This window comes from Burkholderia sp. BCC0044 (assembly GCF_902832955.1).
Lineage (GTDB): Bacteria > Pseudomonadota > Gammaproteobacteria > Burkholderiales > Burkholderiaceae > Burkholderia.
Genome location: NZ_CADFDO010000002.1, coordinates 285193 through 513907 on the forward strand (window position 1 = coordinate 285193; position 228715 = coordinate 513907).

General features: G+C 67.2%; 203 protein-coding genes and 2 pseudogenes (2 of these 205 running past the window's edge). 128 read left to right on the plus strand and 77 right to left on the minus strand.

Annotated features, from left to right (window positions below):
- On the plus strand, nt 1-672 hold the 3' portion of the coding sequence (locus HWX14_RS09860; protein ID WP_175882553.1) for an HlyD family efflux transporter periplasmic adaptor subunit. It extends 501 nt beyond the left edge of the window; 672 of the gene's 1173 nt are visible here — the last part of the coding sequence; its start codon lies off the left edge, out of view; the stop codon is at nt 670-672.
- Here the strand turns inward: HWX14_RS09860 and HWX14_RS09865 are convergent.
- Nucleotides 669-889, minus strand: a pseudogene (locus HWX14_RS09865) (DUF488 family protein); the annotation flags it as partial. The gene HWX14_RS09860 and the pseudogene HWX14_RS09865 overlap by 4 nt on opposite strands.
- A 646-nt stretch (nt 890-1535) precedes the next feature.
- Nucleotides 1536-2444, minus strand: coding sequence for a LysR substrate-binding domain-containing protein (locus HWX14_RS09870; protein ID WP_175882554.1), 909 nt, complete (start codon nt 2442-2444; stop codon nt 1536-1538).
- A 197-nt stretch (nt 2445-2641) separates the two neighbouring features.
- On the opposite strand from HWX14_RS09870, the gene HWX14_RS09875 reads away from it, so the two are divergent.
- From HWX14_RS09875 to HWX14_RS09905, 7 genes and pseudogenes are all read left to right on the plus strand, one after another.
- Complete coding sequence (locus tag HWX14_RS09875) at nt 2642-3301, plus strand: RraA family protein (protein ID WP_175882555.1); 660 nt, start codon at nt 2642-2644, stop codon at nt 3299-3301.
- Between the two features lie 29 nt (nt 3302-3330).
- A complete protein-coding gene (locus HWX14_RS09880; protein ID WP_175882556.1) occupies nt 3331-4011 on the plus strand; it encodes an RraA family protein in 681 nt (226 codons plus the stop codon).
- 2 nt (nt 4012-4013) lie between these two features.
- The gene (locus HWX14_RS09885) at nt 4014-4658 is read left to right on the plus strand and encodes a dimethylmenaquinone methyltransferase (RefSeq protein WP_175882557.1); all 645 of its coding nucleotides are present in this window, start codon (nt 4014-4016) and stop codon (nt 4656-4658) included.
- Complete coding sequence (locus tag HWX14_RS09890; RefSeq protein WP_175882558.1) at nt 4655-5872, plus strand: pyridoxal phosphate-dependent aminotransferase; 1218 nt, start codon at nt 4655-4657, stop codon at nt 5870-5872. Before HWX14_RS09885 ends, HWX14_RS09890 begins: the two co-directional genes overlap by 4 nt.
- Nucleotides 5873-5957: 85 nt before the next feature.
- On the plus strand, nt 5958-6764 hold the full coding sequence (locus tag HWX14_RS09895; protein WP_175882559.1) for an alpha/beta hydrolase: 807 nt from the start codon (nt 5958-5960) through the stop codon (nt 6762-6764).
- Between the two features lie 69 nt (nt 6765-6833).
- Nucleotides 6834-7511 (plus strand): annotated as a pseudogene (locus HWX14_RS09900) (L-asparagine permease); the annotation flags it as partial.
- Between the two features lie 284 nt (nt 7512-7795).
- Entirely contained in the window at nt 7796-8917 is a 1122-nt protein-coding gene (locus HWX14_RS09905) for a branched-chain amino acid ABC transporter substrate-binding protein (protein ID WP_175882560.1), read from the plus strand.
- 49 nt (nt 8918-8966) lie between these two features.
- Here the strand turns inward: HWX14_RS09905 and HWX14_RS09910 are convergent, their stop codons facing one another.
- Nucleotides 8967-9722, minus strand: a complete 756-nt coding sequence (locus tag HWX14_RS09910; protein WP_244130190.1) for a GntR family transcriptional regulator — start codon at nt 9720-9722, stop codon at nt 8967-8969.
- 127 nt (nt 9723-9849) lie between these two features.
- Nucleotides 9850-10158: a tautomerase family protein gene (locus HWX14_RS36415; RefSeq protein WP_244130191.1), complete on the minus strand. Its 309-nt coding sequence runs from the start codon at nt 10156-10158 to the stop codon at nt 9850-9852.
- A 177-nt stretch (nt 10159-10335) separates the two neighbouring features.
- Here HWX14_RS36415 and HWX14_RS09920 point away from each other — a divergent pair, with 177 nt between their 5' ends.
- The 10 genes from HWX14_RS09920 to HWX14_RS09965 all read left to right on the plus strand — a co-directional run bounded on the left by HWX14_RS09920 (nt 10336) and on the right by HWX14_RS09965 (nt 21715).
- On the plus strand, nt 10336-12636 hold the full coding sequence (locus HWX14_RS09920) for a hydantoinase/oxoprolinase family protein (protein WP_244130192.1): 2301 nt from the start codon (nt 10336-10338) through the stop codon (nt 12634-12636).
- Nucleotides 12637-12652: 16 nt separating this feature from the next.
- Nucleotides 12653-14371: a hydantoinase B/oxoprolinase family protein gene (locus HWX14_RS09925; protein WP_175882561.1), complete on the plus strand. Its 1719-nt coding sequence runs from the start codon at nt 12653-12655 to the stop codon at nt 14369-14371.
- Nucleotides 14372-14410: 39 nt separating this feature from the next.
- On the plus strand, nt 14411-14881 hold the full coding sequence (locus HWX14_RS09930) for a RidA family protein (RefSeq protein WP_175882562.1): 471 nt from the start codon (nt 14411-14413) through the stop codon (nt 14879-14881).
- A gap of 35 nt (nt 14882-14916) precedes the next feature.
- Nucleotides 14917-15909 carry a transporter substrate-binding domain-containing protein gene (locus HWX14_RS09935; protein ID WP_244130193.1) on the plus strand — a complete coding sequence of 331 codons (993 nt, stop codon included), beginning with the start codon at nt 14917-14919 and terminating at the stop codon, nt 15907-15909.
- A 277-nt stretch (nt 15910-16186) separates the two neighbouring features.
- The gene (locus HWX14_RS09940) at nt 16187-16888 is read left to right on the plus strand and encodes an amino acid ABC transporter ATP-binding protein (RefSeq protein ID WP_244130245.1); all 702 of its coding nucleotides are present in this window, start codon (nt 16187-16189) and stop codon (nt 16886-16888) included.
- An 11-nt stretch (nt 16889-16899) separates the two neighbouring features.
- Nucleotides 16900-17571: an amino acid ABC transporter permease gene (locus HWX14_RS09945; protein WP_175882564.1), complete on the plus strand. Its 672-nt coding sequence runs from the start codon at nt 16900-16902 to the stop codon at nt 17569-17571.
- A gap of 9 nt (nt 17572-17580) precedes the next feature.
- Entirely contained in the window at nt 17581-18246 is a 666-nt protein-coding gene (locus HWX14_RS09950) for an amino acid ABC transporter permease (protein ID WP_175882565.1), read from the plus strand.
- A gap of 42 nt (nt 18247-18288) precedes the next feature.
- Nucleotides 18289-19581: an FAD-dependent oxidoreductase gene (locus HWX14_RS09955; protein WP_175882566.1), complete on the plus strand. Its 1293-nt coding sequence runs from the start codon at nt 18289-18291 to the stop codon at nt 19579-19581.
- A gap of 128 nt (nt 19582-19709) precedes the next feature.
- A complete protein-coding gene (locus HWX14_RS09960) occupies nt 19710-20738 on the plus strand; it encodes a proline racemase family protein (RefSeq protein WP_175882567.1) in 1029 nt (342 codons plus the stop codon).
- Between the two features lie 98 nt (nt 20739-20836).
- Entirely contained in the window at nt 20837-21715 is an 879-nt protein-coding gene (locus HWX14_RS09965; protein ID WP_175882568.1) for a shikimate dehydrogenase, read from the plus strand.
- Between the two features lie 292 nt (nt 21716-22007).
- Here the strand turns inward: HWX14_RS09965 and HWX14_RS09970 are convergent, their stop codons facing one another.
- Genes HWX14_RS09970 through HWX14_RS09980 form a run of 3 tightly spaced genes read right to left on the minus strand, consistent with a single transcriptional unit; the run spans nt 22008 to nt 25850 of the window.
- Complete coding sequence (locus HWX14_RS09970) at nt 22008-23132, minus strand: tyramine oxidase subunit B (protein WP_175882569.1); 1125 nt, start codon at nt 23130-23132, stop codon at nt 22008-22010.
- Between the two features lie 32 nt (nt 23133-23164).
- Nucleotides 23165-24454 carry an enolase C-terminal domain-like protein gene (locus HWX14_RS09975; RefSeq protein ID WP_175882570.1) on the minus strand — a complete coding sequence of 430 codons (1290 nt, stop codon included), beginning with the start codon at nt 24452-24454 and terminating at the stop codon, nt 23165-23167.
- Nucleotides 24441-25850, minus strand: a complete 1410-nt coding sequence (locus tag HWX14_RS09980) for a DUF4147 domain-containing protein (RefSeq protein ID WP_175882571.1) — start codon at nt 25848-25850, stop codon at nt 24441-24443. The genes HWX14_RS09975 and HWX14_RS09980 overlap by 14 nt, the downstream gene beginning before the upstream one ends.
- A gap of 171 nt (nt 25851-26021) precedes the next feature.
- Between HWX14_RS09980 and HWX14_RS09985 the strand changes: the two genes are divergently transcribed.
- The 3 genes from HWX14_RS09985 to HWX14_RS09995 all read left to right on the plus strand — a co-directional run bounded on the left by HWX14_RS09985 (nt 26022) and on the right by HWX14_RS09995 (nt 30755).
- Nucleotides 26022-27446: a PLP-dependent aminotransferase family protein gene (locus HWX14_RS09985; RefSeq protein WP_175882572.1), complete on the plus strand. Its 1425-nt coding sequence runs from the start codon at nt 26022-26024 to the stop codon at nt 27444-27446.
- Between the two features lie 790 nt (nt 27447-28236).
- Nucleotides 28237-29682 carry a sugar porter family MFS transporter gene (locus tag HWX14_RS09990; protein WP_175882573.1) on the plus strand — a complete coding sequence of 482 codons (1446 nt, stop codon included), beginning with the start codon at nt 28237-28239 and terminating at the stop codon, nt 29680-29682.
- A complete protein-coding gene (locus tag HWX14_RS09995) occupies nt 29679-30755 on the plus strand; it encodes a LacI family DNA-binding transcriptional regulator (RefSeq protein WP_175882574.1) in 1077 nt (358 codons plus the stop codon). The genes HWX14_RS09990 and HWX14_RS09995 overlap by 4 nt, the downstream gene beginning before the upstream one ends.
- Before the next feature lie 102 nt (nt 30756-30857).
- Here HWX14_RS09995 and iolB read toward each other — a convergent pair whose 3' ends face one another.
- From iolB to iolD, 4 genes are all read right to left on the minus strand, one after another.
- Complete coding sequence (iolB, locus tag HWX14_RS10000) at nt 30858-31655, minus strand: 5-deoxy-glucuronate isomerase (RefSeq protein ID WP_175882575.1); 798 nt, start codon at nt 31653-31655, stop codon at nt 30858-30860.
- Nucleotides 31652-33592 carry a 5-dehydro-2-deoxygluconokinase gene (gene iolC / locus HWX14_RS10005; RefSeq protein ID WP_244130194.1) on the minus strand — a complete coding sequence of 647 codons (1941 nt, stop codon included), beginning with the start codon at nt 33590-33592 and terminating at the stop codon, nt 31652-31654. The genes iolB and iolC overlap by 4 nt, the downstream gene beginning before the upstream one ends.
- 58 nt (nt 33593-33650) lie before the next feature.
- A complete protein-coding gene (locus HWX14_RS10010) occupies nt 33651-34514 on the minus strand; it encodes a sugar phosphate isomerase/epimerase family protein (RefSeq protein WP_175882576.1) in 864 nt (287 codons plus the stop codon).
- A 70-nt stretch (nt 34515-34584) separates the two neighbouring features.
- Nucleotides 34585-36534: a 3D-(3,5/4)-trihydroxycyclohexane-1,2-dione acylhydrolase (decyclizing) gene (gene iolD / locus HWX14_RS10015; RefSeq protein ID WP_175882577.1), complete on the minus strand. Its 1950-nt coding sequence runs from the start codon at nt 36532-36534 to the stop codon at nt 34585-34587.
- A 578-nt stretch (nt 36535-37112) separates the two neighbouring features.
- Here iolD and HWX14_RS10020 point away from each other — a divergent pair.
- The 7 genes from HWX14_RS10020 to HWX14_RS10050 all read left to right on the plus strand — a co-directional run bounded on the left by HWX14_RS10020 (nt 37113) and on the right by HWX14_RS10050 (nt 45293).
- The gene (locus HWX14_RS10020) at nt 37113-38132 is read left to right on the plus strand and encodes a Gfo/Idh/MocA family oxidoreductase (protein ID WP_175882578.1); all 1020 of its coding nucleotides are present in this window, start codon (nt 37113-37115) and stop codon (nt 38130-38132) included.
- A gap of 81 nt (nt 38133-38213) precedes the next feature.
- Nucleotides 38214-39155 carry a sugar phosphate isomerase/epimerase gene (locus HWX14_RS10025; RefSeq protein WP_175882579.1) on the plus strand — a complete coding sequence of 314 codons (942 nt, stop codon included), beginning with the start codon at nt 38214-38216 and terminating at the stop codon, nt 39153-39155.
- Nucleotides 39156-39330: 175 nt separating this feature from the next.
- A complete protein-coding gene (locus HWX14_RS10030; RefSeq protein ID WP_175882580.1) occupies nt 39331-40857 on the plus strand; it encodes a sugar ABC transporter ATP-binding protein in 1527 nt (508 codons plus the stop codon).
- Nucleotides 40857-41876 (plus strand): ABC transporter permease, encoded by a 1020-nt coding sequence (locus HWX14_RS10035; protein WP_244130196.1) that lies wholly within the window; start codon nt 40857-40859, stop codon nt 41874-41876. The genes HWX14_RS10030 and HWX14_RS10035 overlap by 1 nt, the downstream gene beginning before the upstream one ends.
- Nucleotides 41877-42032: 156 nt before the next feature.
- Nucleotides 42033-42908, plus strand: coding sequence for a sugar ABC transporter substrate-binding protein (locus HWX14_RS10040; protein WP_244130197.1), 876 nt, complete (start codon nt 42033-42035; stop codon nt 42906-42908).
- 84 nt (nt 42909-42992) lie between these two features.
- Nucleotides 42993-44189 (plus strand): porin, encoded by a 1197-nt coding sequence (locus tag HWX14_RS10045; RefSeq protein WP_175882582.1) that lies wholly within the window; start codon nt 42993-42995, stop codon nt 44187-44189.
- A 201-nt stretch (nt 44190-44390) separates the two neighbouring features.
- The gene (locus tag HWX14_RS10050) at nt 44391-45293 is read left to right on the plus strand and encodes a MurR/RpiR family transcriptional regulator (RefSeq protein ID WP_175882583.1); all 903 of its coding nucleotides are present in this window, start codon (nt 44391-44393) and stop codon (nt 45291-45293) included.
- 168 nt (nt 45294-45461) lie between these two features.
- Here HWX14_RS10050 and HWX14_RS10055 read toward each other — a convergent pair whose 3' ends face one another.
- Nucleotides 45462-46487, minus strand: coding sequence for a LacI family DNA-binding transcriptional regulator (locus tag HWX14_RS10055; RefSeq protein WP_175882584.1), 1026 nt, complete (start codon nt 46485-46487; stop codon nt 45462-45464).
- A gap of 206 nt (nt 46488-46693) precedes the next feature.
- On the opposite strand from HWX14_RS10055, the gene HWX14_RS10060 reads away from it, so the two are divergent.
- The 8 genes from HWX14_RS10060 to HWX14_RS10095 all read left to right on the plus strand — a co-directional run bounded on the left by HWX14_RS10060 (nt 46694) and on the right by HWX14_RS10095 (nt 55266).
- Nucleotides 46694-47770 carry a fatty acid desaturase gene (locus HWX14_RS10060; protein WP_244130198.1) on the plus strand — a complete coding sequence of 359 codons (1077 nt, stop codon included), beginning with the start codon at nt 46694-46696 and terminating at the stop codon, nt 47768-47770.
- Nucleotides 47771-47797: 27 nt separating this feature from the next.
- On the plus strand, nt 47798-48121 hold the full coding sequence (locus HWX14_RS10065) for a MocE family 2Fe-2S type ferredoxin (protein ID WP_175882586.1): 324 nt from the start codon (nt 47798-47800) through the stop codon (nt 48119-48121).
- Nucleotides 48118-49368, plus strand: a complete 1251-nt coding sequence (locus HWX14_RS10070) for an FAD-dependent oxidoreductase (RefSeq protein ID WP_175882587.1) — start codon at nt 48118-48120, stop codon at nt 49366-49368. The genes HWX14_RS10065 and HWX14_RS10070 overlap by 4 nt, the downstream gene beginning before the upstream one ends.
- Nucleotides 49361-50221, plus strand: coding sequence for a sugar phosphate isomerase/epimerase (locus tag HWX14_RS10075; protein WP_175882588.1), 861 nt, complete (start codon nt 49361-49363; stop codon nt 50219-50221). Before HWX14_RS10070 ends, HWX14_RS10075 begins: the two co-directional genes overlap by 8 nt.
- A 205-nt stretch (nt 50222-50426) precedes the next feature.
- On the plus strand, nt 50427-51353 hold the full coding sequence (locus HWX14_RS10080) for a sugar ABC transporter substrate-binding protein (RefSeq protein WP_175882589.1): 927 nt from the start codon (nt 50427-50429) through the stop codon (nt 51351-51353).
- A 545-nt stretch (nt 51354-51898) separates the two neighbouring features.
- Nucleotides 51899-53188 carry an FAD-binding oxidoreductase gene (locus tag HWX14_RS10085; protein WP_175882590.1) on the plus strand — a complete coding sequence of 430 codons (1290 nt, stop codon included), beginning with the start codon at nt 51899-51901 and terminating at the stop codon, nt 53186-53188.
- A 16-nt stretch (nt 53189-53204) separates the two neighbouring features.
- Nucleotides 53205-53762, plus strand: a complete 558-nt coding sequence (locus HWX14_RS10090) for an XRE family transcriptional regulator (protein WP_175882591.1) — start codon at nt 53205-53207, stop codon at nt 53760-53762.
- Between the two features lie 157 nt (nt 53763-53919).
- Nucleotides 53920-55266, plus strand: coding sequence for a glutamine synthetase family protein (locus HWX14_RS10095; RefSeq protein ID WP_175882592.1), 1347 nt, complete (start codon nt 53920-53922; stop codon nt 55264-55266).
- Between the two features lie 15 nt (nt 55267-55281).
- On the opposite strand, the gene HWX14_RS10100 is transcribed toward HWX14_RS10095, so the two are convergent.
- The 4 genes from HWX14_RS10100 to HWX14_RS10115 all read right to left on the minus strand — a co-directional run bounded on the left by HWX14_RS10100 (nt 55282) and on the right by HWX14_RS10115 (nt 57799).
- Entirely contained in the window at nt 55282-55809 is a 528-nt protein-coding gene (locus HWX14_RS10100; protein WP_175882593.1) for a GNAT family N-acetyltransferase, read from the minus strand.
- A 98-nt stretch (nt 55810-55907) separates the two neighbouring features.
- A complete protein-coding gene (locus tag HWX14_RS10105) occupies nt 55908-56297 on the minus strand; it encodes a lysozyme inhibitor LprI family protein (RefSeq protein WP_048989403.1) in 390 nt (129 codons plus the stop codon).
- Between the two features lie 53 nt (nt 56298-56350).
- Entirely contained in the window at nt 56351-57121 is a 771-nt protein-coding gene (locus HWX14_RS10110; protein WP_175882594.1) for an N-acetylmuramoyl-L-alanine amidase, read from the minus strand.
- A 225-nt stretch (nt 57122-57346) separates the two neighbouring features.
- Nucleotides 57347-57799, minus strand: coding sequence for an SRPBCC family protein (locus HWX14_RS10115; RefSeq protein ID WP_175872084.1), 453 nt, complete (start codon nt 57797-57799; stop codon nt 57347-57349).
- A gap of 191 nt (nt 57800-57990) precedes the next feature.
- Between HWX14_RS10115 and HWX14_RS10120 the strand changes: the two genes are divergently transcribed.
- Together HWX14_RS10120 and HWX14_RS10125 are read left to right on the plus strand one after the other, a co-directional pair.
- The gene (locus HWX14_RS10120) at nt 57991-59031 is read left to right on the plus strand and encodes a bifunctional nicotinamide-nucleotide adenylyltransferase/Nudix hydroxylase (protein WP_175882595.1); all 1041 of its coding nucleotides are present in this window, start codon (nt 57991-57993) and stop codon (nt 59029-59031) included.
- Nucleotides 59032-59104: 73 nt separating this feature from the next.
- Nucleotides 59105-60538 carry a nicotinate phosphoribosyltransferase gene (locus HWX14_RS10125; protein ID WP_175882596.1) on the plus strand — a complete coding sequence of 478 codons (1434 nt, stop codon included), beginning with the start codon at nt 59105-59107 and terminating at the stop codon, nt 60536-60538.
- 42 nt (nt 60539-60580) lie between these two features.
- On the opposite strand, the gene HWX14_RS10130 is transcribed toward HWX14_RS10125, so the two are convergent.
- A complete protein-coding gene (locus tag HWX14_RS10130) occupies nt 60581-62056 on the minus strand; it encodes a PLP-dependent aminotransferase family protein (protein WP_175882597.1) in 1476 nt (491 codons plus the stop codon).
- 124 nt (nt 62057-62180) lie between these two features.
- Here HWX14_RS10130 and HWX14_RS10135 point away from each other — a divergent pair, with 124 nt between their 5' ends.
- Nucleotides 62181-63068: a DMT family transporter gene (locus tag HWX14_RS10135; RefSeq protein WP_012339669.1), complete on the plus strand. Its 888-nt coding sequence runs from the start codon at nt 62181-62183 to the stop codon at nt 63066-63068.
- A gap of 186 nt (nt 63069-63254) precedes the next feature.
- On the opposite strand, the gene lysA is transcribed toward HWX14_RS10135, so the two are convergent.
- Nucleotides 63255-64493 carry a diaminopimelate decarboxylase gene (gene lysA, locus HWX14_RS10140; protein WP_175882598.1) on the minus strand — a complete coding sequence of 413 codons (1239 nt, stop codon included), beginning with the start codon at nt 64491-64493 and terminating at the stop codon, nt 63255-63257.
- A gap of 108 nt (nt 64494-64601) precedes the next feature.
- Between lysA and HWX14_RS10145 the strand changes: the two genes are divergently transcribed.
- Nucleotides 64602-65516 carry a LysR family transcriptional regulator gene (locus HWX14_RS10145; protein WP_175882599.1) on the plus strand — a complete coding sequence of 305 codons (915 nt, stop codon included), beginning with the start codon at nt 64602-64604 and terminating at the stop codon, nt 65514-65516.
- Nucleotides 65517-65575: 59 nt separating this feature from the next.
- Entirely contained in the window at nt 65576-66175 is a 600-nt protein-coding gene (locus HWX14_RS10150) for a GNAT family protein (RefSeq protein WP_175882600.1), read from the plus strand.
- Nucleotides 66176-66309: 134 nt separating this feature from the next.
- On the opposite strand, the gene HWX14_RS10155 is transcribed toward HWX14_RS10150, so the two are convergent.
- The 4 genes from HWX14_RS10155 to HWX14_RS10170 all read right to left on the minus strand — a co-directional run bounded on the left by HWX14_RS10155 (nt 66310) and on the right by HWX14_RS10170 (nt 68494).
- Complete coding sequence (locus HWX14_RS10155) at nt 66310-66888, minus strand: DUF4142 domain-containing protein (RefSeq protein ID WP_011547272.1); 579 nt, start codon at nt 66886-66888, stop codon at nt 66310-66312.
- Between the two features lie 409 nt (nt 66889-67297).
- Nucleotides 67298-67921, minus strand: a complete 624-nt coding sequence (locus HWX14_RS10160) for an HAD hydrolase-like protein (protein WP_175882601.1) — start codon at nt 67919-67921, stop codon at nt 67298-67300.
- A 49-nt stretch (nt 67922-67970) separates the two neighbouring features.
- Nucleotides 67971-68237: a Txe/YoeB family addiction module toxin gene (locus tag HWX14_RS10165; RefSeq protein WP_011547274.1), complete on the minus strand. Its 267-nt coding sequence runs from the start codon at nt 68235-68237 to the stop codon at nt 67971-67973.
- Nucleotides 68234-68494 carry a type II toxin-antitoxin system prevent-host-death family antitoxin gene (locus HWX14_RS10170; protein ID WP_011547275.1) on the minus strand — a complete coding sequence of 87 codons (261 nt, stop codon included), beginning with the start codon at nt 68492-68494 and terminating at the stop codon, nt 68234-68236. Before HWX14_RS10170 ends, HWX14_RS10165 begins: the two co-directional genes overlap by 4 nt.
- A gap of 190 nt (nt 68495-68684) precedes the next feature.
- Here HWX14_RS10170 and HWX14_RS10175 point away from each other — a divergent pair, with 190 nt between their 5' ends.
- Nucleotides 68685-69128, plus strand: coding sequence for a GNAT family N-acetyltransferase (locus HWX14_RS10175; protein ID WP_175882602.1), 444 nt, complete (start codon nt 68685-68687; stop codon nt 69126-69128).
- Between the two features lie 57 nt (nt 69129-69185).
- Nucleotides 69186-69404 (plus strand): DUF1653 domain-containing protein, encoded by a 219-nt coding sequence (locus tag HWX14_RS10180; protein WP_006480837.1) that lies wholly within the window; start codon nt 69186-69188, stop codon nt 69402-69404.
- Between the two features lie 23 nt (nt 69405-69427).
- On the opposite strand, the gene atpC is transcribed toward HWX14_RS10180, so the two are convergent.
- Nucleotides 69428-69886, minus strand: a complete 459-nt coding sequence (atpC, locus tag HWX14_RS10185) for an ATP synthase F1 subunit epsilon (protein WP_175882603.1) — start codon at nt 69884-69886, stop codon at nt 69428-69430.
- Nucleotides 69887-69896: 10 nt separating this feature from the next.
- Nucleotides 69897-70772 carry an ATP synthase F1 subunit gamma gene (gene atpG, locus HWX14_RS10190; protein WP_175882604.1) on the minus strand — a complete coding sequence of 292 codons (876 nt, stop codon included), beginning with the start codon at nt 70770-70772 and terminating at the stop codon, nt 69897-69899.
- Nucleotides 70773-70917: 145 nt separating this feature from the next.
- Between atpG and HWX14_RS10195 the strand changes: the two genes are divergently transcribed.
- Genes HWX14_RS10195 through fabI form a run of 4 tightly spaced genes read left to right on the plus strand, consistent with a single transcriptional unit; the run spans nt 70918 to nt 75028 of the window.
- Complete coding sequence (locus HWX14_RS10195) at nt 70918-71889, plus strand: phosphate acetyltransferase (protein ID WP_175883550.1); 972 nt, start codon at nt 70918-70920, stop codon at nt 71887-71889.
- A gap of 10 nt (nt 71890-71899) precedes the next feature.
- On the plus strand, nt 71900-73108 hold the full coding sequence (locus HWX14_RS10200; protein WP_175882605.1) for an acetate/propionate family kinase: 1209 nt from the start codon (nt 71900-71902) through the stop codon (nt 73106-73108).
- A gap of 8 nt (nt 73109-73116) precedes the next feature.
- Nucleotides 73117-74238, plus strand: coding sequence for an alpha/beta fold hydrolase (locus tag HWX14_RS10205; RefSeq protein WP_175882606.1), 1122 nt, complete (start codon nt 73117-73119; stop codon nt 74236-74238).
- A 28-nt stretch (nt 74239-74266) separates the two neighbouring features.
- The gene (fabI, locus tag HWX14_RS10210) at nt 74267-75028 is read left to right on the plus strand and encodes an enoyl-ACP reductase FabI (RefSeq protein WP_175882607.1); all 762 of its coding nucleotides are present in this window, start codon (nt 74267-74269) and stop codon (nt 75026-75028) included.
- A 60-nt stretch (nt 75029-75088) separates the two neighbouring features.
- Here fabI and HWX14_RS10215 read toward each other — a convergent pair whose 3' ends face one another.
- Together HWX14_RS10215 and HWX14_RS10220 are read right to left on the minus strand one after the other, a co-directional pair.
- Nucleotides 75089-76300 carry a crosslink repair DNA glycosylase YcaQ family protein gene (locus HWX14_RS10215; protein WP_175882608.1) on the minus strand — a complete coding sequence of 404 codons (1212 nt, stop codon included), beginning with the start codon at nt 76298-76300 and terminating at the stop codon, nt 75089-75091.
- Between the two features lie 572 nt (nt 76301-76872).
- Nucleotides 76873-78261, minus strand: a complete 1389-nt coding sequence (locus tag HWX14_RS10220) for an MFS transporter (protein ID WP_175882609.1) — start codon at nt 78259-78261, stop codon at nt 76873-76875.
- A 368-nt stretch (nt 78262-78629) separates the two neighbouring features.
- On the opposite strand from HWX14_RS10220, the gene HWX14_RS10225 reads away from it, so the two are divergent.
- On the plus strand, nt 78630-79259 hold the full coding sequence (locus HWX14_RS10225) for a TetR/AcrR family transcriptional regulator (protein ID WP_175882610.1): 630 nt from the start codon (nt 78630-78632) through the stop codon (nt 79257-79259).
- A 139-nt stretch (nt 79260-79398) separates the two neighbouring features.
- Nucleotides 79399-81120, plus strand: a complete 1722-nt coding sequence (gene treA / locus HWX14_RS10230; protein WP_175882611.1) for an alpha,alpha-trehalase TreA — start codon at nt 79399-79401, stop codon at nt 81118-81120.
- Between the two features lie 96 nt (nt 81121-81216).
- On the opposite strand, the gene HWX14_RS10235 is transcribed toward treA, so the two are convergent.
- Nucleotides 81217-82704: a carbohydrate porin gene (locus HWX14_RS10235; RefSeq protein WP_175882612.1), complete on the minus strand. Its 1488-nt coding sequence runs from the start codon at nt 82702-82704 to the stop codon at nt 81217-81219.
- Nucleotides 82705-82797: 93 nt separating this feature from the next.
- Entirely contained in the window at nt 82798-83067 is a 270-nt protein-coding gene (locus tag HWX14_RS10240; protein WP_175882613.1) for a hypothetical protein, read from the minus strand.
- A 1080-nt stretch (nt 83068-84147) separates the two neighbouring features.
- Here HWX14_RS10240 and HWX14_RS36730 point away from each other — a divergent pair.
- Both HWX14_RS36730 and HWX14_RS10245 read left to right on the plus strand, forming a co-directional pair.
- Entirely contained in the window at nt 84148-84282 is a 135-nt protein-coding gene (locus tag HWX14_RS36730; RefSeq protein WP_279611803.1) for a hypothetical protein, read from the plus strand.
- Nucleotides 84283-84404: 122 nt separating this feature from the next.
- Nucleotides 84405-86051, plus strand: a complete 1647-nt coding sequence (locus HWX14_RS10245) for an NRAMP family divalent metal transporter (protein ID WP_175882614.1) — start codon at nt 84405-84407, stop codon at nt 86049-86051.
- Between the two features lie 126 nt (nt 86052-86177).
- On the opposite strand, the gene HWX14_RS10250 is transcribed toward HWX14_RS10245, so the two are convergent.
- Nucleotides 86178-87086: a LuxR family transcriptional regulator gene (locus tag HWX14_RS10250; protein ID WP_175882615.1), complete on the minus strand. Its 909-nt coding sequence runs from the start codon at nt 87084-87086 to the stop codon at nt 86178-86180.
- 283 nt (nt 87087-87369) lie between these two features.
- Between HWX14_RS10250 and HWX14_RS10255 the strand changes: the two genes are divergently transcribed.
- The 15 genes from HWX14_RS10255 to asnB all read left to right on the plus strand — a co-directional run bounded on the left by HWX14_RS10255 (nt 87370) and on the right by asnB (nt 103744).
- The gene (locus tag HWX14_RS10255; RefSeq protein WP_175882616.1) at nt 87370-88203 is read left to right on the plus strand and encodes an autoinducer binding domain-containing protein; all 834 of its coding nucleotides are present in this window, start codon (nt 87370-87372) and stop codon (nt 88201-88203) included.
- A 250-nt stretch (nt 88204-88453) separates the two neighbouring features.
- Complete coding sequence (gene sctV / locus HWX14_RS10260; RefSeq protein WP_175882617.1) at nt 88454-90670, plus strand: type III secretion system export apparatus subunit SctV; 2217 nt, start codon at nt 88454-88456, stop codon at nt 90668-90670.
- Entirely contained in the window at nt 90667-90945 is a 279-nt protein-coding gene (gene sctS, locus HWX14_RS10265; RefSeq protein ID WP_006480854.1) for a type III secretion system export apparatus subunit SctS, read from the plus strand. The genes sctV and sctS overlap by 4 nt, the downstream gene beginning before the upstream one ends.
- Nucleotides 90945-93002 carry a type III secretion system outer membrane ring subunit SctC gene (gene sctC, locus HWX14_RS10270; RefSeq protein ID WP_175882618.1) on the plus strand — a complete coding sequence of 686 codons (2058 nt, stop codon included), beginning with the start codon at nt 90945-90947 and terminating at the stop codon, nt 93000-93002. The genes sctS and sctC overlap by 1 nt, the downstream gene beginning before the upstream one ends.
- Entirely contained in the window at nt 92983-94341 is a 1359-nt protein-coding gene (gene sctD, locus HWX14_RS10275; protein WP_175882619.1) for a type III secretion system inner membrane ring subunit SctD, read from the plus strand. Before sctC ends, sctD begins: the two co-directional genes overlap by 20 nt.
- Nucleotides 94342-94483: 142 nt before the next feature.
- A complete protein-coding gene (locus tag HWX14_RS10280; RefSeq protein ID WP_006480857.1) occupies nt 94484-94696 on the plus strand; it encodes a hypothetical protein in 213 nt (70 codons plus the stop codon).
- Between the two features lie 124 nt (nt 94697-94820).
- Nucleotides 94821-95297 (plus strand): hypothetical protein, encoded by a 477-nt coding sequence (locus HWX14_RS10285; protein WP_175882620.1) that lies wholly within the window; start codon nt 94821-94823, stop codon nt 95295-95297.
- A gap of 50 nt (nt 95298-95347) precedes the next feature.
- Nucleotides 95348-96247: a type III secretion inner membrane ring lipoprotein SctJ gene (gene sctJ, locus HWX14_RS10290; RefSeq protein ID WP_175882621.1), complete on the plus strand. Its 900-nt coding sequence runs from the start codon at nt 95348-95350 to the stop codon at nt 96245-96247.
- Nucleotides 96244-97002, plus strand: a complete 759-nt coding sequence (locus tag HWX14_RS10295; protein ID WP_175882622.1) for a SctK family type III secretion system sorting platform protein — start codon at nt 96244-96246, stop codon at nt 97000-97002. Before sctJ ends, HWX14_RS10295 begins: the two co-directional genes overlap by 4 nt.
- Nucleotides 96984-97613, plus strand: a complete 630-nt coding sequence (gene sctL / locus HWX14_RS10300) for a type III secretion system stator protein SctL (protein ID WP_175882623.1) — start codon at nt 96984-96986, stop codon at nt 97611-97613. The genes HWX14_RS10295 and sctL overlap by 19 nt, the downstream gene beginning before the upstream one ends.
- Nucleotides 97610-98986, plus strand: a complete 1377-nt coding sequence (gene sctN, locus HWX14_RS10305; RefSeq protein WP_175882624.1) for a type III secretion system ATPase SctN — start codon at nt 97610-97612, stop codon at nt 98984-98986. Before sctL ends, sctN begins: the two co-directional genes overlap by 4 nt.
- On the plus strand, nt 98979-99653 hold the full coding sequence (locus HWX14_RS10310; protein ID WP_175882625.1) for a hypothetical protein: 675 nt from the start codon (nt 98979-98981) through the stop codon (nt 99651-99653). The genes sctN and HWX14_RS10310 overlap by 8 nt, the downstream gene beginning before the upstream one ends.
- On the plus strand, nt 99647-100456 hold the full coding sequence (gene sctT / locus HWX14_RS10315; RefSeq protein WP_175882626.1) for a type III secretion system export apparatus subunit SctT: 810 nt from the start codon (nt 99647-99649) through the stop codon (nt 100454-100456). The genes HWX14_RS10310 and sctT overlap by 7 nt, the downstream gene beginning before the upstream one ends.
- 16 nt (nt 100457-100472) lie before the next feature.
- Nucleotides 100473-101504: an EscU/YscU/HrcU family type III secretion system export apparatus switch protein gene (locus HWX14_RS10320; protein ID WP_175882627.1), complete on the plus strand. Its 1032-nt coding sequence runs from the start codon at nt 100473-100475 to the stop codon at nt 101502-101504.
- A gap of 269 nt (nt 101505-101773) precedes the next feature.
- Entirely contained in the window at nt 101774-103744 is a 1971-nt protein-coding gene (gene asnB, locus HWX14_RS10325; protein WP_175882628.1) for an asparagine synthase (glutamine-hydrolyzing), read from the plus strand.
- Between the two features lie 56 nt (nt 103745-103800).
- Here asnB and HWX14_RS10330 read toward each other — a convergent pair whose 3' ends face one another.
- From HWX14_RS10330 to HWX14_RS10360, 7 genes are all read right to left on the minus strand, one after another.
- Nucleotides 103801-117315 (minus strand): LWXIA domain-containing protein, encoded by a 13515-nt coding sequence (locus tag HWX14_RS10330; protein ID WP_175882629.1) that lies wholly within the window; start codon nt 117313-117315, stop codon nt 103801-103803.
- A gap of 252 nt (nt 117316-117567) precedes the next feature.
- Nucleotides 117568-118356, minus strand: a complete 789-nt coding sequence (locus tag HWX14_RS10335) for a lytic transglycosylase domain-containing protein (protein ID WP_175882630.1) — start codon at nt 118354-118356, stop codon at nt 117568-117570.
- Nucleotides 118356-119030: a type III secretion system export apparatus subunit SctR gene (sctR, locus tag HWX14_RS10340; RefSeq protein ID WP_175882631.1), complete on the minus strand. Its 675-nt coding sequence runs from the start codon at nt 119028-119030 to the stop codon at nt 118356-118358. Before sctR ends, HWX14_RS10335 begins: the two co-directional genes overlap by 1 nt.
- Before the next feature lie 3 nt (nt 119031-119033).
- Nucleotides 119034-120188, minus strand: coding sequence for a type III secretion system cytoplasmic ring protein SctQ (gene sctQ, locus HWX14_RS10345; protein WP_175882632.1), 1155 nt, complete (start codon nt 120186-120188; stop codon nt 119034-119036).
- Between the two features lie 424 nt (nt 120189-120612).
- Nucleotides 120613-121011, minus strand: a complete 399-nt coding sequence (locus HWX14_RS10350; RefSeq protein WP_175882633.1) for a winged helix-turn-helix domain-containing protein — start codon at nt 121009-121011, stop codon at nt 120613-120615.
- A 449-nt stretch (nt 121012-121460) separates the two neighbouring features.
- The gene (locus HWX14_RS10355) at nt 121461-123671 is read right to left on the minus strand and encodes a xanthine dehydrogenase family protein molybdopterin-binding subunit (RefSeq protein ID WP_175882634.1); all 2211 of its coding nucleotides are present in this window, start codon (nt 123669-123671) and stop codon (nt 121461-121463) included.
- Nucleotides 123672-123673: 2 nt separating this feature from the next.
- Nucleotides 123674-124135, minus strand: a complete 462-nt coding sequence (locus HWX14_RS10360; RefSeq protein WP_175882635.1) for a (2Fe-2S)-binding protein — start codon at nt 124133-124135, stop codon at nt 123674-123676.
- A gap of 180 nt (nt 124136-124315) precedes the next feature.
- On the opposite strand from HWX14_RS10360, the gene HWX14_RS10365 reads away from it, so the two are divergent.
- Nucleotides 124316-125239: an AraC family transcriptional regulator gene (locus tag HWX14_RS10365; protein WP_175882636.1), complete on the plus strand. Its 924-nt coding sequence runs from the start codon at nt 124316-124318 to the stop codon at nt 125237-125239.
- Nucleotides 125240-125451: 212 nt separating this feature from the next.
- On the opposite strand, the gene HWX14_RS36420 is transcribed toward HWX14_RS10365, so the two are convergent.
- Together HWX14_RS36420 and HWX14_RS10375 are read right to left on the minus strand one after the other, a co-directional pair.
- A complete protein-coding gene (locus HWX14_RS36420) occupies nt 125452-125676 on the minus strand; it encodes a hypothetical protein (protein ID WP_244130199.1) in 225 nt (74 codons plus the stop codon).
- A gap of 776 nt (nt 125677-126452) precedes the next feature.
- On the minus strand, nt 126453-126605 hold the full coding sequence (locus HWX14_RS10375; RefSeq protein ID WP_175882638.1) for a hypothetical protein: 153 nt from the start codon (nt 126603-126605) through the stop codon (nt 126453-126455).
- Between the two features lie 917 nt (nt 126606-127522).
- Between HWX14_RS10375 and HWX14_RS10380 the strand changes: the two genes are divergently transcribed.
- The 7 genes from HWX14_RS10380 (at nt 127523) to HWX14_RS10410 (ending at nt 133591) form a co-directional block, all read left to right on the plus strand.
- Nucleotides 127523-127846 carry a hypothetical protein gene (locus HWX14_RS10380; RefSeq protein ID WP_011547313.1) on the plus strand — a complete coding sequence of 108 codons (324 nt, stop codon included), beginning with the start codon at nt 127523-127525 and terminating at the stop codon, nt 127844-127846.
- A 109-nt stretch (nt 127847-127955) separates the two neighbouring features.
- A complete protein-coding gene (locus HWX14_RS10385; protein ID WP_175780003.1) occupies nt 127956-128546 on the plus strand; it encodes a hypothetical protein in 591 nt (196 codons plus the stop codon).
- Between the two features lie 72 nt (nt 128547-128618).
- Nucleotides 128619-128900 carry a hypothetical protein gene (locus HWX14_RS10390; RefSeq protein WP_175882639.1) on the plus strand — a complete coding sequence of 94 codons (282 nt, stop codon included), beginning with the start codon at nt 128619-128621 and terminating at the stop codon, nt 128898-128900.
- Between the two features lie 44 nt (nt 128901-128944).
- On the plus strand, nt 128945-130681 hold the full coding sequence (locus tag HWX14_RS10395; RefSeq protein ID WP_175882640.1) for a chemotaxis protein CheA: 1737 nt from the start codon (nt 128945-128947) through the stop codon (nt 130679-130681).
- A 155-nt stretch (nt 130682-130836) separates the two neighbouring features.
- Entirely contained in the window at nt 130837-131421 is a 585-nt protein-coding gene (locus HWX14_RS10400; protein WP_175882641.1) for a hypothetical protein, read from the plus strand.
- Nucleotides 131422-131556: 135 nt separating this feature from the next.
- Nucleotides 131557-132954, plus strand: coding sequence for a sigma-54 dependent transcriptional regulator (locus tag HWX14_RS10405; protein ID WP_244130246.1), 1398 nt, complete (start codon nt 131557-131559; stop codon nt 132952-132954).
- Between the two features lie 130 nt (nt 132955-133084).
- Nucleotides 133085-133591 carry a hypothetical protein gene (locus tag HWX14_RS10410; protein WP_175882643.1) on the plus strand — a complete coding sequence of 169 codons (507 nt, stop codon included), beginning with the start codon at nt 133085-133087 and terminating at the stop codon, nt 133589-133591.
- Nucleotides 133592-133632: 41 nt separating this feature from the next.
- Here HWX14_RS10410 and HWX14_RS10415 read toward each other — a convergent pair whose 3' ends face one another.
- Complete coding sequence (locus HWX14_RS10415) at nt 133633-134124, minus strand: hypothetical protein (RefSeq protein ID WP_175882644.1); 492 nt, start codon at nt 134122-134124, stop codon at nt 133633-133635.
- A 377-nt stretch (nt 134125-134501) separates the two neighbouring features.
- Between HWX14_RS10415 and HWX14_RS10420 the strand changes: the two genes are divergently transcribed.
- On the plus strand, nt 134502-135179 hold the full coding sequence (locus HWX14_RS10420) for a response regulator transcription factor (protein ID WP_175882645.1): 678 nt from the start codon (nt 134502-134504) through the stop codon (nt 135177-135179).
- Between the two features lie 18 nt (nt 135180-135197).
- Here the strand turns inward: HWX14_RS10420 and HWX14_RS10425 are convergent, their stop codons facing one another.
- The gene (locus tag HWX14_RS10425) at nt 135198-136751 is read right to left on the minus strand and encodes a methyl-accepting chemotaxis protein (protein ID WP_175882646.1); all 1554 of its coding nucleotides are present in this window, start codon (nt 136749-136751) and stop codon (nt 135198-135200) included.
- A gap of 249 nt (nt 136752-137000) precedes the next feature.
- Here HWX14_RS10425 and panE point away from each other — a divergent pair, with 249 nt between their 5' ends.
- From panE to HWX14_RS10465, 8 genes are all read left to right on the plus strand, one after another.
- The gene (panE, locus tag HWX14_RS10430) at nt 137001-137948 is read left to right on the plus strand and encodes a 2-dehydropantoate 2-reductase (RefSeq protein WP_175882647.1); all 948 of its coding nucleotides are present in this window, start codon (nt 137001-137003) and stop codon (nt 137946-137948) included.
- Between the two features lie 259 nt (nt 137949-138207).
- On the plus strand, nt 138208-139167 hold the full coding sequence (locus HWX14_RS10435) for an AraC family transcriptional regulator (protein ID WP_175882648.1): 960 nt from the start codon (nt 138208-138210) through the stop codon (nt 139165-139167).
- 121 nt (nt 139168-139288) lie between these two features.
- A complete protein-coding gene (locus HWX14_RS10440; protein WP_175882649.1) occupies nt 139289-140230 on the plus strand; it encodes a substrate-binding domain-containing protein in 942 nt (313 codons plus the stop codon).
- A 62-nt stretch (nt 140231-140292) separates the two neighbouring features.
- On the plus strand, nt 140293-141813 hold the full coding sequence (locus HWX14_RS10445) for a sugar ABC transporter ATP-binding protein (RefSeq protein ID WP_175882650.1): 1521 nt from the start codon (nt 140293-140295) through the stop codon (nt 141811-141813).
- The gene (locus HWX14_RS10450; RefSeq protein WP_175882651.1) at nt 141800-142822 is read left to right on the plus strand and encodes an ABC transporter permease; all 1023 of its coding nucleotides are present in this window, start codon (nt 141800-141802) and stop codon (nt 142820-142822) included. Before HWX14_RS10445 ends, HWX14_RS10450 begins: the two co-directional genes overlap by 14 nt.
- Before the next feature lie 46 nt (nt 142823-142868).
- Nucleotides 142869-143957: an alcohol dehydrogenase catalytic domain-containing protein gene (locus tag HWX14_RS10455; protein ID WP_175882652.1), complete on the plus strand. Its 1089-nt coding sequence runs from the start codon at nt 142869-142871 to the stop codon at nt 143955-143957.
- 29 nt (nt 143958-143986) lie between these two features.
- Nucleotides 143987-145537, plus strand: a complete 1551-nt coding sequence (locus HWX14_RS10460) for an FGGY-family carbohydrate kinase (protein ID WP_175882653.1) — start codon at nt 143987-143989, stop codon at nt 145535-145537.
- Nucleotides 145534-146292, plus strand: coding sequence for an SDR family oxidoreductase (locus HWX14_RS10465; RefSeq protein ID WP_175882654.1), 759 nt, complete (start codon nt 145534-145536; stop codon nt 146290-146292). The genes HWX14_RS10460 and HWX14_RS10465 overlap by 4 nt, the downstream gene beginning before the upstream one ends.
- Nucleotides 146293-146343: 51 nt before the next feature.
- Here HWX14_RS10465 and HWX14_RS10470 read toward each other — a convergent pair whose 3' ends face one another.
- From HWX14_RS10470 to HWX14_RS10505, 7 genes are all read right to left on the minus strand, one after another.
- A complete protein-coding gene (locus HWX14_RS10470) occupies nt 146344-146484 on the minus strand; it encodes a hypothetical protein (protein WP_012339712.1) in 141 nt (46 codons plus the stop codon).
- Nucleotides 146485-146656: 172 nt separating this feature from the next.
- A complete protein-coding gene (locus tag HWX14_RS10475) occupies nt 146657-147241 on the minus strand; it encodes a nucleotidyltransferase family protein (RefSeq protein ID WP_175882655.1) in 585 nt (194 codons plus the stop codon).
- A 379-nt stretch (nt 147242-147620) separates the two neighbouring features.
- Entirely contained in the window at nt 147621-148016 is a 396-nt protein-coding gene (locus HWX14_RS10485; RefSeq protein ID WP_089470610.1) for a type II toxin-antitoxin system VapC family toxin, read from the minus strand.
- Entirely contained in the window at nt 148013-148252 is a 240-nt protein-coding gene (locus HWX14_RS10490) for a type II toxin-antitoxin system Phd/YefM family antitoxin (protein WP_175882656.1), read from the minus strand. Before HWX14_RS10490 ends, HWX14_RS10485 begins: the two co-directional genes overlap by 4 nt.
- An 85-nt stretch (nt 148253-148337) precedes the next feature.
- Nucleotides 148338-149021 carry a Fe2+-dependent dioxygenase gene (locus tag HWX14_RS10495; RefSeq protein WP_175882657.1) on the minus strand — a complete coding sequence of 228 codons (684 nt, stop codon included), beginning with the start codon at nt 149019-149021 and terminating at the stop codon, nt 148338-148340.
- A complete protein-coding gene (locus HWX14_RS10500) occupies nt 149018-149773 on the minus strand; it encodes a tetratricopeptide repeat protein (RefSeq protein WP_175882658.1) in 756 nt (251 codons plus the stop codon). Before HWX14_RS10500 ends, HWX14_RS10495 begins: the two co-directional genes overlap by 4 nt.
- A gap of 3 nt (nt 149774-149776) precedes the next feature.
- Entirely contained in the window at nt 149777-152020 is a 2244-nt protein-coding gene (locus HWX14_RS10505) for a TonB-dependent siderophore receptor (RefSeq protein ID WP_175882659.1), read from the minus strand.
- Nucleotides 152021-152526: 506 nt separating this feature from the next.
- Between HWX14_RS10505 and HWX14_RS10515 the strand changes: the two genes are divergently transcribed.
- Complete coding sequence (locus HWX14_RS10515; protein ID WP_175882660.1) at nt 152527-152946, plus strand: type II toxin-antitoxin system VapC family toxin; 420 nt, start codon at nt 152527-152529, stop codon at nt 152944-152946.
- A gap of 129 nt (nt 152947-153075) precedes the next feature.
- Here the strand turns inward: HWX14_RS10515 and HWX14_RS10520 are convergent, their stop codons facing one another.
- Nucleotides 153076-154371: an aspartate carbamoyltransferase gene (locus tag HWX14_RS10520; RefSeq protein ID WP_175882661.1), complete on the minus strand. Its 1296-nt coding sequence runs from the start codon at nt 154369-154371 to the stop codon at nt 153076-153078.
- A gap of 232 nt (nt 154372-154603) precedes the next feature.
- Here HWX14_RS10520 and HWX14_RS10525 point away from each other — a divergent pair, with 232 nt between their 5' ends.
- Nucleotides 154604-154738, plus strand: coding sequence for an entericidin A/B family lipoprotein (locus HWX14_RS10525; protein ID WP_006485835.1), 135 nt, complete (start codon nt 154604-154606; stop codon nt 154736-154738).
- A gap of 94 nt (nt 154739-154832) precedes the next feature.
- Here HWX14_RS10525 and HWX14_RS10530 read toward each other — a convergent pair whose 3' ends face one another.
- From HWX14_RS10530 to HWX14_RS10540, 3 genes are all read right to left on the minus strand, one after another.
- Nucleotides 154833-155381: a permease gene (locus tag HWX14_RS10530; protein ID WP_175882662.1), complete on the minus strand. Its 549-nt coding sequence runs from the start codon at nt 155379-155381 to the stop codon at nt 154833-154835.
- Nucleotides 155382-155582: 201 nt separating this feature from the next.
- Entirely contained in the window at nt 155583-156515 is a 933-nt protein-coding gene (locus HWX14_RS10535) for a DMT family transporter (RefSeq protein WP_175882663.1), read from the minus strand.
- A 188-nt stretch (nt 156516-156703) separates the two neighbouring features.
- Nucleotides 156704-157498, minus strand: coding sequence for an AraC family transcriptional regulator (locus tag HWX14_RS10540; RefSeq protein ID WP_175882664.1), 795 nt, complete (start codon nt 157496-157498; stop codon nt 156704-156706).
- A 170-nt stretch (nt 157499-157668) separates the two neighbouring features.
- Between HWX14_RS10540 and HWX14_RS10545 the strand changes: the two genes are divergently transcribed.
- On the plus strand, nt 157669-158502 hold the full coding sequence (locus HWX14_RS10545) for a molybdenum cofactor biosynthesis F family protein (RefSeq protein WP_175882665.1): 834 nt from the start codon (nt 157669-157671) through the stop codon (nt 158500-158502).
- On the plus strand, nt 158499-159308 hold the full coding sequence (locus HWX14_RS10550; protein WP_175882666.1) for an SDR family oxidoreductase: 810 nt from the start codon (nt 158499-158501) through the stop codon (nt 159306-159308). Before HWX14_RS10545 ends, HWX14_RS10550 begins: the two co-directional genes overlap by 4 nt.
- A gap of 95 nt (nt 159309-159403) precedes the next feature.
- Here the strand turns inward: HWX14_RS10550 and HWX14_RS10555 are convergent, their stop codons facing one another.
- Entirely contained in the window at nt 159404-160081 is a 678-nt protein-coding gene (locus HWX14_RS10555; RefSeq protein ID WP_175882667.1) for a dihydrodipicolinate reductase C-terminal domain-containing protein, read from the minus strand.
- A gap of 363 nt (nt 160082-160444) precedes the next feature.
- Here HWX14_RS10555 and HWX14_RS10560 point away from each other — a divergent pair, with 363 nt between their 5' ends.
- From HWX14_RS10560 to creD, 4 genes are all read left to right on the plus strand, one after another.
- A complete protein-coding gene (locus HWX14_RS10560) occupies nt 160445-161158 on the plus strand; it encodes an SDR family NAD(P)-dependent oxidoreductase (RefSeq protein WP_175882668.1) in 714 nt (237 codons plus the stop codon).
- Between the two features lie 101 nt (nt 161159-161259).
- Complete coding sequence (gene creB / locus HWX14_RS10565) at nt 161260-161973, plus strand: two-component system response regulator CreB (RefSeq protein ID WP_175882669.1); 714 nt, start codon at nt 161260-161262, stop codon at nt 161971-161973.
- A gap of 15 nt (nt 161974-161988) precedes the next feature.
- Entirely contained in the window at nt 161989-163440 is a 1452-nt protein-coding gene (creC, locus tag HWX14_RS10570) for a two-component system sensor histidine kinase CreC (protein ID WP_175882670.1), read from the plus strand.
- Between the two features lie 103 nt (nt 163441-163543).
- Nucleotides 163544-164932, plus strand: a complete 1389-nt coding sequence (creD, locus tag HWX14_RS10575; RefSeq protein ID WP_175882671.1) for a cell envelope integrity protein CreD — start codon at nt 163544-163546, stop codon at nt 164930-164932.
- 78 nt (nt 164933-165010) lie between these two features.
- Here the strand turns inward: creD and HWX14_RS10580 are convergent, their stop codons facing one another.
- On the minus strand, nt 165011-165433 hold the full coding sequence (locus tag HWX14_RS10580; RefSeq protein ID WP_175882672.1) for a RidA family protein: 423 nt from the start codon (nt 165431-165433) through the stop codon (nt 165011-165013).
- A 160-nt stretch (nt 165434-165593) separates the two neighbouring features.
- On the opposite strand from HWX14_RS10580, the gene HWX14_RS10585 reads away from it, so the two are divergent.
- Nucleotides 165594-165791, plus strand: coding sequence for an oxidoreductase-like domain-containing protein (locus HWX14_RS10585; RefSeq protein WP_175882673.1), 198 nt, complete (start codon nt 165594-165596; stop codon nt 165789-165791).
- Nucleotides 165792-165884: 93 nt separating this feature from the next.
- Here the strand turns inward: HWX14_RS10585 and HWX14_RS10590 are convergent, their stop codons facing one another.
- Nucleotides 165885-167345 carry an MFS transporter gene (locus tag HWX14_RS10590; protein WP_175882674.1) on the minus strand — a complete coding sequence of 487 codons (1461 nt, stop codon included), beginning with the start codon at nt 167343-167345 and terminating at the stop codon, nt 165885-165887.
- A 147-nt stretch (nt 167346-167492) separates the two neighbouring features.
- Between HWX14_RS10590 and HWX14_RS10595 the strand changes: the two genes are divergently transcribed.
- The gene (locus tag HWX14_RS10595; RefSeq protein WP_126369091.1) at nt 167493-168365 is read left to right on the plus strand and encodes a LysR family transcriptional regulator; all 873 of its coding nucleotides are present in this window, start codon (nt 167493-167495) and stop codon (nt 168363-168365) included.
- Nucleotides 168366-168425: 60 nt separating this feature from the next.
- On the plus strand, nt 168426-168746 hold the full coding sequence (locus HWX14_RS10600; RefSeq protein ID WP_175882675.1) for a hypothetical protein: 321 nt from the start codon (nt 168426-168428) through the stop codon (nt 168744-168746).
- A gap of 35 nt (nt 168747-168781) precedes the next feature.
- Here HWX14_RS10600 and HWX14_RS10605 read toward each other — a convergent pair whose 3' ends face one another.
- Nucleotides 168782-169684, minus strand: a complete 903-nt coding sequence (locus HWX14_RS10605) for a LysR family transcriptional regulator (RefSeq protein WP_175882676.1) — start codon at nt 169682-169684, stop codon at nt 168782-168784.
- Between the two features lie 99 nt (nt 169685-169783).
- Between HWX14_RS10605 and HWX14_RS10610 the strand changes: the two genes are divergently transcribed.
- Entirely contained in the window at nt 169784-170761 is a 978-nt protein-coding gene (locus HWX14_RS10610) for an NAD-dependent epimerase/dehydratase family protein (protein WP_175882677.1), read from the plus strand.
- Between the two features lie 351 nt (nt 170762-171112).
- On the opposite strand, the gene HWX14_RS10615 is transcribed toward HWX14_RS10610, so the two are convergent.
- From HWX14_RS10615 to HWX14_RS10635, 5 genes are all read right to left on the minus strand, one after another.
- Nucleotides 171113-171814: a DUF2848 domain-containing protein gene (locus HWX14_RS10615; RefSeq protein ID WP_175882678.1), complete on the minus strand. Its 702-nt coding sequence runs from the start codon at nt 171812-171814 to the stop codon at nt 171113-171115.
- A 49-nt stretch (nt 171815-171863) separates the two neighbouring features.
- A complete protein-coding gene (locus HWX14_RS10620; protein WP_175883551.1) occupies nt 171864-173183 on the minus strand; it encodes an MFS transporter in 1320 nt (439 codons plus the stop codon).
- A 69-nt stretch (nt 173184-173252) separates the two neighbouring features.
- Nucleotides 173253-173945 (minus strand): DUF4286 family protein, encoded by a 693-nt coding sequence (locus HWX14_RS10625; protein ID WP_175882679.1) that lies wholly within the window; start codon nt 173943-173945, stop codon nt 173253-173255.
- A 99-nt stretch (nt 173946-174044) separates the two neighbouring features.
- On the minus strand, nt 174045-175082 hold the full coding sequence (locus tag HWX14_RS10630; protein ID WP_175882680.1) for a LysR family transcriptional regulator: 1038 nt from the start codon (nt 175080-175082) through the stop codon (nt 174045-174047).
- A 175-nt stretch (nt 175083-175257) separates the two neighbouring features.
- A complete protein-coding gene (locus HWX14_RS10635) occupies nt 175258-176049 on the minus strand; it encodes an SDR family oxidoreductase (RefSeq protein WP_175882681.1) in 792 nt (263 codons plus the stop codon).
- A 431-nt stretch (nt 176050-176480) separates the two neighbouring features.
- On the opposite strand from HWX14_RS10635, the gene HWX14_RS10640 reads away from it, so the two are divergent.
- The 12 genes from HWX14_RS10640 (at nt 176481) to HWX14_RS10695 (ending at nt 189683) form a co-directional block, all read left to right on the plus strand.
- On the plus strand, nt 176481-177359 hold the full coding sequence (locus HWX14_RS10640; RefSeq protein ID WP_011547358.1) for a neutral zinc metallopeptidase: 879 nt from the start codon (nt 176481-176483) through the stop codon (nt 177357-177359).
- A gap of 174 nt (nt 177360-177533) precedes the next feature.
- A complete protein-coding gene (locus HWX14_RS10645; RefSeq protein ID WP_175882682.1) occupies nt 177534-178265 on the plus strand; it encodes a LuxR C-terminal-related transcriptional regulator in 732 nt (243 codons plus the stop codon).
- An 83-nt stretch (nt 178266-178348) separates the two neighbouring features.
- Nucleotides 178349-178546, plus strand: coding sequence for a hypothetical protein (locus HWX14_RS10650; protein WP_175882683.1), 198 nt, complete (start codon nt 178349-178351; stop codon nt 178544-178546).
- 224 nt (nt 178547-178770) lie between these two features.
- Nucleotides 178771-180273, plus strand: a complete 1503-nt coding sequence (locus HWX14_RS10655) for an aldehyde dehydrogenase family protein (RefSeq protein WP_175882684.1) — start codon at nt 178771-178773, stop codon at nt 180271-180273.
- Between the two features lie 53 nt (nt 180274-180326).
- A complete protein-coding gene (locus HWX14_RS10660; protein WP_175882685.1) occupies nt 180327-181667 on the plus strand; it encodes an aspartate aminotransferase family protein in 1341 nt (446 codons plus the stop codon).
- A 237-nt stretch (nt 181668-181904) separates the two neighbouring features.
- Entirely contained in the window at nt 181905-183407 is a 1503-nt protein-coding gene (locus HWX14_RS10665; RefSeq protein ID WP_175882686.1) for an APC family permease, read from the plus strand.
- Entirely contained in the window at nt 183404-183994 is a 591-nt protein-coding gene (locus tag HWX14_RS10670) for a DUF3156 family protein (RefSeq protein WP_175882687.1), read from the plus strand. Before HWX14_RS10665 ends, HWX14_RS10670 begins: the two co-directional genes overlap by 4 nt.
- 69 nt (nt 183995-184063) lie before the next feature.
- Nucleotides 184064-185002: a helix-turn-helix domain-containing protein gene (locus HWX14_RS10675; protein ID WP_175882688.1), complete on the plus strand. Its 939-nt coding sequence runs from the start codon at nt 184064-184066 to the stop codon at nt 185000-185002.
- 171 nt (nt 185003-185173) lie between these two features.
- Nucleotides 185174-186385, plus strand: coding sequence for a porin (locus HWX14_RS10680; RefSeq protein ID WP_175882689.1), 1212 nt, complete (start codon nt 185174-185176; stop codon nt 186383-186385).
- 298 nt (nt 186386-186683) lie between these two features.
- Nucleotides 186684-187922 carry an ABC transporter substrate-binding protein gene (locus HWX14_RS10685; protein WP_175882690.1) on the plus strand — a complete coding sequence of 413 codons (1239 nt, stop codon included), beginning with the start codon at nt 186684-186686 and terminating at the stop codon, nt 187920-187922.
- A gap of 34 nt (nt 187923-187956) precedes the next feature.
- A complete protein-coding gene (locus HWX14_RS10690; RefSeq protein ID WP_175882691.1) occupies nt 187957-188826 on the plus strand; it encodes a sugar ABC transporter permease in 870 nt (289 codons plus the stop codon).
- A complete protein-coding gene (locus HWX14_RS10695; protein ID WP_175882692.1) occupies nt 188823-189683 on the plus strand; it encodes a carbohydrate ABC transporter permease in 861 nt (286 codons plus the stop codon). The genes HWX14_RS10690 and HWX14_RS10695 overlap by 4 nt, the downstream gene beginning before the upstream one ends.
- 32 nt (nt 189684-189715) lie before the next feature.
- Here the strand turns inward: HWX14_RS10695 and HWX14_RS10700 are convergent, their stop codons facing one another.
- Entirely contained in the window at nt 189716-190738 is a 1023-nt protein-coding gene (locus HWX14_RS10700; RefSeq protein ID WP_175882693.1) for a LacI family DNA-binding transcriptional regulator, read from the minus strand.
- 6 nt (nt 190739-190744) lie between these two features.
- On the opposite strand from HWX14_RS10700, the gene HWX14_RS10705 reads away from it, so the two are divergent.
- Nucleotides 190745-191665 (plus strand): phosphatidylinositol-specific phospholipase C, encoded by a 921-nt coding sequence (locus tag HWX14_RS10705; protein ID WP_175882694.1) that lies wholly within the window; start codon nt 190745-190747, stop codon nt 191663-191665.
- A 21-nt stretch (nt 191666-191686) separates the two neighbouring features.
- Here HWX14_RS10705 and HWX14_RS10710 read toward each other — a convergent pair whose 3' ends face one another.
- Nucleotides 191687-192298, minus strand: coding sequence for a LysE family translocator (locus tag HWX14_RS10710; RefSeq protein ID WP_175882695.1), 612 nt, complete (start codon nt 192296-192298; stop codon nt 191687-191689).
- Nucleotides 192299-192390: 92 nt separating this feature from the next.
- Between HWX14_RS10710 and HWX14_RS10715 the strand changes: the two genes are divergently transcribed.
- Nucleotides 192391-192918: a GNAT family N-acetyltransferase gene (locus HWX14_RS10715; protein WP_175882696.1), complete on the plus strand. Its 528-nt coding sequence runs from the start codon at nt 192391-192393 to the stop codon at nt 192916-192918.
- Between the two features lie 18 nt (nt 192919-192936).
- Here HWX14_RS10715 and HWX14_RS10720 read toward each other — a convergent pair whose 3' ends face one another.
- Nucleotides 192937-193998 (minus strand): alkene reductase, encoded by a 1062-nt coding sequence (locus tag HWX14_RS10720; RefSeq protein ID WP_175882697.1) that lies wholly within the window; start codon nt 193996-193998, stop codon nt 192937-192939.
- Nucleotides 193999-194078: 80 nt separating this feature from the next.
- On the minus strand, nt 194079-194387 hold the full coding sequence (locus HWX14_RS10725; protein ID WP_006496873.1) for a helix-turn-helix transcriptional regulator: 309 nt from the start codon (nt 194385-194387) through the stop codon (nt 194079-194081).
- A 233-nt stretch (nt 194388-194620) separates the two neighbouring features.
- On the opposite strand from HWX14_RS10725, the gene HWX14_RS10730 reads away from it, so the two are divergent.
- Together HWX14_RS10730 and HWX14_RS10735 are read left to right on the plus strand one after the other, a co-directional pair.
- On the plus strand, nt 194621-195331 hold the full coding sequence (locus HWX14_RS10730) for an HAD-IA family hydrolase (RefSeq protein ID WP_175882698.1): 711 nt from the start codon (nt 194621-194623) through the stop codon (nt 195329-195331).
- An 85-nt stretch (nt 195332-195416) separates the two neighbouring features.
- Complete coding sequence (locus HWX14_RS10735) at nt 195417-196586, plus strand: alpha/beta hydrolase (protein WP_175882699.1); 1170 nt, start codon at nt 195417-195419, stop codon at nt 196584-196586.
- A gap of 153 nt (nt 196587-196739) precedes the next feature.
- Here the strand turns inward: HWX14_RS10735 and HWX14_RS10740 are convergent, their stop codons facing one another.
- Nucleotides 196740-197081 carry a cupredoxin family copper-binding protein gene (locus HWX14_RS10740; protein WP_027807167.1) on the minus strand — a complete coding sequence of 114 codons (342 nt, stop codon included), beginning with the start codon at nt 197079-197081 and terminating at the stop codon, nt 196740-196742.
- 19 nt (nt 197082-197100) lie between these two features.
- Nucleotides 197101-198045 (minus strand): metallophosphoesterase, encoded by a 945-nt coding sequence (locus tag HWX14_RS10745; protein WP_175882700.1) that lies wholly within the window; start codon nt 198043-198045, stop codon nt 197101-197103.
- Between the two features lie 254 nt (nt 198046-198299).
- On the opposite strand from HWX14_RS10745, the gene HWX14_RS10750 reads away from it, so the two are divergent.
- The 3 genes from HWX14_RS10750 (at nt 198300) to HWX14_RS10760 (ending at nt 201685) form a co-directional block, all read left to right on the plus strand.
- Nucleotides 198300-198485: a phosphate transporter gene (locus HWX14_RS10750; RefSeq protein ID WP_175882701.1), complete on the plus strand. Its 186-nt coding sequence runs from the start codon at nt 198300-198302 to the stop codon at nt 198483-198485.
- A gap of 87 nt (nt 198486-198572) precedes the next feature.
- Nucleotides 198573-200327 carry an ABC transporter permease subunit gene (locus HWX14_RS10755; protein ID WP_175882702.1) on the plus strand — a complete coding sequence of 585 codons (1755 nt, stop codon included), beginning with the start codon at nt 198573-198575 and terminating at the stop codon, nt 200325-200327.
- Nucleotides 200328-200338: 11 nt separating this feature from the next.
- Complete coding sequence (locus tag HWX14_RS10760; protein WP_175882703.1) at nt 200339-201685, plus strand: nitrate/sulfonate/bicarbonate ABC transporter ATP-binding protein; 1347 nt, start codon at nt 200339-200341, stop codon at nt 201683-201685.
- A 27-nt stretch (nt 201686-201712) separates the two neighbouring features.
- Here the strand turns inward: HWX14_RS10760 and HWX14_RS10765 are convergent, their stop codons facing one another.
- A complete protein-coding gene (locus tag HWX14_RS10765) occupies nt 201713-202591 on the minus strand; it encodes a MurR/RpiR family transcriptional regulator (protein ID WP_175882704.1) in 879 nt (292 codons plus the stop codon).
- Nucleotides 202592-202966: 375 nt separating this feature from the next.
- Here HWX14_RS10765 and ggt point away from each other — a divergent pair, with 375 nt between their 5' ends.
- Nucleotides 202967-204718, plus strand: coding sequence for a gamma-glutamyltransferase (gene ggt, locus HWX14_RS10770; RefSeq protein ID WP_175882705.1), 1752 nt, complete (start codon nt 202967-202969; stop codon nt 204716-204718).
- Between the two features lie 10 nt (nt 204719-204728).
- Here ggt and HWX14_RS36735 read toward each other — a convergent pair whose 3' ends face one another.
- Nucleotides 204729-204854: a hypothetical protein gene (locus tag HWX14_RS36735; RefSeq protein WP_279611807.1), complete on the minus strand. Its 126-nt coding sequence runs from the start codon at nt 204852-204854 to the stop codon at nt 204729-204731.
- Nucleotides 204855-204868: 14 nt separating this feature from the next.
- On the opposite strand from HWX14_RS36735, the gene HWX14_RS10775 reads away from it, so the two are divergent.
- Nucleotides 204869-206197 (plus strand): dicarboxylate/amino acid:cation symporter, encoded by a 1329-nt coding sequence (locus tag HWX14_RS10775; protein ID WP_175882706.1) that lies wholly within the window; start codon nt 204869-204871, stop codon nt 206195-206197.
- Nucleotides 206198-206200: 3 nt separating this feature from the next.
- Here HWX14_RS10775 and HWX14_RS10780 read toward each other — a convergent pair whose 3' ends face one another.
- Together HWX14_RS10780 and HWX14_RS10785 are read right to left on the minus strand one after the other, a co-directional pair.
- The gene (locus HWX14_RS10780; RefSeq protein ID WP_175882707.1) at nt 206201-206590 is read right to left on the minus strand and encodes a DUF3331 domain-containing protein; all 390 of its coding nucleotides are present in this window, start codon (nt 206588-206590) and stop codon (nt 206201-206203) included.
- 44 nt (nt 206591-206634) lie between these two features.
- Nucleotides 206635-207927, minus strand: coding sequence for an NAD(P)/FAD-dependent oxidoreductase (locus tag HWX14_RS10785; protein WP_175882708.1), 1293 nt, complete (start codon nt 207925-207927; stop codon nt 206635-206637).
- Nucleotides 207928-208072: 145 nt separating this feature from the next.
- Here HWX14_RS10785 and HWX14_RS10790 point away from each other — a divergent pair, with 145 nt between their 5' ends.
- A complete protein-coding gene (locus tag HWX14_RS10790; protein ID WP_175882709.1) occupies nt 208073-208726 on the plus strand; it encodes a TetR/AcrR family transcriptional regulator in 654 nt (217 codons plus the stop codon).
- 13 nt (nt 208727-208739) lie between these two features.
- On the opposite strand, the gene HWX14_RS10795 is transcribed toward HWX14_RS10790, so the two are convergent.
- Nucleotides 208740-209651: a LysR family transcriptional regulator gene (locus HWX14_RS10795; RefSeq protein ID WP_175882710.1), complete on the minus strand. Its 912-nt coding sequence runs from the start codon at nt 209649-209651 to the stop codon at nt 208740-208742.
- A gap of 114 nt (nt 209652-209765) precedes the next feature.
- Between HWX14_RS10795 and HWX14_RS10800 the strand changes: the two genes are divergently transcribed.
- The gene (locus tag HWX14_RS10800) at nt 209766-210527 is read left to right on the plus strand and encodes an SDR family NAD(P)-dependent oxidoreductase (RefSeq protein ID WP_175882711.1); all 762 of its coding nucleotides are present in this window, start codon (nt 209766-209768) and stop codon (nt 210525-210527) included.
- 24 nt (nt 210528-210551) lie between these two features.
- Here HWX14_RS10800 and soxR read toward each other — a convergent pair whose 3' ends face one another.
- Complete coding sequence (gene soxR, locus HWX14_RS10805; protein WP_175882712.1) at nt 210552-211031, minus strand: redox-sensitive transcriptional activator SoxR; 480 nt, start codon at nt 211029-211031, stop codon at nt 210552-210554.
- A gap of 79 nt (nt 211032-211110) precedes the next feature.
- Here soxR and HWX14_RS10810 point away from each other — a divergent pair, with 79 nt between their 5' ends.
- From HWX14_RS10810 to HWX14_RS10820, 3 genes are read left to right on the plus strand one after another with little or no spacing between them, the layout of a single operon-like run.
- The gene (locus tag HWX14_RS10810) at nt 211111-212313 is read left to right on the plus strand and encodes an efflux RND transporter periplasmic adaptor subunit (RefSeq protein WP_175882713.1); all 1203 of its coding nucleotides are present in this window, start codon (nt 211111-211113) and stop codon (nt 212311-212313) included.
- A gap of 13 nt (nt 212314-212326) precedes the next feature.
- Nucleotides 212327-215500, plus strand: coding sequence for a multidrug efflux RND transporter permease subunit (locus tag HWX14_RS10815; RefSeq protein ID WP_175882714.1), 3174 nt, complete (start codon nt 212327-212329; stop codon nt 215498-215500).
- Entirely contained in the window at nt 215497-216993 is a 1497-nt protein-coding gene (locus tag HWX14_RS10820) for an efflux transporter outer membrane subunit (protein WP_175882715.1), read from the plus strand. Before HWX14_RS10815 ends, HWX14_RS10820 begins: the two co-directional genes overlap by 4 nt.
- A gap of 180 nt (nt 216994-217173) precedes the next feature.
- Here HWX14_RS10820 and HWX14_RS10825 read toward each other — a convergent pair whose 3' ends face one another.
- Nucleotides 217174-218226, minus strand: a complete 1053-nt coding sequence (locus HWX14_RS10825; protein ID WP_175882716.1) for an RNA-guided endonuclease TnpB family protein — start codon at nt 218224-218226, stop codon at nt 217174-217176.
- A gap of 92 nt (nt 218227-218318) precedes the next feature.
- Here HWX14_RS10825 and HWX14_RS10830 point away from each other — a divergent pair, with 92 nt between their 5' ends.
- Nucleotides 218319-218774: a MarR family transcriptional regulator gene (locus tag HWX14_RS10830; RefSeq protein WP_175883552.1), complete on the plus strand. Its 456-nt coding sequence runs from the start codon at nt 218319-218321 to the stop codon at nt 218772-218774.
- A 174-nt stretch (nt 218775-218948) separates the two neighbouring features.
- Nucleotides 218949-219596, plus strand: a complete 648-nt coding sequence (locus tag HWX14_RS10835; protein WP_175883553.1) for a glutathione binding-like protein — start codon at nt 218949-218951, stop codon at nt 219594-219596.
- A gap of 166 nt (nt 219597-219762) precedes the next feature.
- Here HWX14_RS10835 and HWX14_RS10840 read toward each other — a convergent pair whose 3' ends face one another.
- Entirely contained in the window at nt 219763-220680 is a 918-nt protein-coding gene (locus tag HWX14_RS10840; protein ID WP_175882717.1) for a LysR family transcriptional regulator, read from the minus strand.
- Between the two features lie 314 nt (nt 220681-220994).
- Between HWX14_RS10840 and HWX14_RS10845 the strand changes: the two genes are divergently transcribed.
- Both HWX14_RS10845 and HWX14_RS10850 read left to right on the plus strand, forming a co-directional pair.
- On the plus strand, nt 220995-222311 hold the full coding sequence (locus HWX14_RS10845; protein ID WP_175882718.1) for an MFS transporter: 1317 nt from the start codon (nt 220995-220997) through the stop codon (nt 222309-222311).
- Nucleotides 222312-222461: 150 nt separating this feature from the next.
- The gene (locus HWX14_RS10850) at nt 222462-223712 is read left to right on the plus strand and encodes an MFS transporter (RefSeq protein ID WP_175882719.1); all 1251 of its coding nucleotides are present in this window, start codon (nt 222462-222464) and stop codon (nt 223710-223712) included.
- Nucleotides 223713-224081: 369 nt separating this feature from the next.
- Here HWX14_RS10850 and HWX14_RS10855 read toward each other — a convergent pair whose 3' ends face one another.
- The gene (locus tag HWX14_RS10855) at nt 224082-224453 is read right to left on the minus strand and encodes a YXWGXW repeat-containing protein (RefSeq protein WP_089502001.1); all 372 of its coding nucleotides are present in this window, start codon (nt 224451-224453) and stop codon (nt 224082-224084) included.
- Nucleotides 224454-225039: 586 nt separating this feature from the next.
- On the opposite strand from HWX14_RS10855, the gene HWX14_RS10860 reads away from it, so the two are divergent.
- Nucleotides 225040-226161 carry a porin gene (locus HWX14_RS10860; protein WP_175882720.1) on the plus strand — a complete coding sequence of 374 codons (1122 nt, stop codon included), beginning with the start codon at nt 225040-225042 and terminating at the stop codon, nt 226159-226161.
- Between the two features lie 175 nt (nt 226162-226336).
- Here HWX14_RS10860 and HWX14_RS10865 read toward each other — a convergent pair whose 3' ends face one another.
- A complete protein-coding gene (locus tag HWX14_RS10865) occupies nt 226337-226735 on the minus strand; it encodes a GreA/GreB family elongation factor (RefSeq protein WP_006486027.1) in 399 nt (132 codons plus the stop codon).
- Between the two features lie 516 nt (nt 226736-227251).
- Here HWX14_RS10865 and HWX14_RS10870 point away from each other — a divergent pair.
- Nucleotides 227252-227581: a DUF4148 domain-containing protein gene (locus tag HWX14_RS10870; protein WP_175882721.1), complete on the plus strand. Its 330-nt coding sequence runs from the start codon at nt 227252-227254 to the stop codon at nt 227579-227581.
- A gap of 157 nt (nt 227582-227738) precedes the next feature.
- On the opposite strand, the gene HWX14_RS10875 is transcribed toward HWX14_RS10870, so the two are convergent.
- Nucleotides 227739-228200, minus strand: coding sequence for a CBS domain-containing protein (locus HWX14_RS10875; RefSeq protein WP_069619283.1), 462 nt, complete (start codon nt 228198-228200; stop codon nt 227739-227741).
- 177 nt (nt 228201-228377) lie between these two features.
- On the opposite strand from HWX14_RS10875, the gene ribA reads away from it, so the two are divergent.
- A protein-coding gene (ribA, locus tag HWX14_RS10880; protein WP_006480964.1) for a GTP cyclohydrolase II crosses the window boundary here: on the plus strand, nt 228378-228715 show its 5' portion. 313 nt of this gene lie beyond the right edge of the window; only the first 338 of its 651 coding nucleotides appear in the window; the start codon lies at nt 228378-228380; the stop codon falls past the right edge of the window.

The window sequence follows — 228715 nt, forward strand, 5'->3', positions numbered from 1 at the left end:
CTCCGGATCGCGTTGCCGCTGCTGAAAACCGGCGCGACCAACGAGGTCGAGGTGTTGCGGCTGCGTCAGAAGGCCGCCGAATTCTCGACGAAACTCGCGGCGGCGCAGAGCGAGTACTACGTCGCGCTGAAGGCCGACTATTCGAAGACGATGGCCGATCTCGAACCGCTGCTCAAGGTTCGCGAAGGGCGTGCCGACCAGTTGCGACGAACCGTGATTCGCGCGCCGGCGCGCGGCATCGTGAAGGACATCCGGGTGTCGACGGTCGGCGGCGTGATCGCGCCGGGCGGCATGCTGATGGAGATCGTGCCGCTCGACGACCAGTTGCTGATCGAGGCGCGCCTGAGCCCTCGCGACATCGCGTTCATTCATCCGGGGCAGGACGCGACCGTGAAGATCACGGCGTTCGAGTCGTCGATCTACGGTTCGCTGCCGGCGAAGGTCGAGCGGATTTCGCCGGACACGATCGAAGACCAGGTCGACCGGCGCGTGTATTACTACCGCGTCTACGTGCTCACGCAGCACGCGTATCTGGAAACGCGCGACGGCAAGCGACATCCGATCCTGCCGGGCATGGTCGCCACCGCGGAGATCCGCACCGGGCGCCGCACCGTGTTCGACTACCTCGTCAAGCCGTTGAACCGCGCGGCCGAGGCGTTGCGCGAACGCTAGCGCGCCGGCGCGGCACGGTCATGCGTTCGGCATCCGGATAGACGATCGTGCCGTCGTCCCGGATCACTGCGCCGGCCGTGAGGCGCGCGGGCTCCACGCGGTTGCGGCCCATGATGTGCAGCACCGTTTCGCCGCGCGCGATCAGGTAGTCGGACACGATGCGCCGGTGACAGCGCCACCACACGGCTTCCGAACACATGATCGCGCAGCGCTGCTCGTGGCGTCGCCTCAGGACTGCCATTCGCTGTCGCGTGCTGATCCCGTCGTCGGGACGAATGCGCCAGCGAGATATGGAACCTTATCGCTACGGCACGATTGTCCACTCAAAGTCCGGTTCCGAACAATGCGCGCCGGTGTCTCGTCGCGGGCTTCGAGCTGTTCGTGGCCGCGACGATGCCCCACCGCTCGTTAACCGGCGGTCGCGCTCGGCTTTGTGGTAAGCGCCCACTACGACCTGTGCCCAAAAAGTACAGCGCTTCGAGGTGACTGCTTCGTATGGTCTATTGAACCTGATTCGAATAGCTGCGTGAGGAAGATCATTCCCGCTCGAAGCGGTGTAGCGAACAGTCAACTAGCGCCCGCGATGACTAATACACGTCCTTTCGATCGTCGTGCAAGTTCTTGGCGTTGCCGTGCTGATTTCCACGGCTCCAAGCTTCACACTATCCGAATCGCCGAGCGGCGAACCGTATCTCGGTTGAGCTCGAAGCCGGCGAGGGGCTGGTTGGCTTGGGCGAAACATTCCGCGGCGCGCGGCCAGTCGAGGCAGTCTCGTCACCGGCGGATCTGGTGCGGCGGCCGGCCTCCCCGCGAATTTCCGCTCGAGCGGCACGCTCAGCAACACGGTGGCGGGATAGCCGGAGTCAGGTCCGCACGTGTTCTCTTACCATCGCGAGAACCTCATTGACCATCGGATGATGGCGGTTCGTATTCCAGACGGCGGCCGCCGTCACGACCATGACCTTTTCCTTCAACGGCCGCACGACGACGTTCTCCGGCGCGAGCTTGCGCGTTGACGCCGGCACCAGCGCGACGCCCTGGCCGCAGCCGACGTACGCGATCTGCGACGTCACCGACCGCACCTCGTGAATCACGCGCGGCGTCAGCCCATGCGTGCGGCAGACGGACGTCAGCATGTCGAAGTAGACGGGGCTTACCTGTCGCGACGACATGACCAGCGGCTCGTCCATCAATGCGCGCAGCCGCACCCGCGGCAGCGCCGCCAGCGGATGGTCCTTCGGCAGCGCGACGGCGAGCCGGTCCTCGGCCAGCGGCATCGTCGCGATGCCGCTCGCCACCTCGCCATCGACACGCGCGAACGCGAGATCGAGCTCACCGGCCTCCAGCGCCGGGATTGCGTCGACGCTGTCGATCTCGTTGACGAACACGGTCAGGTTCGGATGCGCGCGCTTGAGTGCGTCCAGTAGGGGCGGCACCGTATCGAGCATTGCGGACGTGATCGCGCCGACGTGCAGCACGCCCGCCTGGCCGGCTGCGACCTCGCGCACGACGCGTTGCAGCCGCTCGGCCTGGCCGGCGAACTGCCGTACGGCGGGAAGGATGGCCGCGCCCGCAGGGCTCAGTTGCGTGCCCTGCCGCGAACGGTAGAACAGCTGGATCTTGAGCGATTGTTCGAGCACCTTGATCTGCTCGGTCAGCGGCGGCTGCGACATGTTCAGCCGCTTCGCCGCACGCCCGAAATGCTGCTCCTCGGCGACAGCGAGAAACATCCACAGCTGTCGAATCAGGCGGTAGTCGATCGTGTCGCTCATGACGGGTATGTCCAACGGTGAAATGGCGCGGAATTCGCCGCGGAGCAGGGCGCGGCGGCTCGACATGATGGCCGCCGTCCGCGCGCGAAGAGACGGTTTTCGTATTCCGAAAATCGTATCACGCAGATACGAAATGGCAATTTTACTTACCACGTCACCACGGCGACGATGGCCGCACTTGTCAACCGGGATCAGCGATGAACCAGCCTGCCTTCCTCGAGCGCCTTGCCTCGCTCGACACGAACACCGTATCCGATGCGCTCGACTTTCTCGGCCTGCCCGGCGCGACGGTCGGCCTGCGCCCGTTGTGGGACTGCCCGAAAGTCGTCGGGCGCGCCAGCACGATTCAGCTCGGACCCAAGACGGGCACCACGCCGACCGTGCACCTCATTTCGCCGGTCGTCGACGCCATCACCACGGACGACCGCGTGCTGGTGATCGCCGGCGGTGCCGACGGCATTTCGTGCTGGGGGGACATCCTCGCCAACGCGGCGACCGCGAAGCGGATTCGCGGCTCGATACTCGACGGCCTGAGCCGAGACATCGAGGGCAGCGAAGCGATCGGTTATCCGGTGTACGGGCGCGGCGTGACGATGATCAGCGCGCGCAATCGCGTGATCCAGGTCGATTCCGGCACGCCGGTGCAGATGGCCGGCGTGACCGTCCATCAGGATGACTACGTGATCGCGGATCGCTGCGGGACGGTGTTCGTTCCGGCCGCGTCCATCGAAGCGGTGCTCGATCTCGGCGAGCGTATCGCGAAGCGGCAGGACGGAATGGTCGCCGCCGTGCGCGCAGGCCGCCCGGTCGCGGACGTGATGCACGACAAGGAATTCGAAGCCATCGCGGTGCGTTGACCGCACCGCCCTTTTTCGGAACATTCGATATGACGAATCCCACCCGGACCGCGGCGGAAGAACAGGCGCTGGTCGCGCTGTTCGAAGGGCTCGACACGCCGGGCGTGTCCGATGCGATGGACAAGCTCGGGCTGCACGGGCAGGCGCTCGGCATCATGCCGCTGGCCGACTATACGAAGGTCGTCGTCGGGCCGGCGTTCACGGTCAGGTACGTGCCGGCCAGCGTGCCGCCCGGCACCGTCGGCGACTTCATCGACGACGTCGCACCGGGCGACGTCGTCGTGATCGACAACGACGGCCGCACCGACTGCACCGTGTGGGGCGACATCATGACCCAGTACGCGGGGCTGCGCGGCATCGCGGGCACCGTGATCGACGGCGTGTGCCGCGATGTGAACAAGGCACTCGCCGACGACTATCCGCTGTTCACCGCAGGCCGCTTCATGCGGACCGGCAAGGACCGCGTGCAGGTCGAGTCGGTGAATGCGACGGTCGGGATCGGCACCGTGCGCGTGGCGGCGCGCGACATCGTCGTCGCAGATGCGAACGGCGTCGTGATCGTGCCGCGCGGCCGTGCGCGGGAAGTGGCGCAGGTTGCGCGCCAAATCGAAGAAGTCGAATCGCGCATTCGCGAGCAGATCGCACAGGGCAAGACGCTCGGCGACGCTCGCTCGGCGCTCGGCTATCACACACTGCAAAGCAAGGCCTGACGATGAATCTGATCCGTACCTACGAGCCAACGCTGCTGGACCAGGCGCGCAAACTCGGCACGTCCACGCTGTTCGAGGCCTCGGGCCTGGCGACCAGCGCCGTCGATCCGGCGATTCGCACGGTGTGGCCCGGCGCGTCCGTCGCCGGTCCCGCGTATCCGCTCGAATGCTCGCCGGGCGACAACCTGGCGATCCATATCGCAATGGAGCAGGTGCCGCGCGGCAGCGTGCTCGTCATCTCAACGGGCGGCTTCGTCGCCGGCTACTGGGGCGAGGTGCTGACGGTGGCCGCCGAAGCGGCCGGCGTGGCCGGCCTGATCATCGACGGCGGTGTGCGCGACATCGCGGCGCTCGTGGCGCGCCGTTTCCCGGTATTCACGCGCGGCGTGTCGATGCGCGGCACGATCAAGGCGAGCGCGCCGTCGGTCGGGGAGCCGATCAGCTTCGCGGGCGCGCCGGTGGCCGCCGGCGACCTGGTCGTGGCCGACGACGACGGCGTGCTGGTGATACCGGCCGCGCATGTCGACGCGACGTTGGCGCAGGGACACGCGCGTGCCGACAAGGAAGCAACGATGATGGACGCGCTGCGCGCCGGTCGCAGCACGCTCGAACTGATGGGCCTGACGCGCTGGAGGAACGCACGATGAGCGCGCCGATCGATACGCTGAATCGCTTCCTCGCCGCAGCACGGCCGTCGGCTACGTACCAGGTGATGGATCGCGTGGCCGCCCGGCGCGCGAGCGGCGCCGCGGTGATTTCGCTGAGCGCTGGCGAGCCGGACTTCGACACGCCGGAACACGTGCGCGAAGCCGGCATCGCCGCGATCCGCGCGGGCCACACGCGCTATACGCAAGTGGCCGGATTGCGCGCGCTGCGGGATGCGATCGCCGACAAGTTCCGGCGCGAGAACGGGCTCGACGTGGACTGGCGCGACACGCTCGTGTGCAGCGGCGGCAAACAGGTGATCTTCAATGCGCTGGCCGCGACGCTGAACGAAGGCGACGAAGTCATCGTCCCCGCGCCGTATTGGGTCAGCTATCCGGAGATCGTGCAACTGTGCGGCGGCCGGTCCGTCACCGTGCCTTGCGGCGCGACCAGCGGCTTCAAGCTCACGCCGGAGGCGTTGCAGGCCGCGATCACGCCGCGCACGCGGTGGCTGATCCTGAACTCGCCGTCCAATCCGACGGGCGCCGTGTACAGCCGTGCGGAACTGCGGGCGCTCGCCGAGGTGTTGCTCGCGTATCCGCATGTGCTGGTGTTGTCCGACGATATCTACGAGCACTTGATCTTCGACGGGATCGAATTCTTCACGATCGCGCAGGTCGAGCCGAGGTTGCGCGAGCGCGTGCTGACGATGAACGGCGTGTCGAAGGCGTATGCGATGACGGGCTGGCGTATCGGCTTTGGCACTGGGCCGCGCTGGCTGATCGATGCGATGGAGAAGTTGCAGGGGCAACAAACGTCCGGCGCGTCGACGATCTCGCAGCACGCGGCGCTCGCCGCGCTGACCGGGCCGCAGGATTTCATCGCGCATTCGCGCGTCGCGTTCCAGCGGCGGCGCGATCGGGTCGTCGCGCAACTGAATCAGGCACGGGGTTTGCGCTGCGAGGTCCCTCAGGGGGCGTTCTATGCGTTCGCGTCGTGCGAGCGGCTGATCGGCAGGACGACGCGCGCGGGCGTGCGACTGGCCAGCGACGAGGACGTGGTGAACGCCTTGCTCGACGAAGCCGGCGTGGCCACCGTGCACGGCAGTGCGTTCGGGCTCGGTCCGTTCATCCGTATCGCTTATGCACTGGACGACGCATCGTTGCTGCGCGCGTGCATGGCGATCCAGGACTTCTGCGGGACGTTGACGGCCTGAGGGCCGTGATCCGAGATCTGCAATCCCGCGTTGGCCGGTCGTGTCGAAGCGGGCGCCATTCCATTCCTAACCGAGATTCGATCAGATGAGTCATGCGTTTTCCCGGTCGCGGTGGTCGTTCACCGTCGACGGCACCGAACTGGACGTGTCGGCCATTCACCGCGGCGGCGAGCGTGCGCCCGTCGTGTTCCTTCACGGCTTCGGCTCGACGAAGGAGGATTATGCGGACATCGTGCGCCATCGCGCGTTCGACGGCCGGCCTTTCATTGCCTACGACGCGCCGGGCTGCGGCGAAACCCGCTGCGCCGATCCGTCGAATGTCTCGATCCCGTTTTTCGTCGAAACGGCGTTGAACGTGATCGACCGCATGGGCTTCGCACGATTCCACGTCGTCGGACATTCGATGGGCGGACTGACGGCGCTGATGCTCGCACACCGGTATCCGCAGCGCGTGTTGAGCTTCGTCGACATCGAAGGCAACCTCGCGCCGGAGGATTGTTTCCTGAGCCGGCAGGTCGTCGACTATCCGCGCGACAGCGCCGAGCAATTCTTCGACGATTTCATCGATCGCACGCATCAGGCACCTGCCTACGCGAGCGCGCTTTACGCGGCGAGCCTGCGTCACAAGGTGCGAGCCGGAGCCGTCGGCGCGATTTTCCGCTCGATGGTGGAACTGTCCGACCACGGCGACCTGATGCGCAAGTTCCTCGGCCTGCCGTGTCCGCGGATGTTCATGTACGGCGAGCAGAACGCATCGCTGTCGTACCTGAGCGCGATCGAAGCGCATGGCGTCGTGCTGGCGGAAATCCCTGACTGCGGGCACTTCCCGATGTACTCGAATCCGGTGCGAATGTGGCAGGCGATCGCGGACTTTCATGCGCACACGGGCTGACAGGCTCACGGCCTAAGAGGTGAGAAGCATCAACCGAACAAGGAATCAGAGAACGATGGTGGAGGCGCCGTGTCGTATGCGCGCGAATTTCTCGGCGAGAGGGCGTCGTTCGTGGCCGGCCGGATGTATTTCCTGAACTGGGCGATGACCGGCGTCGTCGACATTACCGCCGTCGCGCTGTACCCGCACTACGGGGGCGTGTTCGCCCCAGTACCGCAGTAGGGATTCGGGGTGCGCTCTGTATCGTGACCGCGATCGCGCTGTTTCTGTCATTGGCGCCGTGGTGCTCGGCGCCGGCCAAGTGGCCGGGCAGGCGACCGGCATGCACCTGATTATCGACAACGGAGCCTTCTTTCCGCACGCATTGATGCTGGCGCTGGTGCTGGTACAGGGCGTCGTGTTCGCGTTTTCCGGGGTCGAACTGGTCGGCACCGCCGCAGGGGAATGCAACGACGCGCACAATATCCTGCCGCGCGCGATCAATAGCGTTATCTGGCGGATCGCGTTGTTCTACGTCGCGTCGGTCGTGCTGCTCGTATGTCTGATGCCGTGGAGCGCGTACAAGGCCGGCCAGAGTCCCTTCGTGACCCTATTCGCCGCGCTTGGAGCCCGGGAACCGGACCGGTGATGAACATCGTCGTGCTGTCCGCCACACTGTCGAGCCTCAATTCGGGGCTGTATTCGACGGGTCGCGTGTTGCGTTCGTTGTCGATGGGCAGCTGCGCGCCGACGCTGCTCGCACGGATGAGGCTAGATTGCACTGAACGGGGCCGACTCCGCGTGGTCGCGCTCTACGGCGTGGGGAAAGCGGATGCTGTTGTTGCCCTCGACTGCGTCGCAGCAAGGTGCCGAACTGTGCAGGTGTCGACAGATATACAGCGCAGGTTTCACCCGGCCGGCTGTGCATGTCACTCAGCATTTTGAACAAAAACAATCCGCTCAGCGTGGATCGCTTAGTGGCGACGCTCGTAAGGCCGCCGCGCCCACGCCTTAACCGACCGCCACGGTCTACCCCGGGAAGAGAGCGCCATATGAAGAAACGTCATTTGTTCGCGGCGATGGCCGTCGCCATGTCCGCATTTTGTCTAACTGCAGGCGCGGAGGTCGTGAAGATCGGTGTCGCGGGCCCCCTGACGGGTGGTCAATCGAACTTCGGCAAAGACGACGAGCGCGGTGTTCGGCTCGCGGTCGAGGATCTGAACAAGAACCCGATCGTCGTGAACGGTCAGCCGGTGACCTTCCAGGTGATCTCGGAAGACGATGCGGCGGATCCGAAGACCGGCGTGTCGGTCGCGCAGAAGCTGGTCGACAACGGCGTCAAGGCGGTGCTCGGCCACTACAACTCGGGCGTGACGATCCCTGCATCGCGCATCTACAACGGCGCGAAAGTGCCGATGATCACGGGTGCGGCGTCCAACCCGGCGATCACGCAGCAGAACTTCCCGTACATCTTCCGTCTCGCGGCCAATGACAACGTGATGGGCGCACGCATCGCGGATTTTGCCGCGAACGTGCTGCATGCGAAGCGAGTGGCGGTCATCGACGATCGCACCGCGTACGGTTCGGGCGTGGCCGACGTGTTCGTGACGACGGCCAGGAAGAACGGCATGAACGTCGTGGCGCGCGAGTATTCGAACGACAAGGCGACCGATTTCAATGCGATCCTCACGCACATCAAGGCGACGCGTCCCGATGCGATCTTCTACGGCGGCTACTATTCGCAGGCGGCATCGATCGGTCGGCAGTCAAAGCAACTGGGCCTGAACGTGCCCGTGCTCGGCGGTGACGGCATCTGCTCGGTGGACATGCCGAAGCTCGCCGCTGGCGCGCTCGATGGTCGCGGGTTCTGTGCCGAAGGCGGTGCGCCGCTGGCAACGCTGAAGGGCGGCCCGGAATTCGCGGCGCGATACGAAAAGACGTTCGGCGTGAAGAACGACGTCTACTCGCCGGCCTTTTACTCGGCCACGATGGTGGTCGCACAGGCGATGAAGGCGGCGAATTCGACCGATCCGGAAAAGTTCGTCGAAGTGCTGCGCAAGACGCAGTTCTCGACGCTGGTCGGCAAGGTCCGCTTCGACCGGACGGGGGAATGGATCGACGCGCCCGTGACGGTTTACAAGGTGTCCGGTGACGACCTGGCGCCGATTCCTTGATCGACGCGTCGGGATGACGGTGCGCGATTCCGCGCACCGCCGGACCGGACTATTTGACCGACGGGTAGACCACGGGGATTTGCGCTGTCAGATTCCGGTCGAGGTATTGCATGAAGCGTCCCTTGAACTGCACCGCGTGCTGGTGCGCGCTTGCTTCGGCCCGATCCGCGTCGCCCGCTTCGAGCGCCAGTACCATCTCGGTATGGTCGCTCGCCATTTGCTCGGCCGTGATGTCCGGGTCTTTGGCTTCGAACTCCGTATAGAGGTGAAGCATGCGCCGCCCTTCTTCGAGCAGCCGGCGGTACAGGTCGGCGAAATACGTGTTTCTGCCGGCGCGGGCGATCGCCATGTGGAACTCGTAGTTCTTCTCGATGAGATCGATGCTGTCACCAGTCTTGATGGCCTTGGCCGCGGCCTTGATGTACGCACGTTGCGCGGCGCGAATCAGGTCGAGGTCGCTGTCCGAACGATGCAGCGCCGCCAGACGCGTCGTCACACGCTGAAGCAGATCCAGCGCATCGAGGAACTCGGGCACTCTGGCCAGTTCCATCGGCGTGACGACGTTGCCGCGATTCGGCAGGATCGTCACCAGCCCCTCCGCGGACAGCCGGACAAGCGCCTCGCGAACGGGCGAGCGCGATACGTCGAAGCGTTCCGCGACCCCGAGTTCATCGAGATGCGTGCCCGGAGCGATCTTCAACGTCAGGATTTCGTTTCTCAGTGTCGTGTAGACACGTGCCGTGCCGGTTTCCTTGCCGGACTGGACCTCAGTTGCCGCTCCCGCTGCCATTCGTGGGTTCTCCATGCGCTTGCCGCTCCGGGTCCGTCGAACCGGAGCATGTGAAATGTGCCGCCGTAATGCCGGCAGTGTACTACCGGCGCACGCGGAATCCTGGCGGCGGCAGGGATAGCGCGCGATACGGCGCGGCTCCCTAGGACTCGTCGACGGCATCGGCCACGAGGCGACCACCGACCGCCCAACTCGCGCGCGGCACCTCGCTGAACACGATCTGAATGTCTTCCGGCGGGCACTTTGCGATTCGCGACGTCTCGCGCGTCAGCACCTCCGCCAACTCGGATTTCTGTTCGCGCGAGCGACCCGCGAGCATTTCTACATGGATGACCGGCATCGGGATGACCTGACTCGAAGTAAAGGGGCGGGCAATCGGAGTTGCCCGGACAAAAGAGCGAATGAGCGGATCGACGACTCCGTTCAGTGATCGCTTAAATGTCGATCTCATGTCGACAATCGTTCCATTTGAGGCTCAGGAAGTCAAGCGATCACAGCTGTTTCGATGGATCAATGTATACCCTCATATGGCCTGAAACCGTTGATGCGCGGGCGTCTTGCCGCAGCCTTCATACGTTTTGATTTTTTTCGCGTTGACATTGTCGGCATTTGATCGACAATGTGACACATGGATTCGATGCGCGATCCGATGCATGACGACGGTCACGAAGCAGTGCTGAACAGTCGAGCGAAGTCGTCGCCAGTCATCCATTCCATGTGCTGCGGGACGCACCGTCGCACCGCCGCGTGGGCAGCAGAGTCGATTTGGGCATGTAGTCATTTGGGTAATCCGGGCCAGCGTTCGCACAAGGCGGCGAAGCGGGCCCGAGAACGATCGGGAAACGATATGGCAAGCGCGAGAATTGGCGTCGACATTGGCGGCACTTTCACGGACCTTGTTCTACTGGACGACAAGGGCTATGTGACCTTCACCAAGGTGTCTTCGACGCCGGCAGCTCCAGAGGAAGCGGTTCTGACGGGAGTCGAACGCATCCTCGAGCAGGCCGGCCTCAAGACGTCCGATGTCACGGAAGTGCTGCATGGCACGACGGTCGGATCGAACACGATGCTTCAGAAGGTCGGCGCCAAATGCGGCCTGATCACGACGAAGGGTTTCCGGGACGTGCTCGAAATCGGCCGCGTCCGCACGCCGACGATGTTCGATCTGTCGTGGGACAAGCCCGTGCCGTTGGTGGAGCGTCGCTACCGGCGTGAGGTCGACGAGCGCGTGCTGGCATCGGGCGACATCCTTCGTCCGACGCCGGTCGACCAGGTGCTCGAAGCAGGCCGCTTCTTCGAGAGCGAAGGCGTCGAATCCGTCGCGATCTGCTTTATCAATTCGTACAAGAACACGGCGAATGAAAAGGCCGCGCTCGACGCATTTCAGCAGGCCTTCCCCGACATCAGCGTGACGGCATCGATCTCGGTATTGCCTGAGTTGCGCGAATACGAGCGCACCTCGACGACAGTCGTCAACGCGTATGTGCTGCCCGCGCTGCGCACCTATCTCCAGCGCCTCGAGTCCGGTCTCAAGCGGATCGGTGTCGACGCGCCGCTGCTGGTGAGCAACTCCAACGGCGGTCTGTCGAGCGCCCGTGTGGCGCAAGACACGCCCGTGTTCTTTATCTCGTCCGGGCGCTCGGCCGGTGTCGTCGGTGCGGGGCGGCTCGGCGCGGCACGCGGCGAGCAGGAACTGGTGGTGTTCGACATGGGCGGCACGACGGCGTCCGCGTCGCTGATTCATGAAGGCCAGCTGGCGCGCACCAACGAGTATGAATTCCGCGCGGGCATTTCCACGCCGAGCCGCTTCATCAAGGCGGGCGGCTACATGATGCGCGTGCCGACGATCGACGTCGCGGAAGTGGGCAGCGGGGCAGGTTCCATCGCGTGGATCGACGCGGGCGGCCTGCTCAACGTCGGTCCGGTTTCGGCCGGCGCGTTCCCGGGGCCGGTGTGCTACGGCATCGGCGGCCAGAAGCCGACGGTGACCGATGCCAATGCGATTCTCGGTTTCCTGCCGCAGCGTCTAGCCGGTGGCACGATGGAGCTCAATATCCAGGCCGCACGCGACGCCGTCGACACGTTGCTCGCAAAGCCGCTGGGTATCGGTGTCGAGGAAGCTGCCGTGGGCATCCGCGAGGTTGTGAACGTCAACATGGCACGCACGATCAAGGCCGTGACGGTCGAGCGAGGCGTCGACCCGCGCGATTTCGCGCTGGTTGCGTTCGGTGGCTCCGGTCCGGTGCATGCGTGCGATCTCGCGCGCGCGCTCGACATGAAGCGCGTGGTGTTTCCGGCTGCGCCCGGCGTCTTCACGGCGATGGGCATGCTGGCCGGCGCGGTGGAGCGCTACTTCGTGCGCCCGTCGTTGAGCCCGCTCGACACGCTCGATCTCGACGCGCTCGGTGGCGCCATCGCGTCGATGCGCGACGACGCGCGCAATGCGCTGGCGGAAGAGGGCTATTCGGCCGACCGCATCGAGTATGTTTTCGATCTCGACATGCGCTTTCGCGGGCAGGACTACGAAATTCCCGTGCGCATTCCCGAACAGCTGGATGAAGACGCACGCGAGACGTTGCGCCAGGCGTTCCGCGACGCGTATACGGCGATCTACGGCTACGCGTCGAACGATGCGATCGAATGCGCGAACGTCCGTTTGCTTGCCCGCGGTATTGCATCCAGCACGCTGGACTTCAACGATATTCGCAGCGCGAAGTCGGCGGGCGGCAACGAGGAAGTGTCGACCCGCAAGGTCTACTTCGACCGGCAGACCGGCTGGATCGACACGCCGATCGTCCCGCGCGCGAAGCTCGACAAATCGATGGAAGGCCCGGTGATTCTCGAAAGCGCCGACACGACGATCGTGATTCCGCCGCGCTGGCGTGTGAGCACCGACAAGGTAGGCAGCGTGATCGCCTCGCTCGACTGAACAGACAGGAACAGCCATGACCCAACGAAACGTTGACCCCATCACCTTCGCGATCGTCAAGAATGCGCTCGACACGATCGTCGACGATATGGCGTTTGCCGTGATGCGGACCGCCCGCTCGCCGATCATTCGCGATGTCCTCGATTATTCGGTGACGATGTGCGACGCCAGTGGCCGCATTCTCGCGCAGGCCAAGACCGTCGCGCTGCATCTGGGCGCGGTGCCGGACGCCGTCGATGTCGTGATCAGGAAGTTCGCGTCGAACGTCGAACCCGGCGACGTGATCGTGCTGAACGATCCGTACGAAGGCGGGATGCACCTGCCGGACATCTTCATGTTCAAGCCGATCTTCTTCGAGAACCGGCTGCAGGGCTTCTCGGTCGTTATCGCGCATCACTGTGACGTGGGCGGCCGTGTGCCGGGCTCGAACGCAGCGGACTCCACGGAGATCTTCCAGGAGGGCCTGCGAATCCCGCCGACCAAGTTGTACGTGCGCGGCGAGCCGAACCAGACGCTGATCGACATCATCCGCAAGAACGTGCGTTTGCCGGACCTCGTGCTCGGCGACCTGGACGCGCAGCTCGCCACCTGCAATATCGGCGAACGCGAGTTGCTGCGCATGATCGGCCGGTATGGCGAAGAAAACCTGCAAGGCTATTTCGACGAACTGCTCGACTATGGCGAGCGTCTGACCCGCCAGGCGATCGAGGCCTGGCCTGACGGGGTGTACGAGTTCACCGACTATATCGACAACGACGGTTTCAGCGACGACGCGATTCCCATCAAGTGCGCGATAACGGTCGCGGGATCGTCCGTCAAGGTGGATTTCGCTGGTTCGTCGCCGCAGGTGCGCGGCGCAATCAACTCCACGCTGTCCTTCGTGAAGTCGGCGACCTACCTCAGCGTGCGATGCGCGCTCGATGCCGACGTGCCGAACAACGCCGGCGTGTATCGCTGCATCGAAATCACGGCGCCTGAAGGGTCGATCCTGAATCCCCGCATGCCGGCGCCGGTCGCTGCGCGGGCGCTCACCGGGTATCGCGTGGTCGACTGCGTGTTTGGTGCGCTGGCGCGGATCGCGCCGAAGAAAGTGATGGCGGCAGGCGAGGGCGGCAACACCGTGATCGCGCTGAGCGGTTACGACAAGGAGGCGAGCGAACCGTTCATCCTCGTCGACATGATCAACGGCGCATGGGGCGGCCGCTTCAACAAGGACGGCATCGAGGGCGTCACCAACCCCTCGCAGAACATGTCGAACATGCCGATCGAAACGCTCGAAGCGCGTTACCCGATCGTGATGGAGGAATACGGCTTCGCACCGGATTCCGGCGGCGCGGGGCAATACCGCGGCGGCCTGGGGCTCGTGCGCGAATACCGGATCGAAGCAGAGGAAGTCGTCGCGCAGATCCGCTCGGATCGTGCAGCCCACGCGCCTTACGGGCTGTTCGGCGGTTCCGAAGGCGCGCGTTCGGCGAATTACCTGCGCACCAGCGACGGCCTGTCGCCACTGCCGAGCAAGTTCACCCGCACGCTGCAGCGTGGCGCGATCATTCGCCACGAGCAGGCCGGCGGCGGCGGATACGGTGCGCCTGCCGACCGCGCGCTCGAGCTGATCGAAGCCGATCTGGCAAACGGCAAGATCACGCGCGATTACGCCGAGCGGCACCATCGCGTCGTTTTCGACGGCGATCGTATCGACCGCGAGCGCACGGCTGCGGCACGGCCGCTGAAGTAATCGCAACGTCACCCAACAGCACGCGAAAGGAGCGCTGTCATGACACTGAATCTCAAGGCACGACTCAAGGAACTGGACATCGATCTGCCCGAGTCGGCGCCGAAGCCGGGTGCGAATTTCCTCCCGGTCAAGCGAGTGGGCAACCTGCTGTATGTGTCCGGGCAGGTCCCGGTGCGCGACGGTGTCGATCAGTACGTCGGCAAGGTGGGACGCGACGTGACGATCGAAGACGGGCAGGCGGCGGCGCGTCTTTGCGCGGTGAACATGCTTGCGCAGGTGAACCGTGCCGTTGACGGCGATTTCAGCCGGATCGCCGGCTGCGTGCGGCTCGGCGGCTTCGTCAACGCGGTCGAGGACTTTAGCGAACATCCGAAAGTGATCAACGGTGCGTCGGACCTGATGGTCGCCGTGCTCGGCGACGCGGGACGCCATACGCGCGCGGCAGTCGGGTGCATTTCATTGCCGCGCGGCGTTGCGGTCGAACTGGAGGGCATTTTCGAACTGGCTTGAACCGTGGTCGTGCGATCACGCTCGGCGACGGAACCGTGTCGCTGCGAATCGCACGAGTAGTGATGGAAACCGCTTCTGATGTGCAGCAAAGAGGCTCCCGGCAGTCGGCAGGGAGTCAAGCAGTGCGCGACGACGCCGTCACGTCCGCCTTAGCGGGACACGACGGCAACCCATACTCAAATGTAAAGAGGTTCCCCATGCTTCGGATGGCTCGCATTCTCGCTCGCACGCTGGTCGGTGCGTCTGCATTCGGTTTGTTGATCAGCACCCCGGCCGCGCACGCGCAGGACGCGTCAACGTGGCAAAGCGTGCGCAAGGCCGGCGTCTTGCGCTGCGGTATCGCCACGTCACCGCCGTACACGATGAAAGACCCGAAAACCGGTGCATACAGCGGCGTGTTCCCCGCGCTGTGCCGCGATTTCGGCGAGAAGGTCCTGAAGGTGAAAGTCGAATACGTCGATACGACGTGGGACAACATCGTCGCCGGCCTGCAGTCGGACAAGTGGGATATTTCGCTGTCGTTGAACAACACGCCGGAGCGGCAAAAGGCGATCGCGTTCTCCGAGCCGGTGACGGACTACAGCGTGACGTTCAGCTTCAACAAGAACAACCCGAAACTGAAGTCGATTCATTCGATCGCGGATATCGACAAGCCGGGCTACACCGTGACGGTCATGTCCGGCTCCGCGGGCGACAAGGCGATCTCGCCGCTGCTGAAGCAAGCGACGATCATGCGCCTGCCTGGCTTCGACGAAACGCGCCTCGCATTGATGTCGAAGCGCGCCGACGTGCTCGCGGACGACAACATGGCGAACATCCTGTTGAGCCGCGCGCATCCGGATTGGGTCGAGCTGTTCAAGCCGAACCCGTTGCTTGCTCCGCAAGGCATCTGCTTTGGGGTGCGCAAGGACACGCCCGCGGCCGATATCACGGTGCTCAACCAGTTCATCGACCAGCAGATCAAATCTGGCGCGGTGAACAAACTGATCGAAGTATCGGTGAAGCAGACGCTCGCGCTTTCGAAGTAACGCCTGTCGTACCGGTAGCGCGACCGTCGGGTTGCGCTGCCGTCGAGACCACGCGACGAGACGACGTATGATCAGATCGTCGACCGAATGGATATTGTGTTGAGCAGCCCGTGCTGCGCATCGCTGGAGAACGGTTCCCATGTTGCTATCCCAGACACAGTCAGGTCCGGTGGTCACCCCGACCGGTACGGAGACTTTGTCGCCGCAGTCGACGACATCCGCGAACTTCGTGCAATTGCACGACGTGTACAAATCGTATGGCGAGAATCTCGTCGTGATGGACCGCATGAGCCTCGACATGCGAGCCGACGACCGGCTGGTCGTCATCGGCCCGAGCGGGAGCGGCAAGAGCTCGTTGTTGCGGGTGCTGATGGGGCTCGAGGGCATCCAGGGCGGCGATATTGCTTTCCAGGGGCGTCCGTACATCAAGGGCTCTGGCGCGCGAAGTCCGGCGAAGATCGACGCGAAGCTGCAACGACAGATCGGCATGGTGTTCCAGCACTACACGCTGTTTCCGCATCTGTCCGTGCTCGGCAACCTGATTCTCGCGCCGGTGAAGGTGGGCGGGCTGTCCAAGGCTCAGGCGACCGAGCGCGCGCGCACGTATCTCGCCCGTCTGGGGCTCGAGAGCAAGCTGCACGCTTACCCGAGCCAGCTGTCGGGCGGCCAGAAACAGCGTGTTGCGATTGCCCGCGCGCTGATGCTCGAACCGAAGCTGATGCTGTTCGACGAAGTCACGTCGGCGCTCGACCCGGAAATGGTGATCGAAGTGCAGAACGTGATGCTGCAGCTTGCCGAACAGAAGATGGCGATGATCATCGTCACGCACGACATGCATTTCGCGCGCGATATCGCCACCCGAGTCGTGTTCTGCGCGAGCGGCAAGGTGGTCGAACAGGGCGCGCCCGCGGAAATATTCAAATGCCCCAAGGAAGCGCGCACTCGCGAGTTTCTCGAGAAAGTCCTCCACCTGGACTAGAAGGCGACACCATGAGCTATCACTTCGATTTCGGCTTTCTGACAGGAAGTGTCGGTCCGTTGCTCCAGGGGCTGAAGGTCACCGTTGAACTCGCGCTTGCCGCGAACGCGATGGGCCTCGTGCTGGGCTTCCTGCTCTGCCTCGTGGTCATGAGCCGATGGGCGGTCGTTCGCTGGCCGGCCCAGCTGTTCATCGAGTTCTTTCGCTGTACGCCCGCGCTATTGCAGATCGCGTGGTTCTTCTACTGCATCCCAATGATGGTGGACGTGTTCATCGACCCGATCGTGATGGGCGTGCTCGCGCTCGGCCTGAACCTGACGGCGTTCAATGCGGAAGCGTATCGCGCCGGTGTGCAGGCGGTGCCGAAGGAGCATCTCGATGCGTGCGTCGCGCTTGGCCTCAAGCCGTGGCAACGCACGGTGTTCGTGGTGCTCCCTCAGGCACTGCGCACCGCTCTGCCGGTACTGATGACCAACGGCATCGGCACGCTTCAGCAAAGCGCGCTCGTCGCGATCGTCGCCGTCGCCGATCTGATGTATGTCGCCAAGAGCCTCGCGACCGAAGCGTACCGGCCGCTCGAGACGTATTCGGTGGTCGCGCTGATCTACTTCGCGTTGTCGCTGCCGATCTCGCGCCTCGTCCATGTCATCGAACGCCGCCAGGACGCGGCCGTGCAACGCTAGAGGTTGACCATGACTTTCGACGTCTCTGTTATCGCGTCCTACTGGCTCGTCCTCCTCAAGGGGTTGGGATTGACCGTGGTCATCACGGGAGGGTGTGCGCTGCTGGGTAGCCTGCTCGGATTTGCGCTGAGCCTGGTGCGCATGTCGCCGTCGCGTTCGGTCAAGGCATTGACCACGCTCTATGTCGAGTTCTTTCGGGGCACGCCGCTGCTGATCCAGCTCTTCTGGGTGTTCTTCTGCTTCCCGGTCGTGTTCAATCTTCCGCTACCGCCCTATCTGTCGGTGATCATCTCGCTGACGTTGTACATGACGGCGATTACCAGCGAGACGTTTCGCGGCGCGCTCAAGTCGATCTCGTCCGAGCAGCACGATGCCTGTATCGCGCTGAGCCTGTCGCCACGGGTGAAGATCGTATACGTGATTTTTCCGCAGGCGCTGCTGCGCGCGATTCCGCCGCTGCTGTCGAACATCATCAGCCTCTTCAAGGAAAGCGCGCTGATCTCGTCGGTCGGTGTCGCCGACCTCATGTATGTCGGGCAGAGCATTTCGAACGCGACCGCCAAGCCGCTGGAGTTTCTGACCACGGTCGGCGTGATCTATTTCGTCGTCGCATTTCCGCTGACGCGACTGGTCGGGGTGATCGAAACGCGCTTCCTGCGCCGCTTCGCCTACTGAACCCGCCCGCCTGTATCGCATGACCCGTATTACGGACAAGAGATGAATTCCGACTCCTTTCAGAACCTCACCCGGCCGGCTGGCGCAGGCGATGCTGCGCGGCAGGCCGTCGTCATCGGCGGTGGCGTCGTTGGTACCTGCTGCGCACTCTATCTGCAGCGCGAAGGCTTTTCAGTCACGCTGGTCGACCCGGCCGCACCAGGTGACAGCACGGCCAAATGGAGTTGCGGGCAGATATCGGTCGGCGAAATCATTCCACTATCCAAGCCCGGCATTCTGATGAAAGTGCCCGGCTGGCTGATGGACCAGACCGGCCCGCTTGCAATGAGACCCGGCGCGCTTCCGGGCATTATCCCGTGGCTGCTGCGCTTCATGGCGTGCGCGCGTCAATCGCGCATTGCCACGATCGCCGGCTCGATGGCGACGCTGACGAATCATGTGTTCGCCGACTACGCGACGCTGCTCGACGCATGCGACGACAAGGACCTGATTCGCCAGCGGCCCGTAATGCAGGTGTTCGACGGACCCGAAGGCGTGGAGCACGAGCGTCCGCACAACGCATTGCGCCGGTCGCTGGGGTTTGACTCGCAGGTACTCACCGCGGCGGAGATCGGCGACCTCGAGCCGGCGCTCGCGGGGCGTTTCTCGTACGGCATCCTGCTGCCGCAGTGGCGCTTCGTGAGCGATACGGAAGGTTTCATCGCCGCGTTGACCGACAGCTTCGTGAAGCAGGGCGGGCGCCGGATTCGCAGCAACGTGACGACGATCAATGAAGACCGCGGGAAGGCGACCGGCGTTACGCTGGCCGATGGCGAGCGGATTGCCGCCACCCACGTGGTCGTCGCGGCAGGTGCGGGCGCGCGGCAATTTTTCGCACCGCTGGGTATCGACGTGCCGCTCGAAGGCGTGGCGGGCTATCAGGTGTTGTTGCGCGACCCGGGCGTTGAATTTAGGAACTCGGTCATCTACGGCGACGGCGGCTTCTGCTTTACGCCGATGCGTCGCGGCTTGCAGATCGGCGGCACGATCGAATTTGCGCGCCGCGGTGCACCGCCCAATTTCAAACGCGCCGAAATCATTCTCGAGAAGGCTCGACGCGTGGTGCCGCAACTCAACGTGCAATCGCATGAATTTGGTGTCGGCTATCGGCCGTTCCTGCCCGATACGAAACCGATCATCGATCGCTCGAAGCGGCTGCCCAATGTCCTCATGGCGATCGGCCACGGGCAGCTCGGGCTGACGCTCGGTGCGACGACAGGACGGCTGATCGCCGAGATGGCGACGGGCCGCGCGTCGAGCAACGACCTGTCGCCGTTCAGCGCGTATCGTTTTTGATTCGTGATGTTCAATGCCTGGCGCGGCTGCGGCGACGGCCACTTCGGTTCGAACGCCGGACGGCGCGCGCCGATGTCAGATGAAAGCTCAATCCGCCTGGCGGATCCACTCGGGAAGGTGAGGTAATCATGCGCTGGAAAAAGACCCTGCAACTCGTGGGCGTGCACTGCGAGGGCGAGATCGGGAAGGTGATCACCGGAGGCGTGGTGAACATTCCCGGCGAAACGATGCTCGACAAGATGAACTACATCAACGAGGTCGACGACAGCCTGCGCAAGCTCGTCGTCCTCGAGCCGCGCGGTTGCCTGCAGATGTCGGTCAACCTGTTGCTCCCGCCGACACGGCCGGAAGCGCATGCCGGCTTCATCGTGTTGCAGTCCGACAAGGCGCACCCGATGTCGGGCAGCAATTCGATCTGTGTCGTGACCACCCTGCTCGAAATGGGCATGGTGCCGATGCAGGAGCCGGAGACGACCGTCGTACTCGATACGCCGGCCGGCCTGGTCACGGCTCGCGCGACCTGTCGCGACGGCCGATGCGTCGGCGTCTCGCTCGACATGGTGCCGGCTTTCGTCGAGCAACTCGACCTGCCGGTCGAGACCGCCGAGTTCGGCGCCATTCGCGTCGACGTCGCGTTTGGCGGCGTCTATTACGCGCTGGTCGACGTCGAGCAGGTCGGTCTCACGATCGCGCCCGAAAACGCGCGCCGGCTCGCCGATCTCGGCGTGAAGTTGCGCGAGGTGATCAATCGGCAGATCAGCATCCAGCATCCGCTTTATCCCGAGATCAACCAGCTCGCCTACGTGATGTTCCGCAACCGGCTCAGCGACACCGAATACCAGACTTGCACCACGCTGCCGCCGGGCCGCATCGACCGCTCGCCGTGCGGCACCGGCAGCTCGGCCAATCTGGCCACGCTTGCCGCACGCGGCAAGGTGGACGTGGGCGGAAAACTCACCTCGCGCTCGACGATCGGGAGCGAGTTCGGTGTCGAACTGCTGGGCCGAACCGAGCTTGGCGGCAAGGCTGCGGTGTTGCCGCGCATCACGGGGCGTGCGTGGATCTACAGCGTTGAACAGATCGGCGTGGATCCCGACGATCCGCTGGCAGGCGGTTTCATGCTCAGCGATACCTGGGGCGAAGGCTTGAAGAAGTAAGGGAAATGGCGGCGCGCTGCGCCTTGATACGCGGCGCGCTTGGAACCATCCGATTCAAATGGATCGGATGATGAGGATTGCAAATTGCTGGAGGCTAGATGATTACGGGCAAGACAGGCGTATTCTTCATGGTGGCGGACCCGATCGAGCAGGTTCGCACGCCAGAGATTTTCAACCAGATTTTCCCGCTGTGCGATATCGACGCGGTGATGGTGCCGTTGCAGGTGGCGCCCGAAAACCTCGAGGCGACGGTGCGCGCGCTTTTCAGGTCCGACACGACGCGCGGCATGGTGCTGTCGATTCCGCACAAGACGATCGCGGCCGGGATCGTCGATCGGCGCTCGAAGGGGGCGACGGTGGCCAATGCGGTGAATGCGATTCGCCGTAACGCCAGCGGCGAGCTCGAAGGTGAATTGTTCGACGGACTTGGCTTCGTCAAGTCGATGGATCGTTATTCGATGGCTTATCGCGGCAAGTCGGCATTCCTGGTCGGCGCGGGCGGGGCGGCAAGCGCGATCGCCGCGGCACTTGTCGAAGGCGGGGTACCGCACATCGGCCTGTACGATCCCGATACCGCGAAGGCCCGGCAACTGGCCGAATCGCTCGGCAAGCAGTATGGGGTGCTGGTGACCGTCCAGGACAACAACGATCCGGCAGGATACGAGCTCATCATCAACGCGTCGCCGCTCGGACTCAAGGCTGGCGACCCGCTGCCCGTGCCGCCTGATCGGCTCGACGCGGGCGCGCAGGTCTGCGACATCCTGATGAAGAACCAGCCCACGCCCCTGTTGCAGGCCGCCATCCAGCAAGGCAAGGCCGTACTTCCCGGCTTCGACATGCTGATCCTGCAATCACCGCTGTTCCTCGACTTCTTCGGCGTCTCGGCGGCAGCCGACATGTTGCGCCGTGATGATTCGATCGCACGCGACATGTTGTTCCCGTCGGAGTTGCGCGATCTGGTGCGTAAGGCAGCCTGATCGCTCGCACGCTTCGATCATCGCGTCGGTGGCGTGTGGGTCGTTGCGTGTTTTCCATGAATCCGCCGCGGAAGCGGTAATGCCGTTCAGTCAAATAGCTGAACGGCGTTTTTTGTTTCGGAAGGGGCATGCGCGCCTTGCGTTCGAAACCGTTGAACGACAACGGGGCCGCGAGGGCCCCGTGTGTTAAAAGCCCGGCTTCGGCGTCAGTCCGTTCTGCAACTCGCGGAATGTTCAGCGGACGGCATTGCCGGCGTGGTCGGGCGCTTTGGCTTAGCGTTGGAGCTTTGGCTCAGGCCTGGCTGGGCTTGTCCCACAGGTTCAGCGACTGACCGATTCCATGCTCGAGTGCGTAGCGATACGTCTCGTAGCCCCAGCTGATGTCGAACACGGCCATGCCACAGGCGATGAAGATCATGCGGTCCGTGGCGCTTTCGCGGCCGGGCTTGCTGCCGTTGACCACGTCGCCGAGGCCGGTCGAGTCGCTCAGCGCGGGCAGCTTGCCGGCATCGATGAGGCGGAAGAACGGACCGCCGATCACGCCGCTGTAATACGCTTCCTTGTTACCGGAGGCGATGGCATCTTCGACGTAGGCCTCCTGCAGAGGCGTGTGATCGTAGACGATCTTCGCGCTGGTCAGGAAGGATTCGTCGGTGTTGAATGGCCCCGATACCAGGATCGTCGCGCCTTCCTTGATCCACTCGTCGTTGAAGTACAGCGGTTTCAGGCGCGAGGCGGCCACGGTGATGACGTCCGCGCCGCGGAAACCCGCCTCTGCCTCGTCAACGCCGATGGCGGCGATGCCCTTGTACTCCGATTCGACCCAGCTTGCGAACTCGTTCGCCTTGTCGAGGAACACGTCGAAGCAGACGACGCGTTCGATGTTGCTCAGCTGGGTCATGATTGCCGTGAAGCAGGCCTTGTTGATCGGACCGCAGCCGATCACGGACACCGTCCTGGCATCCTTGTTGGCCAGGTACTTCGCTGCAACGCCCGGTACCGCGCCGGTACGCGCTGCGCTGAGCAGATTGGCCGACATCAGCGCGAGCGGGGCGCCCGTGTCCTTGTCGTTGAGCATCATGGTCAGGATCGAGCGCGGCAGGCCCTTGCCGGCGTTCGCGTGATTCGAGCCGTACCACTTGTTGCCGCACACGTCGAAACGTCCGCCGAGGTAGCCGGGCATCGCGGCAAAGCGCCGGTCCGGACCGGCCACCGGCATGTTGGGAAATTTCGTTTCCTTCGGGAAGACGATGTTCATGCCGTGGCTATTGTGATTGGCGCCTCCCATCAGGTAGTCGCCATGGCCGAGCAGGCTGAACGTTTCCTCGCAGACGGCCACGCAACGCGCCGCATCCGTCACGCCGGCTTCGATCATGTCGGGCTCGGAAAGGTACAGAAAATCGATTTTGGGATACATGAGAATGACCTGTTGTCAGTGTGGTGAACGGCTCAGAACCTGAGCAGGGGGGAAATGTCGTAAAGCCGGCAACCGGGGCTGCGTGCCGCGGCGCGCATCAGGAAATTCAGCTTTTCGATACGTTCGCCGGATCGCGGAGCACCGTTCTTCTGGAACGGCACTTCGAGGCCGACGGAGAAATCCATCACGACGTCGTCGACCATGCCGCCGGAGCGGCCCGAGGGCACGGCGACCATGCCGTGCTCGTGGGCGAAGCGGTAGGCGTCCATCGCTTCGGTGACGGTGCCGACCTGGTTGGGCTTGAGCACGAAGCCGTCCACGGCGCGCGTTTCATGCGCCTTTTTCAGCAGCTCGAGATGGGTGACGGTCAGGTCGTCGCCGAGCACGAGGGTGCGCTTCAGTTCCCTGACGGCCCTGCTGTAACCTTCCCAGTCGTTTTCGTCGAGCAGGTCTTCGATGAAGACCAGATCGAACTTCTCGGTCAGCGCCCGCGCGTAAGCGATCAGTTCGTCCGACGTCACGCGCTGGCCCTTGAGCAGGTAGCGACGCGTTGCCTTGTCGTACATTTCGCTCGACGCGCAATCGAGCGCGAAGGCAATCCTGCCCGTGAAACCGCACGCCTCGATGGCTTGCTGCATCAGCGTCAGGAGCACTTCGGGGTCGTCCGACGGTGCGGCATAGCCATAGGAGCTGGCCACTTGCGGCTTGTGGCCGAGATGCCCGGTCAACACATCACCCAGCTTGTGGAACACGGCCACCGCCATCTCGATCGCGTGATCGACGTTGTCGGTGCCATAGGGCACGATGAGAAACTCATTGAAGGCCTGAACCAGGTGCTCGTAGCGGCCGCCGTTGATGACGTTGAAGCAGGGCACCGGCACGGTCGCGATGTCGTGTCCCGCAATGTGCTGGTAAAGCGGGATCCCGCGAGCGGCAGCGGCGGCACGGAACGCCGCGATCGATACCGAGTAGATCGTGTTGCCGCCGAGCTTGCGCTTGTCGGGGGTGCCGTCCAGCGCAATCATCGTTTCGTCGATGGCGCGCTGGTCGAACACGTTCATGCCGAGCAAGGCCGGGCCGATCACATTGATCGCGTTGTCCACCGCTCGATGCACGCTGAGCCCGTTATAGGTCGACGGATCGCCATCGCGGAGCACGAAGGATTCGTGCATGCCGACCGAGGTGCCGGTCGGCGCGGCGCCGCGGCCGATCGCGCCGGAGGCGGTACGGATCTCGACTTCCACCGCGGGGCGGCACTTGCAGTCGATGATCTGCTGGGCGTGCACGGAAACGATGCGGTCTTCCCTGTTATTCGTGCTCATGCTGGTCCGGGACGTAGAGGATGTTGAGGTCGCACAGGTTGGTACCCGTGTTGCCGGTGAAAATGGCCGAGCCGATCGCGTCGAGCGCTTCGAACGTGCTGTGGTCGCGCAGTGTCTGGTAGAGATTGATGCCCTTGCTATCGGCAGCCTTCAGGCTCGAGGAATCGGTGATGCCTCCGGCCACCTTGGCCGTGCCGTCGGTGCCTTCGCTGTCGATCGACAGCAGGCAGGCGCCGTGCGTCCTGGCTGCCGCGATCGCGAAACCGACAGCCATTTCCTGACCGGGACCGCCGTGACCCTTGATCACGCTGTTGTCGGCGATGTGGGTCGTGACTTCGCCGGAGCTGAGCAGCACGCAAGGCGGCTTGATCGGATTGCCGTAGGCCTGGATTTCACGGGCGATCGCGGCGAAGAAGGCGCCGGCGTCGCGGCTCTCGCCTTCGAGAAAGGACGACACGATCAGCGCCGGGATACCCATCTCCTCGCAGATCTCCTTGGCGTAGATGCACGAGTCGGGGAGGGTGTTGAGCAGGAAATACGTGTTGTCGGGAAAGGCCTTCGGTGTTTCCCCTTCCGGCCCCGCGTTCATCAGGTAGTCCACCACGCTACGCGGCAGGCGATCCGCCACGTCGCGATTGACGATCGTGGCGCGCGCGTCGTCGAGCGTGGTCATGTCGGGACCGATCGGCGTGCTTTTGTACGCTGCGTACGGCACGGCAATGTCGCCGGTGGCGGGCGAACCTACCGCATCGCTGATACCGAAGCCGATCAGCTCGGCGCCGACCGTCTGGATTCGCTTGGCGAGCATTCCGCCGTTCAGCGCCGAGATATGGCGACGCACCGCGTTGATCTCGTAGATGCCGGCGCCCGACTTGAGCAGCACGTCGGTCGTATCGATCTCGTCTTGCAGCGAGATGCCATCGATCGGGCAGGACATCAGCGCCGAACTGCCGCCGCTGATTACGGCGATGAACAAATCTTCCGGGCCGGCCTGGTCGACCAGATCGATGATCTGCCGCGAAGCGCGATGACCTTCCTCGTTCGGCAGCGGGTGGCCGCCGACGAAGACTTCGGTGCGATGGAAATGGTCGGTTTCCTCGTGGATCTTGACGATCGCGATGCCGCGCGTGAGGCGCTCGCCGAGCACATGATCGACGGCCATTGCCATGTGGTTGCACGCCTTGCCCGCACCGATCAGGTAAACATTGCGCTTCCTCGACAGGTCCCACGAACGGGTGCCGATATGCAGGATGTCGCCATCGAGCCGCATGATGTTGCGGATGCGCTGATAGCTGTCGAGGCGCTGAAGCGTTCGGTCCGCGATGTCGAGCACGATCTGCCGGGAGCGCGTGTCGCCGTGCGAAAGGAGGACGTCCGAGTTGCGTATCTTCTTCATGCGGGGTGCCTGTAGGAGAGTTGCATCGCCGGAACGGCCGACGACGCATGAACTCGAATGTAGGCAAACACCCTGTACAGATACATGTACACTTGGCGAACGCACCGAATCGCTGTGCAGGTGGCGATCCCTATACGCATTCCCGACTTATTTTCGTTCCGGCCCGGTCATATGACACCCGTTCTGACACTCGATTCCGACTCTGAGATTTCGCTGACGATGCAGATCGTGGCGGGCATCATCCAGGCTGTCGAAGACAAGCGCTGGCGGCCCGGCGAACGCGTGCCGAGCATCCGCGTGTTTGCCAACGCACATGGCGTATCGACCTTCACGGTGGTGGAAGCCTACGACCGTCTGGTTGCCCAGGGTGTGCTGCTGGCGCGGCGCGGGTCGGGGTTCTACGTGTCGGACCGTCGCCTGGGTGTGCCGCAGCACAATGCCGAGAGGCTCGACGAGAAGGTCACCAATGGCTGGCTGGTGCGCAACGTGCTGGAGGCAACACAAGGCGCGATCCATGCCGGTGCGGGCTGGTTGCCGGAATCATGGCTGGACGGCGACGGTATCGCTCGCGCGCTGCGCCAGCTCTCGGCGCAGCCGGAAAGCCTGCTTGGGTACGGCGATGCGCGTGGCTACGGGCGGTTGCGCGAACAGATTCGCCGGCAGCTGGCGGAGTGCGAGATCGAAACCGATCCGTCCGGCGTGATGACGACGCTCGGCGCGAACCAGGCGCTCGATCTCGTTGTCAGGCGTTTCACCCAACCCGGCGACACCGTACTCGTCGATGCGCCGTGCTACAGCGACCTCCTGGTGTCGTTGCGCATGCGCGATGTCGAGACGGTTGGTATTCCGATGACGCCGACCGGTCCCGATCTGGTCGCGCTCGAAGCGGCCCTGCGGACGCGACGACCCCGGCTCTACGTCACCAATAGCCGCCTGCACAATCCGACCGGCGCGAGCTACAGTTCGTCGGCCGCCTACCAGGTGCTGAAGCTGGCCGAGCGGCACGACTGCCTGATCGTCGAGGACGACGTGTCGGCCGATCTGGTGCGCGGCGCCCATTTCACGCTGGCGTCGATGGATCAACTGAAGAGCGTCATCTACGTCGGCAGCTTTTCGAAGACGATCGGTGCGGGCCTGCGCGTCGGTTTCGTCGTCGCCGACAAGGACGTGGTCGAGGGGCTGCTGTACCAGAAGCTGGTGTCGGGAATGTCGACCCCGACCGTGACCGAGGGGCTCGTCAGCGCGGTGCTGGCAGAAGGCCACTACCGCAAACAGACCGAACAGCTCAAGGACCGGCTGGCCAAGGCACAGGAACGCGTCTGCCGACGCCTGGAGGGAATCGGCTTCGAGATTTTCTGCGAGCCAGGTGCCGGGATGTTTGTCTGGGCCCGCCCTTCGGGAGAAGCCTGCGATTCGGCGGCACTGGCCGAACGGGCGTTGAAGAGCCGGATCCTGTTGGCACCCGGACATCTGTTCTTTGCGGGCCGGGAGCCTTCGGCGTGGACGCGTTTCAACGTCGCGCACAGCAACGTCGACCGGCTGTTCGGGTTCCTGCAGAACGCGCTCGACACGCAGGCATCGGGGCGGCCCAGGTAAGGGGCGCCCCGTGACGCGCGACCTGTATCGTCGAGATCACCTGTACACGTATCCGGGTCTGTAGCTGTCGGTGTAGCGCTTGCATCGGAACAATGCGTGCTTGCGCATCAGGATCACGATGCGCCGCGGAGAGTGACGATGATGAAACGACGAATGCACGGTGCCGTAAGCGAGTTGCTTGCGCTTGCCGTCCGGCTCATGGACGGCTCCAGGGGCAGACCGGTCGGCGTGTGGACGGCCGCATCGGTATTGGCGGCCTCGCCTTTGGGGTTCGCCGTTAGCGAGCATTTCGTCATACGAACGTCAACGCGGCTGAGCGGCGAGTCCTGTTCCTCCCCCTGAATCCCGCAGTTCCGCACGTCACGCGCTTCGCAAAGTTTCGTCACATGGCCGCCCGTCCAAGGCTTTCACGACCGTGGCGGGGGTGCCGGCATCTTTGACCAAAAATGGTCAACGTCCGCGTTGCGCACCCATGACACTTTGTCTACTTTGAAGCCAGCCAGGCAATGCTCGTGTCGTGCTTGCGTCGCAGGGCCAATCATCAGTCGATTTCGCGGGACGGCGCAATGAACTGCAATCAAGCGCACGTCAATGCGGGACTTCGAGCGTGCGGCCCCGGCGGCGATCGAGAACAAAATTAACGTCCGGCGTGGCGCCCGGCGGCTGCCCGCGAGCGGGATCGACGCGTGGGCGTCGCGTTCTCGCGAAGCGTGATCTCGAGCCGACCGGGTGCGCGCGCAGTGATCGCAGGCACGACGATGCGATGAACATATAAATCATGGAGACACTGATGCAGGAAGTCTATGAGACGCTCACGTCGGTCGAGCACTCGCAGTCCGTAGCGGCTGAGCCCGCTCAGGCGCACCGCTCGATGCGGTTCATCGCCATCATCGCGACGCTCGGTGGCCTGCTGTTCGGCTATGACACCGGCGTCATCAATGGCGCACTGGCATACATGACCGAGGATCTCGGGCTCACGCCGCTGACCGAGGGGCTCGTGACCAGCTCGCTGCTGCTCGGCGCGGTACTCGGCTCGGTGACATCGGGCCTCGTAGCGGACCGCTACGGGCGCCGGATGAGCATCATGATGCTGGCGGTCCTGTTCTTGGGCGGCGCGTTGTCCTGTACTTTCGCCCCCACCGTCTCCATGCTGATCGCATCTCGATTCGTGCTGGGCATCGCGGTTGGCGGAGCATCGATCTGCGTGCCGACTTACCTTGCCGAACTCGCCCCGGTGCATCGCCGCGGGCAGATCATCACGCAAAACGAACTGATGATCGTATCCGGGCAAATGATCGCGTTCATCGTCAACGCCATGATGGGCAGCCTGTGGGGTAGCGAGCACGGGATCTGGCGCTGGATGCTGGCGGTCGCGACGCTGCCGGCGGTGGGGCTGTGGTTCGGCATGCTGGCGATGCCGGAAAGCCCTCGGTGGCTGGCCTCGAAGGGCAAGCTGCACGCGGCCTGGAAGGTCTTGCAGCAGGTGCGCGACATGCAGGCGGCGCTGCAGGAGTTCGATTCGATTCGCCACGCCGGCCACCGCAACGCCCATCCGGCTCGTCGTACCGGGCCGGGCTTGTCGGCGCCCTGGGTTCGTCATGTCTTCTGGGTCGGGATCGGGATCGCCATCGTCATGCAGGCCACCGGCGTCAATTCGATCATGTTCTACGGTACGCAGATCCTGACGAGTTCGGGATTCGGACGGGAGACGGCGCTGATCGGCAACGTCGCGAACGGCGTGATTTCGGTTGTGGCGACGCTGGTCGGTATCCAGGTGCTGGGCAAGATCGGACGCCGCCCCATGTTCCTGATCGGGCTGAGCGGCACGACGCTGTCCTTGCTGATGATCGGCCTGTTCTCCGAATTTTTGCCCGTTTCCTTCCTGCGCGCGGGCCTGATTCTGGCCTCCATGGCCTGCTTTCTCGGTTTCATGCAGGCGCTGATCGCGCCGGTGTGCTGGGTGTTGCTGGCCGAATTGTTTCCGCTGCATATCCGGGGCTTCGCAGTGGGCGTGGCCGGCTGCGTGCTGTGGATGGTCAATTTCGTGCTCGGACTGAGCTTCCCGTCACTGGTCGCCTATGTCGGCATTTCGAGCACCTTCTTCGTGTTCTTTGCGATCGGCGTGATATCGATTGCATTCATTTGGCGCAACCTGCCTGAAACGAAGGGCCGCAGCCTCGAGGAGATCGAAGCGCATTTCCGCAGCCTGTACGGCGGCGCGGAGCAGGCTCGATGAGCGGGGATCCGGTCGTGACACCAGCCGGCACGAGGCGCAAGCGCGATGCCCGCTTCATCGAGATAGCAGCCGAAGCCGGCGTCAGCGAGGCTACGGTCAATCGCGTCCTCAACGAACGCGGCAGCGTTTCGGAGTCGGCGCGCGAGCGCGTGATCGCCGCGGCACGCCGGCTGGGCGTGCGCCGCGTGCTGCCGGATAGCCGGCATGGACTGATTCATATCGACGTGCTGCTTTCGCACGGCGACACGCCGTTCTTTCGCCGCCTGAATGCCGCGTTGCAACGCTCGGCCCAGATACTCGACAAGCGCATCGTCCTGCATCGGCTGATTCTTCCGGAATCGGACCGGGCGGTAGTCGATGCGATCGGCAACTGCCGCTACCGCCGCGCTGGGATGATCATCACGACGCGCGACACGGCGCCGGTGCGCGCGGCTCTGAGCGACGCGATCGGTCGGGGCGAAAAGGTCGTGACCTTGATGACCGACATCAGCGAGATTCCACGGACCCACTTCGCCGGGATCGACAACGTGGGTGCCGGCCGCACCGCGGGCTACTTCATCGGACGGCTCGCCAAGCGGGCCGGGCGCGTGCTGAAGCTCTGCGGAAGCCGGAGTTTCGGCGCGCACCGCGACCGGATCGCGGGCTTTCGCGCGGCGCTCGAAGGGGCGGAAACCGAACTCGAGTATCAGGGCGTCGAAATCGAGACGCTCGACAACGCCGATGCGTGTTATCGCGCCGTATTGCCGGCGCTCAAGCAAGGCGACCTGGTCGGTATCTACAACAGCGGTTACGGTTCGGCCGGCATCGCCGCGGCGCTCAAGGAATTCGACGTGGCCGGCAAGGTGGTGTGGGTCGGTCACGAGATGCTCGACGAGCATCGCGTCTTTATCGACGAAGGCACGATGGATATCGTGATCGACCAGAATCCCGACGCGCAGGTGACTTCTGCGTTGCAGCACCTGCTGTACGGTTGCGGCGTGCTCGAGACCACGCCGCCGATCGGACCGGTCGAATTCGGCGTGTTCTGCGCGGCGAACGTCCGACGCAGCCCCTATCTTTCCCCCGACGACTAAGCGGCCGCGGCAAGCGGGCATGGCGCGGCCGCGCGACCGATCCTTGCCCGCCACCGGCATTCCGGCAGGCCCCTTGCGGGGCCTGCATCGCTTCCCGCGCCGCTACTTCGCCAGCATCCATTCATGCGCGGGATCGTTGCGGAAGTGCCAGACGCGCTTCGGTCCCGCCATCACGTTCAGGTAGTAGCTGCGATAGCCATGCGGCGCGACCACCGGGTGGTAACCGCGCGGCACCATCACCACGTCGTGGTTCTCGACCGCATAGGCTTCGTCGATGTCGCGCGAATCGGTGTAGACGCGCTGGAACGCGAACCCTTGCTCGGGGTCGAGCCGATGGTAGTAGGTCTCTTCCAGCACGCTCTCGGCCGGGATGGCGTCGACGTCGTGCTTGTGCGGCGGATAGCTGGACGCATGACCGGCCGGCGTCACCACCTCGACCACCAGCAGCCCTTCGGCCGGTTCGGTTTGCGGAAGGATGTCGCAGACGTAGCGGGTATTGGTGCCGCTGCCGCGCACCGAGCGCGCGATCGACGCGGGCTCGATCAGGCGGGCCTCGTAGCGGCCGGTGGCCGGCGCGGTGCAGAGCGCGATTTCGGCCGCATCGGCGGCTTCGATCGCCACGTCGCGGCCGGGCGGCACGTAGGCCGCATGAGGCGAGCGATCCTCGAACACGCTGCGTCGTCCGCCGATGTCACGCCAGACCCGATCACCGGTCGTGACCGTCACGGTGCCGGTCAGCACCACGATGCAGAGTTCGTCATTGGCGGTATCGAGCGCGAGTCGCTCGCCGGCGGCAAGCCGTCTGGCGGCGAAACCGACGTGGCGCCAGCCGGCGCTGGCCGGCGTGACCGTGACGATATCGCGTCCGCTTGCGTGCCCCTTGATCAGCAGATTGCTCATGCTGCCTCCTGTTGCGGGCGAGCCTGGCGCCAGATACGAATCAGCGTCTCGAACGACCCGCGCACGCGGCGGATCACCTCGCGGTCGTCGATCTCGCCGGCGAGCCACGCGCGACTCGGCTCGTAAAAAATCGATCGGCCGACCGTGAAACCGCGGCAGGTTCGGCTGCCGGCGGCATCGACGAAGCCTTGCGCGAGCGTATCGAGCGGCGCGTTCAGGCCGAGCAGGACGACCCCGCGGCAGTACGGGTCGCGCGCTTCGATCAGCGCGTCGATGCTGCGCCAGGCGTCGGCCGGCATCGATTCGAGTTTCCACCAGTCGGGCTGGATGCCGAGATCGTAGAGGCGTTCCAGCGCGCGTACCACGACGTCTGCCGATGCAGGCCGATCCTTCGGCGGGATCACTTCCAGCAGCAGTTCATGGCCGCTGACCGACACCGCCTGCTGGAGCGCCTGCAGTTGCGCTTCCTGTTCGAGCCGGTGTTCGGGAGCATCGTCGGGATGGTATTGGACGAGGCACTTCACGATGTGCTCGCGCGGCCACGAAAGCAGCGCCGATCCGATCGACCGTCCATGTTCGAAGCGCAGCGGGTTCGATCCCGGCAGTTCGACGGGGCGACCGATCCACCAGTTGCGGCCGGTGGCGGCATTAAGCGCATCCTGACCGAAGCGGTCGTCGATCAGCACGGCCATCTTGCCCTGGCCGCCGATTTGCGCCTCGGTCTCGGCGACGGCTTCGACGAAGAGTTGCTTGAGCCTGCCGATCCGTTGTTCGTCGGCGCCGGTTTGCCGCGCCAGGTCGGCGAGCTGGTCGCGATGATCGAATGCGAAGCCGAGCACCTCGTCCCACGGCTTGCGGTTCGGGCTGACACGATGCAGGCGGTTTAGCGCCGGGTCGCGGTCGGGCCTGCCCATGCGGGCCGAGTTCGCGAGGAAATAATCGAGTTCGGCCGGCGTCGGCATGGCCGGCGCGCAGGCATGACGCGAGACCACCAGCGCGCCGCATGCGTTGGCGTATGCGCAGCAGGTGGTTTCGTCTGCACCGGTCAGCCAGCCCTTGAGGAAGCCGGAGATGAAGGCGTCGCCCGCGCCGAGCACGTTGAGCACCTCGACCTGCACGCCACCGTGCAGGCGGCCGTCGTCGATGCTCGCCGGAATCGCGCCGTCGAGTATCGTGCAGCCGAGCGGACCGCGCTTGACCACCAGGGTGGCGGGCGTCGCGTCGCGAACGACGCGCAGCGCAGCCATCAGATCGTCATGCCCGCCGGCGATGCGGAATTCCTCCTCGGTGCCGACGATCAGGTCGAACATCGGCAGGATGCCGCCGAGGTGGCGGCTGACGCTGCCGTCCGAGATGAAGCGCGTCTCGCCGTCCGCCTTGCCGGTGAGGCCCCACAGCACGGGCCGGTAGTCGATGTCGAGCACGGTGCGCACGTCGTGGCGTCGCGCGTATTCGAGCGCCTTCATGCTGGCGCGGTGGACGCGCTCGGTCGAGAAATGCGTCCCCGTGATGAGCAGGGCCCGGCTCGACGCGATGAACGATTCGTCGATGTCCTGTTCGTCGATCGCCATGTCGGCGCAATTCTCGCGATAGAACACCAGCGGAAACGTATCGCGATCCTTGAGGCCGAGCAGGACCAGTGCGGTCAGGCGTTCGCGGTCGATGCGAACCTGGCTGACGTCGCATCCTTCCTGCCTGAGCGCGCCTAGGAGAAAGCGGCCCATGTGGTCGTTGCCGACCCGCGAGAGCATGGCCGATTTCAGCCCGAGACGAGCCGTCCCGAAAGCAATGTTGGCGGACGAACCGCCGAGGTAGCGGGCGAAGCTGGTGACGTCCTCGAGGCGGGCGCCGACCTGCTGGCCGTAGAGATCAACGGCGAGCCGTCCCAGGCAGATCAGGTCGAACTGGCGTTCGGACGCGAGCGTCGGTGTATGCACGATGGATTCCTGTTGTCTTGAGTCAGAGCGGATGGGCGGATGGCCCGCGTGCCGGATGTCAGGCGAGGCCGAGGCCGCGTTTGACGGTCTCCAGCATCATCCGGCTCGATTCGTCGGCCCGGTCTTCCCAGGCGAACACGGCGACGGTCGCGATGCCGTCGAAGCCGATCTCGCGAACCTTCGCGAAGAACGTGTCCCAGTCGATTTCGCCCTGGCCGATGTCGAGATGCTGGTGGACGGTGGCCGTCACGCCAGGCGGATTCACGATGTAGCGCAGGTTCGAGGACGCGCGATGGTTGTAGGTGTCGGCGATGATCAGGTGCGTGAGCTTCGGCTTCGCATACTCGAGCATCGCGGCAATGTCGCCCACGCCGTCGTCGTAGAAGTAGGTGTGCGGTACCGCGTAGAGATAGTTGAGCCACGGTTTGTCCAGGCCGCGAATGATGTCGACCGACTCGTTGTTGCGCTCGCAGAAGTCATACGGATGCGCCTGGATGTCGAGACTGATGCCCTCGCGCTCGAACACGGGCATCAATTCCTCCATCGAGCGCATGAACTGGTTCTCGCTGGCGAGCGCATGATTCGACTGGCCGCTGAATTCGGTGTTCATCAGCGGGCATTCCATCTCGACCGCCACCTGGATCGCGCGTTTCCAGTTACGCACCGCCGCCTCGCGCAGCGATTCGTCCGGGCTGGCCCAGTGATACAGCGGCAGCAACGACGACAATTGCACGCCGGTGTCGACCAGCGCGGCCTTGAATTCGCGAATGCGCGCCTTGTCGACGCGCGGGTATTTATAGAACGGCAGGAAGTCCTCGCGGGGTGACAGCTCGATATGGCTGTAGCCGAGCTCGGCGACTTTCTCGACCATCTTGGGCAGCGGCAGATGGCGGTACATGTAGGGATCAAGGGCGATACGCATGTCGGTTCCTGGTGAGTAACGGGGAATGCGGGGCGGGGCGTGTGCCCCGCGTCGAGTCGATTCGTTCGGGTCAGTAGCGCCGGGCGGTGGCGAGCGCGGCCTTCATGCGTTCGGCGGCGCGCTCGACGCGTTCGCTGGTCGAGATTTCCGGCACGCCTACGTGCCACCAGGAGCCGTACTTGTGCACCATCGTCTTCGGCAGGACCTTGATGTCGATGAGCGTGGAGACGCGTTGCGTACGGGCGTCGTCGAGCGCGGCTTCCAGTTCCTCGATGCTGCGCACCGTGTAGGTCTTGCAGCCGTAGGCCGCTGCATTGGCCGCGAAATCGACGGGTACGAACGCGCCGTCGAGCCGGCCGGTGTCGGCGTTGCGACGCCGGAATTCGGTACCGAAGCTACCCATGCCGTGTTCCATCTGCAGGTTGTTGATGCAGCCGAACGTCATGTTGTCGAACAGCACGACGTTGATCTTGCGGTCTTCCTGTATCGACGTGACGAGCTCCGAGTGCAGCATCATGTAGGACCCGTCGCCGACGAACGCGAACACGTCCTTCTCCGGCTGCGCGAGCTTGACGCCGAGTGCGGCGTTGACTTCGTAGCCCATGCACGAATAGCCATACTCGACGTGGTAGCTGTCCTCGCCCTTGACCCGCCAGATGCGCTGCAGGTCGCCGGGCAGGCTGCCTGCGGCGGCCACCACCACGTCGCGTTCGGTCAGCTTGCGGTCGAGCACGCCAAGCACGCGCGACTGGGTCAGCGACGAGCCGGTCATGCGGACGAATTCGTCGAGCACGGCGCGATCGAGGTGGTCGTCGATTTCAGGCACGAAGTGGTCGGTGCCATAGGTCACGGCAAACAGGCGTTCCTCCTCGGCACGCAGGCGGGCGACAGCCTGTGCAATCTCGTCGCGATAGCCCTGCCGGTAGCCTGATGAGTAGCCGGCCTGGTCCAGCGAAGCAGCGAGTGCACGCAGGCCGGCCTTCGCATCGGCCTGAATCGACAGGCCGTCGAGCTTGCCGGCGTCGAAGCCGTTGAGGTTGAGATTGACGAAGCGCACATCGGGATCCTGGAACAGCCATTTCGATGCGGTCGTGAAATCGGTGTAGCGCGTGCCGACGCCGATCACGAGGTTCGCGCGGCGCGCGATCTCGTTGGCGGCCAGCGAGCCCGTTTCACCGATGCCGCCGAGATTGAGCGGATGGTCCCAGGGCAGCGCGCCCTTGCCGGCCTGCGTATGCGCGACCGGAATGTCGAAGCGCTCGGCGAAGCGGCGCAGGTCGGCGGCCGCGCCGGCGTAGCGCACGCCGCCGCCGCAGATCAGCAGCGGACGGGTGGCCGGCGCGATCACGGCGGCGGCGCGCGCGATCGATTCCGGCGCGGCGGGGCGACGGTCGATGTAGTGCACGCGCTCGGCGAGGAAGGTCTCCGGATAGTCATAGGCCTGGGCCTGTACGTCCTGCGGCAGCGCAAGGACCACCGCGCCCGTGTCGGCCGGATCGGTCAGCACGCGCATCGCGTTCAGGCAGGCGCTCATCAATTGCTCGGGGCGCACGATGCGATCCCAGTACTTGCTGACCGGGCGGAATGCGTCGTTGGTGCTGATCGACAGGTCGTGCGTCTGTTCGATCTGCTGCAGCACCGGGTCCGGCTGCCGCCCCGCATGCACGTCTCCCGGCAGCAGCAACAGCGGAATCCGGTTGGCACTGGCGGTCGCGGCGGCGGTCACCATGTTGGCCGCACCCGGGCCGACCGACGACGTACACGCATAGATCTGCCGGCGGCGCTGCTGCTTGGCGAAGCCGATCGCCGCGTGCGCCATGCCCTGTTCGTTGCGGCCCTGATGCACGACGAGCTGGCCGGGATCCTGTTCGAGCGCCTGGCCGAGGCCCAGTACGTTGCCGTGTCCGAAGATCGTGAAGATGCCCTTGACGAACTTGATGCGCTCGCCGTCGATCTCGACATACTGATTGTCGAGAAAGCGTACGAGTGCCTGCGCCATCGTTAGCCTGATATGACCCATGAATGATCTGATCCGTGCGGTGGAAAGGGATGAATGCAAGGAGGCAACGCGAGGCGATATCGGCGCGAGGCGCCGACCTCATCGCTTCGCCTGCGAGCGCTAACGCGTGGCGGGCAGGGACGTGTCTCCGGCATTGTTGTCGCGGCACAGGCATCGGACGGACCGGCTCGGGTCGCCGCATGCGTTGCATCGCGTTCGTCAATAAATTACGAGGTCCGGCGCGTGCCCATCAACAGAAAGATTGACCATAAATGGTCATCCGGCAGCCGCCTATCCGATGCTGCACGTGCTGACCATTTATGGTCACGAATGTTGTTGCGGCGGCTTTGCGCGTCTCTAAACTTCGATACCGAACACTCGAATGAGGCCTCGAGATTCACGGTCCGAAACGACCGTGAAAGAACCGATCGAGCCGCCGGAGACATGCAGCCGATCCCGTCCGCTTGCAGCGCAAGCGTGCCGGCGATCCTGATCATCGTTCCCGTACTCGTCCCGTTCGTTTGAACCTCTGCCGGCCCGGCAGGGCACGCGGGCATTTCGACCGGCAGGTCAACTGAAAATATTTAGGAATTCGATATATGAGCAAGAAGCTTCGTATCGCGGTAGTCGGGGCCGGTCTGATGGGATCCGATCATGTCGAGCGTATCGCACGCCGCATCGTCGGCGCCGAGGTCTCGGCCGTGGTGGATATCGATGCGGCACGTGCCCGGGCCGTCGCCGACAAGGCGCCGGGCGCCGTCGCGGTGGCCGGGATCGAGCAGGTCCTCGCCGATCGACTGGCCGACGCGGTCGTCATCGCCACCCCCGGCTTCCTGCATGAAGCGACGCTGCTGCAGGTGTTGTCGGAGGGGCTGCCGATTCTGTGCGAGAAACCGTTGACGCCCGACGCGCAATCGTCGTGGCGGGTCGTCGAAGCCGAGGTGAAGCTCGGTCGCAAGCTGATTCAGGTCGGCTTCATGCGTCGCTTCGATGCCGAGTACCGCCAGTTGCGCGAGTTGATCGCGACGCGGCGGCTCGGCGATACGCTGATGCTGCATTTTTCGCATCGCAATGCCGCCACGCCGGCCAGCTTCACGAGCCAGATGCTGGTGAACGATTCCGTGGTGCATGAGTTCGACGGCATCCGCTTCTTGACCGGCGATGAAATCGCGTCGGTGCAGGTCCGCCTGGGCCGCCCGACGCGACACGCGCATCCGGGGCAGCACGATCCGCAGCAGGTACTGATCGAAACGGCGAGCGGCGTGCTGGCCGACGTCGAAATTTTCGTCAACGCGCGTTTCGGCTATCAGGTCGCCACGCAGGCGGTGTTCGAGGATGGCATCGTCAACATCGGCAACGACGGCGGCCCGTACGTGCGCAGCGCAGGGCAGTGGGGCGGATCGGTCACGCCGACCTTCGTCGAGCGATTCAGCGCGGCGTTCGATCTCGAAGTGCAGACCTGGGTCGATGCCGCCCGCAACGGCACGATCAACGGCCCGTCCGCGTGGGACGGCTATGCGACTGCCGCCTGCTGCGAGGCGGGCGTCGAGGCTCAGCGCAGCGGAGAAAAAGTTGCCGTGGTGCTGAACGACAAACCGGCGCTTTATCGCGACGCCTGACATCGAACGGTTCGTCTCACCGCGGCGCGCCGGCAAGTGCGGGCGCGCCTGACCTCATCATCAAGACAGTCGGATAACACCATGAAACTTTCGTTCTGCACGGACAGCCTGGGCCACCTGCCATACGAAGCGATGCTCGACAAGCTGTGTGAAATGGGCGTCTTCGGTGTGGAAATGACGTCGGGCGGATGGTCTTCCGCGCCGCATCTCCGCACCGACGAACTGCTGGCCGACGCGAACAAGCGCCGCGCGTTGCTTGCCGCGCTCGAGAGCCGCGGCATGGAAATCGCCGCGCTGAACGTGTCGGGCAATCCGCTCGATCCGGGCGCGCTCGGCGCCAAGCACAAGGCCGACATGGAGAAGGCGATCCGCCTTGCCGGCGAACTCGGCATCCGCAAGATCGTCGCGATGAGCGGCTTGCCGCCGGCCAGCCCCGAGGATCGCGTGCCGAACTGGATCACCTATACGGTGAGCTGGCCGGCGACGCTCAAGGGTTGCCTCGACTATCAATGGAACGACGTTGCCATTCCGTATTGGAAGTCGCTGGTCGCGCAGGCACGCGAGTCGGGCGTCGAAAAGTTCGCGCTGGAAAACTTCAGCGCGATGCTGGTCTGGAATCCGGAAACACTGTTCCGGTTGCGCGACGCAGTCGGCCCGATGGTCGGTCTCAATCTCGATCCGAGCCACCTGATGTGGATGGGCGCCGATCCGATCGCCGCGGCACGCGCGCTCGGCGATGCGATCCATCACGTGCACGGCAAGGATGCGCGTCTGGAGCGCGGCATGGTGGACGTCAACGGCCTGCTCGAAACCAAGCCGGTCGAGGATGTCGGCCGGCGGGCCTGGAATTATGTGGCGGTCGGTTGCGGCAAGGATCTCCAGTGGTGGAAGGAGTTCTTCTCGGTGGTGCGCATGACCGGCTACAACGACTGGGTGTCGCTCGAGATGGAAGACATGACGATGTCGGTCGAGGCCGGTATCGCCACCTCGATCGACGCATTGAAGCAGACCATCAGCCGCTAGGCTGTCGCGGCTCGGCCCAAGAGGGCCGACGCACGCGGTCAGAGCAAGAACACAACGGAGACAGGCATGCACGGCGCAATCGGCGCGCCGCGGCATCGCCCGGGCGCAACGTCGCACGGGCGTATCGCCGGCATGCCATCGGGCCGGCCCCGGCCGGCCGAGGAGGAGCAGCCACATGGCTAGCGAAGAACCGCAATACGTGCTGGAGATGCAGGACGTCTCGAAGGCATTTCCGGGCGTGCTCGCGCTTGACCGGGTCAGCCTCAGGGTACGCGCGGGAACGACTCACGTCTTGGTCGGCGAAAACGGCGCCGGCAAATCGACGCTGATGAAGATCCTGTCCGGCGAGCATCGCGTCGATTCGGGCGAGATCCGCTTCAAGGGTGCACCCTATCGTCCTGCCGGTACCCGGGCGGCGCTCGAAACCGGCGTCGCGATGATCCACCAGGAACTGAGCCCCGTGCTCGACATGTCGATTGCCGAGAACATCTTTCTCGGCCGCGAGCCGACCTATGGGGCGTTCGGCGCGCTGTCCCGACAGATGATCGATTTCAAGCGCATGGAACGCGATACGCAGGTGTTGCTCGACAGACTCGGGCTCGACTATGCGCCGCGCCAGAAGATGCGTGAGCTCAGCGTGGCCGGCATGCAACTGGTCGAAATCGCCAAGGCGATCTCGCGCGGCGCATCGGTCGTCATCATGGACGAACCGACTTCGGCGATCAGCGATACCGAGGTCGGCATGCTGTTCGAGCAGATCCGCGACCTGAAGGCGCGTGGCGTCGCGATCATCTACATCAGCCACAAGATGGACGAGATATTCCAGATCGCGGACGACATCACGATCATTCGCGACGGCCGTTATGTCGAGTCGGGCCCGGCCAGCGAGTACGACGAGAGCCGGCTCATCGCGGCGATGGTCGGCCGGCCGATCTCGAGCATCTTCCCGAAGCTCGACGCGACGATCGGCGAGACGGTGCTCGAGGTGCGCAACGCCACGCGCCACGGCGTGTTCTCGGACATCGGCTTCAGCGTGCGACGCGGCGAGATCGTCGGGCTGGCCGGACTGATCGGCGCGGGGCGTACGGAAGTGGTGCGCGCGATCTTCGGGCTCGATGCGCTCGACGAAGGCGAGATCATGCTTGAGGGCGCGCCGTTGCGGCTGAAAGGCAGAGGCAGCGATGTTGCGATCCGCAGCGGTATCGCGATGGTGTCCGAAGACCGCAAGGGCGAGGGACTCGTGCTGTGCCGATCGGTGATGGAGAACATCTCGCTCGCGAATCTGAAGGGTTTCTCGCGTCGCGGGCTGCTGGACACGCGTCATGAGCGTACCGAAGCGACACGCATGCGCGACATGCTGAAGATCAAAACCGCCAACCTGCAGACGGTCACGGGCAACCTCAGCGGCGGCAACCAGCAAAAGATCGCGATCGCGAAATGGCTGCTGCGCGATCTGAAGGTGCTCATTCTCGACGAACCGACGCGCGGTATCGACGTCGGCGCGAAATCCGAGATTCACCGCTTGATGTCGCAATTCGCTCAGCAGGGGCTGGCCATCGTCATGATCTCGTCCGAACTGCCGGAGATTCTCGGCATGAGCGACCGCGTGATCGTGATGCGCGAGGGCCGGGTGGCCGGCGAACTAAGCCGGGGCGAAGCCTCGCAGGAACGAATCATGAAACTGGCAACGGGAGGTCAATGATGTTGAACAGCATGCAGGAAAATTCGATGCCGCCGCGCGTCGGCATGATGGCCCGGCTGAAGGGTGCGAGCCCGGCCGAGATTTACCGAAAATACGGCACGATGCTCATCTTCGTCGGGATCGTGGTGCTCGCGTCGCTGGTGAGCGATGCGTTCCTGACCGTCCCAAACCTGACCAACGTGTTGCGTCAGGTGGTGGTGGTCAGCCTGCTCGCGTGCGGCGTGACCTTCATCATCATTCTCGGGCAGATCGACGTGTCGCTGGGCGCGGTGGTGGCCCTGACCGGCACCATCGCGGCGAGCGTGATGTCCGATACCGGGAGCATTCCCCTGGCGGTGTCGGCCGGACTCGCGATGGGTGTGGTAGTCGGGTTCGTCAACGGCTTCATCGTCACGACCTTCGGCATCCCGTCGTTCATCACCACGCTCGCGATGACGACCGTGGCGCGCGGCGGCATCCTGCTCTATACCAGTGGCGCGCCTGTCAGCGGTCTGGGCGATTTTGCGGTCATCGGACAGGGATCGGTCGGGCCGGTGCCGATCTCGGTGCTGATCCTGATCGCCGTTCTCGTGACGTCGTGGATTCTGCTGAATCGCACCCGGTTCGGCCGGTATGTCTATGCAACGGGCGGCAACACGCGCGCCGCGCTGGCCTCCGGTATCAATACGCGTCGCGTGACGACGATGGCCTTCGTTTATAGCGGTGTGCTGACCGCGATCGCCGGCATCGTACTGATGTCGCGGATCAACTCGGGCCAACCGGCTGGCGGTGTCGGCTACGAGTTCGATGCGATCACGGCCGTGGTGGTGGGCGGGACCAGCCTGATGGGGGGTACCGGCACGATCATGGGCTCGATGATCGGATCGTTGATCATCGGCGTGATCAACAACATCCTCAACCTCCTTAACGTCAGCTCGTACTGGCAGCAGATCGCCAAGGGGCTGATCATCGCGGTCGCCGTGATTCTGGACGTCAAGACCAAGAACGGCCGCGGCAAGCGGGTACGGCGGCCGGCCTGAGACCGCGGCAGGATGGGCCGGTTTCCGGCGAGCAGTGAGGCAGCAAAGGCAGCGCGTATCGCAACGTGTGTTGGTTAATCAGAAGCAGGGCAGACAACATCGGAGGAGCATATGAAGGTTTGGAAACAAGTGGCGGCGGCAGTATTCGGGCTGACCGTGCTGGCGACGTCGGCCGGCGCCGCCGACAAGAAGTTCGTGATCGGCTATACGAATCTCGCCGACACCGACGTGTTCACGATGAGCCGGAAGGCGGCTTTCGCCGACGCGGTCAAGGCTGACCCGACCGTGAGCGTGGTCTACACCGATGCAAACGGCGACGTGAGCCGCCAGCTCGACCAGATCGACAACTTCATCGCGCAGAAGGTCAACGTGATCATGATCGTGCCGGTCGACTATCGTGGCATCGTGCCCGGTGTCGAGCGGGCCAACAAAGCCGGCATCCCGGTGATCGCGCTCGGCATCCAGTCCGCCAGCGGCAAGTACACGTTTGTCGGGTCGAAGAACTACGACGCCGGACGTCTGCAGGGCGAGTACTTTGACGCGATCCTGCCGAAGAACGCGCAGGTCCTCTATCTGCAGGGCACGCCGGGTCTTTACCACTCGAAGGAGCGCCTGGCCGGTTTCGTGCAGACGCTGGCCAAGCGTCCGGATGTCAAGATCCTGTCAAACCTGCCGGCCGACTACGATCGCGCTCAGGGCATGAAGGTCACCGAAGACTGGGTGCAGCGTTATCCCAAATTTGACGCGATCGTTGCCGCCAACGACCAGATGGCGCTCGGCGCGCTGGAAGCGCTGAAGACGGCGGGTCGGCTCAAGGGTGTGGCAATTTCCGGCGTCGACGGCACCGCGGACGCGATGCGGGCGATCAAGACCGGCGAGATGTCCCAGACCATCTTCCAGAACGCGAAGGGTCAGGCACAGGCCGCGTACCAGGTCGTCGAAACGCTCAAGAGCGGCAAGCCGGCCCCCGCCGAAGTCATCGTCCCGTTCGAGTCGGTGACCCGCAACAACGTGGGAAATTACTTGAAGTAGGCAGTGCAGGTGGCGTTCAGTCGATACATGCCGATATATGAAATACAAAAAACACAATGATTAGAAGTGCAAAGGAGATTTTTGATGGAGACGAAAGTGCTGAGATTTATGGTCGGTACGACGCTGTGCGGCGTCGCGGCGTTCGCGCATGCACAGAGCAGTGTCACGCTTTACGGAATCGTGGATAACGGCCTGCAATACGAAACGGGTCTGCCCGGCGGCAACCGGTTGTCGGCCGAGTCGGGTGGTTGGGGTGAGTCGCGCTTCGGCATGCTCGGCAACGAGGACCTGGGCGGCGGCCTGCATACCACGTTCCGCCTGGAGGCGCGACTGAACACGCTGAACGGCTCGGTGGCGAACGGTTCGTTCTTTGAGGGGCAGGCAACCGTCGGTTTGCGGCACGACGCGTATGGTGCGATTCGCCTCGGTAATTTCGGCGCAAGCGAGTTGTTGCAGGATACCGGCGAGCTCGACCCGCAACAGACCAAGAAGTATTCGTTCGGCACGCTGGTGCGCGGCCGCATGTTCCCGCAGGCATCGAACGGTATCGAATATACGTCGCCCGATTTCGGTGGCTTCACGGTGAAAGGCCAGTACAACCTCACCAATACGACGAAATGGAATGCCGGTTCGCCCGGCACGGCGCCGGGGCAACTGGGCACGGCCACCGGCCTGGGCAGCTCGCAGGGCCGGGCAGACGGCCTGAAGCTGCAGTACAAGGCGTCAAATCTCGAAGCGCAACTGGTCTACGACGAGATTCGCGACGGTAATGGCAAGTTCAGCAACGTGTATCTGGCATCACGCTCGATCTTCGCCGGTGCGTCGTACGGGGTCGGGCCCGTGACGCTGTATGCGGGCTACGTCCACCTGAGCGCGCCGGATGCGTCGAACGCGGGCTATTACGGGACGAATACGCCGTCGGCGCAGCCGGCCGGCGTCTCCTTGCCGACCGCGGTCGACCAGGAGTGGTTCGGCGCGCAATGGGCCGTGACGCCGGCAACCACCGTCATGGGCGCCGTCTATCACGCCAACGCCAATCACGGCAATGGCAACGGCACGCTCTACACGCTGTCCGGCATCTACTCGCTGTCGAAGCAGACGCGGCTCTACACGGAGCTCGGCTATCTGCGAAACAGCGCGACGTCGAACCTCGGGCTGAACGGCGGGACCTACGGGGCCAACAACGTGAACGATCCGGTCAACGGCAGCGCATCGAACCTGAATCCGGGTTACGGGCGCAGCCAGTTCGGCGTGTTCGCGGGGATTGCCACGCAGTTCTGACGCACCGTCCGGTGCATGATCCTCCTTCGCGCGTCGTGTGCGTCGATCGAAACGGCATGCGGCCGCGACGCGCGCAGGAGGTCGGGCGATATCCTGCCGCCGCATGCCGGCGGCTTTCCTGATGAGGGAGCACCATGAAACCGCCGAGTTTTCGCGACGGCTCGAGCCTTGAATCGTCCGGGACCGCACGCGCCTGACACGATGGAACCAAATCATGATTCGAGCGCCGATCCGAAGGGGCCCCCCGGCGAACCTTGTCGCGATGGCATCGATCAACTGTTGTCGCGAATCCGCTCCGAATACGCGACGCTGAGTCCGCGGCTCAAGTCGATTGCGCACTTCGTCGACACGCATGCCGACCAGGTCGGCATCCTGGATATTCGGAGCGTCGCCGACCAGTGCGGCGTGCCGCCCTCCGCGGTTGTGCGCTTTGCCCAGCACTTCGGCCTGTCCGGCTATGCGGATCTGCGGCGGCGGTTGCGCCATCGGATCGTGACGCCGCTCCCGCCGCTACGGGACGCGAAGCCGATACATGATGACGTTCCGACCGATGGACTGGAGAGCCTGACCCAATCCGTATTGGCGACCAGTTTGGCCGCTGTCGCGCGCCTGGGAGAATTGCTGGCATCCGAGGACTGGAGGCGTGCGCTGGCCATGCTGCGAGACGCCGCTACGCTGTGGGTGATGGGGGCGCGTCACGCGTTTCCCCTTGCAGCGCATCTGACCCAGGCCTTGCGTCAGACAGACAAGACGGTTTGCCTGGTCGCGGCGCTCGGGGAGATGGATATCTGCCAGGTGAGCTCGGTGAAGCAGGGCGACGTTTTCGTGGGATTCGAATTACCGCCATACAGTGAGGAGACATGCCGTGTCGCCAGGCTCGCAAAGCTCAACGGCGCGCAGCTCATCCTGATCACCGACAGCTGCTTGTCGCCGCTCGCGCGGGATTCCGATGCCGTGTTAAGGGTGGAGGACGGTCCGGTTTTCGGAGTTCATTCGATAGCCGCTGCTTCGACGGCGGTGCAGCTTCTGTTCGCGTCGCTGCGCTTTGGCGAGTGGCGTGACGATCAGGATAGCCGTACCCGCCCACTAGCACGCAGTCTATGAACATCGTGGCGACCAAGCCGGCTACGCGAGTCGAGACCGTGGTCGTGTTGCGTGCAATCTGACCGCACTGCAGCCGACGCCTGTCAGTTGTTGGTGCAGGTGCAGGTGATCGCTCGCACATCGAAATTCCGGTGCAATTGCGCAACTCGCGCAGCGTGTCGTTCGACGTCAAACGCTGGCCGCGGTGTAGGTGATGAACGGCAAAACGGTTTGAGTGGTTCCCTTGGGGTGCTGATCCTGGGCGATCGCACACATGGTCTCTACCAGGCGCGTGGCAACCCAATCGCGTGGATGCGACAGCACCATATTGACGCGTCCGTCGATGAGCGCCTGCCGGGTAATTTGAGTCAACTCCCCGCAGACGGTTATAAGCTCCTGCGACGCGCTCGCATCGTATAGCGCCTGAATGACGCCCTCGATTCCGCCCCCCGCCACAAAAATGCCGATCAGGTCGGGGTGCCGCTTGAGCAGATCCAGGGTGGCTTCCTGCGCCAAGTCAATATCTTCGAGGCTGATCAAGGTTTCCAGCACCTGAAAATCAGGCGCGTACTCGCGCATGTACGCCCTGAAGCTGATTTCGGCCTGTTCCTGACACAGGTAGCGGTGACTTCCGACCATCAGCGCGATCTTGCCTGGGCGGCGGCTCAGACTCGAAATCGCCCAGGCCGCAGTGTGGCCGATCTTGCGTTGGTCGATCCCGACAAATCCGGCACGACTCTCGGTGCTCAGGTCGGAGATCAGTGCGAACACCGGCGTACCTTGAGCACTGATCTGATCGATCGCGTGGCTGATCTGTGGATGGTCGGCCGCAACGACGGCGATCGCATCCACCTTGCGGCTCATTTCGTGGAGCCTGGACACGATGTGCCGCGGCGTCAGTTCTTCAAGAAACTCGATCACTGCCTTGGCCTGCGGGTATTTCTGCGCCTGTGCGGCAGCCTCCAGTGCTTCGCCCATCTCGCGGTAGAAGGGGATACTGCGCTTCAGCAGCAGGAAGCCGAGCTTGCGGCCTTCTGTGTGCTCGCTGATCCGAAGCCGGATCAGTCCCGCGCGGTTAAACCCCAGCTTTTCCGCCGCTTCCAACACCCGTTGCGCCGTTTCTGGCCGCACGCTGGCGCGCTTGTTGATGACCCGGTCTACCGTCGCCAGTCCCACGCCAGCCTCGTTGGCCACATCCGCCATGGTTGGATACATGATCACCTGCCGATGATTGATAGAAAAACATCAAGGGCATTTTCCCGTGATGATATTTCGTGATGTTAAATACTTCCGCCCTGTTGTAGCGCGATTTCCTAAAACTATACTCCTCACAGCTGCCGGTCAGTACGGCGCGGTGTGAAATTCACATGCATCTGTTGAGACGATCAGAGATAGGAGGCAGACAAAAAATGATAGAAAAAATGAAAGGTCGCGATTACAGCCTGGATGGGCCCGGTGGTAAAGAGGCTGCGATGAGGGGGCTGGTCTCGGCGCATTGGTTCGCCTGCAAGGTAGACCGCAACGTGATGAAGCAACTGATGCGACGCGACGACTGGCAAGGACTGAAGTACCTCGGTACCTGGCTGTTGTTGTTGATCGGTAGTGGTGTGCTGGCCTACCGTGCCTGGGGCACCATTTGGGCGGTGCCGGCGTTCGCGCTGTATGGCCTGTTTTACGCTGCGGGAGAGCACGGTTCGCACGAACTGTCGCACGGCACGCCATTCAAGAGCCGCTGGTTGAATGCGTTTTTCTTCCAGCTGACCTCGTTTCTCGCGTTGCATGAGACCGTATTCTGGCGGTGGAGTCATGTGCGCCATCACACCGATACGATCATCGTCGGCAACGATCGTGAAATTGCGTTCCCGAGACCAGTCAAGTTGCTTGGTGTGATCGTCAATTTTTTCAGTTTGAAGCACGGTACGACCGAAACGCTGCGCATCATCCGGCATGCATTCGGCAGTGTCGGCTCGGCTACGCGCTCGTTCGTACCAGCTTCCGAGATCGGCCGCATGCTCGTCTCGAGCCGGATCTATACCTTGATCATCGTTGGCACCGTGGCCTGGTGCGTGGCCATCCACAGCATCCTGCCGGCACTCTTCATCGTGCTGCCCCGTTTCTACGGCGCGCCGCTCACACACGTGTTCAATATCACGCAGCATGCAGGGCTGGCCGAGGATGTACTCGACCATCGACTGAATACCCGGACCGTGCGGATGAATCCGCTGCTCGCCTTCATGTACATGAATATGAACTACCACGTGGAGCACCACATGTTCCCGATGGTGCCGTTCTACAACCTGCCCAAGCTGCACGAACTGATCAAGGATCAGTGCCCGTCGGCGAAGGAGGGGTTGATCGATGCTTACCGCGAGATCATCCCTGCCCTGTGGCGCCAGCACAAGGATCCGACTTACTACATCAAGCGCCAGCTACCCGCGGCGGTCAGTTCCGACGAGGTGCCGGGCGGCATGCGGCGAACCGAGAACAGCGCCGCCTGACAACGCAATGACCGTGAGGAGAACACCATGAGCGATTGGATCGAAGCTTGCGAAGTAAACGACGTAGAACAGGAAGATGTGATCCGTTTTGATCACGGGGGGCAAACCTTCGCCGTCTACCGTGCGCCTGACGGCGACTTCTACGCCACGGATGGCGTATGTACGCATGAAAAAGTCCATCTGGCCGACGGGCTCGTGATGAAGCACATCATCGAGTGCCCCAAGCACAACGGCCGGTTCGACTACCGTACCGGCAAAGCGCAGGGCGCACCGGTTTGCGCGAATCTGCAAACCTACCCGGTCAGGGTTGAGGATGGCCGCGTGTTCATCGATCTGGGCGGAGCGCGATGAATTCGTCCGCACCCGTCATCATTGTCGGTGCCGGCCATGCCGGTGGCCGGGCCGCGCTTGCGCTGCGCGAATTGGGTTACCGAGGCGCAATACTGCTCATCGGTGAAGAGACGCAGTTGCCATATGAACGGCCGCCGTTGTCCAAGCAGATTCTGCTCGGCAGCCAAACTCCGGTGCATTGCGCACTCGGTTCCGCCGAACGCTATCAGTCGGACGGCATTCAGCTAAGGACCGGCGCACGCGTGGAGCGCATCGACCGCGCCAGCCGCAGCGTCATGCTGTCGAATGGCGAAGTGCTGCCGTACAGCCAACTGTTGTTGGCCACCGGCGGCCGCGTGCGGGCCTTGGCTCTACCGGGGGCTATGCTGGACGGCGTGCATTATCTGCGCACGCTGGACGATGCGCTCGCGCTGAAGGCGAGACTGCGGCCCGGGACGCGCATGGTGGTGATCGGCGGCGGCTTCATCGGGCTGGAAGTGGCGGCTTCTGCTCGCCAGCTCGGCGCTCACGTGACGATGCTGGAGGCGGGTGATCGCCTGGCGGCGCGAGCGCTGCCGCCGCAGCTTGCCGAGCGAGTGCGGCAGTTGCACTGTTCGCGTGGCGTCGACGTACGCCTGCAATGCCGTATCCGGGCGTTCAGCGGAACATCGAGCGTGACGGCCGTGGAACTGGAGGGCGGCGACAGTCTGTCTTGCGACCTGATAGCGATCGGGGTTGGCATCGTGCCCAACGTGGAACTCGCTGCCGCGGCCGGCATGGAAGTCGGCAACGGCATCCGCGTCGACAGCCGCTTGCGTACCAGCGATCCGAACATCTATGCAATCGGCGATGTATGTGAATTCCCCAATCCGTTCACCGGCCAGCCGGTGCGGATGGAAACCTGGCGCAATGCCGAGGAGCAGGCGCACCACGTCGCGCGAATACTCAATGGCGAAGATGTTCCGTTCACCGCGTTGCCATGGTTCTGGTCCGACCAATTCGACTACAGCCTCCAGTTGGCGGGCGAACCACAGGTTGCCTCGAGGATGGTCGAGCGCAAGGCGACGGACGACAGTTTGCTGTTGTTTTACTTGAATGAGCATCGGCAACTCGTCGGCGTCTGCGGTTGGGGCGCCGGCAATAGCATCGCCAAAGACATCAAATTGGCGGAAAGGTTGATCGCCTCTGGTAACCCGCTGATACCCGAAGTACTGGCCACGCCTTCCGTCAGCCTCAAATCATTGATTCAGGACGCTTCGTATGCCTAATAAATTACTGGTGTTTCAATCGATGTGGGCGATGGAGCGCCGTCACAGCGACGGCTACGAGCGTAGCGTGGAGGAGAATCTGCAGCAGTTGGCCGCGGCCGGTTTCGCCGGCTTCACCGACCACTACTATGATCGTGCCCACGTCAAGCGCCTGGCTGCCACCTTCAAACCGCTCGGCTTGCAAGCGGAAGGGCAGGTGTTTCCCACCAATATCGATGGTCTCGAGCCGGCGCTGGAGTTAGGCGTCGAGTTCGGCTGCCACCACATCACCATCCAGGCAGACTTGCGGCCCCGCACCGTGCGCGAAGCGATCAAGACGCTGGAGGGATGGCAGCGTTTGGCCGAGCAGGTTGACTTCCCCGTGCTGGTGGAAACCCACCGCTACCGTCTCACCAACGATCTGCTTTTCACGCTCGATGTGCTGAAACAGATGCCAGAGCTCAGGCTCCTGGCCGATCTTTCTCATTACGTGGTGGCCAGGGAGTTTCCGGAGCTACCCAGCGAAGAGGATCACGCGCAGATTCACACCATTCTCGATCACAGCTGGGGTTTCCATGGCCGAATCTCCAATGGACACCAGGTGCAGGTGCCGCTGAGCTACGCCCAACATCGCCCTTGGCTCGAGACATTCACGGAATGGTGGCGCTATGGCATGCAAAGCTGGCTCAAACGTGCCTCGCCGGACGACACATTGCCATTCACATGTGAGCTGGGACCCAGGCCGTATGCAATCACCGGCATCGACGGAAACGACATCGTCGACCGCTGGCAGGAGTCGTTGCTCATGAAAGACCGTATTGAAGCCGTCTGGCGCGAGGTATCCGAACGTCGTTATTCGGCGACCAACAGATGAGTCCCTTTCGCCAGAAGGTCGTCACGGGTTCGGTCGTTACGGACACCACGATTCGGGTCGGTTAAACCAATTACGTGCATGGAGGGAGAAAAGCCAGAAGGCAGGAAGCAGTGAGTCTCACATAACAAAGCCCAGAATGGTTCGGGATTCGAGCCTGAATAGGGATGACATCGATATCAAAATGGAGCGAGATTAGGAGCCTGATATGAATAAAAATCTTATTGCGTTGGCGGCAACATTTCTGTTGGTCTTCGCGGTTCTGCCCTCGGGTGCCAGTGCTGCCGGGAAGCAATTCACTGTTGGCTACGCCAACCTGGCCGACAACCAGGTGTTCACGATGAACCTGAAAAAGGCCTTCATCTCGGCGGCAAAGGCAGACGCAAACCTCAAGGTGATCTTCAGCGATGCGAGTGGCGACATCGGCAAACAGCTCGACCAGATCGACAATTTCATCGCCCAGAAAGTCGATGCCATCATTGTGGTGCCTGCCGACTACCGGGGCATCGTTCCCGGCGTGGAGGACGCCAACAAAGCGGGTATTCCGGTGATCACCCTCAATATTCAGTCGGCCGGCGGCAAATCCATCTTTGTCGGCTCCAAAAACGTGGATGCCGGGCGTATTCAGGGCGAATTCATGCGGGACAATTTGCCGAAGAGCGCTCAGATTTTGTATCTGCAGGGTTCCCCGGGCCTCTATCATTCGATGGAGCGCCAGGCCGGCTTCACGGCTGCCCTGGCGTCGCGCAAGGACGTCAGGGTGTTGTCCAGTCTTGCCGGAAACTATGATCGCGCCGAAGGCATGAAAATCACCGAGGACTGGGTGCAGCGCTTTCCGAAGTTCGACGCCATCATCGCAGCAAATGACCAAATGGCGCTGGGCGCACTGGAGGCACTCAAGACGGCGGGCCGCCTGAAAGGCGTGATGATTTCCGGCATCGATGGCACCACCGATGCTCTGAGTGCGATCAAGAGTGGAGAGATGTCCCAATCGGTTCTCCAAAATGCCAAAGGGCAGGCTTCGGGCGCCTATCAGGTCATCGAAGATATCAAGCTCGGTAAGCCGGCCCCCAGGGAAGTGCTGATTCCGTTCGAATCCGTCGACCAGAAAAACGTCGCGAACTACACGAAGTGATACGTTGCTGCCGGGCAACGCGATGTCCGCTTGCCCGGTGTTCCTTGGTGATCCACCGGTGCTTCCGGTGGGTCGACGATGCCGAAAACTACAATTCTGGACAGCCGCTTGATCCTCGAGGTTTCTGACGGAGGCACGGTGCTCGATTCGAGTAGCCTGAGTTGCATGGCGGGGATATCTCCAAGTTTGAGGCTCTCGGACAGCCGTAAACCAGCCTCCATCATCCGCTTCTAGGCGTTTCGTTGGTGAGCCTGGGTGCTCAGGTGGTCCCAGGCAGGTCAGCATTGGGGCCGGAATCGACGTAGCGACCGCGGGTCATTGCCGGGTCGTTCGGCCAGTGCCGCTTCCACCCGCTGGTTGCAGGGTCGCGGCACTCGCGCGAGGTCGTGTCGAGTGATTTGTTTTACATAATTAACATTGGCACCGAAAAGTCTGTGGTAGCTATAGGGAATTCCAAGTCCTGCTGCGGATTCCCCCTTGCCCGTATGAAATTGCCGTGCTAATTTTTCATGAAATTTCTCGGCGTAATTTTCACGGGAGCCCGCATGTTCGTGCAGTCCGACCGTCACGTCGCCAGCTACTACGCCGATACCTACCCGGCGCCGATCCCGCATCGGCTGGCGCTGGACGAGCGCATCGACGCCGACGTACTGGTCATCGGCGCAGGCTTCAGCGGGCTGCATACGGCGCTGCGGCTCGCGCTCGCCGGCAAGCGCGTGGTCATCCTCGAAGCAAGCCGCGTCGCGTGGGCCGCCTCGGGCCGCAACGGCGGGCAGGCGCTGCTCGGCTGGTCGTGCGACATGCAGCCGCTCGAGGATGCGCTCGGCCGCGACGGCGCGCGCCTGCTGTGGGACAGCATGCGCTGGGCGGCGGCAGAAGTGCGCGAACTGCCGGCGCGGCACGGTTTCGACATCGACTACCGGCCCGGCAGCCTGTGGGCCGCGGTACGGCCGCGGCGCGTCGCGATGCTGGCGCAGGCGCGCGACGAGGCGGCCGAGCGGTGGGGCTACGACCGGCTGCATGTGATCGGGCGTGACGAGATGCCCGAATGGATCGGCGGCACGCGCTATCTCGCGGCGCTCCACGATCCGGAGGCCGGCCACCTGAACCCGCTGAAGCTCGCGCTCGGCCTCGCGCGGACGATCGAGCGTGCGGGCGGCCGCATCTTCGAACAGAGCCGCGTGCTCGACTGTCGCGAGACGGCTGGCGGCCACATCGCCCGCACGGCGCGCGGCGAAGTGCGCGCGGACGTGCTGGTGCTCGCCTGCAATGCATACGTCGATCGGCTCGACCGCGACCTTGCGCGCCGGCTGCTGCCGGTCGGCACGTACCAGGTCGCAACGGCGCCGCTCGCGCCCGACGTCGCGCATGCGCTGCTGCCGCGCAACAGCTGCGTGATCGACAACCAGTTCGTGCCCGACTACTTCCGGCTGAGCCCCGACAACCGGCTGCTGTTCGGCGGCGGCTGCACGTATCTCGGCGGCATCCCGGCCGATATCGCGGCGGCGACGCGCCCGCATCTCGAACGCGTGTTCCCGCAACTGGCCGGCGTGCCGCTCGACTATGCGTGGGGCGGTCACATCGACATCAGCATGCGTCGCACGCCGGACATCGGCCGCCACGGGCAGCGCTTCTGGCTGCAGGGCTTCTCGGGGCACGGCGTGCTGCCGACGCTCGCCGGCGCGCGCGCGGTGGCCGACGCCGTGCTCGGCGACACACACTTGCTCGCGCAGTACCAGCGCATCCGCAACCCGCGCTTTCCCGGCGGCGATCGGCTGGCCGCGCCGCTCGAAGCGATCGGCAAGGCCTGGTACCGCCTGCGCGATACCGTTTGATTGACCGGAAGCCATCATGAATGAACAGGAAGAGATAGAAAGTCTGGCGATCCTGATCCGCGACCTGCGCAAGCATCGCAAGGTCACGCTGAACGATCTCGCCGAACGGATCGGCCGCTCGGTCGGCTTTCTGTCGCAGGTCGAGCGCGGGCTGTCGCGTCCGACGGTCGCGGATCTCACCGCGATCGGCGAGGCGCTCGGCGTGCCGACCACGTATTTCTACAGCCTGAGCAAGCCGCGCAGCGTGCCGTGGGTCACGCGGCCCGACGAGCGGCGCACCGTGTATTACGCGGACGGCATTACCGACATTCTCGTGTCGCCGAACATGCGTTCGCGCTTCTCGATCCTCGAAAGCCATCTCGGGCCGGGTGCGAGCAGCGGCGAGCGCTCGGTCGACGACAGCGACGAGCAGGGCGGTTTCGTACTCGAAGGAGAACTGACGATCTGGCTCGACGGCGACGACACGCCCGTCACGCTCGGCCCGAACGATGCGTTTCAGCTTCCGGCACACAAGCGCTTTCGCTACGCGAACCTGACCGACGCACCGACGCGCGTGATCTGGGTATTCACCTGAGTTGAGCGGTTGGCGGGGCGGGCGACGTCGGAGGCTACCCCGCCGTGCAGTCTGTTTGCATTACTGATTGATTTGCGGCGTGCGTTGCGCCGTGCGCCGCATGAATCCGGGTCGCCGCGTTGCGGCGCCGCCCTACAAGACATGGAAAGGATGAGACATGGCTGACGTCGTTCCCGCGCTGGTCAGTGAAGTCCGCGCATTCCGGCAGGCGCATCCCGAGATCCGTTATGTCGACCTGATCTGCCTCGACCTGCCGGGGCATTTCTACGGCAAGCGCTATCCGATCGATGCGCTCGAAAAAGTCGCGTCGGGCTCGCTGCTGAAGCTGCCGCAAAACTGCGTGCTGCTCGGCACGCAGGGCGGCCTCTACAAGATCGGCGATTACTGCTTCAACGACGGCGATCCCGATGCGCCGCGCCGTCTGATCCCCGGCACGCTGAAGCCCGTGCGCTGGGAGCGGCAGCCGCTCGCGCAGATGCTGATCAGCTCCGACGGCACCGATTCCCCGATCGAGTTCGAGCCGCGCGAGGTGCTCGCGCGCGTGCTGCGGCGGTTCGCCGCGCGCGGCATCCGGCCGGTCGTCGCGTTCGAGCTCGAGTTCTACCTGTTCGCCGCGCAGCTCGCGGAAGGGATGCCGCAGTATCCGCGCGACCGCCTGAGCGACGACCGCGACGATCAGCCGAACATGCATATCGAGCGCTTGTCGCGCTTCTCCGACGTGCTGCACGAGATGGTCGACGCCGCGTGCGAGCAGGGCGTCGATGCGACGGTGATTACCGCCGAGCTCGGGCCCGGCCAGTTCGAGATCAATTTCGGGCATACCGACGATGCGCTGCGCGCGGCCGACTGGTCGGCGCTGTTCTGTCGCAGCACGCGCGGCGTCGCGTTGCGGCATGGCTATCGCGCGAGTTTCATGGGCAAGCCGTACCTGCATGCGCCGGGCAGCGGGATGCATGTGCACGTGAGCCTGTACGATGACGCGGGCCGCAACCTGCTTGCGGCAGACGGACAACGGCCGCTGCGGCATGCGGTGGCCGGCTGTCTCGCGCTGCTGCCGCATTGCATGCCCGTGTTCGCGCCGAATCACAATGCGTTCCGCCGTTACGGGTCGATGGTGAACGCGGCGAGCCGCGCGAGCTGGGGCTTCGAGGATCGCGACGCGTGCATCCGGATTCCGGAATCGGATGCCCGCAACCTGCGGATCGAGCACCGGCTCGCGAGCGCGGATGCGAACCCGTACCTGGTGCTGGCAGCGATCCTGAGCGGGATGGAGCACGGGCTCGATGCGCGGCTCGAACCGATCGCGCCGCTCAACGAGGATCGCGGCAGCGGGATCGATTTTCCGAAGGAGATGCTGTCGGCGGTGGCGGCGATGCAGGATCATCCGGCCGTGCGCGAAGGGCTCGGCAGCGAGTTCGTGATGGTGTATTGCGAGAACAAGCGGCAGGAGGAGCTGGATTTCCGCAACGAGATCGGCGCGCGGGAGTATCGGTGGTTTCTGTGATTGCCGCGCGCGTCGTTAGGGAAGTGCGCGCCAGTAGCGCACTTCCTCGATCGGCGTGCCGTCGATTTCGAACGTCTTGATGTCGTGTTCGGCGACGAAGCCTTCGCGTTCGTAGAACGCCCTTGCGCGACGGTTCTTGATCAAAACCCACAGCGACACCCACGCATGGCCCGCGTCATGCAGCGATTGGCACGCGCGATCGACCAGTGCCGCACCGATGCCTTGCCCGCAATGCGACGGATGCAGATAGATCGCTTCGATTTCTCCCCACGCGCGATCCTTGTCGGTGTCGCGCGTCGGGCCGTACGCGATCCAGCCGGCCGGTGTGTGGTTCGTGAACGCGAGCGCGACGCGCGGCCGTCCTGCGTCGAGTGCCTGGCGCCAGGCGGCCGTGCGCTTTTCGACCGACAGGCCGGCGAGGAACGGGGCCGGCATGATGTCCGTATAAGTGGCTTGCCACGACGCGACGTGGATGTCGGCGATGGCCGGCGCATCGGCGGATGTGGCGGCGCGAATGTCGATCGTCGTCGTGTTCGGTGCCATGCGTTTTCCTTGTGATCGGTTGCCGTATGCCGCGTCGCCATTCCTTTCGAGCGCGCCATGCCGCGAAGCGGCTTCGCGGCATGGCGCGCTCGACGCCCTTACTCCCCGAGCTTCGACGTCACGCACCCGGTGCTCGAGCATTCGCGCTCACGCTCGCGCAGGAACGACAGCCGCGACTGCGTCATGTCGTTCGCGCACTGGATATCGACGAGGTAGCTGCTGCCGCGCGTCTCGCTGCACTGCGCGTCGCGTTGTTTCAGCCACGCGAGCTGGCCGGCCTTCAGCGTCGCCTGTTGATCGCCGCTCAGTTGCTTGCGCAGCCGGCCGTATTCGTCGTTGAGATCGCGGTCGGACTGCGAGAACTGCGTGCTCGTGCAATACACCTGGTCGAACGCGCTGCGCGGCTTCCCGCAGCCGGCCGCGTGCGCGGCGAACGGAACGGCAAGCGCGAGCAGCGCGCAGGATACGAGCAGATTCTTCTTCTTCATGGTGATGCTCCTGACTGGGTGAAACCGTTGAATCCGACGGGCGACACCTTCGTTTATCCGGGCGTCGTACACGCGTCGATGCCGCCTGCGATCGCGGCGGACAGGCGCTGGATCGTCTCGCGCCGCGCGAGCCGCGCTTCTTCGTCCGGATTGACGATCACGCCGGCTTCGACGAGCACGGCCGGAATCGGCGCGGTGCGCAGCACGACGAGATCGTCGAAGCGATGGATGCCGAGTTGCGGGTCGATCAGCGGGCGGTTCTCGCCCTTGATCGGTTGCGCGTGATACAGCGACGGCCGTTCGCCGGCCGCGACCAGCCGCTCGGCAATCGCCTTCGCGCAACGCAGGCTTTCCGCATAGTGCGGATTGCGCGCCGACACGAACACCGAGAAGCCGCGGAATTCGCGCTGCCGGCCCGCGTCGATGAACTGTTGCTGCATCGAGTCGTGATGGATCGACACGAACAGGTTCGCGTCGGGCGCTTGCGTCGAGCGCCGATCGAGCGCGATCTCGCGGCCGTCCGCTGACGTGCGCAGCACACGGTCGCCGTGTGCGGCGAGTTTGTCGGCGACCGCGCCGGACAGATCGAGGTTGTACAGGTATTCGACGCGGCCGCTCGCGCCGGTGGAGCCCGGATGCGCCGGCGTATGGCCGGTGTCGACGACGATGTAGCGCCCGGACGCGGGCTCGGTGCCAGCGGTGGCGATGCCAGAGGTGTCGGCCGCGTGCAGCGCCAGCGGTGCGCCCAGCAGCGGCGCGCACGCGAGCACACGCGCGGCGGCGCGCACGAGCGGGCGAAGGCGTCGGAGGGTTCGGTTCGTCATTGTTGTTGTCGAGAAGGGCGTACGGCGCGTTGAACGGCGCGCCGCCGTCGGCCTGCTCAATGCAGTCGGAATGTCGCGCGATTATAGCGGGTGGTGGCGACGCCGCAATGACGAAACGGAAGCCGTCGCATCGGCCAGAAGCCGAGGCTCAGCCCAGCCGCACCGGGCCGCGAACATGGCGCGACGGGGGTACGCGCGCAGCGTACAGCCGGCGGCGAGCGCCGGTCAGCGCGGCAGCGCTTCGGCTTCGGCCCAGCGCTTGAACGAATCGAGACGCCGACGCGTCTGCACGAGATAGAACGCGCCGATCAGCGGTTCGAGCAGCCAGCGCAGCCACGACGGCTGCGCACGGAAGTGGTACGTGAACTTCACCTCGGTCGACCCGGGCGTGTGTTCGGTGAAGTTCCAGCTGCCGCTGAAGCGTTCGAGCACCTTCGGCCCTTCGACCATTTCGACGGCGGCGACCTGCGGCGGACGGTACGAGATGTAGCGCGACACCATCGTCGCGCCCGACTGGCTGCGGCAGAACGCGTCGACGCCGACATCGGCGGTCGTTTCGTCGAGCAGGTACGCATCGATGAGGAAGTTGTCCCACACGAGCCGCCGCCCGTAGTCCTGCGACCACGTGAACAGGCGCCTGCGATCGACGCCGACGGTCCGGCTGACTGAGATCCTCATGAGGGCGGGCGCCAGGGTTCGGATTGGGATGCAATCGAGTGTATCCCGCCAATAACCTGTGTTTCGTCAGACTTCGTCAAGTCGAGCGTGTGCTCGAATGGACTCGATTGACGCACCTCGGGAATTCCCCTAGGATTTATCCCAACCCTTCGGGACAGACCCGGAGCGTTTCAATCTCTTGAGGGAGCCTCATGAGTACGCAACAGAACCGGCGCTTCGACGCGCTCGTTTTCATTGGTCGTTTCCAGCCTCCGCATCGTGGCCACCTGAACGTGCTGAAGTCGGCACTGAGCCGGGCCGAGCGCGTGTGCGTGCTGATCGGGTCGACCGACAAGCCCCGCACCATCAAGGATCCGTTCTCGTTCGACGAGCGCTGCCAGATGCTGGCTTCGCTGCTCGACGCGTCCGAGCGCGACCGCGTGACGATCGCCCCGTTGCAGGATTCGACCTACAACGACGGCGACTGGGTGCGCTGGGTGCAGGATGCGGTGGCCGGCGCGCTCGGCGACGTCGCGCAGCGCAAGGTCGGGCTGATCGGCCACGAGAAGGATGCTACGTCGTATTACCTGCGGATGTTCCCGCAATGGGAGCTCGTCGATGTCGACGCGACGGAAGACATTTCCGCCACCGAAATCCGCGACCAGTATTTCGCCGAACGCACCAACAGCTTCGTGCAGTGGGCCGTGCCGGAACCCGTGTTCGGCTGGCTCGAGCGTTTCCGTACGCAGCCGGAATTCGCGCAGCTGAAGTCGGAAGCCGAATTCATCGCCGCGTATCGCAAGGCGTGGGCGGCCGCGCCGTATCCCGTCACGTTCGTGACGGTCGACGCGGTGGTCGTGCACTCGGGCCATATCCTGCTCGTGCGCCGCCGCAGCGAACCGGGCCGCGGCCTGTGGGCGCTGCCGGGCGGATTCGTGAACCAGGACGAGCGGCTCGATGCGGCGTGCATCCGCGAGCTGCGCGAGGAAACCGGCCTCAAGCTGCCGGAGCCCGTGCTGCGCGGCTCGATCAAGGATCGCCAGGTGTTCGATCACCCGACGCGGTCACTGCGCGGCCGCACGATCACGCACGCGTGCCTGTTCAACTTTCCGACCGGCGAGCTGCCGCGCGTGAAGGGCAGCGACGACGCTGACAAGGCGCGCTGGGTCCCGCTCAACGAATTCGCGCAGATGCGCAACGTGATGTTCGAGGATCACTTCGACATCGCGTATCACTTCCTGGGGAAGCTGTGACGCGCTGATTCCCCGCATCCGGTCCGCCGCGACAGACGCGGCGGCACTTCAACGGCCTAGAGGAGCTCTAGCCATGCAAAACGATCCCGGCGGCTTTGCCGCGGTTCTCGCCAATCCGATTCTCAATACGGATTCGTACAAGGCTTCCCACTTCCTGCAATATCCGCCGGACGCATCGGCGATGTTCTCGTACGTCGAATCGCGCGGCGGCCGTTACGACCGCACGCTGTTCTTCGGCCTGCAGATGCTGCTGAAGGAGTATCTGTGCAAGCCGATCACGCACGCGATGATCGACGACGCGCGCGATTTCTTCGCCGTGCACGGCGAGCCGTTCAACGAAGCGGGCTGGCGCCATATCGTCGAGCACTACGACGGCTATCTGCCGGTGAAGATCCGCGCGGTGCCCGAAGGTTCGATCGTGCCGGTGCACAACGTGCTGATGACGGTCGAATGCGACGATCCGCAGGTGTTCTGGCTCGCGTCGTATCTCGAGACGATGCTGTTGCGCATCTGGTATCCGGTGACGGTGGCGACCCGCAGCTGGCATCTGCGGCAAACGATTCGCCGCTTTCTCGAAACGACCGACGACGATCTCGCGCAACTGCCGTTCAAGCTGCACGACTTCGGCGCACGCGGCGTGTCGAGCGCGGAATCGGCCGCGATCGGCGGCGCCGCGCACCTCGTGAGCTTCATGGGCTCGGACACGGTGCTCGGCGTGCTGGCCGCGAACCGCTTCTATCGCGAGCCGATGGCCGCATACTCGGTGCCGGCGGCCGAGCACAGCACGATCACGTCGTGGGGGCGCGAAGGCGAGGCCGATGCGTATCGCAACATGATCAGCCGCTTCGGTTTGCCGGGCGCGATCGTATCGGTCGTGTCGGACTCCTATGATCTGTTCGCCGCGCTCGATCTGTGGGGCGGCGAACTTCGGCAGGCGGTGATCGATTCGGGCGCGACGCTCGTCGTGCGTCCCGATTCCGGCGATCCGGTGACGATCGTGCTGCAAACGGTGCGGGCGCTCGACGCATCGTTCGGCTCGACCGTGAACGGCAAGGGGCGACGCGTGCTGAACCGCGTGCGCGTGATCCAGGGCGATGGCGTCGACGAGCAGTCGATCGAGGCGATCCTCGTCGCGCTCGACGAGGCGGGCTACGCGGCCGGCAACGTGGTGTTCGGCATGGGCGGTGCGTTGTTGCAACGGGTGAATCGCGATACGCAGCGCTTCGCGATGAAGTGCTCGGCGATCCGGCGCGGCGGCGTGTGGCACGATGTCCGCAAGGATCCGGTCACCGATCGGGGCAAGCGCTCGAAGCAGGGGCGGTTGACGCTGCTGCGCAATTGGCGCACCGGCGAGTATCGGACGGTGACGCTGCCGGTTGCATGGGACGATCGTGCGCTGGAAGGCGAATGGGATGACGCGCTCGAGACGGTGTTCGACACGGGGCGCCTGCTCGTCGATACGTCGTTCGCCGAGGTCAGGGCGAGGGCGCACGCGGGGGAGGTTTGACGCGGGCGGCGGGGTAACCCGCCGCGGCATGGCCGGCTCGCGTCACTTGCCCGCCAGCACACGGCCGCCGGCATCCGCCGGCGCGCCGCCGCGCTCCTTCACCCGCGCCGCGTCCATCGCCCGTGCCAGCGCATCGAACACTGCCGGCCCCTTGCAGCGCGACACGTTGAAGCGCATGTACGACGTCGCGCTGCGCGACGCGCTGAACACATTGCCGGGCGCGAGCACCACGTCGTGGTCCAGCGCATGACGTGCGACGCGCGCCGCGTCGAGCCCGTCCGGCAATTGCGCCCACACGAACAACCCGCCGCGCGGCTCCGTCCAGATCCCGAGGCCGGCTCGCGCGAGGCGCCGGATCGTTTCGCCCATCGCATCCGCGAGACGCGCGCGCAGGCTGTCGAGATGGCGCCGGTACGTGCCGTCGATCAGCAGCCGATGCACGACGTTCGCGCCGATCTGCGCATTGCCGAACGACGTCGCGAGCTTCAGGTCGACGAGCGCGTCGATCCATTCCGGGCGCGCGGCGATATAGCCGCAGCGGATCGCGGCCGACAGCGTCTTCGAGAAGCTGCCGATCGACACGACGCGCGACAGCCCGTCGAACGCGGCGAGGCGCGGCGCGGGCGTGCTCTCGAAATCCGCGAAGATGTCGTCCTCGACGATCAGCAGCCCGTGCTCGGCCGCGAGCGTCAACAGCCGGTGCGCGACGGGCGGCGCGAGCGTCGCGCCGGTCGGGTTGTGCAGCGCGGCGTTGGTGATGTACAGGCGCGGCCGGTGCTCGGCGAGCACCTGTTCGAAGCGCACGAGATCGGGGCCGTTCGGCGTGAACGGCACGCTGACGATCCGTGCACGGTGCGCGCGCAGCAGCGCCTGGAAGTTGAAGTAGCACGGATCGTCGAGCACGACGGTATCGCCGGGTTCCAGCAGCAGGCGGCACACGAGGTCGAGCGCGTGCGTGCCGCCGTCGGTCAGCATGATCTGCGCGGGCTCCGCGTGGACGCCGTGCTGCGCGAGCCGCCACGCGAGCTGCTGGCGCAGCGCGGGCAGGCCGAGCGGCGTCGCATAGTCGGTCAGCGCATCGGATTCGTCGCGCGACACGGCGCGCAGCGCGCGACGCAGGCTTTCGTCGGGCAGCCACGACGACGGCAACCATCCGCAGCCGGGCTTCACCGACGTCGGCGCCGCTTCGAGCGACTGACGCGACAGCCACAGCGGATCGAGCGCGCGATCGAGGCGCGGGCCGAGTTCCGCGAGCGCGAGCGGCGGGGCGTGGCCCGACACGTAGAAGCCCGAACCGCGCCGGGCGACGAGCACGCCTTCGCTCGCGAGCCGCTCGTACGCATCGACGACCGTCGATTTCGACACGTCGAGCGCGTCGGCCATCATCCGGATCGACGGCACGCGCGCGCCGGGCATCAGCGCGCGGCTCGCGATCCGCGCGCGCAGGGTGTCCATGACGGTTTCGACGCGCGTGCGCGACGGCGCGGGCGGAGCAGGAATCGGGGCGGAAGGGCGCATGGCGAACGATGAACTGTACGGCCGGTCGTCCAGTACAGTTTGTCTGAATTGTATTGGGCTGTAGCTTACGCCGTTTTCGCCGGCGGCGGATCATGGGTCATTCCCTTTCCATTCAGGATCGACCGTGCAAAAGACGACCGACGGATGGCTCAGCGGCTTGCTGGGCGTCATCATCTTCAGTGGCTCGCTGCCCGCGACGCGGGTCGCGGTGCAAGGGCTCGACCCGCTGTTCCTCACGTTCGCCCGCGCGACGATCGCCGGCGCGCTCGGCCTGCTGCTGCTCGTCGTGCTGAAGCAGAAGCGGCCGTCGCGCGCCGAGGCTGTGTCGTTGGCCATCGTCGCGCTCGGTGTCGTGGTCGGTTTTCCGTTGCTGACGGCGCTTGCGCTGAAGCACGTGACGTCCGCGCATGCGATCGTGTTCGTCGGGCTGCTGCCGCTCGCGACCGCGCTGTTCGGCGTGTGGCGCGGCGGCGAACGGCCGCGGCTGCCGTTCTGGATCTTCTCGATCGTCGGCAGCGGCGCGGTGGCCGCGTTCGCGCTGCGCAACGGCGGGCAGGCGTCGGTGGTCGGCGATGCGCTGATGCTGGCCGCGATCGTCGCGTGCGGGCTCGGTTATGCGGAAGGCGCGCGGCTGTCGCGCCAGCTCGGCGGCTGGCAGGTGATCTCGTGGGCGCTCGTGCTGTCGCTGCCGCTGATGTTGCCGCTCACGTGGCTGACCTGGCCCGCGTCGTTCGACGGCGTCGATGCCGCCGCACTGTGGGGGCTCGCGTACGTGTCGCTGTTCAGCATGCTGATCGGCTTCGTGTTCTGGTATCGCGGGCTGGCGCTCGGCGGCATCGCGGGCGTCGGGCAGTTGCAGCTGCTGCAGCCGTTCTTCGGCTTCCTGCTCGCGGCCGGGCTGCTGCACGAGACGGTGCCGCCGTCGATGGTCGTCGTGACGGTCGTCGTGGTCGGCTGCGTGGCGGGCGCGAAGTACTTCTCGAAGATGGCGCCGGTGCAGCGCGCGGGGTGACTGACGCAGGCGCAGCGGCGTGCCGCGCATCGGGCCGACGTCACCTGATGCGCGGCTGGCTGCAAACCGGTTGCCGTCGATGCGCATGATCGCGGTCGTGCGCCCGACGACGAGACCTCAAGCAAAACGGCCAGGCTGCCGGTAGCGGCAAGCCTGGCCGTTGGCGTTCGTCACGCCGTACGCGTGTTACTCGAACGTTTCCAGCGCGAGCAATTCGCCGATCGTCTGCCGGCGGCGGATCAGCCGCGGCGTGCCGCGATCGACGAGCACTTCCGGCGCGAGCGGCCGGCTGTTGTAGTTCGAGGACATCGACGCGCCGTACGCGCCCGCGTCGTACAGGAACAGCAGATCGCCGATCTGCGGCTGCGCGAGCTTGCGGTGCGTGACCACGCCGCCTGCATCCTGCGTGAACACGTCGCCCGATTCGCACAGCGGCCCGGCGATCGCGAGATCGACGAGCGGCCGCCCGGCCGGTAGCGCGCCATCGTGCGCATGCACCGACACCGCGTGATAACTGCCGTACATCGACGGGCGCATCAGGTCGTTGAAGCCCGCGTCGATCAGCACGAAATCGTGCTTCGGCCGACGGTTGACGGCCTGCACCTCGGTGACGAGCGTGCCGGCTTCGGCGACCAGAAAGCGGCCCGGTTCGATCTCGATGCGCACCGGGTGGCCGAGATGCCGTTCAATGCGCTTGCGCGCGGCGTCCCACTGGCTGAAGTAGTGATCGACGTCGACACGCGGCTCGCCGTCGCGATACGGAATCGACAGGCCGCCGCCGGCCGAGATCGCATCGATGTCGTGGCCGAGCGACGTGACGAGATCGACCATCGCATCGCACACCTGCGACAGGTGGCCGTAGTCGACGCCCGAACCGATGTGCATGTGGATGCCGACCAGCTTCAGCCCGTACTGGCGCACGATCTCGATCGCGCGCGGTACGTCGTCGATCCAGATGCCGTGCTTGCTCTGCGGGCCGCCGGTGTTGGTCTTGTTGCTGTGGCCATGGCCGAAACCGGGGTTGACGCGCAGCCACACGCGGTGGCCGGGCGCGTGCTCGCCGATGCGCGCGAGCATGTCCAGCGAGCCCGCGTTCACGGTCACGCCGTGCTCGAGCACCGCCGCGAGCGTCGGGCGGTCGATCAGGTCGGCCGTGAATACGACGCCTTCCGGCTCGCCTGCGGGACTGAACCCCGCCGCGAGGCTGCGCTCGATTTCGCCGAGCGACACGGCGTCGACGCACGCGCCTTCGTCGCGCATCAGCTTCAGGATATGGACGTTCGAATTCGCCTTCTGCGCATAGCGGATCACGTCGAACTGGCGCAGTTGAGCGATGCGGTCGCGGATGACGTCGGCGTCGTACACCCACAGCGGGGTGCCGTATTGCTGCGCGAGGGCCGCGAGCTGGCGGGAATCGAGGGACATGGCGGATGAATCGGATCGAATGAACGGATAGCCGGATGATGCGCCTGATTGGCTATACAGTAAAATGCCTATATATCGATACTCGATTCATTCCTGATATATACGATCATGCTGACGCACCGTCATATCGAGGTTTTCCGCGCGCTGATGGTCACCGGCAGCACGACGCGCGCGGCCGAGATGCTGTACACGTCTCAGCCGACGATCAGCCGCGAACTGGCGCGGATGGAGCAGGTCGTGGGCTTTGCGCTGTTCGAACGCGCGCACGGCCGGCTGCGGCCGACGATGGCCGCGCTCACGCTGTTCGACGACGTGCGGCTCGCATATGTGGGGCTCGAACGCGTCGCGGCGACGGCCGCTCGCCTGCGCGAGTTTCGCGACGGGCAACTGTCGGTGATCGCGCTGCCCGCGTTCTCGCACGCGATCCTGCCCGGCGCGTGCCGGCGCTTTCACGACGCGCATGCGGGCGTCAGCGTGTCGGTCGCGACGCAGGAGTCGCCGGTGCTCGAGGAGTGGCTCACTGCGCAGCGCTACGACCTCGGGCTGACCGAGCACGACGTCGCGCCGGCCGGCACCGTGCTCACGCCGCTGCTCGAAGTCGATGAGGTGTGCGTGCTGCCCGACGGCCATCCGCTGCTCGCGCAGGACGCGATCGACCTGCTGGATCTCGCCGATCGCCCGTTCGTGAGCCTGTCGCTGAACGATCCGTATCGCATCATGATCGACGAGGCGTTCGCGCAGCTCGGTGTCGCGCCGCGCTCGGTGGTCGAGACGCCGTCGGCCGTGTCGGTGTGCGCGTTCGTGCGGCAAGGGCTCGGGGCCGCGATCGTCAACCCGCTCACGGCGCTCGATTTCGTCGGCCGCGACCTGCACGTGCGGCCGCTCACGCGGTCGTTTCCGTACCGGGTCAGCGTGATCGTGCCCGAACATCGACCGAAGAGCCTGCTCGTCGACGCGTTCGCCGATGCGTTGCGCGGCGAAGCGAAGGCGATCCGCCGCCGGCTGGCCACCCACCTCGGCTAGCGGCGCCGCCGTATGATGGGCGTTTCGCCGTCATCACCGTCATTTTCCGGAATCCTGTCATGACCGACGCATCGTCTTTCCTCGAACAACCGACCCTCACCGGCGAACGTGTCGTCCTGCGCCCGCTCGACGTATCCGACCGGCAGGCGCTGCTGGACGCCGCGGCCGACGGCGAGTTGTGGAACCTGAAAGTCACGGTCGTGCCGGGTGCGCAGACGGTCGACGCCTACATCGACACGGCGTTGCAGGGGCGGACGGCCGGCACCGTGATGCCGTTCGTGATCGTCGATCGCGCGTCGGGCCGCGCGATCGGCAGCACGCGCTTCTGGAAGATCGACCGCAAGAATCGCAAGCTCGAGATCGGTCATACGTGGCTGAGCGAATCGGCGCAGCGTACGCGCGCGAATACCGAAGCAAAGTGGTTGCTGCTGGCTTACGCGTTCGACACGCTGCAATGCGTGCGGGTGCAGTTCACGACGGACGAGCTGAACGAGAAATCGCGCGCGGCGATCCTGCGGCTCGGGGCGAAACAGGAGGGCATCGTGCGTCACGAACGGATCATGCCGGATGGCCGCAAGCGCAACTCGGTGCGCTTCAGCATCATCGACGACGAATGGCCGGAAGTGCGTGCGCGACTCGACGCGAAGCTGGCGACGTAATGCGTGACGTGTGACGTGTGACGCGGGGCGCTTGATGCTTCAGACGCGCGTCGCGCCGCCGGCAGGGGAGGCGGCAGCGCGACGGCGGGGGAAACGGTGCACCGCGCACGATGCGCGGCGCGGCATCGCCTGAATTACTGCGCCGATGCGAGGTGATGACGCTGCGCGAGCTTCTGCGCATCCGCGTAGTGCGCCTGCAGGATCGGCAGCGCCTGGCGTGCGACTTCCTTCAGCTTGGTGTCGCGGCCCGATGCGATTTCGGCCTGGAATGCCGAGATCGTCTTCTGCTGGCCGGCGAGCGCGACCTGTTCGATATACGCCTTGTCGAACTCGGCGCCGCGCAGGCTCTTGATGCTGTTCAGCACGGTCGTGTCCGGGTCGTTGGCCGGCACGTCGACGCCGCGCGGGCTCGCCGCGCGCATCGCCTGGATGATCTTCGCATCGTCGGTCGACACGCGTTGCGCGAACGCCTTGACCTGGCTGTCCGACGTGCGCGAATCGGCGATGCGCGCGGCGTCGTGCTGGGTCGACACGGTCTTCGTGCCGTCGGTGATGAAGGTCTGGTCGGCTTCGTGGATGCGCGTCGCGGTCGCGGCCGGCGCGGCAGATGCCGCGGGTGCCGGTTGCGCGGTTTGCGCGGTCGCCGTCACGGCGACGAGAAGCAGGCCAGCGGCAGACAAGGCAAGGCGCGAAATGTGGGGAAAGCGGTTCATGGGACCTCCTTTCGATCGGGGCTCTGGTTGAAAAACGGATCGTGCGATCCGTCGCTGTGCGAGAGAGACCGGGCGCGCCCGGACCGGATTCGACTGCCGCTCTGCCGCGGCGGCGTTCGAAGCGTTTTCCGGCCCGACTGATTCTAGGAGAGCGGTCGGGAAGCAGGTGCAACCGTGCTGTGGCTTGTGTAACGGTTGGTAAGACGAATCGATGAGCATGCGCGCGGACAGGTAGGGCGTACCTGATGCGAATGCGGCGGCGGCAATTTTTGCGCGCGTGGGGCGCATGCAATGCATGAGATGTACGTGCGTGTCATCGGCATTTCATCGGCGTGATGTTGTCGCGGCCGTTGCCGTGGCGGCGCGTCGTGAGAGAGGGCGGTGTGCGCGCGCGGCGTGCGTGCAAGCGTTACACGCGATCGAGCAGCGCATCGAGCCGCGGCAGCAACGGCGTCGCGCAATGTGCCTGCAACGCGTCGGGCGCGGTGTAGCCCCACGCGACGCCCTGGAACGCGATATGTGCACGCCGTGCCGCGTCGGCGTCGCGGATTTCGTCGCCGACGTACAGCACTTCGTCGGCGCGCACACCAGCCTCGCGAACGAGCGCGCGCAGACGGCGCGCCTTGCCGAACAGCGGAATGCCGCATGCGAAGTGGTCGACGCGCGCGCCGGCGCGCGGGCCGAGCCGGTCACGCACGATCTCCTCGGTATTCGACGTGGCGATCGCGATGCGAATGCCGCGCGCGGTGAGCGCGTCGAAGGTTTCGTCGACGCCGGGGAACAGCTTCACGTGCGCGACGCGCGGCCGCATCAGGCGGCGCATGTCGATCGTCACGCGCGGCACTTTCCACATCGGCACGTCGAGCGCGCGGATGATGTCGCGCGCCGACATCCCGCGCAGCGCGGGGCGCAGTTCGGGCGTGGCGTCGCGAAAGCCGTGCAGGCGCGATGCTTCCGACAGCGCGGCGAGAAAGCTGTCGAGCGAATCGGCGAGCGTGCCGTCGAAGTCGAAGGCGATGAGGCGGTAGGTCATCGGGCGACGCGTGCGAGGCGGAACGTGGCGAGGGTAGTTGGCGGCCGTGCTACTCGTAATGGTAGCGGCACGACACGATGCTGATTTGAAGGTCGTCAGCCTCGTAGACCAGACGGTTCGTATCGTCGATACGGCGGGACCAGAAACCAGACAGATTGGCTTTCAACGGCTCGGGCTTGCCGATGCCTTCGAACGGCGTGCGCTGGGTTTCGCGAATGAGCTGGTTGATGCGCTTGAGCGTCTTGCGATCCTGCCCTTGCCAGTAGACATAGTCGTCCCATGCATCGGAAGTAAAGAGCACGCGACGTACGCTCATTCATCATCCTCGGCGAGCTTGTGTTCTTTCGCCTTGCCCTTGCGCAGTTGCGCGATCGAACGTTCGAGATGGGCGACGTTGGCCGGCGAGCGCAGCAGGTGAACCGTCTCCATCAGGCTGTCGTAATAGTCCTGCGACATGATGACGGCGTTCGGTGCATCGCGGCGCGTGATGAGCGTCACGTCAGCATCGTCGACGACCTGGTCGATGACGGTCTTCAGATTGCCGCGGGCATCGGAAAAATGAATCGTGCGCATGGTGTGCCTTACTTGTACGTGTAACGGTACAAGTATAGCACTATCCGGAGATATGTACCGAATGTTGTACATGTCTTGAGGCGACGCGCATCTGTTTCTCCCGCGGCGGCCCGGCCATGCCCTTGTCCCGCACCCCACGGCGCGGTATCGTCGACGCTCAGCCTTCCGCCCCTCGAACCGGAGAACAGACGTGCCCGCAGCCACCCCCGCCACGCTGAGATTTTCCACCGACAAGCGCGAACTCGATATCGACGCGATCTTCGACTTCCTGCATCGCGACGCGTACTGGTCGCAGGGCATTCCGCGCGACGTGGTCGAGCGGGCGATCGAGGGCTCGCTGTGCTTCGGTGCGTATGTCGGCGACCGGCTCGTCGGGTTCGCGCGGCTCGTCACCGATCATGCGACGTTCGCGTACCTGTGCGACGTGTTCGTGCTGCCGGCCGAACGCGGCAACGGCTACGGCCGCGCACTGATCGACCATATATTCGCGCAGGAGATGGTGCAGCGGCTGCGCCGCATCATGCTCGTCACGACCGACGCACACGAACTGTACCGGCCGGTCGGTTTCGGTCCGTCCGCGAACCCCGAGCGGCTGATGGAGATCCGCCGCCCCGACATCTACACGAAACGCTGACGCGCGGCGCAGCGCATACAATACGCGCTTTCCGTTTTTGCCGAAGAGAAGCACACCATGACCGAACAGGAAGCCGAACAGCTCGCGACGCACCGCCACTACAAGGGCGGCCTGTACCGCTACATCGGCGTTGCCCGCCATTCCGAAACCGAGGAATCGGTGGTCGTCTACGAGCATCTGTGGCCGCATGCGCGCGGGCTGTGGGTGCGTCCGGAAGCGATGTTCAACGGCAATCTCGAAGACGGCACGCCGCGTTTTCGCAAGCTGCGCGACTGAGCGGGCGACACCGCAGCCGGTGTCTAGCCGGCGCTGCCCGGCTTGTCGTGCGGCGCCTGTTGCCGCAGCGCCATCGCAAAGAAGCGCCGGATTTCCTCCATCAATTCCGCACGGGCCGACGCGAAATCGAACGCGCGCCGGTTTTCGTGCGCGTAGCGCCGGCGCCAGTCGTCGGCTGCATGCCGCGCCTCGCGTGCGCGCAGCTCGTCGAGTTCGGGCGTGCGCAGCGCGTGATCGGCGATCAGCGTCACGCCGTCGCGGCTGACCTCCAGCACGCCGCCCGCGACGAGCAGGCGGCGATGCTCGCCGGTCGGCGCATCGACGAGCATCACGACGCCCGGCCGGATCCGCGTGAGCAGCGGCGCGTGGTGCGGATAGATCCCCAGTTCCCCGCTTTCCCCCGGGACGACGACGAAATGTGCGTCGCCGGCATACAGCACCGCTTCCACGCTCACGATGTCGAGCTTCATCGACGTCTTCATGCGGACTCCTTCAGACTGCCGCCGCGCCGGCGACGATCTCGCACAGCTCGGTGGTGATCTGCGCCTGTCGCGTCTTCTGATACAGGTGCCGCAGTTCGCGCAACACGCGGTCGGCGTTGTCCGTCGCGGTCTGCATGCTGAACATCCGCGCGCATTGCTCGCACGCGTAGTTTTCGACGACGGCCTGATAGAGCGTCGCCTCGACGTAGCGCAGCAGCAACGTATCCACGACCGGTTTGGGCGCGGGCTCGTACAGATAATCGGACGAGGACGTGGCCGCACCGTCGCTCGGCGCGCCGGTGTCGAGCCCCGCGATCGGCAGCATCGCATCGATGCGCGGCTCGTACGCGAGCGGGCTCGTCAGCCGGTTGTACGCGACGTGCACTTCGTCGAGCTCGCCGTTGACGAACGCGGTCAGCGGCACGAGCAGCGCACCGAGCAACTGCTCGAAGTGCGGCTCGGCGGCCAGGCCGCTCGCACGGGCCGCGATGGTCGCGCCGTGGCGCAGCAGCGGCGCGAGGCCGCGCGCGCCGATCACGCTCAGTTCGCATGCGACGTTGGCCCGGTCCCAGCGTTCGAGCGCATCCACGCATTCGACGAGCAGCCGCGCATTGAGCGGGCCGCACAGCCCGCGATCGGTGCTGACGACGATCAGGCCGACGCGGCGCACGGTATCGCGTCGCGCCATTAGCGCCGATACGTGGTCGGGACGGTCGCGCAGCACGCGTTCCGCCATCGCGCCGATGCGCGCCGCGTACGGGCGGAACTCGCGCGCGCGTCGCTGCGCGCTCGCCATCTTGGTGCGCGCCATCATTTCCATCGCCTTGGTGATCTTGCGCGTGGACGAGGTACTGGCGATCTTCGCGCGGATTTCGCGTGTGTGCATGTCAGGGGGGCGTTGCGGCCATCCGAAGGTCATCGTGCGACTTCATGCTATCGGGACTTCACCTGAAACGATTGACGGAAATCAAACGACTTCGCCCGGTCCCGCACGAGAATCCGTTCACGTGATCCTTGCGAAGGGGCAGTCGATGACCGAGTTGCGCACGCATCAGAAATACGACGCGCTGATTGCGCGTTGCCGCGCATTGCGCCCGGTGACGGTCGCGGTCGCACATCCTTGCGACGAGGTATCGCTGCATGCGGCGGCGGCCGCCGCTCGGGCCGGTATCGTCGTGCCCGTGCTGGTCGGCCCGGTGGCGCGGATCACGATGCTCGCCGCGACGCTCGGTATCGACCTGTCCGGTTATCGGCTCGTGGATGCGCCGCACAGTCATGCGTCGGCGGCGCGCGCCGTCGAGCTGGTGCGCGCGGGCGACGCGCAAGCGCTGATGAAGGGCAGCCTGCACACCGACGAGTTGCTCGCGGAGGTGGTGCACGCCGATACGGGATTGCGCACTGCGCGGCGCCTGAGCCACGTGTTCATCATGGACGTGCCGACTTACCCCAAGCCGCTGTTCATCACCGACGCGGCCGTCAATATCCGTCCGACGCTCGAACAGAAGGCCGACATCGCGCAGAACGCGATCGATCTCGCGCACGCGCTCGGCATCGCCCGGCCGAAGGTGGCGATCCTGTCGGCGGTCGAGACGGTCAGCTCGAAGCTGCCGTCGACGCTCGACGCGGCCGCGCTGTGCAAGATGGCCGAGCGCGGCCAGATCACCGGCGCGCTGCTCGACGGGCCGCTCGCGTTCGACAACGCGATCAGCCCGGAGGCCGCGCGGCTCAAGCATCTCGGTTCCGCGGTCGCGGGCGATGCGGACATCCTGCTCGTGCCCGATCTCGAGGCCGGCAACATGCTCGCGAAGGAGCTGACGTTCCTCGCGAATGCCGATGCGGCCGGCATCGTGCTCGGCGCGCGCGTGCCGGTTATCCTGACGAGTCGCGCGGACAGCGAACGCACGCGCCTGGCGAGCTGCGCGGTCGCGGCGCTCGTCGCGGCGGCGGCGCGCGCGACCGCGACGCCCGTGGACGTGCCGGCGGTTACGGCCGACGCACACTGACGAGGCCGCGATGCGACATCCCGTCCTGGTGCTCAACGCCGGCTCGTCGAGCCTCAAGTTCTCCGTCTACGACACGCGCGACGATCGTTCGCTCGATGCGGGCCTGCACGGGCAGGTCGAGAACCTGCATGACGCGCCGCATCTGTTCGTGGCCGATGCGCACGGCGCGACGCTCGCCGACAGCGCCGTCGCGCGACCGGGGCATCGAGGCGCGATCGAGGCGCTGCACGCGTGGTTCGCCGCGCACGTCGGGCGGGAAGCCGCGTTCGACGGCGTCGGGCACCGGGTCGTGCATGGCGGCCCGTACTTCACCGCACCGGTGCGGATCGATGCGCGCGTGCTCGATGCGATCGCGTCGCTTTCACCGCTCGCGCCGCTGCACCAGCCGCATCACGTCGACGCGATTCGCGCGGTGGCCGCGGTTGCGCCGAACCTGCCGCAGGTCGCGTGTTTCGACACCGCGTTCCATTCGACGGTGCCGGCGCTTGAACGGGAGTTCGCGTTGCCGCGCGCGCTGACCGGGCAGGGCATCGTCCGCTACGGGTTTCACGGGCTGTCGTACGAGTACATCGCGACGGCGCTCGCGGTGCTCGATCCGTCTTGGGCGCGGCACCGGACGGTGGTCGCGCACCTCGGCAACGGCGCGAGCCTGTGTGCGCTCGCGAACGGCCGCAGCGTCGCGACGACGATGGGGTTCACGGCCGTCGACGGGCTGCCGATGGGCACGCGCACGGGCGCGCTGGACCCGGGCGTGATCCTGTACCTGCAGCGACACGCAGGCCGGTCGCTCGACGAGGTCGAACATCTGATCTATGCCGAATCGGGCTTGCTCGGCGTGTCCGGCGTGTCGAGCGACATGCGCACGCTGCTCGCGAGCGACGCACCGTCGGCCGCGCATGCGGTCGAGCTGTTCGCCTATCGCGCGGCCCGCGAACTCGCCGCGCTGGCCGGCGTGCTCGGCGGTCTCGACACGCTCGTGTTCACGGCGGGCATCGGCGAGCACGCGCCGCGCGTGCGTGAACGGATCTGCCGCCGCGCGGCGTGGCTCGGCATCGCGCTCGACGACGCGGCGAACGCCGCCGGCCTGCCGGTGATTTCGAGCGACGCGTCGCGCGTGACGGTGCGCGTGATCCCGACCGACGAGAACCTGATGATCGCGCGGCACACGCGCCGCGTGCTGGACGACGCGATCCCTTCCACGCCGTATCCGACCCGGTGAGACCTCCGATGACAGCACGCGACACGCCTTCTCCCGCCATCAGCGCCCCCGCGCTGCCGATTTTCTGGCCGATGGCCGCCGCCACGGCGATGTTTGCCGCCGGCGCCGAGATCGCGGCGCGCAATCTGCGCTTTCTCGCGGAAGAGGAGAAGCTCCATTTCGAAGCGCATCCGGCGCTGGCCTCGGCGAATCGGCCGTTGCTGGAACTGCGGACGATGACGTTTCGCGATTATTCGGCCGCGCCGGCGCACGGGCTGCCGACGATCGTCGATGCGCCGTACGCAGGGCACAGCGCGATGATCGCCGACTACCAGCCGGGGCAGAGCCTGATGCAGACGCTGCGCGAGCACGGCGTGACGCGGCTGTACCTGACCGACTGGCGCTCGGCCACCGAGGACATGAAGGACCTCGAGATCGACCAGTATCTGGCCGAGCTGAACGTGTGCGTCGACGAACTCGGCGGCCGCGTGAATCTCGTCGGGCTGTGCCAGGGCGGCTGGATGTCCACGATGTATGCGGCGCGTTTCCCGCACAAGGTCGCGAGCCTCGTGCTGGCAGGCTCGCCGATCGACACCGACGCGGGCGACGGCCCGATCAGGCAAATGGTGCACACGTATCCGACGTCGTTCTACGAGGAACTCGTCGCGATGGGCGGCGGGCTGATGCGCGGGCGCTTCATGCTGCGCGGCTGGAAGAACATGCATCCCGATCAGCACTATCTCGCCGAGCACGTCGACCTGTACGAGCATCTCGACGATCCCGAATACCTGCGCAAGCGCGAGGTGTTCGCGAACTGGTACGAAAGCCCGATCGACCTGCCGGGACGCTGGTACCTGCAGGCGATCGTGCAGATCTTCAAGGAGAACCGGCTCGCGAAGGGCACGTTCGTCGCGCTCGGGCGCACGCTCAACCTGAAGGACGTCGCGTGCCCGGTCTATCTGCTCGCCGGCGAGGCCGACGACATCACGACGCCGGAGCAGGTGTTCGGCGCGCGCGACTATCTCGGGGCGCCCGCGTCGCGGATCGAGAGCCGGCTCGTGCCGGGCGGCCATATCGGCCTCTTCATGGGGACGCGCACGCTGAAGACGGTGTGGCCCGACATCGCGCGATGGATCGCGGCGCAGCGCTAGGCCGATGCGGATCGGCAAGGGGGACGACATGACGTTGCGACACAAGCGGGGGCTCGTCGTCGGCATCGCGAACGAACAGAGCATCGCGTGGGGATGCGCACGCGCGTTTTGCCGGGCGGGCGCCACGCTCGCGGTGACCTGGCAGTCGGACAAGACCTTGCCGCACGTCGAGCCGCTGTTCGCGCAACTCGATGCGCCGATCCGGATGCCGCTCGACGTCGGGCGACCCGACCAGATGGCGGCGGTGTTCGACGCGATCGCGGTGCAATGGGGCGCACTCGACTTCGTGTTGCATTCGGTTGCGTATGCACCGAAGGCCGATCTGCAAGGCCGCGTGGTCGACAGTTCGCCGGAAGGTTTCGCGTTGGCGATGGATACCTCGTGCCATTCGTTCATCCGGATGGCGAGGCTCGCCGAGCCGCTGATGACGCGCGGCGGGAGCTTGATGGCGATGAGCTATCTCGGCGCGGAGCAGGTCGTCGCGAACTACGGGGTGATGGGGCCGGTCAAGGCCGCGCTCGAGGCGAGCGTGCGCTACCTGGCGGCCGAACTCGGCGGCGCGGGCATTCGCGTCAACGCGATTTCGCCGGGCGTGCTGCCGACGCGCGCGGCGTCGGGCCTGCCGGACTTCGGCCGGCTGCTCGACGACACCGCGCGCCGCGCGCCGCTGCATCACGCGCTGGACATCGACGACGTCGGCGCGTTCTGCGCGTTTCTTGCCGGCGACGGCGCACGGGCGATCACGGGCGGCACGCACTATATCGACGCCGGCATGCACATGCTCGGCTAGGGCCAGCGCAAGCCCGTTATCAGCGTGAACAGGCCCTAGCGTGCCGGCGGCACGCGGTGTTCAGGTCCGCGCGAATGCCTGCACGAGGGCCGGCGGCGCGTGGGCGACCGTCACCTCCGGCGTGCCATGCCACGCCGCGAGTTTCTTCACGGCCTTCGCGACGTCGGCCGCGAGCCCCGTGCCGAACCGCACACCCGGCTCGACGTGCACGGCCTTCAGCTCGAACGTGCCGAGCCTGCGATGCGCTTTCGCATCGACGCGGCCCACCAGCCGGCCGCGATGCAGCACGGGCAGGCAGAAATAGCCGTAGCGCCGCTTGTGCTCGGGCGTATAGCACTCGATCGTGTAATCGAAACCGAACAGCGTCGACGCGCGCCGTCGGTCCCACACGACCGGGTCGAACGGCGACAGCAGCGTCGTGACCGTCGAGCGCAGCGTGTCGGCCGCCGCCGCCGGCAGCAGCGCGTCGAGCGAGCGATGCACGTAGGCCGGTTCCTTCCAGTCGTCGATCTGCACCGGAATCAGGTCACCGGCATCCGCGAGCCGCTCGAGTTCCGCGCGGTACGAACGGCGCGGTAGCCGATAGTAGTCGGCCACCCAGTCCGCGCGCACGACGCCCAACGCGCGGCACGTGTAGTCGAGCAGCGCGGGCAATACCGCATCGCGCGGCGGCAGGTCGCGCGTATCGTCCCAGTCGGGCAGCACGCGTTCGCGCACGTCGTACACGCGCTGGAAATTGCGGCGCTCCGACACCATCAGATCGCCCGTCGTGAACAGCACTTCCAGGTGACGTTTCTCGGGCTTGCGATCCCACCAGCCGTTGCCCTTCACGCCGTCCTCGCGCGCGAAATCGGCCGACCGCACCGGGCCTTCCTCGCGAATCCGCGCGAGCAGCCGTTCGATCTCCGGACGATTCTGCTCGTGCCACTCGGCCGCATATTTCCAGCCCATCCCGGACGGATCGAGCATCTTGTAGCGCATCAGCCCGAACTGCTCGATCGGCAGGAAACACGCTTCGTGCGACCAGTATTCGAACAGGCGCGCCTCGGCGAGATGTTCGTCGAGCCAGTGCGGCGGGAAATCGCCGAGACGGCTGAACAGCACGAGATACGGGCTGCGCGCGACGACGTGGATGGTGTCGATCTGCAACTGCGCCATCCGGCGGATCGTGTCGAGCACGTCGGGCTTGGTCGCCTTGCGGCGTGGCGGCGTGAGCAGGCCCTGTGCGGCGAGATGCAGGGCGCGGGCGGCGGCGGGCGAGAGCGTGAGCATCGGAAGGACGGTCGAGGGTGGCGATCGGGAGCCACTTTAGCGCGAAAGCGGCGCGCGCGTGCGACGCGCGGCCGCAACGCGTCTGACAATGGTTGACAGATGCCTTTCGCAAGTTTCCCTATAGTGCAGTTCATGGCGCGACGACACATGCGCGCAACGATTCCGCTTCCGACGCACATATGTCCATGGCACGCAGGAAGCGAATCCGGGATTCTCAACCCCCATCGGGAGACCCGGAGCCCTGAGCGAACATCCATGCGGCTGTGCACCGGCCCCGTGTGGATGTTCGCTGATTTTTTTGTTTTTCCGGTTTTCGTCCGTCGCCGCGCAGCTCATGCCGCGGCGCCATCCGCCCAGGGCCTGTTCACGCTAATAACGGGCTTGCGAACGTGTCTTTCCGCCCATCCCCCAAGGGGACTTCCTTCGGGCGCAGGCAAGGAGTGTGGAGGCGCAATAGCCGTAGCTATTGCAACGACGAACGACGCCGCCATGCGGGCGCAAAGGCACGTTCCCCTGTTTGGAAAAATTCATTCGTGGGGCCAGCGCAAGCCCGTTATTCGCGTGAACAGGCCCTATGCCCGCTTGCCGCGCGCGACTTCGTCGCCGGCGCCGGGCGGCAGCCGCCGCGTGATCGGAATCGACGCGAACGAGCACAGCCCGACCACGAGGAACGCGGGCCAGAAATCCGACCACACCATCGCCTGATGGCCCTGGAGCCAGTGCGACACGTGCAGCACGAGGCCGGCCACCGTCACGCCGAGACCCAGCGACATCTGCTGCACGACGCTGCCGAGGCTCGTCGCGCGGCCTGCGTCGCGCGGCGAGATGTCCGCGTAGATCATCGAATTCAGGCTCGTGAACTGCAGCGCGGGGAAGATGCCGCCGACCAGCACGATCAGCCAGATCGCCCAGGTCGCCATGCCGGGATGGAACACGCCGTACGCGGCGATCGCGAGGCCCGCGAATGCCGCGTTGTAGATCAGCACCGTGCGAAAACCGAAGCGGCGCAGCGTATGCGTGGCCGTCGAGCGGCTGACCGCGCCGCCGAGTGCGGACGCGCACGTGATGAGGCCCGAGTGGAATGCGCTCATGCCGAGCCCTTCCTGCAGCGCGAGCGGCAGCAGGAACGGCACCGCGCCGAGGCCGATGCGGAACAGCGACCCGCCGACGACGCTCGCGTGATACGTCGGGATCTTCAGGAAGCTGAGGTCGAGCACCGGGCGCGCCTTGCGGCGCGCGTACGGCACGTACAGCGCGAGCATCGCGGCGCCGGCCGCGCACATGATGATGGCGTTCGAGCGCGACGTGAGCGAACCGTCGATCAGCGTGAGGCCCATCAGCAGCAGCGCGGCGCCGCTGGCCGACAGCAGGAAGCCGAACCAGTCGAGCGGGCCCGGATCGGGCTCGTGCGTGTTCGCGATGTGCTTGCTCGCGAGGTAGATCCCGTAGATGCCGATCGGCACGTTGATGAAGAAGATCATCCGCCAGTGCAGGTAGGTCGTGATGAAGCCGCCGACGAGCGGCCCGACCGTGGGCCCGAACAGCGCGGGAATCGCGAGATAGTTCATCGCGCGCACGAGATCGGCGCGCGGCACCGCGCGGAAGATGATGATGCGGCCGACCGGCACCATCATCGCGCCGCCGACGCCCTGTATGAAGCGCGCGAACGTGAGCACGCCGAGGGAGTTGGACGCCGCGCACATCAGCGAACCGACGACGAAGATGCCGATCGCGGTGCGGAACACGGCGCGCGCGCTGAAGCGGTCGGCGAGCCAGCCGCAGATCGGGATGAACACGCCGAGGCCGACCACGTAGGCCGTGATCGCAATGTTCAGGGTGACGGGGTTGTGCCCGAAGTCCCTCGCCATCGCAGGCAGCGCGGTGACGATGATGTTCGCGTCGACGCTTTCCATGAACAACGCACAGGCAACGATGAGCGGTGCTAGAAAGACGGGCGACATGGGCTGGGCGCGCGGTAAAGACGCCATTATGCCCACAATGTGACCGTTGCGTCACGTATGACAACAGTTGTTCCGCATGTTGCAACAGTCGTCTTTTCCGTTGGGGACGTGGAAAGGACGACTGCGGACGTGCGAGCGATGCGTTGCGTGGGCGGTGAACGACGCGGCATCGTGAGCGGAGTGCGTGCGTTTTCGATGCCTGGCAGGGTGTCGACGCAGTGATCTCCGAACGACATCTCGCACGGCACGTCGACCGCGTGTTCGAGCGGGGCCGACGTGAACTCGGTCATGTCGATTCCTTTTGACGGAGCGGCAGTGCGTTCCTAGAATATGAGCACTTGCTCATATTCGAAATCCGCCTTCCCGCCATGCCCGAATCGTCCTCGCGCATTCCGCTCTCGCCGCGCAAGGCGCCGCGCCAGCGCCGCTCGGTGGCCACCGTCGATGCGATCGTCGAGGCCGCCGCCCGCGTTCTGGAGCGCGACGGCTTCGACGGATACACGACGAACGCGGTCGCGGCGCTGGCCGGCGTGAGCATCGGCTCGCTCTATCAATACTTCCCGAACCGCGATGCGTTGACGGCCGCGCTCGTCGAACGCGAGAGCGCGCGTCTGCTCGACGACGTCGACCGGGCGGCCGCGCTGTCGTCCTGCGACGACGTGCTGCGCACGCTGGTGCGCGGCGCCGTCGCGCACCAGATGCGCCGGCCGGTGCTCGCGCGGCTGATCGATTTCGAGGAGGCGCGGCTGCCGCTCGGCGCGCGCACCGCGCGCGTCGCGGACCGCATCCACGCGACGTTGCTGCATGCGCTCGGGCTGCGCGATGCGCCGCGCGTCGCCGCACCGGACGTGGTCGCGCACGATCTGCTCGCGATCGTGAAAGGCATCGTCGACGCGGCGGGCGCGCGCGGCGAGACCGATGCGGATGCGCTCGAAGCGCGGGCATGGCGGGCGGTACGCGGTTATCTCCGGGAGTCGCGCGAATCGAAACTTGCTTGATGCGCATGTTTCGTGCGACAGTCGGACCCGTTCGTACCACAACATGACGCGTATCGATCGAAGGCCATCGAGACGAACGCGCGCGCGAACGAGACCTTGTGCCGACCCACTCACCATTGAAAAAAGGAGGGGACACGCCATGACGTCACGTCGTGCCGCACCGCTTGCATCTCGCTTCCCGTCGCGTCAGTCGCGACCCGCGCCGCGTCTGCGCTGGGCCGCCGCACTGGCCATCGCCTATCTCGCCGTCGCCGGCTGCGCCGCGCAGGCCGACAATGCGCACCAGGCCGCCGCGCAAGCGGCCAGCGCGTCCGCGCTGCCTGCCGCCACCACCGCAGTTGCTCCCGCACCCGCGTCGGGCACGCTGCTGCCACCGCCGAGCCAGCTCTACGGCGACCTGTTCGTCGCGGTGCAGACCGCGCAGCTCTATCCCGACCAGAAGACCTTCGTCGACGCCACGCCCGATACCGATCCGGCGACGATCGTGCAGTTGTATCAGCAACAGAAATCGCAGCCGGGCTTCTCGCTGAAGGCGTTCGTCGACCAGCACTTCACGCCGCCCCCTGAGGGCGGCGTGACGCCGCCGCCGAACCAGACGCTGCGCCAGCACATCGACTGGCTGTGGCCCCAGCTCACGCGCACGAGCACCACGGCGCCCCCGTACAGTTCGCTGATTCCGCTGCCGAAGCCGTACGTCGTGCCGGGCGGCCGCTTCCGCGAAGGCTACTACTGGGACACCTATTTCACGATGCTCGGGCTGCAGGTGTCGGGGCGCGAGGATCTCGTCGACGACATGCTCGACAACTTCGCATACCTGATCGATACGGTCGGGCACATCCCGAACGGCAATCGCACGTACTACGTGAGCCGCTCGCAGCCGCCGTTCTTCGCGTACATGGTCACGCTCGCCGCGCAGGTCGAAGGCGACAAGGTCTACCAGAAATACCTGCCGGCGCTGCGCAAGGAGCATGCGTACTGGATGCAGGGCGAAACCACGACGCCGCGCGGGCAGGCGGCGCGCAACGTGGTCGCGATGCCCGACGGCGCGGTGCTGAACCGCTACTGGGATGCGCGCGACACGCCGCGCGACGAGTCGTATCTCGAGGACGTGACGACTGCGAAATCGGTGCCGTCCCGCCCGGCGAACGAGGTGTACCGCGACCTGCGCGCGGGCGCCGAAAGCGGCTGGGACTACAGCTCGCGCTGGTTCGGCGACGGCAAGACGCTCGCGACGATCCGCACGACCTCGATCGTGCCGGTCGACCTGAACAGCCTGATGTTCCATCTCGAGACGACGATCGTGAAGGGCTGCGCGCTCACGCGCGACATCGCGTGCGTGGCCGATTTTTCCGCGCGCGCGGGCAAGCGTGCGGCCGCGATCAATCACTACCTGTGGAACCGTCGCGGCTATTACGGCGACTACGACTGGCAGTTGCGCAAGCCGCGCGACGGCGTGACGGCGGCCGCGCTGTATCCGCTGTTCGCGGGCGTCGCGTGGCCGGAGCGCGCGAAGGCGACCGCGCGTGAAGTGCGCAAGACGCTGCTGCAGCCGGGCGGCCTCGCGACGACGACCGAGAACACGGGCCAGCAGTGGGATGCGCCGAACGGCTGGGCGCCGCTGCAGTGGATCGCGATCGACGGGCTGCGCCGTTACGGCGAACCGGCGCTCGCGAAGGACATCGGCACGCGTTTCCTGTCCGACGTGAAGCAGGTGTACGCGGCCGAAGGCAAGCTCGTCGAGAAGTACGTGGTCGAGGGCGCCGGCACGGGCGGCGGCGGGGGCGGTGAGTATCCGTTGCAGGACGGCTTCGGCTGGACCAACGGCGTCACGCTGAAACTGCTGGGGCTGTACGGCGAGTAATGCACGGCGCGGGCCGCGCGCTCGCATTGCAACCCAACGCACGGGCCGGACCGTCGCGCAAGCGGCCGTCCGGCCCGTGTTTTGACGCGGCAGGCATCAGAACGTGATCGTCGTGCGCACGCCGACCACCGTTTCGTCGCCGATGCGCGCGCCGGCCGCGTTCGGGTTCGGGATGCCGCCGCCCGGACGGAAGAAGTGCTGCAGGTCGGCCTGCACCTGCCACCACGGCGCGACCTGATACTGGTAGGTCGCCTCGATGACCGTCTCCGCGCGGCGCACCGGATAGCCGGGCGTCGTGTACGCGCCGGTGTCGCCGTCGAGGCCGCGCGCACGCGAGCCGATCTTTGCGTAGCCGATCGCGATGCCGGCGACGTCGTTGTCGCGTCCGGCGAACGGCGCCTTCAACGTCACGCCGGCGTTGGCCGCGAAATCGACGAGATTGCGGTCGCCCGGCGAGCCCATCACGCGCGCGAACACGCCGACCGAGCGCGGGCTGCCGGCCGACGGCCGCCACACCATCTGATCCGCGACCGCATAGAAGCCGTAGTTGCCGCGATGCGTGGCGGGCATGCCATTGCTGGCCGGATCGGCGAGCGACAACCCGTCGGTGCCGTAGCGCGGATCGTTCGCGTGCTGCGAGTGATACCAGACGCCGAGCTTGTACGTGCCGGGCAGGCCGGCCGGCTGCGGCGCCTTCGGATCGGCGGGCGGCGCGTTCAGCGCGTACTGCACTTCGCCGATCACGAATGCGCCGCTGCGCAGGTTGAAGTTGGTGCCGTGCGCGTTCAGCACCTGCGCGTCGCCGTCGCTGCGGCCGGCCGGGTTGCCGTCGAACACGCCGACCATCGCGGTCCACGCGTCGGCCGGTTTCACGCGCAACCGCACGCCGAGCGACGACAGCGGATACGCGGGGCCGCCGGACGGCAGGTCGGTGGACGGCAGCACGGGCCAGCCGAACGTCGCGTTCATGAACGTCGCCGCGTTCTCGCTCACCATGAATTCCTGGTCGACGCTCTGCTGGCCGACTTTCACGTCGACCTTGCCGTCGAGCAGCGACTGCTGGTACCAGAGCTCCCACAGGCGCGTGGTCGAATTGGCCTCGATGCCGGTCGCGGTCTGCAGCGTCTGCAGGTAGCGCTGCGTGAGGCTGGTGCCGTGGATCTGCAGCCCCGACACGTTGAACGTGCCGCCCGGCAGGCCGACCGCCTTGCCGGTATCGACGTTGAAACCGAATTGCGTGAGCCCCTGGTACGCGCCGCCGCGACCCGTGCCGCCGGACGTGTTGTACAGGTATTCGCTGGTTTCCTGCAGGCTCAGCGTGACGCCGTGCTCGTCGAGCACGTCACGCAGGCCGCCCATGTTGCCGAGCAGGTTCGACCGCTCCCACAAGCCGGTGGGCGCGGGCGCGGCAGCATCGGCGGCCTGTTGTGCGGGGGCAGCGGCAGCGCTCGCGCCGGCTGCCGGTTCGGTTGCGGCGGGAGATGACGCCTGCGCGAATGCGGTTGTGGCGGCGAGCGACAGCAGCAGCGTGGCGAGCGCATCGACGCGAAGCTTGCGCGGGACGGATTGCGGATGGTTCTTCATGTAGGTTCCGTTGGCAGTTTGATTAGTTAGGCTGAGGAAACGGGAACGTGATGCGGGACGCATGGCGAGACGGCCCGCACGGAGGGGGAGGGCTTACGGCAGCCAGCCGCCGACGCGCCACACCTGCGCGAAGCCGACGCGTGGCGCGACCGCGCACAGCAGCGCGGCGAGCGCGAGCGCGGCCGCCGTCGCGGCGATCAGCACGCAATCGAGCAGGCGGGGCGCTGCCGGCACGTGGGCGAGCGCGAAACCGCGCCAGTTGCCGAACGCGTGGGCGAGCGGCGAAAGGCCGGAAACGAACGAGCGGTTGCACGCGGCGTGCACGACGCGCTTGAGTCTGACCGCGAACGATGGAAAGAACATGACGCTGCCTCCGTTCCATCCGGCGAACGCCGGACGACGTGATCGAGCGCGGCTGCGTGACGCGGCCTGCGATCGGAGGGTGAAACATAACGGAGCGTGCGACTGACGAACCGGCGATGGCCGGCCCGGAGGAAGCGCGCTAACCCGACGAATGCGAGCTAGCGGCGTAAGACATGCGTCTGGCTGCTATCTCGCGATGGCGTGGCCGGCCTGGACCGGCATCGAACTGCAACTAGAGCATGTGTCCACGGAGGGACTCCCTTGATGAATTGGGGCGGATTGTAGTCGCGACTTTTGCTGCGGCGCAAGTGAAAAACGCACGAAAGATGCGCTGTGTGGCGTGTGCGTCGCAGTGAAGCGGGGCCGCCACGCGGCCGCCCGGCGATCGCAAAAAAGAGGCGCGGCAGGGCGCCGGGCCGTTGCTCGCACGCGTCGGCGCGCGGTTGGGCCGTGACGGCCCTGAAAGGTTTCGGAACGTTATTTCGGGGGCAAATCTTTCAGTCGCGTCGGGCGGGAAATTTATTTCGAAAAATGGGGTTTAAAGGGGTTGACTTCACTTTCGCGCGGTTCATAGAATCCGCCATCTTCACTCTTGGGGCCGCCGCCTTGGACGCCTGCAGTAGTCGATCTTCGAACGAAATTTCCGCCTGAGCGACCGACGTCCGCGCCTCATCGACGCCGCCGTTTGTCTCCCGGGCAAACGGTGCGCGCAGCAGTCATCCGCAGCAACTCCCTACGTGCACCCTGATTCGCGCCGGTTAGCGTGATGCGTTTTCGCATGCGTTGCCCGGTTTCACCGCCGCCTTGCAGGCGGCCGCGTTCGCGCATCCGTTCTCCGGGCGTGCGAATGCCGGCCCGCAAGCCGCAGGGCGGTCAACCGTGTTCCCCGGAACACCGCACAGGAGCCGCCATGAACGACAGTGACAGTTGTCCCTTATGCCCGTTGCATACACAGACCCTTTTGAACCCGGGTCGCGGGGACACGCCGGCCGACTAGCCTGACACGTCGTTCAGGCCCCGGACTGGCCCCGCGCCCACGACGCGGCCGGCACGCTTGCCGTCGCCGCACGGAGCCAGACCATGAACTTCGGCCTTCTGCCGACCCTTCCGCACGTCACGGAATCGCGCCACCACTACGACGCGATGCTGACGCTCGACGTCCGTCCGCGGGTGTTCATCCGCCTGTTGAACCAGTTGAAAGCGTTGATCCGCTGAAAAGAAGCGCCGAGCGCGCCTCGGCATGCGCACGCGCGCCCGCCTTCGAGCGGCCGTCCCGTGCGCATTCCAAGGTCACACGCTCATCGAATCGCATAACCCCTAGCCGTACGGAATACATCATGTCCACGCCCTCCAACGTCTCTCCACCGATCGCGGTCGAACGCAGCGCCGTGCTCGACGAAGCCCACCTGGGCGACATCCGCGGTGCGCTCGGCACCATCTCGCACCACGACACCGGCGCGCGCGGCACATGGTGGGCACGCCTGCGCACGCTGCTCGCGATCATCGGCCCGGGCCTGATCGTGATGGTCGGCGACAACGACGCCGGCGCGTTCGGCACCTATACGCAGGCCGGCCAGAACTACGGCACGACGCTGCTGTGGACGCTGCTGCTGCTCGTGCCCGTGCTGTACGTGAACCAGGAGATGGTGCTGCGCCTCGGCGCGGTCACGGGCGTTGGTCATGCGCGCCTGATCTTCGAACGCTTCGGCAAGTTCTGGGGCGCGTTCAGCGTGATCGACCTGTTCCTGCTCAACGCGCTGACCATCGTCACCGAGTTCATCGGCATCACGTTCGTGCTGGATTTCTTCGGATTGCCGAAGGTGGCCGGCGTATGCGTGGCCGCCGCGCTGACGATGGCCGCGGTCAGTACCGGCGATTTCCGGCGCTTCGAGCGGTTCGCGATCGGGCTGTGCGTGCTGAGCCTGCTGCTCGTGCCGGTGCTCGTGTCGATCCATCCGCCCGTCGCGCAGATGACGCGCGATTTCTTCGTGCCGAACTGGCCCGCGCACGCGAAGCTGTCGGACGTGATGCTGCTCGTGATCGGTGTCGTCGGCACGACGGTCGCGCCGTGGCAATTGTTCTTCCAGCAGAGCTACGTGATCGACAAGCGCATCACGCCGCGCTTCATGAAATATGAAAAGGCCGACCTGTGGATCGGCATCGCGTTCGTGCTGGTCGGCGCGGTCGCGATGATCGGCTTCAGCTCCGCGTTGTTCAGCGGCCATCCGGAAGCCGGCAACTTCACCGACGCGGGCGGCGTCATCGCGGGCCTCGAGAAGTATGCGGGCCGCACGAGCGCGACGCTGTTCGCGGTCGCGCTGCTCGACGCGTGCATCATCGGCGCGGCGGCCGTGTCGCTGTCGACCGCGTACGCGATCGGCGACGTGTTCAAGATCCGTCACTCGCTGCATCGCGGCGTGACCGACGCGAAGGGCTTCTATCTGGTCTACTTCGGCATCGTCGCGGCCGCGGCCACGCTCGTGCTGATCCCGGGCAGCCCGCTCGGCCTGCTGACCGAAGCCGTGCAGACGCTGGCCGGCGTGCTGCTGCCGAGCGCGACGGTGTTCCTGCTCGTGCTGTGCAACGACCGCCAGGTGCTTGGGCCCTGGGTCAACTCGACGAAGCTCAACGTGTTCACGGGCGCGGTGATCTGGGTGCTGGTGCTGCTGTCGATCATCCTGACCGCATCGGTGATGTATCCGGACATCAGCGGCGAAGCGATCGTCGACGTGCTGGTGGGCGGCACCGTGCTCGCGATCGCCGGCTATCTGGCGACGGTATTGGTTCGCCGCAACAAGCGCGTCGTCGAGCCGGGCATCGACCGCTCGCTGCGCGACACGTGGCGCATGCCGCCGCTCGATACGCTCGAGCCGCAGAACATGACGCTCGCGACGCGGATCTGGATGGCCGTGCTGCGCGGCTATCTGGTGATCGCGGTCGGCCTCGTGATCGTGAAGGTCGTGCAGATGACGCTGCTGAAGTAACGGCGCTCGTCTGCCAGCAAGCGGCGCCGGACCCGGCACCGCGCCGCAACCCGCACATGCCGGCCCGTGAGGCCGGCATGTGCGTTTACGCAGGCGATGACACGCAACGCGCCGCGCCGCCGCGCGTCAGATCAGCTCGAGCTTCGACGTCAGGTACGTGAGCTGGATCCGGTTCGCGACGCCGAAGCGCTTGCGCAGCTTGCGCAGGTGATAGTCGACGTTGTGCGCGCTGGTGTCGAGGCGCCGGCCGATCTCCTTGTCGGACGCGCCTTCGGCGATGCCGAGCAGCAGCTCCTGCTCGAACGGCGTGAGCCCGTTCACCGCGCGCTCGCGCGACGTCGAGATCAGTTGCGGCGACGCGAACTTGTGGACCGACAACCCGATCGACAGCGCCTGTTCGATCGTCGCCGGCGTGATCCATTCGCGCGTGCGACGCGGCGCGGTGAAGCTCATGAACGCGTGCAGCCGCGTGCCGGGCACGGCCATCGAATACATGATGCCGCTGCACATTCCGTCGTCCTGCATCGTCTGCAGGAAGCCGTCGAGCGCGGCCGGGCTCACGCACGGGCCGTCGTCGCGCTCGCGGTGTTCGCGGCGCAATTGCTGCAGGTCCCACACGATCGGCATGTTGCACACGCGCGCGCCGAGCGTGCGCGGATCGACGTCGTGATGGTTGTGCCGCACGTAGTCGCCGCGATAGGTGGCCGGTGTGAACGCTTCGTGCAGGTAGAGACTTTCGACGCGCTCGCGCGCGAATTCGAGTGCGAAGTACGCGAACGTCGAGAATCCCGTCAGATGCAGCAGGCTCGTGACGATCCGGTTGCGCTCGGCCGTGCTCTGCGCGTGCGCGAGCGTATCGGCGACGCCGAGCTTCGGCGCGTGCGGCTGCGCGTCGTCGCCGCGTTTCACGTCGTCGCACCAGACGACCTGCACGGCGCGCTCACGCAGCCCGTCCGCGCCTGCGTTCAAGCCGCGCGACGCGCGAGGCAAGGTGGTTGGGGCGACCGCTTCTTCATGCAATGCAATATCGGACATGAGCCATCCCTCGGAATCGACGCGCATCGCCTGGCGGCGGCCGTATCGTGTACGGCATTCGCGGCGGTGCGACCGAGCATCGTTGTGATATGCGCCGATCGTCATCCCTGACGAAACGCGGGGGCATTGTACAAAAATGCCGGTGTGTGGGTAATATGCCGTAATACTAATCGCGGCGAAAGGTTCATGTTCGTACGCATATAACGACGACCAGAAAATCATAAAGAAAAGACCAGATCGTGACGGGGCGCAGTTTCACATATTGGGAAAGGGCGGGCTCCTCATGACATATGCTGACGGCGCACCACGCGTCGAATGGTTCTCACAATCCGATATAGCGGCCGCGGCCGCTTATTCGAACGAATATCACGCAATCGAGCGCGACGTTTTTACCGGTATTCAAATAGCGCCCGGTAAAACCGACCTCGCGTCATTCGATTTCGCGCAATGCCATGCGCGATTGCGGCAAATCGGATTCAGTACGCTCGGTTACGGCGCGTACGAAATGATCGGGCGGCGCATTCTGCGCGCGCATCTGCTGCGCGACCTCGCGCCGGCGACGTTCATGCAGCCGTTCATCGAAGGGATGCTGTACGACAGCGACCCGCGCTTCGCGCAGGTGCGGCAGAGCGGCTTCCCGGTCGCGTGGCGGCTCGACGAGATCGAGGCGGCCGCGCAGGGCAGCGGCGACCGCAAGGTGCTGGCGCTCGCCGGCCACTTGCGTGCGCACGCAATGAACAGCGGCGTGATCTTCAGCCTGTCGGCGCCGCGCCTCGACCTGCGCGTCGCGGTGAACCTGACGTCGGAGACGCACGGGATCGACTGGATCGACGATCGCGTGATCGGCGGCGCGTTGTCGGTCAGCCTCGCCGTGCATCGCGTCGCGCTGCCGTTCCTCGAGGCGCGGGTCGCGCGCATGCGCGGCTTCGCGCTCGCCGACGAGCAGCAGCAGGTGCTCGACCGGCTGGTGCACGGACTGTCCGACCAGGAGATCGCGAGCGCGCTGCGTACGTCGCTGCACAAGGTCGGGCACCATATCCGCTCGCTCGAAAAGCTGTTCAACGTGCAGAACCGCGCGCAGCTCGCGTACCTCGCCGCGCGGCGGCTGCCGTCCTGACCTGACGCCTGTCGGCGGCACGCGCCGGCGCTCCGGCGGGCGATGGAAGCGGTTCCGGCGGCGCGTGCCCGAACGTGCCGCCGGGTTTCGTAGTCCGATTCGATCGTCTGAGGAAAACGCGCTTTCACGCTACGAGGCGCGCTTCTTTTTCCACCGTTTCCCGTCGCTACACTCGTCCCATTCAATGGTCCGCGCGGCATGGGGCAGGGTCGCCCGTGCCAGCCGGCGACAACGACAGGACGACGGCACGATGGCTGAACCGAAGGCGCTCCCCCGCGACTGGCAGCGGTTGTTTTCCGCCGGCCGCGGCGTGTCCGGACGGCGCCTCGGGGGCGCGTCGCCGCGCGCCGACCTGTTCCTCGCGACCTTCATCGTCGCGGTCGTCGCGCTGTTCATCCTGCCGCTGCCGCAGGCCGCGCTCGACGGTATGATCTCGCTGAATCTCGCGGCGAGCGTCGTGCTGCTGACGGTGTCGACCTACGTGCCGTCGGCGGTCAGCTTCTCGTCGTTTCCCGCGCTGCTGCTGTTCACGACGCTGTTCCGGCTCGCGCTGAACATCGCGTCGTGCAAGCTGATCCTGCTGCATGCGAACGCCGGCCACGTGATCGACGCGTTCGGGCGGCTGGTGGTCGGCAACAACGTGGTGGTGGGCGGCGTGGTGTTCCTCGTGATCGCGGTCGTGCAGTTCATCGTGATCGCGAAAGGGTCGGAGCGGGTGGCCGAAGTCGGCGCGCGCTTCTCGCTCGACGCGATGCCAGGCAAGCAGATGAGCATCGACGCGGACCTGCGCGCGGGCATCATCAGCGCCGACGAAGCGCGCGAGCGCCGCGAGAAGCTCGAGCAGGAATCGCAGATGCACGGCGCGATGGACGGCGCGATGAAGTTCGTGAAGGGCGACGCGATCGCGGGCCTCGTGATCGCGTTCATCAACATCGTCGCGGGGATCGCGGTCGGCACGCTGATGCACGGGATGGACATCGGCGAGGCGCTGCAGCGTTACGCGATCCTGACCGTCGGCGACGGGATGGCGTCGCAGATTCCGTCGCTGCTGGTGTCGATCGCGGCCGGCATCGTGACCACGCGCGTCGCGACGCGCGATGCACGGCAGCGGCAGCTCGGCGAACAGCTCGGGGAGCAGCTGGGCGCACACCCGCGCGCGCTGCTGATTGCGGCGTTCGTGCTGTCCGGTTTTCTCGTCGTGCCCGGTTTTCCGAAATGGTCGTTCGCGCTGATCGCGCTCGGCCTCGGCGCGTTCGCGTTCTCGCAACTCAAGCGCAAGACGTCCGCGCCGAGCTTCAACCTGATTCATGTCGCGGGGCGCGTCGGCGCGGCCGACGATGGCCAGCCGGCAAAGGTGTCGCACGCGGCGGGCGTCACGTCGCTGATCGCGGTGTCGCTGTCCGACGACCTGCGCACGAGCCTGAACCTCGCGCAACTGCAGGCGGCGCTGTCGAGCGCGAAGGCGCGCGTCGACGCGGACATCGGCACGGTGTTCCCGCGCATCACGCTGAACGACGACGAGGCTGCGGCGGCCGGCACGTACCGGATCTACCTGCAGGACGTGCTCGTCGCGCACGGCGCGCTGAAGCCGGGCTGGCTGCTGTGGGACGGCGTCGCGCCGCTGCCGGAGCGCGCGGAGCGCCAGCCGGCCGAGGCGTTCGGCCCGTTCGCGACCGCGCTGTGGATCAAGCCCGACGGCGCGGCGCCGGACGGCAAGTGGCTGTCGAGCGAGAGCGCGCTGGCCGCGCACGTCGAGCAGATCGTGCGCCAGCATGCGGACGAGCTGCTCGGCATCCAGGAGACGCAGGCGCTCGTGCATCTGGTGCGCCGCGATCATCCGGAGCTCGTCGGCGAACTGACGCGGCTCGTGCCGCTGCAGCGCGTGACCGAAGTGCTGCGCCGGCTGCTCGCCGAACAGGTGCCGATCCGCAACTTGCGCGTGATCTTCGAGAGCCTGATCACGTGGGCGCCGAACGAGCCCGACGACGTGATCGCGCTGGTCGAACTCGTGCGCGTCGACCTGCGCCGGATGATCACCGATCGTCACGCGGGCACGGCGCGCCAGCTGCGGGTCGTGCTGTTCGAGCAGAACCTGCAGGAGCGGATCGAAAGCGCGGTGATGCGCACGAAGCAGGGCAATTTCCTCGCGCTGTCGAGCGCGGTCAAGCAGGACATCGGCGAGCAGGTGCGCGCGATCGTGCAGGCGGCGCAGGCGGCCGGCCCCGGCGGCCCCGGCGGCCACGGCAACGCGCCCGGCGCCGCGCGGCTCGCGGTGATGGTCGCGCTCGGCGCGCGCCGCTACGTGAAGACGATCCTGCAGCCGGTGCTGCCCGAACTCGCGGTGCTGTCGTACCAGGAAGTCGAGGAGGACGTGCAGTTGCATACGGTCGGCTGGGTGAAGAACCCGCCGGACGACGGCACGGTCGGCGCGGGCGCCGACGTGCGCGCGCCGGGAGCCGTGCAATGACGAGCTCGACGATCCTCGACCTGACGCGCCAGGCGCTGATGCTCGTGCTGCTGCTGTCGCTGCCGATCGTGCTGATCGCGACCGTCACGGGCCTCGTCGTCGCGATCCTGCAGGCCGTCACGCAGGTGCAGGACGCCAACATCGGCATCGCGGTGCGGCTGATCGCCGTGATGGTCGCGCTCGTGCTGCTGTCCGGCTGGCTCGGCGGCGAAGTGCTGCGCTTCGCGCAGCAGGCGCTGGAACGCATGTTCGTTTCTTCCACAGGAGTCCTTTGATGCGTCGACGCGTCGCCTCGATCCGGTTTCAACCGCGCAGCCTGCAACGGGCCGCGCTCGCCGTGTGCGCGACCGCGCTGCTCACGGCGTCGCTGTGCATGGCGCCCGCGCAGCATGCGCGCGCCGCGGACCTGCGCTGGCGCAACAAGCCGTTCACGATCGTCGCGAACGGCAAGAAGATCGGCGACTTCATCCGCGAGCTGGCGTCGTCGCAGGGCGTGACGGCGGTGGTCGACCCGAAGGTCGACGGCGTGATCAGCGGCCGCTTCTCCGGCACGCCGCAGCAGACGCTCGACACGATCTGCTCGACCTACGGGCTCACGTGGTACTACGACGGCTCGTTCCTGTACGTCGATCCGGCCGACCAGTCGCAGACGCAGATGATCCCGATCCCGCCGAATGCGTCCGGCGAGATCGGCCGCGCGCTGCAGGCGATGCAGATTCCCGACAAGCGCTACACGCTGGTGATCAACGACCGCTCGAACAGCGTGTACGTGGCCGGCCCGCGCCGCTACGTCGAACTCGTGCGGCAGGCGGTCGGCTCGGTCGGCGATCCGGCGGCGAACGGCGCGCATGCGGACATCCGCGCGTTCCGGCTGAAATACGGCTGGGCGTCGGACTTCACGATCAACCGCTCGGGCAAGGAGGTGACGGTGCCGGGCGTCGCGACGATCCTGCGCCGGCTGTTCGGCAAGACCGGCGACACGACCGCGGCGCCGTCGAGCACGCCGCTCGGGCAGGCTGCGCGCCAGGTGAAGCTCGGCTCCGGGCTGACGATCGCGGTGCCGCGGCTCGATTTCCCCGATATCTCCGGCGGCCCGCGGCAGGGCGGGTATGGCGGTGCGGACGGCGGCACGGGCGGCGGGTTCTCGCCGTTCTCGAACAACGGCGGCGGCGACACGCTGCCGCAGATCGTCGCCGATCCGGCGATCAACGCGGTGATCGTGCGCGACCTGCCGGAGAACATGTATCGCTACCAGTCGCTGATCGGCCAGCTCGATGAGCGGCCGCGCATCGTCGAGATCAACGTGACGATCATCGACATCAACGAGGATTCGCTCGACAGCCTCGGGATCGACTGGCGCCTGCACACGACGCACGGCGACGTGCAGATCGGCAACGGCCAGAACGCGCTGAACGGCAACACGCAATACAACGGCGTCGGCAACCCGCCGCTGACGTTCGGCATCGGCACGTCGGAAACCGGGCAGACGGGCACCTTCATGCCGACCGGCATCGCGCTGACCGCATCGATCGGCGGGTCGCTGCGCAACTACCTGCTCACGCGCGTGAACGCGCTCGCGCAGAAAGGCCAGGCGCAACTGCGATCGAAGCCGAAGGTGCTCGCGCTCGACAACACCGAGGCGATTCTCGAGAACCTCACGCAGTTCTACGTGCAGGTGCCGGGCTATCAGGATTCGTCGCTGTACAGCGTGACGACCGGCACCAGCATCAAGGTGACGCCGATGATCGTCGACGAGGCGATCCGCAATGCGGCCGCCGTGTCCGCGGTAGCCGTTCGCAACCCACAGAGCGTGATGATGTCGATCGACATCCAGGACGGCAACATCGTGCCGGGGCAGGCCGTGTCGAACGTGCCGGTGATCCAGCAGCGCAACATCGTCACCAAGACGATGATCGACGAAGGCAAGAGCCTGCTGATCGCCGGGTTCAACGACGACGAGGTGCGGCTGAACAAGAGCGGCGTGCCCTGGCTGTCCGACATTCCGCTGATCGGCAACCTGTTCAAGTACACCGACAAGTCGGGCAACCACATGGAGCGGTTCTACCTGCTGACGCCGCGCGTCGTGACGAACGCGTCGATGTACGCGCCGGATGGCTCGCCCGTCAATCCGGGCGTCGACGGTCCGGCGAGCCAGGAAGGGATGTCGATGTATCGGCCGCCGGACAACGACGTCGCGGTGCCGCTGACGCCGAAGCCGTTGCCCGGCACGAAGTTCGGCCCGCCCGCGTTGCCGGCGCCGCCGTTGGGCGCGGCGTCGCAGCCGGCGGCGACGACCGCAGGAGTGGTCACGCATGTCGACGAGCATCATTGATCCGCACGGCGACGGCGCGTTGCCCGGCGGCGCGGGAAGCGCGGGGGGCGGGGCGGCCGCGCTCGCGTCGCCGTGGAACCTGTGCTTCCTGAGCGGGCCGATGTACGGCCGCACGATGTCGCTCGCGCGCGGCGCGAACTGGGTCGGCACGGCGGCCGACTGCGAAGTGATCCTGCCCGATCGCGAGATCGGCGCGAAACAGGTGTGCCTGCAGGTCGGCGCGCTCGCGGTGACCGTGCAGAACCACGGCGGCGACACCGGCGCGCCGGTGCTGTTCAACGACGAACCGCTCGGCAGCGGCCGCCGCTCGCTGACGCCGAACGACGTCGTGACGGTCGGCTCGATCCGGCTCGGCATCGCGCGGCATGCGCAGGCGAGCGTCGCGGTGCCCGACGAAACCGATGCGCCGGACGCCGCGCGCGAGGCCGCGTGGCTCGGCTGGCTCACGGGCGGGCTGCGGCGGCTGGGCAGCCGGCGGCTCGTGATCGCGCTGGTCGCGCTGTGGATCGGCGTGCTGCTCGGCGCGCTCGGCTACGGCTTCGTCGCGTGGTCGGGGCGGCTGCCGTGGCAGCACGAATCGGTGCTCGCGCGCACGCACCGGCTGCAGCAACTGCTGCATGCGTATCCGGAGCTGGCCGTCGCGCCGCGCGACGACGGCGTGATCGTGTCGGGCTACGTCAGCGACCCGGCCGCGCGCGAGCGCGTCGCGCAGATCGTCGCGGGCGTCGACAACGCGGCGCTCGGCAACCTCTACGTGGTCAGCGATCTGGTCGCGACCGCGCAGACCTATTTCAGCGATACGACGCTTGCGGTCACGTATCTCGGGCGCGGCCGCATCGAGCTGACGGGCACGGCCGCGCGCGCGCAGATCGAGCCGCGCATCCGCAACTACATGAAGGACGCGCGGCCGGCGCTGGAGGTGGTCGATCACGTGCGCGACGCCGATGCGGCCGCGCCGCGCACGGCGACGACGCTCGGCGGCACGGCGGGCATTCCGGAGATCACGACCGTGTTCGCCGGCGACGGCGACCAGCGCTACATCGAGACGGCCGACGGCAGCCGCTATTTCGAGGGCGCGCGGCTGAAGGAGGGCGCGAGCGTCGTGTCGATCGGCCCGGACGAAGTGGTGTTCGAGCGCAACGGCCAGCGCATCACGAGGCCGCTTGGCGGCCCGTCCGCGCATGCACCGGAGCAGGCGCCCGCGCCGCCCGTGGCGCCGCTCGCGAGCGGGGCGGCGGCGGGCGTCGCGCAGCCGGTGCCGGGGCCGACGCTGTTGCCCGATGCGCCGGCAACGCCGGCCGTCGCGGCGGCCGGCGCATCGAAGGGCGCGACGCACTAGGGTCGCGACAGGATCTGCGCAGCGCGTTTCGCGATGCGCGCATTACGCGACACGCCGCGCGCATGCGGCGCGTCACGTCGCCGGCGGGGCATGGGGCCGCCGCCGGAAGGTGGAGTGTGTGGTTCACGTAAAGGAGCGAAGCATGGGTACCTCGGCAGCAGGTGGTGTGACGAACACGGGCGACGTGCAGAAGCAGGCCGACGACCTGACCAAGACGCAGCTCGAACTGACGAAGATCAACTTCCAGGTTCAGCAATCGACTGCGACGTTCGAAACCAGCAACGCAGTGACCGCGCAGGAAGGGACGGCGAACGCCCAGGTTGCGCAACACCTGAGTTCCGCCGGCCGCGCGTGACGCCGGTCGCCGGCCGTGCCGCGCGACGCCGTATGCCGGGGCGGCCCGTGACGGGCGCTCGGCGAGGCGTGGGCGCGTGCCGGCCGGCCCGTTTCCGGCTTTGCCGGTCAAGGAGGACACGATCATGTCGGTAACAGGCGTAGGCGCGGCGCCGCCGGGCGCGGCTGCGCTCGCGAGTGCCGCGCAGCAAACGGGCGCGGCGTCCGATCCGGCGCAGGTACGCCAGTTCGATGCGCTGATGCAGCCGGGCGCATCGGCGGCCGCCCCGCCCGCTGCGTCGGGCGTCGCGATGTCGCGCGCGCCGGCGGATGCGGCGCCGGCCGTGCAGATGACGCCCGCGCAGGCGAACCAGTCGTCGCTCGTCGAGCGGTTGCGCACGTACGGCAACGATCTCGATTCGCGGTACGCGAACATCGACAAGCACCGCAGCGAGATGCTGACGTCGATGGCGGACAGCCGCAGCGACCCGCTGATGACGATGGTGAAGGCGATGGATTTCCAGTGGACGGCAACCACCACGATTTCGGAATACCAGTTGAGCCTGTCGGTTGCGCAGGCGGCGAACGGCTTCACGCATACGGTGCTGAAGACGCAGGAGTGAAAGCGCGCGTGGGCCGGAGGCGGCCTCACGCGCCCTGAAGCGGACAAACGATGACGACGATCGATTCGACGCCGCGCACGCATGCGTGGCGCAGCCGGGCGGCGCGCGCGCTGCTCGCGGGGCTGCTCGTGCTGTTGGCCGGGTGCCAGAAGGAGCTGTACTCGGGCCTGTCGGAGCGCGACGCGAACCAGATGATCGCGGTGCTCGGCGACGCGGGCATCAGCGCGTCGAAGGACAACGATGCGCGCGACACGTCGGACCGCAACGCGTGGCTCGTGAGCGTCGCGGACGGCGACATGCAAGCGGCGCTCACGGTGCTGCAGGCGAACGGGCTGCCGAAGCCGAGCTATGCGAGCCTCGGCGAGCTGTTCCAGAAGCAGGGCCTCGTGTCGACGCCGGCCGAGGAGCGCGTGCGCTACCTGTACGGCGTGTCGCAGGATCTGTCGCGCACGCTGCAGGACATCGAGGGCGTGGTGGTCGCGCGCGTGCAGGTCGTGATTCCGGAGAACGATCCGCTCGCGGACAAGATCAAGCCGTCGTCGGCCGCGGTGTACATCCGCTACCGGCCGGGCGTCGACCTGCGCGCGATGGCGCCGATGGTCAAGGATCTGGTCGCGCACAGCATCGAAGGGCTGCAGTACGACAACGTGTCGCTGTTCCTGCAGCCGGCCGCCGCGCGCGCGACGCGCGTGGACGGGATCGGCAGCGCGGTGTCGGACATCCTGCGGCTGCGTTCGCCGCTCGGCTGGCTGGTGTTCGCGCTGATCCTGCTGACCGCCGCGGTGATCGCGCTGTCGGCCGCGCGGCGCGGGATGTTCGGCGCGCGGCTCGCGGGCCTGCTCGGCGCGCCGCGCGGCGCGAATGGGAGCGCGAACGGCGGCGGCGGTGCGGCTGCGCAGCACGCAGGCGGCGGGTTGCGCACGCCGGACGGCGCGCGCGACGGCGCATGAGCGAGCCGCACGCGCCGCCGCCGGGCGAGCCGTACGACGCGGCCGCCGCATCCGAGGCGGCGTTGCTGCCGTGGCTGCACCCGCTGGCGCCGCCGCCGGCCGCGCGTTCGGCCGCGTTTCATGCGCTCGTCTGCGACTTCAACCTGCGGCCCGACCGCTATCTGCACGTGACGCGCGTGCCGGCCGACTGGCCCGCGCGCTACCGTTCGCCGGACGCGTTCGGCGCGGCCGGCCGCAAGCTGCTCGCGCGGCACCTGCTCGCGTCGAACGGCGTGGCCGACCGGCACGACTTCGACGTCGCGAACCCGTGCGCGCGGCTCGCGCTGCTGCCGGGCGCGGCGCTCGAGCAACTGGCCGCGTATGCGGGGCTGCTGCTGCATCGCGCGTGGCTGCGCGACGCGCTGGCCGGGCGGCGCATCCGCGCGGAAGTCGCGGCGCGGCTCGGCGGCGATGCGCTCGAACTCGCGCTCGAACGCGCGCCGGAATTCGGCGCGCTCGCGGAAACGCTCGAACCGTGGCGCGCCGATCCCGCCGCGCTGCCGGTCGTGATCCGCGCGCGCGGCGGCCGGCTGCTCGCGGATTTCATCGGCGTGGCCGGCGACGCGGTCGCGCGGCGCGTGCGCCTGAAATTCAACCGCGCGATCGACGACGAAGCGCCGTACTGGCTGAACCGCGCGCAGCGCGACCAGTTCGGCGAACTGATGTTCCTGTTTCTGATTCCCGAGAGGCTTGCGTCATGGGACTGGCTTTTCTGATCACGAGCGACAACCTGCAGCTGCTGTCGGAGCGCAAGGTGCTCAAGGAGCGCGAATACGCGGTGCTGCTCGACGCGTCCGCGGTGATCGCGACCGCGCATGAAGAGGCCGCGCGCATCGTCGCCGACGCGCAGCGCGAATTCGACAAGCGCCAGGCGGCCGGCTACGACGAAGGCATGCGCCGCGCGCAGCGCGAGCAGGCCGCGCAGGCGTACACGCAGGCGCTCGCCGCCACCCGCACGATGGAGACGATGAAGGACGCGATGGCCGATATCGTCGTGAAGGCCGTGCGCGCGATCGTCGGCGAGATGAGCACGCAGAAGCTGTACGAGGCCGCGCTCGCGCGGATCGCGCCGCTCGTGCGCGACGAGGCGTTCCTGATCGTGCGTATCGCGCCCGGCCGCACCGACGAGATGCGCGACGCGCTGGACGGCGCGTTCGCCGGGCAGTCGAACCGGCAGAAGATCCGCATCGTCGAGGACGCGCAGCTCGAACGCCACGCGTGCACGGTCGAGACGCCGTCCGGGCGCATCGACGCGAGCCTCGACCTGCAGATCGACGCGTTGCGCCAGGCGATCCGCCGCGACGCGCTGAAGGGTGCCGCGCGATGAACGCGCCGCTCGACGATCCGCCACCGTTCGGCGACGACGACGGCGCGCCGTTCGATCGCGGCCGCCTGGTCGGCGAACTCGACGCAGGGCTCGCGTTCTTCTCGCCGGTGTCGGTGCAGGGCCGCGTCAACCACGCGGTCGGGCAGATATTGAATGCGACGGGTATCCGCGCGCGGCTCGGCGAGATCTGCGAGCTGCGCACGCCGAACCAGCCGACGCTGCTTGCCGAGGTGGTCGGCTTCTCGCGGCAGACGACGCTGCTCACGCCGCTCGGCGACGTGGCCGGGCTGTCGCCGGAAACGACCGTCGTGCCGTCCGGGCGCGAGCATGTGTTCCCGGTGGGCGAGGCGCTGTTCGGCCGCGTGCTCGACGGGCTCGGCCGGCCGCTCGACGATCGCGGGCCGGTGACGGGCGCCGCGTGGGTATCGACGCAGCAGGACCCGCCGAACCCGCTCGCGCGCCAGATGATCGACACGCCGTTTCCGACCGGCGTGCGCGTGATCGACGGGCTGATGACGCTCGGCGTCGGGCAGCGGGTCGGCATCTTCGCGCCGTCGGGCGTCGGCAAGAGCACGCTGCTCGGGATGATCGCGCGCGGCGCGCAGGCCGACGTGAACGTGATCGCGCTCGTCGGCGAACGCGGTCGCGAGGTGCGCGAATTCATCGAGCACAGCCTGTCGCCCGAGGTCCGCGCGCGTTCGATCGTCGTCGTGTCGACGTCCGATCGTCCCGCGATGGAGCGCGTGAAATCCGCGCTGGTCGCGACCGCGATCGCCGAGCGCTTCCGCGATGCGGGCAAGCGCGTGCTGCTGCTGGTCGATTCGCTGACGCGCTTCGCCCGCGCGCAGCGCGAGGTCGGCCTCGCGAGCGGCGAGCCGCCGACGCGGCGCAGCTTTCCGCCGTCGACGTTCGCGGTATTGCCGCGCCTGCTCGAACGCGCGGGGCAGGGCACGCACGGCTCGATTACAGCGCTCTACACGGTGCTCGTCGAAGGCGACGAGGAATCGGACCCGATCGCCGAGGAAGTGCGCTCGATCCTCGACGGCCATATCGTGCTGTCGCGCAAGATCGCGCTCGCGAACCGCTACCCGGCGATCGACGTGCTCGCGAGCCTGTCGCGCGTGATGCCGCTCGTCGCGAGCCGCGCGCACCAGCATGCGGCCGCGCGCGTGCGCGAGCTGATCGCGAAGTACCAGGAGATCGAGCTGCTCGTGCAGATCGGCGAGTATCGCGAAGGCAGCGACCGGCTCGGCGATCTCGCGCTGCGCGCGCGCGACGCGATCGGCGCGTTCTGCGCGCAGGCATCGGACGAGGACGTGCGCTTCGACGCGCTGCTCGCGAAGCTGACGAAGCTGGCGAACGATCATGTCTGAAGCCGACGACCGCCTCGTGCTCGCGACGCTCGCCCGTCTGAAACGCGTGCGCGAGATGCGCAGCCAGATCGCGCGCGTCGCGGCCGCGCGCCAGCAAGGCATCGCCGCGCAGAGCCGGCGCGCGCTCGCGGCCGCGCAGGCGCAGCTCGCGCAGCAGGTCGCCGCGAAGGCGGCGATCCAGACGCGCCTCGCCGACGACGTGCGCGAAGCGCGTGCATTGCAGGACGCGGCGGCCGATACGCGCACGTTCGACCGGCATATCGGCACCGCGAACGCGTCGGTGAGCGAGGCCGCGCACCTGCATCGCGGCCACGAGGCGACGCTTGCGGACCTGCAGCGCGCCGCGCGCAAGGCGAAGGCCGCCGAGGACAAGCTGGAGAAAGCCGGCGAGAAGGCGCTGCACGCACGCGCCGCGCGGGTCGAGCGCGACGCCGATGAAGTCGCGGACGGCTATGCGGTGCGGCGCTTCGCGACGGGCGGCACCTGGGTGGCCGGCGCGGGCGACGTGGCTGGTCATGCGTTCACGCCGCCGGAGGCCGCGGCCGCGTTCGATGCGGCGATGACTGAAGCGGAAACGGGCGCGGGCGCTGAAATCGCCGCTGAAACCGACGCCTCCGCCGCACCCGACGACCCCACCCCGCCCGCCGCCGCGGAGCGCCGATGCTAGACCAGGCCGCGGGTTTCAACGACGTCGCGGGCATGCTGCGGCCGCTGCTCTACGTGATGCCGCGGCTGCTGCCGATCATGTTCGTCGTGCCGGTGTTCAACGAGCAGATCATCACGGGCCTCGTGCGCAACGGAATCGCGGTCGTGATCGCCGCGTTCGTCGCGCCGACGATCGATGCCGCGCAGGTCGCCGCGCTGCCGTTCCTGATGTGGTGCCTGCTCGTCGCCAAGGAGGCGATGGTCGGCATGCTGCTCGCGGGCGCGTTCAGCGCGGTGCTGTTCGCGATCCAGGGCGTCGGCTACCTGATCGACTTCCAGACCGGCAGCGGCAGCGCCGCGTTCTTCGACCCGATGGGCGGGCACGAGGGCGGCCCGACTTCCGGATTCCTGAATTTCGTCGCGATCGCGCTGTTCGTCACCGCGGGCGGGTTGCAGGTGCTCGTGCAACTGTTCGCGCAGTCGTACGCGTGGTGGCCGATCGGCTCGCTCGGCCCCGATTTCTCGTCGATGCTGCAGACCTTCATCGTGCGGCAGACCGACACGATCTTCGAATGGATGGTGAAGCTCGCCGCGCCGGTCACGATCGTTCTGGTGCTCGTCGAGCTCGGCATCGGCCTGGTCGGCCGCGCGGTGCCGCAACTCAATATCTTCGTGTTCTCGCAGCCGCTGAAGAGCGCGCTCGCGCTGCTGATGATGATCCTGTTCCTGCCGGTGGTGTACGCGTCGCTGCATTCGCTGCTGAGCCCCGACAGCGGGCTGATGGCGCTGCTGCGCGCGCTGTTCGCCGCGCACGGCGGCGGCTGAGCGCGCGGGAGCCGACATGGCCGAAAAGGACCAGAAGCCGACCGCGAAGCGCCTGCGCGAGGCGCGCGAGAAAGGCGAGGTGCCGAAGAGCGCGGAAACGGTGTCGTCGGCGTTTTTCGTCGGCGTGTGCGTGGCGCTCGCGGTGGGCATCGGCTCGCTGTTCGCGCGTGTGCAGGCGCTGTTCCGGCTCGTGTTCGACGCGGTCGGCGCGGCCGATCCGTCCGCGCGGCTCGCGGCGCTGATCGACGGCGCCGCGCGCGACTGGGCGACGCTGTCCGCGCAGATCGTCGCGGCCGGCCTGCTGGCGGGGCTGCTTGCGGGCTTCGTGCAGGTGGGCGGCGTGATGGCGTGGAGCCGCCTCGTGCCGCAGTTGTCGCGGCTCAATCCGGCCGAGGGGATGAAGAACCTGTGGTCGCTGCGCAACCTCGTCAATCTCGCGAAGATGCTGCTGAAGACGGCGCTGCTCGTCGCGACGCTCGGCTGGCTGATCGTCGAGTCGCTCGATCCGTCCGTGCAATCGGGCTTCACCCGGCCGGTCTCGATCCTCGCGCTGATCGTGAAGCTGCTGATGCTGCTGTTCGGCTGGGCCGCGCTGATCTACATCGTGATGGCGCTGATCGACATCGTGCACCAGCGGCACGAGTTCAACCAGAAGATGAAGATGTCGATCGACGAAGTGCGGCGCGAGCACAAGGAGGACGAAGGCGATCCGCACATCCAGGCGAAGCGCCGCCAGCTCGCGCGCGAAGCGCAGTTCGCGTCGCTGCCCGACCGGATCGGCTATGCGTCGGTGGTCGTCTATTCGCCGCGCGTCGCGGTCGCGCTCTACTACGGCGGGATGGGCTCGCTGCCGTGGGTGCTCGCGCGCGGCGAGGGCGACGCGGCCGAGCGGATCGTGCGGCTGGCCCGCGACGCGCTGCGCCCGACGCTCGCGAACGTCGGGCTCGCGCAGGCGCTGTACGAGACGACGCCCGAGAACGGCACGATCCAGCCGCAGCATTTCCGCGAGGTCGCGCAGTTGCTGAAATGGGCGACCGGCGCGGGGTGAGGCGGCGTGGCGGCGCTTGCATCCGCATGCTGCCCTTTTTTCGGGGCCCGTCAGTCTTGCCGGCCCTCGAGTCGGATTCGATATGGCCCCATGGCGCGACCATGTGCACGCCGCGCTTGACGTCCATTTTTTTCCGGATACCGCCAACATTCACTGGTGAATTATTGCTGATTTATTTCTTCGTAATATGGCTCGACCGTCACGCCCGACGGCGGGCCGCGAGGTTGCGCCACCCGTGACGGACCAGGTCAACAGGGGCAGACAAATCAATGTGCGGAATCGACGGCTTTCTGAATAGCGTCGCCTTCGATGAGGAGACAGCGCGCGGCACGCTCGCGCGAATGACGGCGAGCCTCGCGCATCGCGGGCCGGACGGGCAGGGCATCTGGGTCGACCCGGAAGCCGGCATCGCGCTCGGTCACCGGCGGCTCGCGATCGTCGACCTGTCGGTGCACGGCCGGCAGCCGATGGCTTCCGCGTGCGGCCGTTACGTCCTCGTCTTCAACGGCGAAATCTACAACCATCGCGAACTGCGCGCGGAGCTCGAGCGCGCGGGGCGTGCACCGGCGTGGCGCGGCCACTCCGACAGCGAGGTGCTGATCGCGGCGATTGTCGCGTGGGGCGTCGAGGCCACGTTGCGCCGCGCGACCGGCATGTTCGCGTTCGCGCTGTGGAATCGTGCGTCGCGGGTGCTGACGCTCGCGCGCGACCGGATCGGCGAGAAGCCGCTCTACTACGGGCGGATCGGCGACGCGCTCGTGTTCGCGTCCGAGCTGAAGGCGCTGCGCGGTTATCCGGGCTTCGACGGCACGATCGACCGCGACGCGCTGTGCCTGTACCTGCGCCAGTCGAGCGTGCCCGCGCCTTATACGATCTATCGCGGCATCCGCAAGCTGCCGCCCGGCACCTACATCCAGTTCGAACATGCGCGCGACACGCCGCGCGTGCGCACGTACTGGACGCTCGAACAGGCGATCGAGGCGGGCCGCGCGCAGCCGTTCGAGGGCAGCGCCGACGAAGCCGTCGACCAGCTCGACGTGGTCCTGCGCCAGGCCGTCGCGCGGCAGATGGAAGCCGACGTGCCGCTCGGCGCGTTCCTGTCGGGCGGCATCGATTCGTCGGCGATCGTCGCGCTGATGCAGGCGCAATCGGCGTCGCCGGTCGACACGTTCACGATCGGCTTCCACGAGGCCGGCTACGACGAAGCCGGGTACGCGAAGGCCGTCGCGCGCCATCTCGGCACGCGCCATACCGAGCTGTACGTGACGGCCGACCATGCGCTCGGCGTCGTGCCGAAGCTGCCGTCGATCTACGACGAGCCGTTCTCCGATGCGTCGCAGATCCCGACCTTTCTCGTCTCCGAACTGACGCGCCGGCACGTGAAGGTGAGCCTGTCCGGCGACGGCGGCGACGAGCTGTTCGGCGGCTACACGCGCTATTTCCTGACGCCGCGCCTGTGGCGCAAGCTGCATCGCGTGCCGGCGGCGGTGCGCGCGCGGATCGCCGCGGCCCTGCATGCGTTGCGGCCCGATCACGCGGACCAGCTCGCGGCCGTCGCTCAGGGCGCGTGGGGCGGCGGCGTGGAGGCGCGCGAATCCGCGACGCGCATCGGCGATCGCCTGCACAAGCTCGGCCACGTGATGACGGCCGAGAGCCGGATCGGGCTGTACCGGCTGCTGATGTCGTCGGTGCATCATCCGGAGCGGCTCGCGCTGTCGGGGCAGGAGCCGCCGACGCCGCTCGACACGGTGTCCGCGTGGCCCGCGCACCTGAGCTTCGCCGAGCAGGCGATGGCGATCGACACGCTCACGTACCTGCCGACCGACATCCTCGCGAAGGTCGATCGCGCGGCGATGGCCGTGAGCCTCGAGACGCGCATGCCGTTCCTCGATCATCACGTCGTCGAATTCGCGTGGCGCGTGCCGGCGTCGGTGCGCTTGCCGGAAGGGCAGTCGAAGGCGCTGCTGCGCCGGCTGCTCGACCGGTACGTGCCGTCCGCGCTGATCGACCGGCCGAAGCAGGGCTTCTGCGCGCCCGTCGACCACTGGCTGCGCAGCGCGCTGCGCGACTGGGCCGACGCGCTGCTGCGGCCGTCGCGCTTGCGCGAGGAGGGTTTCTTCGATGCGGCGGCGGTCGAGCGGCTGTGGCGCCAGCACCAGACGGGCCGGATGAACTGGCAGCATCAGCTGTGGACGGTGCTGATGTTCCAGGCGTGGCTCGAACATCAGCGGGCGGGGTGATGCGGCGTGCCGCGCGCCACCGGTGCGCGCGGCGCCACGCGCACCGCGTGCCGATATCAGCCCACGATCAGCGGCGTGCCGACCGACAGGCGGTTCGGATCGCGTGACACCGACGGATTGAGCTGCAGGATCTCGTTGAACGCGCGCGTATCCTGCTCGCCGCGCGTCATCGCCTGCTGATCGGCGCGCGACACGTGCGCGGCGTCGAGCAGCGACTGGCGATGCTGGTCGGCGATGACCCACAGCGAATCGCCGGCGACGACGATGTAGGGCTGCGGCGACGCGGACGGTTGCGCGGTCGACGGCGTGGCGCTCGCCGACGGCGCAGCCGGCGCGGCCGGCGACGTACCGGGCGATGCAGTTGCCGAAGCGCTGGGTGCAGTACTTGCCGAAGCGCTTGCCGAAGGACTGGCCGAAGCGCTGGGCGACGCGCCGGGCGCGAGATTCGATTGCGACGAATTCGACTGATTCGACGAACCGGACCCGGAGCCGAAGAACGTCGTCCACAGACCTTCGATCAGCTTGTACGCGAACGCGCCGACCGGAATCAGCACGACGGCCGTCGGAATCTTCTTGATCAGCGGCGTCGCGTTCGGGAAATGCGTGTTCAGACGCCCGCCGAGCAGCAGCGCGGTGGATACGCCGGTCGCGATCGCGAGGTCGTAATGGCCGCCGCTCCACTGCACGCCGGTGCCGAGGCCGCCGTACGCGACGGCCATGAAGTCGCTCGCCGAATCGGTGAAGCGCACGATGCGGCTGCGCTTGTCGGCATTCACGCGGTGCGCGCCGATCGTGTAGACGAGCCCCGCATACGTGGCGCCGAACGCACCGCTCGCGATGGCGGCCGAGCCGTAGGCGAGATCGAACGCCCCGTGCGCGTGCACGACGCCGCTGATGCCGACCGCGAGCGTCGCGGTCGACGTGATCGCGGCGCCCGCGCGGCCCGCGATCCCGAACAGGTGACGCGGGTTGCCGGTGTGGAGCTGCTGCAGCGACGTGCCGCCGACGGTGCCCTGCATCTGCGCGAGCACGTCCGCGGCGAGCGCCTTGATGTGGGTGGTCGCGTCGTCGAAACTCATCAGCCCGACGCGGTTCAGTTCGACATACTGCGCGGCCAGCGTCCGCGCTTCGTTCGAGATCTGCTCGAGCTGGGCGCGCCGGTTCTGGCCGTAATCGTGCGCGCCCGACCGCAACTGCCGCGACAGCGTCACTTCGAGCCGCGTGAGCACCGCCTGCGCGGCCTTCGGGTCGCCGGCCTGCAGGCTGCGCACCGCACCCTGGTGCATGACCTGGAACACGCGGCCCAGACGCGCGCCCAGCAGGAACGACGACGTCGCGCTGCCCAGCATGTCCTGCCGCAGCACGTGCGTCGCGCCGAGCGTATCGGCGATCACGAGCGCACCCGCACCGGTGACGAGCGAGCTGAAGCCGATCGACTTCCACAGCTCCGCCTTGCGGAACGACGGCCGATGCACGCGCAGCGCATTGATCTGCGCGAGCGCCTGCAATTCCTCGATCATCTTGGCCTGCTTCGGGTTCGCCGCGATCTGCCGGCCGACGCTGATCGGCTTCGACGGATCGTTCTTCAGCGCTTCGCGCTCGACCACCGATTGCCAGTACGCGCGACTGTCGGCCAGCGGCCCCGCGGGATCGGCGGTCGACACGACGGTGCCGCGTGCCGGCGCGCGGCCGCCGGCTTCCGCGAGCCAGCGTTCGCCGAAACGGCGGGCGAGCTTTTCGGTGCGCGTGGCGGGCGGATGATCGGCCGACGCCCACTGCGTCATCGCATGCTCGATCGTCGCCTTGCGCGCCTGGTTGACGAGCGCGGTCGTATTGCGTTCGTACAGTTCGCTGCGCAGCGTCGCGAGCGCGTCGTCGGACAGGCCTTTCGACTTGCCGATGCGCGCGATCTCCGCGAACAGCACCTGCTGCTGGTTCGCGAACGCCTCGGGGCTCACCGGTTCGAAGACGCGCGTGAGCGCATCGGCGCCGTGCAGCCGCGCGAACTTGCCGTGACGGTCGGTCTGGTAATAGTCGACGATCCGCTCCGCCAGCGCTCGCGTCAGGTCCTGGTTCGCGATGAAGTCGGCGCCGTGCGTGCCGTACGACAGCCCGACGTGCAGCCAGTCGATCGCCTTGCGGTCGAGCAGCGCATCGAGCAGTTCGACGTGGCCGGCGCCCGGTACCGGTTCGAGCACGGCGTCCCAGCCGTGAAAGCTCAGCATCACGTTCGGCGCGGGCTCGCCGGCGTGATCGTGCGACCACGTCTCGAACGACGTCATGAGCCGCGTGTACTCGGCATAGCTGTCGTTGGTGCCGGCGATCGTACGGCGGTCGTCCGCGGAGACGAGCGGGCGGCCCGACGCCGCTTCGAGACGAAGCTGGAAGCCATGGCGCGACGCCGCGGTGAGCCATTGGTGCAGATGCGCGATGTCGTCGAGCTCGAGCGTGCGCGTGGTGCCGTCCGGCGCCTCGCGCGTGATCGTCGCGTCGGCCTCGTTGTAGCGCGCGCCGATCGGGGAGCCGAACTGGCGCGCGCGCCGGATGAACGCCGGATCGTGCTTGCCGCCGCGTGCGGCCGCGAGCGTGTGCGGATCGACCGGAATCGACACCACCGGCATCGCGCCGCCGTATTGCTCGACGTAGCGCACCGCGAGCGCGGGATCGTCGCGCAGGTTGAACGCACGCGCCATCGGCGCGACGCGGTCCTGGATCTCGGCCGGCGCGCGCACGAACGCCTGGATCGCGCGCTTGTCGATCATGCGTGCCGCGCTGTGGCGCGTGGCGTACGCCTGCATCCACTTCACGAAGCGGTTGTGATCGCCGCCCGGATCGGCGACCGGTCCGCGCGACGGCATGCTCGACACCTCACGCGCGAGGCCGATGGGGATGCCGAGCGCTTTCAGCATCGGTGCGTCGGCCAGGATCGTCTGCGGTTCGTCGGTCAGTGCGAGGCCGCCGGCATCGGGCTGGTTCCTGCGTGCGGTGACCGCCTTCACGCGGTCGATCGTCGGGAACCAGTCGGCCACCTTCGCGGCGCCGTAGCGCATCACCCATTCCGCGACCGTGCTCGAACCCAGGCTCGGCTGGTAGGGCCGCAGCGTCAGCGGCTTGGCCGCCGGCGTTTTCGGCGGCTTCGGCGCGGCCGGCGCGTTCGACGCGTTTGCCGCATTCGCGGCGCGGCGGTTGCGCCGGCCGCGCTTGCCGCGCAGCGCATTGCGCACCCGGCCGGCGGCGCCGGTGGGGCCGCCGGCCGCCGGTTGCGCGACTTGCTGGGCCGCGGCGAGGTCGGCCTGCGCGGCTTTCACGCGATCGATCTGGCCGGCGATCTGCGTGCGGATCCAGCGCGTCGCGAGGTCGAACTTCTGCGGCAGCGCATCGAAATACGACTTCTCGTCGAGCAGCTGCGTGAGTCGTTGCGCGAGCGCGGCTTTCTGCGTGGCGGTCGCGCGCGGATCGAACGCATCGGGCGCGAGCGTCGACAGCAGGAAGTGCTGGTTCGCGCCGAACGGGCCGCGCCCGAGCGGCATCTCGTCGAGCGGGCGGCCCGCGTCCGGGCGGTCGCGCAATTGCTCGGCGTCGTCGTACCAGCGCGCGTTGCCGTCGTGGATCGCGATGATGCCGCGGCGCGTATGCAGCGATTCGGCAACCGGATGATCGGTCTCGTACACGTACACGTAGTGATCGCCGCGCAGCGCCTTCAGCTCCAGCGCGCGCATCAGGTGCAGCGTGTTCGCGCCGCTGAAGTCGATCGCGAGCTGCTCGCTGTCGGGGACGAGCTTCGGCGGCAGGAACGGACTGTCGGCGCCCTCGATCTCGGCGATCTTGCGGCGCACGCCGGGGTCGGCTTTCGCGAGGCCGCGCTGCACGCGCGTGCCGAGTTTCTGCATCGGCGGCTTCTCGTCGCCGAGCGCCTTGCGCATCTCCGCCGGCGCGAAGCCGCCGTAGCGCTCGACCGTGTCGTGCGTGACGTCCGTCACGACGAATCGCACGCCGCGCCGGCCGCCGGACAGGTTGCGCGCGCGCCGGCGGAATGCGGCGCCGAGATCGCGCGGCGCGATCGTCGCGTCGCCGAGCGAGGTCGACTCGTGATAGGTCCAGTCGTGCGCGGCATTGCGCGTCGCGTAGCCGAGCACCTTGCCGGTTTCCTTGTCGACCGCGTAAAGCGTCGCGCCGTCGCCGGCCGCTTTCGCCGCCTGTTTCGGCCGGCGAAAGCGCGGCGCGTCGGCGAGCGACTGCAGCGTCGTGACGACGTCCGCGTCGGGCGTCGCGGCCGCCTGTTCGGCTTCCCAGGTGCGGCCGTCGCTGCGCGCGGTGATCCGCGCGGCGCCGCCGTATTCGCGCAATTCCGCGAGCGGCACGGGCGATACATAGAAATCGACGTCCGCGCGTTCCGCATTGCCGTTGTCCTTCAGCGCGCGATAGACCGCGTCCGGGATCGACACGGCCGGATCGGCGGACGCCTTGTCGACGAACGTCCCGTGCTCGTCGGTGCGCATGCTCGCGACGAATTTCGGCTGCGCATGGCGCGCGTCGACCGAGGGGGCCGGCCGCGCTTCATGCTCGGCGATCAGCACGTGCGCATTGGTGCCGAACGCCTCCTTCATCTGCTGGAGCGACGCGAGTTGCGAACCGTCGATGCGGATCAGGTCGCGCTTGCCGTGCGAGGCGAGGTGATCGAGCGCATGCTGGCGGCGCGCGGCGTCCGCGGTCGCCGCGGGCACCGGCGCGTTCGACGCCGGCTGCGGCGCGGGCGCCGGCATCTCGCGCGGCATGCCGAGCGCGTGCATCGCGTCGGCCTGGCTCGCGTAGTACGCACGATAGGTCGCGTGGCCCGGCACGGACGGCGCGACGTCGCCGAAGGCGGCCGCGAGCCGGCGCAGCCCGGCTTCGTCGCCGGGCATCACGTGGTCGGCTTCGCGTGCGATCGCCTCGGGCAGGCGGGCGTCCCTGGCGATGTCGATGCCGGCATCGTCGAGGATTTCGCGGCGCACCGCGAACGCGTTCGCCTGCGCGCGGGCTTCGGCCATCAGCGCACTGTTGGTCAGCGCCTCCGGCGACGAACGGTCGAGCGCGAGGCGGCGCGTGATCGTCTCGACCGCGTGCTGCGCTTCGTGCGCGAGCGTGTAGACGAGCGTGCCGGCGCCGTAGAACTGCCCGTCGAGCACGATCCGCTGTTTCGCGGTATCGATCCGGCTGCCGCGCCCGGGCCGGCCCACCACGACTTTCCAGCCGGCCTCGCCGGCCAGCGCGACCTGCTGGCGCAACAGGCTCGAGCGGTCGACCAGCGCATGGGTGGCCTTCGGCAGCGGCGCGCCGCCGAACCGCATCCGGACGCGCGTGATGACGGACGGCTTCTGCACGAACGCGTCGGGCGGCAAGTGCTCGGTGATGCCCGGATGCGCGAGCTCGATCGCGCCGCGCGCGATGCCGTCCTCGAGCATCACGCGCAGCGTGCCGATCTCGCGGACGATGCCTTCCACGTTCAGCTTCGGCGCATCGGTCATGACCGTCGACGGGTCGCTCAGGTAGAAGTCGCCGTGCGCGTCGAACACGCCTTCGAAGTCGTAGTACAGGCGGTGCTGCGCGGTGATGTCGCGCGCGCGGTCGAGCTGCGCGAATGCGTCGCGGGTGACGCGCGACGGCAGCATGCCGGCCATCACGTCGTGGCTGCTCAGCGACGCGAACGGCGCGTACATCACGGCCACGCGATCGAATGCCGCGAACGGGCCGCCGACCGTGAGCGTGCGCAGCCCGTGCGCGCGCAGCGCGGCGAGGCCTTCCTGTTCGAGGCGGATCGATTCGATGTGGCCGAGAATCGCGCGATTGTCCGTGCCCTCGTAGAGCCCGATCGCATTGCGGCGGCCCAGCTCGAACACGGTCTTCTCGATGCCGGCGCCGGTCGCCGCGCCGGTGAAGCGCTCGACCGGCACGCGTGCGGCCGGATCGCCGCTCGCGTGGACGCCGTTGCCGTCGACGTCGAGCGCGCCCAGGTCCGGGCGCTGATGCGGCGCCGGATCGTAGCGCAGCCACGCGTTCGTATGGCTGAGCCGCGCCTCGGCGCCGAGCCCGACCGCGATCGTCGGCGGCGCGTAGACGGGGCGCTGCCAGACGTTCGCGAGCCAGGCGGCGGCGTCGCGGCCGTTGCGTGCCGACAGAATCACCGACGAGCCGGGCAGGCCGAGCACCGAGCGGTGCGCGAGCGTGACCTCGACCGGCGTGTACGGCCGGCCGTCCGGATCGACGAGGCGGCCTTGCGCGTCGGTGACGCCATGCACGATCACGATGCGACCATCGCGGTCGTAGGACAGCGGGCCCGAGCGGTCGAGCGTCAGCGCGTCGACGCCGGCGACCGGCTTGCCGTCGAATGGCGAGGCCTTCACCGGACGTGCGCGCGACCATGCGGTTTCTTCGGCGAGCGTCGCGGCCGTCTCGCGCGGCGCCGGCATCGTGACGCCGGTGCGCTGCGCGGCCTGCGCATGGCGCCGATACAGCTCGCCGTAGGTCACGCCGCCATCGAGCGACGTCGGGCTGTGTTCGAACGCGTCGGCGAGGCGCGCGAGCGAGGCGGCGTCGCCGGCCTGCGCGCGGCCGTATTCGTTGGCGATCGCGTCGGGCAGCGCGACGTGGCGGCCGATGTCGATGCCGAGGTTCGCGCGGATCTCGTCGCGTACCTCGAATGCGTTGACCTGCGCGCGCGCCTCAGCGAGCAGCGCGCTGCGCACGTAGCGCTGCGTCGAGCCGTAGTCGAGCCCGAGCGTGCCGGTCGCGGCCTCGAGCGCATGGCGGGCCTCGTGCGCGAGCACGTAGACCATCGATCCGGTCGACTGCAGGCCGCCGTCGATCGTGACGCGCCGCCGTCGCGTGTCGATCTTGCTGCCACCGCCCGGCTTGCCGCGCACGACTTTCCAGCCTGCGTCGGCGCCGAGCCGAAGCTGCTGCGACAGCAGGCTCGATGCGTCGATCAGCCGGTACGCTTCCTTCGGCAGCGGGGCGCCGCCGAAGCGCATCCGCACGCGCGTGATGACCGACGGCTTCTGCACGAACGCATCGGGCGGCGGCGTTTCGGCGAGCCGCGGATGCGCGAGTTCGACGTGGCCGCGCTCGAGGCCCTGCGTCAGCGCGCGCTGGATCACCGCGAGCCGCTGCAGCGCGGTGAAGTGCTCGCCCGCGTCCATGCCGATCGCACCGGGGTCGCTCAGCAGGAAATCGCCGCCGCGCGTGAACAGGCCTTGCAGGTCGAAGCCGATGCCGGTGCGTTCGACGACTTCGCGAATCTGCCGGATGTGCTCGAGCGCCGCGCGCGACACCACGCGCGGCAGCGCGCCCGTCTCGAAGCCGAAGCTGTGAAACACGCCGAGCGGCCGGTACAGCACGGCGACGCGATTCAGCGCGGAGAACGGACCGTCCATCGTCACGGTCTTCAGGCCGTACGACGCGAGATCGTCGAGCGCGATGCTCTCGTCGATCGCCGCCTCGATCTGGCGGGCTTCCGACGTATGCGGGCCGTTGTCGTAAACCGCGAGCGCGGCATCGTGGCCGAGCGCGAAAACGGTTTTCTCGGCGCCGGCGCCGAGCAGCTCGCCGACGTGACGCTCGACGTCGATCCGCACCGCCGGATTGCTTTCGAGGTGCACGCCTTCGGCGTCGGCCGCCAGGTGCCCGAGATCGTGCGGCGCCGCGGGCGCCGGGTCGTAGCGGCGGAACACGCCGGTGTCGAGCAGCGCCGCGCGTTCGCCGACCGCGTGCGGGGGCGGCGCATACACCGGCCGCTGCCACAGATTCGCGAGCCCGGCCGCCGCCGCCTCGCCGCCGTGCTTCGCGGACAGCACGATCGAATAGCCGTCCTTGACCAGGAACGACGGCGCCTGGTCGAGCGCGTATTCATGCACGCCGGCCGGCCGCCCGCCCGCGAGCAGCGTGCCGTCCGGCAACGTGTCGGCGTGCAGCATCAGCACGCCTTCGTCCTCCAGCATCGTGAAGTGGCGGCTGCGCGCGGCCTGCAGGTCGGCCGCCGCGGGCACCGGCCCGTCGCCGAACGGCGATGCATATTCCGCATGCGCGCGGCTCCATGCCACGCGTTCGTCGAAGCTGCGCACGCCGTGAGGCACATCGCCCGTCTCGTGCGTCTGCGGCGCGGGCATCCGGCGCGGGATGCCGCCGCGGCGCTTCTGGCGTGACCACACGTCGTCGTAGAAGTCGCGGTAGGTCTCGCCGTCGCGGCCCGACACGGGCGCATCCGCGAATGCGTCGACGAGGCGTCCGACCGTGCCCGCATAGTCGTGCGTCGGCGCGCGCCACGCGGCGCCTTCGCGCTCGATCGCATCCGGCAGGCGCACGTGCGCGGCAATGTCGCCGCCGCCCGCGAGCTCGATTTCGTAGCGTGCCTCGAACGCGTTGATCTGCGCGCGCGCCTCGGCTTCGAGCGCCTTGCGCGTGAAGCGGCTGCGGTTGCCGTAGTCGAGGTTCAGCACGCCGGCCATCGCCTCGACCGCATGGCGCGCTTCGTGCGCGAGCGTATAGGTGATGCTGCCCGGATGCTGGAGCGCGCCGTCGATTGTCACGCGGCGCTTGCGCGGGTCGATGCGGCTGCCGCCGCCGCGCTTGCCGAGCGTCACGCGCCAGCCGGCGTCCTGCAGCATGCGCAGTTGCGTGGCGAGCGTGCCCGACTGCATCGCGAGCGCCTGCGCGGCTTCGGGCAGCGCCGCGCCGCCGAAGCGCATCTGCATCCGCGTGACCCAGCCCGGCTTCGATGCGCTGGCGTCGGGCGGGGCGGTCTCGGTCGTTTCAGGGTGCGCGGCGGCGAGGCCGATGTCGTCGTTCGCCGCGGTGCGACGTTCGCCGCCCGTCAGGGCGCGGGCGGCCCGGCCGTCCGCGTCGTCGAGCGCGCGTGCGCCGCGGTCGGCGGCGGCCGTTTCGCGTTCCGCGATCCGCTCGGGCGCGCCGGCGCGTTCCGGCTTGACGAGCACGAGCACGCGGTTCGGCGCGCTGAACACGCCATCGAGCGCATTGACCGGCTCGGGCGGCGCGGCCGTACGCGGCATCGCCGGTTCGTTCGGGCCGCGTTTGCCGGCCAGCACGATCACCGTGTCGTCGGCAGCCGCGCGTGGCGCGGCCGGCGGCGCTTCGTCGGGCGCGATGCCGGCCGGCAGGCCGGTTTCATGGGCCGCCGTGACCGTCTCCGGCGCGGGATCGAAGCGCAGCACGCGCGCGCCCGCGCGCAGCTGGCCGTCCGCACCGAATGCGTCGGGCGCGGCTGCATAGACGGGCTTCTGCCAGCGGTTCGCGAGCTCGGGCGCAAGCGCCGCGTCGTGTTCGCCGGCGACGACGATCACCGGTTCCTCGAGATCCTGCGGGCGCGGCGACGACGGCCGCGCACCCGGCGCGTCGGGTGTCGCGCCGCCGCGCACCACGTAGACCGTGCGATCGCCGATTTCCATCGGCTCGGCGCTCGGCCCGCGCGGCACGGCGATGCCGGCCGGATCGGACGTCGCCGCGCGCGTGACGGGCGCGGCGTCCGTCAGATCGACGACCTTCGCGTCGACGCGCGGCGGCGTGCCGTCCGGCTTCGCGCGCGTGCCCGGGCCGGCCGGCTCGTCGGCCGCGACCGGCCGCCAGCGCATCGATTGCGTGTCGGCGCTACGCCGGTCGGTGCTCGCGCTCGTGCTGCGTTCGGCATCGGTTTCGTCGCGCTGCTGCTGCACGCGCGCGTGCTCCTCGCTGGTGCGGCGCGTGCTGCGCGCGTCGGCGGACACGCTCGCGGCTTCGCCTTCGGCCGCCGTCTGCGCGAGCCGGCGCGGCGCCTGCGCGCCGGCGACCGTCTGCCGGTAGGCGTCGCTCGCCTGGTCGAGCACGTGTTGCAGCACGTCGAGCGGCGTCTTCGCGACGATCTTCGGCGTCACGCTCATCTCGCCGTCGGGGCCGAACGACATGCGCTCGCCGGTGCCGGTCACGTCGTCGACGCGCGTGCCATTGGTCCAGGCCTTCGGCGACACCGAGACGACGGACAGCGTGCCGTCCTCGCCGAGCACCACCGATTTGCCCGGCGGCAGGCGCTTCGCCGATGCGCGGTCGAGCACGCGAATCGGCGTGTTGTCGTAGGTCAGCACCTTGTCGCCCACGCGCAGCGTGCCGTCCGGCGACACCTTGACGGCTTCGCCGTCGAGCGTCACGCGCGTGCGGCCGGCCGCGAGCGACGCCGCGTCGCCGCTGTTGAGCATCCGGCCGATCGTCTGGCTGTCGACGCTGACGGTCTTGCCGTCGGCCCCGCGGATCGGCACCGGCTGGCCGATGCGCGTGCGCACCGACGTCACCGCGCGTTCCTTGAGGCCGCCGGCGGCCATCAACGCGACGTTGGTGATCCCGGACTTGAGCTGCTCGCCGGCCGCCTTCTTGTCGCCCGTGACGAAATAGTCGTAGCCGGCTTCGCCGAACGCCTCGACCGCGCCGCCCACGCCCGTCACGACCGCGGTGGTCCGCGCGCCGGTGGCGAGCACCGACGCGACTTTCGGCGTGCGCGTGAGCGCCGTGACCGCGCGCGTGAACAGCTTGCTGCCCGCGAGCTTCGCGGCGCCCGCCGCGCCCATCGGCACGAGGTTGATGAAGTCGGCCCGTGCGCCAGCGTCGGTAAACGGATTGAGACTGCGCCCGTGGTCGGCGCGGTTGGCCAGGTCGAGGCCGGCGCTCGTCATCGTCGCGCCGATCGCCGTGTACATCATCCCCGCGCCGAGGATGTTCAGCGGCACGCCGACGATCGCGCCGATGCCGGTGCCGTCGAGCAGCGTGCCGAGGCCTTCGAGCGCCATCCCGCCGACCATCATGCCGATGTTCAGGCCCGTGCTCGTGAGCGTGTTCAGAAAACTGTCGAAGCCGCTTTCGTGATGCGCGGCCTTCGATACCAGTTGCAGCGTGCCGTCGGCGTTGTGGCCGGTCGCGATGTCGACGGTGCCGTCCGTCGACAGCTCGTTGTTGTCGATGTAATCGTTGATGTCGTCGTAGTTGCTCGCCGTCTCGTCGACGTACTGCGTGCCGTCCTTGCCGCTGACCTTGAACAGCGCGCTGGTGGTCATGCCGGCATCCTTGGCCGCGTAGACCATCGGCAACACGCTGACCTGCGTCGTCGCGCCGCCGCCGATCGACAGCAGCTTGTCGCGCACGCTGTCGATCGTCTTCAGCTTGTCCTTGTCGGTGTAGCGCGCGACGTCGTCCTTCGTCGGCGATACGGGATCCGAACCATCGCCCGACGCTGCGTCGTTCCGGACGTCGGGCTGCATGCCGAGCGCGACGCCGATCAGGTTGCGCTGCTCGTTGTCGGTCAGCTTGCCGAACGCGATCGTGCCGCCGTTGTTCGTGCTCGCGCTGGCCGCGTCGAGCAGCGAGTTCGACAACTCGCCGCGATGCGCTTCGTAGAAATCGTGCAGCGCCTTCTTGTAGTCGTTCTCGGCGTCCGAACCGGGCGCCGCATCGCGCAGCCGTTCGTCGAGGCCGGCGTCGAACCCGTCCATCAGCACCTGCTGGTGCGACGTTTCGCTCAGCAGCTGCAGGCGCTGTACCGCGTTGTCGGCCTGCGTGACGGCCGCTTTCGCCTTGTCGAGCTCGACCTGATACAGGTTCGGACGCGGCGCCGACGGCGCCGGGATCATGTCGTCGCCCGCGACGGTGCGAAACCGCATCGGCGGCGGATTCGCGGCGGCCCAGTCGTCGTACTTTTTCTGCACCGACTCGAGCGTGCTCTTCGCCTGCGTCTGCTTGATGCGCGCCTGCGACAGCGCGAGCTGGGTCGCGCGCTCGTTGACCGAATCCGACATCCGGCTGTCGGCCGCGCGGATCGCGCCCGCGACGGTCTGCATGCGCTTCACGTCGAGCATCGTCGGGCCGGCCTGCGCGGCGGACGGGCCCGACGACTGCGGCAGCAGGAACGGGCGGTCGAGCAGCGGCGACGCGGGCAGCGACGATGCGCCATTGGACCCGGGCAACGTCGGCGAGGCCTGCGGCGATGCGCTCGGCAGCGTCGGCGTGCCGGTGGGGGCGGCCGACGTCGCCGTCGACAACGACGATGCGGGCAGGCCAGGCAGGCCGTTCGCGGTCGACAGCGACGGCGTCAGCAGCGGCGACTGGAGCGTGGGTTTCGTGAAGATCGATTGCGCGTTCACCCGCGCCTTGATCTGCGACGCCTGATCGTCGTACTGCTGCGCGAGCGTCGCGCCGTACGCGACGACGAAGCCGTCGTGCGCGATGCTCGCCTGCTGCTTCGCCTGATCGAGCTTCGCATACGCATCGCCGAGGTCCAGATCGACCTGCGGATCCTTGATCATCGCGTGCGGATTGTCCTTGTGCCACGCGTTGGATGCGTCCAGCTTCTTCGTATAGTCGGCCTGCAGCGTGTCGACCTGCCGCTGCGCGGACAGCATCTGCAGATAGCCGCCGCTCGTGTTCGCGGCCGTCTGCGCGCGGGCGAGTGAGGTCTTCGCGTCCGACACTGCGTTCGCGACGATCACCGTCGGTCCTTCCTTGCCGCTGGCCGAATCGTAGCGCTGCTGCGCGTTCGTGAGCGCCAGGCTGTCGTTGGCCGCGCCGTACGCGGCGTTCGCGTAGTTCGCATCCTTCGCGGCGGACGTGACGGCCTGCTGCGCGGCATCCTGCGAAGCGGGCGCATCGGGCATCGTGACCTGCAGCTCCAGCGGCTGCAGCGCATCGTTCAGCCGCCCGACGCCCGCATCGAGCGCGGCCTTGTAGTCCGGATCGGCGAGGTACGACTGGAACTGCGTATACGCGAGGTTGGAATTCGCGACGTCCGCGAAGTATTTCGACGCACCCACGGCCGCCTTCGCGCTCGCGGTCTGCCAATTGTCGTAGAGCCGGATCTGTAGCGGGTTCTTGCAGTCGCCCGGTTGCGGCACCCAGTTCGGATCGTTCGCATGATCGGGGAAGGCGTCGAGCAGCGTCTTGAACTGCTGGTCGGCCGCGTGCTGCGCGTCGCCGGGGTCGGTCACCTTGCCGGAATCGTCGATCTTCATCCCGGCCGGCATGTCGGCGTTCGCCTGTTCGCCGTACAGGATCATGTAGCCGGCGTCGGTCGTCACGTTCAGCTCGCGCTGCGCGGTGTCGGCCGTCGTGCGCGCCTTCGCGTAGTCGGCCTGCGCGGTCTTGCGGTCGTCGGCCGTCGACTCGGGATCGCGGTTGACCAGATGCAGCGCGTTCTGCGCGCCTTGCAGCGTCTGCGACGCGTTGTCGTACTTCGTCTGCGCGTCCTGGATCGCTTTCTGTACCGCGCGCGTCTTGTCGTTCTCGACGGTGATGTCGGGCGGCGGCGCCGTATATTGCGCGGCCATGTTCTGGATCAGCGACGTCGCGGACTGGATCTCGGCGTTGGTCGGCTTCGACGGATCGGTGGCCAGCGACGCGGTGACGGGAATCGGCGGCGCGGCGCTCGGGTTCGCGGGCCCGGCGGCCGGATCGTCCTTCTTCGGCGGCGGAGGCGGCGGGGGCGGCGGCGCAACGACCGGATTCAGCGTTTCCGACAGGAAGCGCTGCCAGTTGACACCCAGTCCCAATCCGTCGATCAACAGCATGCTCGTCTCCGTTGAGCCGCGCGATGCGCGGCACGCGCGGCGCCCTGCACGCCGCGACGTGATCGTTCGAGTGTACGGACGCGCCCGCTGGCGGGAGTGCCGCTGTTTCGTAGCGGCAGGAAGCGGCCGGCGCCCCGGCGTCGCGCGGGCTACGAGATGCACGCGGCGTGCGGCAGCCATGCCGCGCGTCGTCGTTCGGACCCCTGAAAGCGGCGCGGGCGCGCCCGCCCGGTGCCGCGCGCGATCATGGGGTTACTGATCGAGACACCGCACGCAGAGCCGCTTCGCCTGGTTCGCCGGCAGCCCGCGGCACATCATCACGACCGGGCGCGCATGGCACGACGGTGCGTCGGCGGAAGCGGCCGGCAACGGCAGCCTGCGCGCGCGATCGGGCGGCGTGGTTGCGGCCGCATCCATGCGTCGCTGCCGCGCCGGCGGCGGCACGTCGCGCACGACGGGAATCGGTTCGACGCCGCCTTCGCGCGCATTGCGCTGCGCGCTCGCGACGACGCGGCTCACGTAGCCGCTCGAGAAGCCGGTCGTGAAGTTGCCGCTGTAGTAGCACGACAGCGCCGCGCGCAACGCGGCCTGGGTCGCGCGGCCGGTGCCCGATGAGCGCGCGAAGCATTCGGTCAGGATCGCGCCGCCGGCCCGCAGGTTGCGGCACGGCTCGAACATCGTCGCTTCGTCGAGCCCGTATTTCGCGAAATTGCGTTCGTTGACCTGCGCGAGGCCGACGCTGTAGCTGAAACCGCGCGACGACAGTTCGCGCGCGGTCGCGCGCGCCTCGTCGAGCGATGCGGGCTGGCGTGTCAGGTGGCCGCCGACCACGCCGATCGCATACGGATTGAAGCCCGACTCGGTGCGCACGAGCGCGGCGAGCGTCGCGGGATCGACGTTCGGCGCGCAGGCGTGCGCGAGTTGCGCGAAGCCCGCGCCGCTGCCGGCTGCATGCGCGACGTCGTGCTGTCCGCACGCGAGCACGAGCGCGACGAGCGCGGCAACGCACGCGGCGGCGGTTCGCAGGGCATGCGCGCGCATCATCCGGCCCCGGCGACCCGATACGACAGCACGAGCCCGTGCACGAGCAGCGACCAGCCGTCGAGCGCGACGAACAGGAGCAGCTTGAACGGCACCGAGATCGTCGTCGGCGAGATCATCTGCATCCCTAACGCCAGCAGGATGTTCGCGACCAGCAGGTCGACGACGATGAACACGATGTAGATCACGAAGCCGATCTGGAACGCCTTCGTCAGCTCGGCGAGCGTGAAGCTCGGCACCAGCACGAGCAGGTCGTCGTCCTTGATGCCGTCCGCGCGATGCTTCGGCCACACCGACGTCGCGGTGCGTACGAAGAATTCGCGATCGCGCTGGCGCGTATGCGACACGAGGAAATCCTTGATCGGCGGCAGCGCGGCATCGGCGAGCGCGCCGATGTCCGACGTCGACAACTGTCCCGACGCATCGAAGTGGCGCGCCTGCAGCGCATCGCGGATCGCCATCCCGACCGGCGCCATGATGAACAGCGACAGGATCAGCGCGATGCCGTTCAGCACGAGGTTCGGCGGCACCTGCTGGATGCCGAGCGCGGAGCGCAGCAGGCCGAGCACGACCACCAGCTTCGTATAGCTCGTCACCATCAGCGCCGCGAACGGCGCGATGCCGAGCGCGGCGATCACCGCGATCAGCGCGACCGGATTCGGCAGGTTGCCCATCGTTCAGCGCTCGCGCGGCGCGGGCTGCGTCAGCGTGACGACGCGCACGCCGAGCTTCTGGCCGACCGCGATCAGATGGCCGGTGCCGATCAGCATCCCGTTCGCGACGAGATGGATCACGCTCTGGTTGATGCCCTGCTGCAGCTCGATCACGGCGCCCGGCTGCAGCGCGCTCAGCTCGCCGAGCGGCATCGACGCGGGCGGCAGCTCGAAGCGCAGGTCGACCGCGAGGCCGTCGAGCGAGCGCGGTGCGTCGGCGGACGGCGCGTCGTGCGTCGTCGGCGGCGCGGAGTCGGTGCGGGTCGGTTCCAAAGGCATCTCCCTGATTCGTTCGACGGTCAGCCGGTTGCCCGACGGCCGTCCGGTGATCTCCCACGCCGGCGCGGCCGGCAGCCGCGCGACGCACAGCAGGTTCTGCTCGTGCGCCTGCCAGCGCTCGATCGCGATGATGTCGCCGCCGACGACGTCGGCCAGCTCGGCCGTCGTCAGCTCGGTGCGGCCGATCTCGAACACGAGCGGCACGGGCAGGCTCGCGTAGGCCGCGCGCGCGTCGGCGGGCGCGGCCGGCGCGGTCGCGAAGAACACGGCCAGCGCATCCGGCGCGTCGAACAGCAGCGCGCCGTGGCGGCGCCACGCGGCATCGGCGCGCCGCAGCTCGAACCGCAACGCGGCCGGCGACGCGTGCCAGGCCGGCGCGTTGTCGGCCGGCGGCAGCAGTTCCACGCGCTGCCGCGTCGCAGTCTGCAGCACGGCCGCGAGCGGCGCGCACAGGTCGGCGAGCAGCGCCGCGCGGATCACGGCCGGGACAGCGGGGTCGGCCGCGTCGCCGAGCCATTCGGTTTCCGCGAGCGGATCGATCCACAGCGTGCCGGCCGCCGGGCCGACGACGAAGCGATACGCGTGCGCATCGGCGGCCGGCTCGGCGTCGACGCGCCAGCGCACCTCGTACGCGTGTTCGCCTAGCGTGACCGGGACGGCGCCGGTCGCGCAGTACGCGTGCGACAGCCCGCGCGCGGCGGCGGCGGACAGGCGCGGCAGGTAGGGCGACGCGTCGAGCGCGACCGCGGCCGGCACGGCGGCGGGCGGCGCGGAAGCGGCGGGCATGGCCCGGTTCGCGGCGTCGCCGGCGTCGGCATTCGTCAGGAACAGCGCAGGCACGGCGGGATCGGGACGGATTCGGCGTTGGTTCGACGGGTTGTTCTGAGGCCGGCGGCGCCGAGGGGCGCGCGGCTGCTGCGTCGATTGTAGGGACGGCGCTGGCCGCGTGCCGCGCCGGAATCCGTAGTCGCGGCCATCGCGCGGAGGCGGCGGGAGCGGGGCGCTACGAAGCGTGACGAAGTGCGCAGGCGTGCGGCGGAGTGCGGGGGAGCGCGGCGGAATGCGATGAAGCGGGCGGCGCGGCGACGGCTGGCGGTCAAAAGCAACCGCCGCCCGGAGGCGGCGGTCGGAGCGCGACGGGTTGGCGGGCCGGGCGGCGTGCAGGCCGCGTCCGGCTGGCCGGCCGCGAGGTCATGCGAATCCGCGCAGCGCGGTGGGGAAGCGTTGCCGGCGTGCCGCGAACGGGCGGCGCGCGGGCGTGGCGTTACGCGTAGTCGGCGGCCATCGTGGGCTGCGGCGCCGTGCGCAGCATCGGCGCCGCGTCGTGGCGCTCGACGTGCGTCATCGCCGCACCGAACAGCACCAGGCGATAACCGACCGCGTAGATCGGGATGATCCGCAGGTTCTTGTCGTGTTCGAGCTGCAGCTTCGAGCGGATCCGCGAGATATGGGTGTCGAGCGTGCGCGACGACACGCCGAGCTCGCGACCCCACACGGCTTCCTGGATTGCCTGCCGCGGCACGATCTTGTTCATGTTGTCGAGCAGGAATTCGACGACGTCGAATTCGCGCGGCGTAACGTCAACGACCTTTTCGTCGATTTCGATCGTGCGGCGCACGAAGTTGATTTTTATGTTGTCGATGTACAGGTATTTGCAATCCATGGTGGCCCTCGCATGTCCGTAAAGGAGTGTTTGCGGGTCCTGTGCTGCAACTTCCGGGCCAGGGGGGAGATTGTCAGATGGCAACGACGGGCGGCAGCGGCGCGGATGGCGCGGCAGCCTTGAATCTAAAAGAATTTTTAACGGAGAAATGTCAGGCGGTTGATGAAGGGGTCGGAGCGATATTGAAGGATTGTTACGTAGCATCGGGCGGCGACGTTACGGGCGTTACGTCTGACGTAACGTGGGGAGGTACGGACTTCGGGGGCCAGGCCGGATGAGGTTGACGGTAGATGACGAACCCTACATCCAACCCTACCGGGCTTGTTCGATTCTCTTTTAGAATCAATTGATTGGCGAAGATTTTTGCCGACATCGAACCCTACATCGGCACCGGAAAAACGCCGGCCACAGAGGCACACCTCGCCCCCCGCGGCCGGCGTCCGCACGCATCACGCCTTCGCGCTCTCCGCCGAATCGAACGGCAGCACGTAATGCCGCTTGCCCGTCGCCGCGAAGATCGCGTTCGCCACGGCCGGCCCGACCGGCGCGACGCCCGGCTCGCCGACCCCGGTCGGCGCCTCGGCCGACGGCACGATATGCACCTCGACCTTCGGCATCTCGGCCATCCGCAGCACATGGTAGCCGTCGAAGTTGCGCTGCTCGACCTGGCCGTCCTTCAGCGTGATCGCGCTGTGCATCGCCGCGCCGAGCCCGAAACCGATGCCGCCTTCCATCTGCGCGGCGACGATGTCGGGATTGATCGCGATCCCGCAGTCGACCGCGCACACCACGCGCTCGACCTTCACCTTGCCGTCCGCGTCGACCGATACCTCGGCCACCTGCGCGACATAGCTCTTGAACGCCTCGGCCACCGCGATCCCGCGCCCGCGGCCCTTCGGCAGCGGCTTGGCCGGATCCCAGCCGGCCTTCTGCGCGGCCAGCTCCAGCACCGCGCGCATGCGCGGCTCCTTCGCGAGCAGGTCTCGGCGGAACGCGTACGGGTCCTTGCCGGCCGCGTGCGCGGCTTCGTCGATGAACGCCTCGACCGCGTACGCCGTGTGCGAGCTGCCGACCACGCGCCACCACAGCACCGGCAGGCCGACCTGGGTGGTGGTGAGTTCGACCGACACGTTCGGCACCGCGTACGGCAGGTTCGCCGCGCCCTCGACCGACGTCGCGTCGACGCCGTTCTTGACCATGAACGCCTCGAACGGCGTGCCGGCGAGAATCGACTGGCCGACGATCCGGTGACGCCAGCCCACGAGCCGGCCGTCCGCGGTCAGGCCCGCGTCGAGCTTGTGGAAGTACATCGGCCGGTAGAAGCCGCCCTGGATGTCGTCCTCGCGGGTCCATTGCAGCTTGACGGGCTTGCCGTCCGCGCCGAGCGCCTTCGCGATCGACACGGCCTCGACGAGGTAATCCGACCATGCATTCGCGCGCCGGCCGAAGCTGCCGCCCGCATACAGCGTATGGATCTGCACTTGCTCCGGCTTCAGCCCGGCGACCTTGGCCGCGTTGCCCTGGTCGACCGTCTGGAACTGGTCGCCGGCCCAGATCTCGCAGCTGTTCGCCGTCAGCTTGACCACCGCGTCGAGCGGCTCCATCGGCGCATGCGCGAGATACGGGAATTCGTACGTCGCGCTGACCTTGCGCGCCGCGCCGGCGATCGCCGCGTCGGCATCGCCGTCCTTGCGCGCGGACGTGCCCGGCTTCTCGGCGAGTTGCCGGTATTCGCGCATCAGTTCGTCCGAGCTGCGTTTCTCCGCCTTCGTTTCGTCCCAGTCGACCTTCAGCGCGTCGCGGCCCTGTTTCGCGGCCCAGAAGCCCGTCGCGACGACCGCGACGCCGCCCGGCACCTGCACGACCGAGACGACGCCCGGCACGGCCTTCGCGGCCGTTGCGTCGAACGATTTCACCGTCGCGCCGAAGCGCGGCGGACGCTGCAGCAGCGCGACGCGCATGCCGGGGAACGTCGTGTCGAGCGTGAAATGCGCGGTGCCGTTCGATTTCGACGCCCCGTCGACGCGCGGAATCCGATGGCCGATCAGCTTGAAATCGGCCGGCTGCTTCAGCGCGACCTTGTCCGGCACCGGCAGCTTCGACGCATCGGCGACGAGCGTGCCGTACGCGGCGGTCTTGCCGCTCTTCGCGTGCGTGACGACGCCGTTGGCGGTGGTCAGCTCGGCGGCCGGCACCTTCCAGCGGGCCGCGGCGGTGGACACGAGCATCGCGCGCGCCTTGCCGCCCGCTTCGCGCAGTTGCTGCCACGAGTTCGACATGGCCGAGCTGCCGCCCGTGCCCTGCATCGTGCCGAACGCGAGGTTCGCATAGCGCTTCGCATCGGCCGGCGCGCTTTCGACGCGCACGCTGGACCAGTCGGCGTCGAGCTCCTCGGCGACGATCGTCGCGATGCCCGTATAGGCGCCCTGGCCCATTTCGACGTGCTTCGCGATCACCGTGACGGCGCCGTCGGGCGTGATGCGCAGAAATGCGTTCGGCGCGAAATCGCTGGCCGGCGCGGTCGCTGCGAGCGCGCGGCGGCCGAGGCCGGCCCAGTCGAAGCCGATGGTCAGGCTGACGGCGGCAGCGGCCCCCGCGGCTTTCAGGAACGTGCGGCGCGACGGGCGCACCGCATCGGTGTGGTCGAGTTCGATCGTCATGGTCAGGCTCCGAGCGTCGCGGCCGCGTCGTGGATCGCGGCCCGGATGCGGGCATAGGTCGCACAGCGGCAGAGGTTGCCGTTCATCGCGGCGTCGATGTCCGCGTCGGTCGGCTTCGGGTTCTGTTCGAGCAACGCGGTGGCCGACATGATCTGGCCGGACTGGCAATAGCCGCATTGCGGCACCTGCAGCTTGACCCACGCGGCCTGCACGGCCTGCGCGGGCTTGCTCTGCACGCCTTCGATCGTCGTGACGTGCTTGCCCGCGATGGCGGCGAGCGGCAGCACGCACGAGCGGACGGCCTGGCCTTCGAGATGCACCGTGCACGCGCCGCACTGCGCCATGCCGCAGCCGAATTTCGTGCCGGTCAGTCCCGCGTGTTCGCGAATCGCCCAGAGGACGGGCATCGACGGATCGGCGTCGAGCGTGACGTTCTTGCCGTTCAGGACAAACGAGGTAGGCATGTTGTGTGTCTCCGTGGGGAAAACCCGGCGTGAGCCAGGTTAGCGGGGAGTGTGCGCGAGCAGCCGGTTTTTGCGTCTACCCAATCCTGCAAATTTATTGAACAATCCTGCAAATCCCCCGCACGCGGCGAGCCGTTTCGCTATGCTCGCGCGACACGGGAAATCATTCGAGGATGCGTCATGGACATGACCGATATCGTCGCGTCGCGCGAATCCGGGCGGCGCGAGCTGGCGTCGCTGATCGGCCGTTTCGCGCCGGCGGACGGCTCGCATTCGACGGCCGTGCCGGGCCTGATGCTGCATCGGCACACGCGGCCGGTCGATCTCGGCTGCGCCGTGTCGCGCGCCGCGCTGGTGATCGCCGCGCAAGGCGCGAAGCGCGTGATCGTGGCCGGCCAGGCTTACGAATACGACACCCACAATTGCCTGATTACGTCGATCGACTTGCCGATCCTCTCGCGCGTGACGCGTGCGTCGGCGGACGAACCGTACCTGTGCCTGTCGCTGACGCTCGATCCGCAGCGCATCGTCGAGCTGGCCGCCGAGATGCGGCTGCCCGAGCCCGACGCGGGCCCGGAAGGCGAGGGGATCGCGCTCGCCGAGCTGACGCCGCCGCTGCTCGATGCGGCGCTGCGCTTGCTGCGGCTGCTCGATACGCCGGCCGACATCGCGGTCGTCGCGCCGCTGATCGAGAAGGAAGTGCTGTACCGGTTGATGACGAGCGGGCAGGGCACGCGGCTGCGGCACATGGCGATCGCCGGCAGCCAGACGCACCGGATCGCGCGTGCGATCGAATGGATTCGCGATCACTTCGCGGAGCCGATGCGCGTCGAGTCGCTCGCGCAGGCGGTCAACATGAGCGTGTCGTCGCTGCACCATCATTTCAAGCACGTGACGACGCTGAGCCCGTTGCAGTACCAGAAGCAGTTGCGGCTGCACGAGGCGCGGCGGCTGTTGCTGCGGCAGGGCGGCGACGTCGGGTCGGTGGCGGCTGTCGTCGGGTATGAAAGCGCGTCGCAGTTCAGCCGCGAATACAGCCGGCTGTTCGGCGCGCCGCCAATGCGCGACGTCGTGCATCTGCGGAAGAAGGAGTTGCTCGGCTGACGGGCAGTTGGCCGTCGATCATTTCGCGACGACGGCGCGCGGCGTGTTGCGCTCGACGATGTCGGACGCAACGAGTCGCCCGCTTCGGTCCTGCGCGGCGCTGGTTCGCACGACGGTTCGCGACTGAAATCGTCGACCGTCAGACGCAGGCCTTCGCCTTCGTCGATATCGAGCGCCGGCTGTCAGCCGAGCTTCGGCGCGGCGACCGAGCGTCAATCGTGACTTTCTCCTTCGTCGAGCATCTCCGGGAACCACACGTCGATTTGCTCGACGGCGTCGCGCACGCGCTCCATCCCGCTGCACGGGTATCGCTTCGGCAGGCGCCGGTCCGCATGTGCCGATGTCGACGAAGCGCCGCGACAGGCGCTCCGGTTTCGCCGACAACCCCGTTGATACTTGAACGACGCAAGCGCCGATCGATCGGTGGTGATCTTCATCGCCTTTTCCCCGACACGCTGATTGACGAGGGGCCGCCGCTTGTATTTCGTGTGCCGTGGCGTGCCGCTCGGTGAGAGCCGGACCTCAGGCAATCGGCATGCCATGAATGACGCAGTCCCGCTGCATGCGGGCATGGCGGTGCAATGGCCGTTGGGCACGCACGTTTGCGTTTCACCCGTGAATCGTGGGGACAGGGAAGTGGACGCGGCGATCGCGGGATCGATACGGTTCGATACGACGAAACGCGCGATAAATCAGGCTTTTGAGAGGTCGACGACGTGAAAGCCGTTTTGAGTCGTCATGTTTCAGTGATGAGAATCAAGCGGGTAAATGCTTGAAAACGTATCCTCAATGAATCGCTCGTCGGTGCTCCGTGGATGAAAGGCAAATCGAATGGGAATGAAAAATGAGGCGCGCTTTTTTGCCGTGATCGCGCATTGTCACTTGTTTTAATTATTACGCCTGCCATGCGATGGATGGCAACGTTTTTCACCGCATGATCGTGTGGGTATTTTCACGGATGAATCAAATTCGTTTCGTATTTCGGGGTGAACCCGTGTTCCGGCCGGATCGGCGGCCGTTCGGCGTGGGGCATCGAGCAACTGGATCCCCGTTCGACCGGGGTAATGGACGGCTGTTCGCACGCCGCAACACGCGGTTTGTCAGCGGAAACGCCCGGGCGACGAGCCGTGCGTCAAGGTTCGCTTCTCAAGTTTGAAACAGCCGTTCTCGGGCGCGCCTGGCGGGTGTCGGCAGACTGGATTCGTCCGTCAAATCACGGCATTGCGTCACGGTGCTCAATGATCGCCGCCACGAGCGCCTCGTTATCGCGATACATTCCTGAAACAAAAAAAGCCGTTTCCGGCGAAATGGCCCGGCCTGGCAGCCGCGCGCCGCGCGCAATGCTCGGCGGAATATCGCATGGCATGCGGTTTGCGAGATTGGACGCACCGGCGAGCGGTCGACACGATGCGACAACGATGTGGGGGCGGCCAGTTCGTCATAAGCCAGTCGGGGAAGCGGCGATGAACACTATAAGCAGTGGCTTGATCCGCGCGTTTCTTGCGCACCAAAGGGGTAGTCGGAATGATCGGGGTAGCGCTTGCGACGCAGTGCCAGCGTCGTCGGTAGCGCCTTGCCGATTTCCCGTCCTCCGCGCGCGCCGCGTGCTGGAGCGGTTGTCGTTTCGTGCGGCAACCCGGCGACAGCGGCGCTCGACCTCATTCAGCGTTCCCGGATGGGGCAGGCTGTTCGTGCCGGACAGCGTGGCGCCGATTCCTCTTCAACCGTGCAGAGCCGTTTCGATCGCGCCGGGCCAGTGCCGGCGCCGGCCGGATTAGATCGAACGCGCGTCGGCCGGTTTATCCGGAAGGCCTTTCTTCGTCAGCTCAGGGAGCAGACATGTCGTCTGGCTGCAATGCAGGCCCGTTATCGCCCGGATGAAGGGCGTGTGTCGAACGGGCGCTGCATTTTGCGGTAGTCAATATATTCGCTGATTTTCAATTCCGGAAACGGGTGCCGGTGCCGGCATCGGTTTTCGGCGGGGTATTGAAACTCGCGCGCCGGAAAGATGTGCGCATCTTTCCGGTTGATTAAATCAATGGTGTTTTTGGGTCAATTTAATAATCATAAAAATAATAGAAAACACCTACTCATAAACTTTGGACAACTTAAAAACATAAAACTAGACTTCGGCTGGCCAAAAAATAAAAGCGCCAAATTACGAGCCAACAATGGTTTCTTGATTTGATAGTGATCCTTATTTTTAAGGATTGCTCGAGGCAGGAAGATTGATGGCGTGCGGTCTTCCATGCTCATTCTCTCCACGCCGTTATGGAGTCCACCATGAAGAAGCTTCTGATTGCAGCAGCAGTTCTGGCGGTTTCGGGCGCAGCGTTTGCCGGCAGCGGCACGGTGTCGAGCAGCAATTCGTCGAGCGGCGGCCAGACGATGGCCGGGGTCGCCGGGTTCGGCCACTTCACCGCAACCGATTCCGGCTCGGCACTCGGCGCAGCCGGCGCAACGGCCGGTGGCGGCAGCAGCGGTTCGATCTCGTACACGAACCACACGCAAACGTCGACGGTCGGCGGCTTCGGCTTCGGCGGCGCACAAGCGGGCGGCAGCAGCGGCGCGAACGCGGGCTCGACCGGCTGGACGTATCACCACTAAGCCGCGACGCGTAGCGTTCGTCATTGGCTGGCGGTACGGGACCGGGTCCGATCTCCACGGACGGGCCCGGTTCCTGGACCGTCGAACTTCCTCACAGCAAGGAATTGCTATGAAAGCCAAAGTCATATTAGCGACAGCGCTCACCGTCATTTCGTCCGCTGCGTTGGCGGCCGGATCGTCCACGACCAACCAGACGCAATCCGTTGCGGCGGGTGTTTCCGGTTCGGTGCTGGTCGGCTCCGGCAGCTATACCAGCAATTCGACTTCGACGGCCGGCGCGAATGCAGGAAGTACCGTGACACCCGCCGGCTCCGCCGGCACGGCGTCCGCTTATCACAACTCGACTTCGACGGCCAGCGGCTCGGGCACGAACGGGGGCGCGTTCGCGGCAGGCGGCGGTATCGGTGCAGCGGGCTCGTTCGCCGGAAACGGCAGCACGAACGAGAACGCGAATGCGCTTTCGGGAGGGGTGACCGCCACGATCGTACTCGGCGCGAACCACTACACGGCCACCGGCGCGAACGACCACGGCAATGCCAACGCGGGTGCCGTGGGCTGGACGGGCAGTGGCGGATCGGGCGCGATCACGGGCTCGAATCACTACAACTCGTCGACCGTGTGGAGTACCGGTCCGGCCGGTTCGCCGTCCGCATCGGGCGGAAGCCAGGGCGACTCGAGCGCGACCGGGAGCAGTCATTAGTCAGGTGTGGGGGGGCCAGTTTCCCAGCGACGCTGGTCTCTTTTCCGCACTGTTGTCACGTAAGGAGTTGGCATGAAGCAGAACCTGATTGCCGCCGCTCTGATGTTCGCGTCTCTGACGGCGTATGGCGCTGACCGTGCTGCCGATGGTGGGCAATCGACTATGCAGACGTCAAACAACCCTGACCAGACAACCAAACCGTCAGAACAACACACGCTTTCGTCGGGCAGTGCCATCGGCGGACCGGACACCCAGCAGTGGCAGGGCATGTCGGCCGGCTCGTGGTCCCAGCTGGGCAGCGGCTGGAAGCAGTTCGGGGAAGCAGCAAAAACTGAAGGCATTCAGGGGAATTAGTACGGTTGCCTGGGTGGGAGGTCAAACCTCGTCCGGAGAGTGAAATGAACAGCAACAGGATCAAGGTGGCATGTGCGGCGATGTTCGCGATGACCACGATCGGTGCCCAGGCGCAAACCGCCGATTCGACGTCGAGCGCGCAGTCGTCGACGTCGTCGACCGCGATCAGCCAGGGCGGTGGTTCGAGCATGAACACGAATACGACGAGTTCGCGCGGCGGCAATGCCACCAGCTCCAGCGGGGTGCGCGGCAGCGGCAATTCGAGCGTGAACGTCAACGTGACGATGCCGTCGGGCACGGCTGGCGGCAACGTGACGCCGCAGAGCGTGAACTCGCTCCAGTCGTCCGGGGCGCCCGGCACCAACCCGTACAACACCCAGGCCTCGGAAAACGTCAATTACTCGGGCACGCAGACGATCAAGACGAATCCGTCGATCCAGGCCCCTGGCCTCACGACCACGTTGTCCGATACCTGCATGGGCTCGGTGAGCGTCGGCGTGTCGTTCCCGGGGTTCGGCGCGACGGGCGGCACGACGCTGGTCGACCAGGCCTGCGTGCGGCGTCTCGATGCGCGTGAATTCCGTGCGATGGGCCTGACCGACGTGGCGCTCGCGCTGCTGTGCCAGAGCGATGCGAACCGGCGCGCGGTGGAAGCGACCGGGCACCTGTGCCCGGGCACGACCGCGCCGCTCGCGCGTTCGAACGTGGCGCCGAGCGTGGAAGCGACCGTCGCGGACGACATCAAGTATCGCGATCCGATCGTGCGCGACCGGATGGGCCTGCCGCCGCTCGGCTCGGCCGCGCCGGCCTCCGCACCGACGCGCCCGATCGAGACGGCTTCGATGCGCGCCGCGCCGGTTTCGGTGCCCGTCCGGGTGCCGGTCCCGGCGGTGGCGCCTGTCGCCGCCGCTCCGGCCGTCGCGACGCCGGCCGTTGCCGCAGCGGCACCGGCTGTCGCTGCGCCGACGGTTGCCGCCGCAGTCCCGGCGGCTGCGGCACCTGCTGCGGCTGCCGTGCCTGCCGTCGCCGCCGCCGCCGCGCCCGCAGCGTCGCTCGTGCCGGCCGCTGCAATGGCTGCCGTGCCGGCTGCAGCGGTCATCGCCGCACCGGCTGTGGCAGACAAGGCATCGCCAGCGCCTGCTGCACCGGTCGCCGAGACGAAGGCGCCGGAGCCCGTGCAACCGGTCGCCGACAAGGTGCCCGAGCCTGTACCGGTCGTTGCCGACAAGGCTCCCGAGCCCGCGCCGGCCGTTGCCGACAAGGTGCCCGAGCCTGTGCCGGCTGTTGCCGACAAGGTGCCCGAGCCTGCGTCGACCGTTGCCGAAAAGGCCCCCGAGCCCGCACCGGCCGTGGCCGACAAAGCGCCCGAGCCTGCCCCGGCTGTCGCCGACAAGGCACCGGAGCCGATGCCGGCCGCGACCGACGCTGCACAAGCAGCAGGCGAGCCGGTGGCCGAACCGATGCCGGCGGCAGCCGTCGCCGCGGCGCCGGCAGCCGATACGAAGGCAGCCGAGCCGGCGCCGCAGGCAACCGCCGAAGCGCCTGCACCGGAGGCCGCGCAGCCTGCCGTCGCCGCGGCGCCCGCCGACATGCCGGCAGCCGACGCGACAGTGCCGGACGCGGTCGAATCGGCTGGCACGGCGGCTGCACGAGCCGCCGGCATGCCGGCGCTGACCGATCCGGCGCAAGCGTTGCCGCCGGCCACGGTCGACCAGCAGGCCGCACCGGCGGCACCGGTCGCGCCGGCGCCGACCGTCATCTCGACGAGTACCTCGTCGTAGGCATGCGGGCCGGTCTGCCGGGCGACCGGAGCACGGATCGCCCGGCAGCCGCCCGGCCCGATGCCCGACAGTCTTTTCCTGTTTGACGGGTGTTGCTCCCATCCCCGAGGTCAACACCTCTTTTTGCGTGACGAGGATGCAAGGAGGCCTCAATCATGAGGATCTTTTTGGTCGCTTTGCTGCTGGCCAGCGTGCAAGCCGCTGCGCAGTCGGTTTTCCAGAATCCCGCGGTCTTCGTCATCCTGAACGAGCAGACCCTCGCGAATGCCGCGAGCGTCCAGCAGGCGCTGTCGACGCTCGGCCGTCCCGACAACACCGCATGCGCGCCGATGATGATGATCGGCGATCCGCAGATGGTCTACATGATGCCGGAGGCGGGTCACGCGCCGTCGTGGCAATCGCCGGCGTACGGCCGCGGCGCGCCGTTCGACGCGCAGAACGGGCCGAAGCCGACCGGCAAGACGGTCGGCGCGATGCAGCGCGCCGAGGACATGCAGACGCAACCGTGGAGCGACGGCAGCGCGATCACGCAGCAGATCGCGGGCGAGTCGAGCGTCACGGCGGCGGATCGCGTGAACGAATGGCGGCACACCGGGCTCGACAGGATCGAGACGGCCCGCGCGTCGGACGTGACGGTGAACGGCAAGACCTACCGCGCCTATCGCGACGATCTCAACGGATCGGCGCAGCCCGTCATCGAGCCGCAGATCTACACGCAGCGCGTCGTGTTCTGCCGATAGCGCAGCATCGATTCGAGGACGGAGCGGCGCCGCGCCGCGGGACCACGGGCCCCGCCACGCGCGATCGGACAACGGCCGCTTCGATATGCAACCTTATGCGGCGAGGCCATCGTGAACCATTGCTGTCAGCTCGGCATGTCAGGCCTGCAGGATGTCGAACGGGCGCTGAGCGCGCTGCCGTTCGTCGCGGTCCGGCGCAACCCCGTCGAGCCGTCGCGGCCGCTCGTCTACCTGTCGCAGCAACACGATGCCGCGCTCGTCGACGGACTCGCGTCGCGCGGCTGGGACGTGTGGCGCGCCAAAACCGTCGCGGACGCGCTGAATCTCGTCAAGGCGAACCGCCCGCATGCGGGCATCGTCGATTTCGGCGGCTTCGCGTCGCCGGACGTCGCGTCGTTCGAGGCGCTGCTGCGCGACCCGCGCGTCGGCTGGGTCGCGCTCGCCGACGGCGAGCGGCTGCGCAACATCACGATCGCGCGCCTGATCCGCCGTTGCTGCTTCGACTACGTGCGTAACGCGACGGCCTACACGACGATCGGTTATCTCGTCGGCCATGCCTACGGGATGCTGACGCTCGCGGACGGCGACCCGGCCGCGGACGCGCCGCCGCCCGGCAGCGCGATGATCGGCGCGTGCGACGCGATGCGCCGGCTGTTCGCGACGATCCGCAAGGTCGCGAACACCGAGGCGACCGTGTTCATCGCCGGCGAATCCGGCACCGGCAAGGAGCTGACGGCGGCGGCGATCCACCGGCAGTCGTCGCGTGCCGACGCGCCGTTCGTCGCCGTGAACTGCGCGGCGATCCCGACGACGCTGCTGCAGGCCGAACTGTTCGGGCACGAGCGCGGCGCGTTCACCGGCGCGCACCAGCGCAAGATCGGCCGCATCGAGGCCGCGCACGGCGGCACGCTGTTTCTCGACGAAATCGGCGACATGCCGTTCGAGAGCCAGGCGAGCCTGCTGCGGTTCCTGCAGGAGGGCAAGATCGAGCGGCTCGGCGGGCATGCGTCGATTCCGGTGGACGTGCGGATCGTGTCGGCGACCCACGTCGATCTCGACGCCGCGATGCGGGCCGGGCGATTCCGCACCGACCTGTACTACCGCCTGTGCGTGCTGCGTATCGACGAGCCGCCGCTGCGCATGCGCGGCCGCGACATCATGCTGCTCGCCGACGACGTGCTGCGACGCTATCGCGGCGACGGCTCGTACCGGATTCGCGGCTTCACGCCGTGCGCGATCGAGGCGATCCACAACTATCCGTGGCCCGGCAACGTGCGCGAGCTGATCAACCGGATCCGCTTCGCGGTCGTGATGACGAACGGCCCGCTGATCTCGGCCGCCGATCTCGAGCTGCGCCCGTATACGTCACTGCGGCCGCCGACGCTCGCGCAGGCGCGCCGGCAGGCCGAGCGGCAAGCGATCGAGGAAGCGCTGCTGCGCCACCATCACCAGCATGCGGAGGTCGCCGCGGAGCTCGGCATCTCGCGCGCGACGCTGTACCGCCTGATGATCGCGCTCGGGCTGCAGGGCTGACGCGCCGTGGCGCGCGACCGCTCAAGACCTCGCGGCGGCGGCCGTTAAAACATGCAACGGCCCGGCCGGAACGCGCGCATCGACATGCGCGCAACCGGCACGCGGCGCATCACGCTTATCCGAGGTCATCGTGGCAGAGTGCAGCCAGTGCGGCAGGACGTTCCTGGTCGGCGGGCAGTCGATCGACGGCCGCCGCTATTGCAGCCCGGCGTGCGCACGGGCGCATCCGGTCGTCGTCGAGGCCGAACGGGTGCCCGACGCGAAGGTTCGGCAGTACGTCGACGACTGGCGCTACGGGCCCTGTCCGATCTGCCTGCGCGAAGGGCAGCCGGTCGACGTCCACGCGTCGCATCGCGTCGTGTCGCTCGTGTTCGTCACGCGCTGGGCGACGCGGCGCCACGTGTGCTGCCGCCGCTGCGGCCGCAGGAAGCAGGCGGTCGCGCTGCTCGCGTCGGCCACGCTCGGCTGGTGGGGGCTGCCGTGGGGCATCGTGCTGACGCCGATCCAGCTCGCGCGCAACCTGCTGGGCCTGGCCGCGCGCGATCCCGAGGTCGCGACGCCGCAGTTCGAGGCGCTCGTGCGGCGCAAGCTGGCCGCCCGCCGGCTCGCGCGGGCGGAGCGGGGCGCCGGCGCCTGATCGCGCCTTCGGCCCGTGCGCGCTGATGGTGTAAACAGGCCTTAGGCCGGCCGGTCGAAGCCCGATGCGACCCAGCGTTCGGCGCCGGCCTTGCTGAGCTTGAACCCGGCCGACACCTTCGCTTCGGCGAGCAGCTCGCCATACGGATCGAACGCCTTGAGCTGCGCATACGGCTCGAACTCGTCCGGCACGATGTCGAGCGTCACCGATACATCCTGGCCGGCTTCGTCCTGCACCGTCACTTCCTTGTGCAGCATCGCGCGCCGCTGCTGTTCGTGGCGCATCAGCACTTCGGTCGCGGTTTTCACGAGCGTGCGGAACGCGTTCGCGTCCATCGGCTTCGGGTTCTTCTTGTCGCGGCCCATGGTCCACGGCCCGACGAGCGCGGGCTCGGACTCGCCGTCCTTGACCATCTCGACGGCCCAGCCGTCGTCGTCTTCGTTCTTGATGATGCGGGCCGTCCAGCCGTTGTCGCGCCAGAGGCCGTCTTCGTGGATGGAGGTGTCGTCGGATTGCAGGTCGGAATCGGTCATGAGGAAAGCGGGCAGTACGGGCAAGCCGGCGAACGGGCGGCGGCGCGCGGCCGGCATCGGCGCGTCGCTCGCCGCCGGCGGGCCGGGGTGGCATGCAAACGCGCAATTTTACCTGCTGGCCGGCCGCGCGGCGCGCAACACTGGCCGTCAGGCCGATGCCGCGACGGTCGGCCGCCGGCCGCCGGGCGTCGAACCGGCGCAAATATCAAACCCGTATTACGTCTTCGGCAGCCAATTCGTACGCCGTCCGATATCGCGCTCGCGCATACGTTCATAGAATCGACGTTCGGGCTAAAAATAGCCTGAACGTCCTTTCAACGCTCAACCGGTCGCACGCGTTCCGCGTGGCGCGGCCGGTGAACCACCAGGAATTGCGCATGAGGAAATTCAATGTTCGCATCGTCGTCGCGTACGACTGGCCGTTGACGCTGGCCGGCATCGAGCAGATCGCAGGCGGCGCCTGCGCGATCGAGCTCGCCGCGGTCTACCGGAGCACGGCCGAACTGGTCGCGTCGCTCGGCGGCGTCGACTGCGACGTCGTGCTGGTCGACTATGCGATTCGCGGCGACGAGCAGATGGACGGCCTCGCGCTGTTCGACTGGCTGCGCCGCACGCGGCCGAACGTCGGGATCGTCGCGCTGGTCGCGAACGAGAACCCGCTGATCTTCCGGTCGATCGTCGCGATCGGCGGCGTGAGCGTCGTCAGCAAGCTCGACGAGGTCGGCCATATCGTCACGGCGATCCATTCGAGCTACAGCGGCGCGACCTACCTGTCGCCGTCCGTCCGCCGCGCGGTCGATGCGCTTGGCACGCGCGGCGACGCGCCCGTGAAGCTGTCGGCGCGCGAAATCGAGGTGATTCGCCTGTATCTGTCCGGCGTGCCGATCAAGACGATCGCGCAGCGGCTGAGCAAGGGCAAGCAGACGGTCAGCGCGCAGAAGATCAGCGCGATGAAGAAGCTCGGCGCGAGCAACGACGTCGAACTGATCCAGCGGGCGGCGGGGCTGGGGCTCGGGAGCGGCGAGGCCGCGCGGCGGGTGGGCAGCGCGGCGTGAGTGCGGGGCGGGGCGCCGTCAGGCCGGCAACGCGAACCGCGTCACCGCGTCGCGCAGCGCCTCGGCCTGATCGCGCAGCGAATGCGCGGCTGCCGCGGCCTGTTCGACGAGCGCCGCATTCTGCTGCGTGACCTGATCCATCTCGCCCACCGCGCGGTTGACCTGCTCGATCCCGGCGCTTTGCTCGCGCGAGGCGTGGCTGATTTCGTCGAGGATCTCGTTCACGCGCCGCACCGACTGCACGAGCTCGGCCATCGTCTCGCCCGCGTGCGTAACGAGCGTCGCGCCGTGCTGGACCGTCTCGTTCGACGACACGATCAGTGACTTGATCTCCTTTGCCGCCGTCGCCGAGCGTTGCGCGAGCGACCGCACCTCGGCCGCGACCACCGCGAAGCCGCGGCCCTGTTCGCCGGCCCGCGCGGCTTCGACGGCCGCGTTCAGCGCAAGGATGTTGGTCTGGAACGCGATCCCGTCGATCACGCCGATGATGTCGCCGATCTTGTGCGAGCGATCGGTGATCTCGTTCATCGTGCGCACCACGTCGTCGACCACCGCGCTGCCGCGCGTCGCCACCTGCGCGGCCTGGCCGGCGAGCGACGCGGCCTGCGCGGCGCTGTCCGCGTTCTGCTTCACGTTCGCGGTCATCTCGTCCATGCTCGACGCGGTCTGCACGAGCGCGGCCGCCTGTTCCTCGGTGCGCTGCGACAGGTCCGTGTTGCCGGATGCGATTTCGCTCGCGCCGACGTTGATGTTCTCGGTACCCATCCGCACGCGCGACACCATGTCGATCAGCCCGCCCTGCATCGTGTGCAGCGCATGCAGCAGGCTGCCGCGATCGTCGTGCTTTACGGTCACGCGCGCGGTCAGGTCGCCCTGCGCGATGCGCTGCGCGGCGTCGAGCGCCGCTTCGAGCTCGCCGCCGAGGCTCGCGCGCACGCTTTTCAGCACCAGCACCATCACGGTCGTCGCGATCGCACCGAGCACGGCCGTCATCGCGAGCCAGCGGCCGATGCTCGAGAGCACCGCGGAGCGCACGTCGTTCATGTACATGCCGGTCACCAGATACCAGTCCCACGGCGCAAAGCGCTGCACGGCGCTGGTTTTCTCCTGCGGCTTGTCCGCGCCCGGCTTCGGCCACAGATACTCGACGAAGCCCTTGCCGCCTTCCGCGTTGCCGGCCTTCACGATCTCGACGAACAGGTGCTTGCCGTTCGGATCGGCGAAGTTCGACACGTCCTTGCCGTTGAGCTCGGCCTTGATCGGATGCATCACGATCACCGGCTTCGAATCGTTGATCGAAATATAGCCGTCGGCGCCGTGGCGCATCGCGGCGATCGCCTCGAGCGCCTTCTGCTTCGCATCGGCTTCCGGCAGCGCGTTCTGCTGCGACAGCTTGTAGTAGTGATCGGTCACGCTCGCGGCCTGCTCGACCAGCGACGCCAACTGGTCGCGGCGGTCCGCGATCATCGATGCGCGGGTCTGCCATGCGCCGAGCCCGGCGATCACGAGCAGGCCGAGCCACAGGATGACGATCATCGAGGCGAGTTTCTGGTTCAGTGAAAGATTGCGCATGGTATGAGGTCGGTCAGTCGAGGAAGCTCGCCGGGACGGCGTGACGGGATATGTGTCTTGACGGCGCGCGATGCGCGTCGCCGTAGACGGGAAATCCCTTAGAGGCCGTCATTTTCCGATGCCCGCGACACGCGCGCGGGCATCTATGCATATGCATAACAGCGGCCGCTATACTGTCGGGCGATGGCGTATGCGTCGCGCCCGCACGGGCGGCGGCGCGACGCCGAACCAAACCGAAAGGAGGCAACGATGCGGATTCTGGTGGTAGGGGCCGGCGCGGTCGGCGGATACTTCGGCGGCCGGCTGGCCGCGGCGGGGCGCGACGTGACGTTCCTGGTGCGCGACGGCCGCGCGGCCGCGCTCGCGCGCGACGGGCTGCTGATCCGCAGCCCGCGCGGCGACCTGACGCTCGCGAACGTGCAGACCGTGCGCGCCGGCGACGCGGGCGCCGGCGTCGCGCCGTTCGATCTCGTGCTGCTGAGCTGCAAGGCGTACAGCCTCGACGATGCGATTGCATCGTTCGCGCCGTTCGTTGGGCCGCAGACGCTGATCCTGCCGATGCTCAACGGGATGCGCCACCTCGACGTGCTGCGCGAGCGCTTCGGCGCCGCGCAGGTGCTCGGCGGGTTGTGCGTGATCGCCGCGACGCTCGATCGCGAGCAGCGCATCGTGCACCTGAACGACACGCACGGCGTGTCGTTCGGCGAGCTGGCCGGCGGCGAATCGCCGCGCGTGCGCGCGGTGGCCGACGTGCTCGGCGGCGCGGGCTTCGACGCAACACTCAGCGACGACGTCGCCGCGCGGATGTGGGAGAAGTGGGTGTTCCTCGCGACGCTCGCCGCGAGCACGTCGCTGTTTCGCGGTTCGATCGGCGACATTCTCGCCGCGCCGGATGGTCGCCGCCTGCTCGAAACGATGCTCGCCGAATGCAGCGCGATCGCCGAACACAACGGCCACCGGCCCGATTCGGCGGCCAGCGAACGGATGCAGCGGATGGTGCTGACGCCGTCGCCGCTGACCGCGTCGATGCTGCGCGACGTCGAGAACCACGCACGCGTCGAAGCCGATCACGTGATCGGAGACCTGCTCGCGCGACGCGACCCGCAGGCGGCCGATACGCTGTCGCTGCTGCGGATCGCGTACAACCACCTGAAGGCGTACGAGGTGCGTACGGCGCGCGAGCAAGCGGCAGCATAAGCCGGCGCGGGCGACCGGCGCGGGCGGCCGCCGCGCCGTTGCGCGCTGCAACAATTTTGCCGTCCGGCGTCATTTCCGCGCGTCGGCGGCAAAAAAGTATCGAAAATCAGGCGTAAAGTTGGTGGAGCCGCGCGCTCGATCGACCTACATTGCTTCCCATGCGACCGGTCGCAGTGCCGTGCGAGACACGCGAAACACGCGATGCACGCGCGCACAGCCGAACAGGCCGGCCAGCGAACATGGGAATGGAGACGCCAACATGATGCACCCCGATCTCGAAGTGGTCGAAGTGCGACGCGACGAGTCGTTCAAGGTCTGGTCGCACGGCTATCCGTATCGCACGATCCGCTGGCATTTCCATCCCGAATTCGAGTTGCACCTGATCGTCGCGACGCACGGCAAGTATTTCGTCGGCGATCACATCGGCTCGTTCGGCCCCGGCCATCTCGTGCTGCTCGGCCCGAATCTGCCGCACAACTGGGTCAGCGACATGGCCGAAGGCGAAACCGTCGAGCGCCGCAATCTCGTGATCCAGTTCGATCCGTCGTTCGTGCGCCGCTGCATGGACGCGTTCCCCGAATGCCGCGATGCACAGGCGCTGCTCGACGACGCACGGCGCGGGGTCGGCTTCGATGCCGCGACGAGCGCTGCGATCGCGCCGCTGTTCGACGAACTGCTGACCGCGCGCGGCATGCGCCGCATCGCGCTGTTCATGACGATCCTCGAACGCCTGTGCGATGCGACCGAACGCACGCTGCTCGCGAGCCCCGCGTACGACCAGGCCGACGTCACGCCGACGCGGCTCAGCCACGCGCTGTCGTATATCGGCAAGAACCTCGCGTCCGAGCTGCGCGAATCCGATCTCGCGCAACTGACCGGGCAGAGCGTCAGCGCGTTCTCGCGCGCGTTCCATCGCCACACCGGCATGCCGTTCGTCCAGTACGTGAATCGTCTGCGAATTGAATCCGCCTGCCAGATGCTGCTCGCCGACAACGCGAGCATCACCGACATCTGCTTCCAGGCCGGCTTCAACAACGTGTCGAACTTCAACCGCCAGTTCCGCGCGGTGAAGGGGATGGCGCCGTCCGAATTCCGAGCGCTGCAGCGCCTGAACGCGCGCAGCCGAGAGCTCGCGCTGCATGCGGCGCCGACCGGTAACCCGCTGCCGCCGCGCGTGCTGACGCCCGGCGCGCCCGAGCTCATGCCGCAGCCCGGATGATCGCCGGGCCGTTGCCCGCCTGAGTTTTCCCCAACCGTTTTACCAGCCGATCGCGTCGCTCTCGTCGCGAGGGGCGCATTCACCCACGAAAAAGCTGCACACAATTTCTGGAGACACCGTCATGACGCACGCATCGCCCACTTCATCTCCCCGCCGCGCCGTTCGCGTGGCGGCCGTTGCCGCGCTCGCCGTCGCGGCCCTGTTGCCCGCCGCCGCGCACGCCGCGCCGCTGCGGATCGGCATGACGTTCCAGGAACTGAACAACCCGTACTTCGTGACGATGCAGAAGGCGCTGAACGACGCGGCCGCGTCGATCGGCGCGCAGGTCGTCGTCACCGACGCGCATCACGACGTCAGCAAGCAGGTGAGCGACGTCGAGGACATGCTGCAGAAGAAGATCGACATCCTGCTCGTGAACCCGACCGATTCGACCGGCATCCAGTCGGCGATCACGCAGGCGAAGAAGGCCGGTGCGGTGGTCGTCGCCGTCGATGCGAACGCGAACGGGCCGGTCGATTCGTTCGTCGGCTCGAAGAACTACGACGCGGGCGTGATGTCGTGCGAGTACCTCGCGAAGGCGATCGGCGGCAGCGGCGAGGTCGCGATCCTCGACGGCATTCCGGTCGTGCCGATTCTCGAACGCGTGCGCGGCTGCAAGGCCGGGCTCGCGAAATTCCCGAACGTGAAGCTCGTCGATACGCAGAACGGCAAGCAGGAGCGCGCGACTGCGCTGTCGGTGACCGAGAACATGATCTCTGCGCATCCGAACCTGAAGGGCCTTTTCAGCGTGAACGACGGCGGCTCGATGGGTGCGCTCGCCGCGATCGAGGGTTCCGGCAAGGACATCAAGCTGACGAGCGTCGACGGCGCGCCCGAGGCGATCGCGGCGATCCAGAAGCCGAACTCGAAGTTCATCGAGACGACCGCGCAGTTCCCGGCCGACCAGGTGCGCATCGCGCTCGGCATCGCGATCGCGCGCAAGTGGGGCGCGACGGTGCCGAAGGCGATTCCCGTCGACGTGAAGGTCGTCGATCGCGGCAACGCGAAGGGTTTCAGCTGGTGAACGACGTGCGACGCGACGTGAAGGGCGGCGGCGCGGCCGACGCCCTTCGCACGGAGAAGCCGATGGACACGATACTCAGGCTCAGCCACATCACGAAAAGTTTTCCCGGCGTGAAGGCGCTGTCCGACATCGATCTGGAGATCGCGCGTGGCGAGATTCATGCGCTGCTCGGCGAGAACGGCGCGGGCAAGTCGACGCTGATGAAGATCCTGTGCGGCATCCACCAGCCGGATGCCGGCACGATCGAGATCGACGGCGCCGCGCGCCATTTCGCGGATTATCACGACGCGGTCGCGGCCGGCGTCGGCATCGTGTTCCAGGAATTCAGCCTGATTCCGCACCTCGATGCGGTCGACAACCTGTTCCTCGGCCGCGAGCTGCGCAACCGCTGGGGCGCGCGCGACCGCAAGCGGATGCGCGCCGCGGCGGCGGCCATCTTCGCGCGGCTCGGCGTGGCGATCGATCTCGATGCGCCGATCCGCACGCTGTCGGTCGCACAGCAGCAGTTCGTCGAGATCGGCAAGGCGCTGTCGCTCGACGCGCGCATCCTGATCCTCGACGAACCGACCGCCACGCTCACGCCGGCCGAGGCCGAGCACCTGTTCGCGATCATGCGCGAGCTGAAGCGGCAGGGCGTCGCGATGATCTTCATCTCGCATCACCTCGACGAGATCTTCGCGGTGTGCGACCGCATCACGGTGCTGCGCGACGGCCAGTACGTCGCGACGACCGAGGTCGCGCACACCGACGTCGAGCAACTGGTGCGGATGATGGTCGGCCGCCGGATCGAGAGCAGCTTTCCGCCGAAGCCGGCATTGCCGGCCGACGCGCCGGCCGTGCTCGAAGTCGATGCGCTGCAGATCGAGCGCGACGGCCCGGTGACCCGCTTTGCGTTGCATGCAGGCGAGATCCTGGGTTTCGCGGGCCTGGTCGGCTCGGGCCGCACCGAAACCGCGCTTGCAGTGATCGGTGCGACGCGTGCGCACCGCAAGGAACTGCGCGTGCGCGGCGCGGCGGCGAAGCTCGCCGATCCGGCCGACGCGCTGCGCGCCGGTATCGGCATCCTGCCGGAAAGCCGCAAGACGGAAGGGCTCGTCACGTCGTTCTCGATTCGCGACAACATCTCGCTGAACAACCTCGGCAAGTACCGGTCGATGCGCTGGCTGATCGACCGGCGCGGCGAGGCGCGCACCACGCACGACGTGATGCGGCGCGTCGGCGTGAAGGCGCCGTCGATCCACACCGAGGTCGCGACGCTGTCCGGCGGCAACCAGCAGAAGGTCGTGATCGCGCGCTGGCTGAACCATCACACGTCGGTGCTGATCTTCGACGAGCCGACGCGCGGCATCGACGTCGGCGCGAAAGCCGAAATCTACGGGCTGATGCGCGAACTCACCGCGCGCGGCTACGCCATCATCATGATCTCGTCCGAATTGCCGGAAATCGTCGGCATGTGCGATCGCGTCGCCGTGTTCCGGCAGGGCCGCATCGAGGCGACGCTCGCCGGCGACGAGATCGATCCCGACACGGTCATGACCTATGCCACGGCCGGCACGCGAGGAGCGACCCATGAACCTGCCTGATTCTTCTTCCACGTCTCCCACGCCTTCCACGACGCTCGCGGCCACGGCCGGAAACGGCGACGCACCGCCGCCCCGCGCGATGTGGGCGCAACTGCGCCGCTCGACGCTGTTCTATCCGCTCGTCGGCCTCGTCGTCGTGTGCATCGCGATGATGATCGCGAGCCCGAGCTTCCTGTCCGCCGCGAACCTCGAAAACGTGCTGCGCCAGGTGTCGATCAACGCGATCATCGCGGTCGGCATGACCTGCGTGATCCTGACGGGCGGCATCGACCTGTCGGTCGGCTCGGTGATGGCGCTGTCGGGCACGCTCGCGGCCGGGCTGATGGTCGCCGGCGTCAATGCGGTCGCCGCGCTGGCGATCGGCATCGCGGTCGGCCTCGGTTTCGGCTTCGTGAACGGCGTGTTCGTCGCATTCGCGGGGATGCCGCCGATCATTGTCACGCTCGCGACGATGGGCATCGCGCGCGGCCTCGCGCTGATCTATACCGGCGGCTACCCGATCGACGGGCTGCCCGACTGGGTCGCGTTCTTCGGCAGCGGCAAGGTGCTCGGCATCCAGGCGCCGGTGCTGATCATGCTGGGGGTGTATGCGATCGCATGGCTGCTGCTCGACCGGATGCCGTTCGGCCGCTACGTGTACGCGATCGGCGGCAACGAGCAGGCGACGCGGCTCACCGGCGTGCGGGTCGCGCGCGTGAAGCTGATCGTCTACACGCTGGCCGGGCTCACGTCGGCGCTCGCCGCGATCGTGCTGACCGGGCGCCTGATGAGCGGCCAGCCGAATGCGGGCGTGGGCTTCGAACTCGACGCGATCGCGGCCGTCGTGATGGGCGGCACGTCGATCTCCGGCGGGCGCGGCGCGATCCTCGGCACGCTGGTCGGCGCGCTGCTGCTCGGCGTGCTCAACAACGGGCTGAACATGATCGGCGTGAACCCGTATGTGCAGAACGTGATCAAGGGCGGAATCATCCTGCTCGCGATCTACATCAGCCGCGAACGATCGCGGTAACGATCGATTCATTGGTTATCCGAATCACTCAGGAAAGAGACAACTCATGACGACACCCGAAGCCCAGCCGCGCATGACCGCGGTCGTCTGCCACGGCCCCGAGGACTATCGCGTCGAACAGGTCGCGATGCCGCGCGCCGGTACGAACGAGCTCGTGATTCGCATCGCCGCGTGCGGGATCTGCGCGAGCGACTGCAAGTGCTACACCGGCGCCAAGATGTTCTGGGGCGGACCGAGCCCGTGGGTGAAGGCGCCGGTGATCCCCGGCCATGAATTCTTCGGCTACGTGGAAGCGCTCGGCGACGGCGCGGCCGAGCATTTCGGCGTGGCGCTGGGCGACCGCGTGATCGCCGAGCAGATCGTGCCGTGCGGCAAGTGCCGCTATTGCAAGTCGGGCCAGTACTGGATGTGCGAGGTGCACAACATCTTCGGCTTCCAGCGCGAGGTCGCCGACGGCGGGATGGCCGACTACATGCGCATTCCGCCGACCGCGATCGTCCACAAGATCCCGCTCGGCGTGTCGCTCGAGGATGCCGCGATCATCGAGCCGCTGTCGTGCGCGATCCATACGGTGAACCGCGGCGACGTCCAGCTCGACGACGTCGTCGTGATCGCGGGCGCGGGGCCGCTCGGGCTGATGATGACGCAGGTCGCGCACCTGAAGACGCCGAAGAAGCTCGTCGTGATCGACCTGCTCGACGAACGGCTGGAACTCGCGCGCCAGTACGGCGCCGACGTGACGATCAACCCGCAGCGCGACGACGCGCGCGAGATCGTCCGCGCACTGACCGACGGCTACGGCTGCGACGTGTACATCGAGACGACCGGCGCGCCGGTCGGCGTGAACCAGGGGCTCGACCTGATCCGCAAGCTCGGCCGCTTCGTCGAATTCAGCGTGTTCGGCGAGGACGCGACCGTCGACTGGTCGATCATCGGCGATCGCAAGGAGCTCGACGTACGCGGCGCGCACCTCGGGCCCTACTGCTATCCGGTCGCGATCGACCTGCTCGCGCGCGGGCTCGTCACGTCGAAGGGCATCGTCACGCACGGTTTCGCGCTCGAGGACTGGGACGATGCGATCCGCATCGCAAAGTCGTCCGAATCGATCAAGGTGCTGCTGAAGCCGGCCCGCTGACGGCCGGCGTGCGCCTCACCGGAGACATCATGGAATACGTCATAGGCGTCGACATCGGCACGCAGAGCACCAAGGCGCTGCTGGTCGACCGGCACGGCACGATCGTCGCGCGGCGCTCGGCCGGCTACCAGCCCGATACGCCGCGCCCGCTATGGGCCGAGCAGTGGCCGCAGGTGTGGTTCGACGCGGTGCTCGCATGCATCGCCGGCTGCGTGAGCGACGCGCGCGCGCAGGGCGTGCCGGCCGATGCGATCCGTGCGGTGTGCGTGAGCAGCCTGTACGGCGGCTCGGGCGTTCCGGTCGACATCGACATGCGGCCGCTGCATCCGTGCCTGATCTGGATGGACCGGCGCGCGACCGCGGAAGTCGACTGGGTCGACGAGCACGTGAACGTCGAGCGGCTGCGCGTGATCACCGGCAACGGCGTGGACAGCTACTACGGGTTCACCAAGATGCTGTGGCTGCGCGACCAGCGGCCGGACGTGTGGGCGAACGTGCGCTATTTCCTGCCGCCGAACGCGTACGTGATCTATCTGCTGACCGGCGAAGTCGCGGTCGATCACAGTTCGGCCGGCAATATCGGCGGCGTGTACGACGTCGCGCGCCGCGAGTGGTCCGACGATGCGCTCGACATGCTCGGCATTCCGGCGACGATGATGCCCGAACGGCTGGTCGACTCGACCGACGTCGTCGGCGGGCTGCTGTCGCAATGGACCGCGCAACTCGGGCTGCCGGCCGGCACGCCCGTCGTCGCGGGCGGCGTCGATGCGGCGGTGGCGACCTTCGCGGCCGGCGCGACGCGTACCGGGCAGCACGTCGCGATGATCGGCACCAGCATGTGCTGGGGCTACGTGAACCGGCACGTCGATGCGCGCCACGGCCTCGTCAGCATGCCGCACGTGTTCGACGGGCAGCGCGACCTGTACGTGTTCGGCGGCGCGATCACGGCCGGCGCGTCGGTCGCGTGGTTTCGCGACCAGTTCTGTCACGCGGAAATCGATGCGGCGCGCCTGCTGCCGCACGGCGATCCGCACGTGCTGCTCGAGGAGGCGGCCGAGCGCGTGCCGGCGGGCGCCGATGGCGTGCTGTTCCTGCCGTATCTGATGGGCGAGCGCAGCCCGGTATGGGATGCGAAGGCGAGTGGCGCATTCGTCGGGCTGAGTCTCGCCCATACGCGTGCGCATCTTTATCGTGCGGTGCTCGAAGGCGTCGCGTTCGCGTTGCGCCACAACATCGAGGCGGGCCGCCGCGGTGCGGTGACGCTGGACGATCGATTGATCGTCGTCGGCGGGGCCGCGCATTCGGCGCTGTGGATGCAGATCATCGCGGACGTGACGGGTTTTCCGGTGTGGACGATCGAGCAGGACGTCGAGGCCGCGATGGGCGCGGCGCTGCTCGCGGGTGTCGGCGCAGGACTCGTGTCGCGCGATGACGCGCAGGGCGGCTGGGTCACGCTCGTCGAGCGCGCGCGGCCCGATGCCGAGCGCGTGCAAGCGTACGACGCGCGTTTTGCGCTCTACACGGCGCTCTATCCGGCACTCAAGCCGATCATGCACAAGTTGGGCACCTCATCATCATGAACACACGATTCGATTTCGGCGGGTCAACGGTGCTCGTCACGGGCGCGTCCAGCGGCATCGGCCGCGCGTGCGCGGTCGCGCTGGCGCACGCAGGCGCGCGCGTCGTCGCGGCGGGGCGCGACATGGCCGCGCTCGACACGCTTGCCGGCGAGATTGCGTGCGATACGTTGCGCATGGATGTCGGCGGCGACCAACACGCGATCGATGCGGCACTCGCCGCATACGATGCGTTCGACGGCCTCGTCAATTGCGCGGGGATCGCGTCGCTCGAACCGGCGCTCGATGTCGAGGCCGCACATTTCGATCGCGTGATGGCCGTCAATGCGCGTGGCGCGGCGCTTGTCGCGCGGGCCGTGGCGCGCAAGATGATCGAACGCGACGGACGCGGCGCGGCGCACGCACGGGGCAGCATCGTCAACGTGTCGAGTCAGGCGGCGCTCGTCGGCCTGCCCGCGCATCTGAGCTATTGCGCGTCGAAGGCGGCGATGGACGCGATCACGCGCGTGCTGTGCATCGAACTCGGGCCGCACGGCATTCGTGTGAACAGCGTGAACCCGACCGTCACGCTCACGCCGATGGCGCAGTTCGCGTGGAGCGAACCGGAGAAGCGCGCGCCGATGCTGGCCGCGATTCCGCTCGGCCGATTCGCGGAACCGGACGAAGTCGTCGCGCCGATCCTGTTTTTGCTGAGCGATGCGGCGTCGATGATCAGCGGTGTGTCGTTGCCGATCGACGGCGGATATACCGCGCGCTAGACCGCGTCACGGAAGTAGCGCGCTGCATTCGCGGAGCGGGGCAGTGTGCGGCTAGACCGGGTCCTTGCTCGGCGGTCCGTCCGGTTGCTGCGGGTTGTCGTGATGGCCGGGCGGCGACGAGAACGGATCGTCTTCCGGATCGCGGTTCGGGTCTGCCGGTGGCTCGGGCGTCGGGGTCGTGTGGTCGCTCATGGAGAACTCGCGCAGTGCGTGACGGCGGTGGCGCGGCGGACGCGCCTCGTCTCCGTTATAGCCAATCGGGCGCGCGTTTGCAGCGGGATTCTTGCGACGGGTCGTCGATCGTCGGAGAAATCCGCCTATTGGCGATGTTCGTGCGTGAACTTGCGCTTTCGCGCGATCGAAGTCAGCGCAAATCCGCCGGTGTGTCGACGTCGCGCAGGATGCCCGGATCGTCGACGTCGAGCAGCGTCACCGGCGCGCTGGCGAACAGCGCGCGGGCACCTGCGTCGCCGTCGAGGGCGGCGAGCGCCTCGAAGTGGTGCGCGGCGAAACCGACCGGATGGCCGCGCACGCCGCGATGCGCGGGCGCGACGATCGACGCGCCGTCGGCTTCGAGCGCGCGTGTGACCGTTTCATAAGTGGAAGCCGCGATCCACGGCATGTCGCCGAGCGCGACGAGCCAGCCGTTCGCGTCGGGCGTGGTGCGGACGCCGGCCGCGAGGCTGGCGCCCATGCCGCGCAACGCGTCGGGGGCATAGACGACCTGACAGCCGGCTTCGTTCAGCAGGATCGCAAGCTTTTCGGCGCCGGGACGCACGACGGCGATCACGTCGGCGGTGGCTGCCGCGAGACGACGGGCCGCCGCGACCGCCACCGGCGTGCCGTCGGGAAGCCGGGCGAGCAGCTTGCTGTGCAGGCCGCTCGGGTCGAAGCGTTGACCGAGGCCGCCGGCGAGCAGGACGCCGGTGGCGAGTGACGCATAGGACATCGGCGCGGGGGGAGTGAGACAGGTGCTGCGATTGTGCGGGAGCACACGGGGATCGGCAAGTGAGGATGTTACCGGGTCACGCGTGCCGGATCGGGAAAACCGTCATCGCGACGCTTCGTCGAGCATGCTTTCCTCGACAGGACCGTAAATTGCATGCGATTCGTTCTGCATGACGGCCCAATAGCGATCGCCGAACGACCAATGCCACCATTCGGACAGGTAATTCGTGAAGCCGGCGCGGGCAAGTGGTGCGACGACGGCTACGGGCCGCTAGCCGATATGGGACGGGGCGGCCGCGGTCGTTTTGGTCGGACGAATCGTCGATATGCGGGAGTCAGGCGGAAGATGCGCCGTGGTTCGACCCACGGGCGGGCGACGCCTACCAGAGCGTCTTGACGTGCGCGTACGCGCGGATTTTTTCGTCGCGGGTGACGAGCGGCGCGCCGAGCCGCCGCGCGGTCGCGACGATCATGCGATCGGCCGGATCCTTGTGGAACGTGCCGGGCAGGTCGGTGGATTTCGCGGCGATGTCAGCATCGATGGGCACGAACCGCATGCCGTCGATCTGCGCGACGGTGGCGAGCCACGCGTCGACATCCATCGTCAGTGCGAGTCGGTCGTTGCGCACCAGCATCGCGATTTCCCACGCGGAGATGGCCGATGCGGCGAGCGCACCTTCGCTCCGTGCGCGATCGATCGCGCTTCTCGCCTTCTTGCTGAGCGCAGGGTCGCCTGCCACCCACCACACCAATGCATGCGTATCCAGCACGATCACCGCGACGCCTCCCAATCATCTTCCGCAATCGGATCGAGAGGATTGTCGTAGCGCATGACCGAACCGCGCAATATGTCCAACGGCTGAGCTTCGCGCGAGCGATACGGCCGGATCTCGAGCGTCGGCCTGCCGTGGTCGGTGACGATCAGGCTTTCGCCCGACGCCTCGACGAGCCGGAAGTATTCGAGGGCGCGAGCCTTGAATTCGGATTTCGATACGGGAGCGTGCGGCATCATGATATGAGCATGGTCATTTGACGATGGTCATTTTAGACCCGCATTTCGACGCGGCGCAAGCGCCGTGGAGCGTGAGCGGCTCACGCTACGCGTCCGCCCACTTCCGCAACAGGTTGTGATAAATCCCGGTCAGGGAAATGACCATCGGGTCCTTCGCGCCTTTTTCCGCCGACAAAGCCTGAATCTGCGTATCGAGCTGAAACAGCAGCGTGCGATCGCCATCGTCGCGCACCATGCTCTGGATCCAGAAGAACGACGCCACGCGTTCACCCCGCATCACGGGCGTCACGTGATGCAGGCTCGACGCCGGATACAGCACGAGATCGCCTGCCGGCAGCTTCGCGCGATGCACGCCGTACGTATCCTCGACGCACAGCTCGCCGCCGTCGTACGCGTCGGGTTCCTCGAGGAACAGCGTCGCCGACAGGTCGCTGCGCACGCGGAAATCCGTGCCGCGCAGCAGCCGGATTGCGTTGTCGACGTGCGTGCCGAACGTCTCGCCGCCGGCATAGCGATTGAACAGCGGCGGAAACACCTTGAGCGGCAGCGCCGCCGAAAAGAACAGCGGATGGCGGGCGAGTGCGTCCTGGATCGCGTCGCCGACGGTGCGTGCGACCGGCGACCCTTCCGGCAATTGCCGGTTGCGTTTCGCGAGCGCCGACTGCGCGCCGGACGTCGCGTTGCCGTCGACCCATTCGGCGGCATCGAGCAGATCGCGGCATTGCGCGACTTGCGCTCGGGTCAGTACGCCGGGGATATGAAGCATCATGGTGCGGATTCCATTGCGTCCGGCGCCAGTTGCATGGCCGCCGAACGAAAAGCGTCGAGCGGCGACGACACCAGATACGCACGCATCTTCGCGATGAACGCGGGTGTCGCGGTGGCCGGCACGCGGGCGAGCCACGCGAGCGCTTCGTCGACGCGCCCGCGCTCGGCGAGCAGCCGCGCATAGTTGAACTGGCCGCGAAAATCGCCGGCTTCGGCCGCACGGCGATAGTGGTCGAACGCGGCGTCGGTATCGACCGATACGACCCAGCCGTCCTCGTAGAAGCCGCCGATCAGGTTGATCGATTTCGCATGGCCGAGCGCGGCCGCGCGGCGAAACCAGTCGAGCGCGTCGGCACGGTTCTCGTCGACGCCGTTGCCGAGCGCCAGTGCAGTCGCGTAGTTGTACATGCCCCAGTCGAGCCCCGCCTGCGCGGCGAGCCGGTACCAGTACACGGCGACCGGCGCGCACGCGGCCGTGCCCCAACCGAACTCGTAACAGCGCCCGAGCATGTTCATCGCCATCGGGTGACCGGCCCGCGCCGCGTGCCGGAACCAGTTGAGCGCGGCGGCCGGGTCGCGTGCGACGCCGTGCCCGTCGAGCAGGTATTGCCCGTAGACGGCCTGCGCGTCGACGATGCCGTGGTCGGCCGCCGCCGCGACCCACGCGGCGGCGCGCTCGGGCGGCCCGGCCAGGATGTCGGCGAACTCGCGCGGCGATACCGACGCGAGCGCCTTCAGCGACACGGCCTCCATCGATCAGTAGCGCGCGTTCAGCGTGACGAACGCCGAGCGGCCCGGCGCGATCGACGCATAGTGCGCCGGATACGCCTGATCGAAGTACGTGCGGTTGAACAGGTTGTTCACGTTCAACTGCAGGTCGAGCTTCTTGTTGATCCGGTACTGCGCCATCGCGTCGAAGCGCCAGTACGACGGCACGGCGCGCTGGTTCGCGGGATCGCCGAACACTTCCGACATGTAGAACGCGCCGCCGCCGACCGTGAACTTCGGCGTGACGTCATAGTTCGACCACATCGTGAGGCTGTGCTTCGGCGTGTTCGGGAAGCGGTTGCCGTTGTTCGCGGCGTCCTTGCCGTTGTCGCGCAGTTGGCTCTTCATGTACGTGTAGCCGCCGAACACCTGCCACTGCTTCGTGATCTGGCCGGCCAGGCCGAGTTCGAGACCCTGCACGCGCTTGTTGCCGACCATCGCGTACTGGTTGTTCGGCAGCGTCACGCGTGCGTTCGTCGTGTCGATCTGGAACAGCGCGGCCGTCAGCGACAGCTTGTCGTTCAGCACGTTCCACTTCGTGCCGAGCTCGATGCTGCGGTTCTTCTCGGGCGCCATCTGGTCGGCGTTCGGGCCGACGCCGCCGCGGCCCGGCGTGAGCGACTGCGTTTCGCTGCCTTCGCCGAGCAGCATGCCGGCCGGCGTCGACGACGTCGCATACGACGCGTAGATGCTGCCGTTCTGCGCGGGCTTGAACACGAGGCCGGCCTGCCAGTTGAACAGCGTGTCGTCGCGCGTATAGGTCTTGCCGCCGTTGGCCTTGGTATCGGTGAAGCGGGTCGAGTAGTCGTCGACGCGCACGCCGGCGTTCACCTGCCAGCGCGGCGTGATCTCGATCGTGTCGAAGCCGTAGATCGACTTCGTCGTGGTGCGCGCATGCGCGTAGTCGTTGTTGCGCGTGATCGAACCGGCCCACGGATCGTTCGGGTTCGGCGACCACAGGCTCGTGCAGTTGTAGCCCGACGCCGCGCCGATGCCTTTCTGGCAGATCGTGCCCTTGTCGGTCGCGACCGTGTACGAATCGCGCTTGCCCCATTCGCGGGACAGCTCGATGCCGGTCGTGAAGCTGTGCTTGAACGGGCCCGTGCGGAATTCGCCGAACAGCTCGGTCAGGTTCGCGAGGCTGTTGATCGAGCTGTTGCGGTTGTTGTTGCGGCGCCAGACCTTGCCGTTCACCACGTTGCCCTGGCTGTCGTCCGGCTGCGTCCAGATGTAGTCCTGCGTCGATTCCGTGTAGCGCGTGGTGTTGCGCACCGTGAGGTTCGGCGTGATGTCGTGCTCGATCTTGATCGTGCTGATGTCCGACGTGGTCTTGCGGAAGTCGCGGTCGATCAGGCCGTAGAAGTTGTGACGATCGACGGGCGCAGGATAGATCGTGCCGACGTTCGCGGGCTTGTTCGACGTCGTGTAGAAGTAGGGGATGCCGCCGTCGGGCATGTCGTCCGTCTGCAGGTGGTAGTAGCTCGCGGTCACGCGCGTCGGCGTGCCGAGGCCGAACGCGATCGACGGCGCGACGCCCCAGCGTTCGTTGTTGACGGCGTCGCGGCCGGCGACGTCGTTGTTGTGGCTCATCAGGTTCAGGCGGAACGCGGCGTGATCGGCAAACTGCCAGTTGCCGTCGGCGGTAAAGCGGCGATAGCGGTCGGTGCCGAGGCCCGCGCTCGCGGCGGCCGTCGTGCCGAGATGCGGGGCCTTCGTGACCAGGTTGATGCTGCCGCCGGCGCCGCCGCGGCCGCCGTATGCGCCGTCGGAACCCTTGGTGATCTCGACGCGTTCGGTGTTGAAGATTTCGCGCGTGGTGGCGCCCGTGTCGCGCATGCCGTCGACGAACATGCTGCCCTGCGTGTCGTAGCCGCGGATGAACGGACGGTCGCCGAGCGGGTTGCCGCCTTCGCCGGCGCCGAACGTGATGCCGGGCACGGTGCGCAGCGCTTCGGTCAGCGTTGCCGCGCCGCTGCTCTGGATCAGTTCCTGCGGGATCACGGTGACGGATTTCGGCGTGTCGACGAGCGGCGCGGTGAATTTCGCGGAAGCGGAAAAGTCGGCCTTGTAGCTGTGCTCGGTCTTGCCCTGGATCTCGATCGGCGCGAGGTGGCCTTCGGTGCTGGCGGGCGCCGCGGGCGGCGTGCCGTCGGCGAACGCGGGGGTCGCGGCAAGCACGCTGCACAAGGTGGTGAATTTGCCGAGCTTCAGCTCGTCCGGACGGGATTTCATGGTGCGCTTCGACCTCGCGGTGTGGCCCCGGAGGCACTGCGATACGGAAATGTGCACGCCGCCGGGAATTATTACGATTTGTTTTCAGGCGGCATTCTATGTAATTTCTTTCTAAATGAGAAGCGTTCTTGTTCGCGTTTGTAACAGAATTGTTGACGAATGTTGCGGAGGGGTTTGGAGCGGCTGGAGGGCGGGAATGGCCGATTGGCCGAATGTGACGGGATCGTTGGGCGGGCTAGAGTGGATGTGTCGCGACGCAATCGATGTGACTGCAAGATGCCGGGATGACCGTATTGGAAGCATTTTGAAGGGATGCGCCATGCCTGCGATGACCGTTCGCAATCTGCGGCGCGAAGTGCATCGCGCTTCGGATTCGCGCTGCCCGGCACGGGCGCAGCATCGAAGCCGAGGTGCGTGACATTCTCGATCAGGCCGTTCTGCCAGGCAGGCGGCGTCGATTTCGACGTCGAGCGCGACAAAATGCCAACCCCTCCGATGAGTGTCGAATGATCCTTGTTGATACGAACGTCATGACCGAGCCGCTCCGGCGCGAGCCGAACGCGGCGGTGGTCGAGTGGCTCGATGCGCAGAACGTCGAGACGTTGTTTCTCGCCGCGATCAGTCTCGCCGAAATTCGATTCGGCATTGCGGCGTTGCCGGAAGGGCGACGGCGAGACAGGCTGCATCAGGGCATCGAGCAGCGCGTGCTGTCGCTGTTTCGAGGCCGGATCCTGCCGTTCGACGATGCGGCGAGTAAAGCGTATGCGAGCTTTCGGGCGCGGGCCCGTGTTGCAGGTAACGCGATCGCGCACCTCGATTGTTTTATCGCCGCCACGGCCGAGGCGAACGGCCTGATCGTGGCCACGCGCGACGTCTCGCCGTTCCAGGCGTTGGGCCCGCGCGTCATCGACCCATGGGGTGAGTAGTTCGCGACTGTCGGTTCTTTCACCGCGCCGAAATGAAAACGCGCCGTGCAATACGGCGCGTTTCGAATCGAGCAAGCGTGGCCGCTCGCTGAGGCGATGGCGGGCGGGCATGAGGCTTCCGGTGCGGCGTCAGTCGATTCCGTGAAACACCGCATCCTCCGGCCCCAGGTACGCCGGCGGCCGCCACGTCGCGTCGCGCATCGAATGCTGGACGAGATTCTCGACACCGAGCAGCACCGCGAAGATCGCCATCCGCACCGGAATGCCGTTGTCGGTTTGCCGGAAGATCGCGAGACGCGGGTCGCGGTTCAGGTCGACCGACAGGTCGTTCGCACCGGGCCGGCTGTCGCGCGGCAGCGGGTGCATGATCAGCGTATCGGGCTTGCACGCCGAATCGACGAGCGCCTGGTTGATCTGGAAATCCGGCGTGTAGCCTTCGAACGATTCGTCGGTGAAGCGCTCCTTCTGGATCCGCGTCGCGTAGACGACATCCGCGCCGCGCAGCCCGGCCGCGAGGTCGGTCGTCTGCTCGACCACATGGCCGTTCGTCGAAATCTGGTCGACGATGTACGCGGGCATCTCGAGCGTCGGCGGCGACACGAGCGTGAACTTCAGCCCGCGGTACAGCGCGAGCAGCTTGACGAGCGAGTGCACGGTGCGGCCGTATTTCAGGTCGCCGACCAGCGCGATGTGCGCGCCGTCGACGATCTTGCCGAGCCGCGAAAACTCGCGCTGGATCGTATAGAGGTCGAGCAGCGCCTGGCTCGGGTGCTCGCCGGGGCCGTCGCCGCCGTTGATCACCGGCAGGTTGGTCGCGCGGGCGAACTCGGCCACCGAGCCTTTTTCCGGATGGCGGATCACGAGCGCGTCGACGTAGCCGGCCATCACGCGGCTCGTGTCGTAGATCGATTCGCCCTTGGCCATCGACGAGAACGTGAAGCCCGTCGTGTCGCACACCGAGCCGCCGAGCCGGCAGAAGGCCGCGCCGAACGACACGCGCGTGCGCGTGCTGGCCTCGAAGAACAGGTTGCCGAGCACGGCGCCTTCGAGCACGCGCGAAATCTTGTGGCGCCGCGCGATCGGCTGCATGACGTCGGCCACGCGGAACAGCGCCTCGACCGAATCACGCGAGAACTGGTCGACCGAGATCAGTTGCGGCTTGCCTTCGAACAGGAACTGCTTCGCGAGCCCTTGTTTGTCTACGCTTTGCGTATAGTTCTCGCCGTCCGGCGCCGAGCGTTCGACGATTTCCGACACGAAGCGCTCGACGATCTCCGGCATTCCGCGCGATTCCTGCGAATCGTCCGGAAGCAGCCAGGTATCCAGCGCGCGCCGGCTGACGCCGATGCGGTTCGCGAATGCCTCGCGGGTCATGTTGAGGCGGCGCATCGCGTCGCGGAGGAAGGCTTGCTGGGGAACGGTCATCGGCGGCTCCTGGCGGAAAATATACGCGATGCGTATATTAGTTCGTGGCGCGATGAAGTCAAGAAAAATCTGCGCACCCGTGGTGTGGCGCGCCGGACACTCGGCGGGGCCGTACTGGCGCGCGGCGTGCGTCTCCGTATAATCAGGTCAGGCCCCGTGTCCGGCAGCATGCCGGGCGCCACGCCACAAACGATTCGCCCGGTCGGGCTTGTTGATTCCAAGGAGAATGAGAATGACGCGTACGATTGCTGCAATGCTGCTGGTGGTGACCGCCGCGCTCGCCGGTTGCAATACGGTCGCCGGCGTGGGCCAGGATATTTCGAAGGGCGGCCAGGCGATCAGCGATTCGGCTGAAAAGGCCAAGTAAGCCGACCAGTTCCGGCATGCAGAAGGCGCCGGGCCTTCCCGCGATGGCGGGGCGGCCCGGCGCCTTTTTTGCGCGCGACGCGACGCCGGCGGCGTCAGGCGCGCTCCACGAACGCGTAGCTGCCGTCGACCTTGCGCGGCGTGAACCAGCCGTAGTCGGGGAACAACCGGTTGCGGACGAACCACACGTAACCGACCAGCACGACCGTGATCGCGAGGCTCGGCAGCGCGGCCGCCGGATCGCGCCCGAGATCGGCGACGGTCTTCGGCATCTGCAGCAGCGACAGCAGGATGAACGCGTGATACGCGCCGACACGATGGGTCGCAAAGCCCCAGATGAACAGCAGCGACAGCGGCACGGTCAACGCAAGGAATACGGCGACGAGGACGGTGCCGGCGCCGGATGCGAAGAAGTAGTACGCAAGCATCAGGCTGATGACCAGCTGGGCGATGCCGAGCGCGATCAGGATCCGGATGTGCACCTTGTTGTTGCGGCAGCGTTCGGGGTCCGGGCGCGACGCGATCAGGTGCGCGAGCACGCGATCCTTGAGCCCCTGTCCGGACAGTTCGGCCAGCGCGTCGGCCTTCCTCGTTCCCGCGGACAGCAGCACCGCGATTCTTGTTTTGGCTTCCTTCCTGTTCATTGCTTGGCCGATTGTTGTTCGATGGTTGTCAAAGGGTCCGGCCACGCGAATATTGCATCTTGCGCAGCCGTGCGCAACGGTTTTGCGGTGCGCGGACACATTCCTACAGTCGCCGGCTGCATTGCGGGGAAGGTGGCGATCGGCAGGCGATGCGATGGCAGGGCGCCGCCGCCGTTTCCGCCGGGACGAGATGAACGCGAGTCAGTCGGTGGCGGTCTGCGCGGCGAGCGTCGTGCGTGATTCGACGGGCGGCCCGCGCCGCCGCGTCGCGCCGACCAGCATGCCGGCGACGACGAGCGCGATGCCGGCGACACGCGTGCCGGTCAGCGTTTCGCCGAACAGCGCGACCGCGAACAGCACGGCCGAAACCGGCGCGACCGCGGTGAACAGGGCCGCCTCGGTGCCGCTCGTGCGCGCCGAACCCGCATACCAGCACAGGTAGCCGAGCACGGTCGGAATCAGCGCGTAGTACACGATCGCCGACACGGCGCCGACGGTCCAGCCGCTCGCTACCGCACGCCATTCGAACGCGGCCGGCACGAGTGCGAGCACGAAGCCGAGGCCCGACATCGCGGTGGAGAGCGCAAGCGGCGGCAACGGCGCGGCAAGCCGCCGGTTGAGCAGGATGAAGACCGCTTCGCATGCGACGGCCGCCAGCACCAGCGCATCGCCGGCAAGCGTTTGCAGCGATGGCGTCGCGTGCCCCGGCGCGAACGTGACGAACAGCACGCCGGCCGTGGCGAGCGCGGCGGCCAGCCAGTCGCGCGGCGTCTGCCGCTCGCGCAGCACGACGGCCGCGATCAGCGTCGACATGGCCGGCAGCGTGCCGAGCATCACGCCCGCATCGAGCGGCGACGACAGTTTCGTGCCGCTGATCAGCAGCACCGTATAGCCGACGCCGCCCGCCGCCGCCTGGACGACGAGCAGCACGGCGTCGTGTGCGGAAATGCGCGGCCAGCGCATGCGCTGCGCGCGCATCAGCGCGAACAGCAGCGGGGTCGCGATCAGGAAGCGCAGCGCGGTGGCCGCGAACGGCGGCAGGCCGCCGGCCGCGAGACGGCTCGCGATGACGGTGCTGCCGACGCCCGCCATCGCGGCGGCGAGATAGAGATAGCCAGTCAGTCGTGTCTTCATGCGCCGCATCGTCGCGTGCGGCGGCAGGGGGCGTCTTGAACGAAATTGCAGCCGAGGGGCGCGCTGAATGCGGTGTGCGGTCGGCGTGCACGCATGCGATCGGTCGCGGCTGCGGTTGAGGTTGAGGCGGCAACCACCTGCGAATGCGGTGCGCCCGGAGGCCTCGTACCGCGCTGGCGATAGCGTCGTTATCCCGCCTGCGTGAAGCGCCCCGGCGTGATCCCGAACTGACGCGCGAACGCGCGCGTCAGGTGGCTCTGATCGGCGAAGCCGGCTTCGGCCGCGGCATCGGCGATCGGCAGGCCGCTCGCCAGCAACGCGCGCGCCAGCCGCGTGCGCGACTGAACCAGATAGGCATGCGGCGTGATGCCGAGCTCGCGCGCGAAGCCGCGCAGCAACTGGAAGCGGCTGACGCCGCTCAGGTCGGCCAGCTCGGCGAGCGACACGGGGGTGGCCGGCGCGGCGTCGAGCCGCTCGCGGGCGACGCGCACCGCCGGCGCGACGCCGGGCACCGGCAGCGTGCGGTTTGCGTGCCGGGCGAGCAACCCGGCGACGAGCATCACGAGCGCTTCGTCGCGGGCCAGCGGCTGGGTTTCGCCTGCGACGACGCGCGCATGCAGCCGGCCGACGGCGGCCGTGAGCCGCGCGTCGCGCACGGCCGGATGCGCAAGCTCGACGCCGCCGACGCCTTCTTCCGCCGCGACGCCCGCAACCAGCGCCGGCGCGAGGTACAGCATCCGCCAGCGCCGGCCGGTGCCGGCCTCGAGCGGCGAGCCGTCGTGCATCTCGCCCGGGTTGACCATGATCGCGTCGCCGGCGAGCGCGTCGACCTGCCCGCGGCCGCTCCACGACCGGTGCGCACCGCTGACGATCACGCCGACCCCGAATTCGTCGTGCGCGTGGCGCGGAAACGCGCGGTCGGATTCGAGGCTGATCGCCTCGATGCCTTCGCCGGTGCGTCGATAGTGGGTGACACGGTGCATGTGCGCTCCTCGCGCCGGTCGCGGCGCGGTTCCCGTGCACTTTAGCGCGTTCCGGCGCCGCGCGCCCTTCATCCGTTTGGCGGATACCGCGCGGCGCGCGCAGCCCGCACCATGTGCATATCAGCAGCGTACACGGCCCGCCGGGCCTGAAGCTGCGCGGGAGAGGGCAGGTGGAACGACAGGATCCGGTATTCATTCAGGTGGGCGCGCTCGCGGACGGCTTCGCGCCGGAGGCGAACGTCCTCGCACCCGTCGACGCGCTCGCCGGGCGGACGCTGACGCTCGGCGACGTCGCGGGCGCGTGGCGCGTCTATACGTTCGAGCCGGGCGCGCTGCAGTGGCGCGATGCGGCGACCGACACGGACGGCCGCGCGCCGTGCCGCGTCACGCGGTTGCGCGACGGGCTGTACTTCGTCGACTACATCGATGCCACTGCTCGGGCGACATCGGTGAGCCTCGTGATCGATCTCGACAGCGGCGCGTGGACGTCGGTCGTCGGTACGCTGCCGACGGAGGCCGACACGCGCATCGATGCGTTCACGCGCGTCGCGCGCGGGCTGCCGCTGACGGCCGTCGATGCGCAGTTCCGGCACGGCACGCTCGGCGGCCATGTCCGGCCGGGGCCGCTGCATGCGCCCACGCGCGAGCTGATCGGCAAGCGGACGATGTATCGCTACAGTCCGACCGAGTGCTACGAGCACATCTATCTGAACGAGAACTTCTACGCGTGGCAGTGCCTGCAGGGCGTCGAAGGCGGGCTGGCCGACGTCGACCGCTGTCATTACTTCAGGATCGCAGACGAACTGTATTTGTTCGTGTGGCGCGAAAAGGTGGTGCCGACGCTCGGTGTCGTGCTGATCGACCTCGCGCAGCGCAAGACCGACGGCAAGATCTTCGGCTATCAGGGCGGCGATTTCGGCACGCTGTCGAATTTCCAGGTCGGCGCTTACGCGCAGGTGCTGAACGAAACCGTGCACCCGCTCGGCGACGAGGCGCAGCGATGACCGCCGTGCCGGGCAGCGGCCGCCTGCGTGCGGATTTCAGTGGGCGTGTCGTGCTCGTCACGGGGGCCGCGCAAGGGATCGGCGCGGCGATCGCGCGCCGTTTCGCGGAATCCGGCGCGTTCGTCGCGGTCGCCGACCTGAACGGCGACGCGGCAGCCGTGCAGGCCGACGCGCTGGTCAGCGCAGGCGGCGACGCACGCGCGTATCAGGTCGATGCCGCGAGCCGGGACGAACTGGATGCGCTCGTCGCGGCAGTCGAGCGCGACGGCGGCCGGCTCGATGTCGTCATCCACAATGCCGCGTATTTCCCGTTGACGCCGTTCATGCAGATCGACGCGCCGACGCTCGACCGGACGCTGTCGGTCAACCTGTCGGCGCTGTTCTGGCTCGCGCAGGCTGCGTTGCCGGCATTCGAGCGCGCGGGGGCCGGGCGGCTGCTCGTCACGTCGTCGGTGACGGGGCCGCGCGTCGTCTATCCGGGGCTTGCGCATTACGCGGCGTCGAAGGCGGGCGTGAACGGCTTCATTCGGGCGGCGGCGCTGGAGCTGGCGCGCCGCAACGTGACGGTCAACGGCGTCGAACCGGGGATGATCCGCACGCCGGCGGCCGGCAATCTCGGCGACGCGTCGGTCGCGGCGCAGATCGCGCGCGACATTCCGCTGGCACGGATGGGCGAGCCGGAGGACATCGCGAACGCGATGCTGTTTCTCGCGTCGGCCGACGCGGCGTACATCACCGGGCAGACGATCGTCGTCGACGGCGGCGCGACCTTGCCGGAGAGCGGGGCGGTGTTGGGGGACGGGTAGCGGTGAGGCGGCGAGGGCGGTGATTGCGGCGGCGGCGTGCCGGCATCCGCGTGCGGCCCGCGCCATGAGGGCCATGCCGCACGCCCTCACCGCGACTACAGCCAGCCGTTGCGGATGAATTCGACGATCGAATAGCGACGATGCTCGAGATCGTGCTGCCGGACGGCTTCGACGATGCGCGATACGCCATCCGCGTAGGGCGTCGCGCCGGATACGCGCGATTCGAACCGCAGGCTGCATGCGCCGTCGTCGATGCGTATGCGGTGAACCGCATGGCGGCCGAGCTGATCGTCGGCGATGCCGAATTCGCTGCGCTGCACGTCCGGGTCGCGCACGGAGCGGATGTCTTCCGGCCGCACGCCGAGCGACTGGGCGATGCCGACGGCGGTGCCGGGCACCGACGTCTTGCCGGCCTGATGCGACTCGGTCACGCTGATTTCGCAGTCGCGAAACAGGTGGCCGCTGGTTTCCAGCATGCTCATGAACTTGAGCATCAGGATGTTCGTGTTCGGACACAGCACGACCGGAAAGCCGTACGTTCCGGTTTCGAGGTCGGAGCCGGTCGACAACTCGATGAGTGGCGACGCGCTGGCCTCGCAGAACGCGATCGCGGCGGCGAGTTCGCGGCCGGAACCGGCATGGACGACGATCGACCGGGCGTCGGTTCGCGCGCTGTCCGACCACGGCATCACGCGACAGGTGGCCGGGTCGAGCTTGTGCGAGCCGAGCAACTCGTTGGCGAGCTTGCCGGTTCCGATGACGAGTACTTGCATGGGATTGACGGGTTGAGGTTCGGGGTGCGAGACGGCGGTGGCGCGGGTCGTCGGGCAGGCCAGGCCGGCTGTCGTGCCGCGCGCCACGCATGGCGGGCATCGCGCATTATGCCCGGCCGTCCGACGGCGTGCTCGTCGGCCCGCGCAGGCGGCGCACCGACGGGCGACGTATGGGCCGCGATCCATTTCGCGATGCCGCCGCCAGCTTTCCGTCGACCTGCCGCCGACCTCCCTCCCGGCCAGCCACGGCGCACCGACGGGGGAACCGCGCCACCGCACCCTCATCCCGTGCGCACGAACGCATGAACGGCGCTACGCTGTCGGCATTTCATCCCATCACCCTCGATCCAGGAGAACACATCGATGGAACACGAACTGAAAGGCAAGGCAGTCGCGATCACCGGCGGCTTCGGTCATCTGGGCGTCGCGACGGCCGCGTGGCTCGGCGAGCGCGGCGCACGCGTCGCGCTGATCGGCCGCGGCGCGGCCCCGGCCGCGCAGGCGCTGCCCGGCGTGCCGGCCGATGCGCTGCGCATCGGCGGCATCGATCTCGTCGATCCGCAGGCCGCCGCGCAGGCGCTCGACACGGTCAACCGCGAATTCGGGCGGGTCGACGCGCTGCTGAACATCGCCGGCGCATTCGTGTGGCAGACGATCGCGGACGGCGATGCCGCCACGTGGGACCGCATGTACGAACTGAACGTGAAGACGGCGCTGAACGCGTCGAAGGCCGCGCTGCCGTACCTGGTGGCGAGCCAGGCCGGCCGCATCGTCAACATCGGCGCGGGCGCGGCATTCAAGGCCAGCGCGGGGATGGGCGCGTATGCGGCCGCGAAGGCCGGCGTCGCGCGGCTCACCGAGGCGCTGGCGGCGGAACTGCTCGATCGCGGCGTGACCGTGAACGCGCTGCTGCCGAGCATCATCGACACGCCGCCGAACCGCAAGGACATGCCCGACGCCGACTTCTCGCGCTGGGTCCGGCCCGAACAGCTCGCGGCGACGATCGGATTCCTGCTGTCGACCGACGCGCAGGCGATCACCGGCGCATCGATTCCGGTGAGCGGCCGCGTCGCGTAGTACGCCGGGGGAGGGCTCGCCGGGTTCGGCCGTGCGTACAATGTCGCACCGGATTGCGCGACCCGAACTCAAGACCTGAACCCGAGACCGAACCTGAGGCCATGACTCAGCCCACCATCCTGATCGTCGAAGACGAACAGGCGATCGCGGACACGATCGTCTATGCCCTCGGCACCGACGGCATGCAGACCGTCCACTGCACGCTCGGGCAGGCGGCGCTCGACCGCCTGCGCGATACGCGTGTCGATCTCGTGGTGCTCGACGTCGGCCTGCCGGATCTCAGCGGCTTCGAGGTATGCCGGCGGCTGCGCACGTTCACCGATATTCCGGTGATTTTCCTCACCGCGCGGCACGACGAGATCGACCGGATCGTCGGGCTCGAGATCGGCGCCGACGATTACGTCGTCAAGCCGTTTTCGCCGCGCGAGCTGGCCGCGCGGGTGCGTGTGATCCTGCGCCGCTTCCACCGGACGGCCACACCGGAACCGGCGCCAGCATCCGCGCTTGCGGAGGCGCCAGCACCGGTCGCCCCCGGCTTCACGCTCGACACCGACGGCGCGCGCGTGGCATGGCTCGGCCACGCGCTGGACCTCACGCGCTACGAATTCGGGCTGCTGGCGCTGCTGGTCCGGCATCCGGGCCGCATCTACTCGCGCGAACAGTTGATGGATCTCGTGTGGCACGAGGCGCTCGACTCGGCGGACCGCACGGTCGACACGCACATCAAGACGCTGCGCGCCAAGCTGCGCGCGATCGACCCCGAGCGCGACCCGATCCGCACGCATCGCGGGATGGGTTATTCGCTGCAACCGTAACGACCGGCACCGCCCATGCATATCGGCCTGCGCATCTTCTTCGGCTTTTTCCTGATCGTCGGCCTGGCCGCGCTGATCACGCTGCGCGTGTTCGTGCAGGAGGTGAAGCCCGGCGTGCGCGAAGCGATGGAGGATACGCTCGTCGATACCGCGCAGGTGCTGGCGACGCTGGCCGCCGACGACATGGCGACCGGCCACATCGCCGACGGCACGTTCGCGCGGCAGCTCGGGAAACTGCACGAGCGGCCGGTCAGCGCGAACGTGTGGGGCATCCAGAAGAACGCGATCGGCTACCGCCTCTACATCACCGATGCGCACGGCATCGTGCGCTACGACTCGGCCGGCAGCGCGGTCGGGCAGGACTATTCGCGCTGGAACGACGTGTACCGGACGCTGCGCGGCGAATACGGCGCACGCAGCACGCGCAGCGATCCGAACGACGACAGCAGCACCGTGATGCATGTGGCGGCGCCGATCCGGCGCGGCAACGAGATCATCGGCGTGCTGACGATCGCGAAACCGAACCAGACGGTCGCGCCGTTCATCGCGCGCAGCCAGCGCAAGATCATGCTGTACGGCGCGTTGCTGATGGGCGGTGCGATCCTGATCGGCGCCGCGTGCACGTGGTGGCTGGTGCTCGGGCTGCGGCGCCTGCAGCGCTATGCGCGCGCGATCGCGGCCGGCGAGCGCGCGTCGATGCCGCTGCAGGGCGCGAACGAGCTGGCCGAACTGGGGCGCGCGGTGGAAAGCATGCATCAGCGGCTGGAGGACCGGCAGTACGTCGAAACCTACATCCACACGCTCACGCACGAGATGAAGAGCCCGCTGGCCGCGATCAGCGGCGCGGCCGAGCTGTTGCAGGAAGACATGCCGGTCGCGAACCGCCGGCGCTTCACCGAGAACATCCGCCGCCAGGCCGGCCGTCTCGAACAGATGATCCGCAAGCTGCTCGCGCTGGCCGAGGTCGAGCAGAAGCAGCGGCTGTCGGTGCACGAGCCGGTCGCGCTGCGGCCGGTGCTCGAACAGCTCGTCGACGATATCGAGCCGCGCGCGCGGCAGCGCGGCGTGAGCCTGCGGATCGACGCGCACGATGCGGCCGATCCGCCGATCGTCGACGGCGATCCGTTCCTGCTGCGGCAGGCGCTCGGCAACCTGCTCGACAACGCGCTGGATTTCGCGCCGCAAGGCAGCACGATCCGGATCGCGCTCGAGCGGCAACCGGCGGGCAGGGCGCACGTCGCGGTCGTGCGCGTCGTCGACGACGGCCCCGGCGTGCCGGACTATGCGCTGTCGCGCGTGTTCGAACGCTTCTATTCGCTGCCGCGCCCCGACGGGCAGGATCGCAGCACGGGCCTCGGGCTGTGTTTCGTCCGCGAAGTTGCGATGCTGCACCGCGGCCAGGTCGCGCTCGCGAACCGCGCGGAAGGCGGCGCGTGCGCGACGCTCACGCTGCCGTCGGCCGGCTGAGCGCGCTTCACGCTCGCCACACATTCGCTTCACGCCGGCTTCAATCGCCCTTCACCGGGGCCGCTCATGCTGACCGTACCTTCCACTCCGGTACCTGCCAGCAATGAATCGAGTCCTGTTGTTCAAGTCCATGATCACCGCGTTTCTCGCGCTGGCGATCCTGATCCCGCTGCAGATGGTCCAGAGCATCGTGCGGGAACGTGCCGACTATCGGCAGAGCGCGCTGCAGAGCATCTGGGCGAGCTATGCGGGGCCGCAGACGGTGACGGGGCCGGTGCTCGTCGTCCGTTACACGGAAGTCACGCGCGTGAGCGAGGACGTGCGCGCCGGCGGCAAGGCGAAAACCAGCCTGAAAAGCGAGACGAAACGGCTGCTCGTGTTCCCGAAGACGCTGAACGTCGACGGCACGCTGTCGGTCAGCGTGCGCTATCGCGGCATCCACAAGGCGCTCGTGTACGGGCTCGACAGCCGGATGACGGGCACGCTGCCGCTGCCGGACCTGAAGAAGCTGCCGCAGGCCGACGGCCACGTGAGCTTCAAGATCGACGGCGCGTACGTCGCGCTCGGCATCGGCGACCTTCGCGGGCTGAAGGCGCAGCCCGACCTGCGCATCGGCGGCAAGCGGCTCGACGTGGAGCAGGGCACGCGGCTCGACAGCCTGCGCCAGGGCGTGCATGCGAACGTCGATCTGGCGGCGCTGGCGGACGCAAACGCAGGGGCGGCGGTCGTGCCGTTCAGCATCGGCCTGCCGCTCGCGGGCGCGGAATCGGTCGCGTTCGCGCCGGTGGGCGACCAGAACGACTTCTCGCTGAAATCGACGTGGCCGCATCCGAGCTTCGGCGGCGAGTTCCTGCCGGCCGAGCGCACGGTCGATGCGCGCGGCTTCGTCAGCAACTGGCACGTGACGTCGTTCAACACGAAGGCGCGCGAGCAAGTGGCGTCCGGCAACGGCGGGGGCGAGATCGAGATGGCGTCGGTGTCGGTGATCGAACCCGTGAACGTCTATCTGCAGGCCGAGCGCGCGACGAAATACGGCGCGCTGTTCGTGATGCTCACGTTCGCGAGCTTCTTCATGTACGAGCTCGTGAAGCGGCTGCGCATTCACCCGATCCAGTACACGCTGGTCGGCCTGTCGCTCGCGCTGTTCTTCCTGCTGTTGCTGAGCCTGTCCGAGCATATTGCGTTCGGCTATGCGTATCTCGCGGCGAGCGGCGCATGCATCGGGCTGCTCGGCTTCTACCTGTCGTTCGTGCTGCACAGCGTGAAGCGCGGCGCGACCTTCACGGTGCTGCTGGCGATGCTGTACGCGGCGCTCTACGGGCTGCTGCTGTCGGAAGACAACGCGCTGATGCTCGGTTCGCTGCTGCTGTTCGCGATCCTCGCCGGCATCATGACGCTCACGCGCCGCGTCGACTGGTATTCGCTCGGCGCCGCGTGGCAGCCGCTCGCCGACAAGCCGGCGGCCGTGAAGCCGGGCGCGCCGGCGAAGTAAGCGAGCGGGTGGCGAACAAGCGCGCGCCGGGCGGGAATACAGCGGCCGACGCGCGCTTTCATGCGGGCCCGATGCCTTTCACGAGGCCATCTCAGGACGACGAAACCGCGCCAGCGGAATCTCGGCGATGGCCGCGATCTCGATCAGCAGGTCGGGACGGTAGAGCCGCTCGACCTGAACGGTCGTCGTCACCGGATAAGGTTCCGCGAAGTACGTCTTGCGGATATCGCCGGCCTGCGTGAATGCGTCGATGTCGGTGGCGTAATGGACGAGCGAGATCACGTCGCGCATCTGCCCGCCCAGTGCGGCCAGCACGTCTCGGATGTTGTCGAGCGTTTGCCGAACCTGGGCGCGCATGTCCCCGGCGCCGACGACCTGGCCGTCGCGGTCGAGCGCGACCTGGCCCTTCAGATGCACGATCCGGCCGTCGCCCTGGATCACGGCCATCGAGAACGCGCCGAACGGCGCCCAGACTTCCGGTGGATTCACGGCTTCGGCCATCGCGCAGCTCCTGTGGGTCGAAATGGCCGAACACAGCGGATTGCTGCATTCGGCGATCGCGCCATGATGGACGCGTTGATCGTCGACCGGCCCGACCTGCCGAAAGCGGCGGCGGCCCGGATCGCCCTATACTGACCACTCCACATTACCGGACCACGCCGTGCCGAACCAAGCTTCCGGAGATCCGTCCGTCGACGATCCCCGTCCGACCCCGCCTGTCCAACCCGAACTGGAAGACTGCTGCAACAGCGGTTGCTCGCCGTGCGTCTTCGACCTGTACGACGAAGCGCTCGCGCGCTATCGCGTCGAACTGGCCGAATGGGAGGCGCGGCAGGCACAGCGCGAGCCCCACCGATGAACCGAGGGAGGCCGGCGAGCCGCCACGCCGCGCATGCGCCATGCCCGTTTCCGGGCCTGGACTGACGGTGCCGGCACCGTCGCGCGTCAGGCGTCACGCATCCGCATGCAGCCGCCGATGCAGCGGCCCGAGCGCCATCGACAGCGCGACGCAGCCCACCAACACGGTCGTCAGCGTGAACATCGACGCCCTGAACCCCTGCACGTAATCGAGCGCGGCCGGATGCACGCCGAGCCGCGCGAAGAACACGCCGCCGATCGTCGCGGCGCCGACCGCCGCGCCGATCTGCAGCATCGCGCTGACCATCCCCGACGCGACCCCCGCGCGAGCCGTATCGACTTCCGCGAGCACGATCCGCACGACCGACGGCAGCACGAGCCCTTGCCCGATGCCGATCGCCGCGATGCCCGCATAGAAGCCGGGCCCCGGCGCGCCGTCGCGGGCGAGCGCGGCGGCGATCGCGACGCCGGTCGCGAGTATCGCGAAGCCGAGCGTGAGCACGCGATACCCGCCGAACCGCGCGACGAGGCGCGTCGTCAGCAGCGGGCTCGCGAGGAAGCCGAGCCCGAGCGGCAGGATCGCGAAGCCGGACGCGAGCGGCGACCAGTTCAGGCAGCCCTGCAGATAGATCCCGTAACTCAGGAAGAACGCGCTCAGCGTGTAGAACAGGAACGCGAGCAGGAGCCCGAGCGCGACGATCGGGTTGCGGAACAGCCGCACGTCGAGCAGCGGATCGTGGCCGCGCGCGAGCCGGCGCGCCTCGACCGTCAGCAGCGCGCCGAGCATCGGCAGCGCGCCGATTCCGCACGCGATCATCCACAGCGGCCAGCCGGCTTCGCGACCGTGCGTGAGCGGATACACGAGCATCAGCAGGAACAGCGACATCAGCACGGTGCCCGGCACGTCGATGCGCTGGCCGCGCGGCGCGCGGTTTTCCGGGATGAAGCGCCAGCTGCCGATCAGCGCCAGGATGCCGATCGGCAGATTGACGAGGAAGATCGCGCGCCAGCCGAGCCCGAACGGATGCAGGCTGATCAGCGCGCCGCCGCCGAGCTGGCCGATCACGGCCGCGAGGCCGAACGCAAACCCGTAGAAACCCATCACGCGCACCTGTTCCTGCGGGCTGAACACGCTGCGGATCGTCGCGAGCACCTGCGGTGCGAGGATCGCCGCGAACAGGCCCTGCAGCACGCGGCCGCCGACGAGCACCGTGCCGTTGTCGGCGAGCCCGCACAGCGTCGACGCGAGCACGAAGCCGGCCATGCCGACCATGAACATGCGCCTGCGTCCGTACAGGTCGCCGAGCCGCCCGCCGGTGATCTGGACGACCGCGTTCGCGCACGCATAGGCCGACACGACGAGCTGCAACTCGGCCTGGCGCGCGCCGATGCCGTCGCGAATGGCCGGGAGCGCGAGATTCACGATGAAGTAGTCGAGCGGCGGCAGAATGGCGCCGACCAGCAGGACCACGAGCGCCCAGCCGTGATGGCTGCGCGGCGTCGCCGCGGCGGCCGCGCAGGCCGGCGCGCAGGGGGCGAGGGTGTTGTTCGTCATGATGAAAGTCGATCCAAAGAATGAGGGCCCGATAGGCGATCGACGCAAGCAGGCCGTTGACCCCTTATTCTGGGCATCGCCCATGGTTCGGAAAAGCTGGAAAGAGTGGTAGCATCCATCGGGTTATTCGATGGATAAGGAGTGACCATGCGCGGTTTCGACCTGGACCAGTTGCGGACTTTCGCGGCGGTCGCGGATGCCGGCAGCCTGACGGCCGCCGCGCCGCTGCTGCACCTGTCGCAGTCGACGGTCAGCGAGCAGGTGCGCAAGCTCGAATCGCGCGCCGGCGTGCCGCTGTTCGTGCGCAGCAAGCGCGGCGTCGAGCCGACGCCGGCCGGCTCGCGGCTGCTGCAGCACGCGCGGCGCATCGTCGCGCTGAACGAGGCCGCGTTCGACGAGCTGCGCGGGCAGGCGATCAAGGGCGAGCTGCGCGTCGCGATCACCGACTACTACCGCACGAACGAAGTGGCGGGCATGCTGGCGCGGCTGCGGGAGTGCTACCCGCAGTTGAGCCTGCACGTGAGCGCGATGAAGAGCGCGGAGATCGAAGCGGCGCACGCGCGCGGGCAGATCGATCTCGGCGTCGTGATGAACATGTCGAGCGGGCCGTTCCGGCCGGTGTCGGCCGACACGCGCTGGGTGCTGCGGCGCGAACCGCTGTCGTGGGTCGCGTCGCCCGCGCTCGCCGAGCAGTTGCCCGAGCCGCTGCCGCTCGTGCTGCTGCCGGACGACTGCATGATGCATCAGGTCGCGGTGCGCTCGCTCGACGAGCAACACACGCCGTACGTGCTCGTGCACAGCGCGTCGGGCGTCGCGGGGTTGCAGTCGATGCTCGCGGCGGGGCTCGGGGTCGGCTGCCTGTGCGCGTCGGCGATCGGCGACGGCCTGATGCGGCTCGGCACGAAACACCGGCTGCCGCCGCTGCCCGACGCGGTGTTTTCGCTGACGCCGCCGCTGCCCGGCGAACGCGAGACCGTCACGCAGGCGCGCGAGGTGCTGTCCCGTCAACTGCTGATGTAAAACCATGCCGCGCGACACGCGGCGGCGCGTCATCGAGAGGCGCGCCAAGGGGCTCCAGGCATGAACGACGAACTGAAGAACCAGATGGCCGCGAAGCTGCAGCACGCGCTGGAGCGTGTGGTCGACGAGCGTTCGCTGATTCACTTCCTGCGCGTGCTCGGCCATGACTGGCACACGGAGCGGCAGCTCGAGGCCGACGCGCCGCTGTCGCCATATGCCCATGCGGCGCTCGGCTGGGAAAACCGGTCGATTGGCGAGTATCTGGAAGCGATGATCGACTGGGCCGAGGCGTCGGAAGACGGGTTGCGCTTCTACGACGTGCCCGATAATCCATGGCGGCGCATCGCGGACATCCTGTTCGCCGGGAAGATCTACGAATAACGCGGTCCGCGCGATTCACGTGCGCCGCTTTCTTTCTACTCGGTGACTTCGCCGTCCGCGTACGCCCGCAACCCGTTGGCCAGCGCGTCGAACACGGCCCGGCAGCGCGGGCTCGTCCGCAGATCCTCGTGCATCACGACCCAGGTTTCCAGCCGCATCGCGGGGAAGTCCGGCAGCACGCGCACGAGCCGCGCGTCGCGTTTCGCGAGCGCCGTCTGGCAGAAGCCGATCCCGTAGCCGGCGCGGATCATCGCGAGCTGCGCGAGATTGCTGTCGGTGCGCAGCGCGAACGCATCGCGCTTCCACAGCGGCATCCCGCGCGCCGCCGAGCGGATGAACGGCGTGACCGTATCGAAGCCGATCAGCGCGTGATGCGCGAGCGCATCGCTCGTCGCGGGCGCGCCGTGGTGAGCGAGGTAATCGTCGCGCGCATACAGCCCGACCTCGATTTCGCCGACGCGCCGCGCGACGAGTGCGTCCTGCGTGGGCGGCGCCATCCGGACCGCGATGTCGGCCTCGCGCTTCAACACGTCCTGGATGCGGTCGGTCGGCACGAGTTCGATCACGAGCCCCGGATGGTCGCGCCGTAGCTGCGCGAGCATCGGCGGCAACACCTCGACGGCGATCACGTCGCTGGCCGAGATCCGCACGATGCCGCGCACGCCGGCGCCGTGGCTGGCTGCCGCGCGCTCGAACGCGGCCGCCGCGCTGCGCAGCGCCTCCGCATGGCCGCGCAGCGCGAGCGCCGCCTCGGTCGGCAGCAGGCCCGAAGGTGAGCGCGTGAACAGCGTCTGGCCGAACGCGGCTTCGAGCGCCGCGACATGGCGGCCGGCCGTCGGCTGCGTGATGCCGAGCGCGCGTGCCGCGGCGGACAGCGAGCCTTCCGTCAGCACCGCGAGGAAGGTGCGATAGCGTTCCCAGTTCAGATCGGTGGTCATGCATAAATGTATAGCTGATCCATCATGTTAGGCAATTCCTTGGTAGCGGTCGGTGGGCCAGAATGCGTGTCACGATGGTTCGGTACAGGGAGATGGGCAATGACGACGGATGCAAGCGGAACGCAACGGCAGGCACTCGTGCTCGGCGCGAGCGGCGGGATCGGCGGGGAAGTCGCGCGGCAGTTGCGCGATGCGGGCTGGCAGGTGCGTGCGCTCAAGCGCGGGCTCGACGCCGAGGTCGTGGAGCGCGACGGCATCGCATGGGTGCGCGGCGACGCGCTGGATCGTGATGCTGTCGTGCGCGCCGCCCGCGGCTGCAGCGTGATCGTGCATGCGGTGAACCCGCCCGGATACCGGAACTGGGCCACGCAGGTGCTGCCGATGATCGACAACACGATCGCGGCGGCCCGGGCCGCGCAGGCGACCGTCGTGCTGCCGGGCACGGTCTACAACTTCGGCGCCGATGCGTTTCCGGTGCTGCGGGAAGACGCGCCGCAGCATCCGGCGACCCGCAAGGGCGCGATCCGCGTCGAACTGGAGCGGCGGCTGCAGGACGCCAGCGTGCAGGGCGTGCGGGCGATCGTCGTGCGCGCCGGCGATTTCTTCGGGCCGCAGCTCGGCAACAGCTGGTTCTCGCAGGGGCTGATCAAGCCGGGGCGGCCCGTTTCGGCCATCAGCGTGCCGAGCCGCGGCGTCGGTCATCAATGGTCGTATGTGCCGGACGTGGCGCGCACGATGGTCGAGCTGATCGAGCGGCGCGAGACGCTGGAGCCGTTCGCGCGTTTTCATCTGGGCGGGCATTGGGATGAAGACGGCATGCAGATGGCGCTGGCCGTGCAACGCGTCGCGAAGCGGCACGGCATGCGCCCGACGCTGCGCGATTTCCCGTGGTGGCTCGTGTGGGTGGCCGCGCCGTTCGTGACGACGCTGCGCGAATTGCTCGAGATGCGTTACCTGTGGCGCGAACCGATCCGGATGGACAACGCGCACGTGACCGCGGTGCTCGGCCGCGAACCGGTGACGCCGCTCGATACGGCGGTGGAGGCGACGCTGGCGGGGCTCGGGTGTCTCGGGTGAGCGACGGCGGGTAGCACAGGCTTCGCCCGGGCACGGAAACGCGTCACGGCGAACCGAAGAAGCCCGGGGTCACAATTCTCCACATACCCGCGTGCGTCCGATGCGCATCATGTCGGTCAACACCGATAAGGTGAAAACGGGGGCGAGATGTTGGGTTTCGGCTGGAAAGCGTTGGTTGCGGGGGCAATCATGTTCACTTTGAGCGGGTGTACCAACCTGGCAGGTGTGCTGTACTGCGGCAACTCGCAGTTCAACTTCCCGGACTACCACTGCTTCGAGCCGTACCGGTAGGAACAGGCGCGACGACTGAAAGCCGTCGTGCCCGCGTCCCGTACGGTTTTCCGCTCGCCGTCAGGCCACGACCGGCAACACCTCGACTGCATAGCGATGCGTGAGACTGCGGCTGAGCACCGGATCGTGCAGTTCCATCTCGAATGCATCGCCGTCGCCCATCGCGGCAATTGCGCCGTGCACGGCGACGGTCCCGCCATACATCGCGCAGCGCGCGGGCATCGTGCGGCGGTCGTCGAACCGCTGCCACAGCACGTCGGGCGCGAGCAGGCCGCTGACCGCGCCGTGCTGGTACGCCGTCCGCTCGCCGTCGCGCGTAATCAGCCACGAACGCATCTCGAGCGCATCCCAGTGATCGACAACATCCGCATGGCGCCACGCGTCGCGGCCGAGCGGTTTCGCGCATACCTGCTTCGACACGGCGACGCCGTACGCTTCGACTTCACGATCCGTGTGATCGGAGCCGACCGTGACCAGCGTGCCGGCCGGGCTGTCGATCAGCACACATTCGATCTCGCCGCCCGAGCGCGCGCCGAGCACGCCGATCGACGGCGCCTGCGTGAGCAGCGCGGCCGACACGCGATAGAAGCACGGCGTGGTCGACGGCGGCGCGACGCCGAGCGCCGCGAGTTCGTCGATGTGTGCCTGGATCGCGGCCGGGTCGCGGCCGGCCCAGCCGGCGATCACGACGCGTTCGATGTCGACGTCGACGGCGGCCGGTGTGCGTTGCAGGGAAATCACGTTGAACGACAGGGTTGGCATGCGGCTATCCGTTTGAAGTGCGAAGGAATGATTCGGCTGGCGGCGACGCTCAGTCCTCGAGCGGCCGGTGTGCGGTCTCGCGCGCGGCGACCAGTGCGATCGACGTGACGACGAGCGCGGCGGTGACGTACAGCGACACGGCCGTCGTCGTGCCCGTCTGCCGGAACAGCGCGGCGATCACGAGCGGCGCGAAGCCGCCGCCGACGATGCCGGCGAGCGTGTACGCGAGCGACGAGCCCGCATAGCGCACGCGCGTCGGGAACTGTTCGGTCACGAACGCGCCCTGCGGGCCGTACATCACCGCATGGATCACGAGGCCGATCGCGACGGCCGCGACGATCGCCACGGGGCGAGCGGAATCGAGCAGCGTGAAAAACACGAATGCCCACACGATGCCGGCGAGCGCGCCGGCGAGATACACCGGCCGACGGCCGAAACGGTCCGACAACGCGCCGAAGAACGGCACCGCGAGCGCGTTGCAGGCCGTGCCGATCATCACGGCCGTCAGCGCGACGGGGCGCGACAGGTGCAGCACCGTGGTCACGTAGGTCAGCGTGAACACGACGATCAGCGCATACAGCACGTCCGAGCCGATTCGCGAGCCGCCCGCGATCAGCAGGCGCTTCCAGTGGTACTTCAGCACGTCGGCGACCGGCACTTCGGCGGTCGCGTGCGATTCGGCGAGCTGCTCGAACTGCGGCGTTTCGTCGACGCCGCGCCGCACCCAGAAGCCGAACGCGACGAGCAGCGCGCTGGCCGCGAACGGCACGCGCCAGCCCCACGACAGGAAGGTGTCGGACGTGGTCGACAGCGTGACGAGCGCGATGCAGCCGGTGCCGAGCAGCGTGCCGAACGACGGGCCGATCTGCGTCCACGACGCGGACAGCCCGCGCCGTTTCTGGTCGCCGTGCTCGACCGACAGCAGCACCGCGCCGGCCCATTCGCCGCCGAGCGCGACACCCTGCACGAAGCGCAGCGCGACGAGCAGGATCGGGCTCAGGATGCCGGCCTGCGCATAGGTCGGCAGCGCGCCCATCAGCGCGGTCGTCACGCCCATCAGCACGAGCGTGAGCATCAGCACCGCGCGACGGCCGATGCGGTCGCCGAGATTGCCGAACACGAAGCCGCCGAGCGGGCGCGACACATAGCCGACCGCATAGGTCGAGAACGCGAGGATCGTGCCGGCCAGCGGATCGACCGACGGGAAGAACAGATGGTTGAAAACGAGCGCGGCGAGCGTGTTGTAGATCGTGAAGTCGTACCACTCGAGCGACGTGCCGATCATGCTCGCGGTCGCGAGTCGGCTGTTGCGGACGCGGCGGGGCGTGTGGGCGGCGGGCTGGGCGAGAGTGCTCATGGTAGCGGGCAGGTCGTGACGGGTGACGGGATGAAGCTCGGGGCCGGCGTTGGCGTTGGCGTTGACGTTGACGTCGGGCGTTCAGGCAGGCAGCGCGGCGGCGGTGGTGGCCGGTTCGGTTTCGGTGTCGTGGCGCTGGGCAGGCAGCGGCGCCGCGGCGCGCCACAGCAGGGCGAAGGTGCGCACGTCGTCGTGTCCGGCGAGCGCGGCGGCTACGCGGCGCGTGGCCGCTGCGTCGCTGCCTTCGATCAGCACCAGCGCATCGGCGGCCGGTTGGGAGGCCGCCGATGCGCCGATCGGTGCGGACAGGTCCGGTGACGTGCGGAAGAGCCGCGCGGCGTGGATGCCCGGTTCTTGCAGCGCAGCGTCGAAGCGCGCGCGCAGTTGCGGCACGTCGATGCGATCCGGGGGCAGCACGAACAGCGCGAGATGCGCGCCTTCGCCGTCGCCGGCCTCGATCGTCAGTTCGCCGACGCGCCGCTGCGTGCCCGTCATGCGCTCGAAGTTCGCGAGCGACCACGCGGTCTGCTGCGTGAACGCACGCCGGTACGCGTCGCCGCGGAACACGTCGAGCGTGTCCGTCACGTACAGCGCGAGGTATTGGCGCGGGCCGCCGTCGGTCGCGCGAAAACGCCGCGCATGCGTGAAGCCGGGAATCGCGACACGCTCCTGCATGTGCTCGCGGTCGTACCACGCGTTGAAATCGGCTTCGTGCGCGGGGTCGATATCCGTCCAGACGCAAAGCTGGCCGTGCGGAAGGGAAAGGCGGGTCATTGCGGGGTTCCTCGTGACGGGTGGGTCAGGAACCGCAGTGTCCCGAAGACGGCCCGCGCCCGTCCAACAAGAAAACAAATTCGCGGTGAACAGGTTTTCTTATGAGCGGCGCGGGCGGCGTTTCGCAGCGGAGGCGGCAGGCGATGCGGCTTTCGGCGTGCGCGTCGTTTTCGCGGGCGCGTTCGTCTTTGTCCCGGCCGGCTTGCGCGTGGGCGTCGCGTCGACGCGATCGGGGGCGTCCGGCTTCGCGAGGTTCGCGGCAGCCGCCGTCGCACGCGCGACTTCGCTCGCGAGTTCCGCGATACGCGCGGCGACCGGCAGCCCCTGGCTGCGGAATGTCGCGACGAGCGGCAGCGCCGGGAATTCGGGCTCGACGTCGAGCAGTTCGAGCGTGCCTTCGTGCAGTTCGCGCCCGATGATCGCAGGCGGTAGCGCGGCCACACCGAGCCCGTCGGCGACGAGGCGGATCATCGCGGCGACCGACGTGATGCAGTTGATGCTGGCCGGCCGTTCGACGGCCGCGAACAGCCGCTCGATCGTCGCGTGCGGCCCCGAGTGGCGCGAGAAGCTGATGATCGGAAACCCGGCCAGGCGCGCGACGTCGAGCGGCTGGCCGCCGAGCCCGAGGCGCGGGCTCGCGGCCCAGCGCACCGGGAATTCGCCCAGCGGCAGGTTCGTGAAGTCCGGGCCCGGCACCGGGTCGGTCTGCAGGATCAGGTCGACGTCGTCGGTGCTGAGCAGGCGAATCAGGTGCAGCGTCGTGTCGCTCGTGATCTCGACGTCGAGGCGCGGATAGCGCTCGCGCAGTTGCGCCATCAGCGCGGGGAACCAGCTGTGCACGATCGATTCGATCACGCCGATCCGGATCAGGCCCGCGTCGCTCGCCGCGTCGATGTCGCGCCGCATTTCGCCGTCGAGCCGCACGATCCGCTCCGCGTAGGCCAGCATGCGCCGGCCCGCGGGCGTGAGCGTGGCCGAGCGCGTGTTGCGATCGAACAGGCGCACGTCGAATGCTTCCTCGAGCGAGGCGATGCGGCTCGACACGGCGGCCTGCGTCGTGTGCAGTTTCTCGGCCGTGAGCCGGAAGTTTTCCAGCTTCGCGAGCCAGACGAAGGTTTCCAGAAACCGGATGTTCATCGCGTTCCGAACGGTGAGGCGGTGCCGCGCCAGGCGGCGGGATCGGTCGATGGTAGCGGATTTCAGGGGCGGGAAACGACCAGGCGACGCCGTGCGTGTCGTGGGCGGGTACGGGCAGCCTGGTGCTGACACGCTACCTGCTCGACATCTCACGCGGACGGCGCGCCCGTTTGCGTCAAAGCCCGTCGAACGCGAGCGTCGGGACGTCGACGATCATTGCGCCGCCGTCCGCGACGAGCGTCGCGCCGGTCACGAACGAGGCGTCCGGCGACGCCAGGAACGCGCAGACGGCCGCGATCTCGTCGGGCTCGGCCGCGCGCCGCAGCGGCACGTCGGCGCTGACGCGGGCGTACGCACCGTCGAGCGAATCGCCGTGCGCAGCCATCAGCGGCTCCATTTCCGCATCGGCCATCGGCGTGCGGACCCAGCCCGGGCAGACGGCGTTCGCGCGCACGCCGTGCGGGCCGTAGTCGCGTGCGAGCGATCGCGCCAGCCCGAGCAGCGCGTGCTTGCCGACCGTGTAGCCGCATACGCCGGGCCCCGCCGCGAGCGCCGCGATCGACGCGACCAGCACGATATTGCCGCGTTGCGCGATCAGGTCGGGCAGGCAGGCACGCGCGCTGACGAAGGCGGTATCGAGGTTCGCGTGCATCGCGTCGCGCCATTGCGCGTCGTCGGTTTCGTCCGCGCGGCCGATGCCGTGGCCGCCCGCGCATGCGACGAGCGCGTCTATGCGGCCGAAGCGTTCGGCGATGCGCGGCAGGAAGCCGGCCCAGTCGGCCGTGCTGGCGGCGTCGCCGGCGAGCGCGAGGCCACCCGTTTCGGCAGCCAGGGCGTCGAGCGGCGCCTGGCGGCGACCGATCAGCACGACGCGGTCGCCGCGGCGGGCGAAGCGGCGCGCGCACGCGGCGCCGATGCCGGTGCCTGCGCCGGTGATCGCGATCGTGCGGGGTGGCGGGTGCGTCATGTCGTTCTCCGGAAAGGGGTGTTCCGGCCACTTTAGGCGGCGCCGGCCCGCGCCGGTATCCGCCGAAAGGATGAATGGGGGTCGTCCGGACGGCTGGGCGCGGCCGCCGTGGTCCATTTTGCAAAGGCTGACGATGTCCGCCGCCGAATCGTTCTATCCTCCACATTTTTGAGATAAACCACGAAAGCCCCGCAAAATAGCGCGGGCGGGCGCAATGACGCGCGGCGCGTCGGCCGGCTGATTCCGTCGTACGAATGCGCGGCCAGCAAAGGCGCGGCCAGCAAAGGCGCGGCCAGCGAGGGCGCGGCAGGCGCGAGCGGGCGTTCGATGCGCAGCTATCGCGTCCGCCGACGGCCTATGTCGCCACGGCGTATCGCCCGGTTGCGCGCTGGCGCGACCGGACCATCGACAAGAACAGGGAGGGGCCGGCAATGAGGCTGGACGACGAAAGAGAAAGCGCCAACGTCGAGGATCGACGCGGCGGCGGCGGGTTCGGCGGTGGGCGCGCGACGATCGGCATCGGTACGATCGTGGTCGCGCTGGCCGCCTCGTATTTCTTCGGGATCGACCCGCGCGTCGTGCTCGAAGGCGCGTCGGCGCTGCAGGGCCGGCAACAGCAGGCGCAGCCCGCGCCGACCCAGCACCAGGGCGCGCCGGCGAACGATCCCGGCGCGGTGTTCACGCGCAAGGTGCTCGGCAATATCGAACGCACGTGGACGGGCGTGTTCAACACGCAACTGCACGCGCAGTACGAACCGCCGAAGCTCGTGATGTTCACGAACTCGACGCCGACCGCCTGCGGCACCGGCCAGACCGCGATGGGGCCGTTCTACTGCCCGGGCGACCGCAACGTGTATATCGACCTCGGCTTCTACGACGAACTGCGCAAGCGTTTCGGCGCGGGCGGCGATTTCGCGCAGGCCTACGTGATCGCGCACGAAGTCGGCCACCACGTGCAGAACCTGCTCGGCATCGCCGACAAGGTCGACGCCGCGCGCCGGCGGTCGAGCCAGGCGCGCGCGAATGCGCTGTCGGTGCGGATGGAGCTGCAGGCCGACTGCTTCGCCGGCGTGTGGGCGAACAACGCGCAGCGCGCGAACCAGCGGCTGATGGAGCCCGGCGATTTCGAGCAGGGGCTGAAGGCGGCTGCCGCGATCGGCGACGACCGGCTGCAGCAGCAAGGGCAGGGCTACGTGGTGCCCGAAAGCTTCACGCACGGCACCAGCGAGCAGCGCGTGTACTGGCTGCGGCGCGGGATGGAGTCGGGCGAGGTGAGCGCCTGCGACACGTTCGCCGCGAACGCACGCTGAAACGGGGCGCGCACCTCTTCGCGCGCCCGTATCGTCCCGGCTACCGGCTACCGGCTACCGGCCACCCGGCCGGACCGGGACGATTTGCCGATTTGTGCTCACCGACGCTTTTCGGCGCCGGTAGGCTGGCCCGGACGTCGAAATTCGATGCGTCCATCCGCCAGCCGATTCCCCATGCCGACCTTGTCCGTTCCCGCCGATCACGCTCCCGCCGACTGGCGACGCGCGCTGCGCGCATGCGTGGACGCGTTCGACGCGTTCGCGAGCCCGTCCGCGATCGTGTTCTACCGGCTCGACCTGAGCGGCGAACCTGCCGATTTCGAGCTGTTCGGAATGCCGGAGTCGATGCATCGCACCTATGTCGCGCGCTACCGGATGCTCGATCCGCTGCATCCGTCGCGCTGCGCGGCGGGCGAATGCGCGGTCGTCACGCTCGCGTCGCAACTGCCTGACGAACGACGCGCCGCGTCCGCGTACTGGACCCGTTTTCTGCGGCGGCACGACGTGGCCGACGTCGTCGAGATCTGGCTGCGCGACGACGCGGGCCGCACGGTCGGTGCGTTCTCGCTGCTGCGCTTCGGCATGGGCGACGCGAGCGGCAACGGCGCCGCAGGACGGTTCGCGCCCGGCGAGATCGACGCGCTGGCCCGGCTGCAGCCGGTCGCCGAAGCCGCGCTGAGCCCGCTGCTGCGCGCGCGGCGCGGAATCCACCGGATCGGTTGCGAGGAACGGCTGACCTACCGCGAGGAGCAGATCGCGCGGCTCGTGCGCGACGGCCGTTCGAACAAGGAGATCGCGCGCGATCTCGCGCTCGGGCAACCGACGATCAAGACCCATCTGATGCGCATGTACCGCAAGCTCGGCGTGTCGAATCGCACGGAGCTGGTTGGGGCGTTGTTCCTGTAATCGTCGTGCAAGCAGGCCCGCGACATCGTGCAGTACCATGCGCGATCGTCGTTTCGATAACAATCAAGAAAAGGGCCGGGAACATGGATGTCGCGATCATTGCCGCTTCGCTGTTGGTCATTGCGTTGAGCATTGCGCTGCCTATCTTCATCATCAGAACCGTCAGAAGCGGAACTTACGACTCGCTGTACTTCCTGATCCCGCTTGCGCTCGGCGTCTATTGGCTGGACTACCAGGCGTACGACTTCCTCGCGTCGATGGGGCACGGTTTCAGAAACTGACGATTCAACGGCCGGGCTTCGGTCCGACGCCAAAAGCACGGCAGCCACCGGCCGATCATTCGCATCGCCCGCCGGCCGGCCCGCGGGTTCGAACCCGCCGCCTTCCGCCACGCCACGCGCTGCCAATTTGCGCTCACCGGGCGTGATTCCTCGTCGATACAGTGGTCCGACGCCCGCGTGCTTCACCCGCACGCGGTCCAGCCACGACAATCAACGAGACGCCCATGAGCAACACGAACTTCGTCGCCGTCAGCGACACCGTACGCACCTTCGTTGCGCGCGACTTCGGCCTCTTCATCGACGGTGCCATGCAGCCCGCGCACGCGGCTGCTCGGCTCGACGTATACGACCCCGCCACGGGCGAGCGGCTCGCGACCGTCGCCGATGCAGATGAACACGACGTCGACCGCGCCGTCGCCAGCGCGAAACACGCGTTCGACGCACGCGTCTGGAGCGGGCTGCGGCCGGCCGACCGCGAACGCATCCTGCTGAAACTCGCCGACCTGATCGAAGCCGACGCCGAAACGCTCGCGCAGCTCGAAACGCTGAACCAGGGCAAGTCGATCCACGTGTCGCGCGCGGTCGAAGTCGGCGCGAGCGTCGAATACGTGCGCTACATGGCCGGCTGGGCGACCAAGATCACCGGCCAGACGCTCGACGTGTCGATCCCGTTCCCGCCCGGCACGCGTTATACGGCCTATACGCGCAAGGAGCCGGTCGGCGTGGTCGCCGCGATCGTGCCGTGGAATTTCCCGCTGATGATCGCGGTGTGGAAGCTGATTCCCGCGCTCGCGGCCGGCTGCACGATCGTGCTGAAGCCGTCGCCGGAAACGCCGCTCACGGCGCTGCGCTTGGCCGAGCTCGCACGCGAAGCCGGCGTGCCGCCCGGCGTGTTCAACGTCGTCACGGGCGGGCGCGTCTGCGGCGCGGCGCTCGCGAGCCACCCGTCGATCGCGAAGATCTCGTTCACCGGGTCGACCGCAACCGGCAAGCTGGTCGGCGCGGCGGCCGTGCAGAACATGACGCGCTTCTCGCTCGAACTCGGCGGCAAGAACCCGATCGTGATGCTCGACGATATCGACGTCGCGCAGGCGCTCGACGGCGTCGCCGCCGGCGCGTTCTTCAACCAGGGGCAGGTGTGCGCGGCCGCGTCGCGCATCTATGTGCATCGCAGCAAGTTCGCGCAACTGGCCGACGGCCTCGCGGGCGTCGCGCAGTCGATGAAGCTCGGCGCGGGCCTCGACACGACCGCCCAGATCAATCCGCTGGTATCCGCGCACCATCGCGACAAGGTCGTCCAGCACATCGAAGGCGCGCGTCGCGCGGGCCTCACGTTCCTCGCGGGCGGCACGCCGGCCGACGATCTGCCCGGCTACTACGTGAAGCCCGCCGTGATCGCCGATCCGCACCCGGACAGCGCGATCGTCCACGACGAGGTGTTCGGCCCGGTGATCGTCGTCGTGCCGTTCGACGACGCGGCCGACGCGGTGCGCCTCGCGAACGCGTCGCCGTACGGCCTCGCCGCGAGTATCTGGAGCAACGACCTGAAACGCGTGATGAATCTCGTGCCGCAGATCGAGGCCGGCACCGTGTGGGTGAACTGCCATATCCCGCTCGATCCGTCGATGCCGTTCGGCGGCTACAAGCAATCGGGCATCGGCCGTGAATTCGGCCAATACGCGATCGAAGGCTTCACCGAAACCAAATCCGTCTGCATCGCGCATTGACGCGCGGGCCAATCCCAAAACCGCAAAAAACCGATCCGAAACTGGAGATTGCAATGAGCTACAACGAAGCGAAGTTCTGGCATCCGATGCTGCACCCGAACGAAATGAAGCAGCGCAAGCCGATCCGCATCGTGCGCGGCGACGGCTGCTACGTGTTCGACGAACAGGGGCGCAAGCTCGTCGACGGCGTCGCGGGCCTGTGGAACGTGAACGTCGGCCACAACCGCCAGGAAGTGAAGGACGCGATCGTGCGGCAGCTCGACGAGCTCGAATACTTCCAGCTGTTCGACGGCATCTCGCATCCGCGCGCCGAGGAGTTGTCGAAGAAGGTGATCGACATGCTCGAACCGGAAGGGATGCGCCGCGTGCTGTACAGCTCGGGCGGGTCGGACTCGATCGAGACCGCGCTGAAGATCGCGCGCCAGTACTGGAAGGTGCGCGGCCAGGCCGATCGCACGAAGTTCATCTCGCTGAAGCAGGGGTATCACGGCACGCATTTCGGCGGCGCGTCGGTGAACGGCAACACGGTGTTCCGCCGCAACTACGAGCCGAACCTGCCCGGCTGCTTCCACGTCGAGACGCCGTGGCTGTACCGCAACCCGTTCACGCAGGACCCGGAGGAACTCGGCCGGATCTGCGCGGAACTGCTGGAGCGCGAGATCCAGTTCCAGAGCCCGGACACCGTCGCCGCGTTCATCGCGGAGCCGATCCAGGGCGCGGGCGGCGTGATCGTGCCGCCGGCCAACTACTGGCCGCTGGTGCGCGAGGTGTGCGACCGCTACGGCGTGCTGCTGATCGCCGACGAAGTCGTGACGGGCTTCGGCCGCAGCGGCAGTCTGTTCGGCAGCCGCGGCTGGGGCGTGCGCCCGGACATCATGTGTCTCGCGAAGGGGATTTCGTCGGGCTACGTGCCGCTCGGCGCGACGGTCGTGAACGCGCGGATCGAGGACGCGTTCGCCGCGAATGCCGATTTCGGCGGCGCGATCATGCACGGCTACACGTACGCGGGCCACCCGGTCGCATGCGCGGCCGCGATCGCGAGCCTCGACATCGTCGTGAAGGAAGACCTGCCGGCGAACGCGGCGAAGCAGGGCGCGTATCTGCTCGAAGCGCTGCAGCCGTTCGCGGAACGCTTCGCGGCGGTCGGCGAGGTGCGCGGCAAGGGGCTGATGCTCGCGCTCGATCTCGTCGCGAACAAGGGCACGCGCGAGCCGATCGATCCGCTGTCGGGCTATGCGAACGCGGTCGCGGAAGTCGCGCGCGAGAACGGCGTGCTGGTGCGCCCGGTCGGCACGAAGATCATCCTGTCGCCGCCGCTCGTGATCCAGCGCGAACAGCTCGACCGGATCGTCGACGCGCTCGCGGCCGGCTTCGAGGCCGTGCCGTTCGCATGACGGCGTGACCGCACGACGGCCAACCCGCGGCGGCGGGTAAACGCCACCGCGGGTTTGCCGATTTGCGCTATGACCGGATTATTTTGCCTGCGTATTTTTTCGACATCGGATCACGCCGTGATCGACGAGGGGCCCCGGGAATCGACGCGCTGAAGCACCGCCCGGGGCCGACCGCACAGCATCTGGCCCGGCCGCCGACGAAGCGCCGGTTCGGGCCAACCCACGAAGGAGACAACGATGTCGGGATGGTCGGGAATGACCGGCGCCGCGGGCGATACGCCCGCCGGCTCGCCGGCTGAAGCAGGCGGCGCCGCCGCATTGAAGGCCGGTGCGGTCGGGTTCCCGACCGCGCTGGCGAGCGCGGTCGGGCTCATCATGGCGAGCCCGGTGATCCTCACCGCGACGTCGGGCTTCGGGATGGGCGGCTGGGCGTTCGCGGTCGCGATGATCATCGCGTTCGTGATGATGCAGGCGCAGGCCACCACGTTCTCCGAAGCCGCCGCGATGCTGCCGACGGCCGGCTCGGTTTACGATTACCTGTCGTGCGGGCTCGGCCGCTTCTGGGCGATCACCGGCACGATTTCCGCGTATTTCCTCGTGCACGTGTTCGCCGGCACCGCGGAGACGATCCTGAGCGGCATCATGGCGCTCGTGAACTTCGAATCGCTGAACGCCGCGTTCGAGAAGCACAACAGTTCGTGGCTCGTCGGCGTCGGCCTCGTGGTCACGTTCGCGATCACCAACATCATCGGCATCAAGGTGTTCAGCAAGCTCGAGATCGTGCTGACGGCCGGCATGTGGCTGTCGCTGATGATCTTCGGGATCCTCGGGCTCGCGGCCGCGCCGGCCGTGCATCTCGACGGCTGGTTCGGCGGCTCGGCAGTCGGCACGTCGATCCCGGCCGTGCTGTCGCTGGTCGGGATGGCGATGTTCATGTTCGTCGGCTGCGAGTTCGTCACGCCGCTCGCGCCGGAAATGAAGGCGCCGGGCCGCACGATCCCGCGCGCGATGGCGCTCGGCCTCGTCGGCGTCGCGATCTGCATGTTCCTGTACGGCGCGGCGATCCGTCGGCAGGTTCCGAACGTGCCGGTGAGCGCCGACGGCCTCACGCATCTGCTCGACACGCCGGGCGCGATTCCCGCGTTCGCGCTGCAGGTGCTCGGGCCGTTCGGGCGGATCTGGTTCGGCATCGCGTTCCTGTGCGCGGGCGCCGCGACGATCAACACGCTGATGGCCGGGCTGCCGCGCATCCTGTACGGGATGGCGATCGACGGCGCGCTGCCGCGCTGCTTCGCGTACCTGCATCCGCGCTTCAAGACGCCGGTGGTCGGCATCGTCGCGTCGGCGATCGTGCCGATCTTCCACGCGTGGCTGATCAACGGCAATCTCGACAGCATCCTGCACCTCGTGCTCGCCGCGACGTGCGCATGGGGCACCGCGTACCTGCTCGTCACCGCGTCGGTCGTGATGCTGCGCATCCGCCGGCCGGACCTGCCGCGGCCGTACCGTTCGCCGTGGTTCCCGCTGCCGCAGATCGTGTCGAGCGTCGGCATCGTGCTCGCGATCTGGTACATCACGCCGCCCGGCATGAACCCGCGCGACATCTACGTGCCGTTCGGCGCGATGCTGGGGCTGACCGCGCTGTACGCGCTGTTCTGGACGCTCGTCGTGCAGCGCCGGCATCCGTTCAGGCCGGTGCCCGTCGAGGATGTGCTGCGCAACGAGCACGTCGCATCGTGAAGGCCGTGCTCGCCCGGTGGCGCGCGGCGCCCGATGCGCCGCCGCCCGGCCATCGGCCCGGCGCGATCGCCGCGCGCGTGCTCGCCGATTTGCGGGCCGTGCGCGATGCAGACGGTGGCGTCGGTGGCATCAAGGCGCGGCTGCCGAACGGCGTGCGCGTGAGCGTCGACGAGCGCGTCGAGCGCCAGTTCCTGATGCATACGGTCAGCGTGACGGTGACGGCGGCCGCCGACGGCCCGGCCGCGCAGGGCAGCGCGAGCGTGCGTCAGACCGGCTGGCTGCGCTGCACGGGCATCGATGCCGCGCCCCCGCCTGGATGCGACCCTGTATTCATCGACACGCTGGCCGCGCTGCTTGCCGAGCCGGCGCTGGCCGACGCGCTGCGGCCCTTGCACCTGACCGACTGCGCGATCGACGCGCGCGACGGCCGCTGGACGCTCGCGATCGTGCCGTTCGGCGGCAGCGAGGTCGTGAACCGGATGCCGTCGTTTCGCCGTTACGTCAGGCTGATCGACGAGCAGGCCGCCGCGCTGTCGGCGGCCTGTCTTGCGTTCGAAACCGCACTACACGGGATTTTGCGAGGGTAAGCTGTGGCGATGCGTGCCGCGCGAACCCGGCGGCCGCATCCAGGAATCAGGGTTTTACCGGAGACGCCGATGCTGTTCCAGTCACGCTCACACGAAGACGTGCACGATCACGGGCTCGCGATCGCGGGCTGGCATCAGGTCTACCGTCAGATGACGCCGGGCCGCTTCAAGGGCACCGTCACGCAGGTGCTGTACGACGATTTCCACTTCTTCCGCGAGACGACCAACCGGCGTGTCGCGCAAACCGGGCTCGCGCCGATCGGGCGCACGTCGCTCGCGGTGCCGCTGTCCGTGCCGCTCGCGGGTACGTTCCAGGGGCAGCCCGTCGACGGCTATGCGCTGCTCGCGCTGCGCGCCGGCGAGGATTTCGAATTCCACACGCCGGAGGGGATGGGGCTCGTCGGGATCAGCGCGGCGTCCGACATGGTCGACGAGCTGTGCGAAGCCGAATTCGGCACGGCCGCCGCGCGCAAGCTGCGGCACGTGACGCGGCTGTCCGATGCGCAGGGCGTCGCGCTCGGCGTGCGGCTGTCGGCGCTGATCGACGATGCGCAGCGCAACCCGGGTTGCCTCGAATACGCGGCCACCCGCAAGATGTTTCGCGACGCGATGCTCGGCATGTTCCTCGATGCGCTGGAACACGGTATCGGCGTCGAGCGCCGCGACATCACGCACGCGACCTACAGCGATATCGTGAGCCGCTGCGAGAAGCATCTGCGCGAGCGGCCCGAGGAACCCGTCACCGTGCTCGAACTGTGCCGCGCGCTGCGCTGCAGCCGCCGCACGCTGCAAACGAGCTTTCAGCGCGTGGCCGACGTCACGCCGGTCGGCTACCTGCGCACGATCCGGCTGAACGCGGTGCGTCGCCTGTTGCGTACGACGCCGGTGCAGCAGCTCGGCGTGGGCGAGGCCGCCGCGAGCTGGGGTTTCACGCATCTCGGCTATTTCGCGCGCGAGTATCGCGACCTGTTCGGCGAGCTGCCGTCGCAAACCTTGCGTCCCGAATGACGCCTTCCCGCCGTGGCGGTGCCGCCGAGCGTCGTCATCTATCGCCCGTCCTCATCACCGTTTGCTGATTTGGGATAGAGGTCCGGAATTTTCGCTGGATAAAGTCCTGCCACTCGTATCGACAACACCATCGATTTGCACTGCGAACCGATGACCATAGAGGGGCGGGACATGAAGAACGGACGACGACTGACCGCAGCCGCGGCCATGCTGGCTTGCATGCATGCGGCGCACGCGCAGACTTCGGGGAGCGTGACGCTGTACGGCACCGTGGACACCGGCATCATCTACTCGACGAACCAGCAGTTCACGCGCGCCGACGGCAGCACGGGCGGCGGCCATGCGTGGCAGATGGGCGGCGGCAACCTCGTGCCGTCGCGCTTCGGCTTCCAGGGCGCCGAGCCGCTCGGCGGCGGCCTCGACGCGGTATTCACGCTCGAGCAGCAGTTCCTGTCCGCGAACGGGCAGGCGTTGCAGGGCGGCACCGCGTTCAGCCGGCAGGCATGGGTCGGGCTGCGCCAGGACGGCATCGGCACGCTCGGCCTCGGCCGGCAGTACGACTCGTACACCGACATGCTCGGCGCGTACGTGTCGAGCAACAACTGGGCGACGCCGTACGGCTCGCATCTCGGCGACGTCGACAACCTGAATGCCGCGTTCAACTTCAACAACGCGGTGAAGTTCACCAGCGCCGATTTCAACGGCCTCACGTTCGGCGGCACGTTCAGCTTCGGCGGGCAGGCCGGCGATTTTTCCGCGAAGCGCGGCTATGCGGTGGCCGCGACGTATACGCGTGCGCCGGTCGCGTTCTCGGTCGGCTACCTCGACCTGCACCAGCCGCTCGACGCGGCGCTCGGCGGCGCGAGCGGCTATATCGGTGATTTCGCGTGCAGCAACCCGGGCGCGATGTATTGCCTGCTGCAGGATGCTGGCTCGATGCGTGCGTTCGGGGCGGGCGGGTCGGTCACGTTCGGCGCGGCGACGGTCGCGCTGACCTACACGCATACGCGTCTCGGCGACAGCCGCTATTTCTCGACCGCCGCGCAGCCGCGCACGCAGGCGTTCACGTTCGACGTCGGCGAGCTGAACGTCACGTACATGTTCACGCCGGCGCTGCAAGGCGGCGTCGCGTACATTTTCAACGCCGCGCATACGGACGGGCGCGGCACGACGCGCTTCCATCAGGTGAACGTCGGCACGAACTACAGCCTGTCGAAGCGCACCGCGCTGTATGCGGTCGCGATCGGCCAGATCGCGAGCGGCACGGGGCTCGGCACCGACGCGGACGGCAACGCGGCGAACTACGCGCAGATTCCGGTGCTCGCGAACAGCAACTCGAGCCGGCAACTGGCGGTGATGGCCGGGATTCGTGTGAACTTTTGACGCTGGATGCGGGGGGCGGCACGTCGGTCGCGTGCCGCCGCGCTGCCTTCACGCGTAGGGTCCGGGGCCGGTCGAGTGATGGAAAGCGAGGCTTGAAAAAAATCGCCCGTATGCTTAACTGAACGGGCCCGGATGGACGGAATGCGGGCGTCAGGTTGCCCGGCTTGCGGGTTGCCACAATACCTTCACGGTCTGCGTGAACAATGGCGACGCTTCACGCGACCCGACGTGTCGCCGGCGTTGCACACGTGTGCAACGCATGACCGTTCCGCTCCATACGCCGATCGAGAGAGACCACATGACCCTGCTGAGTCGCCTGCGCGCGCTGTCCGCCGCCGTTGCGCTATCCGTTGCCGCCACGCACGCCTTCGCGGCGGATCTCGTCATCGCGGGCCGCGACGACATCTACGGCAAGGGGCTCGCCGACGCCGTCGCCGGCTTCACCAAGCTGCACCCGGGCACCGACATCGAGCTGCTCAAGCTGCCGAACGCGAACCTGTACCAGAAGCTCAAGCTGTCGATGCGCGAAGGCACCGGCGCGTACGACCTCGTGATGATGGACGACACGTGGGCGCCCGAATTCATCGGCAACGGCTGGCTGAAGCCGCTGCCGGCATCGCTGGCCGACGCCGATCTCGTGCCGTCCACCGTCGCGCTCGGCCGCAACGCAGCGGGCGCGCTGTACGCGCTGCCGATCGTCGGCAACGTCGAGATGTTCGCGTACCGCAAGGACCTGCTCGCGAAGTACAAGCTGCAACCGCCGCGCAACTGGGACGACGTGCTGAAGATCGCGCAGACCGTCGGCGGCGCGGACAAGAGCGTGTCGGGCGTCGTGTTCCGCGGCACGAAGGGCAACCCGGTCGTCACGGGCTTCCTGCCGATCCTGTGGGCATACGGCGGCGACGTGTTCGACCGTGCCGGCAACGTGACGATCGATTCGCGCGAAGCGCAGGCCGCGCTGAAGACGTTCCTCGCGCTGAAGGCGTTCGCGCCGAAGGACGTCGACGTGTACGGCGCGGCCGAAGTGCGCGACGCGCTGCAACGCGGCACGGCCGCGCAGTCGATCGAGGTGTGGCCCGCCTGGGTGCCGGCGCTCGACGACGCGAAGCAGTCGCGCGTGGTCGGGCAGATCGCGCTGCAGCCGCCGCCGGGGCAGACCGCGGGCCCGGCGCCGATGCTCGGCATCTGGCAGATGGGCATTCCGAAGGACGCGCCGCACGCGAAGCTCGCGCAGGACTTCCTCGCTTACCTGAGCGCGCGCGATACGCAGACGCGCCTCGCCGGCATCGGCATTCCGCCGACCCGCCGCAGCGTCTTCAACGATCCGGCGCTGGTGCGCCAGTACCGCTGGTATCCGGATCAGTTGAAGGCGCTCGAAGCCGGCCGTGCGCGGCCGCGCGTGAACGACTGGCAGCAGGTCGAGAGCATTCTCGGCGATCAGTTGCAGCTCGCGCTGACGGGGCAGGCCGCGCCCGACGCCGCGCTGCGCCAGGCGCAGCAGAAGATCGCGCAGGCAACGGCCGCGGCCGGCAAGTGACGGCTCACGTCGATCCGCAGGCCGGAGCTCGCGCATGAAGGCGTTCGGTCGCAGCCTGCCGTTCGTCGCGCTGCTCGGGCCCGCGCTGCTGGTGCTCGCCGCGCTCGCGCTGTATCCGGTCGCGCAGGTGCTGATCGACTCGTTCTGCCGGGTCGATTATTCGGCCGGCCGCCGCGCGTTCGCGGGGCTCGCGAACTATCGCGCGGTGCTCGGCGACGATGCGTTTGCAGCCGGCTTCGGCAACACGCTGCGCTTCACGATCGTCGCGTCGCTCGCCGAAGTCGCGCTCGGCTTCGGCCTCGCGCTGCTGTTCGTTCGCGCGTTTCCGGGCCGGCGCATCGCGCTGCCGCTCGCGATCCTGCCGATGATGCTGTCCACGCTCGTATGCTCGGCGATCTGGCGCAACTGGCTGAACTTCGACGGCTTCCTGAACGCGCTGCTCGCGGCGTTCGGCGTCGAAGGCGTGCGCTGGCTGTCCGATCCGCATCTCGCGCTGTGGTCGCTCGCGCTCGTCGACGTGTGGCAGTGGACGCCGATGGCGTTCCTGATCGTGCTCGCCGGGCTGCAATCGATCCCGCAGGAGCTGTACGAAGCCGCGCGCACCGATGGCGCGAGCGAGTGGCAGTGCCTGCGCGACATCACGTTGCCGCTCGCGGCGCCGCAGATCGGCCTCGCGCTGCTGCTGCGCTCGATCGACACGTTCAAGCTGTTCGACAAGGTCTATGCGCTGACGGGCGGCGGCCCCGGCAATGCGACGCAGACGTTGTCGACCTATATCTACGACACGGGCTTCCGCTTCTTCAACGTCGGGCCGGCGAGCGCCGCGTCGGTGCTGATGCTCGCGGCGTCCGCGCTGCTGGTCTCGGGGTACGTATGGCAGACGGTTCGCAAGCGGCGCGCATGACGGCGCGATCGGCGGGCATCCCGCGCGCACGAGCGAGTGCCGCATTCGGTCACGCGATGCCGTGGACGCTGCGCGTCGTCGCGCTCGCGCTGTTGCTGCTGCCGTGCCTGTGGATGGCGGGCGCGGCGTTCATGCCGACGCTCGAACGCCTCGATCATCCGTTGCGGATCTGGCCGGCCGCGCCGACCTTCGAGCATTTTGCGTCGGTGTGGTCGAACGGCATCGGTGCGCCGCTGTTCAATTCGCTGCTGGTCGGCTTCGGCACGACGCTGCTCGCGCTGGCGCTCGCGTTTCCGGCCGCGTACGCGCTCGTGCGGCTGCGGTTTCCGGCGCGGCTCGACCTGCTGTTCCTGGTGCTCGTGCTGGCGTTGAAGCTGATGCCGCCGATCACGATCGCGGTGCCGCTGTTCGCGCTCGCGAAGCGGCTGCACCTGCTCGATTCGACGCTCGGCCTGATGCTCGCGTACCAGATCTACGCGTTGCCGATGGCGATCTGGATGCTGCTCGCGTTCGTGCGCGACGTGCCGATCGAATATGAGGAAGCGGCGTGCATCGACGGCGCGGGGCTCGCGCGGCGGCTCGTGCAGATCGTGCTGCCGCTGTGCGCGCCGGGGCTGATCGCGACAGCGATCTTCGTGTTCATCGCGGCGTGGAACGAATTCCTGATCGCGCTGCTGTTCGTGTCGATGCCGAGCCGTTTCACGCTGCCGCTCGCGATTGCCGGCTACGTGACGGAGAACGGCATCGACTGGGGCGACCTGATGAGCGCCGGGCTGATGGCGTCGCTGCCGACGCTGGCCGTGGCCGGCTATGTGCAGCGCTACCTGTTGCGCGGGTTCGCGGGCGGGCTGAAGTGACGCGCGGCGTGGCCGCGCCCGGTCCTGCATCGTCACGCGCAACTGTCGCGCACCACCTGCGTGACCGGCACGACGCGTGTGCGCGACGGGCCGTCGAACGTCTGCATCCGGTCGGCGAGCAGGTCGATCGCCGCGTGCGCGAGGCCGCGCGTGTCCTGCCGCAGCGTCGTCAGCCGATACGCATCGTATTCGGCGGCGGGGATGTCGTCGAAGCCGATCACGCGCAGGTCGTCCGGCACGCGCAAGCCGAATTCGCGGCGCGCCACGTCGATCACGCCGAGCGCGAGCAGGTCGGACGAGCAGAACACGCCGTCGGGCCGCTCGCCGGTCGCGAACAGGTGCCGCGCCGCATCGATCCCGCAGGCATGGGTGTCGGACGGCGTGTCGACCACGTGCACGAGCGCCGCATCGAACGCGTTGTGTGGCCCGAGCGCCTGCTCGAACGCCGCGGCGCGCGATCCCGCGCTGTAGCTCGTGGCGCGCGGCCCGACGAACGCGAGCCGGCGCGCGCCGGCCCGCACGAGCCGCTGCGCTGCGCAGGTGGCGCCCGCCGCGTTGTCGCTGACGACCACATCGGCGCCCGGCAGGTTCGCTTCGCGGTTGATCATCACGACCGGAATCCGGTGTTCGAGATACTGCTGCGCGACCGACAGCGGCGGCGACGCGGACGTCATCACGAGGCCCGCGATCCGGTAGCTGAGCAGTTGTTCGAGCGATTGCCGGACCTGGCGCGGATCTTCCGCATTGGTCACGAGCGGCGTGAGCGCGCGCTGCCCGAGCACGGCCATCAGGTCCGACAGCAGCCGCGCGCGGAACGGGTTCTCGAACCCGGCCGTCACGACGCCGATCATGCTGCTGCGCTGCGTGATCATGTCGCGCGCGATCAGGTTGACCTGGTAGCCCATCGCACGCGCGGCGGCCATCACGCGTTCGCGGGTTTGCGGCGCGATGCTTGCCGTCGGCGAGAACGCGCGCGACACTGCGGAGCGCGAGACGCCGGCCCGCGCCGCGACATCCGACGCCGTTACCCACGGTTTTCTTTCCTTGTCATTCATCGATTCATGATCCCTTCGCGCCACGATACGTGCATGCCGCCTGCCGACTGGATGTCGGCGCTCGACGACGCGCGGCCGCTGCATACGCTGACCCTACCGGGCAGCCATGACACCTGTGCGTATACGGTCGACGATTCGCTGGTGCGCACGCAGCATGCGCCGCTCGATGCGCAGCTCGCGCATGGCGTGCGGCTGTTGGACATCCGCTGCCGGCACGTGCGCGATGCGTTCGACATCCATCACGGCGGCATCGCGCTCGGCATGACGTTCGACGACGCGCTGGCCACCTGTACGCGCTTTCTCGATGCGCATCCGCGCGAATGCATCGTGATGTCGGTGAAGGACGAGTGGCCGGCGCACGCGTGCACGCGCGGTTTCGATGCGACGTTCGACGCGCATCGCGCGCGGCATCCGCGGCTGCGCTGGCATGCCGGCGGCACGCTGCCGACGCTCGGCGACGTGCGCGGCGCGATCGTGCTGCTGCGGCGCTTTCGCAGCAGCCGGCCGCTCGGCATCGACCTGACCGCGTGGCCCGACAACGCGACGTTTACGATCGACCATCCGGACGGCGCATTCGTGATCCAGGACGAATATCGCGTGCCGGTGGCCGCGTCGATCGGATGGAAGTGGCGTGCGATCGACGCGCTGCTGACGCATCTGCCGCTGCCGGACAGCGGCCGCTGGGCGATCAGTTTCTGCAGCGGCACGGGGATGGGCGCGAATCCGTCGGTGGTCGCACATGGCGATGGCCGCGTGCCGGGCATTCATGCGCGACTGGCCGAACGCTTGCGCGAGCAGCCCGGCCCGCACGGCGCGATGCTGCTCGATTTCTGCGATGACGATGATTGGGCGCTGGTGCGCGCGCTGATCGAATGCAACGGCTACACGCCGGAGCAGGGCGCCTGGCGCAAGGCGTTTCGCTGTTAGCGGGTGGAGCGTCGCCGGGGACTACCGCGTCGCGATCGCCACCGCCGCACCGGCCATCGCGGTCGCGCTCGTGCGGTTCGCGATCCGCTTCGCACGTGCCGACGTCAGGAAGGCGCGAGCGCGCGACGCGAGCAGCGACCAGAAGCAGTCGGCCAGGATCAGCACCGCGAGCATCGTGCCGACCAGTTCGGCCCACGCGCCGACGCCGACGTGCGTGAGGTCGACGATGGTCGGCAGCAGCGCGAGATAGAAGATCATGATTTTCGGATTGCCGAGCGTGACCAGCATCCCCGCGGCGAACATGCGCCACGGCGACTGGCCGCGCGGCAGGTCGTCCGCATCCGTGCCGGTGGGCGCGGTCCACATCTTCCACGCGAGGAACAGCAGGTACGCGACGCCGAGCAGCTTCAGCACGATCAGGCCGGTCGCGAACGTATGCGCGAACGCGGACAGCCCCGCGACCGCGAGCGTGAGCCACAGCGCTTCGCCGAGCCACATGGCCGCGAGGAACGGAAGCACGTCGCGCACGCCGTTCGTCAGCACGCGCGCGACGAGCGCGGCGACGCTCGGGCCGGGCGTGCCGGCGGTAAGGAGCAGCGCGAAGGCGAAGACGGCGAGTGCGGGCAACGTCATGACGGACCTCGTGGATCGGGCGTTCGAAACGACACGTATGAAGTTTCGATTATAGTGACGGCCGTTCCAGACTGCCTGCCTGAATTGCCGTCATGCCTGCATCGATCCTGATTCGCCCCGCCACGCGGGAAGACGCGGCCGCGATGGCCGCCGTGGAAGTCGCCGCCGCGCAGCGGTTTCGCGCAATCGGCATGGCCGACATCGCCGACGGCGAGCCGACCGATGCGGCTGCCGTGCTCGTGCGGATCGACGACGGCCGTGCGTATGTCGCGGTCGATTCGCAAGGCACGTGCGTCGGATTCGCGTTCTACCGGCTGCTCGATGCGCGGCGGCTGTATCTGGAGGAACTGGATGTCGCGCCGTCGCATGCCGGACAGCGGATCGGCGCGCGCCTGATCGAACAGGTGATGACGCGCGCGGCGCGGGAGCACGTCACGCAGGTCGTGCTGTCGACGTTCCGCGACGCGCCGTGGAATGCGCCGTACTACGCGCGCCTCGGCTTCCGGATCATCGACGATGCAGCGCTCGACGACACGCTGCGCGCGATCCGCGCGCACCACGTCGCGCTCGGTCTCGACGAAACGCGGCGCGTGTTCATGCGTGCCGACGTGCCCGCCTGAACCCGCGCCGTTCCACCGTCAGGCCGCGTCGCTCAGCGCCGGGTAGTCGGTGTAGCCCGTTTCGCCTTCCGCGTAGAACGTCTCCGGCACCGGCTTGTTGAGCGGCGCGCCGATTTCGAGGCGGCGCGGCAGGTCCGGGTTCGCGATGAACAGCTTGCCCCACGCGATCGCGTCGGCACTGCCGCTCGCGAGCGCGGCCTGCGCGGTGTCGAGCGTGAACTGCTCGTTCGCGATCAGCGGGCCGCCGAACGCTTCCTTCAGGCGCGGGCTCAAATGATCGCCCGAATACGATTCGCGCGTGAAGATGAACGCGATCTTGCGGCGGCCGAGTTCGCGCGCGACATAACCGAACGTTGCCGCCGGATCCGAATCGCCCATCGTATGCGCGTCGCCGCGCGGTGCGAGGTGCACGCCGACCCGGCCGGCGCCCCACACGTCGATCGCCGCGTCGACCACTTCGAGCAGCAGGCGCGCGCGATTCTCGATCGGGCCGCCGTACGCATCGGTGCGGCGATTGGTGCTGTCCTGCAGGAACTGGTCGAGCAGGTAGCCGTTCGCGCCGTGAATCTCGACGCCGTCGAAGCCCGCTGCCTTCGCGTTCTCGGCACCCTTGCGGTACGCGGCGACGATGCCCGGAATTTCGTCGAGTTCGAGTGCGCGCGGCGTCACGAACGGACGCGGCGGACGCACGAGGCTCACGTTGCCGCCCGCGGCGATCGCGCTCGGCGCGACCGGCAGGTCGCCGTTCAGGAACATCGGGTCGGAGATCCGGCCGACGTGCCAGAGTTGCAGCACGATGCGCCCGCCGGCCGCGTGCACGGCCTGCGTGATCTGCTTCCAGCCGTCGACCTGCTCGTCGGACCAGATGCCCGGCGTGTCGGCATAGCCGACGCCTTGCGGCGTGACCGACGTCGCTTCGGTGATGATCAGGCCGGCCGACGCGCGCTCGGCGTAGTAGCGCGCCATCAGCGCGTTCGGCACGCGCGCCGCGCCCGCACGGGAGCGGGTGAGCGGCGCCATCACGATGCGGTTCGGCAGGGTCAGGTCGCCGAGGGTAACGGGATCGAACAGCGTGGGCATGGCAGATAACCTCTTCACGAAAGGCGGGGAGCCGTCGCGTCATGTGCGATGGCGTCCCGCATGGCCGGTTCGGCCGTTGGCTAGAGTTCGCGGCGCAGGGCGTCGTGAAATGCGTCGATGACGGCCTCGTTGCGCTGGAAAAACGCCCACTGGCCGATCCGCGTCGACGTCACGAGCCCCGCGCGCTGCAGCGTCGCGAGGTGCGCGGAGACGGTCGACTGCGACAGCCCGCAGCGCGCGTCGATCTGGCCCGCGCAGACGCCGTGTTCGTACGGCAGCGTCTGCTGCGGGAAATGCTCGCCGGGCGTTTTCAGCCAGACGAGGATTTCCCGGCGCACGGGGTTCGAGAGCGCCTTCAGGATTGCGTCGATGTCGAGTTCGGTCGGCATGGAAAAGCTGGGTGTTTCGGTCAGGCAAGCGGTATCGTCGATGGGCGAATCTTATATCGTGTTTTGGCGATATGTTTGAAAGCACTGTTGGCAATGGGGTTGATAGGGAGTCGTAATCTCGGGGTCGGATGGGCCGCGACGCGAACCGCCGGTTTCAGGCCGTCTTGCCGGCAATCTCATACCGCCGCACGCGTAACATACGTGGCGTCGCGCTTTATTTACGGAGTCCTTTCATGTCCGTTCGGGCCGTCATATTCGATTTCGACCTGACGCTGGCGGATTCGTCCGCCGCGATCATTGAATGCACCGAGTACGCGCTGCATCAGCTCGGCGCCGCCGGCCCGACGCCCGCGCAGATCACCGCCGTGATCGGGCTGCCGTTGCCCGACATGTTCCGTTCGTTGACGGGAGACACCGAAGCGGTGCGGGCCGATGCGTTCGCGCGGCACTTCGTCGCGCGCGCCGACGAGATCATGGTGCCCGGCACCCGCATCTATCCCGAAGTGCCGCCCTTGCTCGCGGCGTTGCGCGAGCAAGGGCTTGCCGTCGCGATCGTGTCGTCGAAGTTTCGCTACCGGATCGAGGCGATTCTCGAGCGCAACGGTTTGCAATCGCTCGTTGACGTGCTGATTGGCGGGGAAGATGTGCAACGCCACAAGCCGGACCCGGAAGGGCTCGTGCAGGCGCTGGCGCGGCTGGGCTTGCCTGCGGCGGCGGCAATCTACGTCGGCGATCATGCGGTAGACGCACTGGCGGCCGAGCGTGCCGGCGTGCCATTCGTCGGCGCGGTGAGCGGCATGACGTCGTTCGATGCGTGGGCACGCGCCGGCAAGCCAGCGGTGCCGACACATATCGGCGAACTGGTCGGGATCGTGCAGCAGATGCAGCGTCACACGGGCGAAGCGTGTGCGGACGCCGAGCGCGGCGCGCAACCGGCCGGCTGACCCGTTTTCCGCAGCGGGCCGGCAGCGCGCGACGGATTCTGCGACCATCGCCGTTCAAGTCATATCCGCCATCCGAGCCGCCGCCATGTCCGTCATTTCCGTTGCTTTTGCCCGCATCCGACTCTCGCGTACGCTGCCGGCCGCTCGCGCCTTCTCATACGCCGTTCCGCTCGCGGTAGCCTGCGCCGCTGCCGGCATGCTGGGCGGTACGCAGCCGGCCGAAGCCGCCACGCCCACGCAGCGCGAACGTCTCGAAGCGCCGGTCAAGGCCGTCGCCGACCAGCGCGTGGCTGTCGACACGCCGCAGGGCAGCGCGGCGCTGCCCGTCTACGCGGACCATCCGCTCGACCAGCCCGCGCCCGACGTCACGCGCGTGTTCATCGTGATTCACGGCACGCTCCGTAACGCCGACGCGTACTACGCATCGGGTCGCAAGGTCGTCGAACAGGCCGGTGCGACCGGCGCGGGCACGATGGTCGTCGCGCCGCAATTCCTGACGCGCGCCGATGTGCGTGCGTTTTCGTTGCCTGCATCGACGCTCGCATGGACGCAGGAAGGATGGAAGGGCGGCGAACCGGCGCGCCAGCCGGGCCCGATCAGCTCGTTCGCGGCGCTCGACGCGTTGCTCGCGCATTTCGCCGACCGCAGCCTGTACCCGTCGTTGTCGACGGTCGTCGTGATCGGCCATTCCGCCGGCGCACAGTTGCTGCAGCGTTATGCGGTGGCCGGGCGCGAAGGCGACGCGCTCGCGCGTACCGGCATTGCGGTGCGCTACGTGGTCGCGAACCCGTCGAGCTACCTGTATTTCGACGACGAACGGCCGAATGCCGACGCGCTGGCCGGCGGTACGTGTCCGCGCGCGACGGAATGGAAGTACGGGTTGAAGTCGGCGCCGCCTTACGTGGCGTCGCAGGACGTGCGCGATCTCGAAACGCGCTACGTCGCGCGCCATGTCGTGTACCTGCTCGGCCAGGCCGACACGAATCCATATACGCACTTCATCGACCGTTCATGCGCGGCGATGGCGCAGGGGCCGTACCGGCTGGCGCGCGGGCTTGCCTATTTCGATTACCTGAAGAAGCGGCATCCCGACGATCTCGCGCAGCAGGTCGTCGAAGTGCCCGGTGTCGGGCATGACGGCCTCGGCATGTTCACGTCCGCGTGCGGGCTGGCCGTGCTGTTCGGGCAGGCGTTGCCGCAGTCGTGTCCGGTCGTCGCCGGCACCGCGCCGGACCTGCACGCAGCGGGGCAGTGAGCCCGCATGCAAGGCCCGCCCGCGACGAACATCGATCGACCAGAAAAATGCAGGAATCGTGGGCGGTTCCGTGTGCGTCGCGGGCGAAGGGGACGACGGCCACTGTAGGCGGCAGCCGCCCACCGTTCGCCCGCGCGTTGCGTGGCGGTCGCGTCATTCGACGGTGATCGTCTCCTTCATGTACGGATGAATCCCGCAGAACACCTTGTAGACGCCCGGCTTGTCGAAGCGGAACGCGTACGTCTCGTCCTGGTCGAGCGCCTTCGAATGAAAGATGCCGGCGTCGTTGACGACGGTATGCGGTTCCGCGTCGAGGTTCTTCCACGTAATCGTCGTGCCGGCCTTGATCGTGGTGGACATCGGCGAAAACATGAAATTGCGGATCGTCACGAGCGGGCCGTTCGGGCCCTGCGCGAATGCGGCGGGCGGCGTGCCGGCGGCGGCCCCGCACAGGAGCAGCGTCGCGACGAATCGAGATGGCTTGAAGCGGATCATGTCGGTCTCCTTATATTCATCAGGCGAGCGTCGCATCGTGCAGCGACGACGCAACGGGATGGCCGGCGAATTCGACGGTCGTCACGCCGAGCATCGACGGCAGCCGGTCGTGCGGCACCGTGAGCGGCACGGGGCCCGGCCCGTTGCCGGCCGTCGGCTGCGGGAACGCGGTCGAGCGGGCGGTATGGAACGTCACGTTGCCCTCGACCTTCGATACGATCTGATGGATGTGCCCGTTCAGCACGGTGACCGAGCCGAAGCGGCGCAGCAGCGCCATCGTCTGCGGCGCGTCGCCGGTGCCCCAGCCCCACGGTTCGTAGATGGTCCACATCGGCATGTGCGAAAACACGACGATCGGCGTGCTCGACGAGCGGCCCTTCAAATCCTGCGCGAGCCACGCGAGCTGCTCGTCGCCGAAGCTGCCGAGCCCGTTCGGTTTGAAGTGCATCACGTTGACGAGTGCGATGAAGTGCACGCCCGCGTGATCGAAGCTGTAATAGCCGCGGTTGTCCGACGCCTTGCCGAACCGGCCGAAATATTCGGCGCCCGACCCGTCGGTGACGTCATGCTCGCCGGGCACGGTGTGTAGTTCCGGCACGCGCAGCGCGGACAGCAGTTGCGACGCGTGATCGAATTCCTCCGCCTTGGACAGGTGCGTGATGTCGCCGGTATGGATCGCCAGCGCGGGCAGCGCGGGCATCCCGTTGACGAGGTCGATCGTCTGCTTCAGCGTGGCCGACACGTCGGGGTTCGCGTCCTTGTTGAAGCCGATGTGCGTATCGCTGATCTGCACGAACAGCGGCCGGCCCGCGTCGGCCGGGCGTGCGTCGCCAGTCTGCGCGAGCGCGAGGTCGAACGGCGTGAGGATGCCGCCCGACAGCGTGAACAGCGTGCCGAGCCCGCCGAAGGCCATGCATTGCAGAGCCTTGCGGCGCGACGGGCGGGTGGGGGTCGATGAAGACATGTAAGCCTCGCATTCGTGTGACGAAACCGGACGGCCGGATCGTCCTGGAATAAGCCGGCGCCTTCCCCTGCGATACCGGCGAAGCGGCGGATTTATTCCCGACCGTTGCGAAATCGAACTCCCGTGTCGGCGGCCGGCGGCGCGATGCGCGACTGCCGTCGGATGACCCGTCAATGTCCTGTAAGTGACACGTCACATTTGCGTCACAGCCGCCCGATAGCCTCCCACTCCGAATCCCCTCTCCGGAGCCCTTCATGCCGAACCTCGCGGCAACGGACACGGGCGGTGCGGTCGGCCACCGCACGCGCACCCTCGGCCTCGCGCTGTTTTTTCCGGTCATTGCCTGCGGCATCGTCCCGGTCGGCATTCATCGCGGCGCCGATCTCCGCCTCGTCAAGGAAGGTCCGGTGCTGCCGATCGCCCTGCACGGGCTGTCCTGATTCGCGCCGCGGCCGCGACGCCCGGCCGCGCGGCACGCGGCCGGACCCATCGATTTTCAATTCGACACAAGACACAAGACGCTACCGATGGATATCCGTTTCTTCGATCCGAATCGCACCGCCAACGCGTCCGCGTGGCGCGTGCTGCCCAACCGCTGGGACGCGGTCGCGTTTCCGCTGATCATCGGCATCCTCGCGATGGCGATCGTCGGTTTTCACCAGACGATGGCGCCGATCGGCGTGCTGCAGACGCAGAAGATCTCGCTCGATCCGTCGAACCTGCCTGAATACGCGCTGCGTACCACGCTGCGGATGCTCGCCGCGATGATCGCGTCGCTCGTGTTCACGCTCGTCTACGGCACGCTCGCCGCGAAGAGCCGCCGCGCGGGCATGGTGCTGATCCCGATCCTCGACATCCTGCAGTCGGTGCCGGTGCTCGGCTACATCTCGTTTACGGTCACGTTTTTCCTCGCGCTGTTTCCGGGCCGCGTGCTCGGTGCGGAGCTGGCCGCGATCTTCGCGATCTTCACGAGCCAGGCATGGAACATGACGTTCAGCTTCTATCAGTCGCTGCGCACGGTGCCGCGCGACCTGAGCGAAGTGTCGCGCGGCTTTCACCTGACGCCGTGGCAGCGTTTCTGGAAGCTCGAGGTGCCGTTCTCGATGCCGGGCCTGATCTGGAACATGATGATGTCGATGTCGGGCGGCTGGTTCTTCGTCGTCGCGTCGGAAGCGATCACCGTCGGCAACCAGACGATCACGTTGCCGGGCATCGGCGCGTATCTCGCGCAGGCGATCTCGGACAAGAATCTCGGCGCGGTCGGCTGGGTGATCGTCGCGATGTCGGTCGTGATCCTCGCCTACGACCAGTTCCTGTTCCGTCCGCTCGTCGCGTGGGCCGACAAGTTCCGGATGGAGAACACCGCGTCGGGCGATGCGCCGCAATCGTGGCTGCTCGACATGATGCGCCGCACGCACCTGATCCATCAGTTGCTCGTGCCGGCCGGCTGGCTGCTGTCACAGGCCGCGCGGATTCCGCTGCGCGTGCCGTCGCTGACGGGCACGCGCGTGCGCGGCGCATCGGCGCGCCGTTCGTCGCGCATCGGCGACATCGTGTGGGCCGCGTTCGTGATCCTGCTGACGGCGTACGTCGCATGGCGCGTCGTCAGTTTCGTCGCGACCGGCGTGACGATGGTCGAGGTCGGCCACGTGCTCGTGCTCGGGCTCATCACGCTGCTGCGCGTGCTGGTGCTGATCGCGATCGCATCGGTGATCTGGGTGCCGCTCGGCGTGCTGATCGGGCTGCGCCCGAAGCTGGCCGAGAAGATCCAGCCGCTCGCGCAGTTTCTCGCCGCGTTCCCGGCGAACCTGCTGTTCCCGGTGTTCGTGATCGTGATCGTCCACTTCCACCTGAACGCGGACATCTGGCTGTCGCCGCTGATCGTGCTCGGCACGCAGTGGTACATCCTGTTCAACGTGATCGCCGGCGCGATGTCCTATCCGAACGATTACAAGGAAGCGACGAAGAATTTCCGCATCCGCGGCTGGCAGTGGTGGCGCCAGGCGATCCTGCCCGGCATCTTCCCGTACTACGTGACCGGCGCGATCACCGCATCGGGCGGCGCGTGGAACGCGAGCATCGTGTCGGAGTTCGTGCAGTGGGGCGACACGAAGGTCGTCGCGCACGGCCTCGGCGCGTATATCGCGCAAACGACCGCCGCCGGGGATTTCCCGAAGATCATCCTGGGCATCGCCGTGATGTCCCTGTTCGTTACCTTGTTCAACCGCCTGCTGTGGCGTCCGATGTACGCCTATGCGGAATCCCGGCTCCGTCTCGATTGAGAGTAAGCGCGATGCAAAATTCGACCGTTATCAACGCCCCCGTCAAGACGTCCCAGCCGCTGCAGCCGCCGCGGCTCGGCGAAGAAATCCTGCGCGTCGAGCACGTGAACCGCGGCTTCAACAAGTCGCAGGGCGAACTGCTCGTGCTCGACGATGCGAACCTGTCGCTGCGCGAAGGCGAGATCGTCGGCCTGCTCGGCCGCTCGGGCTCCGGCAAATCCACGTTGTTACGCATCATCGCCGGCCTGATCGAGCCGACCGGCGGCGAGGTGACCTACCTCGGCAAGCCGCTGCGCGGCCCGGCCGAGGGCGTTGCGATGGTGTTCCAGACTTTCGCGCTGTTCCCGTGGCTCACCGTGCTGCAGAACGTGGAAGCCGGATTGGAGGCGCTCGGCGTCGGCGCGCGCGAGCGGCGCGAACGCGCGCTGGCCGCGATCGACCTGATCGGTCTCGACGGTTTCGAGAACGCGTATCCGCGCGAGCTGTCGGGCGGGATGCGCCAGCGCGTCGGTTTTGCACGCGCACTGGTCGTCGATCCGACCATTCTGCTGATGGACGAGCCGTTCTCCGCACTCGACGTGCTGACCGCCGAAACGCTGCGTACCGATCTGCTGGATCTGTGGACACAGGGCCGGATGCCGATCAAGTCGGTGCTGATCGTCACGCACAACATCGAGGAAGCGGTGTTCATGTGCGACCGGATTCTCGTGCTGTCGTCGAACCCGGGCCGCGTGATCGCCGAGATCAAGGTGCCGTTCAAGCACCCGCGCAACCGGCTCGACACCGATTTCCGCAAGCTCGTCGACGACATCTACGCGAAGATGACCGCGCGTCAGACCGGCGAAGCGACGAAGAAGGGGCTGGAGCTCGGTAGCTGGATGCCGCGCGTGTCGACCAACCTGATGGCCGGCTTGATAGAGACGCTCGCGATGGCGCCGTACCACGGTCGTGCGGACATGCCGGAAATCGCGCGTTCGCTGCATCTGGAAGTCGACGAACTGTTTCCGATCGCGGAAGTGCTGCAGCACCTCGGCTTCGCGGACGTGCGCGAAGGCGACGTGTTCCTGACGCCGCCCGCGCGCGTGTTCGCGGAATTCGGCACACAGGAACGCAAGCTGATGTTCGCGGATCACTTGCTGAAACATGTGCCGCTCGCTGCCCGGATCCGGAAGGTGCTGAACGAGCGTCCGGGTCATCGCGCGCCGCGTGTGCGTTTCGAGCAGGAGCTGGAGGATTTCCTGTCCGACGAAGCGGCGGAGGAAACGCTCGATGCGGTGATCGACTGGGGGCGGTACGGGGAGGTCTTTTCGTACAACGACAAGACGGAAGTGTTCAGTCTGGAGGATGTCGAGAGCTGACACCCACGCCCGAATGGCGACCCGTCGTCATTCGGGCAAATCGCGCTGGTTGGTATCCCACTCGATCCCGCCCGCATTGAGCTGCTCGATCTTCTCCATCCGCTGCCGCGCCAGTTCCGGCAGCCGGTTCGTCACGCCGATCACCAGCGCTTCGGCGAGCGCCAGCGCGGGCACGTTGGTCTGCAGCATCGCGAAAGGCCGGCCCTGGATGCGCAGCACGATTTCCGCGAATTCGCCGATCGGCGAGCGCCATTCGTCGGTGATCAGCAGGATCCGCGCGCCGAGCCGGTGCGCGGCCTGCGCGAAGCGGATGCTGTCCTTCTGGTAGCGGCGAAAGTCGAAGATCACGAGCACGTCGTCGCGCCCCATGTCGGCCAGCGCGACGGACGAGAGATTCACGTTCGGCTCGACGTACTGCACGTGCGGCCGCGTATAGGCCAGCGTGAACGAGAACAGCGACGCGAGCGGCGCCGTATAGCGCCCGCCGCCGCAGAAAACGCGCACGTCCGCATCGGACAGCACCGCCACCGCGGCGTCGAACGCGGCCGCGTCGAGCCCTTCGATCGTGGTCGCGAGCGATTCGGACAGCCGCTGGAAAATCGCCGCATGGCTGTCGCGCATGCCCGTTTCCGAGTGGAACGCATCCAGCCGCGCGAGCGGCGAATTCATCGCGGTGTCGATCTCGTCGTGCAGCGCCTGCTGGAACGACGAGTAGTTCGGAAAGCCGATCCGGACGACGAAGCGGAACACGGTCGGGTCGCTGACTTCCGCCTGCTTCGCAAACTGCGCGATCGGGCCCAGCCCGAGACTGGGGTAGCGATCCAGCAATGCCTGCGCGACCTTCTGTTCCGACGGCGTGAAGCTATCCATCTGGGATAACAGCAACGCCCTGATGCTCGTCCCCATCGGCACTCCGGCTCTCTATCTGAATTGAATGAATTGAACGACCCACGGCAGACGTGCGTCTGCCGGCAACTGCACGCATGTTAGCCGATCGACGTGCGGCCAGCCGCGTCCGGTCTGAAATTAGAGGGACGTATCGTCACATCGGCGAATACGTTCATATGTGTAATGAAACAAACATACACCCACGGGCGCACCTCGACAAATTCGCTTTAAGTTCAGTGATTACCCTAGGTTTTGGCGTAAAAAAGCGGGTGTTATGATCGCGGCCTCGCTGGAATGTATCGTTTATTACATGCCGAATGGGCGGCATCGATACGCAGTCGCGCGCCGATGCAGTGCGGCACGGCCCGGTTTACTTGTCTGGAGGATTCCGTCATGAGGCGGCTCGTAGTACTCACCCTGTTGTCGGCGATCAGCGTGTGCGCGTTCGCCGCGTCGGACCCGGCGGTCGAAGCGAAGAACGGCATGGTCGTGTCGTCGCAGCACTTCGCGTCGCAGATCGGCGTCGACATCCTGAAGGCGGGCGGCAACGCGGTGGACGCGGCGGTGGCCGTCGGCTATGCGCAGGCCGTGACCAACTCGTGCTGCGGCAACATCGGCGGCGGCGGCTTCATGACGATCCACCTGGCCGACGGTCGCGACCGCTTCATCAATTTCCGCGAGACCGCGCCGGCCGCGGCGTCCGCGAACATGTATCTCGATGCGTCGGGCAACGTCATTCCGGACCAGAGCCTGTACGGCTATCGCGCGGTCGGCGTGCCGGGCACGGTGGCCGGTCTCGATCTCGCGCAGCGCAAGTACGGGAAGCTGACGCGCCAGCAGGTGATGGCGCCGGCGATCCGGCTCGCGCGCGACGGCTTCGTGCTGACGCGCGGCGATACCGACATCCTCGACACGACGGTCGAGCGCTTCAGGAAGGATCCGGAAGCCGCGCGCATCTTCCTGCGCCCGGACGGCTCGGCGCTGCAGCCGGGCGACCGCCTGGTGCAGAAGGATCTGGCGCGCACGCTCGAGCGCATCGCGGAGCAGGGGCCCGACGCGTTCTATCACGGCGAGATCCCGAAGATCGTCGAGGCGGCGGCCAAGCGCGGCGGCGGCGTGATCACGGCGGCCGATTTCGCGTCCTATCGCGCGCAGGACATGGCGCCGCTGACCTGCACGTATCGCGGCTACGAGTTCGTGTCGGCGCCGCCGCCCAGCTCGGGCGGCGTGACGATGTGCGAGACGCTGAACATCCTCGAAGGGTATGACCTGCGCAAGCTCGGCTACCACTCGGCCGCGGCGGTCCACTACATGACCGAAGCGATGCGCCACGCGTACGAAGACCGCAACATGCTGCTCGGCGATCCGGACTTCATCGACAACCCGATCGCGAAGCTCACGAGCAAGGAATACGCGGCGCAGATCCGCAAGAGCATCCATGCCGATACGGCGACGCCGTCGGTCGACGTGCAGCCGGGCGTCGGCGTGCACGAGAAGCCGGAAACGACGCATTACTCGATCGTCGATCACGACGGCAATGCGGTGTCGACGACCTATACGGTCAACGGCCGCTTCGGCGCGGTGGTCATCGCGCCGGGCACGGGTTTCTTCCTGAACGACGAGATGGACGACTTCACCGTGAAGGTCGGTGCGCAGAACCTGTTCGGCCTCGTGCAGGGCACGCGCAACTCGATCGCGCCGGCCAAGCGCCCGCTGTCGTCGATGGCGCCGACCATCGTGAAGAAGGACGGCAAGGTGTTCATGGTGGTGGGCTCGCCGGGCGGCTCGCGCATCATCACGATCACGCTGCAGACCGTGCTGAACGTGATCGACTACGGGATGACGCCGCAGGATGCGGTCGCCGCGCCGCGCATCCATCACCAGTGGCTGCCCGACGCGGTCTATTACGAGACCTACGGCCTGTCGCCCGACACGCTCGCGATCCTGCGCAACATGGGCTACAAGATGGTCGAGCAGACGCCGTGGGGCGCCGCCGAGCTGATCATGGTCGGCCTGCCGGGCACCGAAGCGGCGAGCCGCCAGAGTTCCGGGAACGATTCGTCCGTGTCCGGCAACGTGCGTGTCGGCTTCATCTACGGCTACAACGACCCGCGCCGTCCGGCCGGTTCGGCGATCGGCTACTGACCCGATCGTTTCATGCTGAATCGCTGCCGCCGGCGTTCGCGTTGCCGCGAATGCCGGTGCGGCGGCAGCGCGTCCGGCGGTGGACATCCGCCAGCCTGAGCGGCCGCGCGCCTTTTTCCGTCAACTCCATCGCCATGCGGCGAATTCCTCATGAACAAACGAATGTCCGCGGCAGGCTGGATCCTGCTCGCGATGGCAGCCGGCATCCTGACCGGCTACCTGATCTACACGCAGCTTCCGGACAAGCAGTCAGCCGCGGAAATCGCCGGCTACATCTCGCTCGTGTCCGACGTGTTCCTGCGGCTGATCAAGATGGTGATCGGCCCGCTGGTGTTCTCGACGCTGGTCGTCGGCATCGCGCACATGGGCGATGCGTCGTCGGTCGGGCGCGTGTTCGTGAAGGCGCTCGGCTGGTTCGTCACCGCGTCGCTGATCTCGCTGCTGCTCGGCCTGCTGATGGCGAACCTGCTGCGGCCCGGCGAGAACCTCGGCCTGCCGCTGCCGGACATCGGCGCGTCCGCGCATCTCGCGACGTCCAAGTTCACGCTGAAGGATTTCGTCGGCCACATGGTGCCGAAGTCGATCGCCGAGGCGATGGCGAACAACGAGATCCTGCAGATCGTCGTGTTCTCGATGTTCTTCGGCGTCGCGCTGGCGGCGCTCGGCGAGCGCGGCAAGATCCTCGTCGCCGCGATCGACCAGCTCGCGCACGTGATGCTGAAGATCACCGGCTACGTGATGAAGCTCGCGCCGCTCGCGGTGATGGCCGCGATGGCGTCGACCGTCGCGGTCAACGGGTTGTCGATCCTGCTGAAGTTCGCGGTGTTCATGGGCGACTTCTACGTGAGCCTCGTGCTGCTGTGGGCCACGCTCGTCGCGGCCGGGCTGCTGTTCCTCGGCCGCCGCGTGTTCAAGCTGCTCGTGCTGATCAAGGAAGCGTTCATGCTGTCGTTCGCGACGGCCAGCTCCGAAGCCGCGTATCCGAAGATCCTCGACGCGCTCGACCGCTTCGGCGTGAAGCGCAAGATCTCGAGCTTCGTGATGCCGATGGGTTATTCGTTCAACCTCGACGGCTCGATGATGTACTGCACGTTCGCGTCGCTGTTCATCGCGCAGGCGTACAACATCCACTTGTCGCTCGGCACGCAGATCACGATGCTGCTGATCCTGATGCTGACGTCGAAGGGGATGGCCGGCGTGCCGCGCGCATCGCTCGTCGTGATCGCGGCGACGCTGCACCAGTTCGACATCCCGGAAGCCGGGCTGCTGCTGATTCTCGGTGTCGACACGTTCCTCGACATGGGCCGCTCGGCCACCAACGCGGTGGGCAACTCGATCGCGAGCGCGGTGGTCGCGAAGTGGGAAGGCGCGCTGATGTCGGAGTCCGAAGCGAATGCGCATGCCGCGCATCTCGATGCCGAACTCGAACGGCAGAGCCGCGAGCCGGCCTATGGCGCCGGTCAGACCACGTCGACCTGACGCTCAGGCCGCCAGCGCGTCGTCGATGCACGTCGCGAGCACCATCGCGGCGGCGTTGCCGGGCGTCGAGCCGAGCAGTTGCGGCGCATAGACGCTGTCGCCGATCTCGATCGATCGACCCGACAGCGCGCACACGCCGCGCTTGCGCGTCGTGAACAGGCGCCACTTCTGGTAGCCGTAGTGGCCGGTGCACGCGTCGCACCACGAAATCATCACGGTGTCGGCCGTGGGCCGTTCGAGCACGCTGATGGTCGGCTTGCTCGTCGCGTCCCACGACGGCAGCCGGTCGCGCGTGACGCTGCGCCGCCGCGGCCCGCCCCACGAGACGGACGGCATGTCGAAGCTGCCGATGGCGGCGACGGTCATGAGCCAGGGCGCTACACGATTGTTCATGTTTCTGTTCCTCGAAACGTTACGCGGTGCCGCGACGCGCGGCATCACGACAGGCGGATGCGCGGCTGCACCCAGCCGTTGATCCGTTCGGCGATCCACAGCAAGGTCGCCTTGGAGAAACCGTGCAGCGCCTGCTGGTGCCGCCGGTAGAGCATCAGGTGGCTGAATTGCGCGAAGCGCCCCTGGATGAAGCCGCCGCGGAAGAACCCGAACTGCCCGAGCGTGCCGAACGCGTCGTAATCGCTGATCGACACCAGCGCGCCGAAATCGTGGAACGCGAACGGCGGCAGCGGCGTGCCGTCCAGCCATGCGGGCAGGTGCTTCGCGAGGTGCTCGGCCTGCTGCGTCGCGACCTGCGCGGTCGGCGGCAGCGGCCGTTCCTGGCCGTCGAGCTGCAGGCTCGCGCAATCGCCGATCGCGAACACGTGCTCGTCGCCGGTGGCCTGCAGCGTCGCGCCGACGACGATCTGGTTCGCGCGGTTCGTGTCGAGCCCGCCCAGCCCCTGCATGAAATCGGGCGCCTTCACGCCGGCCGCCCAGACCATCAGGTCCGCTTCGGCGAACGAGCCGTCGCCGTAGTGGAAGCCGTTCGCGTCGGCCGACGTGACGCGCGTCGACGTCAGCACGCGAAAACCGATCTGTTCGAGCCGCCGCTGGGCCGACGCGGAAATCCGCGGCGGAAACGCATTGAGGATGCGCGGGCCGCTTTCGAGCAGCGTGAGCTGCAGCCGCTCGCGCACCGTTTCGTCACCGTACGCCTGCGCCACTTCCAGCAAACGGCTCAGCTCCGCCGCGAGTTCCACGCCCGTCGCGCCCGCGCCGACGATCGCGACGCGAAACGGCTCGTCGCGCGCGATGCTGCGGAACACGCGCATCCGCAACGCTTCGTTGAAGGTCTCCGCCTGCTGCTGGCTGTCGATGAAGTAGCAGTGCTCGCGCACGCCGGGCACGCCGAAATCGTTGGCCTGGCTGCCGAGCGCGAGGATCAGCACGTCGTATTCGAGTTCGCGTGCGTCAACCACGACGTCGCCGTCCTGCGAGCGGATTTCGCCGAGCTGCACGCGGCGGCGTGCGCGATCGAGCCCCTTCACTTCGCCGGGCTGGTACGTGTAGCCGTGGTCGCGGGCGTGGGCGAGGAAGATCACCTGCTGCTGCTGGACGTCGCGCGTGCCGGCCGCGATCGTGTGCAGCATCGGCTTCCAGATGTGCGTCGGACTGCGATCGACGACCGTGATCTGCGCGCGCCCGGACCGGCCGAGACGCTCGCCCAGACGGGTCGCGAGCTGCAGCCCGGCGATCCCGCCGCCGACGATGACGATGCGTGTAGGGGTTGTCATGGATAAATCATCACGTGATGAATAAGGTATGATCCTAGCGCTTTCCGGCTCCGCGTGTCAACGGAGCGGGGCAGGCCGCCCGACGACGGTAGGTAATTCAGGGACCGGACACGGGCATTCGAATCGTTCAAGGAGCAGGAAAAACGTGGCAGAAGTCACTGAGCGCGCGCCGTCGAAGCGGCGTACGCGCGGACGGCCGCTGGCGGAGGCGTCCGTCGGTCCGGACGTGATATTGCGGGCCGCGCGCCGCACGTTCGCGAAGCGCGGCTACGACGCGACGAGCGTGCGCGAAGTCGCGCGCGAGCTGGGCGTCGACGCGGCGCTGATCGCCCATCACTTCGGTACGAAGGAAACGTTGTGGCTGGCGGTCGTCGAGCAGATCGTCGAGCTGGCCGAACCGATGTTCGACGCGCTGCGTGCGTTGCGCACGTCGCCGCTGCCGCATCGCGAGCGCGTGCGGCGCGCGCTCGCGCTGTGTGTCGATCACGAATTCGCGGAGCCGGACATCGGCATGTTCTTCTCGACGGCGGCAACCGAGGAGGGCGCGCGGCTCGACCGGCTGCAGGAGCGGATCGTGCGCCCGTATCACGACGCGATGTTTCCGCTGCTGGCGGACGCGGTCGAGGCCGGCGCGATCCGTCCGGTCGACCCGAACGTGCTGTTCTTCATGATCGCGAGCGCGATCGGCACGACGGTGTCGTACAGCCACATGATGCTGGAATACACGTCGCTGCCGACGCGGCCGGAGGCGTTCCGCGAGGCCGTGCTCGGCGTCGTGTTCAGCATCCTGAGCGTCTGAGCGCCGCGCGCGCTCACGTCGCCGCAACCAGCCCCAGTTCGCGCACCGCGTTCCGCGCGGTGTCGCGCAGCGCATCGACGAGCGGCGACGGCGTGCGGTATGCGATCGCCAGTTCGTACGCGAGCGGGCTGCCCGCCTCCTTCAGTTCGCAGAACGTAATGCCTTGCGGCCGCATCGGCACGAACAGGCGCGGCATCAGCGCGACGCCGATGCCGCCCGCAACGAGCCCGGCCGTCGTCTGCATCTGGCGCGGCTGCTGGACCACGCGCGGCGCGAAGCCCGCCTGCGCGCACGCGGTCACGATCAGCGCGTGCATGCCGGGCCCGTGATGCGCGGCAAACATGACCCAGGGTTCGTCTGCCAGCTCGGCCAGCGCAATGCGACGGCGGCGCGCGAGCCGGTGGCCGTCGGGCAGCGCGGCCACCATCCGGTCGCGCAGCAGCGGCTCGACCTGCACGTCGCCGGCATCGGCCACCGGCAGCACGACGAGGCCGACGTCCGTGCGGTCCTGACGGAGCGCGAGCACCTGCTCGGCGGTCGTGCCTTCTTCCAGCTGGAAATCGACGTCGGGATGCCGTTCCTGGAACGCGCGCAGGATCAGCGGCAACAGCGCATTCACCGTGCTGTCGACGAAGCGCAGCCGCAGCGTGCCGCCGAGGCCGGCGCCCGCGCGGCGCGCCACGGCTACCGCGCGCTCGGCCTGTTCGAGCGCGCGCCGCGCTTCGAGCAGGAACGCTTCGCCCGCTGGCGTGAGCCGCGCGCCGCGGTTGTCGCGTTCCAGCAGGACGACGCCCAGTTCGTCCTCGAGCTTGCGGATCGCCGCGCTGAGCGGCGGTTGAGCCATGTGCAGCCGCTCGGCCGCGCGCCGGAAGCTGAGCGTTTCGGCCACCGCGATGAATTGCCGGAACTGGCGCAGATCGATCATGCGATACCTTTTCCATATCAAGCCGTCATTGGATTCGTATTTTACCTATCGCTGGGCGTTGTCCACACTGCAAACGTCACCAACCGTCAACACTCGAGGAAAGGAGGGCAGGTCATGACGGGCAACGAACAGCAACGCACGGCGATCGTCACGGGCGGGTCGAGCGGGATCGGCTTCGCGATCGCGAGCCGGCTGGTGCAGGACGGGTATCGCGTCGCGATCGTCGGGCGCGACGTCGCGCGGCTGGACGCGGCCGTCGAGCGTCTCGGCGGTGAGACGATCGGGCAGGCGGGTGATCTGAGCGTGCGGCGCGACGCGGACGCGGTAGTCGCAGCGATCGCCGCAAGGTGGCCGCGTATCGACGTACTCGTCAACAATGCGGGGCTGACCGGCCGCGTCGGTGCGGATACCCAGGCGAGCGAGGCCGAGGCCGTGTGGGATACCGTGCTCGACGCGAATCTGAAGAGCCTGTTCCTGACGACGATGGCCGTGCTGCCGCACCTGACTCGCGACGCCGCGCGCATCGTCAACATCGGCTCGATTGCCGCGCGCGCCGGCAGCCTGCTGCCGGGCGGCCTCGCGTATGCGGCCGCGAAGGCCGGCGTCGAAGGGTTCACCGTCGCGCTGGCACGCGAACTCGGGCCGCGCGGCGTGACGGTCAATACGGTCGCGCCCGGTTATATCGCCCGCACGCGTCTGTTCGGTGACAGCGGGGTCGCGCCGGCCGTCGCGGCGATGATCCGCGTGCAGACGCCGGCCGGCCGCGCCGGGCAACCGGACGACGTCGCCGATGCGGTCGCGTGGCTGGCCGGGCCGCGCGCGTCGTTCGTCACGGGCGCGACGATCGCGGTGAACGGCGGCTGGCGCGTCGGGTGACGCCGAGCACGCCCGCCCGGCACGTCATTCGGAATCAGTCGGCGTCTTGTCGCCGAGCCAGCGTCGCGCGCCAGGGCCGTTGCGGCCCGCGCGATCTTCCGGGTTGGTCAGCTTGCAGCGTTTCAGCGACAGGCAACCGCAGCCGATGCATTCGTCGAGGTTGATATAGAGCCGCTGCAGTTCCTCGATCCGGCTCGCGACGCGCTGCTTCCAGCCGCGCGACAGCCGCTGCCAGTCCTTGTTGGTCGGCGCGGCGTCTTCCGGCAGGCTCACGAGCTGTTCGGCGATTTCGTCGAGCGAATAGCCGATCTTCTGCGCGAACACGATGAACGCGATCAGCCGCAGCACCGCACGCGAATAGTGGCGATGGCTCGAGCCGTTGCGGTGCGACTTGATCAACCCGCGCATCTCGTAGAAACGCAGCGTCGACGCCGGCACGCCGCTGCGCGCGGCCACTTCGCGGATCGACATCAGCGGCCATTGCGGGGTTTCCTGGATACCCATGACGCCCTCCGGGAATGCTTGACTTGAAGTTAACTTCAACTTTTATGCTACGCGGCAGTTTAACCCGTCGCGAGGCATCATGCTCTCCTTTTCCCTACGCAGGACGCCGCCTTTGGGCGCCGCCTGCGCCCTGTTGCTGGCGTTGTCGGGTTGTCACGACGGCAAAGGCGCATCGTCCGCTTACCCCCTTCCCGAAGTCGGTGTCGCCACCGTCGCGCCGCGCACCGTCCGCCTCGCGGACGAATTCAACGGACGCGTCGAAGCGGTCGACGCGGTCGAACTGCGGCCGCGCGTGAGCGGCTATCTGCAGCGTGTCGTGTACAAGGAGGGCGACGTGGTCGCGCAGGGCGCGCTGCTGTTCGAGATCGATCCGCGCCCGTACCGGATCGCGCTCGATCGTGCGAATGCGCAGCAGCAGCGGGCCCATGCGGCCGCGAGCCTCGCGAACGTGCAGCTCAAGCGCGTGCAGACGCTGATCGATGCGCATGCGACGTCGCAGGAAGAACTCGACAACGCGCGCGCCACCGCCGAGCAGGCGCGCGCGGATCTGCAGGCGGCCGATGCGGCCGTTGCCGACGCGAAGCTCAATCTCGGCTTCACCGAAGTGCGCGCGCCGATCGCGGGCCGCGTCGGCCGCGCGGTCGCGACCGTCGGCAACCTCGCACGCGCGGACGACACGCTGCTGACGACCGTCGTGTCGCAGGATCCGGTCTACGTGTATTTCGACTGCGACGAGCAGAGCTACCTGCGCTACAACGCGCGGCGCGCCGATCCGACGCATCGCGCGATCGGCGCCGATCCGGTGCGCATCGGCCTCGCGAACGAGACGGGCTTCCCGCATGCGGGCACCGTCGATTTCCTCGACAACCGGCTCGACCCGCAGACCGGCACGATCCGCGCACGCGTGCGGCTGCCGAACGCGGACCATACGTTTACGCCGGGCCTGTATGCGCGCGTGCAGCTCGTCAGCGGCCGTGACCAGGATGCATTGCTGGTCGACGACAAGGCCGTGCTCACCGACCAGGACCGCAAGTACGTGTACGTGATCGGCCCCGGCGACAAGGCGTTGCGCCGCGACGTGACGATCGGCCGCGAGCTCGACGGCGAGCGGATCGTCGAGAAGGGATTGCAGTCGGGCGATCGCGTGGTGGTCGACGGCGTGCAGCGCATCTACTATCCGGGCGCGCAGGTGAAGCCGAAGGCGCTGCCCGCGCGCGCGGCGGCGGACCCCGGCGCCGGCACGCAGGCCGTGGCCGACGCCGGCGCGCCGGCCGCGCAGTAACGGGAGACACGTGATGGATTTCTCCCGATTCTTCATCGACCGGCCGATCTTCGCGGTCGTGCTGTCGATCGTCATCTTCGCGCTCGGCCTGATCTCGATTCCGATGCTGCCGGCCGGCGAATATCCGGAAGTCGTGCCGCCGAGCGTCGTCGTGCGCGCGACGTATCCCGGCGCGAACCCGAAGGAAATCGCCGAGTCGGTGGCCGAACCGCTGGAAGAGGCGATCAACGGCGTCGAAGGGATCATGTACATGAAGTCGGTCGCCGGGTCGGACGGCAGCCTGCAGGTCGTCGTCACGTTCCTGCAGGGCGTCGATCCCGACACGGCCGCCGTGCGCGTGCAGAACCGCGTGAGCCAGGCGCTGTCGCGCCTGCCCGACGAGGTGCGCCAGTACGGCGTGACCACGCAGAAGCAGTCGCCCACGCCGCTGATGTACGTGAGCCTCTATTCGCCGGACAACAGCCGCGATTCGCTGTACCTGCGCAACTACCTGACGCTGCACGTGAAGGACGAACTGTCGCGGCTGATGGGTATCGGCGACGTCGGCGTGTACGGCTCCGGCGACTACGCGATGCGGCTGTGGCTCGATCCGAACCGGCTCGCGTCGCGCGGGCTCACCGCGAGCGACGTGATCGCGGCGGTGCGCGAGCAGAACGTGCAGGTGTCGGCCGGCCAGCTCGGCGCGGAGCCGTCGCCGAAGAAGAACGACTTCCTCGTGTCGATCAACGTGCGCGGCCGGCTGCGCACGGTGCAGGAATTCAGCGACATCGTGCTGCGCAACGGCGACGACGGCCAGGTCGTGAAGCTGTCCGACGTCGCGCGCATCGAGCTCGGCGCAGGCGATTACACGCTGCGCTCGTATTTCAACGACAAGCATTCGGCCGTGGTCGGCATCTTCCTGTCGCCGGGTGCGAACGCGCTCGACGTCGCGAAGGCCGTGTATGCGAAGCTCGACGAGCTGTCGAAGCGCTTCCCGCCGGGCGTCGCGTATCGCCCCGTATGGGATCCGACCGTGTTCGTGCGCGAGTCGATCCGCGCGGTGCAGCACACGCTGATCGAGGCCGTCGTGCTGGTCGTGCTCGTCGTGATCCTGTTCCTGCAGACGTGGCGCGCGTCGATCATTCCGCTCGTCGCGGTGCCGGTGTCGGTGGTCGGCACGTTCGCGTGGCTCTACCTGCTCGGCTATTCGATCAACACGCTGACGCTGTTCGGGCTCGTGCTCGCGATCGGGATCGTCGTCGACGATGCGATCGTCGTCGTCGAGAACGTCGAGCGCAACATCGCACGGGGCCTGAGCCCGCGGGATGCCGCGCACCAGGCGATGCGCGAGGTGTCGGGCCCGATCGTCGCGATCGCGCTCGTGCTGTGCGCGGTGTTCGTGCCGATGGCGTTCATGTCGGGCGTCACCGGCCAGTTCTACAAGCAGTTCGCGGTGACGATCGCGATCTCGACGGTGATCTCCGCGATCAACTCGCTGACGCTGTCGCCCGCGCTCGCCGCGAAGCTGCTGCGTCCGCACGGCGCGCCGAAGGATGCGTTGACGCGTGCGCTCGACCGCGCATTCGGCTGGCTGTTCCATCCGTTCAACCGCTTCTTCGAGCGCAGTTCCGATCGCTATCACGGCGTCGTCGGTCGCACGCTGAAGCGGCGCGGCGTGGTGTTCGCGGTCTATGCGGCGCTGCTTGCGGCGACCGCGCTGCTGTTCAACGCGGTGCCGGGCGGTTTCATCCCGGTGCAGGACAAGCTGTACCTGTTCGCGGGCGCGAAGCTGCCGGAAGGCGCGTCGCTCGCGCGCACCAGCGCGGTGACCGAGCAGATGACGAAGATCGCGCTCGGCACCGACGGCGTGGAGATGGTGCCGGCCTTTGCCGGGCTGAATGCGCTGCAGGGCGTGAACACGCCGAACATCACGAACTCGTACGTGATCCTGAAGCCGTTCGACCAGCGTCATCGCAGCGCCGCGCAGATCAACGCGGACCTGAACGCGCGCTTCGCGGCGATCGGCGGCGGCATTACGTATGCACTGATGCCGCCGCCGATCCAGGGCCTGGGCAACGGCTCCGGTTACTCGCTGTATCTGGAGGATCGCGGCGGCCTCGGCTACGGCGAATTGCAGAAGGCGCTCGCCGCGTTCCAGGCCGCGGTCGCGAAGACGCCGGGGATGAGCTATCCGGTCAGCTCGTACCAGGCGAACATTCCGCAGCTCGAGGTGAAGGTCGACCGCCTGAAGGCGAAGGCGCAGGGCGTCGCGCTGACCGATCTGTTCAATACGTTGCAGGTGTATCTCGGCTCGATGTACGTGAACGACTTCAACGTGTTCGGCCGCGTGTATCGCGTGATGGCGCAAGCGGATGCCGGCCACCGGCAGACGGCCGCCGACATCGCGAACCTGCGCACGCGCAACGCGAAGGGCGAGATGGTGCCGATCGGCTCGATGGTGACGGTCGGGCCCGCGTACGGTCCCGACCCGGTTGTCCGCTACAACGGCTATCCGGCCGCCGACCTGATCGGCGACGCCGATCCGAAGACGATGTCGTCGTCGCAGGCGATCGCGAAGCTGCAGCAGATCGCGAAGGACGTGCTGCCGCCCGGCATCACGCTCGAATGGACCGACCTCAGCTACCAGCAGGTCACGCAGAGCAACGCGGCGATCGTCGTGTTCCCGCTCGCGGTGATGCTCGTGTTCCTGGTGCTCGCGTCGCTGTACGAGAGCTGGACGCTGCCGCTCGCGGTGATCCTGATCGTGCCCGTGTGCATGTGCGCGGCGCTGTTCGGCGTGTGGCTGTCCGGCGGCGACAACAACGTGTTCGTGCAGGTCGGCCTGGTCGTGCTGATGGGGTTGGCCTGCAAGAACGCGATCCTGATCGTCGAATTCGCGCGCGAGCTCGAGATCCAGGGCAAGGGCGCGGTCGACGCGGCGCTCGAAGCGTGCAAGCTGCGGCTGCGTCCGATCGTGATGACGTCGGTCGCGTTCATCGCGGGCTCGGTGCCGCTGCTGATCGGCAGCGGCGCGGGCAGCGAGGTGCGGGCGGCCACCGGCGTCACCGTGTTCGCCGGGATGCTGGGCGTCACGCTGTTCGGGCTGTTCCTGACGCCCGTGTTCTACGTGGCGATCCGCAAGCTCGCGGGCGGCACGCCGGCCGTCTGGAGCGAACAGCACGGCACCCTCGAAGGAGAAAACCGATGAGCGCCGCTTTCCGTCTTTCCGCGCTCGCGATGTCGGTGACGCTCGCTGCCTGCGCGGTCGGCCCCGATTTCAAACGACCCGATACGACCACGGCCGCGCGGTTCGCCCGCGACGTTCACCCGGCGGCGCAGCGCGACGCGGCGCCGGCCGGTACACAGCCCGATACACGGCCCGATATGCCGCCCGATGCGTTGGCCGACGCCGACGCCACGTTCTGGCGCGGCTTCGGCGATCCGGCGCTGACGCAGTTGATCGATGCGGCGCTCGCGGCGAACCAGGATCTGCAGGTGGCCGTGTCGCGCTACGACGCGTCGAACGCGCTGCTGTCGCAGGCGACGTTCGACCGCTATCCGACGATCACCGCAAGCGGCCAGATCGGCCATCAGCTGATGAGCAAGGATCAGGCGTTCGGCGCGCCGCGCAGCCAGCGCGATACGCCGACCTCGAGCGTCGGCATCAATGCCGCGTGGGAACTCGACCTGTTCGGGCGCGTGCGCCGCTCGATCGAGTCGCAGCGCGCGGAAACGGCGGCCAGCGCGGCCGACGTGCGCGCGGTGCGTGTCGCGATCGCGGCGGAGGTCGCGAGCACGTACGTCGATCTGCGCGGCTCGCAGGAGCGGTTGCGGATCGCCCGCGACAACGCCGACAACCAGAAGCAGACGCTCGCGCTGATCAATGCGCGCGTCGGCGCGGGACGCGGCTCCGAACTCGATGCGGCGCGAGCGCGTGCGCAGTACGAATCGACCACCTCGCGGATCGCCGTGTACGAAGCCGCGATCGGCGTCGACGAGCATCGGCTCGCGGTGCTGACCGGGCAGACGCCGGATGCGTTGATCGGCCGCTTCGATTGGCCGAAGACGGGCACGCTGGTGCCGCTGCCGGCGCTCGCCGCCGACATCGATCCCGGCACGCCGGGCGACCTGCTGCGCCGCCGCCCCGATGTCGCGGCCGCCGAGGCGCGGCTGCATGCGGCGACCGCGCGCGTCGGCGTCGCGACCGCCGACCTGTTCCCGCGCTTCACGCTGTCCGGGCTGCTCGGCAGCGCGACGAGCAGCTACGGGTTCTTCCGCGCGGGCAGCGATACGAACCTGATCGCGCTCGGCATCGATTGGTCGTTCCTCGACGTCGGCCGCGTGCGTGCGCGGATCGCCGCGAGCGACGCGGAAGCGGCCGGCCAGCTTGCGCAGTACCGGCAGACCGTGCTCGGCGCGCTGGAGGAAACCGAGAACGCGTTGCTGCGTGTCGCGCGCACGCGTGACGAGACCGCGCACCTCGTGCGCGCGGCCGACGACAGCGCGCGCGCCGCGCAGCTCGCGCAGGCCCGCTTCTCGGCCGGCGCGATCGACTACTACGAAGTGCTCGACGCGCAACGGACGCTGCTGCAGGCGCAGGACGCGGCGGCCGACGGGCGGATGCGCGGCGCGGCATCGACGGTCGCGCTGTACAAGGCGCTCGCGGGCGGCTGGCCGTCGGGCACGGGGCAGGTGAAGTAACGCGAGCAGTGCGGCGCGGCGGTCGTGGCGCCGCGTCGCGCGACGAAACGCCTGCCTTGCCGATCGGCGGCAACACGGATGCGATTGCGGGCGTATGAAAGGGCCGTCGTTCTCGCGGTAAAATTTAATTGCAACTGCAATTAAGCGAGAGGAACGACCTGACTTGACGTCCTCCACCGCCTAAAGGCGGCGGATTCCCACACCTGGCGATGCACGTCCGCATCGGAGAATGTTCAGCGCAGCGTTGATATCACGATCATGCTCGACACCACAGTCACTGCAGGCCCATTCTCTTATTCGCAGTCCCGCGATACCTTTCGGCCGCGTCGTGCTGTCTTTCGATCCGCACGACGAACAGGACTGGGTCGAACCGCTTTCGTCGACTTCCTCAAACGTGGCTCCGTGCGCGATCGCCTTGTAACGGAGCTTGTCCCGGAAGGACGACCAGGATGCGTCGTAGACGCTCTTCGCCATCCTGGTTCTGGCGAGTTTTGCGGCCGACACGTTGCCGACCGCGATGTAATCGAAGCGCCGCACGAGATCGAGCGCGAGCTTGTGTTGAAAATCGGCACGGGCATTTGCCACCTTGGCGTGCAGCTTCGCGATATGTCGCTTGTGCTTTCGCGCTCGCTGCGCTTTCGCCAGCTTTTCCGCCGCTCGTCGACCGAACTGGTCATTGGGCAGCTTTTCTCCGGTCGAAAGTGTGGCGAAGTCTTTCAGGCCGAGATCGATGCCAACACCGGACCGGACCGGGCGGGCCTGAACATCGGGTATCTCGATCACGATGTTGAGAAACCAGTTGCCGCGTGCATCCTGCGCGAAGTTGGTCCCGTCCTTGATCTTGCCTTCGGGAAGTGGGCGGCTGTTGAACACGCGGAAGGTGTTGCCGGCAAAGCGAAACGCGTCACCCTCGCGCTTCAGGTCACGGCCCTTCAGCGGCACCCAGCCGAGCGATTTCCTGCCGCGATAGCGCAGGTAGGGCCGACGGTGCTGACTGCGCGACTTCGCGTATTGCTCGCACGTCGCGTTGATCGTGCCGGAGTGGATGTCGAGTTCCTTGCTGCTCCCCGTCGTCAGCACATTCAGGTCGAATCCCGTCGGCCACTTCTTGCCCCACTTGAGCGCGTGCTTCTGCGTGTCGTTGCAGAAGTTCCAGACGTAGTTCACCGCACGGCTCTGCTTGTTGAGCAGTCCGTTGAGCGATTTCACCCGGTAGCGGTAGACAAGGATCATGCAGGTGATCCTAACCCGTGGAAGAAGCTGCCTGTCAACAGCACCCCTTTCCTCCCCGTCCTGAAGGACGGGGTTTCTCGGAGCAAATTCTGATGAACGCAACCGAACCCGATCTGTGGTTCTCGTTCGTCCGCGCGCACCGGACGATGATCCGCGAGATCGAGCGTCGCCTCGCGGCAGCCCGCCTGCCTGCGTATGCGTGGTACGACGCGCTGTGGGGGCTCGAAAGCGGCCCCGACGGCACGCGCCGCATGCATGAACTAGCCGACGTGCTTGCGATCGAGCGCTACAACCTGACGCGGCTCGTCGACCGGCTCGAACAGGAGGGGCTCGTCACGCGCACGCGTTCGGCGGACGACGGCCGTGCGGCGTTCGCGAGCATCACCGACAAGGGGCGGACGCTGCGCAAGAAGATGTGGAAGGTGTACCAGTCGACGGTGGCGGAGCTTTTTCTCGACCAGTTCACCGGCAAGGAGCGGGCGGCGATGGCCGCCGCGCTCGATCGCGCGACCGCCGCGGCGCGCGACGCGACGGCCGACGCGAAGTAACGGCGCTCGGCGCATGGCGCGGCCGCTACCGGGCGTCCGTACGAGCGGACCGGGTTGCGCATCCTGCATGTCCCTCCTCCGAGTACTGGCATGTCGCCGGCACCATCGGTTTCGGCATAGGATTGCAATTGCAACGATTGCAGTTGCAACGACAAACCGATGACAAGGACCGACATGACCTCGACGCACTCCCTCACGTTCTATACGGCCGACACGCCGAACGGGCACAAGATCGCGATCTACCTGGAAGAGGCCGGGCTTGCCCACGAACGCGTGCAGGTGAACCTGTCCGCCGGCGAGCAGCGCAGCCCGGCGTATCTCGCGATCAATCCGAACGGCAAGATCCCGGCCATCGTCGACCACGATACGGGGCTCGTCGTATTCGAATCCGGCGCGATCCTCGGTTATCTCGCCGCGAAGACGGGCTGCCTGCAACCCGACACGCTGGCCGAGCGCACGGCGGTCCAGCAATGGCTGCATTTCCAGATCGGCGGGATCGGGCCGATGCTCGGCCAGCTGTGGTGGTTCCTGCGCGCATCGAAGACGGGCAATGCGGAAGCGATCGACCGCTACCGGAACGAGGCGCTGCGTCTCTACGGGGTCGTGAACGGCCGCTTGTCGGAATCGGCGTATCTCGCGTCGTCGCGGTATTCGATCGCCGATATCGCGGCATTTCCGTGGCTGCGCACGGCGGCCGAGCTCGATCTCGACGTTGCCGGCTTTCCGCACGTCGAGCGCTGGCTGGCCGATGTCGCCGCGCGGCCGGCCGTTCAACGGGGCCTGGCCGCGTGCCGCGCGCCGACGGCCGAGGCGGCGCACTGACATCGCGTCGCCCGCGCCGCGTGGACGATGATCGCGACAAGACGCACGCTTCGTGTCATCCAGTCGGACGAAAACGCCGCATGCGGGCGGCGTGCGGAGTCGTCTGGTGCGATGCATCCGATGCGATGCGTGCGCGAACTGAAAAGCGGCAGAAGCGCTCGACGCGTTACCGCGCGTTCGGCCCCTTGACGGTCAGCCGGCAGACGGTCGCGAGCGTGAGCAGGTTCGGGTCTCGCTCGCGGCGGTGCAGGAAGCTCAGGCCGAAGGTCTGGCGGATCGTCGGTCCGGCGAGCGGCACGAGTGCGATCCGGTGCGCGAACAGGTCGCGCACGCGGCCGGGCAGCAGCGAGCAGCCGACGCCGCCCGACACGAGGTTGATCAGCGAGAAGATGTCGCTCACGCGCATCACGACGTTCGGCGTGACGCCGGCCGCGCGGAACGCCTCGGTGAAACCGTGGTGCGTCGCGAAGCCTTCGCCGAGCGACACGAACGGCTCGTCGCCGCACGCGTGAAGATCGATCGCATCGCATTGCGCATACGGCGAATCGACCGGCGCGGCGAAGAACATCTCGTCCTCGAACAGCGCGATCGATTCGATCTCGGCGTCCGGTTCGGGCAGCGCCATCAGCGTGGCGTCGATCGCGCCGTGCCTGAGCTTGTCGAGCAGGTCGGCGTTCGAGCCGAGCACGAGTTCGGCCTGCAACTCGGGGCGGCGCTCCTTCAGCGCGATCACGACTTCGGGCACGGTGCGGATCGTCAGCGAATACAGCGAGCCGATCTTCAACTGGCCCGCGCCATAGCCGGCCGCCTCGCGCGTCGAACGGATCCCGTCCGTCATCGTCTTGAGCACGTCGCCCGCGACTTCGGCGAGCACCTGCGCGGCGTCAGTCGGGATCAGGTTTCGCCCCTCGTGGCGGAATAGCGTGCAGTGCATGCCTTCCTCGAGCGTATGCAGCGCACGGTGCACGCTGACCGTGCTGATGCCCAGCGCGTCGGCCGCCTTCGCGAGGCTGCCGGCTTCCATGAACGCGAGCAACACTTCGAGCTTGCGGAACGTGATCGCTTCGTTGATGCGGTTGCGCATGATGCGGACGACGGGAAGGGCGGCCGACGATTCTGCCGCAGAACCAGGGGCGCAACAATGCGCGGATTACCGGGTTTTTCCAACGGCGAAGTCCGAAGAAGCGACATTTAATCTCCGGCTAATCATCTGCCGCGGGCATTGATTGATGCGCGTTTTCCGCGTCCCTATCATCGATTCACGCCGATCGTGCACGGGCCGGGCGGTTCCGTCGTGCGTGTCCCGCATCGGCGGCGATGCGAAAGCCGGGTCGCCCATGCCCGCCACCGAAGGCGGCACGCATGCGGCGCGGCACCACGACACTGCAGGAGACAAGCATGCGCGACTCACGTCGGAGCTCGCGACGGCGGCAGGTGATCGCCGCCGTCGTCGGCAATACCCTCGAGTGGTACGACTTCATCGTTTACGGTTTCTTCTCCGGCATCATCGCGCGGCTGTTCTTTCCCGCCGAGAGCCAGTACGCGTCGCTGCTGATGTCGCTCGCGACGTTCGGCGTCGGCTTCTTCATGCGCCCGGTCGGCGGCATCCTGCTCGGGCTCTACGCGGACCGCAAGGGACGCAAGGCCGCGATGCAGCTCATCATCCTGCTGATGACGCTGTCGATTGCGCTGATCACGTTCGCGCCGCCGTACGCGGCGATCGGCCCGGCGGCGCCGGTCCTGATCGTCGTCGCGCGGCTGCTGCAGGGGTTCGCCACCGGCGGCGAATACGCGAGCGCGACCGCGTTTCTCGTCGAAAGCGCGCCCGCGAACCGGCGCGGGCTGTACGGGTCGTGGCAACTGATCGGCCAGTGCGTCGCGGTGTTCTCGGGCGCGGCGATGGGCGCGTGGGCCACGCAGTCGCTGTCGGAGGCGGCGCTGCACAGCTGGGGCTGGCGCGTGCCGTTCGCGCTCGGGCTGCTGATCGGGCCGGTCGGGCTGTGGATCCGCCGGCACATGGAAGAGACGGAGGCGTTTCTCGACGCGAGCAAGTCGACGATCGAGCCGCCGGCGAGCGTGTCGCGCGTGCTGCGCGACAACCTGCGCGGCGTGCTGGTGTCGATGGGGCAGACGATCACCGGCACGGCCGTGTTCTACGTGATGCTCGTGAACATGCCGACGTTCGTGCACAAGACCTTCGGGCTGCCGCTCGACCAGGTGTTCAAGGTGCAGATGGCGGCGGTCGCGCTGTTGACGGTGACGATACCCGTCGCGGCGATCGTGTCCGATCGCGTCGGCCGGCGGCCGGTCCTGATCGCGGGCACGTTCGCGCTGCTGACGGTCACGTATCCGCTGTTCTCATGGCTGGCCGCGGCGCCGGGCATCGGGCGCCTGCTCGTGATGCAGCTCGTGATCTGCACGATCATCGGCATCTGCTACGGCCCGGCGCCGACCACGCTGGCCGAGCAGTTCGCGACCCGCTCGCGCTCGACCGGCGTCGCGCTCGCGTACAACGTCGCGGTGATGGTGTTCGGCGGCTTCGCGCCGTTCATCGTCACGTGGCTGACGCGCGCGAGCGGGTCGCCCGTCGCACCCGCCTGGTACGTGCTGTTCGCGGCGTCGTTCGGGCTGCTCGCCAGCGTGTTCATGCACGACGGCGCGCCGTGCGTGGTCGCGCGCCGACAGTTTCGGCGCGAGCCGCTGAGCGTCGAGTAGCGGCCGCACGGCCGGGACGGCGATCCATCGGCGCGGGCCGCATGCAGGGTATCGCGCGAACCGATGCTTAGCATCGCGGGCGGCGGCCTACCGCGACGGCCGCCCGGTCATTACGCTTGGGCGATCATCCACTCTGTCCGGAAGGTCGCCATGTCCCGGCTCGACTACACGCTGCTCGGCCCCTGCCTGCTCGCCATCGCGCTCGACGCGATGGGATTCGGGCTCGTTTATCCGATGATGTCCGCGATCTTCAGCGATCCGCACGCGGGCATCCTGCCGGCCGACGCCGGCGCGCACGCGCGCAATTTCTATCTCGGCCTCGGCTACGGGATCTACCCGCTGTGCATGTTCTTCGGCTCGTCGCTGATGGGCGAGTTGTCCGATCGCTACGGCCGCCGCCGGATCCTGCTGCTGTGCGTGCTCGGCCTCGCGGCCGGCTACGCGATGATGGCGGCCGGTGCGTGGCATGCGAGCGTCGCGCTGCTGCTGGCCGGCCGCGGGCTCACCGGCCTGATGGCTGGCTGCCAGGGCATCGCGCAGGCGGCCATCACCGATCTCAGCACGCCCGACACGAAGGCGTACAACATGAGCATCATGTCGCTCGCGTTCAGCGCGGGTGTGATCGTCGGCCCGGTGCTCGGCGGGCTCACGTCCGACCGGACGATCTCGCCGCTGTTCGACTACGGCACGCCGTTCGTGCTGGTCGCCGCGCTGTCGCTGATCTGCGCGTGCTGGACCTGGGCGTCGTATCGCGATTCCGCCGCGCCGCGCGGCGATACGCGCATCGATCCGCTGCTGCCGCTGCGGATCATCGGGGAGGCTGCGCGCCAGCGCAACGTCGCGTTCCTGTCGGTGGTGTTCTTCCTGATGCAGGTCGGCTACGGGCTCTACCTGCAGACCATCATGCTGCTGTTGCAGGCGAAATTCGGCTATACGAGCGCGCGGCTCGGGCTGTTCAGCGGCGTGATCGGCATCTGCTTCGTGTTCGGTCTGCTGTGCGTCGTGCGGCTGATGCTGCGCGTGTGGCGCGTGATCGATATCGCGAAGACGGGCCTGCTCGTGGCCGGGCTCGGCCAGATCCTGTCCGCGCTGTTTCCGCACGAACCGGTGCTGTGGGCGCTCGCGATGGTCGTCGGCTGCTTCGACATGGTTGCGTACACGACGATGTATACGGCGTTTTCCGACGCCGTCAGCGACGACCGGCAGGGCTGGGCGCTCGGCGTCGCGGGCTCGGTGATGGCGGTCGCGTGGGTCGTGACGGGCGCGCTGACGAACCTGCTGCCGGTATTCGGCGAGACCGGGCTGCTGCTGATCGGCGGCGCGGGGTTCCTGCTCAGCTTCGCGATGATGGCCGCGTACGGCAGAACGCGGCCGGGTGCGCGAACGGCCGCGCTGTCGTAGGCGGCTCGCATGCCCGTTGGCTTGCCCGCGGCGATGATCCGGTGGGCCGACGAACATCACGGGGCGATCCGCGCGGCGCGTCGTCGTGCGAACGAGATGGAAGGGGGCGGGTGCTGAGCGCGGTGCGCGCATTGGTCCGTTAGCCGGCGGCATGCGGAAGGCGAGCGCGACGGGTCGAAGCATGGGCGGATGCATTCACACCGCATGGCGGGATTTCGTGATCCGAACGCGATGTCGTCGGAACGGCGACACAGACGATGTGTTGACCGCAGCGCGGCTGCCGTACCGCATGATTCCGTGGCGCGGACGGCGCCGGCTCTCGCGCGCGGCCCGGCTCCGGACCTTCATCGGCCGGAACCGGGCTGCTGCTTACCGCCAAGAGCCGTCGACGTAGACCCACACCGGCCCCTGGCGGCGCCAGTAGCCGGGCACCCAGCGGCGTCCGGGGCGCCGCGCGACCCAGCGGCCGGACACCCATATATAGCGGCCGCGCTGCCAGCGCCAGTAGCCGTCCGTCCATATATAGCCGTGCGGCCGCGGTGGTGGCGGCCGACGATCGTGGCGTGCCGCCGGCGGCGCGAAGCCGGGGCGATCCGCATAGGGCGGCCCGCCGGGGACGCGGTTGGGGCCGGACGGCCGGTACACGGGCGGGGCGGGCTGGGCCGAGGCGGCGCGCAGCCAGCCGGTGCCGACGAAGGCGGCGGTCAATCCGATGGCGCGCAGCAACGAGCGTCGATTCATGGTGGTTCCTGTTCTGTATTCGAGGCCGCCTTACATTAGCCTGCCGGTACGCGCGCCGGGTTACGCGGGCGGTCAAGGCTGTTACCGAGTGTCACGGCAGGCGCGGGCCGCCTTTTCCTTTCTGGCGGCTGACAGGATCTTTCCGCCGTACGGGCGTCGCGCCTTGTTTACGGGTCGACGGGGACGTTTTAGATGCGGAACGGCCAATATTTGAGACCGAGTCGGGTAACAATTGCCGATTTGGGGGTGCCGAACCGAATCCGTTTGTTGTTTCTATGCAACCGTCAAGACGATGACATGTAAGAATGGTGCGATGAAAGCCTCCAAAAAGCCCTCGTCAAGAAGTCAAAAACAAACGTTAAAACAAATACTTATGACGCGGCCCCACTTTCATTATTTCTAGTTCTGGAAAAGCTTATTTCTTTATTTGCGGATCGCTCCCCTAGGGTACACCCCTAAACTCACGGTTCCCAAACGGGCAACTATCCGGGCGCCGCCAGCAGGACCGATGGCGCTCCCGGGCGGTTGCAGACCGTTTATGAACAAGGTCGCGAGACCTGCCTCTTTTTAGAAGGGAGCTCCACGAATGAACAAGACTCTGATCGTTGCAGCAGCTGCAGCATCGTTCGCTACCGTCGCTCACGCGCAAAGCAGCGTCACGCTGTACGGCGTGCTGGACGCAGGCATCACCTACACGAGCAACGTCCAGCCGGCACTCGGCCAAGCTGGCAAGTCGCGTTGGGCGATGGGTTCGGGCATTGACCAGAGCCGTTTCGGCCTGCGCGGCTCGGAAGACCTGGGTGGCGGCCTGAAGGCAATCTTCACGTTGGAAAGCGGCTTCAACATCGGTAACGGCCGCTTCGCGAACGGCAACGGCGGCATGTTCAACCGCCAGGCTTTCGTTGGCCTGTCGAGCCAGTACGGCACGGTCACGCTGGGTAAGCAGTATGACGCAACGCAAGACTACCTGGCGCCGCTGACGGCAACGGGCTCGTGGGGCGGCACGTACTTCGCGCACCCGCTGAACCTCGACCGTCTGAGCACGAACGGCGACGTCGCACAAAACAACACGATCAAGTACACGAGCGCGAACTACGCCGGCCTGCAATTCGGCGGCACGTACTCGTTCTCGAACAACACGAACTTCGGCAACAACCGTGCGTACAGCGCAGGTGCCGCATACCAGTTCCAAGGCCTGAAGCTGGCTGCTGCATACTCGCAAGCGAACCTGGGTGACGGTACGAACGCAAACGGCGCGACGTCGTCGGCGATCGGTGGCATCGCTAACCAAGGCCGCGTCCGCACGTACGGTGCTGCTGCTGGCTACGCATTCGGCCCGGCGCAAGTCGGCGCTGCATGGACGCAAGCGCGTCTCGACAACAATGCTGTCGCTGCAGGCACGCTGCGCACCGACAACTACGAAGTCAACGCGAAGTACAACCTGACGCCGGCTCTCGGCCTGGGCGCTGCGTACACGTACACGAACGCGAAGATCAACAACGGCAGCACGCACTGGAACCAGTTCGGCCTGCAAGCTGACTACGCACTGTCGAAGCGCACGGACGTCTACGCACAAGCTGTGTACCAGCGTGCAGCGAAGAACGGCATCGGCGCGTCGATCTACAACGGCGACAGCTTCAACAACAACCTGCCGAGCTCGTCGATCAACCAAACCGCAGCAACGGTTGGTCTGCGTCACCGCTTCTAAGCGTGACGGGCGGGGTAACCCGCTTCGCAGCATCGAAAAGGCGCCTTCGGGCGCCTTTTTTTCGTGTGCGGAAAGCGCGATGGCGATAATCCGGATCGTCCGGACGCAAAAAAGCGAGGCTCGTGCCTCGCTTTTGTCGTTCTGCGCCCGTATGGCGCGGCGGGTCGCCGGCGGCTCAGCGCGTGTATTCGCCGTTGGCTTCCGGCTGGAACACGATCGCGGCGACCTTCATCAGCTTTTCGGCACCGCTCGGCTGCATCACCTTGACCATCTGGCCGCGTTGCGTGCCCAGCAGCGCCATGCCGACGGGCGAGAAGACGTTCAGGCGGCCGAGTTCGAGGTTGGCGGCGTCCGGATAAACAATCGTCCAGGTAGCCTGTTCCTGGGTGGCTTCGTCGAGCAGCGTGATTTGCGAGTTCATCGTGACGACGTTCGCCTTGATGGCGTCGGGCTGAACGATATCGGCGCGCTCGAGCAGCGTGTCGAGCATCGTCTGGAAGCGCGGGTTGTGCTCGGCGTGCTTTTCGAGGCGAGCGACGTCGAGTTCGGTCAGCTGGTAAAGGCGTTGTTTCATGGTGGTTCTCCAAATGATCGGCAGGGGCAGGCGTGGCGTGCCTATGAGGATCGCCCGGAGCCTGTCTAACCTGGCTCCGGGTGGAGACCGAGCGGTCAGATCAGGCGCCGGGCAGGGGCGAGCGGTGCCTGGGCCGTGCGTCGAGCGACGGGATGTGCCGGCTGGCCGGCGCACGCGCGCACGCCGGCCGGGCCGGACGGCGAAACCGAAAGGGGCGTGAGCGCGTACATGGTGGATGGAATATCGACTGGCGAATAAAACCTTACGATTCTACAACACAACCTTCCGGACATGTGATCCGACTGTTGGCGTTTCGTCAGCGATTGTTGTGTGGATGAAGTAAGTTGCAACGGCCCTGTCCGGAAACAGTGGGCGATTTTTTCCAAAAACGCAACGCTGTATATTCAAACTAAGGGTTTCCCCTTGGAATGGCGCGCACTACACTGAATTCAATCGCTTCAGACAGTCACTGCCGGGGCGACGTCAAAAGAGAACATATTCCGGAGGTAAATCATCATGAAGTCGATCATCTACGCAGCCATCGCCGCATCCGTCCTTGCCGCTCCGATCGCGTCGTTCGCGCAGTCCGAGCAGGGCTTGACCCGCGCTCAGGTCAAGGGCGAACTTGTGCAACTCGAGCAGAACGGCTACAAGCCGCTGGCGAGCGATTCGCAATATCCGAGCGACATCCAGGCCGCCGAGCAGCGCATCCAGCCGAACCAGCCGATGCTCGCGCAAGCCGACACGAGCGGGTACGGCGCCGTGGCAACCGGTGCCGCGCAAGGCGGCCGCCGCGTGACGCGCGAAGCGCCGAATCCCGTGAATTCGGTGTACTTCGGTAACTGATTGAACGTCCCCGGGTCTGCCCGAGCGCACCGCTGAGTTGACGAGACGCGCGCGAGTCGCGCGCATCGTTCGCCCGCAGGAGCAGAACCTCCGTCGCCGCATGCCGGCGGCTTTCCGCCCAGACGCTGACGCGTTTGGGCCTTTTTTGCTGGGCGGATCAGGCGGACGTGACGCTGGGCGTGCCGTGGATATAGTGTTCGAGCTGGCTGATCGTGAACTGCTGATCGGCGATCACGCTCTTCACGAGGTCGCCGATCGAGATGAGACCGACCAGCTTGCCGCCGTCGAGCACGGGCAAGTGGCGCATCCGGTGCTCGGTCATCAGCGCCATGCACTCGTCGGTGGATTGCGACGGTTCGACGTAGCGCACCTTCGCCGTCATGATCTCCTCGACGCGGGTGGCTTTCGACGAGCGGTCCTGCAGGACGATCTTGCGCGCGTAGTCGCGCTCGGTGACGATGCCTGCGATGTCGTCGCCGTCCACGACCAGCAGTGCGCCGATGCCCTTTTCCGCCATCAGCTTGATGGCGTCGTAGACGAGATCGGTCTTCGTGACGGTGTAGATGGTGCGGCCCGAATCCGGCTTGGCCTTGAGAATCTGCGCGACAGTCGTGCTCATTCGCTTTCTCCGTGTGCAGGTCGATGCAGGGCAGGCGGGGCGTGATGCGCGTCACCCGGTGAGCCCAGTATAGCCGGGCGGGCGGCGGCAGTCGCGTGACGTTTCCAGATTAGCGGTAAACTCCCGTCACGCACCATCCACATAACTCCTACATTCCTGAACGTTTCGATTGAATTCATGATGTCTTCGCGTCCCCAATCGCCCACGCCGGGCAATGGCCAGGCCGACGAGTGCGTGACGCTCGTCGCTACCGCGTCGCTGCCCACGCGCTATGGTACGTTCACGTCATACGCGTTTCGCGTATCGGGCAGCGATGCCGAACATCTCGCGCTCGTGATGGGCGACGTGACGGGCGAGCAGTCCGTGCTGACCCGGCTGCATTCCGAATGTCTGACCGGTGACGTGTTCGGCTCGTACCGCTGCGATTGCGGCGAGCAACTCGATCTCGCGTTGCGTTACATCGCGGCCGAAGACCGCGGCGTGCTGCTGTATCTGCGCGGCCATGAAGGCCGCGG

What these genes read in the sequence shown, in the direction of transcription:
- HWX14_RS09870 (WP_175882554.1), bottom strand. Translation starts at nt 2,444, where the DNA reads ATGAGCGACACGATCGACTACCGCCTGATTCGACAGCTGTGGATGTTT.
- HWX14_RS09875 (WP_175882555.1), top strand. Translation starts at nt 2,642, where the DNA reads ATGAACCAGCCTGCCTTCCTCGAGCGCCTTGCCTCGCTCGACACGAAC.
- HWX14_RS09880 (WP_175882556.1), top strand. Translation starts at nt 3,331, where the DNA reads ATGACGAATCCCACCCGGACCGCGGCGGAAGAACAGGCGCTGGTCGCG.
- HWX14_RS09885 (WP_175882557.1), top strand. Translation starts at nt 4,014, where the DNA reads ATGAATCTGATCCGTACCTACGAGCCAACGCTGCTGGACCAGGCGCGC.
- HWX14_RS09890 (WP_175882558.1), top strand. Translation starts at nt 4,655, where the DNA reads ATGAGCGCGCCGATCGATACGCTGAATCGCTTCCTCGCCGCAGCACGG.
- HWX14_RS09895 (WP_175882559.1), top strand. Translation starts at nt 5,958, where the DNA reads ATGAGTCATGCGTTTTCCCGGTCGCGGTGGTCGTTCACCGTCGACGGC.
- HWX14_RS09905 (WP_175882560.1), top strand. Translation starts at nt 7,796, where the DNA reads ATGAAGAAACGTCATTTGTTCGCGGCGATGGCCGTCGCCATGTCCGCA.
- HWX14_RS09910 (WP_244130190.1), bottom strand. Translation starts at nt 9,722, where the DNA reads ATGGAGAACCCACGAATGGCAGCGGGAGCGGCAACTGAGGTCCAGTCC.
- HWX14_RS36415 (WP_244130191.1), bottom strand. Translation starts at nt 10,158, where the DNA reads ATGAGATCGACATTTAAGCGATCACTGAACGGAGTCGTCGATCCGCTC.
- HWX14_RS09920 (WP_244130192.1), top strand. Translation starts at nt 10,336, where the DNA reads ATGGATTCGATGCGCGATCCGATGCATGACGACGGTCACGAAGCAGTG.
- HWX14_RS09925 (WP_175882561.1), top strand. Translation starts at nt 12,653, where the DNA reads ATGACCCAACGAAACGTTGACCCCATCACCTTCGCGATCGTCAAGAAT.
- HWX14_RS09930 (WP_175882562.1), top strand. Translation starts at nt 14,411, where the DNA reads ATGACACTGAATCTCAAGGCACGACTCAAGGAACTGGACATCGATCTG.
- HWX14_RS09940 (WP_244130245.1), top strand. Translation starts at nt 16,187, where the DNA reads ATGGACCGCATGAGCCTCGACATGCGAGCCGACGACCGGCTGGTCGTC.
- HWX14_RS09945 (WP_175882564.1), top strand. Translation starts at nt 16,900, where the DNA reads ATGAGCTATCACTTCGATTTCGGCTTTCTGACAGGAAGTGTCGGTCCG.
- HWX14_RS09950 (WP_175882565.1), top strand. Translation starts at nt 17,581, where the DNA reads ATGACTTTCGACGTCTCTGTTATCGCGTCCTACTGGCTCGTCCTCCTC.
- HWX14_RS09955 (WP_175882566.1), top strand. Translation starts at nt 18,289, where the DNA reads ATGAATTCCGACTCCTTTCAGAACCTCACCCGGCCGGCTGGCGCAGGC.
- HWX14_RS09960 (WP_175882567.1), top strand. Translation starts at nt 19,710, where the DNA reads ATGCGCTGGAAAAAGACCCTGCAACTCGTGGGCGTGCACTGCGAGGGC.
- HWX14_RS09965 (WP_175882568.1), top strand. Translation starts at nt 20,837, where the DNA reads ATGATTACGGGCAAGACAGGCGTATTCTTCATGGTGGCGGACCCGATC.
- HWX14_RS09970 (WP_175882569.1), bottom strand. Translation starts at nt 23,132, where the DNA reads ATGTATCCCAAAATCGATTTTCTGTACCTTTCCGAGCCCGACATGATC.
- HWX14_RS09975 (WP_175882570.1), bottom strand. Translation starts at nt 24,454, where the DNA reads ATGAGCACGAATAACAGGGAAGACCGCATCGTTTCCGTGCACGCCCAG.
- HWX14_RS09980 (WP_175882571.1), bottom strand. Translation starts at nt 25,850, where the DNA reads ATGAAGAAGATACGCAACTCGGACGTCCTCCTTTCGCACGGCGACACG.
- HWX14_RS09985 (WP_175882572.1), top strand. Translation starts at nt 26,022, where the DNA reads ATGACACCCGTTCTGACACTCGATTCCGACTCTGAGATTTCGCTGACG.
- HWX14_RS09990 (WP_175882573.1), top strand. Translation starts at nt 28,237, where the DNA reads ATGCAGGAAGTCTATGAGACGCTCACGTCGGTCGAGCACTCGCAGTCC.
- HWX14_RS09995 (WP_175882574.1), top strand. Translation starts at nt 29,679, where the DNA reads ATGAGCGGGGATCCGGTCGTGACACCAGCCGGCACGAGGCGCAAGCGC.
- iolB (WP_175882575.1), bottom strand. Translation starts at nt 31,655, where the DNA reads ATGAGCAATCTGCTGATCAAGGGGCACGCAAGCGGACGCGATATCGTC.
- HWX14_RS10010 (WP_175882576.1), bottom strand. Translation starts at nt 34,514, where the DNA reads ATGCGTATCGCCCTTGATCCCTACATGTACCGCCATCTGCCGCTGCCC.
- iolD (WP_175882577.1), bottom strand. Translation starts at nt 36,534, where the DNA reads ATGGGTCATATCAGGCTAACGATGGCGCAGGCACTCGTACGCTTTCTC.
- HWX14_RS10020 (WP_175882578.1), top strand. Translation starts at nt 37,113, where the DNA reads ATGAGCAAGAAGCTTCGTATCGCGGTAGTCGGGGCCGGTCTGATGGGA.
- HWX14_RS10025 (WP_175882579.1), top strand. Translation starts at nt 38,214, where the DNA reads ATGAAACTTTCGTTCTGCACGGACAGCCTGGGCCACCTGCCATACGAA.
- HWX14_RS10030 (WP_175882580.1), top strand. Translation starts at nt 39,331, where the DNA reads ATGGCTAGCGAAGAACCGCAATACGTGCTGGAGATGCAGGACGTCTCG.
- HWX14_RS10035 (WP_244130196.1), top strand. Translation starts at nt 40,857, where the DNA reads ATGTTGAACAGCATGCAGGAAAATTCGATGCCGCCGCGCGTCGGCATG.
- HWX14_RS10045 (WP_175882582.1), top strand. Translation starts at nt 42,993, where the DNA reads ATGGAGACGAAAGTGCTGAGATTTATGGTCGGTACGACGCTGTGCGGC.
- HWX14_RS10050 (WP_175882583.1), top strand. Translation starts at nt 44,391, where the DNA reads ATGGAACCAAATCATGATTCGAGCGCCGATCCGAAGGGGCCCCCCGGC.
- HWX14_RS10055 (WP_175882584.1), bottom strand. Translation starts at nt 46,487, where the DNA reads ATGTATCCAACCATGGCGGATGTGGCCAACGAGGCTGGCGTGGGACTG.
- HWX14_RS10060 (WP_244130198.1), top strand. Translation starts at nt 46,694, where the DNA reads ATGAAAGGTCGCGATTACAGCCTGGATGGGCCCGGTGGTAAAGAGGCT.
- HWX14_RS10065 (WP_175882586.1), top strand. Translation starts at nt 47,798, where the DNA reads ATGAGCGATTGGATCGAAGCTTGCGAAGTAAACGACGTAGAACAGGAA.
- HWX14_RS10070 (WP_175882587.1), top strand. Translation starts at nt 48,118, where the DNA reads ATGAATTCGTCCGCACCCGTCATCATTGTCGGTGCCGGCCATGCCGGT.
- HWX14_RS10075 (WP_175882588.1), top strand. Translation starts at nt 49,361, where the DNA reads ATGCCTAATAAATTACTGGTGTTTCAATCGATGTGGGCGATGGAGCGC.
- HWX14_RS10080 (WP_175882589.1), top strand. Translation starts at nt 50,427, where the DNA reads ATGAATAAAAATCTTATTGCGTTGGCGGCAACATTTCTGTTGGTCTTC.
- HWX14_RS10085 (WP_175882590.1), top strand. Translation starts at nt 51,899, where the DNA reads ATGTTCGTGCAGTCCGACCGTCACGTCGCCAGCTACTACGCCGATACC.
- HWX14_RS10090 (WP_175882591.1), top strand. Translation starts at nt 53,205, where the DNA reads ATGAATGAACAGGAAGAGATAGAAAGTCTGGCGATCCTGATCCGCGAC.
- HWX14_RS10095 (WP_175882592.1), top strand. Translation starts at nt 53,920, where the DNA reads ATGGCTGACGTCGTTCCCGCGCTGGTCAGTGAAGTCCGCGCATTCCGG.
- HWX14_RS10100 (WP_175882593.1), bottom strand. Translation starts at nt 55,809, where the DNA reads ATGGCACCGAACACGACGACGATCGACATTCGCGCCGCCACATCCGCC.
- HWX14_RS10105 (WP_048989403.1), bottom strand. Translation starts at nt 56,297, where the DNA reads ATGAAGAAGAAGAATCTGCTCGTATCCTGCGCGCTGCTCGCGCTTGCC.
- HWX14_RS10110 (WP_175882594.1), bottom strand. Translation starts at nt 57,121, where the DNA reads ATGACGAACCGAACCCTCCGACGCCTTCGCCCGCTCGTGCGCGCCGCC.
- HWX14_RS10115 (WP_175872084.1), bottom strand. Translation starts at nt 57,799, where the DNA reads ATGAGGATCTCAGTCAGCCGGACCGTCGGCGTCGATCGCAGGCGCCTG.
- HWX14_RS10120 (WP_175882595.1), top strand. Translation starts at nt 57,991, where the DNA reads ATGAGTACGCAACAGAACCGGCGCTTCGACGCGCTCGTTTTCATTGGT.
- HWX14_RS10125 (WP_175882596.1), top strand. Translation starts at nt 59,105, where the DNA reads ATGCAAAACGATCCCGGCGGCTTTGCCGCGGTTCTCGCCAATCCGATT.
- HWX14_RS10130 (WP_175882597.1), bottom strand. Translation starts at nt 62,056, where the DNA reads ATGCGCCCTTCCGCCCCGATTCCTGCTCCGCCCGCGCCGTCGCGCACG.
- lysA (WP_175882598.1), bottom strand. Translation starts at nt 64,493, where the DNA reads ATGTCCCTCGATTCCCGCCAGCTCGCGGCCCTCGCGCAGCAATACGGC.
- HWX14_RS10145 (WP_175882599.1), top strand. Translation starts at nt 64,602, where the DNA reads ATGCTGACGCACCGTCATATCGAGGTTTTCCGCGCGCTGATGGTCACC.
- HWX14_RS10150 (WP_175882600.1), top strand. Translation starts at nt 65,576, where the DNA reads ATGACCGACGCATCGTCTTTCCTCGAACAACCGACCCTCACCGGCGAA.
- HWX14_RS10155 (WP_011547272.1), bottom strand. Translation starts at nt 66,888, where the DNA reads ATGAACCGCTTTCCCCACATTTCGCGCCTTGCCTTGTCTGCCGCTGGC.
- HWX14_RS10160 (WP_175882601.1), bottom strand. Translation starts at nt 67,921, where the DNA reads ATGACCTACCGCCTCATCGCCTTCGACTTCGACGGCACGCTCGCCGAT.
- HWX14_RS10165 (WP_011547274.1), bottom strand. Translation starts at nt 68,237, where the DNA reads ATGAGCGTACGTCGCGTGCTCTTTACTTCCGATGCATGGGACGACTAT.
- HWX14_RS10170 (WP_011547275.1), bottom strand. Translation starts at nt 68,494, where the DNA reads ATGCGCACGATTCATTTTTCCGATGCCCGCGGCAATCTGAAGACCGTC.
- HWX14_RS10180 (WP_006480837.1), top strand. Translation starts at nt 69,186, where the DNA reads ATGACCGAACAGGAAGCCGAACAGCTCGCGACGCACCGCCACTACAAG.
- atpC (WP_175882603.1), bottom strand. Translation starts at nt 69,886, where the DNA reads ATGAAGACGTCGATGAAGCTCGACATCGTGAGCGTGGAAGCGGTGCTG.
- atpG (WP_175882604.1), bottom strand. Translation starts at nt 70,772, where the DNA reads ATGCACACACGCGAAATCCGCGCGAAGATCGCCAGTACCTCGTCCACG.
- HWX14_RS10195 (WP_175883550.1), top strand. Translation starts at nt 70,918, where the DNA reads ATGACCGAGTTGCGCACGCATCAGAAATACGACGCGCTGATTGCGCGT.
- HWX14_RS10200 (WP_175882605.1), top strand. Translation starts at nt 71,900, where the DNA reads ATGCGACATCCCGTCCTGGTGCTCAACGCCGGCTCGTCGAGCCTCAAG.
- HWX14_RS10205 (WP_175882606.1), top strand. Translation starts at nt 73,117, where the DNA reads ATGACAGCACGCGACACGCCTTCTCCCGCCATCAGCGCCCCCGCGCTG.
- fabI (WP_175882607.1), top strand. Translation starts at nt 74,267, where the DNA reads ATGACGTTGCGACACAAGCGGGGGCTCGTCGTCGGCATCGCGAACGAA.
- HWX14_RS10215 (WP_175882608.1), bottom strand. Translation starts at nt 76,300, where the DNA reads ATGCTCACGCTCTCGCCCGCCGCCGCCCGCGCCCTGCATCTCGCCGCA.
- HWX14_RS10220 (WP_175882609.1), bottom strand. Translation starts at nt 78,261, where the DNA reads ATGTCGCCCGTCTTTCTAGCACCGCTCATCGTTGCCTGTGCGTTGTTC.
- HWX14_RS10225 (WP_175882610.1), top strand. Translation starts at nt 78,630, where the DNA reads ATGCCCGAATCGTCCTCGCGCATTCCGCTCTCGCCGCGCAAGGCGCCG.
- treA (WP_175882611.1), top strand. Translation starts at nt 79,399, where the DNA reads ATGACGTCACGTCGTGCCGCACCGCTTGCATCTCGCTTCCCGTCGCGT.
- HWX14_RS10235 (WP_175882612.1), bottom strand. Translation starts at nt 82,704, where the DNA reads ATGAAGAACCATCCGCAATCCGTCCCGCGCAAGCTTCGCGTCGATGCG.
- HWX14_RS10240 (WP_175882613.1), bottom strand. Translation starts at nt 83,067, where the DNA reads ATGTTCTTTCCATCGTTCGCGGTCAGACTCAAGCGCGTCGTGCACGCC.
- HWX14_RS36730 (WP_279611803.1), top strand. Translation starts at nt 84,148, where the DNA reads ATGAACTTCGGCCTTCTGCCGACCCTTCCGCACGTCACGGAATCGCGC.
- HWX14_RS10245 (WP_175882614.1), top strand. Translation starts at nt 84,405, where the DNA reads ATGTCCACGCCCTCCAACGTCTCTCCACCGATCGCGGTCGAACGCAGC.
- HWX14_RS10250 (WP_175882615.1), bottom strand. Translation starts at nt 87,086, where the DNA reads ATGTCCGATATTGCATTGCATGAAGAAGCGGTCGCCCCAACCACCTTG.
- HWX14_RS10255 (WP_175882616.1), top strand. Translation starts at nt 87,370, where the DNA reads ATGACATATGCTGACGGCGCACCACGCGTCGAATGGTTCTCACAATCC.
- sctV (WP_175882617.1), top strand. Translation starts at nt 88,454, where the DNA reads ATGGCTGAACCGAAGGCGCTCCCCCGCGACTGGCAGCGGTTGTTTTCC.
- sctS (WP_006480854.1), top strand. Translation starts at nt 90,667, where the DNA reads ATGACGAGCTCGACGATCCTCGACCTGACGCGCCAGGCGCTGATGCTC.
- sctC (WP_175882618.1), top strand. Translation starts at nt 90,945, where the DNA reads ATGCGTCGACGCGTCGCCTCGATCCGGTTTCAACCGCGCAGCCTGCAA.
- sctD (WP_175882619.1), top strand. Translation starts at nt 92,983, where the DNA reads ATGTCGACGAGCATCATTGATCCGCACGGCGACGGCGCGTTGCCCGGC.
- HWX14_RS10280 (WP_006480857.1), top strand. Translation starts at nt 94,484, where the DNA reads ATGGGTACCTCGGCAGCAGGTGGTGTGACGAACACGGGCGACGTGCAG.
- HWX14_RS10285 (WP_175882620.1), top strand. Translation starts at nt 94,821, where the DNA reads ATGTCGGTAACAGGCGTAGGCGCGGCGCCGCCGGGCGCGGCTGCGCTC.
- sctJ (WP_175882621.1), top strand. Translation starts at nt 95,348, where the DNA reads ATGACGACGATCGATTCGACGCCGCGCACGCATGCGTGGCGCAGCCGG.
- HWX14_RS10295 (WP_175882622.1), top strand. Translation starts at nt 96,244, where the DNA reads ATGAGCGAGCCGCACGCGCCGCCGCCGGGCGAGCCGTACGACGCGGCC.
- sctL (WP_175882623.1), top strand. Translation starts at nt 96,984, where the DNA reads ATGGGACTGGCTTTTCTGATCACGAGCGACAACCTGCAGCTGCTGTCG.
- sctN (WP_175882624.1), top strand. Translation starts at nt 97,610, where the DNA reads ATGAACGCGCCGCTCGACGATCCGCCACCGTTCGGCGACGACGACGGC.
- HWX14_RS10310 (WP_175882625.1), top strand. Translation starts at nt 98,979, where the DNA reads ATGTCTGAAGCCGACGACCGCCTCGTGCTCGCGACGCTCGCCCGTCTG.
- sctT (WP_175882626.1), top strand. Translation starts at nt 99,647, where the DNA reads ATGCTAGACCAGGCCGCGGGTTTCAACGACGTCGCGGGCATGCTGCGG.
- HWX14_RS10320 (WP_175882627.1), top strand. Translation starts at nt 100,473, where the DNA reads ATGGCCGAAAAGGACCAGAAGCCGACCGCGAAGCGCCTGCGCGAGGCG.
- asnB (WP_175882628.1), top strand. Translation starts at nt 101,774, where the DNA reads ATGTGCGGAATCGACGGCTTTCTGAATAGCGTCGCCTTCGATGAGGAG.
- HWX14_RS10330 (WP_175882629.1), bottom strand. Translation starts at nt 117,315, where the DNA reads ATGCTGTTGATCGACGGATTGGGACTGGGTGTCAACTGGCAGCGCTTC.
- HWX14_RS10335 (WP_175882630.1), bottom strand. Translation starts at nt 118,356, where the DNA reads ATGCGCGCGCATGCCCTGCGAACCGCCGCCGCGTGCGTTGCCGCGCTC.
- sctR (WP_175882631.1), bottom strand. Translation starts at nt 119,030, where the DNA reads ATGGGCAACCTGCCGAATCCGGTCGCGCTGATCGCGGTGATCGCCGCG.
- HWX14_RS10350 (WP_175882633.1), bottom strand. Translation starts at nt 121,011, where the DNA reads ATGGATTGCAAATACCTGTACATCGACAACATAAAAATCAACTTCGTG.
- HWX14_RS10355 (WP_175882634.1), bottom strand. Translation starts at nt 123,671, where the DNA reads ATGACGATCGAACTCGACCACACCGATGCGGTGCGCCCGTCGCGCCGC.
- HWX14_RS10360 (WP_175882635.1), bottom strand. Translation starts at nt 124,135, where the DNA reads ATGCCTACCTCGTTTGTCCTGAACGGCAAGAACGTCACGCTCGACGCC.
- HWX14_RS10365 (WP_175882636.1), top strand. Translation starts at nt 124,316, where the DNA reads ATGGACATGACCGATATCGTCGCGTCGCGCGAATCCGGGCGGCGCGAG.
- HWX14_RS36420 (WP_244130199.1), bottom strand. Translation starts at nt 125,676, where the DNA reads ATGAAGATCACCACCGATCGATCGGCGCTTGCGTCGTTCAAGTATCAA.
- HWX14_RS10375 (WP_175882638.1), bottom strand. Translation starts at nt 126,605, where the DNA reads ATGCCATGCGATATTCCGCCGAGCATTGCGCGCGGCGCGCGGCTGCCA.
- HWX14_RS10380 (WP_011547313.1), top strand. Translation starts at nt 127,523, where the DNA reads ATGAAGAAGCTTCTGATTGCAGCAGCAGTTCTGGCGGTTTCGGGCGCA.
- HWX14_RS10385 (WP_175780003.1), top strand. Translation starts at nt 127,956, where the DNA reads ATGAAAGCCAAAGTCATATTAGCGACAGCGCTCACCGTCATTTCGTCC.
- HWX14_RS10390 (WP_175882639.1), top strand. Translation starts at nt 128,619, where the DNA reads ATGAAGCAGAACCTGATTGCCGCCGCTCTGATGTTCGCGTCTCTGACG.
- HWX14_RS10395 (WP_175882640.1), top strand. Translation starts at nt 128,945, where the DNA reads ATGAACAGCAACAGGATCAAGGTGGCATGTGCGGCGATGTTCGCGATG.
- HWX14_RS10400 (WP_175882641.1), top strand. Translation starts at nt 130,837, where the DNA reads ATGAGGATCTTTTTGGTCGCTTTGCTGCTGGCCAGCGTGCAAGCCGCT.
- HWX14_RS10405 (WP_244130246.1), top strand. Translation starts at nt 131,557, where the DNA reads ATGTCAGGCCTGCAGGATGTCGAACGGGCGCTGAGCGCGCTGCCGTTC.
- HWX14_RS10415 (WP_175882644.1), bottom strand. Translation starts at nt 134,124, where the DNA reads ATGACCGATTCCGACCTGCAATCCGACGACACCTCCATCCACGAAGAC.
- HWX14_RS10420 (WP_175882645.1), top strand. Translation starts at nt 134,502, where the DNA reads ATGAGGAAATTCAATGTTCGCATCGTCGTCGCGTACGACTGGCCGTTG.
- HWX14_RS10425 (WP_175882646.1), bottom strand. Translation starts at nt 136,751, where the DNA reads ATGCGCAATCTTTCACTGAACCAGAAACTCGCCTCGATGATCGTCATC.
- panE (WP_175882647.1), top strand. Translation starts at nt 137,001, where the DNA reads ATGCGGATTCTGGTGGTAGGGGCCGGCGCGGTCGGCGGATACTTCGGC.
- HWX14_RS10435 (WP_175882648.1), top strand. Translation starts at nt 138,208, where the DNA reads ATGATGCACCCCGATCTCGAAGTGGTCGAAGTGCGACGCGACGAGTCG.
- HWX14_RS10440 (WP_175882649.1), top strand. Translation starts at nt 139,289, where the DNA reads ATGACGCACGCATCGCCCACTTCATCTCCCCGCCGCGCCGTTCGCGTG.
- HWX14_RS10445 (WP_175882650.1), top strand. Translation starts at nt 140,293, where the DNA reads ATGGACACGATACTCAGGCTCAGCCACATCACGAAAAGTTTTCCCGGC.
- HWX14_RS10450 (WP_175882651.1), top strand. Translation starts at nt 141,800, where the DNA reads ATGAACCTGCCTGATTCTTCTTCCACGTCTCCCACGCCTTCCACGACG.
- HWX14_RS10455 (WP_175882652.1), top strand. Translation starts at nt 142,869, where the DNA reads ATGACGACACCCGAAGCCCAGCCGCGCATGACCGCGGTCGTCTGCCAC.
- HWX14_RS10460 (WP_175882653.1), top strand. Translation starts at nt 143,987, where the DNA reads ATGGAATACGTCATAGGCGTCGACATCGGCACGCAGAGCACCAAGGCG.
- HWX14_RS10465 (WP_175882654.1), top strand. Translation starts at nt 145,534, where the DNA reads ATGAACACACGATTCGATTTCGGCGGGTCAACGGTGCTCGTCACGGGC.
- HWX14_RS10470 (WP_012339712.1), bottom strand. Translation starts at nt 146,484, where the DNA reads ATGAGCGACCACACGACCCCGACGCCCGAGCCACCGGCAGACCCGAAC.
- HWX14_RS10475 (WP_175882655.1), bottom strand. Translation starts at nt 147,241, where the DNA reads ATGTCCTATGCGTCACTCGCCACCGGCGTCCTGCTCGCCGGCGGCCTC.
- HWX14_RS10490 (WP_175882656.1), bottom strand. Translation starts at nt 148,252, where the DNA reads ATGATGCCGCACGCTCCCGTATCGAAATCCGAATTCAAGGCTCGCGCC.
- HWX14_RS10495 (WP_175882657.1), bottom strand. Translation starts at nt 149,021, where the DNA reads ATGATGCTTCATATCCCCGGCGTACTGACCCGAGCGCAAGTCGCGCAA.
- HWX14_RS10500 (WP_175882658.1), bottom strand. Translation starts at nt 149,773, where the DNA reads ATGGAGGCCGTGTCGCTGAAGGCGCTCGCGTCGGTATCGCCGCGCGAG.
- HWX14_RS10505 (WP_175882659.1), bottom strand. Translation starts at nt 152,020, where the DNA reads ATGAAATCCCGTCCGGACGAGCTGAAGCTCGGCAAATTCACCACCTTG.
- HWX14_RS10515 (WP_175882660.1), top strand. Translation starts at nt 152,527, where the DNA reads ATGATCCTTGTTGATACGAACGTCATGACCGAGCCGCTCCGGCGCGAG.
- HWX14_RS10520 (WP_175882661.1), bottom strand. Translation starts at nt 154,371, where the DNA reads ATGACCGTTCCCCAGCAAGCCTTCCTCCGCGACGCGATGCGCCGCCTC.
- HWX14_RS10525 (WP_006485835.1), top strand. Translation starts at nt 154,604, where the DNA reads ATGACGCGTACGATTGCTGCAATGCTGCTGGTGGTGACCGCCGCGCTC.
- HWX14_RS10530 (WP_175882662.1), bottom strand. Translation starts at nt 155,381, where the DNA reads ATGAACAGGAAGGAAGCCAAAACAAGAATCGCGGTGCTGCTGTCCGCG.
- HWX14_RS10535 (WP_175882663.1), bottom strand. Translation starts at nt 156,515, where the DNA reads ATGAAGACACGACTGACTGGCTATCTCTATCTCGCCGCCGCGATGGCG.
- HWX14_RS10540 (WP_175882664.1), bottom strand. Translation starts at nt 157,498, where the DNA reads ATGCACCGTGTCACCCACTATCGACGCACCGGCGAAGGCATCGAGGCG.
- HWX14_RS10550 (WP_175882666.1), top strand. Translation starts at nt 158,499, where the DNA reads ATGACCGCCGTGCCGGGCAGCGGCCGCCTGCGTGCGGATTTCAGTGGG.
- HWX14_RS10555 (WP_175882667.1), bottom strand. Translation starts at nt 160,081, where the DNA reads ATGCAAGTACTCGTCATCGGAACCGGCAAGCTCGCCAACGAGTTGCTC.
- HWX14_RS10560 (WP_175882668.1), top strand. Translation starts at nt 160,445, where the DNA reads ATGGAACACGAACTGAAAGGCAAGGCAGTCGCGATCACCGGCGGCTTC.
- creB (WP_175882669.1), top strand. Translation starts at nt 161,260, where the DNA reads ATGACTCAGCCCACCATCCTGATCGTCGAAGACGAACAGGCGATCGCG.
- creC (WP_175882670.1), top strand. Translation starts at nt 161,989, where the DNA reads ATGCATATCGGCCTGCGCATCTTCTTCGGCTTTTTCCTGATCGTCGGC.
- creD (WP_175882671.1), top strand. Translation starts at nt 163,544, where the DNA reads ATGAATCGAGTCCTGTTGTTCAAGTCCATGATCACCGCGTTTCTCGCG.
- HWX14_RS10580 (WP_175882672.1), bottom strand. Translation starts at nt 165,433, where the DNA reads ATGGCCGAAGCCGTGAATCCACCGGAAGTCTGGGCGCCGTTCGGCGCG.
- HWX14_RS10590 (WP_175882674.1), bottom strand. Translation starts at nt 167,345, where the DNA reads ATGACGAACAACACCCTCGCCCCCTGCGCGCCGGCCTGCGCGGCCGCC.
- HWX14_RS10595 (WP_126369091.1), top strand. Translation starts at nt 167,493, where the DNA reads ATGCGCGGTTTCGACCTGGACCAGTTGCGGACTTTCGCGGCGGTCGCG.
- HWX14_RS10600 (WP_175882675.1), top strand. Translation starts at nt 168,426, where the DNA reads ATGAACGACGAACTGAAGAACCAGATGGCCGCGAAGCTGCAGCACGCG.
- HWX14_RS10605 (WP_175882676.1), bottom strand. Translation starts at nt 169,684, where the DNA reads ATGACCACCGATCTGAACTGGGAACGCTATCGCACCTTCCTCGCGGTG.
- HWX14_RS10610 (WP_175882677.1), top strand. Translation starts at nt 169,784, where the DNA reads ATGACGACGGATGCAAGCGGAACGCAACGGCAGGCACTCGTGCTCGGC.
- HWX14_RS10615 (WP_175882678.1), bottom strand. Translation starts at nt 171,814, where the DNA reads ATGCCAACCCTGTCGTTCAACGTGATTTCCCTGCAACGCACACCGGCC.
- HWX14_RS10625 (WP_175882679.1), bottom strand. Translation starts at nt 173,945, where the DNA reads ATGACCCGCCTTTCCCTTCCGCACGGCCAGCTTTGCGTCTGGACGGAT.
- HWX14_RS10630 (WP_175882680.1), bottom strand. Translation starts at nt 175,082, where the DNA reads ATGAACATCCGGTTTCTGGAAACCTTCGTCTGGCTCGCGAAGCTGGAA.
- HWX14_RS10635 (WP_175882681.1), bottom strand. Translation starts at nt 176,049, where the DNA reads ATGACGCACCCGCCACCCCGCACGATCGCGATCACCGGCGCAGGCACC.
- HWX14_RS10640 (WP_011547358.1), top strand. Translation starts at nt 176,481, where the DNA reads ATGAGGCTGGACGACGAAAGAGAAAGCGCCAACGTCGAGGATCGACGC.
- HWX14_RS10645 (WP_175882682.1), top strand. Translation starts at nt 177,534, where the DNA reads ATGCCGACCTTGTCCGTTCCCGCCGATCACGCTCCCGCCGACTGGCGA.
- HWX14_RS10650 (WP_175882683.1), top strand. Translation starts at nt 178,349, where the DNA reads ATGGATGTCGCGATCATTGCCGCTTCGCTGTTGGTCATTGCGTTGAGC.
- HWX14_RS10655 (WP_175882684.1), top strand. Translation starts at nt 178,771, where the DNA reads ATGAGCAACACGAACTTCGTCGCCGTCAGCGACACCGTACGCACCTTC.
- HWX14_RS10660 (WP_175882685.1), top strand. Translation starts at nt 180,327, where the DNA reads ATGAGCTACAACGAAGCGAAGTTCTGGCATCCGATGCTGCACCCGAAC.
- HWX14_RS10665 (WP_175882686.1), top strand. Translation starts at nt 181,905, where the DNA reads ATGTCGGGATGGTCGGGAATGACCGGCGCCGCGGGCGATACGCCCGCC.
- HWX14_RS10675 (WP_175882688.1), top strand. Translation starts at nt 184,064, where the DNA reads ATGCTGTTCCAGTCACGCTCACACGAAGACGTGCACGATCACGGGCTC.
- HWX14_RS10680 (WP_175882689.1), top strand. Translation starts at nt 185,174, where the DNA reads ATGAAGAACGGACGACGACTGACCGCAGCCGCGGCCATGCTGGCTTGC.
- HWX14_RS10685 (WP_175882690.1), top strand. Translation starts at nt 186,684, where the DNA reads ATGACCCTGCTGAGTCGCCTGCGCGCGCTGTCCGCCGCCGTTGCGCTA.
- HWX14_RS10690 (WP_175882691.1), top strand. Translation starts at nt 187,957, where the DNA reads ATGAAGGCGTTCGGTCGCAGCCTGCCGTTCGTCGCGCTGCTCGGGCCC.
- HWX14_RS10695 (WP_175882692.1), top strand. Translation starts at nt 188,823, where the DNA reads ATGACGGCGCGATCGGCGGGCATCCCGCGCGCACGAGCGAGTGCCGCA.
- HWX14_RS10700 (WP_175882693.1), bottom strand. Translation starts at nt 190,738, where the DNA reads ATGAATGACAAGGAAAGAAAACCGTGGGTAACGGCGTCGGATGTCGCG.
- HWX14_RS10705 (WP_175882694.1), top strand. Translation starts at nt 190,745, where the DNA reads ATGATCCCTTCGCGCCACGATACGTGCATGCCGCCTGCCGACTGGATG.
- HWX14_RS10710 (WP_175882695.1), bottom strand. Translation starts at nt 192,298, where the DNA reads ATGACGTTGCCCGCACTCGCCGTCTTCGCCTTCGCGCTGCTCCTTACC.
- HWX14_RS10715 (WP_175882696.1), top strand. Translation starts at nt 192,391, where the DNA reads ATGCCTGCATCGATCCTGATTCGCCCCGCCACGCGGGAAGACGCGGCC.
- HWX14_RS10720 (WP_175882697.1), bottom strand. Translation starts at nt 193,998, where the DNA reads ATGCCCACGCTGTTCGATCCCGTTACCCTCGGCGACCTGACCCTGCCG.
- HWX14_RS10725 (WP_006496873.1), bottom strand. Translation starts at nt 194,387, where the DNA reads ATGCCGACCGAACTCGACATCGACGCAATCCTGAAGGCGCTCTCGAAC.
- HWX14_RS10730 (WP_175882698.1), top strand. Translation starts at nt 194,621, where the DNA reads ATGTCCGTTCGGGCCGTCATATTCGATTTCGACCTGACGCTGGCGGAT.
- HWX14_RS10735 (WP_175882699.1), top strand. Translation starts at nt 195,417, where the DNA reads ATGTCCGTCATTTCCGTTGCTTTTGCCCGCATCCGACTCTCGCGTACG.
- HWX14_RS10740 (WP_027807167.1), bottom strand. Translation starts at nt 197,081, where the DNA reads ATGATCCGCTTCAAGCCATCTCGATTCGTCGCGACGCTGCTCCTGTGC.
- HWX14_RS10745 (WP_175882700.1), bottom strand. Translation starts at nt 198,045, where the DNA reads ATGTCTTCATCGACCCCCACCCGCCCGTCGCGCCGCAAGGCTCTGCAA.
- HWX14_RS10750 (WP_175882701.1), top strand. Translation starts at nt 198,300, where the DNA reads ATGCCGAACCTCGCGGCAACGGACACGGGCGGTGCGGTCGGCCACCGC.
- HWX14_RS10755 (WP_175882702.1), top strand. Translation starts at nt 198,573, where the DNA reads ATGGATATCCGTTTCTTCGATCCGAATCGCACCGCCAACGCGTCCGCG.
- HWX14_RS10760 (WP_175882703.1), top strand. Translation starts at nt 200,339, where the DNA reads ATGCAAAATTCGACCGTTATCAACGCCCCCGTCAAGACGTCCCAGCCG.
- HWX14_RS10765 (WP_175882704.1), bottom strand. Translation starts at nt 202,591, where the DNA reads ATGGGGACGAGCATCAGGGCGTTGCTGTTATCCCAGATGGATAGCTTC.
- ggt (WP_175882705.1), top strand. Translation starts at nt 202,967, where the DNA reads ATGAGGCGGCTCGTAGTACTCACCCTGTTGTCGGCGATCAGCGTGTGC.
- HWX14_RS36735 (WP_279611807.1), bottom strand. Translation starts at nt 204,854, where the DNA reads ATGGCGATGGAGTTGACGGAAAAAGGCGCGCGGCCGCTCAGGCTGGCG.
- HWX14_RS10775 (WP_175882706.1), top strand. Translation starts at nt 204,869, where the DNA reads ATGAACAAACGAATGTCCGCGGCAGGCTGGATCCTGCTCGCGATGGCA.
- HWX14_RS10780 (WP_175882707.1), bottom strand. Translation starts at nt 206,590, where the DNA reads ATGAACAATCGTGTAGCGCCCTGGCTCATGACCGTCGCCGCCATCGGC.
- HWX14_RS10785 (WP_175882708.1), bottom strand. Translation starts at nt 207,927, where the DNA reads ATGACAACCCCTACACGCATCGTCATCGTCGGCGGCGGGATCGCCGGG.
- HWX14_RS10795 (WP_175882710.1), bottom strand. Translation starts at nt 209,651, where the DNA reads ATGATCGATCTGCGCCAGTTCCGGCAATTCATCGCGGTGGCCGAAACG.
- HWX14_RS10800 (WP_175882711.1), top strand. Translation starts at nt 209,766, where the DNA reads ATGACGGGCAACGAACAGCAACGCACGGCGATCGTCACGGGCGGGTCG.
- soxR (WP_175882712.1), bottom strand. Translation starts at nt 211,031, where the DNA reads ATGGGTATCCAGGAAACCCCGCAATGGCCGCTGATGTCGATCCGCGAA.
- HWX14_RS10810 (WP_175882713.1), top strand. Translation starts at nt 211,111, where the DNA reads ATGCTCTCCTTTTCCCTACGCAGGACGCCGCCTTTGGGCGCCGCCTGC.
- HWX14_RS10815 (WP_175882714.1), top strand. Translation starts at nt 212,327, where the DNA reads ATGGATTTCTCCCGATTCTTCATCGACCGGCCGATCTTCGCGGTCGTG.
- HWX14_RS10820 (WP_175882715.1), top strand. Translation starts at nt 215,497, where the DNA reads ATGAGCGCCGCTTTCCGTCTTTCCGCGCTCGCGATGTCGGTGACGCTC.
- HWX14_RS10825 (WP_175882716.1), bottom strand. Translation starts at nt 218,226, where the DNA reads ATGATCCTTGTCTACCGCTACCGGGTGAAATCGCTCAACGGACTGCTC.
- HWX14_RS10830 (WP_175883552.1), top strand. Translation starts at nt 218,319, where the DNA reads ATGAACGCAACCGAACCCGATCTGTGGTTCTCGTTCGTCCGCGCGCAC.
- HWX14_RS10835 (WP_175883553.1), top strand. Translation starts at nt 218,949, where the DNA reads ATGACCTCGACGCACTCCCTCACGTTCTATACGGCCGACACGCCGAAC.
- HWX14_RS10840 (WP_175882717.1), bottom strand. Translation starts at nt 220,680, where the DNA reads ATGCGCAACCGCATCAACGAAGCGATCACGTTCCGCAAGCTCGAAGTG.
- HWX14_RS10845 (WP_175882718.1), top strand. Translation starts at nt 220,995, where the DNA reads ATGCGCGACTCACGTCGGAGCTCGCGACGGCGGCAGGTGATCGCCGCC.
- HWX14_RS10850 (WP_175882719.1), top strand. Translation starts at nt 222,462, where the DNA reads ATGTCCCGGCTCGACTACACGCTGCTCGGCCCCTGCCTGCTCGCCATC.
- HWX14_RS10855 (WP_089502001.1), bottom strand. Translation starts at nt 224,453, where the DNA reads ATGAATCGACGCTCGTTGCTGCGCGCCATCGGATTGACCGCCGCCTTC.
- HWX14_RS10860 (WP_175882720.1), top strand. Translation starts at nt 225,040, where the DNA reads ATGAACAAGACTCTGATCGTTGCAGCAGCTGCAGCATCGTTCGCTACC.
- HWX14_RS10865 (WP_006486027.1), bottom strand. Translation starts at nt 226,735, where the DNA reads ATGAAACAACGCCTTTACCAGCTGACCGAACTCGACGTCGCTCGCCTC.
- HWX14_RS10870 (WP_175882721.1), top strand. Translation starts at nt 227,252, where the DNA reads ATGAAGTCGATCATCTACGCAGCCATCGCCGCATCCGTCCTTGCCGCT.
- HWX14_RS10875 (WP_069619283.1), bottom strand. Translation starts at nt 228,200, where the DNA reads ATGAGCACGACTGTCGCGCAGATTCTCAAGGCCAAGCCGGATTCGGGC.